The organism is Bacillus sp. DX3.1 (assembly GCF_030292155.1).
GTDB lineage: Bacteria > Bacillota > Bacilli > Bacillales > Bacillaceae_G > Bacillus_A.
In genome coordinates, this window is sequence record NZ_CP128153.1 from 1,403,341 (window position 1) to 1,634,026 (window position 230,686).

Below are 230,686 nucleotides of genomic sequence, written 5' to 3' on the forward strand. Positions count from 1 at the left end.
ATGAGGAGAGTGTTTCTTATAGATGTATAAGACCTCTTCTCTTCGGAAGAGGTCTTTTGTTGTTAGAGAGAAAAGGTTTAGAAATAGGGAGAGGATGTTATTTTGAAACAAACGAGAGGAAATGGGTGGGCATTATTACCGCTTGGAATATTTTTAGCGCTATTCATTGGTTCTGGAATTATTACTGGCGATTTTTATAAATTGCCAATACTTGTAGCAATTTTAATTGCTGTGGCGGCAGCGTTAGCTATGAATCGAAAAGAAAGTTTTACAACAAAAGTTGAACGTTTTGCCAAAGGGGCTGGCAATCCGGATATTATGATTATGGTATTAATTTTTGTACTTGCTGGAGCATTTTCTGAAACTGCAAAAGGAATGGGCGGCGTGGAATCGACGGTAAATCTAGCCCTTGCTGTTTTACCGCAAGGATTTATTGTTGCTGGAATCTTTATTATTGGCTCATTTATTTCACTAGCGATGGGAACGTCAATGGGAACAATTGCTGCATTAGCACCCATTGCAGTGGGGGTTAGTGAGCAAACAGACATTTCATTGGCACTTGTGATGGCCACAGTTGTTGGTGGAGCGATGTTCGGTGATAATCTATCTTTTATTTCAGATACGACGATTGCTGCTGTTCGTTCGCAAGGAACGGAGATGAAAGATAAATTTAAAACAAACTTTTTAATTGTATTACCAGCTGCGGTTATTACCGTTGTGCTGTTGGTTGTGTTAACAATTGGAAATGATACAGAAATAAAGGCTCATGCATTCGATTGGGTGAAAATTTTACCGTATGCAGGTGTACTTGTTACAGCGTTACTTGGCTGGAATGTACTTATTGTATTAACAGGCGGAACAGTTTTATCGGGTATTATTGGTCTTATTGATGGTAGCTACACACTGGCAAGCTTCTTTAAAAGTGTAACAACGGGAATTAATGGCATGATGGAGTTAGTGCTATTAGCAATTTTGATCGGTGGAATGGTTGAAATCATTCAATATAATGGTGGTATTCAATATTTAATGAATACATTAACACGTAATATTCGTTCGAAAAAAGGTGCAGAGTTTGGAATTGCTGGTTTAGTGAGTTTGACAAATATGTGTACAGCAAATAACACTATTTCTATTATTTTCACTGGTCCGCTTGCAAAAAATATTGCTGATCAGTACGAAATTGATCCAAGAAAATCAGCGAGTGTATTAGATCTTTTCTCATGTTGTGTACAGGGGCTAATTCCATATGGTGCTCAAATGTTAACTGCGGCAGGATTTGCAGCATTGTCACCGATTGAATTGTTACCATATGCGTTTTATCCAATCTTGGTTGGGATTTGCGGTATAGTTTCAATTTTGATTGGTTTCCCACGGTTTTCAAAGGTGGCGGAAAAAAAGCAATATCATAAAACAGCATAAAGAAAGAGGGTGTCTTGTATAAGGCATCCTCTTTCTTTATGAATCGCTCTTTGATTTACAATGTAGTGTATAAACTTACTCCCAACCTGCTTTATTTGAAAAGGATTCATAATCACATCCTGTTTCATATTTAAATTCTTTATTCATCCTTCGCATATATGCTTCTTCTGCTAGATATAGTAGAGGTTCAAACTCTTCGTCTTTTGGCATATAAACCGGTTCTGTTAGAGCCTTTTCGAATAAATCTTTTCCTCTTGCGATTGCAAGACATCGTGTATATAAGAACACATCGGCTGAAACATAATCATCTTTTGTTTTGCTAAAGGAGGCTGCGCCAATATGTTTGGCATGCTCTCTTGTATCTAAGAGATACAATTTATAGGATAAAGATTCATGAAATTGTTTTATATCTTTTACTTTCATAAGGGATAATGCCTCGATGGCAGGTTCTAATACATCATATTCATCTTTGGTTTGTAATTTCCAATCTAAGAGGGAAATGATTTTCCAAAATGTATAATCCTCCATCATTTCTTTGGGAGACTGTGGTAGCTCTTGCCATTCACGTAGCATGTTTTCTTCTTCTTCGCGTATTTCTTTTTCAAAGTTTGCTCTATCGTGTTTCCAGCGCCATTCATACCAAACTTCTATTCCGTTATGTTCGCCCCATTGGCCGCTATATGAAGAACATGTTAATTTCTTCTCTATATTTGAGAGAGGAATGTTCCCAAGATAAATAGCGTCTGATGGAACATCTCCATCTACCCAATACAATGCAAGTTCACTTTCATAGAAAAAGCGATTTTCTTTCAAAATATTGTATAAACGTTTATCTTCTAGGCTTGGGATGCCTACATCTAAATAGGGAGTTGTCGCAAGCAAGGTAGAATTACTTATTCTATTTATCACTCGAACAGCTCCGTACCAATTATTAGGTAAAATTACTGTATAGATATCACCAATTTCTACAGGACGAATTTGCTTCTTTTTCAATATATGCTGCCCCCTTTAATTATTTTATATATGTACTCTTTTATTATCTATGCCTAATTATAGGATGCAACAAGAATTTCATAAGGCTTAATAAAATCATTACATACCTATTCACTAAATTTTTAGCTCTCCAGTTTGTTTTATCCCGCCATTTGCGGACAGTACGCCCTCTTCCTCAAAATTTAGCAAAAGCAAAGAAGTTAGGTGAGGAGTCAACTGCTCGTAAAAGCCCGATTGGTGAGGGCTAATAATCAGTTGGGGATAAAGAAAACTCCACTGATTAAATTTTTACTTTATATGCCATTTTAATGTAGGGCTGACCCAGAATAGGTCTTAAGTCTGAGTCGAAAACGGTTCTTAAGCTCGTTATGAAAAAACGAAAAAATAGTTAAGATAAGAGTATCAAATCGAAGGGAGGCAAGCACAAGATGAAACAGTTTTTAGCGTTTATCGCAGCCGGTATTTTGGCTTTAATTGCTCTTGGTAGTCTTGCTGGTATTGTAGGATTCGCAATTGGAGCAGGGATTGTGTACTGGAGCTATAAATCATTTGTGCGAGCACAATCATTTTTTGGAAAGTTAGCTTGGGGTATTGTCGGTTTAGTCGGCCTGTCAATCGCCTTATCTCATTCCCCAGCATTAATCGGTATTGCAGCATTAGTAGTTCTATATTATGGATACCGTGAGTGGAAAAAAGGAAAAGATACAGTAGTAAATTCTACTTCAGAAGGTTCTAAACCATATAGCAACTTTGAAGACGAGTGGAACAAATTAATGAAAAATAACTAATATCAACTAATAATATAGTAGAAGAGAGGAAGATTATAATGAAACAATCTTTATTCGGACGTGTACGCGATGCAATACTTGCAGATTTTCACAATGTGTTAGATGAAAAAGAAAGAAAAAATCCAATTGCGATGTTAAATCAATACTTACGTGATAGTGAGCGTGAAGTAACGAAAATTGAAAAGCTAATTGAGCGTCATAAAACATTAAAATCTAATTTTGCTCGTGAGCTTGAGCAGGCGCGTTATTTTGTAAATAAAAGATCAAAGCAAGCTGTAATCGCACAAGAAGCAGGAGAAATGCAATTGCATGAACGTGCGTTAGAAGAAGTAGCATATTATGAAGGGCAAGTTGCTCGCCTAGAAGAAATGTATGCTGGTGTTGTAGAGCAAATTGATGAATTAGAGCGTCGCCTGTCTCAAATGAAAAATAAATTAAAAGAAATGAATGCGAAACGTATGGAGTTAATGGCTCGCGAAAATATGGCGCATGCGAACCGCCGTATGAATTCAGCACTTCATAAAATGGATGAAAATAACCCGTTTTTACGATTTGAAGAAATCGAAGATCATATTCATGATTTAGAGTTACGTATGAATGAAGATCATGAACGTGATACATTTGATATGAAAATTGCAAAACTTGAGCGTGAAATGAAGGAAAAAGATGAAGTAACTTTAACAAAAGAAACGATAAAATAATTGTAGTACATTATAAAACGAGCTTATGATATAGTGATAGAAGAAAAGGTGTTGGAAAGCAATACCTTTTTCTTCTATTTAAAGTGATGAAGAAGGGGGAGCTGCAATGAAGAAACAATTTTCAAAAACACAATTAGTGGGGATGCTCCTCATCATATTTGGATTTGGTCTTTTTCTTGATATGATTCTCGGACATTTTGAGCCGGGTGCCCTTATTTTTGCATTTATTATGATTATGTTTGGAAGACATTATCGAAAAAAGAACCGATATGTGAGAGGAAATGTATTTTTATTTGTCGGAGGACTTATTTTCTTATTCTTTCTGTTTTCATCAGCAGCCTTCGTTCTCGTTGTATTTGCTTGCTTAGCTTTCATTGGTCATCAGCTTATTCGAGGTCAGCAGAAGCCAAAAACTGTACAGGTGGAGATTAAAGAAAAGGGATATATAGATGAAGAAAAACAAATCTATCGAACAGAACCGTATCTTAAGAATATGATGGTTGGTAACGTACGAGTGATGGATCATATTTATGAGTTAGAAGATATTAATGTCCAGTACGGAGTCGGTGACGTTGAAATTGATTTGACGACGGCAATGGTTCCGGAAGGAGAAACCGTTATTGTCATTCGAGGTGTTATTGGTAATATCCGTTTGTATGTTCCGTATGATATTGAACTATCTTTAAATCATTCTGTTATTATTGGGAGAGTTCTGCTTCCTGGTCATGAAGAAACAGGCTTTAACCGAAATGTGACGTTTAAAACAGAACAGTATAAAGAAGCGCCTCGCCGTATTAAAATTATTTCTTCGCTTATCGTAGGCGATACGGAAGTGAGGAAAGTATAATGAAAAAGCAAAAGAATATTTCATGGATGTATATTCGCTACTCTATGTTATCTTCTGTTAGCATTGCACTCATTTGTACCATTATATATGTATGGAAAAGCGAGCAACATGTATATGATTTGTTATGGAAAGAATCCATTGCTTCTGTTCCAATTGGCTTGTTTATTATAAGTACGAGTCTTCTCATTGGAGGAATTGTTGGGTATGCAATCGGCTATTATATGCAGCAGCGTATTCAAGGTTTAACCACCTTTTTATTTGAAGTAGAACGAGGGAATTTCCCAAAGGATGTTTCTTTTACTGCAGAAGATGAATTTCATGAGGTAGAGCGAAAAGTGATTGTGCTTGCTAGGCGATTAGAGGAGCAAGCGGGATTATTTCAAAAGGTAACGAACGAACGAGCACATTGGAATGAAGAGATGAGGCAAGAAGCCATTTCTCAAGAGCGACATCGGTTAGCTAGAGAGCTTCATGATTCAGTCAGTCAACAGCTTTTTGCGATGTCTATGATGATGTCAGCTATTAATGAGCAGATGGCCCATATACCAGAAACGACGCAAAAACAGTTGCAACTTGTTGAAAATATGGTCGTAAATGCGCAATCGGAAATGAGGGCATTGTTGCTTCATCTACGTCCGGTACAATTAGAAGGCAAAAAATTAACAGAAGGTATCGAGGAATTATTAACAGAGCTTTCAAGAAAACAACATATGAAAATTGAATGGTTAATTGAGCCAATTCAATTGAAAAAAGGTGTAGAAGATCACTTATTCCGTATTGTACAAGAAGCGTTGTCCAATACATTACGACATGCGAAAGCGAAGAAAACAGAAGTGCGGCTGCGTCAAATTGATAAATATGCGATTTTAAAAATTATTGATGATGGCGTTGGGTTTGAAGTAGGTGTCAATAAGGCTGGATCATATGGTCTTCAGTCTATGCAAGAGCGCGTCCATGAAATTGGCGGAACTTTAAAAGTACTAAGTTTCCCAAATAAAGGAACGCAAATTGAGGTCAAAGTACCATTTATCCCGCATTAACGGGTATATAAATCCATTTTGATTTTTCGACATATAAGCTGCGGCTATGGATAACAAAAGGTGTTCTGCACTCGTTTTCTCTCTTTGTTTTCACTATGTCTGGGCAGGAAAAGGATCTGACCGCTTCTATGCATGGTCGGATGCTCTCTCTCACCTAAAAAGAAGGGTTTTATGTCGTTTTTTTAATTTGTATCCATATAGTAAGATCCAAAATTATTAAAGTTTCACTTTATGATAGAAAGAGAGGAGGACTAACATGATTAAAGTATTGCTTGTTGATGATCATGAGATGGTTCGTATGGGTGTATCCGCTTATTTATCAACGCAGCCGGATATTGAAGTTGTAGGAGAAGCGGAGAACGGGAGAAAAGGTTCAGAATTAGCATTAGCATTAAAACCAGATATTATTTTAATGGATCTTGTCATGGATGATATGGATGGTGTTGAGGCGACGCGTGCGATTATTCAAGAGTGGCCGGAAGCAAAAATTGTTGTTGTGACAAGCTTTTTAGATGATGAAAAACTATACCCCGTCATTGAAGCAGGTGCAACCAGTTATTTATTAAAAACATCAAGAGCAAGCGATATAGCTGATGCGGTGCGGGCAACATATCACGGAGAAACAGTGCTAGAGCCGAAAGTTACCGGAAAAATGATGTCACGTATGCGTCAAAAGAAAGAGCAGCCTCTACACGAAGATTTAACAGAACGAGAGTCTGAGATTTTATTATTAATTGCAGAAGGAAAGAGCAACCAAGAAATTGCAGATGAGTTATTTATTGCATTAAAAACAGTGAAGACACATGTAAGCAACATTTTAAATAAATTAAACGTAAGTGATCGTACACAGGCGGTTATTTATGCATTTCGTCATCAGTTGACGAAGTGAAACAAAACTTCCATCGAATGTATACTATGTACAGGTGGAAGTTTTTTTATTGACGCACCTTTTTGAAAGCGTTATCATTTAATTGGAGGCAGTACATACAAAGGGGGAAATTGTATGTTAGTTCAAACAATATTTGAAACGAGTAAAAAAGAAACGTTAGGAAATTATGTGAACGTGTTGCAAGCACTTAAGAAGCAATATGATGTAGAGACAGATTGTATTGCAATTATTGAAGCAACAGAAGAGCATTATTTATTTCTAATAAAACAAACCGATGGCTATGATGTCGTAAAGGTAGAAATGGTTGATACAAATCTAGAGTACTATACAAAAGCATATAAAGTAGGCAGTTTTACGAATAATTCCTACCAAATATAAAAAACTCCCGAACTCGGGAGTTTTTTATATTAAGAAGCCTTGCATTCAGAAGCTTCTTCCGTTAAGGGTATTGGTTTTGCACCTGTTACTTTTGCAATTGCAAAACCAATTACTGCTCCAGCTAGTGCTGGTAAAAGCCAGCCAATTCCTTCATTATAAAACGGGATAGATTCAAAGTAAGAAGTAACGAATGTTACTGGTAAATTTGCTTGTTTAAAGCCATCAAACACACTCACCATTGCCGCACCAATTAAAGCACCAACGTAAACAGAGCGATAACCACCAAAGTATTTATGAAGTAGTGATAATAGTACGAGTACTATAGCAATTGGATAGACAACAAGTAAAATTGGAACAGAGATTGCGATGATTTTTGTTAATCCTAAGTTTGCTACTAACAGTCCTAATGTACAAATTATACCGGCGAGACTTTTGTATGAAAATTTTGCAAATAATGTTGAGAAATATTGGCTACATGCTGCTACAAGCCCAACGCATGTTGTTAAACAAGCAAGTGTAACGATGAGTGCTAATAATGCAAGACCATATGGACCGAATAATTGTTGAACGATGGCAGTTAATAATTGACCACCATTTTTTGCATATCCAAGAGAAACACTTGTTACACCTAGCCAGCCGAGTGCTACATATACAAGTATTAACCCTGTAGCTGCAATAAGTCCTGCTTTTGTCGTTGCAAGTGCGATTGCTTTATGATCTTCTACACCTTTTGAACGGATTGCATTCACGACGATAATTCCGAATGCAAGGGCCGAAATTGTATCCATTGTTAAATAGCCTTCCATAAATCCTTTAAAAATAGGAGAAGCTTGATAGTCCTGCATTACTGGACCAGATTGTCCAAGCGGTGTAAACACGCTTTTTATAAATAATAATAAAATAGAAAGTAATAAAATAGGTGTTAACACATTCCCGATACGATCTACTAGCTTAGAAGGATTTAAGCTGAGCCAATATACAATAGCAAAGAAAACAACCGTATAAACAAATAATGCTAAGCTGCTGGCACGTATTGCTGTTGGTAAAAATGAACTAACACCCATTTCATATGCAACGTTAGCCACACGTGGAATCCCCATAGACGGGCCAATTGCAACATATACAACAATTGTAAATAAAATTCCGAATACTGGGTGGACATGACTTGCTAGTTGCTGCATCCCATTACCAGAAAGAGAGATTGCAATAACTGTTAATAACGGTAAGCCGACGCCTGTTAGTAAAAATCCAATCATTGCCGGCCAAAAGTGTTCACCGGCATTTTGTCCAAGCATAGGAGGGAAAATTAAATTACCTGCCCCAAAAAATAAAGAAAATAGCATAAGTCCTGTGAAAAAAACATGTTTTTTTGATACAGTGTTCATTGTTTTTCCTCCTTGTGTAAAAATTCATTTGTAAGAACACAAAAAACTCGCCCCTTAAAAAGGGACGAGCTATATTTACCCGCGATACCACCCTAGTTCATACACGTAGAAATACATCTATATGTATGCGGCTTTGCAACGTACAACATGATACGTGTTCCGTGTAACGGGGGACAACCGGTAAGAACTTACTACATTGTTCAGCCCTACTTCTCGGAGATGATTTTCGGTTACGCACTGAACGTTGGCTTTCAGCAAAGCGCCAACTCTCTGGGGAACAGCTTTATAACGTACTCGTTCTCGTCAATGAATTTTGTTTAAGTATTTTGACAATATTTTCACATGTTTTTTTATGAGAGTCAATAGGTTTTTTGAATATAATTTTGAGGAAGTGTATCTATTCGTGAAATGGAGCGAATGAAATTTGCGAATGCTTCTTGATCTGTTGGGCCTTCAGTGCGATTTCTCCCGGTTTTAAAAGTCATAAATTTATCTCCTCCATTTGCTAAAAAAGAATTGACTGTAACAGAATATATTCGATCTTCTTGGAGAGGCGTCCCATCTTCTAATGAAATGGATTGGATTATTTTGTTTTTCCAAGTATAGTGGATTCCAGAAATTTGTAGCATACGCGTTTCTTCTTTCCATTGTTCTTGCAGGACATTTCGAATCTCTTTTCCAGACAAGTCCATTTTAATTAACGTATTTCCAAATGGTTGAATCAGGAATGTATCCTCCCATGTAATTAGACCTTTTTTCAAGTTGTGACGAATGCTTCCTGGATTTACAAAAGCAATATCAGTTTTCATAATTTGACGCTGAGCGATAGCTAGAAGCGTACCTAATTTTGATTCTCCATCGTCATTTTGATCTCGTGTTAACGTATGTTCCGTTTCTCCTAGCGTTTCTTCCGTAGTAGAGCGAATTTTTGAAGCGTAAGACTCCATCCATGTTTGTATGTGAGAATCAGAGGAGATTGCATCTTGATAGATAGGAACGATGTTTGTTTCTTTTTTTGTAATCTCTTTCGTTTTTCGATTCAAGGTAACCGTAACATTTGAAAAAGCCTTTCCGTATGAATAAGCTTGAACAAGCAGTTTACCGTTAACATTCCCGTTTATATAAGAGTGAGAATGGCCACCGAAAATAATATCGACATCATCATCTAACTGACGTGCTAAATCAGCTAAGGGTCCGTTTGTTTTCATATTGTTTGTTGTACCGCCAAGATGTGCAAGAACAACAATTGCATGAATACCTTGCTTTTGTAGCTGTCGTACATATGTATGAATAGAAGAGGCCTCATCTAAAAAAAGAACGGATGACATATTGCTTTGCATTGTAAGAAAAGGAGTATCTTTTGTGACAACACCAATAAAAGCGATGGGAACACCATCTACCCATTTAATGGTATAGGGAGGGAAGAGGAGTTGTTTCGTTTTTGAATCGATTACATTTGCACATACGTAAGGAAAAGAGCTACTAGAAAACATCGTTGCTTGTGTGATTGAATCACCGCTGATTAATTGTTGTAGTGTGGCAGGGCCTTTATCAAATTCATGATTTCCAACTGTTCCAACATCAAACTTGAGATAGTTTAAAAATTCCATCGTTGGTTCATCATGAAAAAGTGCCGAAATTGGTGGGCTTCCACCGATCATATCTCCTGTATGAACAAGCAGTGTATTAGGTTGTTTTTCACGATATGATTGAATATAGGCAGCTACATAATCAGCGCGTCCCACCGCTTTTCCGTGCAACTTTGAAGTCGTATTTAACTGACCATGGAAATCATTAAGACCGATTATTTGTACTTGTACTTCGGTAGAGGGAAAAGGGGAAAAAAGAACGGAAACGACCATATAAACAAGCAAAATGATAAATGAGAAACGATATGGCATATTGTCACTCCTCTATTTCATAAATTTAGGTTAAAGAGATTTTTTATTTATGATGTTATGTTCATTGTATGGGGAGGACAACTTATTCTTTTGTAAAGAGTACGTAAAGAGTATGTGATGATGATTTGAATTTTTTGATAAATATGACAATTTGTACGAAAAAGCAGGAATTTCTGTTCACTATAGAGAATAAGACAACAATCCACTTGCTGGAATAACAAACCAAAAGAGGTGACGGAAATGCTTGCGATGGGTGTATTGTTTGGAATTATGGCTATTTGTGGTTTTATATGGTTATATTATTCTCGTTCGTTTAAACAAGCAGAAGTGTTACTCTTTCATAAAGGTAGTTTGTTGACAAGTAAATCTAGATTTCTAGTATGTTCAAAGTGTGGAAGTGCACAGGCTAGAAGTGGGGGATACCAAGAGTGTTGTAAAGTTAGATTATGAGACAAGGAAGCCTCACGATATAATGTGAGGCTTCCTTACTCTTTTATAGCTGTCCAAATGGTCCAGCGATCTTTCTCGGCAATAGGACCTGTTGTTGTAAGCTTAGAGCGAATGTGATGTAAAAGAGAAGAAAGTTCATTGTCGGATAATTCGTGTAGAATAGATCGGCCCGTCCGTGGGGATAAATCTTGTAATAGTGCTTCAATGGAATCGTGAATTTTTCGAACTTCCCACATCGTTTGAACTGGAAGTGGTTGCAGTCCGATTTGCTCTAATAACAGCTGTATCTGTTCCGTTTGTGGTCTTCGTTTTTCTTCTGTATGAATAAGCTGCGGATAGACGGAAAAGAAATACCCACGAATATGTTCTGGGCTCCCTGGAATCGTACAATCTTCAATTGTACGGTCTTGGAAAATAAGCAAACCCTCTTTCTTTAAGATGCGAGAGGCTTCTTGTAAAAATTGTGGGATGTTTTGTAAATGATGAATAACAGCACGAGAAATGACAACATCGAATGTCTCATTCTGAAAATTAATATGCTGGGCATCGCCGTGAATAAAAGAAATGTTTTGTAGTGCTGCACAATTTTCTTCTGCTGCTTGTAGCATTTCTTTCGAAAAATCAAACCCAACGACTTTCTGAGCCCCCATAAGTGCGAGCTCTTTTGTATAAATACCGCCACCACAGCCAATATCAATTATCTTTTTACCGTTCACATCAATTATTGCTTGAATCATTGTACGCCAAGATGAATCCGCCTTACGCGATGCATACGTATACTTATTGTTGGCATCATGAAAATTAATAGGCATGTGAAAAGCCTCCTTTCATATGTAGTATATCTCATTACAACATCGATTACGTTTTTGTTTTTTTTGAAAGAACAATAAGGTTTTCTTATTGGTAGATAGGAGGAAAAAAGAAATGAAAAAAAAGTGGCTTCTTTTCTTATTACTTTTTGTATTGGCATCGTGTAACCAAGTAGGAAAGGAAAAAGAACAGCCGAAAAAACAAGTAAAAGAGACGGTGAGTGTAATGGAGGGGAATTTACAAGTAAGTATATGGAAAAAGGGGAAAGTAGAAAAAGTATTAAAAAATGAGGAAGCGAAAACGGTGGTAGAGCTAATAAAGAAAGCTGAAAAACAAAATGTGACAGGAAGTTTTGGCGAACCAGAATATGAAATTCAAATTCAGCAAAATGGGAAGAAGGAAATGTATCGAGCATGGCTTCGCGGAGAATCTCGTCAAGGATGGTTGCAGGACGAAAATGGGATGTATATGTTGACGAAGTCAGATACAGAAAAAATACTTTCTTTCCTTCCACTAGTTTCTCCAGAGTCAAGTGATGATGAAGAAGCTACGCCTTTAACAGAAGTTACAAAGAAAGACCTTCAAATCACTCGTTTTCATATTAAAACACATGAAAATAAGCTGAGTTACACCGTATTTTATACCATTTCGGCTCCTTTATATAAAACATTAGAAAAAGAAGAGGCGTATTATTTTCAATTAATCTTTCCTTCGAAAGTACAAAAGATGATTGGAAAGGAAAAAAGTGAGCTTATACGTGGAGAATCAGTAAAAGAGGGATATAAACAATATGAAGTGAATATTGTTGTGCCTGTAAGTGATGCATCTGCTTCACAAATAAAAGCACTAGAAACCTATTATGATGAATATGATTTAAAAGTATTCAATCAGAAAAGGGAAGAGGTAGGGGCGTTTCGAAATATAATCCAGATTGTAAAAGATTACGGCGAAAAAATGAATTTGCAGCGATAGTCAAACTCTTTCCTCGGAAATGAAAAATAGAGTGAACCAAAAGGCTCACTCTATTATTTTGTTTTTGCAGACGGTTCACTCATCGATTTTCGTGTAATAAGATAGGAAATCATAAGAGCAGAAAGAACAATAAGACTGATAAACATATGATTTGGTAACCAATCTACTAGCAATATATAGCCAACTGTATAAAAAATCAGTGTGGAAGCTAGGAATGAAAGGGCACCGATTATAAAAGATTGTAATGTCATTGTTTGCACCTCCTTTCATTGTTATCTTTGGCTAAATTTGGATAAAATAAACGTCATTTCCAATAAACTAAAAAAATGTGGCATAATGGAAGAAAAGATAAGATGAGGAGATGACTATGAAAAAAGATAAAAAAGGATTATGGGGAATATTAGCGGCAGTTGGAATCTTTTTACTTTCAAAATTAAAATGGGTGTTTGCTATTTTTAAACTAGCGAAATTTTCGATGGTATTTAGTATGCTACTTTCACTAGGAGCGTACGCTGCAATATATGGATGGAAATTTGGCGTAGCGCTTATCTATTTACTTTTTGTACATGAAATGGGGCATTTATGGGCGGCGAAACGAAAAGGAATTCCAACGTCTCCTGCAATTTTTATTCCGTTTATGGGAGCCGTTATTGGAATGAAAGAGATGCCCAAAAATGCAAAGGATGAGGCTTTTATTGCCTATATGGGTCCTCTATTTGGACTATTTTCATTCCTGCCAGCCATTCCACTTTACATCATGACAAATGAACCATTTTGGGCTCTTGTGATTTTGCTTGGAAGCATGTTGAACTTTTTCAATTTGATTCCGGTTTCTCCGCTTGATGGAGGTCGAATTGTTGCAGTGGTTAGTACAAAACTTTGGGCAGTTGGTCTTGCGATATTACTGGGCTATTCAATTATATTTAAGAGCATTTTTGGTGGATTTATCTTTATAATAGGCTGTATGCAGTTGTATAGAGTTATCAAAAGAAATAAACCAATTGAAGAACTAGGATGGAAAGTGGAGGCAGCAAAAAGGTATCTTGCTAAATTTCATGAAGAGTTACAAGAAACAGGAGCTGTTCACCGAACGATTTATATAATCCATCATGAAATGAATATGCTAAAGCAGAAAGAACGAGAAAATACTTTGGGAAAAGGAGAGCGGCAGAAGGTAGAAGTATTAGAATACTTACTTCCGAAATTTGAACCGCTTGATTATGTACCGTACGAAGAAGAAAAAGAAGAACAGTTGATGCGCATAAAAGAAGCTTTGGAAGAATCAGAAAGAACAGTGTATGAGTGGGACAAAGAAAAGAAACAGCAAGAAGATTATTATAAAGCTGATGCAAAAGCAAGATGGACAGTATTTGCTTGCTACATTGGATTACTTGCAATACTTGGTTACGCTGCATATGAAGGCTATGCGATTTTACAGGATCAACTGCCACAGCGAAATGTGTAGAAAAACAGTGTCGAAATGATAAGAAGTATTTATACAGGAATTCTTTTTCTATAAGAGAATGTTACAAATATAACGGTATATAGAAATAAATGTAACATCTACCGTAGAAAAGGAGTTCGGTATATGAAAAAAGTGTGGAAGATCCTTGGAGTTCTTATTGTGATGGGTGTTACGAGTTATGGATTAACGAAAGTGTTTGTACACTATGCAAGTAAACCTGTTGGAGTATCTGCAATACCAAAAATAGAAGAGGTGGAAGAAAAGAAAGAAGTATTACATTTCATCCGCACGACACACGAAAGCTATAATAATTTCTTAAATTATGGTAAGGCTGAGAAATACACGGATGGTGATTGGAATCATCTCATACAATGGTTTCAAAAACAAGAACCGGTGTTAAAAGATGTACATACAAAAGTGAAAGATGAGAAGATAAAGCGGGATGTAAAACGAAGTTATGAGATTATGAAAAAGGGCATAGAGGTTCGGAATATCGAATATGTAGTGTACGCCCATCGTGTGTATCATGATCTGGATATTGTTGTAAATAAATATACAGGTGAAACGAATGTTTGGGGATATACAGAGTTTGGAAATGGGAAAGATGTAAAAGTGATTGAACAAGCTTTACACTCTCGGTAAGAAGCTGACCAATATTTTGGTTAGCTTTTTTGCTTATTGGGAAAGATATAACGGTCTATAAAAGTGAGTGTTCATATATTTTTCACAAAAGCACTGTGTTTATAGTGATTATAATCACACCCTTCAATTATTATTTCGTTTACAATAATAATAGTTAAGGAAATAAAGGAGTGAGATATAATGTTAAGTGCAAAAACAATTGAAATAGTAAAATCAACAGTACCATTATTACAAGAAAAAGGTGTAGATATTACGACTCGCTTTTATCAAATTATGTTCTCAGAACACCCTGAGTTATTGAATGTCTTTAATCATGCAAATCAGAAACAAGGAAAACAACAACATGCGCTGGCAAATACTGTTTATGCCGCAGCGATGTATATTGATAATTTAGAAGCTATCATTCCGGTTGTAAAACAAATCGCTCATAAACATAGAAGTTTAGGTATTAAAGCAGAGCAGTATCCAATTGTAGGAAAATGTTTATTACAAGCAATCAAAGAGGTTGTAGACGCACCAGAGGAAGTGTTAACGGCTTGGGGAGAAGCTTACGGTGTAATCGCTGATGCATTCATTAGTATAGAGGCAGAAATGTATGAAGAGGCAGCGGGAAAAGAGGGAGGCTGGAAAGACTTCCGTAACTTTATCGTTGCGAAAAAAGAGAAGGAAAGTGACGTTATTACGTCGTTTTATTTAAAACCAGAAGATGGTGGAGAAGTGTCTTCATTCTTACCTGGACAATATATAGGCTTAAAGATAAATATTCCAGGAGAAAAAAATATACATAATCGTCAATATAGCTTATCAGATGCTTCTGGCAAAGGATATTACCGCATTAGTGTGAAACGAGAAACAAGTAAAGAGGCACCAGATGGCATCGTGTCTAATTATTTACATGATCACGTACAAGAAGGTGATGTGTTATCACTAAGTGCACCAGCTGGAGATTTTGTTTTAAACACGGATTCAAATTTACCGGTTGTGTTAATTAGTGGCGGAGTTGGTATTACACCGATGATGAGTATGCTAAATACATTAATTGAGCAATCCTCCAATCGAGATGTATACTTTATTCATGCTGCATTAAATAGTAATGTGCATGCAATGAAAGAGCACGTAAGACAAGTGGTAGAAGAAAATAAACAGGTGAAAGCGTACACTTGCTACTCTGCACCAACAGAACAAGATTTACAAACAAAGAATTTTGATAAAGAAGGATTCGTTGATTTAGAGTGGTTACAATCTATTATTCCTGGGGCTGAAGCAGAATTTTATTTCTGTGGTCCAGTACCATTTATGAAGGGTATCAATGCAGCATTAGTAGAGTGGGGCGTTGCACCTGAGCACATTAACTTTGAATTCTTTGGACCGAAAGCAAGCTTGTAATAAAGTGAAACTTTCATCCCCACCTAACTTCTTTGCTTTTTATAGAATTTTAAGGTGGGGGGTATTACAGCCTGTTCATGCGGGATAATGAAAAAACGAGGTGTTAGTTCACCTCGTTTTTTGTTTGTTCTCGCAGTAATCGATTTACTGTTTCACGGCGTATGCCGATAAGTTGACCAATTTCTGTTTGTGTTAATATTTCATAGATTGGAATTTCTCCTAAATATAGCGCAAACCATTCCTGCAAGCGATGAAGACGCTCTTTTGGAGAAACGGTTGTTAATTGATCAATTCGCTGCTGCATCATCCGTAATTTTGTTTGCAGTTGCATGGCAATCTCTATGTATGATTCTGGATTTCCCTGTAATTGTTCATACAATGTGTCACTTATAATTGGCTCAACCTCTGTTTTAAGTAAAGCGATGGCTGTACCATGGTATTCTTTCGGTGAAATTAAAGAGTGGTGAGGGATTGTCTCGCCAGGAACGATTATATTAAATAAAAAGGGTGTTCCATCTTCTTGTAAACGAATGACTTTTAATAGACCGCTTTTGATATAATATAAAGGTCCTTCTTCTCCTTGCCGAAATAATACGTCTCCTTTATGTAAAATCATTGTTAGCACCTCGCTATTTAGTTCTGATGATCAGTATGGTAAAGGGAAAATTTTATCCCGCTATTCGCGGGCAGTAAGACCTCCACCTCAAGATTCAGAGAGAAACAAAGAAGATAGGTGGGGGATAACTGCTCGTAAAAGCCCGATTGGTAAGGGCTAATTCTCAGTGGGGGATGAAGAAGACCCCCACTGAGAAAAGTTTCACTTTATTATTATAGAAGAGTTAGTTGAAAAAGACTATAAGCTGACAAACAGCAATTTTGTTGACGAAGTATACACGATTACAGTAGTATACTATTTAGTGTGTAATAGTACTATATAAATACAAATTAAAAAACCGACATAAAACCCTTCTTTTTAGGTGGGAGAGAGTATCCGGCCATGCATAGGTCAGATCCTTTTCCTGCCCTATGCCAAGTGAAGACAAAGAGAGAAAACGAGTGCAGGTCACCTTTTGTTATCCATAGCCGCGGCTATATGTCGAAAAATCAAAATGGATTTATATAGCAATGAATACGCTGTAGGGGGTTTAATATATTGTTAGATGCGAAGATGACTGATATGAAAATTCCAGCTAATGCAGTAATACATGTGGAAGAGATGAAAGGTGGAGTTGTTCTATCAGTTGAAATAGAGGGTCAAATTATTTATACAATGGCTTATGATGAAGAAACTGATAGCTATGCTGAATTGTATGATAGAAATGATAAACGAGCACGTCAAGTACATGAAGATTTTATGGGGTGGTCACTCCTTCATTAAAAGATGTCAATATGACATCTTTTTTTATTGAATCGATAGATTATACAAATAGATGTAATAAATGGGTGAAGTTTGTAATAATTGCTTTTGCATTGTTAGCGCTTTGTAACGGCATCGTGTCTGTTTTTTCGTTATGATAAGTATAACAGTCGCAGCTATAGGAGTGATCAACTTGGACAAATTACATATTTCGAATTGTATGTTGTTGTGTGTGTGTGCGGTATTATGTTTTATTTTAGGAATGTTTTTATATTCTTGCGTATGAAAAAACGCATTCTAAAAAGAACACGTTACAGAAAAGTACTAATAATTAGTCTAGTTCCAAGAATAATTAATGTGATACGTAACAAATTAATGATGGCATTTCCACTCAATTTTGTATTAATGTAAGCTCCAATTTTTCCACCAACCCATGCACCTGGTATGAGGATCAATGCATATATCCAGCTGACATTTCCGAGAGAAATGTGAGTTAAAGAGCTCGCGATTGCTGATAAAAAGACGATAAACATGGAAGTCGCCACAGCAATTTGTGCTGGAAAAGCAAATAGAAGCATCATCGCTGGAACGAGAAGGACGCCACCACCAATTCCAAATAATCCAGATATGAAACCAACTACAAATGCGATAATAATAGCAAGAAACGGTGGGAACTGATAAAGAATGGTTTCACCTTCAGCATTTGTAAAAGAACGTTTAATGACAGTAGCATTTGATAGGGAAAGAGGTTTCAGTTTATCCCGTAACATAAGAAGGATTGATACGAAAATAAGAAAAATCCCGAAGTATAAAGAGAAAGTGTCAGGATTTAAAAATTTGTTTGCCCACGCTCCAATAATACCACCTGGACCGCTCCCAATAAATAAAATAAGTCCGCTTTTATAATCTACTCGCTTATGTTTCATATATGTAAGAGTAGAGGATAGACCGGTGAAAACAACGGTCACAATCGAAGTCCCAACTGCTAATTGTGGTGACAAACTATGCAGCCCAATCAGTAAAGGGACAATAATAATTCCTCCGCCAAGCCCTATTAGGCTTCCGACTGTTCCCGCAATTAATCCGATGAAAAGTAACATGATGTATTCCAAAATTGCACACTCCTCTGCATAACTAATACAACATTCATTATACACACTTTTTGAATAGAAACAGGGTTGTTCACAAAAAAGTCGTCTTCCTAGAAAGAAAAGGAAGACGACTTTTGATTAGAAGATTAACTGTAATAGGTAATAGAATAAAGCAGCTAATGAAGCTGTAATAGGAAGTGTAATAACCCATGTAATTAACATGCGCTTTGCAGTTCCCCATTTTACACCTTTGACGCGGTGTGAAGCACCTACTCCTAAAATAGAAGAAGAGATAACATGCGTTGTACTAACTGGTAAATGAATAAATGTTGCCCCGAAAATAACAAGTGATGATGATAGATCCGCAGCCACACCATTTACAGGACGAATTTTCATAATTTGTCCACCAACAGTTTTAATAATTTTCCATCCACCGACAGAAGTACCAAGACCCATTGCAAGAGCACATGAGAATTGGACCCATAAAGGAATATCTCCGGAAGTATGAAGACCATTTGTCATTAATGCCATTGTAATAATTCCCATTGCTTTTTGTGCATCGTTTGTTCCATGCGTGTAAGCTTGTAATGCGGCTGTGAAAATTTGGAATAAACGGAAATTTTTATTTGTTTTCGTTAGATTAAAGTTTTTAAAGACAACTTTAAAAATACTATATACGATAAAACCAATAACAAAAGCGACGATTGGTGAAATAATTAAAGCCTCAATAATTTTAATAAATCCTTTATAATTTAATGAACTTACACCAGCAGCAGCAATTGCAGCGCCTGCGATTGCACCAATGATTGCATGTGAAGAACTACTTGGAATACCGTAGTACCAAGTAATTAAGTTCCAAACAATGGCAGCAAGCAGAGCAGCTAAAATAACATATGATCCATTGTTTAAAGCGAATGGGTCAACTATGTCTTTTGTAATTGTTTTTGCTACTCCTGTAAATGTCATTGCACCTAAAAAGTTCATAATAGCTGCCATAACAATTGCATGTCTTGGCTTCAAAGCTTTCGTTGAAACTGCTGTTGCAATGGCGTTCGCTGTATCATGAAATCCATTAATAAAATCGAAAGCTAGAGCGCAAATGACAATTAAAATAGTTAAAAACAAGAGTGTATTCATGATCAAACTCCTTATGCATTCTTCATAATAATTGTTTCTAACACGTTTGCAACGCTTTGACAGCTATCAGCTATTTCTTCTAGCTCCTCGTAAATCTCTTTATACTGAATAATCTTAATTGGATCTTTTTCACGAGAGAACAAATGCTTAATTGCATGACGACGGATATCATCACACTGTGATTCATAATCCTTAATTTTGATTGCATTTGTACGAATGTCTACTAACTTTTTGTTCGACATAAGCTCAACAGAATTTGCGATTTCAATTGCACATTGATTGATCGCATCTACGAATTTAATCATGTATTCATCTGCTTCTGTAATAGAGTACATCTCAAATAGAGCAGCACAGTGATCTAACCCGTCTAAAACATCATCCATACTCATTGCAAGCTGTAGGATGTCTTCACGTTCAATAGGAGTAATAAACGCTTTGTTTAGCTCCATAATAATCTCGTGAATGTATGAGTCACCTTTTGACTCATATTCTTTCATGCGCATAGAAAACTCTTTTAAATCGCTAGCATTTTTAATCTTATACTCCACGAAAAATTGAGCGCCTTCTTTTAAATTTTCTGAAATATTCATTAGCATTTCAGAAAATTTATCTTTTTTAGATTTAAAGACCATTATTGTTACCCCCACAAAAAAATAATATATGTAAAATATATTTGGCTAGTCAATTCTAACAAAAAACTGTCGGTTTTTAAAACATTTTATCGAAAAGTTTACAAAAACTTAACATAATACACATTGATGTATTAATAATATTAATTATTGATAATAGATATCTTACTTGTAGAATGTCCTTTTCTTGTGAAAAATATAAATAAGAAAGAAATGCTTTACACTTGACGAATTATTACGTTATCATAAGGAATTTAAAAGGGGGAGTTTCTTCCTTTTCCTAATGAAATTGTAAACAAATAAAGGAAGTGGATACATGAAATTGAACAACACTCATTTACAAAAGATGCTTGAGTGGTTCAACAAGAAGAAGAAACTGCGCAATGTGTTATTCATTTTTGGTGGTTTGTTCATCACTCTGCTTATTGCTGTAAATATTATAATTTTTATTCAAGACATATCTGCATTAAAACAAGCTGTCCCACAGCCAACTCTCATTTATGACGCTAATAAAGAAGTAGCAGCAAAGTTATCTTCTTCGAAAACAGAAGGGATTAAACGAAAAGATATTCCTGATATTATGATTCAGGCAATTGTTGCAGTAGAGGACAAAGAATTTTATAGCCATCATGGTATTTACTATAGTGGGATTATGAGCGCGGTGTTGAAAAATATTACCGCTGGGGAAGTTGTTGCTGGTGGAAGTACGATTACCCAACAACTTGCAAAAAATGTATTCCTGACACAAGAGCGCACATTTTCACGTAAATTTAAAGAGTACTTTCTTACGAAAAAAATAGAACGTACGTATACGAAAGATGAAATTATTGAAATGTATGTGAATCAAATTTATTTTGGTGAAGGTGCTTGGGGGATTAAAAAAGCAGCAAAAGCATACTTTGACAAAGAAGTAAAAGATTTAACAATAGCAGAAGCTGCTACAATAGCAGGGTTAATTAAGGCGCCGTCAACGTACTCACCTTATAAAAACTTTAATAAATCGATTGGAAGAAGAAATATTGTTCTGTCACTTATGAAAGAGCAAGAGTATATTACAGAAAACCAATATAATCAGGCAAAGGGAACTGGTCTTACATTACGCCGAGGTGTTGATGATAAATATAAAGGGAAATATTCGCAATATGTGGATTATATTGTTCGAGAGGCAATGGAGAAATATGAATTAACACAAAATGAAATTTTAGCTGGTGGATATCGTATTTATACAGAGCTTGATCCGAAAAAGCAACAGGCGGTAGAAGATGTTGTTAATAATGACAGTTACTTTAAAGAAAGCAGTTCTGATCAACTTATGCAAACGGGTATTGTACTTATGGATCCAAAGACTGGTGGTGTTCCAGCATTAGTTGGTAGTAGGGGGGCGTATCAATTTTTACAATTTAATCATGCAACGCAATTAAAAAGGCAACCAGGGTCAACACTAAAGCCTCTTGCGGTGTACGTACCGGCGTTAGAACAAGGGTATGAAGTATATGATGTGCTAAAAGATGAACCGCTTAATATAAAAGATTATACACCCCAAAATAGCGATCATACTTTTCATGGGGATGTCACAATGTATGAAGCGGTTGCAGAGTCTTACAATGTCCCAGCGGTGTGGTTGTTAGAACAAATTGGATTAGAAAAAGGTTTGAAATCATTAGAACGATTTGGTATTCCGTTACAAGAGCAAGATCGCGCTTATCATATCGCATTAGGGGGAATGTATACAGGTACTTCCCCATTTGTAATGGCTCAAGCTTATGCAACATTTGCAAATGATGGAGTACAGATTGAAGGACATGCAATCCGGGAAATACAGAATGCTGAAGGAGAAATAGTTGGGAAATGGTACAAAAAAGAAACCCGAGTAACGAGCGAGAAAATTGCTCAAAAAATAACATACCTATTAAAAGGTGTTGTTGAAAAAGGAACGGGTGAAAAAGCAAAGGTGAAAAATATTGATACTGCTGGTAAAACAGGGACAACTCAACTTGTAGATGGTCCAAGCAGCGGGGCGAAAGATTCATGGTTTGTTGGCTATACGCCAGATTTAGTTGGGGCAATTTGGGTAGGGTATGATAAAACAGATAGCGAGCATTATGTGCCAGGTGGTAGCCAAATTACAACAACAATGTTTCGAGATATTATGAAAAAAGCTGACGCAAATCCTACTCAAAAAGCATTTCAATTATCACTTATATCAGAAGTCGATTATACAAAACAGTTAAAAACAGTTGAAGAAGAAAAAAGAAGAAAAGAAGAAGAACAACAAAGAAAAAAGCAGCAGAAAGAATGGATAGATAAAGTAAAAGAATGGATCCCGTTCTTTTAAAAATAAAAAGAGGCGAATCACTTTATATTCGTCTCTTTTCTCATATAAAGTGAAACTTTGATCGGTAGGGGTTTTCTTCATCCCTCCTATCATTAGCCTTCACCAATCGGGATTTTATGGGCAGTTTATCCCCATCTAACTTCTTTGCTTCTTGCCTAACTTTGAGGTAGCGGGATAAACAATTATAGTCGATTGCTAAGACGAACGATTACATGTGAAGAGGATGGTGAGTGATAAGTAATAGAAATCGTTCCTTTACTAATTGGCTCATAGGGAAGTTCTTCTTCATACTGTCCGTTATTTTTATTATGAATGGACAGTTCAACAGCATCAATTTTCTTTTTTGCGTATTGTTCTTTAAGTTTCTTTGCGATTTGATTGAGCTCATTATAGGAAGAAGTCTTAGTAATGACCATTCCTTTGACAACTACTTTTTCTTTTTGGGAGGGAGAAGAGAGAGGTATAGTATTTTGTTTTGCATATAATAGTTCATATGGCGGAGCATCAAGGGTTCCAGCTGCTTTAGATGTACTATATTCTCCGACTAAAAAGAGTGCAGAACATAAAATAACACATGACATAAGAGCTTGCCAAAAGCGTATTGATGACAATACTTTCATTTTCATCTTCATCTTCATCCCTCTTTCATACAAATGTCTTCATTACTTATCATACAAGATAAGCATTAAGCTAAAGTAAATTTGAGGTAAAGAAACGTAAAAAAGAGCGAACGGTCGCTCTTTTTTTACGTTTGGCTTTAATGGGAAGTTATGAATTTTAAAAGCCAGTTGTTTTTTGTTTTAATGGAATCGAGATGGTAAAGATTGTACCATTCTCAGCACTAGAAACTTTTAAAGTTCCATTATGATTTTGGATGATTTTTCTTGTAACCGATAAACCAAGTCCTGTTCCTGCATCTTTTGTAGAAAAGAATGGATCAAATATATATTCTTGAATGGCTGCTGGAATGCCTGTTCCATTGTCTTGAAAAGTAATTCGAGCAAAATTGTCCAAACGATGACTTGTAATTTTGATGGCTAAAGGTTTGTCACCCTTTGCATCCACAGCGTTTTGAAATAAGTTTAAAAAGACTTGTACAAGCTCATGGCGATCAATATTTACAAGCACGCTTTCTAACTCGGGAGACAAGTCATATTGGATTGAGATGTTATGTAAAAATACTTCGCTAGCTAATAACTGTTGAATGTAATCGCGTAAAAATGTATTAATAGGGAAGGGCTCTCTTTTAAATTCATGCTCTTTTGTAATAGATAAAAATTTAGTAATAATATTATTCGCACGATCTAATTCTGGGATGAGAAGGTTTTTAAAGAGCTCTTTATTGGAAGCTGAAATGCTGTCTTGTAAAAATTGTAAATATCCTCGTACTGTCGTAAGTGGATTTCGAACTTCATGGGCAATACCTGCCGCAATTCGACCAGCTAATGCTAATTTTTCAGCATCGCGCTCTGTATTTAAGTAATGAAATACACTGATAACCCGGAAAATCTCTCCATTATGATCACGTATAATACGATTGTTGCAAATACCGTAGTTTTGGTCTAATACTTCCTCGTTATGAACTTCTTTTCCAGAATACAATGTTTCTAATGCTTTAATTTTTTCTTCTGGTAGGTTTAATAAGTCTTGAATTGGTTTACCTACTATATCATTTCGCTCAATACCAAAATCGTCTGCAGCCGCTTGATTACATAACGTGATACAACCTTCTTTGTTGATAAAAGTAACATGATGGGAAAATGCATCAAAAATATGAATAAAATGTTTTTCCAGCTGTTCAAATAGAAAGAGGGAATCACAAGTGAGCAAAAAACTTGGATTTTTATCTTCTTTCGGTACATTACTTATGGCATGAGAAGAATCTCCTTGTTTTTGTAATCGTAAACCAAGCTGTGAATTTTCATATGTAAAATGATGTGGTAATTGATCAATCAGCTGCTCATAAAAACGAACTTTGTTTTCTAATTCCTGAATTTGATTTTCATGAGATAAAGTAGTATCCTCTTGAAGCATAAATAAATGACCCCTCAATTTAAAAATTATTCCATTTAGTATATCATATTTTTATACAAATGCTCTTGTATAAAATTGAAACTTTTACCAATGTAAGTTTGTTTCATAATGAAACGGGAATAAAAGTAAAGAAGCGAAGGGAGGAGGAATTTTGATTTCCATTGGATTAACAGGTTGGGGAGACCATCATTCTTTATATACAAATTCCTACGAAAACAGAAATAAATTACGAACATATAGTGAGTATTTTCCGATTGTTGAAGTGGATAGCTCTTTTTACGCAATGCAGCCGGCTCGAAATTATACAAAATGGGCCGGAGAAACGCCAAACGATTTTTCATTTGTTGTCAAAGCGTATCAAGGGATGACGGGGCATATGAAGGAAGGAATTCCATTTTCAGATGTCAATGAGATGTTTGAAACGTTTAAACAATCGATTCTTCCGCTCCAAGAAGCACAAAAACTGAGAGTAATTTTATTTCAATATCCACCATGGTTCGATTGTCAAAAGAAAAATGTAGATCTACTTCGTTATACAAAAGAGAAGATGGAAGGCTTACCGTGTGCATTAGAATTTCGAAATCAAACTTGGTTTTACCCAAATATACACGATAAGACGTTACAGTTTCTAGAACAGGAAAACTGGATTCATACCATTTGCGATGAGCCCCAAGCGGGAATAGGATCCGTTCCACTCATATTAGAAGCGACACATTCTGAAATGGCACTGATTCGTTTTCATGGCCGTAATGTTCATGGCTGGCTTGATAAAGGAGAAAATTGGCGAGCTGTCCGCTGTTTATACCGCTACAATACAAAAGAGTTAGAAGAATGGGTGGATAGGCTACAGACATTGCAGAAAAAAACAAAAAATATATATGTATTATTTAATAATAATTCGGGCGGAGATGCTGCGGATAATGCGAAGCAACTAATGAATATGCTAGGCATTACATATGGAGAACCGAAACCCGAGCAACTAAATTTATTCGAATGATGTAAAAACGAAAAACACTGTACAAACAGGGGGAATGTACAGTGTTTTTCATTATGAAAAAGAGGGGTAACAATATTACTGAGCGTTTGGTTTGTTCATCAATTGTTGGCTTCGTAATAAATGATAATGGTTATCATTATCATTGTCAACACTTTTTCTATTATTTTTTCAAAAAAAATTAAAGTTTACAAAAAATTAATTTAATAATATAATGAAAACGTTTATTTGATAATAATTATCAATGTTAATTAAGGGAGCGGGAATGAATGAAAAAAACATGGAAAGTTATGACGACAGTTGCTGTTGTTTCTTCACTTCTACTATCAGTAGGGTGTACGGGGAAAAAAGAAGAAACGTCAAAAGAAAAAAATACATATCGTGTACCAGTAACTAATTATTCTTTTGATACAGCAGCAAATATGTTTGCATATACAGAGTTTGAATTATCTGGGGAGCCATTAGCGGAAAGTCTTGGATTAGACTTAGATATTTTAGATGCACAAAAACGAAATAAACCAACGAAATTTGATTATATGGCCGGAATTGAATCTTATGAGTACTCAGAAGAAGCAATGTATGAAGTTGTAGAAAAATCAGGTCTTGGATTGCATTTACTTCATGCACCAATTGCCCAAAAAATGACAAAGGAAGCTAATAAAGACGTTCCGGCTTGGCTAGAGGACAGATTTTATACATTAGCAGACAGTGTAGGATATCCACGTAAAGAAATATTTGCTAATATGTACCCGACATTTATGGAGTATGCTGGCGGTGATCCACACTATACGCAAAAAGTAGATACATCAGTCTATGCAGAAAATGATGATAAAACATATGTACCAGCGTTCCAAATGGATTTCAAAACATTGCGCTGGGATCGTGCGAAAATGAATAAAACGTTAACACCAGCAGCATATGGTTCAGCGTTCTTAAAACAATCATTATGGGCAGGAGACTTCTTGGGTGGTTTCCATACAGTAGATAAAGATGAAGAATTAGAAGCGACATCAAGTACACAGGATCAAGATGCAAATATTCGTCTTGGAAAAAGTAGTGCAGATGGTATGCAAGGTGTAATTTTGACAGAAGAAATTTGGAATAAGCTTGCATATATTCGTGATGGATTATTTTATGATGCGAATGCAAAACAATTAACGAGTGGAATTGGAAGTAAATATAATCCGGAAAACGGTCTTGTTTACTTACCACATGAGATTAAAGTGAATGAAGAGGAAAAAAGTGGAATTGCAAAAGCTGGTGGGTTAGAAGTCAAGGATACGCGTAGTATGCTTCGTGATCAGTGGATGATGTTATGGCCAACGGCAGAATTTTTCGGAATGACTGATCAACGTCCGGATAATAAAAATGTGAATCCAGCTTTCCAAGCAGCATTTGACGGTGCACCGTTTGCAAAAGCGACAACTGAAAACACAGATCTTGATGTGGTAAATGATGTAAAGGCAGATGATCCATACTCTTTAAATCGTGATGTAATGCTACATGTATTTAAAAATATTGAAGCGATGCACTATAACAAAGAAACAGGAGCGTTTGTTACAGAGCATAGTGGAACAGAACAAGGTAAGCGGATTGATACGTTTGATGCAAGTTATATGGTAGAAGCACTTCGCATGTTCCAACGTGCAATTGATGGTATGCCAGTTGGATATGCAAGTGGGGCAGAGGCACAAGGGTTGCAAACAGAAGAAGGAAAACGCGCACTTAATATGATTAAGACACAAGCGGACTTCTTATTGAAAAATATGAAAACAAAGGATGGTTTCATCGCAAATGGCTATACGATTGGTAAAGGGGCAGATGAGGAACCGGTAACACTAGAAGCACAGCTTGGAGCAATTCGTGGGTTAACGGCAGCCTTTTTAGCAACGAAAGATGAAATGTATCGTGAAGAAGCACGTAAACTATATGATTTAGTTGATCGTAAAATGTGGAATAAAGAAGCATGTGCATATGAAACGAAAAAAGGTGAAATGAAATATACACCATATACAGCGGGTAGTGTATCAGCAGTTTTACGCGTTGCACTGCAAAATTTAAGTAACACGGATGCAGATAAAACGAAATATGATTCATTAGAACAAAAAGTAATTACTTCTCGTTATGTTGATTTTTATGATCAAGTTATCAATGGGCCATCACTAAAAGAAGGAATGCAAACAAGTGAGTTCTGGGATACAGGAGATGTTTATATAAAAGAGAAGCTGGGAAATACCGATAAGGATAATGTACCACAAGTTCAAGCTGGTCATGGGAAGAATGGGATTGCTCCAGTTCTTGTAGACGTGGAAGTGAAAAAAGGGAAATAGGATAAATCAACTTATGATAGTATTAAGACCGAACAAGTTTATAAGCTTGTTCGGTTTTTGTGAAATAAGAATGTAATAAAAAGATATATTCATTAACAAGTGTTGTAGCTCTCGTTGATGGGGTATTGAACCAATTGCGCTTTTAGTGGTAGTTTTCCTTGATGATTCTTTAGAATGTAAGGATGCGAGGCTTATTACCTAGAGCGAGGGAAAGAGAGAAGGGTTAGATGATGAAGCGATTGTTGACGGCGTTCGTGTTGCTCCTATGTATAAGTGTGCTTGCTAGTTGCGGAATGAAAATGAGTGGAAAAGAAGAGAAACGTAGCGATGCTGTTCACAGTAATAATATTATAGCGAGTAAAGATGGCAAATGGATTTATACAGCAAATATTGATGTTAATACAGTAACAGTTACGGATGCAAAAAGTAGAAAAGTAGTGTCAGAGATTCCCGTTGGAAAAGAGCCAAGACAATTAACAATAAGTCCGGATGAAACGAAATTATATGTTTCTTGTATGTATGATAATAAGGTAGATGTTGTATCGTTAGAAAAGAAAAAAGTGGTAGATCGAATTGCAACAGAGATGGAACCTTTTGGTATTGTCACAAATCCAAATGGGACAAAGTTATACGTATCCAATTTTCGTTCGGAGAATGTTTCAGTTATAGACATTGAAAAGAAAAAGACAATCGAAAAGATTAAAATTGGTGACCGTCCGCGAACGTTAGCGATGACGAAAGACGGAAAAAAATTATATGTGCCGCATTATTTAGAGGGGAAAATTAGTGTTGTAGATACAGAGAGTAATAAAGTAAAGAAAGTAATTACGCTTGCTCCTTCTCCAGACAAAGAAGACCGTAAAAAGAGTCAAGGAATTCCAAATACATTAGAGCAATTTGTCATTGCACCAGATGGTAAAACAGCATGGGTACCACATATGCTTACGAATATAGATACGCCGATTCAGTTTGAAGAAACAGTATTTCCGGCAGTTTCGATTATTGATTTAGAAAAAGATGAAGAAGTTACAAAACAACGTAAGCAACTTTTTGAAGCGATGAATGTGAAAGATACAAAAAATGAAACAATGATTGTATCTAATCCATACGATGTGGTTTTTAATGAAAAGGGGACGAAAGTATTTGTTGTTATGTCAGGCAGTGAAGATCTTGTCATGTTTGATTTAACTCGCGGTGGCAATGCGACGCAAATTGTAAGGCGCATTCCGGGAAGTAATCCGCGTGGTATTACTGTTCTTCCGAAAGAAAATACGTTAGCTGTTCATAATGCGATGAGTCATGATCTTGCTTTTTTAGAAACGGGTGGTGATGATTCATACGCAAAAGTGAAAGCTGATAAAAAGACGGTTAAATTAATTGAAAAAGATTCTTTATCAAAACTTGTACGTGAAGGGAAAGAGATTTTCTATAGTGCAAATAGTGATAAATATGCGACGTCAATAACTGGTAATAACTGGATGAGTTGTGTAACGTGTCATAGTGATGGAGAAATAAATGGCCTGTCATTATTGACACCAAAAGGAAAACGAAATGTTCCGAGTAACGTTTTAACTACAAAAACAGGTTTATTTATGTGGGATGGCTCACGTGATGATTTTACAGATTATATTCATACTGTACAAGGTGAAATGGGTGGTATGATGGAACTGAATCCGGGAAAAGATGTTCCAAAAGATGTTCAGCATATGTATGATGCTTTGCAAGCATTTTTAGATGATCCTAATTCATTTCCGGTTCCAAAGAGTCCAAATCGTCAAGCTGATGGTTCATTAACCCCTACGGCTAAAGACGGTGAGAAATTGTTTAAAGGAAAGGCAAATTGTTTAACATGCCACGGAGGAGATAATTTTACAAACAGTACAAAAGCAATGGATGAAAATGGAAAGTTGACGACGGATAATACAAATTTCCTTTATAACATTGGTACTGCAAATGAAACAGATACAGGATATGATGGTGATGCACGCGGTGGTTTCCAAAATAAGCGACAAAAAGGTTTTTTTGATCCACCAACACTTCGTGGTGTATGGACAACAGCTCCATACTTACATGATGGTAGTGCAAACACAATTGAAGAAGCAGTAGAGAAGCATCAATATGTAGAAAAGCCACAGCTATCCGAACAGGAAGTTCATGCGATTGCAGAATATGTAAAATCGATTCAATAGAAAAAGAACAGCGTTTAGCGCTGTTCTTTTTGCGTTACATATTGTTGTAAATCAAACGGAGTAATCTCTTGAATAAACTCTCTTGAAATAAGAGATTGAATGAGTGTACTTTCAGAAATAGAAGCACCTGTTTTCTTTTGATAAGCCAGTTTTAATAAGCCGAGTTTTTCTGCTGTTTCTTTCGGTAATTCAATTGTTAATGTGTTCATAATTTCTCCCCCTTATTACTAGAGTACCACTACAAAATGAGAGAAACAAGGATAGGGAATACGAAACATAAAAAAGGTTACCAGTTTTAAAGTTGGTAACCTTTTTATGTATAAGAAGATATTCAAAAAGTCCGGTAAAGATAGCCGCCCTATTTCTTCGTTACGTCGCCAGTCCGGTACGCATGTAGTTCAATCTACACTCCGTATTCTCCTGGCTTCCGCGCCTCGAACTACTAGGCTCTCTTTATCCTCCTTTTTGAACAAGTACTATAAGAACGATTTTCATTATTTTAAGCAATACCGATATATTTTAAAGTTTTTGATGGGGTACTATGATCAAAGAAGTGTTGTAAAAATGCTATATCGACACCAGATTTATAGGCACAATATCCCCAAGTTTTTCGAAGTGTATGTGAGCTAATCCCTTCTAAACCAACTTCTTTTGCTGCTTTGTTTAAAATATACCATGCATGCTGTCTCGTAATGGATTTCGTTCCTTTTTGAGATTTTAGCAACGGTTCATTTCGTTTCCAAGTTTTTCGTTCTTTCATGTAATCTTCGATTGCATGTTGTAATTCTTCGTTTACAGCGAACCATTTATGTTTCTTTACCTTTTCGTTGTAAAACAAAATGGAGTGGCGAACATTTTCATTTTCATCGATTACATCGCCAACTTTTAATTGTAAAATTTCGCTCACTTTTAAACCAGAATTAACAGCTAGTACGAATAATAAGCCATCACGTTTCGAAGATTGTAAAAGTATATTTTTGATTTTTTCTAATTGTTTTCCATTTTGAATAGGTTGTCCTGCTTGTTTCATTTCACGCACTCTCCTCATTTATATGTGTAAAGGAAAGGATTAACTTAGTTACTACTATAAAGGTAGGGTGTGAATTTCATGTGAACTCCTCGTGAAATTGAGACAAATTATTTGACTTCTTTTACTTTTTGTAAATCAAAGTAAAAGACAACACTATCATCGGTATTATATACACCGTATTCGGCATGATGTAGTTCTAATATATTTTTTACAATCGATAGTCCAAGTCCCGTACCACCAGTATGACGGCTACGTGAAGCATCTAGACGGTAGAAGCGATCCCATATTTTTTGTAAACTTTCATTGGGAATGGGATTTCCAGTGTTTTCAATTTCTACTTTAACTTTTTCGTCATTTTCTATTACACGAATACGGATTTCTCTACTATCTGGTGTATAGCGAATCGCATTGCTAAGTAAATTGATAACAACTTGCTCAATACGATTGCGGTTTGCTTCTACATAAATAGAAGGATTTGCATCGATTTCTACGTGTAAATGTTTTTCTTCCATACTAAATAGAAGTTTTGTATAGACTTGCTGAACAAGTTCACCAAGTGAAAAAGTATTCATTTCTAATTTGTATGTGCCAGATTCTAGTTTTGCTAACTCTAACATTTCAACGATGAGTCGGTTCATGTTTTCTGTTTCTTCTAAAATAACATCTGTATAGTAGTTGTTGTCTTTACTGACACCATCTTTAATGCCTTCTGCAAAGCTTCGAATGACACTTAATGGTGTTTTTAATTCATGAGATACGCCAGAAATAAATTCTTTTCGTGTTTTTTCTAATTGGCGTTCCCGCTCGATATCTTGTTGTAATTTTGTATTCGCTACGTTCAATCGATCAATTCGGTCCTTTAAGTTAACAGATAATGTATTAATACTACTAGATAAACCGCCAATCTCATCGTCCGCTGACACAGGTAATTTTTCAGTGAAATCAAAGTTAGCCATTTTTTTTGTAACTCGATTCATTTTAATAAGCGGCTTAACAATAATTTTTGAATAATAAAATGATAGTAAAATAATAATGAAGAAGACAATAATCAGTGCATAGACGTAATAATCTTTTAAAACAAGCATAGCCTCATCAACAGGTTGTAAGGAAGTCATTGCAAAAGCATATTCCTTAAGTTCACCGTTTTCTAAAACCGGTTTTACGAAAATTTGACTTTTAACTTCATTCTCTCCACCTATTGTATATGTTGTCAGTTCGTTTGAATTCGCTTTACCAAGTAATACGGATACTCCCCAATGTTGAATCCCTTGAAATAATGTATCTACATTGTTTGCAAGGCGGATGTCATTTTTGGAAGGAAGGTGAATTTTAGATACAATACCTTCAAAACGCTGAATACCGAGTCTTGTATCTTTTGTATATTTGTTATTCTTTGCATTTGTCCAATCGATATCAAATAATTTAAAGTCAGAAATGATGTTATCATTTTTCCATGAATTATAACGAGTTGTAATTTCAACAGGGATAATGATATCTTTTTTTACAATTCCGTCTATGAGAATAACATCATTATTTTTTAACTGTAAATTCATGAACTTTGTATATTCATCATTCGTTAAAATATTATTGAGCGGAATAGAGTATGTTTTATTCGATTTATTGACAATTTCAATATAGAAATTGTTTTCATCTTTTATAATTCCATTTGGATCTAATAAGACGAGTTCAGCATTTGTTTTTTCATGAAATTGTTGTTTAAGTTTTGTAATTTCCTCAAATGTTCCGCCGCTCTTTTCATAACTTGTTAAAAAGTTCTCAAAAGAAGTTTGGACAGTATGAATTTTTTTATTGATATAAAACTTTTCTAAAAACAACGATTGTCCAAGGAAAAAAAGGAGGAAGGTAACAGTAAATAAAGTTGATGTTAATAGAAATAGTTTAAAGACAATACTTCTTTTTTTCACTTCTTCACCTCATAAAAGAATACTTGCGTAAATAGCTTCTTTATTATAACAAACGATAAAAGAAAGTAGGAACTGAAAATCTGTCTCTTTCAGAAGCAGTTTTTTATAAAAAGTCATATAACATAATACAATAATAAATAATAAATTCACGTTATGTGTTTGTTATACATATATAAATCCATTTTGATTTTTCGACATATAAGCCGCGGCTATGGATAACAAAAGGTGACCTGCACTCGTTTTCTGTCTTTGTTTTCAATTGGTATGGGGCAGGAAAAGGATTTGACCGCTTCTATGCATGGCCGGATGCTCTCTCCCACCTAAAAAGAGAGGTTTTATGTCGGTTTTTTAATTTGTATTTATATATACAAAATGAGAAAAGAACTCGCCAGACGTATGACAAGTTCTTTTGTACATTATTGTTGAATAGCTGCATCTAAAGCGATTTCAATCATTTCGTTAAATGTTGTTTGACGTTCTTCTGCAGATGTTTCTTCTCCAGTAAAGATGTGATCACTTACTGTTAATACAGATAATGCATTTACACCGTATTTTGCTGCTAATGTATAAAGAGCAGTTGTTTCCATTTCAACAGCTAATACACCGTATTCGCCAAGTTTCTTTACCATATCCATGCTTTCACGATAGAATACATCCGCTGTTAAAACATTACCAACGCGAACTTGTAATCCTTTTTCTGTTCCAGCATCATATGCTTTCTTTAAAAGATCGAAGTTTGCAGCTGGTGCAAAATCAAACCCAGGGAATGTTAAGCGGTTCATGTTAGAGTCCGTACAAGCTGTCATCGCAATAATAACGTCACGAACTTTTACATCTTTTTGAATAGCACCGCATGTTCCAACGCGAATTAAATTTTTCACACCGTAGCTTTGAATGAGTTCGTTTACATAAATAGAAATAGAAGGAACACCCATACCAGTACCTTGAACAGAAACACGTTTTCCTTTATAAGTACCAGTGAATCCTAACATACCACGTACATTGTTATAGCAAGTTACATCTTCTAGAAATGTTTCTGCAATATATTTTGCGCGTAATGGATCACCAGGTAGTAAAATAGATTCAGCAATTTCACCTTGTTTTGCTTCAATATGAATGCTCATAAAAATCCTCCTTGTTATGTATATGTATAATCAACATCACTTGCATTATACAATAGGAATCATACCGATTAAAGTGTTTTTTCCTGCACTAATGGGCAGTAATACCCCACTGAGAAAAGCTGCACTTTATCATTTGTATATAAATCCAAATTTAAAAACCGACATAAGGCCCTTCTTTTTAGGCGGGAGAGAGCATCCGGCCATGCATAGAAGTGGTCAAATCCTTTTCCTGCCCCATACCAAGTGAAAACAAAGAGAGAAAACAAGTGCAGGTCACCTTTTGTTATCCATAGCCGCGGCTTATATGTCGAAAAATCAAAATGGTTTTATATAGTATATACGAGAAAGAACGTTTTCAATAGTTGAATCAATCCTTCTTAATCTCAATAATTCTTTTGCATAAGCAGGGGCTAATTCTGTTCGATCTGAAGAAAATAATAGATATTTTATTTTTTTATAGAATGAAATATCAGAATTGTGTTATAATTCACGAAAAAGTGTAGCAGGTGAGTGCATGAAAAATCTTGTCATAGGACTGATTGCTTTATTATTTATTGTACTTGGTGGATTCTACATGCAAAAGTATAAAGGAACAACGGAAACAGCAGGGGCCATACAAGAGGTGAAATGGGATGTAAAAAACAGAGAGGGAAATGAAAAAGTAGACATTGAATTTCAACTGTTTAATAAAAGTAATAATGAAATTCGTGGTGTTAACGATAACATTAGGGCTGTTATTGTGGACGAGCAGTTAAAGGGTGTTCAGCGAATCAATCCTTCATTTTCTGGCAATGGCTCTTATAAACTATCTACAAAAGTGACAAAAGAAAACATACAAACAATTTTTTTGTATGAGGATCATGGTAAAACAGCACAATCCTTTGCACGGAAGCATTTAGGGAAAGAAGAGAAAGAAGAGAAAGAAGAGAAAGATAAGAAAAAACAAAAGCAGTTACCTGTAGATCCGGTATTAACAAAAAAAATTGGTGATTATCAAATGTCGCTCTTATTTGGTGCCTTACATCCAAACGAAGCAGTTACCCTGACATTTCAATTTCAAATAAAAAAGGGAGAAAGTTTAAAACTTCGCTCGAATAGTGGAGAACATGCGGCTCTTTATATTGTTGATGAGAAAAAAGAACATTTTTTATATGCGCTTCCTATAAATGAAGAAGAACAACTTCAATATCGTATTACGTTTCCAGCAGAAGGAAGTTATAAACTATGGGGTGTTTTTTATATAAATGGGCAAAAGTATGAAAAAGAGTTTGTATTACAAGTTCAAAAACGAAAAAGCAGCTAACACACTAGCTGCTTTTTCGTTTTCCTATTAATTTTGTTACGGCAAGCATTGTGATTGGTAAAGAGTGGTTTTTTCGAAATGCTAAATATTTACCGCTCCAGGTTGGTTTATATTTTTCTTTAAAATGGCGCAAGCCACTAAAACTATACGTATAACGAACGTTGTTAAAAATAGCCGCTGCGACGCGCTCGGACCAAAATGATTGCGCGGATAAACCAACATTAGAAAGTGGAGCCATTCCAATGTTAAAGGAATGATATTCATTTTCTTTCGCCCATTGGAATAAGTGGATAAAGATCGCATCCATAATTCCTCCTGGTGCATCTGGATAATAGCGCATTAAATCAATCGACAGTTCACCGCTTTGATAGACGGGCATAAATGTTGTAAATGCGATGATCTTTCCGTCGGCATCAGAGAGTGTTGCAATAGGTGCACGGCTCATATAGTCACGATCAAAATAGCCTAGAGAAAAGCTCTTTTCTTTTTTTCGTCCAAGCCAAGCGTCTGATACTTCCTTCAATTCCTCATATAGCTCGTCAGAAAATGGTGGTTGATGAATTGAAAAGGTATAGCCTTCACGTTCAAAACGGTTAAAGGTAGCACGAAGTCCAGCACGTTTTTTCCCTGATATGGTAAACGTATTTAAATCAACAACTGCTTCTTCACCGAGTTTAAAGAAGTTATAACCAAAGTCATGATATAAGCTCATCCATTTACTTTCAATTTGGTAAAATACACAAATATAACCAAAGCGATCTGCTTCTGTTAAAAATTCTTGTAGTACTTTACGGAACGAAGAAGGATCGCCAATTGGATCACCGAGTACAACGAGTCGTTTTCCTGCAGGTGAAAATAGAAGGAGTGCTTTTTCATCACTGCTGAAAAAGAATTGTTTATCTCCTAAAAATCCTAAATGACTCAATACATTTCCGCCGTGTTCATCTAAAAAGTTTTGCAGTCGTTTGTCATTAACGGATTGTCCGGGAAATACACTACGATAACGATTCGCTATAATTGAACCAATGAGTAAAAAAGTTGGAACGAAGAAGGCAGCGGCAAGTGCACTTCGTTTTACTTGTGTAATGTTACGAACGACGAAATCAGGCTTGAGAGCTTCTTTTGCTCCTGCAAATAAGATTCCAAGATTTTTATACAGGTATAGTGTAATAAGTAAAAATATAAATACTTTTATTCCATCTGAAAATGAAACTTCCATTTTTTCACGTACAAATCGTTTACGAAGCATATATAGTACAGCGAGTACAATCAGTAAAATGAACGTTTCTTCCACATCGATTCCTTTTAGCGTGTTAAAAATGGCTGCTCCAATTAAAGAAATAATCGTCATATAGTAGGAGCGTTTTGTTCCGTAATAAATGCCTCGAGATAGGATAACAAGTAAAATCCCAAATGTTAACGATAAGCTAAAAGAAAGTTGAATAAGATGTTTTGGAGCTAAAATATGTAATGCATGAGCACGGTTAATGCTTGTTGGTAAAATTGTTGATAAGATGACCATTAATCCAGCAAAAGCTGTTAAAACAGCTGAAGCCCATGAACCTAATTTCCCTATAAAGTCACGTTGGAGTGTCCAAATGACACCAGTCGTTTCTAAGGCGGGTGCGATAAATGGTTTATCTTCAATTTTTTTCAAAGCAGCTCCAGTCATTTCAAAAGCTGCAAAAATTAAACCGAGACAAAACGGTAAAATGTAGTAGACAAGACGGTATAACAACATCGCAGGTAATAATACCCCTGTATCGACCCCGTATTGCCCTATCCCAGTTAAAAAGACGAGATCGAATGAACCAAGTCCACCTGGCACGAGGCTGACAATCCCAGCTAACGCCGCAATGACATAGACGCCTAAAAATTTACGGAAATCGATATCAATTCCAAATAAAAGTAAGATGACGTACATTACGATACCAGCAGAGAGCCATTCCACTAATGAAACGAGTGAATAGAGAATGGTTGGGTTTTTTTCTTCTATTTGTTGCTCTTCTACTTGCTGTTGTTTACGATTTTTAATTTTGGAAAAACCGATATATAACGGTACAAAAAGGGCGAAAAAGATGAGGACAGGCCATAGCCAAGGCTTTTCGTGCAAAATAAATCTCGTGTCTAATATTCCTATGAGACCGAGAAATGAGAGAAGAGCTAACCCGTTAATAAAAGCAGTTGTCATCCAAGCAATGCTTTTTATGAGTTTGCCACTTTCTTTCACATGTGGACGATATAGCATTGTACGTATACTTGCTCCTACAAGTCCACCGAAACCGATAAATCCATTTAAAGAATTGGCAATCCAAGAAACACGAAAAATCTTTTGTACCGGTATATCTGCTTTTAAGTAGCGAAGCATGACAAAGTCGTAAAAGAACATTGTCGAAACAGCAAATGCACCGAGCGTAATTGCTAAAAAGACTCCGCCGGTTGGAATGTTTTTAATTGTTTCAATCGCCTCTCGAAACGAAATACCAGACAACTCTTTTCGAGCTTGAAAGAACACAATTGTTAAGACAACAAATGGAAAAATAATTTTTCCGATTTGTAAGAAACGTTTCCATGAAAACGACATAAATACAACTCTCCTTGTGTAAGAAAACTGAGACAATAGTCTTATTATGACAAACTTCATGAAAAATAAAAAGATAAATTGCAGGATATAAAAGCTATTTTTTATATGAAATTGGAAATGTCACATTTCTTCGTACGGATCTTACTGGTTTTTGTTTTGTTTATTCTGAAAAATAAGTTAAAATAAAAGAAAGAAAGAGAGGGGAGAAAAATGGTTATTACAGGTTACGCAGGCTATGAGCTAGAAAAAGCACAACCTAATACATCAGAAGATTTTTTTAACCGATCTGAAGTGACATATATTCTTGAAGGACAAGAAAAAACATTTTCTGTTTTGTATGTCCGTTATTTTGAAGAAATTTTACAAGAAATTACGCCTTTTGAAGGAAATCCAGTTTTTCAAATCGAAGAACAAGACATATATTTACGTGATATTGTTGCTCTCGTGTGTTTCATAAAAAATGAAGAATTTCGTGGGCAAAAGCGTATGTATATTAATATAATAGAAGATTTTCAAAAATATTTTGATACTGAAACAGTAGGGAGAGTACAAGACATAATAGTGGAACTACATAAGAATAAAGAAGTGGAAATTGTTTAAAATGGCAAAGGAGAGAAAAGGATATGTCTAATTCGATGGTTGAAAATCAAACACAGCAGGTTTCTGTATTTTTACAAGAAGTCATTACATTAATGACTGATTATGTAAATTATCATACATTACCTTCCTTATTGGAAGAGTCACCAGAAGGCAATCGGGATTATTATGAAGGGCTGTTATCATCATTGCGACGGTTGCTTGTATTTTGTGAAGAAGGATTAGATGCATGCCTTGTATTACTGAGTAGTCAGCCATTTCGAAAAAAAGCTGCCGAGACAACATTATATAAGATTTATCATCAAGTTATTGCTGAATTTTTTTCACCAAAAAGTGATCAGTGGTATGAAAATAGTCGCTCTGCATATACGGGTAAAAATTCCATTGCTTTTCAACAGGTGCCACCTCGCTCAATTGAGAAAGTGATGCAAGAGCTGGAGGGTAAGTTTCAGATGACGCGTGAAGAACTTGAATATTATGAAACAGACTACCAAACAAAGATGTTGCACAAATATTAACGATAAAGCGAAGAATACACATCTATTGTTGATATATTGCATAGGTGTTAGAGAACAAAAAGAAGCTAGAGGGGTCTAGCTTCTTTTGCTTTTTTCTACGGTATATACGATGTGTACTTTGAATATATTTAAAGTGGATAGCATCGAGGAGGTGTCTTATGAACCAGCAAGGTGTATTGACAGATTACTTCCATGAAGTAGAAAGCTGGTGCGAAAGTGTTCTTCATGTATTGGATAGTCGGGCAACTGAAGTTTATGATGTCCATATGCTTGCATATAAAATTCAAATGCTACTAGAGCGTATGAAGGAAAATGAGTATGAAACAGATACTGAATTTATGTATGAGATAAGTGATGATGTGGAACATATTCAACATCACTTACAAGAAGTATTTATGTTAGAAAACGAACAAGATGACTTATATGAAAGAACATATATCGAGCGCTCTGTTCCAATTGGAGGGCACACGCTTCCACCATTACCTTATCCCTACAATGCATTGGAACCGTATATTTCTCGAGAAATTATGATGTTGCATCATGATAAACATCATCGTAGTTATGTAGAGGGGCTCAATAAAGCAGAGAAAATGATGGAGGAAGCAAGAAAGACAAACGAATTTGATTTATTAAAGCATTGGGAAAGAGAAGCAGCTTTTCATGGATCAGGACATTATTTGCACACGATATTTTGGAATAATATGAAAAAAGATGGGGGAGGGAGTCCACGGGGCGAATTATCTCGAGAAATTGAGAAGGACTTTGGTAGCTTTTTACGTTTTCAAAAGCATTTTACAGAAGCCGCATCAAAAGTGGAAGGTTCCGGTTGGGCCATTCTCGTATGGGTACCTCGCTCAGGACGATTAGAAATTTTACAAAGTACTCTTCATCAACTGTTCACACAGTGGGATACGATTCCGTTGCTTGTCCTGGACGTATGGGAACATGCTTATTATTTACAATATCAAAATCGTAAGGAAGAATACATTAAAAATTGGTGGAATATTGTCAATTGGCCCGATGTAGAAAAAAGGTTTGAAAGTGCGAAGCAACTAGAATGGATACCGTATTAGACGCATAATTAATTGTGCGTCTTTTTTCGATTGTAGAGGAAGTTCAGTTCAAAAAGTCCGGTAAAGATAGCAGTCGCATTTCTTTGTTACGTCGCTACTCCGGTACTCATGTAGTTCCATCTACACTCCGTATCCTCCTGGCTTCCGTTCCTCGAACTGCTCGGCTCTCTTTATCCTCCTTTTTGAACAGGCACTTGTAGGGAAAAGAATCTTTCGTTCATATTTTAAAGGTCCAAGCATACACTTGTACAAAAAGTGTCAAAAGGACGTGGGGGATATGAGACGAACTTGGATTGTGATTACACTTATTATAATATGTGCAAGTGTAATACCGACGAATACATATGCACAAATGAATGATGTGAGTGCTCGTAACGCTATACTAATGGAAGAGCATTCCGGGCGTGTTTTATATGGGAAGTTAGAACATAAATCAGAAAAAATCGCAAGTATTACAAAAATCATGACCGCTCTGTTAGCTGCTGAATCAGGGAAAATGAAAGAAGCAGTGCCTATTAGCAATGAAGCGGTTCGTGTAGAAGGATCAGCAATTTATTTAAAACCTGGACAAAAAGTACCGCTAGAAGATTTAGTATACGGTTTAATGCTTCGTTCTGGTAATGATGCAGCACAAGCTATTGCTGAAAATGTCGGGGGAAGTATAGAGGGATTTGTTTATTTAATGAATGAAAAAGCAAAGGAAATTGGAATGAAAGATACACATTTTTCAAATCCACACGGCTTAGATGGTGATGGAACACACTATTCGTCTGCATATGATATGGCACTATTAACGCGATACGCGATAGGAAATGAAATATTCCGGAAAATTTTTGGTACGAAAACATATCAGTCCAAAGCGTGGGATTATCCTTGGAAAAATAAACATAAACTTGTGACGTCCTATTATGAATATGCAACAGGAGGAAAGACCGGGTTCACAAAAAAGGCTGGACGTACGCTTGTCACAACGGCTTCGAAAGATGGATTAGATCTAATTGTAGTTACACTGAATGCGTCAAGTGATTGGGATGATCATATGTATTTATTCGACCAAGGGTTTAAACAATACAAACTAACGAAGGTTTTACAAAAAGGAGCACTTTCCGGTGTACAGGAAAAGAAATATGCCAATCATATTTATACAAAATATGATTTATCTGTACCGTTAACAAACGAGGAAAAGGATCAGGTTACGTTAAAGATAGAACTAGATAAAGGAGCAAAATTAGTGGAGGGAGAAAAAGTAGGACGGACGCTTGCTTATGTAGATGAAAAAGAAGTAGGAGAGCGTAATTTATTTTATAGCAAGAGAAAGTTGATTGCTACGACAGGCGTATATTGGAATGATGTGCAAGAAATCTTTTCTCATATGCTAGGTGTTGGAACGGATGGTTAACCTCGTATGGGTAGCAATGGCGTTAATTGGTATTGTGTATGCGATGGTCAATGGAACGATGGAGGAAGTAAATAAAGCTGTTTTTGAAGGTTCAAAAGATGCAGTAACAATTTGTATTGGACTTATTAGCGTTTTAGTTTTTTGGCTTGGTTTAATGAAAATTGCGGAGGAAGCTGGTTTGCTAAAGAAATTAGTCGCGTTTTTTATGCCGGTTGTTAAAAGGTTGTTTCCAGAAGTGCCAAAGGATCATCCTTCTATGGGATTTATTTTATCTAATATGATGGCAAACTTTTTCGGGCTTGGAAATGCGGCGACACCACTTGGTATTAAGGCGATGGAGCAGCTGAAAGAATTAAATGGGGGGAAGGATTCAGCGAGCCGTTCTATGGTAACGTTTTTGGCTCTAAATACATCGGCAATTACGCTAATTCCAACAACTGTTATTTCAATTCGTATGACATATGAATCGGCGAATCCGACTGAAATTGTTGGTGTCACGTTCATTGCACAAGTGTTATCGATGATTGGGGCAATTTGGATTGACCGCTATTTTTACCGAAGAAGGAGTAGAAAGGGGCGGAAAAAATGAGCATTGTCAATACGATTTCATTATGGGTTATTCCCTGTGTAATTGGCTTTATTCTATTATATGGCACAATAAAAAAAGTTCCCACGTATGAATCGTTTGTGGAAGGCGGGAAAGAAGGGATTCAAATTGCGATTTCTATTTTGCCATTCATGGTTGGAATGCTCGTTTCCATTTCCATTTTTCGAGCATCTGGAGCATTAGATGCTATGATTACTTTTATGAAGCCGATGTTAGATATGATTCATGTACCAGCAGAAATCGTGCCACTTGCACTTATCCGTCCCATTTCAGGATCGGCAGGCTTAAGTATTACAACAGATTTAATTGCGACGTATGGACCAGATTCATTTATTGGAAGATTGGCTTCTACGATGCAAGGAAGTACAGATACGACCTTTTATATTTTAACAGTGTATTTCGGAGCTGTTGGTATCCGGAAAATGGGAGATGCCTTAAAGGTAGGGTTGTTTGCTGATTTAATTGGAATTATTTGCTCTATTGTATTTGTTTCTTTACTGTTTCGGTGATCGCTATTCATTTTTTGAGCGAATTCGCTTATAATACGTATACAACCACTATTAAGGGGATGCTTAATAGTGGTTTTTTTGTGGAGTGTTTTTGACAAAATGATGAACTTTTATTGTGAACAAGCATGTGAAAGTAAATAATAATAAAGGAATGAAACTGCATTCTTCCTTTGTAAGTTTATAACCATCGCTATGTTGTTAATGATATATGTGGCAAACTGCCGTATGCTCCCGGTAGTTGCCAACTCCTTCTAATGAAGGTAAGATGAATTTGAGGTGAAAAAAGGAAATGGAACGACTACAAAAAGTAATTGCACAGGCAGGAATTGCATCAAGAAGGAAAGCAGAAGAGCTTATCCAGCAAGGGAAAGTAAAAGTCAACGGTAAAGTGGTAACAGAACTCGGAACGAAAGTAACTCCTCAAGATAAAGTTGAAGTGAACAACATTCCTCTTGAAAAAGAAGAACCTATTTACTTTTTACTATATAAACCAACTGGCGTAATTTCGAGTGTATCAGATGATAAAGGGAGAAATGTAGTGACAGATTTTTTCCCAGACATTTCACAACGTCTTTTCCCAGTTGGACGATTAGACTATGATACGTCTGGCGTTTTACTTATGACGAATGATGGAGATTTTGCAAACATATTAATGCATCCAAAATATAAGGTTGAGAAAACATATGTTGCAAAAGTAAAAGGTCCATTAACAGGTGAAAAAATTCGCATGTTAGAAAAAGGTGTTGTATTAGAAGATGGAAAAACAGCGCCAGCTCATGTGAAAATTACTACTTGGGATCGTCGTAAAGAGGTTGCAATTGTTCAATTGACAATCCATGAAGGACGTAATCGCCAAGTTCGCCGTATGTTTGAAGCAATTGGCTGTAAAGTGATGAAGCTAAAACGTGAACGCTATGCCTTTTTAGAAGTAGGCAACTTACGTCCTGGTGATGCAAGAGAGTTATCTCCTCATGAGGTAAAACAACTTCGAGCACTTGCTTCTACAAAACCGAGATAACGTAAAATTTCCATTATGTGGGGGTTATTCCCCACTGATGGTTAGTTCAAGCAAATGTTTTTCGGATGTTATGGTATATACATATATTAGTCCTTCCTTTAGGAAGCAAGTAAAGGCAAGATTGAAGGAAGTGACAAGCTAGCATGTACAGAAATTGTTTACATATAAATTGCATAGATTATTTTTATTCATCAAAGAGAGGGGAGAGAGTATGAAGAAGAATCGCTTGTTATTTCGCGTTCTCATTTTGCTTATTTTAAGTGGAGCAGTAGGATTCACACTCTATCAAGGGCTATTTGTCGATAAAGAAAAGATGCAAATTGGAAAACAGGCTCCTAACTTTGTTGTTTCAGATTTAGAAGATAAGAAGATTGAGCTAAAAGATCTGAAAGGAAAAGGCGTATTCTTGAATTTTTGGGGAACGTGGTGCAAACCGTGTGAAAAAGAAATGCCTTATATGAATGAGTTATACCCAAAATATAAAGAAAAAGGCGTTGAAATCATAGCGATAGATGCAGATGAAACAAAAATAGCTGTGAAAAATTTTGTGAATCAATATGGATTAAAGTTCCCGGTTGCGATTGATAAAGGACAAGAAATAATAGGTACATATGGCGTTGGCCCATTGCCTACAACGTTTTTAATAGATAAAGATGGAAAAGTCATCGAGCAAATTACAGGTACACAAACAAAAGAGCAAATGGAAGAGTATTTGAAGAAGATTACTCCTTAATGAAGAAAGCCTTTACAATTTTGACAATAATATGTGATTGGTAGATGAAGGTGCTTCGCTTCGTCTTAGCACCTCTTATAAAAATTCTGAGTATTGTGGTAACTTGTGTGTAGAAGATACAATAATGGAAAGAAACAAGAGGCGGTGAGAATGTTGGAACGTACAAAGTGTGAATGTGGGCATGTAAATCCAATTGGCACAATTTTTTGTGAAGCCTGTGGGAAACCTTTTGAAAAAAATGAAGATACAAAATTATTGGATATGCGATATGAAGGGAGTGCTCGGCGTTCTCTTACACATACAAAAACAATAGTCGATAAAATTTGGAGCTTTTTTTCTTCTGTAAAAGTGGGGGTATGGCTGATTATCATTACCCTTTTGGCATCGGCAGTTGGAACAATTTTTCCGCAAGAAATGTACATACCTCCGAGTATTACACCAAGTGAATATTATAAACAAGAATACGGTTTTCTTGGACAATTATATTACCAATTAGGATTCAATAAATTATATAGTTCTTGGTGGTATATGATCTTAATCGCATCGATTGGTGTGTCACTTGTGATATGCAGCTTAGATCGTGTGATACCCCTTTATAAGGCTCTGAAAAAGCAGGGGGTGAAAAGACACCCAAGCTTTTTAAAGAGACAAAGGCTGTATGGAACAGCAACTCCAAAAGAAGGTGACTTAGACCTTATACAGGCCAATTTAAAAAAGAAAAACTATAATGTGCGAGTGGAAGGGGAACATATTTTAGCAGAAAAAGGTCGATTCTCTCGCTGGGGTCCATATGTGAATCATATTGGTCTCATTCTTGTTCTATTTGGAGCAATGCTACGTTTTCTTCCGAGCATGTATGTGGACGAAGCACTTTGGCTACGCGACGGTGAAACGAAAGAAATTCCAGGAACAGATGGACAATACTATTTAAAAAATGAGAAATTTATAAAAGAAGTTTATGATAAAAAAAATAAAAAAGATGAAGTGTTTAATGATGCGATTGATCGTGTTGGCGACAAAATGATTGCAAAAAACTATCAAACAAATGCCGTATTATATAAAGCAGTGGGAGAGAACATAGCGGGACAAAAGCCAAAATTAGAGAAGGTAAAGGAAGCTGAGATTCGAGTAAATGAACCACTGAAGTTTGATAATTTTGCTGTGTACCAAGTTGATTTTAAAGAGGGCGAATTTAAGAACATGTCATTTACTTTGCAGAAGAAAGAAAACAGTCAAAAGTGGGGTCCAATTACAGTTGATTTAGCCAATCCAAAAGAAACATATGATTTAGGAAATGGCTATTCTCTTCATCTATTAAGCTATTTCCCAGATTTTTATTTTGATGAGAGTGGAAATCCAAACACAAAAACTAAACTTCCAAATAACCCAGCTTTTGTTTTTAAAATGTTTACACCAGAAACGCCAGAAGGAGAAGTCAGCTTTGTTGGGATACAGCAAAATATTGAACCGGAAGGCAACAATAAATATAAAATGACATTTGCAGGGGTAGAAATGCGCAATGCTACGGCTCTTACCGTACGAAAAGATTTGACGCTTTGGATTCTTGCAGTTGGAGGATTTATTTTCATGGTTGGTGTAATTCAAGGAATGTACTGGAATCATCGTCGCATCTGGATACAACGTGTTAAAGATGAATGGTGGATTGCTGGTCATACAAATAAAAACTGGTTTGGTTTACGGAAGGACATTGAAAAAGTACTGGAAGGAACAAAGATTCCACAACCATACGACAAAGTAAATGATAGAGAAAATGATAAAAAAATTAGTTAAGGTGGGGAGAGTATATGGTACAAATAAGCAGTAATTTCTTGTTTGCTGCTTTCGTTCTGTATTTGATTGCAACGCTTTTCTTCGGAGGAGCGATTAAAGAAAAAGGACGAAAGTGGGCAAACGCAGGGATAAGTATTACAATTTTAGGTTTCGTTGCCCAGTCAGTGTACTTTGTTACGAGATGGATAGCATCGGGACATGCGCCAGTGAGTAATTTTTTTGAATTCGGGACATTTTTTGGCATGATGCTTGTTGGTGCATTTATTATTATTTACTTTATGTATCATGCAAGTATAGTAGGCTTATTTGCTCTACCAGTTGCTCTCTTATTGATTGCATATGCGAGCATGTTTCCAAGAGATATTTCACCGCTTATTCCATCATTACAAAGTAATTGGCTACATATTCATGTAACAACAGCAGCTGCTGGGCAAGCTATTTTAGGAATTAGTTTTATTACAGGAGTTATATACTTGCTTAAAAATGTGGATCAGTCAAAAAGAAGCAAGCGGACATTTTGGCTTGAAACTGTATTGTTTACGCTCGTTTGTACTGTTGGTTTTATAGCTGTGACAACAGCCTTTTCTAGCGCAAAATATGAAGCAAAGTTTCAATGGGTTGATAAAAATGAGCAACAAGCAGAGATGAAATACAATCTTCCTGCGTTAGTTGGACCACATGAAGGGAAGTTAGTTACAGCCGGCAAATTTGAACCCGTTATAGAAACGCCTGCTATTATTAATGCGAAAAAATTAAACACAGTGATTTGGTCACTATGTATCGGAACTGGGCTTTACATCTTATTAAGATTAATTTTACGTAAACGAGTAGCTGCAGCGATTCAGCCAGTAGTTAAAAAAGTAAATAGTGATTTGCTTGATGAAATAGGATATCGCTCTGTTGCAATTGGATTTCCTGTCTTTACGTTAGGTGCATTGATTTTTGCAATGATTTGGGCACAAATTGCATGGACGCGTTTTTGGGGATGGGATCCAAAAGAGGTCTGGGCACTGATTACATGGCTCTTTTATGCCGCATTTTTACACCTACGTTTATCTAAGGGATGGCATGGTGAAAAGTCAGCATGGCTTGCAGTAATTGGATTTGCCATTATTATGTTTAATTTTATAGCGGTGAACTTAGTGATTGCAGGATTGCATTCTTATGCATAAGAATTATAAGGGTATATCCTTCTTTAGAACATGAAATTAGGGAGCGTATTGTTCATTCATGCAGGATAAAATAGGAAGGTGGCTGTCACTTTTCTATTTTATTTTTGTCAATTTCTTTTCTTTTTTGAGAAAAACATGGCAAAGTACAGGTCGATTTTGTAAAATGATGTCGAGGCCTAAATGTCCTGTTCAAGAAAAATACATATTTTTGGAAGAAAAATGAACAAACTTTATTATTCTTGTGAAGCATAATGTCCGAAATAGGGAATCGGTCATTACGGAGTTGCTTGTTATGAGATAAGAGTAAACGCAGTATTACATTGTAGAAGGGTAGGTGTGAACCGTTGGTGCATGTTTATGCACAGCGGGTAGCAATGGAGAATGAACCAAAGATTTTAATTGTGGATGATGAAGATCGTATTCGCCGTTTATTAAAGATGTATTTAGAGAGAGAGCAATATACGATTGATGAGGCTGATAATGGTGATACAGCTTTAGAAAAAGCATTGCAAAATGATTATGATTTAATTTTGCTAGATATTATGATGCCTGGAAAAGATGGTATTGAAGTATGTAAAGGCATTCGTGAAAAAAAAGCAACACCTATTATTATGCTGACAGCAAAAGGAGAAGAAGTAAACAGAGTACAAGGATTTGAAGTTGGTTCGGATGATTATATCGTAAAACCATTTAGTCCGCGTGAAGTTGTTCTTCGTGTAAAAGCGGTGCTACGCCGTTCTGTGACAACAACTTTCTTTACACAAGATACGACAACAAAAGATATTATTGTATTCCCACATTTAACAATTGACAATGATGCACATCGCGTGACAGCTGATGGGGATGAAGTCAATTTAACACCGAAGGAATATGAACTACTACTATTTTTAGCGAAGGCGCCTGACAAAGTGTTTGACCGCGAGCAATTGTTAAAAGAAGTATGGCAATATGAATTCTTCGGAGATTTGCGTACAGTAGATACGCATGTAAAACGTTTGCGTGAAAAATTAAGTAAAAAATCACCAAATGCAGCGAAGATGATTGTAACTGTATGGGGTGTTGGATACAAGTTTGAGGTTGTGAACGACTGATGCTTTGGAGAAGTGTAGTAGGAAAGCTATGGATGACCATATTGCTTCTTGTTTCATTTGTTCTTGGCTTTGTTGCCATTTTACTTTCACAGTTTTTTGAAAACTATTATGTAGAAATGAGTAAAACAAGGCTTACGAAAGTAGCAACAAGCGTTTCGGAATTAATTGAAGAAGGCGCTGACGAAAAGACAATTGAGAATATCGCATATAAGTTTACGGACCCGCTCTCTCGAATTATTGTTGTCAAAGACGATAATGAAGTTTCTGCTTCTCCGAAACAAGAAGGATTGGTCAATCTTACAATAGCTGATTTGAAGAATGATAAAGATTTAGCAGCTGTTTTTACAGATAAAAAAGAAAATATAGAGAAAATCAAAAAAGTGTCGGATGGGAAGACAAAGAAAAATTCCGAAAATGATATTATGATTGTGGGTAAACCATTACAATCGGAAAATCATAGTGCGGTGTTTGTATATCAATCATTGCAGGTTCCAATACAAGGTATGGAAAAAGCGACGGACTTTATTTTTCTATCAGCGGGAATTGCAATTATTTTAACAACATTCTTTGCCTTTTTCTTATCGACACGAATTACAGCACCGCTTCGTAAAATGCGTGAAGTAGCCTTTGAAGTAGCACGCGGGAAATTTGATACGAAAGCACCGATGGTTTCGCAAGACGAAATAGGAGAGCTTGCAACGGCGTTAAATCAAATGGGAAAACAATTGAAGTTCAATATTAATGCGCTGCAGCAAGAAAAAGAACAACTTTCTAGCATTTTAAGTAGTATGGCAGATGGTGTTGTGACGTTGAATCAAGAGGGCGAGGTTGTTGTCATCAATCCGCCGGCTGAGCACTTTTTACAAGTGTGGCAGGAAGAAAAAGAATTAGAGTTAAGTATGAATTTACCACCTGAGCTTGTTGAATTGTTTCATCTTGTCGTGAAAAGCGAGCAACAGCAAGTGATTGAAATCAATTTACAAAAGGGTAACTATGTTGTGTTGATGACACCGCTGTATAATCAAACGAAAATTCGTGGCGCTGTTGCAGTACTGCGTGATATGACGGAAGAACGTCGTCTTGAGAAGATGCGTAAAGACTTTATTGCGAATGTTTCACATGAATTACGTACACCGATGGTTATGCTACAAGGATATAGTGAAGCAATCTTAGATGATATTGTGCAAACGAAAGAAGAAGTAAATGAATTTGTACAAATTATTTATGATGAATCTGTTCGCTTAGGTCGTCTTGTAAATGAGCTATTAGACTTAGCGCGCATGGAGAGCGGTCATGTAGAGTTACATATATTCGAAGTGGACATTCATCCGTTTGTAGAGAAGATTGGTCGTAAGTTTCAAGGAATTGCAAAGGAAAAAGGTGTACAGCTAGCGGTCGATTTCCGTACATCAATTGAGCAACATTCGTTTGATCCAGATCGTATGGAACAAGTGTTGACAAACTTAATTGATAATGCAATCCGTCATACAAATGAGGGTGGCAATGTAGCGCTTGTAATCGATAAGAAAAATAATGGACTTGTTTTTGAAGTGCAAGATTCGGGGGCAGGTATTCCTGAAGAAGATATTCCATTCTTGTTTGATCGTTTTTATAAAGCTGATAAAGCAAGAACACGTGGGAAAACAGGTGGTACTGGTTTAGGACTTGCAATTGCTAAAAATATTGTCCAAGGTCACGATGGAAAAGTTTCCATATCAAGTGTGGTTGGAGAAGGCACGACATTTTCTGTATATTTACCAGATCAGCCACTGTAAGATTTTTGCAAAGTGGCATTGCCGTGAGGTGAAAGACGTTGAATATGAACGAAGTGCAATTGTTTTTCGTGATAAAGAAAAAAAGAAAGGGGAGTAATCCTCTTTCTTTTTTTGTATACTTTTTTCCGTAATATACCACAATAGAGAAAGTGCAACGGTTATTTAAAAAACGGAGGACATTCTAATGAAAGTTTTAAATATCGGGATACTTGTCTTCGGATTATTTTTTATTTCCCAAGTGAATGCTTATGCTGGAGAACAACAATGGACATGGCCTGTTGATGGGAGAATTAGCGACTATTTTGGAACGAGGAATGGAAAGCATTACGGGATTGATATAGCTGCTCCAATTGGTACGCCGGTTGCTGCCATTCAAGACGGTACCGTAACAAGGTCTTATATCTCAGGTAGCTATGGTCATGTTGTGTTTGTGAAACACGGAGAATACGAGGCTGTGTATGCTCATCTGAATAAGCGTCATGTTTTTCAAGGAGATCACATTGTAAGAGGAGAAGTGATTGGTGAAGTTGGAAATACAGGAGAATCATACGGTGCTCATTTACATTTAGAAATTCATAAGGGAGCTTGGACGATCGGGAAAAGAAATGCGATGAACCCATTGCTTGTTATGAAAGAAGATAGGTATGAAGTGGCATCAGTTTCTGTATATGTCGTACAAAAAGGAGACACACTAGTCGGTATTGCACGTAGATTTGACATGACAGTTCATGAATTAAAAGCGAAAAATGCACTGCGCCAAGATCAAATTTATCCAGATCAAAAATTATATATTAACTAGAAAAAAGAGCTAGTTTGACTAGCTCTTTTTTCTTCTTTACCAAAAAATAAAGACACATATAAATCCGGAAATAGCTAAATAGCTATAATAATAAAAGACCTTTGCCCTCGTTTTTTCATTCGTTCGAAATAGCACAATGGTTGGTTCGATTAAACCGATAGTCAAGAATAATAAACCGAGAAGCATACAACCGATAGAAAATGAATACAGGGCAATTTGTACTTGAAATGGAATAATCCACTTTAATAAAAAAGCAATAAGTGCTGTATAACAAATGCTGCCTATGTATTTATTTAAAATTGTGTTAGAACGAAATCCGGGAAGTTTCTTCAAAAAGGAGCGGGAAACAACTTCAGTTTGTAAAGAAGTGTGTTCCTCAATTATTTTTTGCGCTTCTTTCCCTTTATGAAATAGAGAAAGAATCCAATTTCGTTTTCCTTGAAAAACAAAATGTGATGATGTTAAATAATGATCGATTTTTACTTTTTTCCAACTTTTCCAGGTGTGGCGCTCACATAGCTTAAGTTTACTTTCCGTTGCTTTCTCATATTGATAAATACTGATGCCCTCTTTATCAAAAGTGGCATAGTATGTATCTCTTGAGAATGTGCCTAAATCGATTGGACAGTAGAAAAGTAATTCTTTTTTTAAGTAAAAGTATTCTTTTCTTAAGTTTTTTTTCATCGTTTCTTGAATAGATTGTCTTTTCTCTTTCTTCATGACATTTCCTCCATATTAAGAAAATGCTCTTATCTTAACAATTCAACATCTTATCACTTTTCTGTATGGATGACTAGGGAATTGTATAGGAAAAAAGGCGAATTGTAAAAAAATAGCTCGTTTTGTCAAATAATTGGAAAGTTTCTACTTTCATTGTATCCTGTCCGAAAAGAAAATAATAATCCCTATTAATGGAAGTTATTTGTTGTGAAATAGAGTGTTCAGGAACTCGGCCATAAGAAAATCATGAAAAAATGTCGTATGAGATAATATGTAAGAAGCATTTTTATTCACAACTGTTTCATGTTGTTGTATAATGATGGAGAAAATAGAATATCGGTCTATCTTCGGGGCAGGGTGAAAATCCCGACCGGCGGTGATGAACAGCTTTTTTCGTTCTAAGCCCGCGAGCCGTTAAGGCAGGATTTGGTGTGATTCCAAAGCCGACAGTACAGTCTGGATGGGAGAAGATGGAGGTTCAAGCGTTCAAAAAAGATAGATTTTTGGACGTCTGTTTGATGTGCCTGAAATTCTCCCTTTGTGTATCACACAAAGGGTTTTTTTGTGTCATGAATATATTTAGGCATAGCAGAACCTTTCCACTTTCCATGAGATGATCGATGGAAAAGGAGAGAGAACGATGAAACAAAAGAAAAGTGTAGTACAAATGGTGAGCGTAGCGATGCTGAGTAGCATTGCGTATTTACTTATGATGTTTGATTTTCCATTTCCAGGACTTCCACCATTTTTGGAAATTGATTTTAGTGATGTACCAGCTTTAATAGCGGCAATTATTTTTAGTCCAATTGCAGGTGTGATTGTAGAAGGGATTAAAAATGTTCTTCACTACGGTATTCAAGGGAGTTTAACGGGAGTTCCGGTTGGAGAAGTGGCAAACTTTATTGCGGGATGTATCTTTATTGCTCCTGCAGCCTTCTTGTTCCGTAAACATCGCACAGTAAAAAGTTTAACGACAGGGCTGATGTTAGGAACGATTAGTATGACATTGATTATGAGTGTGTTAAATTATTTCATCATTTTACCAGCTTACACTTGGTTTTTAAATTCCCCTGCTATGTCTAGCGGTGTGATGCGACAAACAATTGTAACAGCGATTTTACCATTTAATTTAATTAAAGGAATTGTAGTAACAGTTGTTTTTGTTGCACTATTTTCTCGATTGAAAGTATGGGTATTTACAAAAATGAAAAATGCATAAGATAAAGTGAAACTTTAATCAGTGGGGGTCTTCATCCCCACTGATTATTAGCCCTCACCAATAGGGCTTTTACGGGCAGTTTAGCCCCCTGATTTTTTTGCTTCCTGTAGAATTTTGAGGTAGGGGTATTACTGCTCATTAGTGCAGGATAAATAGGAACCATCAGGAATATGAATATTCCTGATGGTTTTTTTATGGAACGATCATTCCTTGGAGAATTGTTGTTCATTAGTACGGAAGAAAGTGAAGTTTCTTAATGAGAGAGAATGGTTATTTGTAAGAATAGAAACAAAAAATCCCCCTCATCGGAATGAAGGGGATTTTTTGAAGTTAACAAGAAAGACTATTCAAATTTTAATGCGTCGCCTTCGAATGATTCGTCTGCAACTTTAATTGAGTCAGTAGGACAACCTTCGAATGCATCCATCATGTCATCAATTAATACATCTGGAATTTCAACGATACCTTGGTTATCATCTAATGTTACGAATGCAATACCTTCATCATCGTAGTCATAAATATCTGGTGCAGCAGCGCCGCAAGCTCCACATGCAATACAAGTGTCTTTATCAACGATTGTATACTTTGCCATTTTTATTTTCCCTCCTGGTAATATGTATGTGAAAACATCATCATAAAAATTATAATCCTATTGTAAAACGGTTCTTCAAACTTTTCAATATAAAGTTATAATGATAATGCTTATCAATTGGTGGTGTCAACTTATTTCTTATTTATTTCACAAGATTTTCAAAATGTCTAAATGGTATACAGTTTGATACAATAGTAAATATAGATGAAAGTGAAAGGCGGAAATGGTGTTGCAGTTACAATATACTTTATTATATTGTTTAAAACAATTAAATGGTGAACGAACCGTTTCTTCCATTTATCACCTTTTAAAAGGGAAACGTTCTTCACAAACCTTACAAGATGGAAATATGTTTCAAATTTCTTTTCTTTTTGGAATGTATAAACCATTAAAACGTCATGATTATGATCAGGAAATTGAACATTTATTAAACGAAAAGTGGATTCAATGTGTACATGAAAATACGTATATCTTATCAGATGATGGAGAAAGAAAATTAAGTAGCTGGAAAGAAATACTTTCATTTCCACAGTACTTACATGGCTTGCACTATGGTGATCTTGGTACAACTTTTTGGAAGCGAATTTCATTAATTATTCAAACTGTGTCGAACTTACAAAAGCAAAATGTTAAATTTATTCCAATTCAGCAAGATACAGAAGTAACGATGTGGGTTAAACAGTTTCTCATCGGGACACCGTATGTACGAAGTGAATTGGCGGCCGATTTATGGAAAGAAATGCATATGCTTTTAAAAAATACTTCGCCGATAGAAGCAACGGTTATTACATATCGCTTAACAGGTTATAAACGAATTGGGTACACACTGGAACAACTTGCTGAGATTACAAAACAAGATGTATTTCGCGTGCATCTTTTATTTTGGGGAACTATTCATTTCTTTATACAGTTTGTTCGGTCAAATGAAAAGGACTTTCCTTTACTAACAGCAATTATTTCTTATCCGAATGAAAGAGCCGATTTATTTAGTTTATCAACGCAAAAAACATATCAGCTTTGGAATCAAGGGCGTTCTTTAGATGAAATTGCAACGATTAGAAGTTTAAAGGTTGCGACGATCGAAGATCATTTTGTAGAAATTGCTTTACGGGAGAGAAATTTTTCGATTGAAATGTTTATGGAAAAGAACAAGATAGAGCAAGTACAACATATTATTGAAACATTACAAACACGCAAATTGCGTGTATTAAAGCAAGCGGTAGGAGAAACTGTTTCTTATTTTGAAATTCGTCTTGTGTTAGCGCGGATGGGGGTTGTAAATGAGACTTGAGGATTATTTATATAAGTGGTTTGGTTATAACGTATTTCGTCAAGGGCAGAAAGATGTCATTGTTGATTTATTACAAGGGAAAAATGTTGTAGCGATGCTCCCAACTGGAGGAGGAAAGTCGCTTTGTTATCAGCTTCCAGGTCTCATGCAAGATGGAACAGTACTTATTGTTTCACCGTTATTATCCTTAATGGAAGATCAGGTTACACAGTTGAAATACATTGTGAAAAATCGTGTGATTGCTTTTAATAGTTTTCGTACATTAACAGAAAAAAGAAAAGCAATGAAAAGATTATCTTCCTTTAAATTTGTTTTTGTTTCGCCTGAAATGTTGCAATCGGAGTTATTGGTAAGGGAACTGAAAAAAATTCATATTTCACTATTTGTTGTAGATGAAGCGCACTGCATTTCACAATGGGGCTATGATTTTCGAACAGATTATAAAAAGTTAGATGGAGTGATTGCGAAAATCGGACATCCTCCAGTATTGGCATTAACTGCTACTGCAACAAAAGAAGTGTTGCAAGATATTGTGGAAAGCTTAAAACTTACAAATGTAAAGCAGCATCTCTATTCGATTGATCGACCTAATATTGCGATGCAAGTACAATTTGTACAAACAATAGAAGAAAAAAAGGAAGCACTCCTCACACATGTAACATACCTACAAGGGCCAGGAATTATTTATTGCTCAAGCAGGGCATGGACGGAGCGTTTGACGGAGTATTTAAGAAGTAAGGGAATAATAGACGTTGCATATTATCACGGCGGGATGGAACATGAGGAAAGGATGCTAATTCAGCAGCAATTTATGAATAATCAGCTGCAGCTTGTCATATGTACAAGTGCATTTGGTATGGGGGTCAACAAACCGAATACACGTTATATTGTTCATTTTCATTATCCTGCAAATGTTGCATCCTATTTACAAGAGATTGGCCGAGCAGGGCGGGACGGAGAAGCAAGTATTGCAATTTTACTATGCAGTCCATTGGATCATGATTTACCAGTTTCTATTATTGAAGATGAATTGCCAAATAAACAACAAATTCAATTTTTATTTTCTTTATTACATGAAAGAATGTTTCAGACGAAAGCATTACCAATAGAAGATGTAGAAGAAATTTGTTATAATGCAGCAAGGTTTAGCGAGCAACATTGGCGTTTTGTACGTTATCACTTAGAAAAGATGGAAATCATACAACAGAGGGAACTCATGATGGAATCCTTGTCAGATGAAGCGATGCACAAGTTAATGTTAGAAGTAGAAGGACGTCTGTATAATAAATACTCTCAATTAGAGAATATGAAATCATGGTTACAATTCACAGGATGTAGACGGGAAAAATTGTTACTTCAATTTGGATATACGAAAGAAAATGATATAAAAAATTGTTGTGACTATTGCGGTATTACAAAAGAAGAGTATAAAAAAAGGCAAGCAAGACAAGTGGTTTTCGACTATAATTGGGAAGCGGAGTTACAATTGCTGTTTGGGATAGGAGAACGGAGGACTGATGAACATTCAAAGGCGTAGTATTGAAGACATGAGTCCGAAAGAAATACGGCTTAATCTCTATGTGACACAATTGATAATTATAGGTGTTGGCCTTGTACTATCCTATATATTATTTCCAAATATGAACGAATTTTATGACTTGTGGAAATGGGAGCCTGTTTCCATTCTTATAATAGGTAGTGGAGTTGCGTGTAGTATTGTCTTACTTGACTATATTGCAATGCATGTGTTCCCCGAATCATGGTTTGATGATGGGGGAATTAATGATCGGATGTTTCAAGGGATTTCAGTACCCCGCCTACTGCTCATTACGTTGGTTATTGGGGCAGCGGAAGAATTTTTATTTCGAGGTGTACTGCAAACTCATTTTGGACTTATCATTGCGAGTTTTATTTTTGCTATTTTACATATCCGATATGTGTTGAAGCCATTTTTGTTTTGTTTTGTCTGTATAATTAGTTTTGTATTTGGATATGTGTTTCAAGGGACAGGTAATTTATTTATAACAATCTTTGCACACTTTCTTGTTGATTTTATAATGGGACTTCAGTTAAGAAAATAAATGGAAGGTGGTGGTGAACAACATGAGAAAACAAGCTGCTAAGTTTGAAGAAGAGATGGAAGAAATAGAGCAAACAGAAGAAGGTTTACCGCCGCGGAGTGAAGTTCATAGAAATAAAGAAAAGAAAAAATCTAAATTTAAGATTAACCATTTTTTTGTTCGGATTTTAACATTTTTATTTATTTTATTACCAATCTGCACACTGTGGTATACAGATAAATATATCGAGGTAAAAAGTAAAGCAGAAAAGGACGCCCCTAAAATAAGTGCATTTGAAGTGATCTTTTTTGATTCAAATAAACAAGCAGGAGGGGAACAGAAGCTGTCACAGTCTGGAACATTTCAAACTCATATTGTAAAAGAGGGTGAAACGTTCGAAAGTATTGGAAAGCAATATTTTCCGAATGAAGATGGAGCGGAAATCATTAAAAAATATAACAATCTACAAGATAAACAACTAGAGGTGGGGAAAGAGTTAAAAATCCCTGTTAAAGTAGAGAAAGAACAGAAGCAGTAAAAAAGATGGTGAACTAACAAAACACCAACGATAAATAACGTCCTTGAAAGGGGTTTACTTTATCCCGTTATTCGTGGGCAGTAAGACCCCCACCCCAAGATTCAGAGAGAACAAAGAAGATAGGTGGGGGATGAAGAAAACCTCCACTGAGAAAAGTTTCACTTTATTGCAAAGAATTTTATTCACGTCTTACAGTAATATGATATGGTGTGATTACATTCTGTTAAGAGGGAAGTTGGAAAGAACATATGGTATGGATTGGATTAGGTTGTACATTTATAGGTATTGTCGTTGTGTGTCTTTTTATGATGTACAGAGAAGCAATGCGTGATACATTGCTAGAACACACTTTATCATTTGTAAATTTTCCGATGAGCTTTGGAAAGGTACAAATCTTTTTTATTTCAGATGTTCATAGAAGAACCATCTCTCGTTCTTTAATCGAAAAGGTAAAAGGGAAAGCAGATCTCGTTATTATTGGTGGGGATTTAGCGGAGAAAGGTGTATCGTTGTCACGGATTGCTGATAATATTCAAAGCTTAAGTGAGATTGGTCCTATATATTTTGTGTGGGGTAACAACGATTATGAAATTGAATATCACGAGTTAGATGCATTGTTACTAGAGCAAGGTGTGAAAATTTTAGATAATACAAGGGTACTATTTGAATCAGAATGTGGCGAGAATCTTTGTTTATTAGGTGTGGATGATGTGGGATTAGGGCGGGACCGTTTAGATTTAGCATTGGCAGATTGTCAAGAAAATGGTTTTCGCATTCTAATTAGTCATAATCCAGATATCGTGAAAAAAATGACTGGACAAGAACAAATTTCACTCGTTCTAAGCGGACATACACATGGTGGACAAATTCGATTATTTCATTCTGAACAATATCTAAAAGGTGGGGTATATGCGCATCCGAATATGACTTTGTTTGTAAGTAACGGATATGGAACGACACTTATACCGCTGCGTTTTCGTGCTCCGGCTCAAACACATTTGATTACTTTACAAAGAGAATCTTAAGTGATACTCAGTTTAAAGGTGGGGGGAAATATGCCAACTTTAAAAGGGAAATATAATATAAAAGCAGTTTCAAATATGCTTGGAATTCACCCGAGTACACTGCGAGCTTGGGAGAGACGATATCACATGATCGCTCCAAAACGCAATGATGCAGGGCACCGTTTATATACAGAAGAGCACATTAAAATTTTAAAATGGCTCATGAACAGAGTAAATGAAGGATTTACGATTGGTCAAGCAGTTCGATTATTAGAGAGTAATCAATTGCAAAATCAACATTTACCAGAAATAGAATACAACAAGGAAGCACTTTTAGTAGACGAGATCCTCCATTCTTTGTTAAAATTTGATGAAATACAAGCTTATGAATTATTAAACGAAGCATTTGCTATTTATTCAATAGAAAGAGTCATAGCTCATATATTTGTCCGGATTATTGATAGATTAGGAAATATGCGGTGGAATGATGAAATTACAACTGCGCAAGAGCGATATGTAGATTCATTTTTATGTTCACGCATTGGAATGGTTTATCACAATTCATCTATGCATTCTGTATTGCCGAAAGCTTTGGCTATATGTGGTCCAGGAGAAACGAATGCATTAAACCTTTTTGTTTTTACAACATATTTACGCCAGAAGGGTTATCAAGCAATGTATCTTGGGACAAGTGTAGAAGAAGTGGATCTAAATATGGTTATGACACAAGTGGCACCAAAATATGTATTTTTATCGTGTTCACAGGAGCGGAATTTGAAAGCTACTGTTCAATTAATTACAAGGCTGCAAAGTAAATATCCAGAAATTCACATAGGCCTTATTGGATTTGCTTGCCAATTTGTTTCAGATGAAGAAAAATCTGAACTTCATACGGTATTCATTGGTGATGTAAAAGAAGACTGGGATGAATGGTTAAAAATGTCAGAATAGTTGTTCGAAAAGAACCATCTATTTTCTATTTCATATAATAAAAATCAGAGCAACGGTTACGTAAGGAGGTTACAAGATGAGGCTGGAACGTTTGAATTATAATAAAATTAAAATTTTCCTAACGTTTGATGATTTATCGGAACGTGGGCTGACGAAGGAAGATTTATGGAAAAATGCTCCGAAAGTACAGCAGTTGTTTCGAGACATGATGCAAGAGGCAAATAAAGAGCTTGGATTTGAAGCAGATGGTCCAATTGCAGTTGAAGTGTTTTCTTTACAAGCGCAAGGTATGGTTGTTATTGTAACAAAAGAAAAATCTGAAGCGGATATAGAAGATGATTTCCGGGATGAGTTTATTGAGATGCAGGTAACTCTTGATGAGAGTGAACATATATTGTATGAGTTTGCAACATTTGAAGATGTAATTACTTTGGCGAATCGTTTGTATAACCTTGGTGTAACTGGTGGGAAACTTTATGCATGGGATGGACGTTTCTACCTATGGTTGGAAGAAGAAACCCCGTTACTAAAGGCGGATATTATCGCCATTTTAGCGGAATTTGGTAACTCTTCTACAGTGACGATTTATCGAATTATGGAATATGGAAAAGAACTAATGGATTCTCAAGCAATCCAGCAAATATATCATTATTTTGTTTCAAAACAAAACCTCAGCTAATATGATATAGCTTGGGGTTTTGTTTTCGTTTTACGATATGTATAGATTTTATCAGCGAGGGCAACCTTTGAATTGCTGGAGAGTTGCACTTTATAAAGTGAAACTTTAATCAGTGGGGGTTTTCTTCATCCCCCACTGATTATTAGCCCTCACCAATCGGGCTTTTACGGGCAGTTTATCCCCCACCTATCTTCTTTGATTTTCTTAGAATCTTGAGGTGGGGTATTACTGCCCGTTAATGCGGGATAAAAAACATTTAAATATTTAAGTATTTTACTTTTCTAAAAGTAATAAAAGGATTATAATGATAGTGAAAACGCTTGCAATGAAAAATAATTTGTATATATTTGTTAGCGTTTTCTATTGCATTCCTATTTTAACGGTGTATACTAGGCAATGAAGGTTTACTAAACAAGTGAAATTACAGGGGGTTTACTTACTATGGTAGCCGAAAAGGGAGCTCAAACACAAACACAACAAAGGGAACAACACTTTGAATTGTTGAATTCAACACAAATTGTTATTAACGAAGCCTTAGAAAAATTGGGTTATCCAAACGAGGTATATGAATTACTTAAAGAACCGATTCGTATGATGACAGTGAAAATTCCAGTTCGTATGGATGATGGGACTGTTAAAATATTTACAGGATATCGTGCACAGCATAATGATTCTGTTGGTCCAACGAAAGGTGGAATTCGCTTCCATCCGAATGTAACAGAAAATGAAGTGAAAGCACTTTCAATTTGGATGAGTTTAAAATGTGGTATTGTTGATTTACCATATGGCGGAGGGAAAGGTGGTATCATTTGTGATCCTCGCGAAATGTCTTTCCGTGAATTAGAAAGATTAAGCCGTGGATATGTACGAGCAATTAGCCAAATTGTTGGTCCAACAAAGGATATTCCAGCTCCAGATGTATTTACAAACTCACAAATTATGGCATGGATGATGGATGAATATAGCCGCATCGATGAATTTAATTCACCTGGTTTTATTACAGGAAAACCGCTTGTGTTAGGCGGATCTCATGGGCGTGAAACTGCAACTGCTAAAGGTGTAACAATCTGCATTCGGGAAGCTGCGAAAAAACGTGGCATTGACATTAAAGGTGCACGTGTTGTTGTCCAAGGATTTGGTAATGCTGGTAGCTTCTTAGCGAAATTTATGCATGATGCTGGTGCAAAAGTAATTGCGATTTCTGATGCTTACGGTGCACTTCATGATCCAAACGGATTAGATATTGACTACTTATTAGATCGTCGCGATAGCTTTGGAACAGTAACAAAATTATTTAATAATACAATTTCAAACAAAGATCTTTTAGAATTAGACTGCGATATTTTAGTACCTGCTGCAATTGAAAATCAAATTACAGAAGACAACGCAGCCGACATTAAAGCAAAAATTGTTGTAGAAGCGGCAAACGGTCCGACTACATTAGAAGCAACAAAAATTTTAACAGATCGTGGTATTCTACTCGTTCCTGATGTATTAGCAAGTGCTGGTGGTGTTACTGTATCTTACTTCGAATGGGTACAAAATAACCAAGGTTACTACTGGTCAGAAGAAGAAGTAGAACAACGTTTAGAAAAAGTAATGGTACGATCATTTGATTCTATTTATGAAACATCACAAGTTCGTAAAGTGAACATGCGCTTAGCAGCATATATGATTGGTGTACGTAAAATGGCAGAAGCTAGCCGTTTCAGAGGCTGGGTATAATACATCGAAACAAACAGAGAAAACATGGTTTCCTTTCAAGGAAACCATGTTTTTTTGTTGAAATGCATTGTAAAGACTATAGAGAACGGAGGGGATGTTGTTGCAAACAGAAAATGATGCAATTAAGCGGGTTGAGGAATTGGAAAAGAGGGTTATACATTTAGAAGAAAAGTTAAGGAAAAGTAGTTCTCGTGAACAGGTGAGTGTGATTCGCACGTTTGGAGAAGGAATCATGTCTTTATTGTTTGGTTTATTTATTGTTGGTCCAGTTATAGCTGTCGTTTGGACGCTTGTGACACTACTTTTAAGTTGGATAGGATGAATATTTACTGTTAATGGGAAGTTATATATTAAAAATGGATGTTTTATTATAAAAATAAAAAAGAACACTTGTTCTACAAGAACGTTCGTGCTATACTCTCCTTAGATAAACAAAACGGAAACAAGATAAGGGGAGATTAATAATGAAGATGACTGCAGAACAAAGATTTATGATGCCAGCGGATGTAATGGAACGTGTAGAGGGTTTACGAAATAAACATGTGAAACGTGCATCATTCATACAATCAGTGCATGCATTTTTCGGTTTAGATACGAAAGAAGATCGTGCTTGGTTTTATGGATTTTATGGAACAGCGGCAAGTATTTTAATGTTCATGGTGTGGACTTCTAACATTTTTGGTTTTCTCTTTTCATAAGAAATGTGCTATATGAATATCGAGGGTGAATACATATATAAAGAAGAGAGGTAATTTTCTAGAGCGGAGTTGATAGACATGGTGATGTTCCCTATAGAGCGAAATTATATTGGGTACGGAAGCTCACGACCAGGAATCCGACTTTCGAAGGTGAGATTTATTGTAAGTCATGATACGGGGAATCCCGGTAGCAATGCGATAGGAAATAGAGATTATTTTAACGAAATACAACCGAAAGCATCGGCGCATACTTTTGTAGATGATACAACTATTTTAGAAATTATCCCAATCGATGAGGTAGCTTACCATGTAAGATATAGTGTACCGACAGATAATGATTTGTTTGGTTATGATGCGAACAAAGCAGCAATTGGTGTTGAAATGTGTTACGGAGGTAGTGTTAATTTTTGGGATTCTTACACGCGGTTTACATGGTACCATGCCTATTTATGTCATACATTCAATTTAAATCCTAAAACGGATATTGTGTCGCACAAAACTCTGGATCCTGCTCGAAAGATTGATCCAGAAAATGTATTAGGTCAACAAGGAATTAGATTTAGGCAATTTTTAGCAGATGTCTATCGAATGTACGTATCGTTTAGATGACAAATATATGAAAAATGAATACAATAAAGATAGGTGCCTACTGCTGAAAGTAGGTTTTTTCTTGTTTTACCCCGCATTAACGGGCAGTAAGACCCCCACCTCAAGATTCAGAGAGAAACAAAGAAGATAGGTGGGGGATAAACTGCCCGTAAAAGCCCGATTGGTGAAGGCTAATTCTCAGTGGGGGATGAAGAACCCCCCCACTGAGAAAAGTTTCACTTTATAATTAATAGAGATTGAAGCAGAAGACTAGGAGTGAACCGAGAATGCAAAAAGAAACAGCGATTATTATTGGGGGCGGCCCATGTGGATTGGCAGCAGCAATTACGATGCAACAAGCTGGAATCGATCCGTTGGTAATTGAAAAAGGAAATATTGTGAATGCAATTTATCATTATCCAACTCATCAAACATTCTTTTCCTCTAGTGAAAAATTAGAGATTGGTGAAGTTGCTTTTATTACAGAGAACCGTAAACCAGTTCGCAATCAAGCATTATCGTATTATCGTGAAGTAGTAAAACGTAAACGTGTGCGTGTGAATGCATTTGAACGTGTAGAACAGGTTCAAAAAGAAGCGAATTTATTTAGAGTAGATACAACAAAACGTGATGGAAGAAAAGAGACATATATTGCGAAGTACATTGTTGTGGCAACTGGCTACTATGATAATCCGAACTATATGAATGTTCCGGGAGAAAAATTGGAGAAAGTATCTCATTACTTTAAAGAGGCTCATCCATATTTTGATCGGGATGTTGTTGTAATAGGTGGGAAAAATTCTAGTGTAGATGCTGCATTGGAACTTGTGAAAGCAGGTGCACGTGTAACTGTATTATATCGTGGTGGAGAATACTCACAGAGTATTAAACCGTGGATTTTACCTGAATTTGAGGCATTAGTTCGTAACGGTACGATTCAAATGCATTTTCATGCCCATGTAAAGGAAATCACAGAACATACGCTTACGTATACAATTGATGAAGAAGCATACACGATTCAAAATGATTTTGTGTTTGCAATGACTGGTTATCATCCAGATCATAGTTTCTTAACGAAAATGGGAGTATCCATTGACCACGAAACTGGTCGCCCGATGTATACGGAGGAAACGATGGAAACAAATGTCGAGAATATTTTTATTGCAGGCGTTATTGCAGCAGGAAATAATGCCAATGAAATCTTTATTGAAAACGGGCGATTTCATGGAGACGCTATTATGCAAACAATCGTATTACGGGAACAAAAATAAGCTGTCGATATCGACAGCTTATTTTTTTATTAATTTTTAATCATGCATAAACATTTTTTGAATTTCTTTTTGAGAATGAGCACCTTCTAAAGCGACAAGTAGCTTAATACGAGCTTTTTGAGCATTTAATCCGTAAGTGAAAACAATCCCCATATCTTTTAATTGTTTTCCTCCGCCTTCATAGGAGTACACATCTTGGACAATTCCGTTAAAGCAGCGGGATACGAGAACAATGGGAATCCCTTTATTTATTAAGCGCTGCAGAGTAGGCAGTGTTCGCGGTGGTAAGTTCCCTTGTCCGAGGGCTTCAATAACGATGCCATCCACTGGTAGGTTTTCAATCGCTGCTAATAACGTATCATCCATACCAGCGTATGCCTTTAACACGACAACATTTTTAGAAATTTGTCCGATTGCGTATGTTTCATGGTGTACTAAAGCATGGTGAAAGACAACGCCACGTTTTGTCACCATACCAATTGGTCCGTATTGAGGACTTTGGAAGGTTGCTACATTACTTGTATGTGTTTTCGTTACATTTGTTGCACAGTGAATTTCGTCGTTTAAGACGACAAGAACACCTTTTCCTTTTGCTTCATTACTACTTGCAACTTTTACCGCAGATAAAAAGTTATATAAGCCGTCAGCGCCTAATTCATTGCTCGAACGCATTGCGCCTGTTACAACAATTGGAGTGTTGGCTTGGACAGTTAAATCTAGAAAATATGCGGTCTCTTCTAATGTATCAGTACCATGTGTAATGACTACACCATAAATATCTTCATGTTTCACTCTTTCATCGATGACGACTTGTAATTGTAACATCTCGCTTGGTGTTATATGAGGAGATGGAAGATGAAAAACATCTTCAACAATTAGGTCGACATCGTCTTCTAAATCAGGAATAAATTTTAAAAGAGGATTTTGCTTGCCTGGTTGCACAACCCCAGTTTCTTTATCTTCCTCCATTGCAATTGTTCCGCCAGTGTGTAAAACTAGGATTTTTTTCAATGCCTATACCCCTTTTCAGTCAAAAATACATTTAGAACATACCATGATTGTGCAGGATTCGACAATGAAAATGTATAAAAGTTTACGTAGGAAATGACAATAAAGTAAGATAGTTTGTAAAGTTTTTCATACTGACGATTATGGAGAGCTACCAAATTCTAAGAACTGATTTGAAATTCTCTCCTCAATTAGCTATTGAAGCGAGCAAGAAACAATAAAAAAGGAGAACTTTTTGTGAAAAATGTTGAGAAAATTTTAATTCGAATACTACTGATTCAGTCTATTTGTCTATGTATTGTTCAATTGCTTTTTATGCAAGAATCCACGGCAAAATATTTGTCGAAAATCGTTTATTATGAAGGTGTTATAAAAGAAAATGTAACGAATATTTTACAAGTGAATAAGTAGTTTTCATTTTCTTCTAAGAGGGATTATGCTACAATAATTGAGGATTTAATCGGCATGAAACAAACAGAAAGAAGCAGGGATTATACCTGCTTTTCGTTTTGGTTTATAAGAAGATGTTCAAAAAGTCCGGTAAAGATAGCTGTCGTATTTCTTTGTTACGTCGCCACTCCGGTACTCATGTAGTTCCACCTACACTCCGTATCCTCCTGGCTTCCGTGCCTCGAACTACTCAGCTCTCTTTATCCTCCTTTTTGAACAAGCACTATAAGTGAAAAAAATGAGGTGTTACAATGGAAAAACGAATTTCAATTGCGATAGATGGTCCAGCAGCAGCTGGGAAAAGTACAGTTGCAAAGGTTGTGGCGAAAAAACTTTCATATGTGTATATTGATACAGGTGCGATGTACCGTACATTGACACACGCTGCTCTTGCGAAAAATGTTGATATTGAAAATGAAGAAAAATTGATGGAAGTTTTAAAAGATGTACATATTGAGTTTCAACAAGGGGAAAATACACAACTTGTCTTTTTGAATGGGCGAGATGTATCTGAAGTGATTCGTACACCGGAAGTAACAAATCGCGTGTCTATTGTGGCAAAGCATCGCTTTGTTCGTGAAGAGATGGTGCGCCGTCAACAAGCTTTAGCAGAAAAGGGCGGCGTTGTGATGGATGGTCGTGATATCGGTACGCATGTACTACCTAATGCAGAAGTGAAGATTTTTATGTTGGCTTCTGTTGAAGAGAGGGCGGAACGAAGACATCTTGAAAATACGCAAAAAGGCTTTGCTTCTAGTTTAGAACAATTAAAAGAAGAGATTGCTAAGCGCGATAAATTGGATTCCGAGCGTGAAGTTTCTCCGTTAAAAAAAGCGGATGATGCACTGGAATTAGATACAACTTCTTTCTCAATTGAAGAGGTTGTACAAAAAATAATGGATATTGTTTCCAAAGTTTTTGCGAAATAAAGAAAGAGGTTATCCTCTTTCTTTATTTAATTTCTTCTAAAATATAGGTATATATGTGAATCGTGAGACGCTTTTCTTGACAAATCTGTCAATTTGTAAGAAATTAGTAAAAGAGGGGACGAACTGTCAGAATATATTCGCCATTATATTTGAAAACATACTTTATTCAAAAGGATTTTGCTGTATACTATTTATATAGGTTAACAAAGAAAGAGGACGTACGTATCATTCTATCAAGTAAATTACAAAAAACAGATTGTAATATGTATTTTCAGCGAGTATGTTCTAAATATTTCTCATAACATGCAAATGAAAACTTTTGTTTTCATTTCGTATATACATAAAAATGCTTTGTCAATTCTGTAGGGAGGTATTTCCATGGTAGAAAAAATGAATGAAGAAGTTGTGGATACAAAGGCTTTACAAGTGGGTGACGTTGTTACGGGATCCGTAACTAAGGTTGAAGAAAAACAAGTTCTTGTAAATGTTGGATACAAAACAGATGGTGTTATTCCGATTAGTGAATTAGCCAACGTTCATATTGAAAAAGCAAGTGATGTTGTAGAATTAGGCCAAACTCTTGAATTAAAAGTCATTAAATTAGAAGAAGAGGATCTTGTATTATCTAAACGTGCTGTTGATGCAGAAAAAGCATGGGTTGAATTGCAAGAAAAATCCACTTCAGGTGAAGTGTTTGATGTTACAGTAAAAGATATTGTGAACGGCGGTTTAGTCGTGGACCTTGGTGTCCGTGGATTTATTCCAGCTTCACTTGTAGAAATGCACTATGTAGAAGATTTTGCTGATTACAAAGGTAAAACATTAGCAGTGAAAATCGTTGAATTAGATCGCGAAAAAAATCGTGTGATTCTTTCCCATAAAGCAGTTGTAGAACAAGAGTTAGATTCAAAGAAAAAAGAAGCGATTTCTTCTTTAAAAGAAGGAGATGTTGTTGAAGGTACAGTTCAACGATTAACTGACTTTGGTGCTTTTGTGAATGTTGGTGGAGTAGATGGTTTAGTTCACATTTCACAAATTTCTCATGATCGCGTTGAACAGCCTTCTGATGTGTTAACACAAGGACAGACGGTAAAAGTAAAAGTTTTATCCGTCGATGCAGATACACAACGTATTTCTTTATCTATTAAAGCTGCTCAGCCAGGACCTTGGGAAAATGTTGCAGAGGAAATTAAATCAGGTGACGTGCGAGAAGGTAAGGTAAAACGAATTGTTACATTCGGTGCTTTCGTTGAAATTTTACCAGGTGTAGAAGGGCTTGTGCATGTATCACAAATTGCAAACCGTCATGTGAAGAACCCGAGTGAAGTACTAGAGATGGGTCAAGAAGTGAAAGTGAAAGTGCTTGAAGTACACGCAGAAGAAAAACGTATTTCTTTAAGTATAAAAGAAGCTCTTGAAGAAAATAATGTAACAGAAGATTATAGTCAATATGAGCCAACTTCTGATTCTGCAACTTTCCAATTGAGTGATATTATCGGTGAACAGCTGAAAAAATTAAAGAAATAAAGAGGGGTACAAGTGGTAAGGGTAAAACGTAAATTAGAACATATTGCATACGCTCTTTCCACTGGACAGTCTCGTATAAATGGTTTTCATGACATTGCTTTTGTCCATCAAAGCTTGCCAAATACAAGTTATGAAAGCATTACATTTGAAACGAAAATCGGCGAACTTTCACTAAGTTCGCCGATTTTTATCAACGCGATGACTGGCGGTGGAGGAGAGCACACACTACATATTAATGAGCAGTTAGCTCACGTGGCAAAGCACCATAAGATTGCAATGGCAGTCGGTTCTCAAATGGCAGCGTTAAAAGATGAAAAAGAAGCGTCCTCCTATCAGATTGTACGAAAAGTGAATCCAAATGGAATTATTTTTGCAAATTTAGGTAGTGAAGCAACCGTTGAACAGGCAAAACGTGCGATTGATATGATTGAAGCAAATGCTTTACAAATTCATTTGAATGTTATTCAAGAATTGACGATGCCAGAAGGTGATCGTGACTTTACAGGTGTGCTAAGGCGAATTGAACAAATCGTCATACATTCACCTGTTCCTGTTGTAGTAAAAGAAGTCGGTTTTGGTATGAGTAAAGAAACAATAGAACAGTTAGCTAGTGTTGGAGTTTCGACTGTAGATATTGGTGGGTATGGTGGTACAAATTTTGCGGCGATTGAAAATGAACGAAGACAGCGGATTCTTTCTTATTTTAATGAATGGGGTATTCCGGCGGCAGTCTCTGTAATAGAAGCATCCTCAACAGATAAAAACCTCTCCCTTATTGCGTCAGGCGGTATACAAACAGCGCTTGATGTAGCGAAAGCAATCGCGCTTGGCGCATCAGCAACGGCTTTTGCTGGTTATTTTTTACGAATATTGATGAATGATGGTCTGGAAAAATTAATCGAAGAAATAGAACTTTTACATACGGACTTACAATTTATTATGACTGCTCTTGGGGCAAGGACAATTACTGAGCTTCAACAAGTACCACTTGTTGTGAAAGGTGATACCTATCATTGGTTATCGCAGCGCGGGATTGATACAACGAGTTATAGTAAAAGATAATGTAAAACCATTAGAACAAAAGAGAAATCAACCATTCGGTTGGTTTTTTACTTTATCCCGCTATTTGCGGGCAGTAATACCCCCACTTCAAAGTTCTGTAAGAAGCAAAGAGGTTAGGTGGGGGATAGAGAAAACCCTCACTGATCAAAGCTTCACTTTATTCGTTCTATGTAATGAGAAGGAAAAAATGTCTATGTAGATGTTTTGTTTACCAATGAAATTGTTGAAATGGATATAAATGATTTGACAAAAGCAATGCTATTTAAATGAAAAGAAGAAAGACTGCCAGGTTTGAAATTCAACTGTTACTGCTTAGACAGCACTAAATAAAAAACAGCCAACGATATGTTGGCTGTTTTTCATTTAGTGCTGATTTTGTTTGCGTGCCTGCTCTGGTGTATCTAGCCCAGTTGCTCCTGGATATTGTAGTGATTGATCGCGATCAGATTCTACGCGGCGTGATTGTTTTAGTTTCTTTTCTTGACGATCTTTTCCCATTATTTTTTACACCTCCTTATTAGAAAGTGTTGCTGTTATTAAAAAAACTATGCAAGGAGAAGAAAAGGATTAGCTTTCATAAAAAGTTCCCATAATGGAAATGATAGGAGGTGTAAGTATGGATGGAAGTTATTTTTATTTTTTAGCGTGGCTGGGCTGGATTATTACAACATTCTTTTTGAAAAAAGAGGCATTTAGATGGAAAGTGAGCGCAGTTTTATTAGTATTTATCATTTGTTCACAAATAACCGTATCGATTGCCTCTTTCCCTATAGCAGCAAATGCTCTCTTACTAGGTACCATTTCATTTCTTGGTATCGCTTTTTATTCTATATGGAAAAAAATATACGCCTTACTTTCGGCACTTATCATCGCTATGTTATATGCGAGTTTTCATTTATTAGAGATGTACGATCCGATTTGGATTGTCATGGATCGGACATGGATGTTAAGTGGTATTCTTGTGTATGCATCTATTTTATTACATCGAGACCGGGTGTTACGTCTATGCTCTTTATATGCGGGGGCATTACAAGGGGAGATATTAGTCACATTTATTTTTCACACACTCCGTTTTCCATATCAACTTGGTAGTTTGACATTTTTTGATATCATCGCTGTTGCTACGTTATTTTTTACGATTTTGTTTTGCATCGTAAAAATGTCGGCATCTATGGGGCAATTGAAGAAAAAACATGTAAAGGAAAGGCAAGGATAACATATGACTGAATATACACCAGCCATTTTATGTGGCGTGATTGCGGGGACAGTAACGCGAATTTTGATGCTTCGTACAGATACAAGACAGTATCCGACGCGTTTACATGGAAAGATTATTCATGTTGCAATGGGGTTAGTTGCAGCGGCTTTAGGAGCAATTGCAATACCGTCTATCTTGAAAAAAGATTTTTCTGCTATTACCTTTCTCACATTAGCCGCAACGCAATTTCGGGATGTACGCAACATGGAACGTAATACGTTGCAACAGTTGGATGGTTATGAGCTTGTACCACGAGGAAATACATACATAGAAGGAATTGCACTTGTGTTTGAAAGCCGTAACTATTTAGCTATGTTAACAGCGTTAGTTACAACGTTTGCATATATAGGGTTTCATTCATGGATCGCTGGTGTTGTAGCCGGAATCATCGGATTCTTTATTGCAAAAGTATTAATGTCTGGCAAAAGACTGCATCATCTTGTAGACATTGAGCATGCTCCACTTCGTTTTGAAGGAGCGGGGCTTTATATTGATAATATTTATATTATGAACATTGGATTACCAGCAAGGCAAGAAGAAATTATGAGATATGGAATGGGATTTATTTTAAAACCAAAATCTGTTGATGCACAGGTAACGATAGCGAATCTCGGTCAACGCCAAGCGATTTTACATGATATTTCTGTTGCTTTAGGTGTGTACCGAGACTCAGGAACACCGGCACTTGTACCACTTGCTAAGCGCGATTTAGAAGATGGACGGGTCGGCGTCTTTGTATTGCCTCAAGATCAAGATATAGAGAAAGCGATTGGTGTTATTGGGAATGTACCGACGTTAGAAAGCGCGGTTCATATGTCATCAGAAGCTCCGAAAGGAAGGGGAGACGTACGATGATATTAGAGAGTTATATTCTTGCAGTTATTACAACAACCCCAGAAAAATTTGCTGGAGGAGCCCCGTTATTTGTATGTGAGTCAACGGAAGAAATGGAATTTGTCGCAAATAATTTAGAAGCGATTTTAGATGGTATTGCACACCGCTTACAAGAGAATCTATATATTATTGTGAAACATTAGGAACGTGTGTTATAATATGAGATGTTTTGATATGATAATAAATATTTCTGGAATGCAAATCCCTTCTTGCACAAAGAAGGGTTTTTTACATAATAAACAGAAGCAAGTTGAAAGGATGAAAATATATGCCGAAACCAGTAGTGGCGATAGTAGGACGTCCGAACGTAGGGAAATCTACTATTTTCAATAGAATTGTTGGAGAGAGAGTTTCAATTGTAGAAGATATCCCAGGTGTAACGAGAGATCGTATTTATAGTTCGGGAGAATGGTTAAATCATGAATTTAATATTATTGATACAGGCGGAATCGATATTGGAGACGAGCCATTTTTGACACAAATTCGTCAACAAGCTGAAGTTGCGATCGATGAAGCGGATGTTATCATTTTTATGACGAATGGTCGCGATGGTGTAACAGCAGCGGATGAAGAAGTTGCGAAAATTTTATACCGTTCGAACAAACCAGTAGTACTTGCGGTTAATAAGGTCGATAATCCAGAGATGCGCAGTGATATTTATGACTTTTATGCGTTAGGATTTGGCGAGCCATTTCCAATCTCGGGTACACATGGTTTAGGTTTAGGGGATTTATTAGACGAAGCAGCAAAGCACTTCCCGAAAGTTGAAGAGGAAGCATACGATGAAAAAACAATTAAATTCTCATTAATTGGACGTCCGAACGTAGGGAAATCATCAATGGTAAATGCACTCCTTGGTCAAGATCGTGTAATTGTTAGTAACATAGCTGGTACAACACGTGACGCGGTTGATACACCGTATAGTAAAGATGGTCAAGATTATGTCATCATTGATACAGCGGGGATGCGTAAAAAAGGTAAAGTATACGAGAGTACCGAAAAGTATAGTGTACTTCGTGCACTCCGAGCAATTGAACGATCTGACGTTGTTTTAGTTGTGTTAGATGGTGAAGAAGGTATTATTGAACAAGATAAAAAAATTGCTGGTTATGCACATGAATCAGGACGTGCTGTTATTATTGTTGTTAATAAGTGGGATGCAGTTGAAAAAGATGAAAAGACAATGAAAGCATTTGAAGAAAACATCCGTGCTCATTTCCAGTTTTTAGATTATGCGCCAATTGTATATTTATCTGCAAAAACAAGAAAACGTACGCATACATTACTTCCAGTTATTAATGAAGTAAATGAAAGTCATAGCATTCGTGTACAAACAAATGTATTAAACGATGTGATTATGGATGCGGTTGCGATGAATCCAACGCCAACACATAATGGTAGTCGTCTGAAAATTTTCTATGCAACACAAGTTGCAGTAAAACCACCAACATTTGTTGTATTCGTCAACGATCCAGAATTAATGCACTTTTCATATGAACGCTTCTTGAAAAACCGTTTGCGTGAAGCATTTGGTTTTGTAGGAACACCAATTAGAATCATTTCAAGAGCACGAGACTAATGGAGGGGATGTGATTTTATGAAAAAAATCACAGTAGTCGGAGCAGGTAGCTGGGGAACAGCGTTAGCGATGGTATTAGCTGACAATGGTCATGATGTACGTATTTGGGGAAATCGTTCAGAACTCATGGATGAAATCAATATGAAACATGAGAACAGTCGTTATCTTCCAGGGATTACATTGCCAAGCACAATCGTAGCCTACTCTTCTTTAGAAAAAGCACTAGTAGATGTAGACACAGTACTTTTAGTTGTACCAACAAAAGCGTACCGAGAAGTATTGCAAGATATGAAAGAAATTGTTTCAGAACCAATCACTTGGATTCATGCGAGTAAAGGGATTGAACCAGGTACTTCGAAGCGGATTTCAGAAATGATTGAAGAAGAAATTCCAGCGCACCTTATTCGTGATGTTATTGTCTTATCAGGGCCAAGTCATGCTGAAGAAGTAGGACTTCGTCAAGCGACAACTGTTACATCAGCTTCTAAGCGTATGGAAGCAGCTGAAGAGGTACAAGATTTGTTTATGAACAGTTACTTCCGTGTATATACGAATCCTGATATTATCGGTGTGGAACTTGGTGGAGCATTAAAAAATATTATTGCACTAGCTGCAGGGATTACAGATGGTCTTGGGTTAGGTGATAATGCGAAAGCGGCTCTTATGACGCGTGGTTTAACGGAAATTGCTCGTTTAGGAAGAAAGATGGGTGGGAATCCGTTAACCTTTGCTGGCCTAACCGGAATGGGTGATTTAATCGTAACTTGTACAAGTGTGCACAGCCGAAATTGGCGTGCTGGTAATATGCTTGGAAAAGGCTGTTCACTGGAAGAAGTATTAGATAGTATGGGCATGGTAGTCGAAGGTGTGCGAACAACGAAAGCCGCGTATGAAATGGCGCAGAAAATAGAAGTTGAAATGCCAATTACTACGGCTTTATATGATGTATTATTCAATGGGAATAATGTGAAAGATGCAGTGGGCTCATTGATGGGGCGTGTTCGCAAACACGAAGTAGAAGCTATACCAGATTTATTATAAGTAAAAGCTGTGTAAGTGCAAAAGCACTTACACAGCTTTTTTGTTTTCTATAGGATGTTCAAAAAGTCCGGTAAAGATAGCTGCCTTATTTCTTCGTTACGTTGCTAGTCCGGTACTCATGTAGTTCAATTCTACACTCCGTATCCTCCTGGCTTCTGCGCCTCGAACTGCTCGGCTATCTTTATCCTCCTTTTTGAATATGTACTTCTAGGTCTTTTCACCATTTGTTTCTTTTTGCATACGATGAAATGTAACTTGAAGAGAGGGTGAAGGAAATGGATAATAATATTTTCAATAACATTGAGAAAGAAGCGAAAGTAAATAAAGATGATATTTTTAAATTAGCGTCATCTGTACAGAATGCAAACTTGCGCGATGAAAAAGTACTCCGTCAATTAATTCATCAAGTTGCGATGATGGCTGGGCGAGAGGTGCCAAAAGAGCAAGAAGATCAAATTGTGAAAGCAATTATAAACAATAATATGCCAACAGATTTTAGTTCATTAAGCAAAATGTTTAAAAAATAAAGTATGATAAACCCCTGTTTAATGGATTGCATATGATAGTTATGAAGGAATGAATGTGGAGCTGTTTGTGGGCATATTTGGTCGACCGAAGTGAAGAAGTTACATTCGCTTCGGTTTTATTTTGTTATATCTCACTTTTACGGGACCGTAAAAGCGGAAGTCCAGCAAGTAGGTGGAGGATAATTGCTCCTAATTGGTGGGAGTTTTTCATCAGGGAAGAAGAAAAATCTAACTAATGAAAGTGTTGCTTTATAATAAAATAATTAATTCTATTTGTTTAAATGTTTTAATTTGTTAAAATAATAGAAAAACAATATTAAAGTAAAGGAGTGTATATATGTCTGTTGGACTGGTGAAAATGTGGTTTTCTTTAGGGGCAATGGGATTAATGTTTGTTGCAGTTCTGTCTATTTTATTAAGTCGGCATAAAATGAAGAATAAGATTTTGAAAGGGATTACAGCATTGCTTGCCTACACGCTTATGATTGTATCTGGAATTGTTATTTTTCTTGTTGTATTTAGTGGACCAGTTGAACAATAATGGCTACACGAATCGTAATCACATCTTATTTCCAGATAGATTTGTAGGAGGTAGGTGGGAATAAGAATATTGTATGAAGGAATTAGCAAGAAATTAAAGGATGGATTGTGTGTGAAAAAAACATGTATGATTTTAATATTTTGTTGTATAAGTATTTTATCTGGCTGTATGTACCCGAAAGAGAGCATAAAGCAAAATGCTGTCCCGTATGAAGATCAGCTGCAAGCTGTCCAAAAGGCGGTCAATACATATAAGGAACAAAATGGTGGTTTATTACCGATTCAAACGCGCGATATGGATACGCCTATTTATCAAAAATATCCGATTGACTTTCAAAAAATTGCTCCGCGCTATTTACAAGAGGCGCCTGGAAATGCGTATGAAAGTGGTGGTGTGTATCAATATGTATTAGTAGATGTTGAAACAAATCCAACTGTTAAGTTGATTGATGTACGTATGGCGGAACAAATTCGCGATGTCAAGTTGAGGCTACAAATGTATCGGGATGAACACCAATATCCCCCATTTAAAAAAGTAATTGCTGATGGGGTATATGAGCTGGACTTTAAGAAAATTGGGTATAAAGAAGTGCCGCAAGTAACGAGTCCGTATTCTGGAAAAAATTTACCGTTTGTAATTAATGAAAAAGGAGAGATTTTTGTCGATTATCGAATGGATTTATATGAAATGCTACAAAAGGATGGAGGTAAAGTGCGAGAAGGAGAAGATATTCGTAGTTTGCTTGTAAAAGATGCGCCATTTGTACCTGCATATTCTTTGCCATATACGGTAAAAGATGGAGAACCAATTTTTTTTAAGTGATAAGTCATGAACCTTTCTTCTAGCGAATAAGTTCTAGAAGAAAGGTTTTTTAATTGTAAAAACAACTTGAGATGCAAACAAAAAGTTCTTTTTAAATAGTCATATGAATTTAGGACAAAATCATATGATATATTGTCCGAACCTCAAGAATATCTATATGTTATATCGTATATTATGAAACATGTAATGAGACATCAATGAGGACGATTGTTTGAAAGTACAATTATATTATTCCCAAAAATTTTGAGGGAGGGAATCACTTGGAAAAGGTTGACATTTTTAAAGATATCGCTGAGCGCACAGGCGGTGATATTTACTTAGGGGTTGTAGGGGCTGTTCGAACAGGGAAGTCAACATTTATCAAAAAATTTATGGAGCTTGTTGTTATTCCAAATATCGAGAATGAATCAGATCGTCAGCGTGCACAAGATGAATTACCGCAAAGCGCTGCAGGACGTACAATTATGACAACAGAGCCGAAATTTGTTCCAAACCAAGCGGTTTCTATCCAAGTGGATGACGGTCTTGATGTAAATATTCGATTAGTAGATTGTGTTGGTTATACGGTTCCAGGAGCAAAAGGTTATGAAGATGAGAATGGTCCGCGTATGATTAATACTCCTTGGTATGAAGAACCGATTCCGTTTCATGAAGCAGCTGAAATTGGAACACGTAAAGTCATTCAAGAACACTCTACTATCGGGGTTGTTATTACCACTGACGGAACGATTGGAGAAATTCCAAGACGAGATTATATAGAAGCAGAAGAGCGCGTTGTAAATGAGCTCAAAGAAGTTGGAAAACCGTTCATTATGATTATTAATACCGTACAGCCGTATCACCCAGATACGGAACAGTTGCGACAAAACTTATCTGAAGAGCATGATATTCCTGTATTGGCAATGAGTGTAGAAAGTTTAAGAGAAGCAGATATATACAATATATTGCGGGAAGCGCTATTTGAGTTCCCGGTCTTAGAAGTAAACGTAAACCTCCCAAGCTGGGTAATGGTACTAAATGAAGGGCACTGGTTACGTCAAAGCTATCAAGAAGCTGTTCAAGAGACAGTGAAAGATATCAAGAGGCTTCGCGATGTAGACCGTGTTGTTTGGCAATTTAGCCAGTATGAGTTTATTGATCGTGCAAGTCTAGCAGGAATTGATATGGGTCAAGGTGTGGCGGAGATTGACTTATACGCACCAGATGAAATGTATGATCAAATTTTAAAAGAAGTTGTTGGCGTAGAAATTAGAGGGAAAGACCATTTGTTAAAACTTATGCTGGACTTTGCACATGCGAAAACAGAATATGATCAAGTTGCAGATGCGTTAAGAATGGTGAAACAAACTGGTTATGGTGTAGCTGCTCCTGCTTTAGCTGATATGAGCTTAGATGAGCCGGAAATTATCCGTCACGGATCACGATTTGGTGTGAAATTAAAGGCGGTTGCCCCCTCTATTCATATGATTAAAGTTGATGTTGAATCTACATTTGAACCAATTATCGGCACTGAAAAGCAAAGTGAAGAGCTTGTTCGGTACTTAATGCAAGATTTTGAAGATGATCCGCTTTCTATTTGGAATTCTGATATCTTTGGACGTTCGCTTAGTTCAATCGTTCGGGAAGGTATTCAAGCGAAGCTTTCTTTAATGCCAGAAAATGCACGGTATAAATTGAAAGAAACGTTAGAAAGAATTATTAACGAAGGATCTGGTGGATTAATTGCCATTATTTTATAGAAAAAGACCCCTGAAAGCAGGGGTCTTTTTTGCCTGTCGTAAAGGGTTTGATTGTTTTAATTCGCCTGTATAGAGGCTTTTTGATGTGAGTTTTACTAGGATTGATATAGAAAATAAATAGCAATTATCTAATACTATGTAGCATATTGTCAAGTTTCATCAGTTTTTCACATTTTCAGGGTAACAATTTCTTTAAAGATATTGAATTATGCCAGAGAATCGTATAATATAGGCGTTGATAATGATTTATCTACATCTTTGTAGTATAGAATTTGTAAAAATTGCCTACAAATGAAAGTAAGACTCATTTTATGATCATTATACAGTCTTATCTTTGGGAGGAGGTGAATGGCATGAACAAGACAGATTTAATCAATGCTGTTGCAGAAACAAGTTCCCTTTCTAAAAAGGACGCAACAAAAGCAGTTGACGCTGTTTTTGATTCCATCTTAGAAGCTTTAAAACAAGGTGATAAAGTACAACTTATCGGATTCGGTAACTTCGAAGTTCGTGAACGTGCGGCTCGTAAAGGACGTAACCCACAAACTGGTGAGGAAATTGAAATCGCTGCAAGTAAAGTACCTGCATTCAAACCTGGTAAAGCGTTAAAAGATGCGGTTAAATAATCCTTACATATTAACAGGAAAGAAGAGTTTCCTTTTTGGGAACTCTTCTTTTTGCATTTAAAATCATAAATATGCTAGAATGTGTTCGTATCACTTTTAGGTTTTTCGGGAGGGCTAGTGGATGGCAAAAGTTAACTTAGAACAAATCGAACATGCAGTGCGCCTTATTTTAGAAGCGATTGGAGACGATCCGAATCGTGAGGGAGTACTAGATACCCCAAAACGTGTTGCGAAAATGTACGCAGAAGTATTTTCAGGTATGCATGAAGATCCAAAGGAACACTTGCATAAAGTGTTTGGGGAAGACTATGAAGAGCTTGTATTAGTAAAAGATATTCCTTTCTATTCGATGTGTGAGCATCATCTTGTTCCTTTTTATGGGGTTGCTCACGTCGCATATATTCCGCGTGGTGGAAAAGTAACAGGCTTAAGTAAACTGGCACGTACAGTAGATACAATTGCACGTCGTCCACAACTACAAGAACGTATTACATCAACAGTAGCTGATTCTATTATGGAAGTGCTAGAACCACATGGTGTGATGGTTGTTGTTGAAGCGGAACATATGTGTATGACAATGCGTGGGGTGAAAAAACCTGGTGCGAAAACTGTAACAACAGCAGTGCGTGGTGTATTAGAAAATGATGCAGCAGCACGTGGTGAAATTTTGTCTTTCATTAAGACAAAGTAAAGAAAAGCGGGAAACTGCTTTTCTTTTTTATTTACTCTTTTTTTATAAGTATCAGATCTCCACTGCAAGGGTGTGTGGAAATTAGGTTATAGCTTTTAAGTGGTCGTATGTATACTCATACAGCGAAATTTTTCTTAGTGTGGGATTTTACTACCTGTCAATGCGGGATAAACTGATAGGTGAATGATTGTTGTCTTTTAAAGAAAGTTGTATGAATAGAAGGCTGATTTTGGGTTTGTTTTGTTTCACCAAGTTTAGGTTATAGAAAATAGAATGTATGTGTTATAATAGGTTTTATGAATTAGAAAACAAGGGTGATTTTTTGTGTGTGACATCTACGGAGGGTATGCGGATATTAAGGAGCAGTTGCTATCGAGGCTGCGCCATCCTTATTTTATAAACTATATTGAAGAACCATTTATTGATGAAGAGAAAGTAGTACTTTTATATGCAGCTTTAAAAAATGCAGACTTACATAAGGAACAGATTGAACACTATGTATTAACGATAATGCTTGTACAAATTGCTCTTGATACGCATGAAAAAGTATCAAACAAAGAAGAGGAAGAAACAAGGGAGTTTCATAAGCGCCGCCAGCTTACGGTACTAGCAGGTGACTACTATAGTGGGCTTTACTATTACTTGCTTTCGATGAATCGTGATATTGTATTGATTCGTGCACTAGCTGAAGGAATTAAAGAAATTAACGAACATAAAATTATGTTGTATCAGAAAGCGTACGAAACAGTTGATGAAGTAATCGAAAGTGTCGTGACGATCGAATCAGCACTTTTACAAAAAACATGTGATCATTTTCAGTTATCACACTGGAAACCATTTATATCAAGTGTACTCGGAAGCAATCGTCTTCAAAAAGAGTATCAATTGCATGCTGAAAAACAGAATGCACCTGTTTTTCAAGCAGTTCAAGCAATTCTATCAAATGATGATATGAAAGTAGAAAAGGCATACAAAAATCGGTTGGAAGAAATGAACAAACAAGAAGTTGCATTTCTGCAAAACCATCAAGAAATTTGTTCGTTAGTTTCTACTTTAAAAGATAAAGTGAAACTTTGATCAGTGGGGATTTGCGTCATTCCCCACTGATCATTAGCCCTGACCAATCGGGCTTTTACGGGCAGTTTATCCCCCACCTAACTTCTTGACTTTCTGCCGAATTTTGAGGTGGGGTATTACTGCTCGTTAATGCGGGATAAATTGAAAACATAAGCGATTTTATATTGGAAGAAGGGTAAGAGCATGCAACAATCAAAAGAAGAAAGAGTACATGACGTATTTGAGAAAATCTCTGGTAAATACGATGTAATGAATTCAGTTATTAGTTTTCAAAAGCATAAGGCATGGCGGAAAGAAACGATGCGGATCATGGATGTGCAGCCTGGAAGTATGGCATTAGATGTATGTTGCGGGACTGCTGATTGGACAATTGCACTTGCTGGCGCTGTAGGAACTACGGGAAAAGTATACGGTTTAGACTTTAGCAAAAATATGTTATCTGTTGGTAAAGAAAAAGTAGAGGCTCTAGGGTTGAAACATGTGGAACTTATGCATGGAAATGCAATGGAACTGCCGTTTGAAGATGATACGTTTGATTATGTAACAATCGGTTTTGGACTTCGCAATGTTCCTGATTATTTGCATGTATTAAAAGAAATGAACCGAGTTGTAAAACCAGGTGGGAAAGTTATTTGTTTAGAAACATCACAGCCAACGATGATTGGTTTTCGTCAGTTTTATGTTTTGTATTTTAAATACATTATGCCGTTATTCGGAAAAATGTTTGCGAAAAGCTATAAAGAATACTCTTGGCTGCAAGAGTCTGCAAGCACATTCCCTGGGATGAAAGAATTAGCAAAGATGTTTGAAGAAGCGGGATTAGATCATGTGCAAGTGAAACCATTTACGTTTGGTGTAGCAGCTATGCATTTAGGATTTAAGCCAAAATTAAAATAGAAAAAAGACGTTTTAGGTTAAGGTGAACAATATGAAGTTACAACTTATGTACTCTTTTTTACGATCGGATATTGATATAATTGAAAAAGAATTAAAAAAGATTGTTGCTTCTGAGCAGCAATTGGTGGAAGAGGCGGCACTGCAACTCATTGAAGCTGGTGGAAAGCGAATCCGTCCTGTATTTGTATTGCTTGCAGGGAAATTTGGGGAATATAAGCTGGATACGATAAAACATGTTGCAGTTGCTTTAGAGCTCATTCATATGGCTTCTCTTGTTCATGATGATGTAATTGATGCAGCGTTTTTACGAAGAAGTAGTGCAACGGTAAATGCGAAATGGGGCGATCGTATTGCAATGTATACAGGAGACTATTTATTTGCAAAGTCTTTGGAGTGCATTACAAATCTAGAAGTTCCGGAAGCTCATCAAGCATTATCATATACAATTTTAGAAGTGTGTAAAGGTGAAATCGAGCAAATTAAGGACAAGTATGATTATAATCAGAATTTAAGGACGTATTTACGACGAATTAAGCGAAAAACAGCATTATTAATTGCTGCTAGTTGTCAGTTGGGAGCAATCGCTGCTGGGGCTGATCGGGATACAGTGAACCGTTTATTTTGGTACGGTTATTTTGTAGGCATGTCGTATCAAATTATTGACGACATTTTAGATTTTGTCTCAACAGAAAAAAAACTTGGAAAACCTGCTGGCGGCGATTTGTTACAAGGAAATGTGACACTTCCGGCTCTGTATGCGATGGAAGATCCAAAGCTTCGTGCGAAAATTGTATCGGTCCATGAGAATACACCTGCAAATGAGATGAAAGAGATTATCGATGACATTAAAGGGAGCCCGGCAATTGATCAGGCATTTGCATTTAGTGAACGTTATTTACATAAAGCTTTAGAAGTGATAAAACCGTTGCCTCGTGGACAAGCGAAATACGCATTGCAAAATGTTGCAAAGTATATCGGAAAACGAAAATTTTAATTGTTTTTTCTTAAAAATAAAATAATCTCTCCATTTTAAAACTATTGCACAATTGTGATAAGGGTGTTACTATGTGTGTGGGGATATACAATTACATACATAATTCAGAAGTGGAGAGATTTTTATGGAAAAAACATTTCTAATGGTAAAACCAGACGGTGTACAACGTGCTTTCATTGGGGAAATTGTGGCTCGTTTTGAAAGAAAGGGCTTTCAATTAGTTGGTGCAAAGTTAATGCAAGTAACACCAGCAATCGCTGGCGAGCATTATGCTGAGCATAGAGAAAAACCTTTCTTTGGTGAATTAGTGGATTTCATTACATCTGGTCCTGTATTCGCTATGGTATGGCAAGGTGAAGGTGTAGTAGATACTGCTCGTAACATGATGGGGAAAACAAGACCACATGAAGCGGCACCTGGTACAATTCGCGGTGATTTCGGCTTAACAGTTGCGAAAAACATTATTCATGGTTCTGATTCTCTAGAAAGTGCTGAGCGTGAGATTGGTATTTTCTTTAAAGAAGAAGAGTTAGTAGATTACTCGAAATTAATCAACCAATGGGTTTACTAATTATTTTGAAATAATTTGTAAACGCTTTAATCACTGTGGTAACAGTGAAAAGCGCAAGGAGAGGGTTCATACTCTTCTTGCGCTTTTTTAGTTTCAAATAGTTACGAAGCCATGTTGGTTATGATATATTGATACATAAATAACTTTATGAAAAGGGGAGTAACCGAGATGCGATACATCACAGCTGGTGAATCTCATGGTCCGCAACTTACGACAATTCTAGAAGGTATCCCAGCAGGGTTATCTTTAGTAGCGGATGATATAAATGAAGAATTAGCAAGAAGACAGAAAGGTTATGGCCGCGGTCGGCGCATGCAAATTGAAAAAGATCAAGTGCAAATTGTAAGTGGTGTCAGACATGGCTATACGCTTGGAGGACCAATTGCACTCGTTGTAGAAAATCGTGATTTTACACATTGGACGAAAATCATGGGTGCGGGGCTGTTAACAGAACAAGAAACAAAAGAAATGAAACGACAAATTACAAGGCCAAGACCTGGTCATGCTGATTTAAATGGCGCGATTAAATACGGACATCGTGATATGAGAAATGTACTTGAGCGTTCGTCAGCACGTGAAACAACAGTTCGGGTTGCAGCAGGAGCTGTTGCAAAGCAGATTTTGGCAGAATTAGGTGTGAAAGTTGCTGGTCATGTGATTGAAATCGGCGGTGTACAAGCAGAAAAACTTACATATGAATCTATAGAGAAATTGCAAGAGATTACAGAAGCATCCCCTGTTCGTTGTTTAGATGAAGAAGCGGGTCAAAAGATGATGAAGGCAATTGATGATGCGAAAACAAGTGGGGATTCCATCGGAGGAATTGTCGAAGTTGTCGTGGAAGGCATGCCAATTGGAGTCGGGAGCTATGTACACTATGATCGCAAACTGGATGCAAAATTAGCAGCCGCAGTGATGAGTATTAATGCTTTTAAAGGTGTGGAAATTGGTATTGGATTTGAAGCTGCACATCAGCCAGGTAGCCTTGTGCACGATGAAATTCTTTGGGATAAAGAAAAGGGCTATACGAGACGGACAAATCATGCAGGTGGTTTTGAAGGCGGCATGACAACGGGAATGCCGGTCGTTGTCCGCGGCGTCATGAAACCTATTCCAACACTATATAAGCCGCTTCAAAGTGTTGATATTGATACAAAAGAATCTTTTGCCGCAAGCATTGAGCGTTCTGATAGTTGTGCTGTACCAGCTGCTAGCGTTGTAGCGGAAGCTGTTGTTGCTTGGGAATTAGCGAAAGCTTTAGTAGAACAGTTTGGCACGGATCGTATGGATTGTATTCGTGAAAATATTGAGAAACATAATGAATATGCGAGGGGATTTTAATGGAGAACATACATATTCAAACGCAGTCTAAAGAATATGGTGTATACGTTGGAAAAGATGCGTTGTCACAATTGACAACGCTTGTTCAAAATATGAAACCAGCTGTTTCTAATGTTATGGTGATTTCTGACGAAGCGGTTGCATCGTTTCATTTAGAAGAAGTTATGAATACGCTGCAAATAGAACAAAATGTTTTTTCATTTATTGTTCCGAGCGGAGAAAAAGAAAAATCATTTGAGAATTATTATGCGGCGCAAACATCAGCGCTTGAAAGTGGAATGGATCGTCATTCTTTAATTATTGCGCTCGGCGGTGGAATGATTGGAGATTTAGCAGGTTTCGTTGCCGCGACATTTATGCGTGGTATTCGTTTTGTACAAGTTCCAACAACGTTACTTGCGCATGATAGTGCTGTTGGAGGAAAAGTTGCAATCAATCATCCGCTAGGAAAAAATATGATTGGAGCGTTTCATCAGCCGGAAGCAGTTCTGTATCATACGCCATTTTTAAATTCCTTACCGGAAAAAGAGTGGCGCTCAGGATTTGCTGAAGCGATTAAGCACGCTCTTATCGGCGATGTTGAACTGTATCACTGGTTAAAACGTGAAGTGAAAACGTTAGAAGAGTTAAGAGATGAAAAATTGATATATACACTGAAGCGAGCAATTCCTGTGAAAGCGAAAATTGTAGCACAGGATGAAACAGAACAAGGCGTACGTGCTCATTTGAACTTTGGACATACGTTAGGACATGCTCTTGAAAAAGAAATAGGCTACGGCAATATAACGCATGGTGATGGAGTAGCAATTGGCATGTTATTCGCTATATTTTTAAGTGAACAACTCTACAAAGTAGACCTTGGTTATATAGAGCTGAAGTGTTGGTTTGCTCAGTATGGTTATCCAAATATGCCAAGTCACTTGAACATAGAGCGTCTTGTACAAGTGATGAAACAAGATAAAAAGGCGAACGCTGGAATTATTCGTATGGTACTTATGCAGGAATTAGGGGTGGTGAATGTCGTATCTATTTCAGATGAGACCGTTCACGCTGCATTAGAAGCATTTCAAAGAGAGGGGGAATTTATTTGATCCGCGCAATTCGTGGCGCGATTACCGTTAAACATAATGAAACTGGGGAGATATTGACTGCAACAGAGCGTTTAGTGAAAGAAATAGCAAATGAAAATGGAATCTGTCCCACTGATATTGTATCGGTGTTAATTTCTACGACAGCTGATATAAATGCGTGCTTTCCAGCTGCGGCATTAAGACGTGTGGAAGGTTGGGCTTATGTACCGGTTATGTGCGTAAAAGAAATAGAAGTACCGAATGCTTTGCAGAAATGTATTCGTGTAATGATGACGGTCATGACAAAGCAAATGCAGCATGAAGTGAAGCATGTATATTTGGAGAAGGCGACAGGGCTGCGGCCTGATTTATCCCGTATTAACGGGCAATAACCCCCCACCTCAAGATTCAGAGAGAAACGAAGGATAGGTGGGGAATAACTGCCCGTAAAAGCCCGATTGGTGAGGGCTAATTATCAGTGGGGGATGAAGAATTCCTACTGATAAAAGTTTTACTTTATCAAAATGACAGGGGGAAATAGAATGAGAGTAAAAGAGCAATTGCTAACTTTGAAAGCATATGTACCTGGACGAAACATTGAAGAAGTAAAGAGACAATATGGATTATCAAAAATTGTAAAATTAGCATCGAACGAAAATCCATTTGGATGTTCTAAGCGTGCGATAGAAGCGATAGGCTCATTAGCTTCACAATATGCTTTATATCCAGATGGAGCGGCTTTTGAGCTTCGTGAAAAGGTAGCAGCCCACCTTCATGTGAAACCACAGCAACTATTGTTTGGTAGTGGATTAGACGAAGTAATTCAAATGATTAGCCGTGCTTTGTTGCAAAAAGGTACAAATGTTGTGATGGCGAATCCAACATTTTCGCAATATTGTCACCATGCTGTGATTGAAGGCGCAGAAGTGCGCGAAGTACCATTAAAAGATGGGATTCATGATTTAGACGCAATGCTAAAGCAAATTGATGACAGAACACAAATCGTTTGGATTTGTAACCCGAACAATCCAACAGGAACATATGTAGAAAAGCAAAAGTTACTTTCATTCTTAGAGGCAGTGCCAAAGACAACGCTTGTTATTATGGACGAAGCGTACTATGAGTATGCAGGAGCAGAAGATTTCCCACAAACGTTACCGCTTCTTGAAAAATATAAAAATGTAATGGTATTACGCACATTTTCAAAAGCGTATGGATTAGCAGCTTTCCGAATTGGCTATGCAGTTGGAAATGAGAAGTTGATTCAACAGCTAGAAGTAGCAAGGCTACCGTTTAATACTTCGGCAATTGCTCAAGTTGTTGCAAGTGCAGCAGTAGAAGATCAAGCGTTTTTACAAGAATGTGTGAAATTAAATAAAGAAGGATTACAGCAGTATTATACATTCTGTAAGGAGTACGATGTATTTTATTATCCATCACAAACAAATTTCATCTTCTTGAAGCTTGGTCTTCCTGGTGATGAGGTATTTGAAAGATTGATGCAAAAAGGATATGTTGTTCGTTCTGGAGGAGCGTTCGGCTTACCGGACGGTATTCGCATTACTGTTGGTCTAAAAGAAGAAAATGATGAGATTATTGGGTTGCTTACGGAACTTGTGAAAGAGGAAGTAAAAAAAGAAGAAACATACTCTTAAGAAAAGAAACGGCTCCAGTTATAGGAGTCGTTTTCTTTCTCTATATTTGCACGATGAAGAAGGAAAGCGGTACAATAAAGATAGATGATATACGTGAGCAATGAAGCATATTGTAACAATTGATAGAGGTGAGAAAAGTGAAAGAATTAATAAAGTGTAAAAGTGGTTTAAATGGAACCATTGCTGTTCCTGGAGATAAGTCTATTTCACATCGTGCTGTTATGTTTGGAGCCATAGCAGAAGGAACAACGAAAATCTCGAACTTTTTACAAGGAGAAGATTGTTTAAGTACGATTTCTTGCTTTCAAAAATTAGGGATAACGATTGAACAAAATGGAAACGATGTCACTGTATATGGAAAAGGGCTAGATGGTTTACGGGAACCAAAAGACGTACTAGATGTGGGGAATTCGGGAACGACAATTCGTCTCATGCTCGGTATTTTAGCGAATGCACCTTTTCATTGTACTGTAATTGGAGATTCATCGATTGGAAAACGTCCAATGAAGCGTGTCACAGGTCCGCTTCGTGAAATGGGAGCTAAAATTGATGGGAGAGAAGATGGGCAATATACTCCCCTGTCTATTCGTGGGGGAAATGTAATAGGTATACACTATCATTCTCCTGTAGCAAGTGCACAAGTGAAATCAGCTATTTTACTTGCTAGTTTACAAGGAGAAGGCGTGACGTCCGTAACTGAGCCTTTGCAATCGCGTGATCACACTGAGCGGATGTTACGTGCGTTTGGATGTGCTGTGAATGTACAAGGACTAACGGTTTCTTTACAAGGTGGTCAATCACTTGTTGCAACGGACATTGAAGTGCCAGGAGATATTTCTTCGGCTGCCTTTTTCTTAGTAGCGGGTGCCATTGTACCAAGTAGTAAAATTGTATTGAAAAATGTTGGTTTAAACCCAACGCGAACAGGAATTCTAGATGTACTATCGGAAATGGGAGCTACCATCTCAATCAACAATATTCGTAATGAAGAGTTTGAACCATGCGGAGATATTGCAATTGAAACATCCAAACTGAAAGGAATTGAAATTAGTGGTTCTCTTATTCCGAGGTTAATTGATGAAATTCCTATTATTGCTTTACTCGCAACACAGGCAGAGGGAACAACGATTATTAAAAATGCGGAGGAATTAAAAGTAAAAGAAACAAACCGCATTGATACAGTTGTCGATGAGCTCCAAAAACTAGGTGCACAGATAGAGGCAACGGAAGATGGTATGATTATTTATGGAAATCAGGCATTACACGGAAGTGTTGTCGATAGTCATGGAGATCATCGCATCGGCATGATGCTGGCAATCGCTTCCTGTATAGCAGGTGAAGGAGTGAAAATTGAAAATAGTGATGCAGTTGCTGTGTCATATCCAAACTTCTTTGACCAGTTAGAAGCGCTGCAAAGTTAAAGGAATCTTTTCTGGTTGCTTACCAGATAACTGTTGTTTATGATTAATGAACAGAAGAATATATTTTAAGAATTAAAGGAGATATTTATGCAAAAGTTTGAACAAGCTGTTTCTTACATTGAAAACGGCGAAGTAGAAAAAGGATTACAACAATTAAAAGAACAAGTAAAACAAGGGACAGACGAGGAGAAATATGACATTTCTCGTTACTATCATACGCTTGGATTTATTGATGAAGCGTTAGCGATTATAGAAGATTTACGTTTGTTATATCCTGAAGAAAGTGAGTTTACGTTATTTTTAGCAGAACTATATATTGATTTAGATAAAGAAGATGAGGCGATTGAAGTGCTTCATGATATTGCTGAAGATGATGAACTCTATGTTCAATCTCTATTACTTGTAGCTGATTTATTTCAAATGCAAGGCTTTGATGATGTTGCGGAACAAAAGCTATTAAAAGCAAAAGAGCTGATGCCAGAAGAGCCTGTTATCACCTTTGGACTAGCCGAATTGTATAGCAGCAAAGGTGAGGATCAAAAAGCAATTGCCTATTATCAGTCATTGTTAGCGGAGCATAAAGTGATGGGTGGTGTTGTTATTGCACTCCGCCTTGCAGAAACTTTAAGTGCAATTGGGAAATGGGAAGAAGCAATTTCTTATTATGAAGAAGGATTAGAAGAGCAAAAAGACATTCATTCTCTATTTGGATATGCATTCACGCTATATCAAGGAGAAGAGTATCAAAGAGCGATTGGGGTATGGCAAGAGTTAAAAGAACTAGATCCAGAATACGCTTCTTTATATATGTATTTAGCAAAATGCTATGAAAAAGAAGGTATGCTGCAAGAAAGCTACGAAACGCTTCAAGAAGGTATCAAAATCGACGAGCTGTCTGTGCCACTTTATGTAGAACTTGCACATATCACTGCAAAACTAGGTAGATTAAGTGAAGCGGAAGAGTTACTGCAAAAAGCATTGAAACTTGATCCAAGTCATTTGGGTGCGATTTTGAAATATGCATATATTTTAAAAGAACAAGAGAAATATGAAGAACTAATCGATGTTGTGGAAACAGCAATTGATAATGGGGAACAAGATACACAATTGCTTTGGGATCTTGCGTTTGCGAAAAAACAATTAGAAATGTATTCAGATGCATTAAAGCACTATGAAAGTGCATATACTTCTTTTAAGAATCATCCAGATTTCTTGGAAGAGTACGGTTATTTCTTGTTAGAGGAAGGTTTGCGAAAAGAGGCGAAAGAAGTATTTACAAGCTTGATACAACTAGACCCGACACAAATTCACATCGAAGAATTGCTATATAATTTAGAGGATTTTTCATAAATTGGAAGGAAACTGAATGCTGCTTCTTGAATCTAAATAAGTAAGAAAAAGAAAGACAGAGGAGGGATTAAGCGCTATGAATACCCCTGTTTCTGTAAACGAGAAGAAGGATTTTGTAAAATGGTTTTTAAACAATTACCAACTGAAACAGCGTGAATGTGTATGGATTTTAAATTATTTAATGAGTCACGATCAATTAATGCATAAAGTCCATTTCGTAGAACATGCGAAATATTGTCCCCGAGGTTTGATGATGTCAGCAAATTGCGTAAAAGACACACCATTTCATTTCTTTAAACAAAATGTTATGACGACGGATGCAGAAAAGTCGTTTCATGATATTCGTTTAAATCGAGATGAAGATATTTATATTCAACTTAACTTTAAATCTTCGTTTCAAAATGCAAATTATGTTGCGGTACTAGAAGAAAATCCATATTTACCAAAGCATATTGAAGTAAATGAAAAAGATCGTTTACTTGCAGAGCGATTTTTAGAAGAAAGTGTATATTCATTTCGGAGGGACCGACTTTTAAAGTTAATTGATGAGGCGCTGGATAGTCAGGATAGGGAAGCGTTTTGTAAGTTGACAGAGGAATTAAAGGGCTTGTAATGAAGACTGTTGTTGGATTTGTTTAATTTTGACAATTTTTTGACTGTTTAAAAGAAAAACTACCTAATATAGGTAGTTTTTCTTTTTTTACCTGTTTCAGTATGGTTTAATAGATATAAAGTGAAAGTTCTGTCATTTAAGGTGGGGTAAAGTGGAAATTTCGTTAGTGGAGTATCCTACTGCCCGCAAATAGCGGGATAAAAGGCAAAGGGGGGATGTATTGTGAAATGGGCTGTAAAAGATGCAGAGCAATTTGAACAAGCAAGAGAGTATGTAGATACAGGTATTATACCCCTTCTTTCTATTTCAGTTGCAAAAGAAATGAAGTCTATTGTAGAACAAGGAGAATTCATTATAGCGTTAAGTCGGGAATTAGAACGGGAATATAAAGGAAGGGTGCTTCTACTACCTGCGTTTACTTATTTAACAGAACAACAAGAGCAGGAACAAGAACGCTTGCAAGACTGGACAAACCATCTTAAAGAGCAGGGGTTGAAACATATTGCTTATGTTACAAGTGACTTTGCATGGAAAGAAGCTGCGGATGCATTAACAGGAAATTTATTTTGGCTACCAGCTCTATCACTAGAACAATTCAGTGATCAAGCGAAAAGAGAAGTAATTCACGTCCATATAAAAAACATAATGGATTTATTAACAGAAAAGTGGGAAAATAAATAATAAGCAGATAGTTCTTATGATTATGAGTAGTATGATATTGACCTGTGCATTACGGTATTATATCATGATAGTGTCCTAGTTTTTATTTTTTATATTGTTTTGTCACGGGGGGACAATTTCTGATAGAGGGGGGAAATTTTCGTGAGCGAGAAGGAACATCGTGTGTCAAGAAGACAATTTTTAAACTACACACTTACAGGTGTAGGAGGATTTATGGCAGCTGGGATTTTAATGCCGATGACGCGCTTTGCACTTGATCCAGTTTTAAGGAAAGAAGCAGGGGGAGATATGGTTGCTGTTGCTCAAGTAAAGGAGATTACAACGGAACCAAAACGCTTCGACTTTAAGGTGAAGCAGGTTGATGGATGGTATAAATCCGAAGAGCCAAAATCAGCATGGGTGCATAAAGATGAAAGCGGAGACATTATAGCGTTTTCTCCGGTTTGTAAGCATTTAGGATGTACAGTGAACTGGAATTCAGACAAGTCACATCCTAATCAATTCTATTGCCCATGTCACGGGGGGCGTTACACAAAAGATGGTATGAATATAAAGGGAACACCGCCTCTTGCTCCACTTGATGTGTATGAATCCAAAGTGAAAGATGGAACGCTTTATTTAGGAAAAGCAAAGCCAAGAGGGGGTGCGAAATAGATGTTAAATAAAATTTATGATTGGGTGGACGAGCGGTTAGATATTACACCGTTGTGGCGTGATATTGCCGACCATGAAGTGCCCGAACATGTAAACCCAGCGCATCACTTTTCGGCATTTGTCTACTGCTTTGGAGGATTGACGTTCTTTGTTACTGTTATTCAAATTTTGTCAGGAATGTTCTTGACGATGTATTATGTACCAGACATTAAAAATGCCTGGGAATCAGTTTATTATTTACAAAATGAAGTTGCATATGGACAAATTGTTCGCGGTATGCACCATTGGGGTGCTAGTCTTGTAATTGTGATGATGTTTTTACATACACTTCGAGTTTTCTTCCAAGGTGCATATAAAAAGCCTCGTGAATTAAACTGGATTGTCGGTGTCCTTATTTTCTTCGTTATGTTAGGTCTTGGTTTTACAGGATATTTATTACCTTGGGATATGAAAGCGTTATTTGCTACAAAAGTAGGGATTCAAATTGCAGAGCAAACGCCGCTTATTGGTCCTTACATTAAAACGTTACTTGCCGGTCATTCCGAAATTGTCGGTGCTCAAACATTAACTCGCTTCTTTGCTATTCACGTATTCTTCTTGCCAGCAGCATTACTTGGGCTCATGGCATTCCACTTCATCATGATTCGCAAACAAGGTATTTCCGGTCCACTATAAGAGATTGTTAGGTTTAAAAGGGGAAAAGAATTGAATTGAATTGAAGGAGGGAGATTATGCATCGCGGCAAAGGGATGAAGTTTGTCGGAGATTCGCGAGTACCTGTCAATAGGAAACCGAATATTCCGAAAGATTATTCAGAATACCCAGGGAAAACAGAAGCATTTTGGCCAAACTTCTTGTTAAAAGAATGGATGGTTGGTGCGGTTTTTTTAATCGGTTATTTATGTTTAACTGTGGCGCATCCGTCACCACTAGAGAGAATGGCAGATCCTACAGATGCGGGATATATACCACTTCCAGACTGGTATTTCTTATTTCTGTATCAACTCTTGAAGTACTCATATGCATCTGGTTCATTTACTGTAATCGGTGCGTTTATTATGCCAGGGATTGCGTTTGGAGCATTATTATTAGCTCCGTTTCTAGATCGTGGTCCTGAAAGACGTCCGTTGAAACGTCCAGTGGCGACAGGATTTATGCTTTTGGCAATTGCTTCTATCATCTTTTTAACATGGGAATCCGTAGCTACACATGACTGGGAAGCTGCAAAAAAACAAGGTGCAATTGTTAAAACGACACCAGTCGATAAAAACGATGAAGGTTATAAATTGATGCAAAAAAATACATGTTTAACATGTCACGGTGATAATTTACAAGGCGGAGCAGCCGCTCCGGCATTGCAAAACTTAACGTTAAAGCCGGAAGAAGTCGCAAAAATTGCGAAAGATGGAAAAGGTGCAATGCCTAAAGGAGTATTTAAAGGAACGGATGAAGAGCTGAAGAAGCTTTCGGAATTCATTGCAAAGTATAATAAGAAATAAGAGAAGGGAAGGCTGACTGCAAATTTGTAGTCAGCTTTTCTCGTATATATAGAAAAGTTTGCTATAATATGCATGAATGTATGTGAAGAAAGTTGAGGGATAATAGCGTGACATTTTTATATTCGATATTGAGAGGGCGTATGTTTTTATGGCTCTTACTCATCATTAATACTTTTGGTACGATTTATGGATATATTTGGTATCAATATCAACTGATTGAAACACCGCCTATTTTTATACCTTTTGTGCCTGATAGTCCAACAGCTAGTTTATTTTTTGTATTTGTATTAATTGCTTTTCTTCAGAAAAAAAACTGGGGGTTAATGGAGGCCCTAGCTATTGTAACTTTATTTAAATATGGTGTATGGGCTGTGGTGATGAACGTACTACTCATCATTGTACAGGGAGATATCGGCTGGGCCGGCTATATGTTAATTGCTTCCCACGGTGCAATGGCAATTCAAGGGTTATTATATGCACCGTTTTACCGCATAAAGTGTTGGCATTTTGCTCTAGCAGCGGTTTGGACCGTGCATAATGACATCATTGATTATGTATTTAGACAAATGCCAAGATATGGCGTGCTAGATGCATATTATCAACCAATTGGCTATTTTACATTTTGGCTCAGCATTCTGGTATTAGGAATCACCTATTATTTATGCATGAGAAAAGGGCGTCTGCAGTTCTCCCTATAGTGGTTCAAATATCTCTGTTCTATTCTTGTCCACCCCAACATATTTTGTACTAGTAGTTATAGGGGGGACCGGAATGAAAAAAGTATTAATTGGAATGATAACATTTCTGTTTATATTGTTTCCTGTACGTATATATGCTGAAAACTGGAATGAGTTAACGGGGATATTAGATGATTCCTTGCAGTTTGTAAAACAAGAAGAGTATAGGAAAGCAACACAAGTGTTGAAGCATTTTTCAGAGCAATTTTTATTGCGAGAGAACGCGAAGAAAGAGAAACTATCACCAAAGCACTTCCGAACGATTTCTCTTGCGTATGACCGAGCGCAGCAGTCGCTAGCGGAACAAACTGTAAGTCAGCAGATCAAAATAGATGATGTATTGGCATTGCAACTTGCAGTAGATGCGGAAGTATCTAAGTATCAACCACTTTGGATTGAGCGAGAAGAGCATATAATGGGTGCTTTTGCAAAAGTAGAAAAATCAATTCAAACAGAGGATGATGAGCGGTTTCAAAAATCATTAAATACATTCTTGCATGAATTTGATGTAATTTATCCAAGTTTAATGATTGTCTTGCCAGAAAATCAATTACAGCGTGTGAATGCGCATTTATCTTATTTAGATGAATTTCGTAATGTCATGTTAAAAAACAAAAGTGGACAAACGCAAATTGGCATTATAAAAGGGGATTTACAAAAAATATTCCGAACGGCAAAGAAGGATGAAGTAGATTCTTCGCTTATCTGGTTTATGACGATTACCGGTGGGCTTATTCTGTTTACATTAACATACGTTGGTTGGAGAAAATATAAAGGTGAGAAAGCAAAACGCAAAAGCGCAATGCATTCTAAAAACCGATAACATTGTCAATTATGAAACGAATTGTAAGGTTTCTTAATTGACAATGTTAGGAGAAAAAAATAGAATTGATAGTATTACAATTACGACTTCAATGGAGGTTCATGATGGCTTTTTACTTAATTTACTTCGCGATCATTATGATCATACCGTTGTATGCACAGTCTAAAGTGCGAAGTGCTTATAGTAAGTATTCACAAGTGTATTCAACATCAGGTATGACAGGCGCGGAAGTGGCTCGCAAAATTTTAGATGAAAATGGTTTGTACAATGTCGCTGTAGAAGAAACGCCAGGACATTTATCAGATCACTATGATCCAACAGCAAAAACGGTTCGTTTGTCAACGGACAATTATTATGGTCATTCAGTTGCTGGAACAGCTGTAGCAGCTCATGAAGTAGGACATGCGATACAAGATGCGAAGGATTATAGTTTTATGCGCTTTCGTCACTCACTAGTTCCGGTTGCGAACTTCGGATCTAATATCTCTTGGGTGTTCATTATGATTGGTATGTTTGCAACAATGACAAAACTGCTGTTGCTAGGAATTATTTTAATGGCAGTAGGTGTACTTTTCCAACTTGTAACATTACCAGTTGAGTTCGATGCTTCAAAGCGTGCAATGAAGCAAATTGAAGCACTTGGTATTGTATCAACAGATGAATATGGGCAAGCTCGTAAAGTGTTAAACGCAGCTGCTTTAACGTACGTTGCAGCAGCAGCGGTAGCAGTATTCGAACTGCTTCGCTTATTATTAGTTTATACAGGTATGCAGCGCAGTGATGATTAAGACTATCGATTCCGATAGTCTTTTTTTATCCCGTAAAAGCCCGATTGGTTCAACTGATTTTCTTTTGAAAATGAATAAAGGGAATAATTTGTATATTGATTCATAGAAATAAAACGTCATTCTTGGCTAACATAGTGTAATGATTTTATAAGAGAAAGTTATAATAAAGGTAGTTAAAGTGATCATGAATGAAGGTGATGATTGTGCAATATCCAGATTTATTAGTAAGAAGTGTGAAAGAGCGTAGCGCGCCTTATCCATTAGAGGGGTTTGTGTATGGACAAGGGCTAGGACAACCAAAACTGATGCTTGTAGGGGAAGCACCGGGAGAAACAGAAATTCATAATGGTATTCCTTTTAGTGGAAGAGCGGGAATTCATTTAATGGAATTTTTGGAGCGAATTGGTGTGACAAGAGAAGAAGTATACATTACGAGTGCTGTGCGAGGTCGCCCTTATAAATGGAGAGAGAAACGAGAGCGAAATGGACAGGTTGTACAGCGGAAATATAATCGAACGCCGAACCAACAGGAAATACTTGCACATGCTCCTATATTGGATTATGAAATGGAACACATTCAGGCACCACTTATTGTGACACTAGGAAACATTGCTTTAAAGCGTCTTGCAGGACCAGATAAAAAGATTTCCGATATTCATGGGCAATTATTGAAGCAGCCAGTGCGCAGATTGAGAAATAATCAAAGTACAGAGTATATATGGACGGAGAAAGTATATAACATTTTTCCGACTTTTCATCCAGCTTCTATTTTTTATAATCGGAGTTTATTGGAATTAATTTATGAGGATTTAGAAGTATTGAAGAGATACATACAGTGAAAATTTTTCTATTATGTATATGGGCAGGTAACGAAATAAAAAGCTATCTGGTTCGATAGCTTTTTATTTATCCCGCATTAACGTGCAATAATATCCCCTACTGATCAAAGTTTCACTTTATGTTAAGCCTCTAGTTAATTATGTAATGGGTTTTTATTTTCATCTAATGTAAAACCTTCTCCAACCACATCATGTACATCACTTACCGCCACGAATGCATGTGGATCAACAGAAGTAATGATATTTTTCAGTTTTACAATTTCATTTTTCCCAACTACGCAATAGAGAACATTTCGTTCAATTTTTGTATAGGTACCGACCGCTTTTAAAAAAGTTGCCCCGCGTTCCATTTCTGATAAAATTTTGTCTGCAATCTCATCGTTTTTATCCGAAATGATGGTTGCTCCTTTTGCGGCATATGCTCCTTCTTGCATAAAATCGATAACCCTTGCTCCGATAAAGACAGCAACTAATGTATACATGCCTTCGCGATAGGATAAGTAAGTAAGGATAGAGATAGCAATGACAACTGCATCAAACATAAACATCGTTTTACCCATACTCCAGCCAATATATTTATGTGCTAACCGTGCGATAATATCGACGCCACCCGTTGTACCACCATATTTAAATATAATTCCAAGTCCAATTCCGATAAACGCGCCGGCGAATAATGCCGCTAACGTCATATCATTTTGTAAGTTTAAATGTAAATTTAGTGATTCATAACGCTGGAAAATCCAAAGAAATAAAGAGACGCTAAACGTTCCAATTAATGTGTATAAGAAGGTTGTTCGTCCGAGCAATTTCCAGCCAACGAAAAAGAGAGGGATGTTTAAAATTAAGTTTGTATAAGAAGGATCGAGTGAGAATAGAAAGTACAGTAATAATGTAATTCCTGTAAATCCACCTTCTGCTAGATGGTTTTCAATATTAATATTGACGATACCAAAAGAAAAAATAGCGGAACCGATCAGAATAAAAAAAATGTTTCGAATCTTTAAATTTGTTTTCATGTAGCATGCCCCCTATTATGTAGTTGTCACTCCGCTCCGCTGAAACGGCTAATAAGAAGAAAAAATGAAGAAAAAGCAAACCACTCGTAAGAGCCCGATTGGTGAGGGCTGACCTTTTGCAAAAAACGCTGCAAAAGAAAGGTTCACTTTATTATAGTCTATCCAAAAAAACGTGGCAAATGGAGCGGAAAGTGGAATAATATTTGTCAAATCGTGATGAATTGGCTAACATGAAAGAAGAAGGATTAGAGGTGAATAATATGGAACAAAAAACGATGAAAGATATGCAAAAGGAAGTAGATGCATATATTGGTCAATTTAAAGAAGGTTATTTTAGTCCGCTTGCCATGATGGCTCGTTTAACAGAAGAAATGGGTGAACTTGCAAGAGAAGTGAATCATTATTACGGTGAAAAACCGAAAAAAACGACTGAAAAAGAACGAACAATTGAAGAAGAACTTGGAGATGTATTATTTGTTATGATTTGTATGGCAAATAGTTTACATATTGATTTAGAAACAGCACATAACATCGTAATGAATAAATTTAATACACGTGATAAGGATCGCTGGACACGTATTGAAGAGGGAGAGAAAGAAGAATGAAAGACATTAGAGTAATTATTGCAGGGCCGAGAGGACGTATGGGACACGAAGCGGTACTTCTTATGGAAAGAACACCACATTTTCAATTAGTAGCAGCGATTGATTATAAACATGGTGGCGAAAAGATCGCTGACATTGCTGGAATGCCTGCATTGGATGCACCAATTTATGCGGACTTACATACTTGTTTAAACGAAGTAGAAGCGGATGTACTACTAGATTTAACAACACCAGAAGTAGGGAAAAAACATGTGACGCTTGCTGTGGAACATGGTCTGCGTTCCGTAATTGGAACGACAGGTTTTACTGAAGAAGAATTACAACACTTAACGGAGACTACAAGAGAAAAACAAGTCGGTACAATTATCGCTCCAAACTTCGCAATTGGTGCGGTATTGATGATGAAGTTTTCTCAAATGGCAGCAAAATATTTCCAAGATGTTGAAGTTATTGAATTACATCATGATCAGAAGTTAGATGCACCGTCTGGAACCGCTGTGAAAACGGTAGATTTAATTCGCCAAAACCGTGAGCAAAAACAGCAAGGTCATCCAAATGAAACGGAACAATTAAAAGGTGCACGTGGTGCAAATGTGGATGGCATTCACATTCATAGTGTGCGGTTACCAGGACTTATTGCGCATCAAGAAGTATTATTTGGTGGAGATGGACAGATGTTAACAGTTCGTCATGATTCTTTCAACCGTGCATCATTTATGTCAGGTGTAAAATTATCCATCGAAACAGTAATGGAGCTTGATCATCTTGTATACGGTTTAGAAAACATTATCGACTAAAGGGGAGACTACCGATGAAGATTGCCTTAATTGCACACGACAAAAAGAAAGATGATATGGTTTCGTTTGCATACGCATACAAACCAATTTTCGAAAAACATGAACTCTTTGCAACAGGGACAACAGGTCTTCGTATTATGGAAGCGACTGGCATGTCTGTAACAAGATATCAGTCCGGTCCTCTTGGCGGTGATCAAGAAATTGGTGCAATGATTGCGAAAAACGATTTAGATATGGTGATCTTCTTTCGGGATCCACTAACGGCACAACCACATGAGCCGGATGTGAATGCATTACTTCGTTTATGTGATGTGTACGCGATTCCCCTTGCAACGAATATGGCAAGTGCTGAGATGTTAATGCATGCATTAGAACGAGGAGATTTAGACTACCGAAAGCTAAGAAAATGAGGAGAACAATTATGAGTGGATTACATATATTAGCGTTTGGAGCCCATGCCGATGATGTTGAAATCGGTATGGCTGGCACCATTGCGAAATATACAAAACAAGGATATGAAGTTGGTATTTGTGATTTAACAGAAGCTGACTTATCTTCGAATGGAACGGTGGAATTACGGAAACAAGAAGCACTAGCAGCTGCCCATATTATGGGAGTGAAAGAGCGTATAAACTTAGCGATGCCGGACCGTGGTTTATATATGAAGAAAGAGTATATAAGAGAAATCGTGAAAATCATTCGAACATATAAGCCAACGCTCATCTTCGCACCTTATTACGAAGATCGTCATCCGGACCATGCAAATTGTGCAAAACTTGTGGAAGAGGCTGTTTTTTCAGCTGGTGTTCGTAAATATATGCCGGAAATTCAACCGCACCGTGTGCAATCTTTTTATTACTATATGATCAATGGTTTTCATAAACCAAATTTCTGTATTGATATTAGCGAGCATCTTACTGAAAAAGTATCGTCATTAGAAGCATATGAAAGCCAATTTACAACGGGGAGTGATGGCGTAAAGACACCTTTAACGGAAGGATATGTTGAAACGGTTATTGCCCGTGAAAAAATGTTCGGAAAAGAAGTTGGGGTTATGTATGCGGAAGGGTTTATGAGCAAAAAGCCAGTTTTGTTACATGCGGATTTAATAGGGGGATATAAATGAAATTGAAAATAGGCATTACATGTTACCCTTCAGTTGGCGGTTCTGGAGTTGTCGGAACAGAGTTAGGAAAACAATTAGCAGAACGCGGACATGAGATTCATTTTATTACATCTGGTCTGCCATTTCGGTTGAATAAAGTATACCCTAACATTTACTTTCATGAAGTAACGGTAAATCAATATTCTGTTTTTCAATATCCACCATATGATTTAGCATTAGCAAGCAAAATGGCAGAAGTTGCACAGAGAGAACAATTGGATGTTTTACATGTGCATTATGCGATTCCACACGCAATCTGTGCGTATTTAGCAAGGCAGATGATTGGAGAGAACATAAAGATTGTTACTACGTTACATGGGACAGATATTACGGTACTCGGATCGGACCCATCCTTAAATAATTTAATTCGTTTTGGAATTGAGCAATCTGATGTTGTAACAGCTGTATCTCGTTCATTAATTGAAGAAACAGCTGAGCTTGTGAAGCCGAAAAAGGATATCCAAACTGTATACAATTTCATTGATGAACGAGTGTATTTCAAACGTGACATGTCGCAACTTAAGAAAGAATATGGCATAAAAGAAGATGAAAAAGTGCTAATTCATATTTCGAATTTCCGAAAAGTCAAGCGTGCGCAAGATATCGTACAGTCATTTGCTCGAATTGTAAAACAAGTTAAGACAAAGCTATTGCTTGTTGGGGATGGTCCTGAGTTTTGTACTATTTTACAACTTGTGAAAAGTTTACATATTGAAGAACATGTTTTATTTTTAGGGAAACAGGATAATGTAGCTGAGCTTCTTGCGATGAGTGATTTAATGTTGCTTTTATCAGAAAAAGAAAGCTTTGGTCTCGTCTTGCTTGAAGCAATGGCATGTGGTGTGCCTTGCATCGGTACGCGCGTTGGTGGTATCCCGGAAGTGATTCAACATGGTGAAACCGGATACTTATGTGAAGTTGGCGATATTCATGGAATAGCGGAGCAAGCAACCAAGTTACTTAAAAATGAAGAACTCCATCGTAATATGGCACAGCGAGCAATGGAAGCTGTACATGAACAATTTCGTTCAGAAAAAATTGTTTCACAATATGAAACGATTTACTATGACATACTAAGGGATGACAAAAATGAAACAATTTAAACGAGCTGCATTGATTATTGAAACATTAAAGCAGCATGGTTTTGAAGCGTATTTTGTTGGAGGGAGCGTTCGTGATTCTATTATTGGACGACCAATTGGTGATATTGATATCGCAACATCCGCCCTTCCAGAAGAGGTAATGCGTCTGTTTCCACGGCACGTTCCTGTCGGTCTTGAACACGGTACTGTCATTGTTGTACAGGAAGGTGTCCCGTATGAAGTGACGACCTTTCGAACAGAGAGTGATTATGAAGATTTTCGACGTCCAAGCAGTGTTCAATTTGTTCGTTCGTTAGAAGAAGATTTAAAGCGCCGAGATTTTACAATGAATGCGATTGCGATGACCGAACATGGAGAAATAATTGATTTGTTTGGTGGACAAGAAGCAATTGCAAAGAAAGAAATTGCAACGGTAGGGAATGCTGCAGATCGTTTTCAAGAAGATGCCCTTCGTATGATGCGTGGTATTCGCTTCGTTAGTACACTTGGATTTTCTTTGGAGGAACAAACCAAGCAAGCGATTGAGACGTATGGACATTTGCTAGAACATATAGCAATCGAAAGAATTACAGTCGAATTTGAAAAACTATTGACTGGTACATATTGTACAAAAGGACTTCAGCATTTAATAGCAACAAAGCTATTTGAGCATTTACCATATTTGCAAATGTCAGAATCCACTATTTCGGAAGCGACGCAATATAATTGGGACTCTTTCGAAACGGAAATTGAAATATGGGCATTCTTTTTACATTGTATTGGTGAAGAGCATCCATCTGTTTTCTTACGCCAATGGAAATTTTCAAATAAAAAAATAAAAGATATTGTAGCTGTTATACTAGCAATTCATTCTCGAAAAACAAAAGCTTGGGATGCAGTTTCTCTATATAAAACGGGTAATGAGATTGCTTTAATGGCAGAAAGAGTGTATCAAGTGATGATAGAGAAGTATGATCTGTTTGCTGTACATGAGGTACAGTCTTTATTTGATGCACTGCCAATTCATAACCGTCAGGAAATGAACGTGAGTGGTAATGATTTATTAGTTTGGACAGAAAAAACACCAGGCCCATGGGTAGCAGAAGTGTTACAAAAGATTGAGGAAGAAGTATTGTATGGAAGATTAGAGAATGAGAAAGAGAACATAAGGGAGTGGCTACAGCAATGCAATCTACTATGAGAAAACAATTATTACAAATTTTTTCTGAAGCAGATGGCGAATTTGTATCCGGTCAAACAATTAGCGACAAGCTTGGCTGCTCAAGAACTGCAGTTTGGAAGCATATGGAGGATCTTAGAAGTGAGGGATATGAATTAGAAGCTGTTCGTCGCCTTGGATATCGAATTAATAGTAAACCGGATAAAGTAACAGCAAATGAAATTCAATTGGGCTTACAGACAGAATTTATCGGCAGAACCGTTTATTTTGAGGAATCAGTAGAGTCAACGCAGCATATTGCGGCACGGCTTGCATATGAAGGGGCAGCCGAAGGAACAATTGTTGTGGCTGAAGAACAATTGGCCGGTCGCGGTCGCTTAAGCCGAAAGTGGCATTCACCGAAAGGTACGGGAATTTGGATGAGCATTATTTTACGCCCAACAGTTCCGGTTCATCAAGCACCACAGCTTACTTTATTAGCAGCTGTTAGCGTTGCACAAGCAATTGAAAAATGTACAGGTGTGAATGTGGGCATTAAATGGCCAAATGATATTTTAATTCAAGGGAAAAAAGCTGTTGGCATATTAACAGAGATGCAAGCAGATCCAGATAAAATTAATGCTGTCATTATTGGAATTGGCATTAATGTAAATCAAAAACAGGAACATTTTGCTGATGAAATCCAACATATTGCGACTTCTTTAGCAATTGAAGTAGGAAAACCAATCGCTCGAGCAGAGCTTATGCAACATATCTTTTTACAAATGGAAAAGTTGTACCAAGAATATTTGAAAAATGGATTCTCTGTTATTAAACTTCTTTGGGAGAGTTATGCAGTGAGCATTGGAAAAGAAATTACGGCTCGTACGATGAAAGATGCAATTACCGGTGTTGCAAAAGGAATTACAGCGGATGGTGTACTCATGTTAGAAGATCATGAAGGGCATATTCATCATATTCATTCTGCAGATATAGAAATAAAGTAAAAGGAAGCTTCCAAGAAGGGAGCTTCTTTTTACTTTATCCCGCAGTAATACCTCCGTCTCAAAATTCGGCAGGAAGTCAAGAAGTTAGGTGGGGGATAAAGACCTTCCCACTGATAAAAGTCTCACTTCATGAACCATGCGTATATCGTTGTGTGTGCCGGAGCAAATGAAATTTCATATACCGAATTATGAAGGGAATTTATTTTTTCAAAAAAGTGTAGCAATTTCATTTCCGAGTTTGCTATAATTAGTTCGAATATGGGCAGTATCGCACAGAACTGCACCACTATTCATGCAATGAAGAAAAAATAATTTGGATTCTGCCTTGATCCAACAACGGACTGGGACAGAGGGATGAAATTTGCCGACTAACACAACCCTTCTGCCCTTTTATGGCCAGAGGGGTTTTTTATATGATTTCGGCCATCTCCTCTCTCCTGTATAAAGGAGGAGTAATTTTTGAAAACGAGAACAGATTTTTTGAAAATGAAAGAGAAAGGTGAGCCGATTACGATGCTTACTGCGTATGATTATCCATCTGCTAAGTTAGCGGAAGAAGCTGAAATCGATATGATTTTAGTAGGGGATTCACTCGGAATGGTTGTACTTGGGTATGATTCTACAATTCCGGTAACGGTAGATGATATGATCCACCATACGAAAGCAGTGCGCCGCGGAGCGAAGGAAACTTTTATTGTAACAGATATGCCGTTTATGTCTTATCACGTATCTCTGCAAGAAACGATGCATAATGCTCGTCGCATTGTGCAAGAGAGCGGAGCACATGCAGTGAAAGTAGAAGGTGCTGATGAGGTAGTATCTATTATTCGTTTCTTAACGAATGCAGGAATTCCAGTTGTGGCTCATCTTGGTTTAACACCACAATCTGTTGGTGTACTAGGTGGCTATAAAGTGCAAGGAAAAGATGCTAAAAGCGCGAACAGATTGTTAGAAGATGCAAAAAAATGCGAAGAGGCTGGAGCGATTGCTCTTGTATTAGAATGTGTGCCAATGCAACTAGCTGAGCTTGTATCACAGCAACTAACGATTCCGACAATCGGCATAGGTGCTGGAGCGAAAGTAGATGGTCAAGTGCTTGTTTATCATGATCTCATTTCGTATGGGGTAACGCGTGTTCCGAAATTTGTGAAGCAATATACGTCTGTCCAAGAAGAAATTGTACGTGGAATCTCACAATATGTGACTGAAGTGAAAACGGGACAATTTCCAGGGAAAGAACATTCGTTCACAATGAAAGAGGAAGAATGCTTAGCGTTATACGGAGGGAAACAGTGATGAGAATTATTACAACAGTGCAAGAGATGCAGCAAATTGCTGGAGAGATTCGTGCGAGAGGTAAACAAATTGGATTTGTTCCAACGATGGGTTATTTACATGAAGGGCATGGGGCCTTATTACGTCAAGCAAGACAAGAGAATGAAATTGTTATTTTAAGTGTATTTGTGAATCCATTGCAATTTGGACCGAATGAAGATTTAGATCGTTATCCGCGTGATATTGGGCGAGATGAGAAGATAGCGGTAGAAACAGGCGCTGACTACTTATTTTATCCGAGCGTAGAGGAAATGTATCCCGCAGAGCAAACAACAAAAATTGAAGTTGTGAAGCGGACAGATGTATTATGCGGAAAGCAGCGTCCAGTCCATTTTGCTGGTGTTGCGACAGTATTAATGAAGCTTTTTAATGTAACAATGCCAAACCGCGCTTATTTCGGTATGAAAGATGCCCAGCAAGTTGCCGTAATTGAAGGATTCGTGAGTGATTTTAATATTCCGACTACGATTGTACCTGTCGATATTGTCCGAGAAGAGGATGGATTAGCAAGAAGTTCTCGTAATGTGTATTTATCAGAAAGAGAACGTCAAGAAGCGCCTTATTTATACCATAGTTTATGTATGGCAAAAGAACGTATTGAAGCAGGGGAACGTAATCCAAGAATGATTACAAGTCTTGTGAAAGAATATATCGAAGTAAATACGCAAGGTATCGTCGATTATGTAGATGTATATGCGTATCCAAACTTGACGGGAATTGAGACAATCCAAGGACGCATCATTATTGCGATTGCAGTGAAGTTTGAAAATGCACGATTAATTGACAATATTACATTAACGGTTGAATAAGGGGGAGCATCGATGTTTCGCACAATGATGAGAGCGAAGTTACACCGCGCGACTGTAACGGAAGCAAATTTAAATTATGTAGGTAGTATTACAATTGATGAAGATTTAATGGATGCAGTAGAAATTGTAGAAAATGAAAAAGTACAAATTGTTAATAATAATAATGGAGCTCGTTTAGAGACATATGTTATTAAAGGAGAGCGTGGTAGTGGTGTTGTTTGTTTAAACGGTGCAGCGGCCAGACTGGTTCAACCAGGTGATAAAGTTATTATTATTTGCTACGGTCTTGTAGCAGCAGAAGAGGTATGCAAGCAAGTACCGAAAATTGCAGTGTTAGATGATAATAATCAGATTATTGAAATGTTGGGTGCTGAAAAAGCTGGTACGATTTTATAAGTAAAAAAAGCTATCTCTTCACGGGGATAGCTTTTTTTGTTTCTTTTCATTAAGATGATAAAAAACGTGGTATAGTAACAATATATGAATTTCTGTTGTTTGAAAGGTAAGAAATTGAGGTGTTACATATGAATAAGCGTTATGTCGTTGTTGATTTGGAAACGACAGGGAACTCCTGGAAAGATGGGAAGGACAAAATTACACAAATTGCAGCTGTTGTAGTGGAAGATGGAGAAATCTTGGAAATTTTTTCGTCTTTTGTCAACCCAAAGAGAGAGATTCCCCCATTTATTACAGAACTAACAGGGATCGATGAAGATCTCGTGAAACAAGCCCCGCTATTTCGCGATGTAGCGCCGATGATTGTTGAACTATTACAAGGTGCTTATTTTGTTGCACATAACGTTCACTTTGATTGGAATTTTCTAAAAGACGAATTAAAGCAGGCTGGATATCCAGAAGTAAACTGCCCTAAAATTGATACAGTTGAACTGGCACAAGTTATTTTGCCAACCGCTGATAGCTATAAATTACGTGATTTAGCAAAAAAATATGAATTGGAACATGATCAACCACATCGTGCAGATAGTGATGCTCTTGTTACAGCGGAATTATTTTTACAATTTCTAGACAAATTAAAGCAGTTCCCGCTTGTTACATTGCAATCCTTGTATGAACTAAGTGATGTGTTTCAAAGTAATATAGGCGATATTATTTCAGAGAATATTTTAAAGAAAATGATGCATGGCAAAGAAGATGTAAAGAAATACGATATACACCGAAATCTTGCACTTCGAAAACGAAATTACACATTAGCAATGGGAGACGATTGTTCATCTAAATTTGATGCCTTTCTACATAAAGCGATGGAGCAGCTTGCGCAAACGATGTCATCGTTTGAAAAAAGAGAAGGACAGCAGCAAATGATGACGGAAGTATATACGGCGTTAAGAGACTCTCGTTTTTCTTTAATTGAAGCGGGAACAGGTACAGGAAAGACGCTTGCCTATTTACTACCAAGCGTGTATTATGCGAAGAAAACAGAAAAACCTATCGTAATTAGTACACAAACTGTACAGCTTCAACAACAAATGCTTGAAAATGAAATTCCTTTATTACGAAACATATTGCCGTTTCCGTTTGAAGTGGCTCTCTTAAAAGGTAGAAAGCATTATCTTTGTTTACATAAATTTGAACATGCACTGCAAGAAGAAGAGAGGAATTATGATGTTGCGATCACGAAAGCAAAAATTTTAGTATGGCTGCTTCAAACAGAATCGGGTGATCGAGATGAGCTCAATATTCCAGAAGGTGGAAAGTTACTATGGGAGCGTATTTGTAGTGACGTATACAGTCCAGGTGGAATGCAGAGTAATTGGTTTAGCCGCTGTTTTTATCAACGTGCAAAAAATAAAGCATTATTTGCAGATATTGTGATTACAAATCATTCTTTATTATTTCAAGACTTTGTTAGTGAAGAGCCACTCTTGGCATCGTGCGAACATATTATTTTTGATGAGGCACATCATCTTGAAGAAACAGCAAGCAGAACACTTGGTGAACAGTTTTCATGCATGTATTTTCAACTTGTTTTATCACGTCTAGGTACGTTAGAAACAGATGATGTGTTGGCGAAAGTGTATGAGATGATGAAAAAATCACAATATGCATCACGTTCAACTTTTCGAATGCTGAGCCATAGGCTGAAAGAAATTAAATTTGATGCCGATGAATTATTTCAAATGATACGTACATTTATATTCCAACAAACAAAGCAAGAACAAGGAGCGAGCAATATGCCGCTCGTTTATCGATACGATGCGAAACAAGAAAGAGGAAAGCTATGGAGTAGCATTGTTGAGCTAACCAATCGCTTTGTATACGAATTAAGAAAATTACTTACTTTGTTAGAGAAACAAGCTGATGTACTGCAAAATCAAATGGAGTGGGAGATGCATATTGTTACAGGAGAGTTTATGCATCTGATTGAGTTGTTAAGGAAAATGGCTGATTCGCTTCAGTTGCTTATTTTAGAACAAACATCTTATGTAACATGGATGGAGACGGAAACGAAAGGTACGATTCATTCAACCGTATTATATGCGCAGCCCGTCCATATAGCAGAAAAGTTTGCCGATGAGTTTCTAACAGGGAAACAAAGTGTAATCTTCACGTCAGCGACGTTAACTGTAAATAATACATTCGACTATATAAAAGAAGAACTAGGACTACATGACTTCGCACCAGATACATTCACAGTGCCGTCGCCATTTCATTATGAGAAGCAAGTAAAATTAATGGTTTCAACTGACGTTCCTCTTATTAAGCAAGTAAGTGAGAAAGAGTATGTAAACGAAATGTCGCAGCATATTATGAAAATTGCGAAATCTACAAATGGGAGAATGCTTGTTTTATTTACATCGTATGAAATGTTAAAAGAAACATATGCAAATTTAAAACAAGAAGATGAATTAGAAGATTTTTTATTGCTTACACAAAGTGTTCATAATCGTAGTCGCAGCCGCTTAGTTAGGAAATTTCAAGAGTTTGAAAAGGCAATTCTTTTAGGAACAAGTAGTTTTTGGGAAGGGATTGATATTCCAGGTGATGCGTTAAGTTGTCTCGTTATTGTTCGATTGCCGTTTACACCTCCTAGTCAGCCGATGATGCAAGCGAAAAGTGAATGGATGAAAGAAAAAGGAGAAGATGTATTTACAAAGCTTGCACTTCCGCAAGCAATCCTTCGCTTTAAACAGGGATTTGGCCGATTGATTCGTACAACGACGGATACAGGAACAGTATTTGTGTTAGACCGTCGTTTAACCACAGCCTTTTATGGAAAACGATTTCTTCAGTCTATTCCTAATGTTCCTCTTTATGAGGGACCATTAGAAGAGCTTTTGCAGAAATTAGAATAGAGTAAAAATATACGCCTGAAGTACATGGTACTTCAGGCGTAAAATGTGGGTAGGAGGAATTTTATTTTTCTTACATCATGTATACAAATGTATTGCTTTTCAATTTGAAACCTTTTTTTGCTGTACATGTCCTGCTATAATAGATGGGTGATGAAGCAGGGGTTGTAAAGAATGTACTCTTATTGTAACCGTATTGCGTTCTTCTATAATTAGAAATTTTTGTGTAACGGAGGAGTTTTCATGGAGAAGAAAATCGAAGTGCTATCAACAACGCGTATTAAATATACGTCCGATTTGTATAAAATTGTTGATAGTTTAAATCGCACTTTAAAAGAGCAGGACCTCATGTTCGGGTTGGCATTAGACGAAAACGAAAAAGAAACAGCAGTATTTACGATATACAGAACGTAGTGATACAATGAAAAAGTGGATCTTTGCCATCATTATCGTTATCGTTGCAATTGGGTTATATGGGGTGCATATTTATAATACGACGATGGAGAAAAAAATTCCAAAAGAGTCGAAAACTATTGAGATGGCAAAGGAAAAAGCCAAGCTCACAAAAGTAGAAAAAGTCGACTACTATAACGGAAAATCTTCATATGCAGTCGTACAAGGTGTGGATGAAAAAGGAGAACAAACAATCGTTTGGGTACCTGAGAAAAAAGGAAATGTCCTAGTGCGGAAAAAAAGCGAAGGAATTTCCGAAAAGAAAGCAATACAAATTGTGGCTAGTGAACGCAAGCCAAAAGAATTTGTAAAGGTTAAATTAGGTGCTGAAAACGATGTTCCATTGTGGGAAATTACATATATTGATCAAGAAGGTCGTTATACGTATTATTATCTAGAATTTCAAGATGGGAAATATGCTGGTTATTACAGCATTGAAAAATAGATGCAGGGGGAAACCACAAATGAAATTAGCAAAGCGAGTAGCTGCTTTAACACCGTCTTCAACTTTAGAAATTACAGCAAAGGCCCAAGCATTAAAAGCAGAAGGCCATGACGTAATCGGACTAGGAGCCGGAGAACCGGACTTTAATACGCCGGAGCATATTATGAATGCCGCACATCAAGCGATGTTAGAAGGGCATACAAAATATACGCCAACAGGCGGATTAGTGACGCTAAAACAAGAAATTGCGAAAAAGTTTACTCGTGATCAAGGGTTAGCGTACGACTCTAGTGAAATTATTGTATGTAATGGAGCAAAACATGCTTTATATACATTGTTTCAAGTGTTACTTGACGAAGGAGACGAAGTTATCATTCCAACTCCTTATTGGGTAAGTTATCCTGAACAAGTGAAGCTTGCTGGTGGTGAGCCTGTATATGTAGAAGGCTTAGAAGACAATCAATACAAAATTACACCAGAGCAGCTACGCGGGGCAATTACGGAGAAAACGAAAGCTGTTATTATTAATTCGCCGAGCAATCCAACAGGAATGATCTACAGCAAAGAAGAATTACAACAGCTTGGAGAAGTATGTTTAGAACACGACATTTTAATCGTTTCTGATGAAATCTATGAGAAATTGGTTTATGGCGAAACCGAGTATACATCCATTGCTCAGCTTTCTAATGCATTAAAAGAACAGACAATTATTATTAACGGTGTATCTAAATCGCATTCTATGACAGGATGGCGCATTGGCTATGCAGCAGGTAATAAACAGCTTATTAAAGCGATGACGAACTTAGCAAGTCATAGTACATCAAACCCAACTTCAATTGCACAATACGGAGCAATTGCTGCATATGCCGGTTCACAAGAACCTGTCGAAATGATGCGTCAAGCGTTTGAAGAGCGATTAAATATCATCTATGATAAACTGATTCAAATCCCAGGTTTCACTTGTATTAAACCACAAGGGGCATTTTATCTGTTCCCGAACGTAAAAGAAGCTGTTACATTAGCTGGTTACGATACAGTTGATGAATGGGCAAAAGCGTTACTAGAAGAAGAAAAAGTGGCGCTTGTGCCAGGAACAGGATTTGGTGCGCCAAACAATGTTCGCTTATCTTATGCAACATCTCTTGAGCAATTAGAGAAAGCATTAGAGCGAATTAATGCGTTTATGAACGATAAAGTGCAAGCTTAAAAGTAATTGTGAACAAATGAAGATGACCTCCCTATCTATAGGGAGGTTTTTTGACGAATTGTGGCAAAAAGAAATGCTAACAGGTGTGTTATACTAGAAATCGAGGTGTTGAAACATGAAGAAGAAAATGATGCTACAATGGTTTGAGCAGGGAAGTATTGCTATTCCAAAGTTGCTTATGATGCATTATAAAAAACTTGGTTTAAATGAGATAGAGTTTATGGTAGTGCTCCATGTGCATACTTTTTTAGAAGCTGGGAATTCTTTTCCAACTCCAGCGGAAATTGCGGAGCGTATGACAATTACAGAAATGAAGAGTATGGAAATCATTCAAGTATTAATTCAAAAAGGATTTTTAGCACTAGAAGGCGGTCAGAAATCCGAAGCTGGTATATGTGAGAGTTATTCTTTACAGCCGCTTTGGGAAAAAATATTACATTTTTTAATGAATGAAAGCATTGAGGAAGAACAAAAAGAACAAAAGGAACTACAAGTAAATTTATATACAATTTTTGAACATGAATTTGGCAGACCGCTATCTCCGTTTGAGTGTGAGACGTTAGCAATGTGGCAAGATCAAGATCAACATCATCCCAATCTAATCCAAGCAGCTCTTCGTGAAGCGGTGATGAGTGGGAAACTTAACTTTCGGTATATTGATCGAATCTTGTTTGAATGGAAAAAGAATGGAATTAAGACTGTTGATCAAGCGCAAGATCAAGGACGGAAATTTAGAGCAAATCAACAGCGAACACAGCAAGTATCGAAACAAGAGACAAAATATACAGGGAAAGTCCCTTTTTATAATTGGTTAGAGCAGTAATATAGGAGGACAGGCATGTTAAATAAGACACAAATTCGTCATTGCTTAGATACAATGGCAGAGATGTATCCGGAAGCACATTGTGAATTAAATCATGAAAATCCATTTGAACTTGTCATTGCCGTAGCCTTATCTGCACAATGTACAGATGTACTTGTAAATAAGGTAACGAAGAGTTTATTTCAAAAATATAAGACGCCTGAAGATTATTTAAGCGTTTCGTTAGAAGAATTGCAGCAGGATATCCGTTCAATCGGATTGTACCGAAATAAAGCAAAAAATATTCAAAAGCTATGTCGGATGCTACTTGATGATTATGATGGAGAGGTACCACAAGATAGAGATGAATTAATAAATCTACCAGGTGTCGGCAGAAAAACGGCAAATGTAGTTGTTTCCGTAGCATTTGGCATCCCAGCTATCGCTGTTGATACACATGTGGAACGGGTGAGCAAGCGTCTTGCAATTTGTCGCTGGAAAGATTCTGTATCAGAAGTAGAGAAAACATTAATGAAGAAAGTACCAATGGAAGAGTGGGGTGTTACGCATCACCGTATGATTTTCTTTGGTCGTTATCATTGCAAAGCGCAGCGTCCGCAATGTGAAGAGTGTCGGTTATTAGAAGTATGTCGTGAAGGCAAGAAGCGGATGAAGGGGAAATGAAGGAATGAAACAAGTATTACAAATACCAGATGAATTTCAATGTATTCCTTTTTTTGAAAGTGATGTAAAGAAGATAGAATATGATACAGATCAATCTTTTGTAGAGTTGTTAGAAAGTACTTATTTTTTATTTGATATAGAGAAGCAATATAAGCCGTGGAGTGAAATAGAAACGAGTATTCCGGCGGTGTTAGATGTGTGGAAAGCGAAGAAAGAGGATATTTCTATACTTTTTCGAAATCGAAAGCGGAAAGAAGCAAAAGAACCGATGATTCAGTTTGCTGCACATTTAGTATCAATTCTGCACTGGTTGAATGGACAGCTAGTACCAGGAATGAAAGAGATTGAGAAAGAAATTGAAAAGTTAAAGATAAAGCCTGTTAATTTTAGGGAACGCTATTTATTTATTACAGCGCAACCAGATCATTATCATTCCTTTATTCAAATTACGCAGTTGTATGAAGAAATTGAAAAGCTCTATGTAAAAGCATTACTAATAAAAAAGAAGTCACCGTCTCGCTAGGAGAGGGTGACTTCTTTTTTATTGTTGTGGTACCGGATTTGGAGGCTGTACCTCACCCTCACCTGGTGGAGGCTTTACCTCACCTGGCGGAGGCTTTACCTCACCTGGTGGTGGGTTAGATCCACCACCAGGCTGTCCTGTAGCCGGTTTATCTGGTTGATCCGGTTTATTATCTGGTTGGTCCGGTTTATTATCTGGTTGGTCCGGTTTATCCGGTTTTTGCTGTTCTTGTTTGTCCTTTTCTTCTTCAGCTTTTTTCTTAGCTTCTTCTTCTTGTTGTTTGCGCTTTTCTTCTTCAGCTTTTTTCTTAGCTTCTTCATTTTGTTTGCGTTTTTCTTCTTCGGCTTTTTTCTTATCGTCTGTACTCTCGCCCGGAATGGTGATGGATGCACCTGCTGCATCACTTATTCCATTCCCTTTTTTCGCTACTACAGAGAAGCTGTAAGTTACGCCGGGTTTAACACCGCCAAGTGAGGCACTTGTACCGCTCACGGATAAACCACCGCTAGAGCCATCGCTTCCTTTATAGCTTGCAGAATACGAAACGCCTGAAGGTCCAGACCATTGTAATGTAATGGTATTAGATGCTTGATCGTAAGCAGGCTTTAAGCCAGTAGGTGGAGCTACTTCTGTTTTCTTTACAGCATCTTTTTTTACACCTTTAATATATAGTTCATCATTGTCACGATATACTGTATTTGGCATTTCAAAACGGGCGTTATCTGTTGCCAACTCGCTCATCATTGCTTTAAACATACGTGGAGCAATTTGAGTTGAGTTGGCCCCAACATAATTTTCAGGACTATCTTTTTCATATCCTGTCCAAACAGCCATCGTATATTGTGGTGTATAGCCAGCAAACCAACTGTCACGGTTCGCAGAAGCTGGAATATTATGTTTCTGTAATGTTGGTGCATCATAGTTTGTTGTACCTGTTTTACCAGCGATATCGAGAGAACCAATGTTTGCTGTTTTACCGGTACCAGATTGAACGACCGTGCGAAGCATATCAGTTATCATATATGCAGTGTAATCTTTCATAACGCGTTTTTCTTTTGGTGTAAAGCTATGTTCTTTTCCGTCAGGATAAACCACTTTTGTTACGAAGTGAGGTTTATTGTAAACACCGCCATTACCGAAAGAAGCATATGCACCAGCAACTGCTAACGGAGAGGATTCATTTGTACCAATTGCACTTGATTCTACCGCACCATCTTTACCGAATGTAAGGCCAAGTTCTTGTGCAAAACCTTGTGCTTTTGATAAACCAACTTCTTGTGCTGTTTTGATAGCAGGTACGTTTTTAGACCATTGCAGCGCGTAACGCATTGACATTGGTCCTTCATATCGACCGTTCGCATTTCTAATTGTTTGGCCAGTTGAATATTTATATTCTGAATCATCTACTTGATGATAAGTAGACCATTTTAAATATTCAATAGCTGGAGCATAGTCAAAGATTGGCTTCATTGTAGAACCAACAGCACGTTCTAAATCCACAGCCATGTTATGACCTTTAAATGTTGCTTTTTTTTCTCCGCGACCACTACCAATTGCACGAACTTCTCCAGAAGCTGTATCCATAAAGACAAATGCACCTTGGAATTCATCATTTGGATAGTTCACGAGTTCACCGGTATTCATGATCTTATCTGCATGGTCTTGGGCTTTCGTATCTAACGTTGTATAAATAGAAAGACCATCAGATCCAATATTGACATCTTCTATTTCAGCTTCAATTTCTTGTACAACAGCATCAAGGAATCCCTGATATGGCATTTCTGTTGCTTCTTTAGATGGTAGAAGTCCTTCTGTTACAGGAATGTTCATTGCTTCTTCCATTTCTTGCTTCGTAATGAAGTTGTGTCGATTCATTAACGTTAGTACAATGTTACGACGTTTTGTTGCGTCGTCGACGTTTTCGGGTTTTGTTGGGTCATATTTGTTTGGGCCTTGTGGTAGACCAGCAAGCATAGCAGCTTCATGTAATTTTAAATCTTTTAAATCTTTTCCATAATAGTTTTTTGCAGCTGTTGCAACCCCATAAGAACGGTTACCAAGGTTGATTTTGTTTAAGTACATTTCTAAAATTTCATGTTTTGAATATTGTTGCTCTAGCTTATAAGCTAAATACCATTCTTGTACTTTACGTTTTGATGTTTTTTCAAACGTTAGGAAATAGTTTTTGATTACTTGTTGAGTAATCGTACTACCACCTTGCTTAGAATCACTTGTAAAGTTTTCAAAAATTGCTTTTCCGGTCCGTTTAAAGTCAATGCCGTCATGGGTATAGAAACGAGCATCTTCCGTTGCAAGAAATGCACTTTCTACTACCTTTGGAATTTGATCGTAAGTGACATTCGTTCGCTTTTCGGCCCCATATTCATAAATAAATTTCCCATCTTTATCATAAAACTTTGTTGATAATGGGTTGACAAGTTTTGCTTTATCTAGCTTTGGAGCATCTTTCACCATCACAAAGAAAGCGGAAACTCCAGCAACAAGACCAACAATGCCAATTAATAAGCAAGCAATTAAAAATTTCTTAAAAAAGGAACCCTTTTTCTTTGGCTTCTCCGTTTTATGTGTTTCTTGCTTTTGATTTTGTGCATGTTTTCGTTCTGTACGAGAACGATAATTTTCTGACATTATACTTTCTCCTACCTTTCATTTTCTCCCCAAAAGTCGAAAAAAGAGCCTTATTGTTGACTTTATCACGAAAAATAAACCATGTCTAGTACGCGAATATAATCGATTCGAGGGTGATAACCGCATGATAATAAGGATCCGTGCTCTTCGATTTCTTGTTTTGTAATCGATTTGCGTCCACCGGCATCTTGGCGATTCCAAAATGAAATAACATGTTTTGCATCGAGTAAATAAAATTCATCATAAAGCGTAAATTTAATAATAACAAATGCAATTCCATTATGAGCTACTACTTGTTTCATATGTTCAATTTGATGAAGATGGAAGTTTTGCAACGGAAAACTTGTTTTATTTTTGGTTTCTTTCGCCTCAAAGTCAATGTACCGTCCTTTGTATACACCGTTGTAGTCCGTTGTAGATGGCTGTTTAAAATAAGCCTCTTTTACAACTGCGGCACTTCGAGCAGGGTAATCTACTTTTACAATTTGAAGAGGGGTGGGCTTTTTATGTATACATGCAATATTATGTGTTAAATAATATTGATTTGTTTCATTTAATTCCTCTTCAAGAGACATACCTCTATTACTATAAGTATGCTTTTTTAATTGTGTTTTTTGAGGTTGTAACGCTTGATTGTACCTTTTTCCGTTCGGATAACGAATGGTCATAGTTTGTCCACTCCAACTTGCCTAGAATCACTTACAAAGGTGATTATATCAAAAAAAACAAACAAGATGCGATTTTTTTCAAGAGAGGTGTGATGATTTCGAGATGTTTGTACAGGATGAGTATGAGAAAATAAAAAGAGAGCGCAGCGGAATTTCTTGTATGAAAGAAGAGAAATATTTGATAGGACGTATTAAGCAACAGACAGTTCTAGCAAATGTAGATAATATTTCACGCACACACGCTTATCAAGAATACTACTTGCGAAATAAAGAAATCGGGTGGTCATTTTTAGCGAGTATGGTATCGAGGAATGCTGGATGGAATATGACAGATTTAGAAGGGAAATATTATCCGAGAGTTCTATCTGAGGAAATCAGAAAGCAATTATTTCTTACGTATGAAAGTGCAAATTGGCTCATTTTTTCAGACGCATATCCGCAATTGTTACTCTATGAGTACAGCAAAGAAATGAAAAGACCATTGTTTCATTTATTACAGTTTTTTTATGTATCTATTTTTATGGAGAAAGAATGGAGAAATTTTTGGAAGAGCGGAGATCGAAAGCGACTAATCACAGCGCTTATTATTAATGAACAAAATAAAATTCAAAAGCCTGTCATTGAACATCCGTTTTTTCAAAAACATGTATTTCAAACCTTACTGTTTAAGTTCCAAGAATTGTTTCATTTTAGTGCTGTTATTTTTCCGACCACAGCTGGGGAGTTGTATGGTTTTTCCGTATATCAATTTGAAACATTGCAAAAACGTATAGAATTAGGAAAGAAATTAGGATGGCTACTATTTCATCCAACATATGAAAAGATGTTTCATGCTTTTGCTTTATTAACGGTTCATACAGGGTCAAGAATGGATTATGAGCAGTATTTTGCTGTTTCAAAAGAGAAAGATACACCGCAACTTCGAGAGGCTTTTACAATCATCTCTCATCATAATAAGGTAGAAAAAGATTGGTTTGATGAAAACATGGAGGTAGAGGCGTGGTTTTTATTTCAGGAGCCAGAAGAAGAAATAGATATTACAGCCTGGTTTTTACAAAAACAACAACAAGTACATATTTTTTCTTCATTAAATAGCTTTTTTTAAAAAAATATCGACTTCATGATATAATAAGAAAAAGTCCCGCTCCCTTATAAGGGAGCGGGACTGATTTATTACTGAATAGGTCATACTCTGTATGAATTTTAATAAGAAGTTACATACAAGAGCTCACCCTTATGTATCACACATGGGTAGTAATATCCCCACCTCAAAGTTTGGAAGAATCAAGGAAGTTATGTGGGGATAAACCGCCCATCAGAGCCCGCTGGATGTGAGTTTCACTTTATGTAGCAGGAAAGTTTGGCCCATCTAGCTTTGGATTTCCAGTTTCGGGTTTATTTTGTTGTTTGTTTTGTTTTTTCTTCTTTTCATTTTTAGTTTTAGCCATGATAAACACCTCCCATTCGTATTGTTACCATTACTAAAAATCTCATACGAAACGATTTCTTTGCCGAATCTCAACTAGTTTTGTCAAGTATGCAGGAGCGAAAAGAGGCCCGTCGAAATTACATGACAAAGGAAAAGCAAAGAAGGAGGCGTTTTGTAAATGGCGATGGTTCAGAAAGAAAGTGTAATGAAAAAAATGGATCAAATGTTAAGTGCTCTTGATTTGCTGGAAATGAATGTTTCTCTTAGGGTTAGTCATTCTTTAAAGGATAAACGCGAAGATTTACACAATAGAGTGGAAGTAACGGAAATGCATATCCAACATATGGAAGATAAATTGTCGCATCATGAAGAAAAAGGAAGTTGGCTCCAAACGTTTCAAAACGTCGTAGTGAGCGCTTAAGAGGGTGGAAATATAGTGGAATATAAAATGTTAATACAGTCTTCGGAAAAGTTAATACATTATAATGACGAAACAATTATAAAAAAGAAAGAAAATAAAGAGTTTGATTTTTATAAAGATATGAAGCCATTTGTAAATGTTGTGGATCAGGAGTTAGAAGAGTGGAAAGGATTAGCCTATCAATGGATAAAGCAAGAAAAACCAAAATATATCCATGTGCAGCAAATTGATCAAGTTTGTGAAAACTTACAAAATAATGCGTTGCAATGTTTTGTAAATAAGGGAAAAGGGAAGCGGTTTTATGAAACGCACCAAGCGATTCTTTATACGCTTCAAAATATTGTAGAACAATGTAAGTAACAAGAGGGGAGACCCTCTTGTTTTTTTATGCTTCTACAATAGTATGTGCTGGTTTAGTAGCACCGATTGTTTCTAATTCACGTGTTAACGTTCGATATTCTGAGATGCAGATTTTTCCTTCTAAATAATGATATCTAGCAAAATCAAGCAATTCATTCATATCTTCTGTGTCGTACCCCTTTTTTTGAGCAAAAGCTTGTTTTAAATCCCCTAACAACATGCTTATTCCTCCCCCATGAGAATCTACTTCTTCTTTACTATCGTAGCATGAAAAGGTTTACTTTCTTATTTTTTTAAAAATTTAAACTTCCGACAAAAACAGACATTTTTAAGGTTACACATTTTATTTTATAGGTACATATTCTATATGTAGAAACCTAGTTAGAGGGGGGAGAATGCATGTTTCAGCAATCTAATGTATATGAGCAATCAAATGTATACCAGCAACCGAGCTCATATCAACAACCCAACGTATATCAGTACAATGAAAATCCATCTTTTCGTTACAATATGTATCCATTTATGCCTTACTATGGAGAACAAATGAATTATTATCAACCATTTGAAGTATCCTTTATGAATCAGCAACAGCAACAGCAACAGCAACAGCAACAGCAACAGCCTTATATGAATCAACAGCAACAGCCTTATATGAATCAACAGCAGCAGCCTTATATGAATCAGCAACAGCCTTATATGAATCAGCAATCTATGTTTTACCCACCGAAACAGCCTGTTCAACCATATCCAACGTTGAACAAACAAAAGCAACAGCAACAGCCAAGTCAGTTTTCTAGTTTTGTATCCCAATTTAAGACGTCTGATGGTAACTATGATGTGAATAAAATGATGAATACAGCAGGACAGATGATGAATGCTATGAATCAGGTTACGGGAATTGTAAAACAAGTTGGAGGCTTTTTTGTGAAGTAAGGATGGCTGTATGTATGATAGAAGTGTGACATAGACATTAAGGTATGAAATTTCGTGAAAATAGTTATCTGTACTTCCTATTTATCCCGCTATTCGCGGGCAGTAGTCCCCCCACCTCAAAGCTCAGGAAAAAGCAAAGAAGTTAGGTGGGGGATAAACAGCCCGTAAAAGCTCGATTGGTCAGGGCTAATAATCAGCGGGGATGAAGAACTCCTCTCGGTTGATTAAAGTTTCACTTTATTTTACACTGACTATTTGAACGATTGACTATGGAGAGATGGCATGGGAAAACATCCGTTTTATTATTGTTTTTCATCATGATTGCATGTCCGCTTTTGGCTTTTACAAATTACAACCGAATTTTATAGACAAATTCCTACTGGAAATGGGTATATATAACAAACGGCTTTTACTTCTTTCTCATATTGTAAAGTGTAGTCACATTTTTGAAATGAGAGAGGAGAGAAAAAACTATGTATCATTGTCATCCTTGTTTTGGAGGGCATAAGCCTGTTTCACCTATTAGTATAACACCTCCTGTAATTCATCCAACAAAACAGTGTGTAACACACACTTGTTCAACAACGGTGGTACCACATATTCACCCAACTCATACAACACATGTTCATCACCAACAGCTTAAAAATCAACATCTTTTCCCGCAAACGACTTCTAATGTGAATGTTGTAGATTCTGGACAACTAGGACCTGTTGGAGGATTCGGAGGAGGACCTGTTGGAGGATTCGGAGGAGGACCTGTTGGAGGATTCGGAGGAGGACCTGTTGGAGGATTTGGAGGAGGACCTGTTGGAGGATTCGGAGGAGGTTGTGTCCCATGTGGTCACGGTCCGCAAATATCCCCATATGGACCTGGTCCACAAGTATCCCCATGTGGTCACGGTCCACAAATATCCCCATATGGACCAGGACCTAATGTATCTCCATTCGGACCAAACGTAGGACCAAATGTCGGTGGAATATTTAAAAAGTAAGTGTTATGTTAGAACTAGCAAATAGCTAGTTCTTTTCTTTTAGAAGACGTTCAAAAAGTCCGGTAAAGATAGCTGTCGCATTTCTTCGTTACGTCGCCAGTCCGGTACTCATGTAGTTCGATCTACACTCCGTATCCTCCTGGCTTACGTGCCTCGAACTACTCGGCTATCTTTATCCTCCTTTTTGAACAAGCACTTTTAGGGGAAAAATGGAGTGTTGATATGAAAGTTGTAGCTGTAACAGGATATAAACCATTTGAGCTTGGAATTTTTACGAAAGATCATCCAGGTGTTACCTGTATAAAAAAAGCGGTACATCGTAGATTACTTGCCTTTATGGAGGAAGGATTAGAATGGGTAATTATCAGTGGCCAATTAGGTGTGGAGTTATGGGCAGCTGAAGTTGTTTTTGAGATGCAATTAGAATATCCAGATCTAAAGCTTGCAGTGTTTACCCCGTTTTTAGAACAAGAAGAAACGTGGAAGGAAGGAAATCGTGAATATTACGAGTCCATTCTAGCGCAAGCAGATCATGTTGATAGCATTACGAAAAGAAAATATGAAAGTCCAGAGCAATTTCGATTAAAAAATCAATTTTTTATTGAAAAAAGCGATGCGCTGTTAGCTGTATACGATGAAGAGAAACCAGGAAGTCCAAAATATATTGTAGAAGTAGCAAAGAAAAAAGTAGAATTAGAAAATTATCACAGTTATTTTATTCTTTTTTCGGATTTACAAGATATAATAGAAGAGGAACAGTGGAATAATGAAGGGTAGTATAAAAAGTGGCTTATGTATATGTTATTGACAAAAGACGTTGTTTCTGAAAAAATTTAGTTAATGAAAGTTTTGGTAAAAATTTGAGGTGAAGAAAATGATTTCTGAAAAAATTAAGTTAACAGCGAAAGATATTTTGGAAAAAGAGTTTAAAACAGGTATGCGAGGTTATCAGCAAGAAGAAGTAGATAAGTTTCTTGATATGGTAATTAAGGATTACGAGGCATTCCATAAAGAACTAGAACAATTAAAGCAACAGAATGCTCGATTGAAACGTGAATTAGAAGAACAAAAAGTAGCGGTAACGCAAGTTCCGCAGCAACCAGCTCCAACACCAGTTCCACAGCCTGTATACAACAATACAAATACAGATATTTTAAAACGTCTATCAAATCTAGAAAAAGCTGTATTTGGAAGTAAGCTATACGAATAATAGAAGGAAAGAAGAAAGATTGTAGCATATACATATAAAAAACGTTGCAAAATCTTTTTGTTTCCACTATAATAATGTTTGTCATAACGTTTGGGTAATCGCTGCAACGCCAACGTTGTAGAGGAAAGTCCATGCTCGCACGACCTGAGATGGTTGTAGTGTTCGTGCCTAGCCAATTCATAAGCTAGGGTATTCTGGCTGTAAGGCTGGATTAACGGCAGGGAAAAAACCTAAGTCCTTTTGGATATGGTTTGACTACCTTTAAAGTGCCACAGTGACGAAGTCCCTGAAGAAATGATGGGAGTGGAACGAGGTAAACCCCACGAGCGAGAAACCCAAATAATGGTAGGGGAATCTTTTCCAAGGAAATGAACGATGGAAAAGGACAGAGAAATTGCTCTGTAGATAGATGATTGCCACCGGAGTACGAGGCGCGAGCCGTTTGCAGTACAAAGGAACAGAACATGGCTTACAGAACGTTATGAACCAATTATGGAATGACTCAGCTCTCCTTTGTAAGAGGAGGGCTTTTTATTTGTATGAAGTTATAGCATGTGAGTTAAAATGGTAAATAGGTTAAGAATTCATAATTTCAACTTATTCACAGAGGAAAAGAAGCTGTCAATAAGTATTTGATTATACATAAGAGGTGAATGAAAATGGGAAAAGTTACTTTAATTGCAACAGCAGCAATGGGTATTGAGGCTTTAGTTGCAAGAGAAGTTCGTGATCTTGGGTATGAATGCCAAGTAGAAAACGGAAAAGTAACGTTTGAAGCGGATGAAAAAGCAATTTGCCGTAGCAATTTATGGCTGCGTACAGCAGATCGTGTGAAAATTAAAGTTGGTGAATTTAAAGCAACAACATTTGATGAGTTGTTTGAAAAGACAAAAGCATTAAATTGGGGAGACTATATCCCGGAAAATGGAGAATTCCCTGTAATTGGTAAATCTTTGAAATCAACATTATTTAGCGTTTCAGATTGCCAACGTATTGTGAAAAAGGCTGTCGTTGAGAAGTTAAAGACAACATATAAACGTACAACTTGGTTTGAAGAAGATGGTCCTTTATTCCGTATTGAGATTGCAATGTTAAAAGATATTGCGACATTGACAATTGATGCAAGTGGCGTTGGACTTCATAAGCGTGGATATCGTCTTGAACAAGGTGAGGCACCGCTGAAAGAAACGTTAGCAGCATCTTTAATTATGCTTACAAATTGGAAGGCCGATCGTCCGTTTGTTGATCCATTTTGTGGTTCTGGAACAATTCCGATTGAAGCAGCGTTAATTGGTCAAAATATTGCTCCAGGTTTTAACCGCGAGTTTGCTTCAGATGCATGGGGATGGATTGGTAAAGATAATTGGCGTGAAGCTCGTCAAGAAGCAGAGGATTTAGCGAAGTATGATCAGCCACTACAAATTATTGGTTCAGATATAGACCACCGTATGATAAGAGTTGCACAAGATAATGCAGATGAGGTTGGTCTTGGTGACTTAATTTCATTTAAACAGATGCAAGTAAAGGATTTTACAACAAAAGAGGAATATGGCTATGTTGTAACGAATCCTCCATACGGGGAGCGTTTAAGTGAAAGACCGCTTGTTGAAAAGTTGTATAAGGAAATGGGACAAGTGTTCCGTCCGTTAGATACGTGGTCTCTATATTTATTAACGAGCCATGAAGAATTTGAAAAATGTTACGGAAAAGAAGCGTCAAAAAAACGTAAATTATTTAACGGGTTTATTCGAACTGATTACTATCAGTATTTCGGTAAACGCCCACCCCGTAATTCATAGTATAAAACCTCTTTCGCACGCATATACTGGCTATTATGTAATGTGCTAAAGGAGGAAATGATATGGATGGTTTCCAATTTTCAATGATTCAAAAGGCCATTCATCGTACGTATGATGAATTAGGGGAAGAACTTCAAGGGACAGCGATAGATGAAATACAAAGAGCACGCGAAGAATATTTATCAGCGCTGTCACATGAAACGTTAATCGAAAAGCGGTACTTAAAGTCATTAATAGAGTAAAAAGTTTTCCTTTGTATAAAGGAAAACTTTTTTCGCTCATTTTTATGTATTACAACAGGGGAAAGCAACTGCATTTTTGTAAATAGCGGTTGCTATATCTTTTTATAGAAAAACTTTTTGGTTGGAGGCAAAGGATGTTTACTGAGAAAAGGTTACCATTTGAAGTGGGGAAGCAAGATAATTTTTATGATAAGTTGAATGAGTGGATTGGAGATGTGTTTTACGATATCCTTCCAGAAAAAGGTTTTGAAGAACGTGATGAACAAATTTTTATGGCATTCCAGTTAGAACGGGCATTTCAAGAGAAGCAAGTAATGTTTGCAGAAGCAGGTGTTGGAACAGGGAAAACAATTGTATATCTTCTGTATGCGATTTGTTATGCACGTTATACAGGTAAGCCGGCAATTATTGCTTGCGCAGACGAAACGTTAATTGAGCAGCTTGTGAAAGAAGAAGGAGACATTGCGAAGTTATCTGAAGCATTAGGATTATCTGTTGATGTGCGTTTAGCAAAATCAATGGATAATTATTTATGTTTACGTAAACTTGAAGATGTAATGAGTGGACGAGCTCCAGAAGTGATTGAGGATTTATATTATGAATTGCCTCAATTTGTATTTGATCATGGAACAATGCAAAACTTTAGTCATTACGGTGATCGAAAAGAGTTTCCATTATTAAATAATGAAGAATGGTCAAAGGTATCTTGGGATTATTTCCAAGACTGTTTCACATGTGATTCTCGTCATCGCTGCGGACAAACACTATCTCGTGAACATTATCGTAAAGCAGCAGATTTAATAATTTGTTCACAAGATTTCTATATGGACCATATTTGGACATATGATGCACGTAAACGTGAAGGACAAATGCCGCTTTTACCAGAAAGTAGCTGCGTTGTCTTTGATGAAGGCCATCTTGTAGAATATGCGGCGCAAAAAGCACTTACGTACCGCTTAAAACAAACGATGATGGAGCAATTATTAACTAGATTATTACAAAATGATATTCGTGAAGAGTTTGCTCATTTAGTAGAAGAAACAATTTGGCAAACAGAGCGCTTCTTTGATGTATTAAAAGAAAGCAAAAAAGAAATTGCTGGATCTGATCGTTTAGAAATTGCAGTAACCGAAAAAGTGACGACAGAGGCAAAACGACTCTATGCGAAAATTTCTGAAGTCGGTGATGCGCTTGTGTTTGAAAGCGAAATGCATACAGTGAACACATACGATTTAAATATTGTTGATGAGCACTTAGATGTATTGGAGCATTCGCTTCGTCTCTTTATGCATGAGAAAAATGTAATTACATGGGGAGAAGAAGGAGACGGTGCTTTTACATTAGTTATCATGCCACGTGCGGTGGAAGAAGTATTACAAGAGAAAGTATTCTCGAAAAAAATTCCTTACATTTTCTCTTCTGCTACATTATCTGACAATGACTCATTTGCATTTTCAGCAAATAGTTTAGGGGTAAAAGATTACTTATCATTCTCAGTTGCTTCTCCATTTGATTATGAAGAGCAAATGAAAGTATATTTACCATCGTATAAGAAAGAAAATGAGTGGGAAAGAAAATGCCAGTATACACTTGAGCACATTCAAAAAACAAATGGACGTACGTTAGTGTTATTCCGTACAATGCAAGAGCTTGCGGCATTTAAAGAATATGTAAATAAGGAGCAAATGTCTGTTCCGTTCTTATATGAAGGAGACCAGGAGATTAGTCAGCTTGTTTCTCGCTTCCAAAATGAAGAAGAAACGGTACTATGTGCTGTTCATTTATGGGAAGGGCTAGATATTCCGGGATCTTCACTATCACATGTTATTATTTGGTCACTTCCATTCCCTCCAAATGATCCGGTGTTTGAAGCGAAACGCAAACATGTAAATGATCCGTTTTGGGATGTAGATGTACCGTATATGATTTTACGCCTTCGTCAAGGAATTGGTCGTCTGATTCGTACGAGCGAAGATAAAGGATACATTTCTTTATTCTTATCAGAAGATGAAAACGAAAAGGTAGTAGAGGCTGTAAAACAAGTACTTCCAGTGGAAGGAAAAGTATTACAATAAGCTTGGCATTTGCCAAGCTTTTTCTTTTAGAAAAGGATTTTATATCTTTATGTCGAAATAAGGTGAGGAAGAAAAAGGAGGCAATATAATATGACAATCGCTACATATGAAGTAGAAAAAGAATTTTTAGCACACGTGAAAAAGATAGATAATTATGGAGAAGCATTAAGCCTAATGTTTTGGGATTTACGAACAGGGGCACCAAAAAAAGGGGTAGATCAGCGCTCCGAAGTAATTGGGATGCTTTCATCAGAAGTGTTCGCGTTGTCAACTTCTGACGAAATGGAAAAGTATTTAACTGAATTAGAACTTCTAATTTCTGATAATAAAATTTCTGAAACTACAAAAAAAATTGTAGAAGAGTGCCGTAAAGAATATGATCGAAATAAAAAAATTCCACAGGCTGAGTATGAAGAGTATGTCAAATTACAAGCAAAATCGGAAAGTGTTTGGGGAGAAGCACGTGAAAAATCTGATTTTGAAATGTTCCGTCCATACTTAGAAAAAATTGTTGAATATAAGAAGAAATTTATTACATATTGGGGTTATGAAACATACAAGTATAATACACTTTTAGATATGTATGAGCCAGGTATGACAGTAGAAGTATTAGACCATGTGTTTGGACAACTACGTGAGCGGATTGTTCCGCTTGTAAAAGAAATTTCTGAATCCAATAAAGAATTAAAAACAAATGTTTTATTTGAGCATTTTTCAAAAGAACAACAAAAGAATTTTACCTTAGAGTTACTAAAACAATTAAATTATAATTTTGATGCAGGGCGTCTAGATGAAACGATACATCCTTTTGAAATTACATTAAATAGAGGGGATGTTCGTATTACGACTCGTTATGATGAGAATGACTTCCGTATGGCAGTTTTCGGAACAATTCATGAATGTGGGCATGCAGTCTATGAACAAAATATTTCAGAAGCATTAGAAGGAACGCCGCTTTGCGAAGGTACATCAATGGGGATTCACGAGTCGCAATCGCTATTTTTTGAAAACTTTATCGGACGTAATAAATCATTCTGGAAGAAAAATTATGATGTATTGAAACAATTTAGTGATGGGCAATTTGAAAATGTATCTGTAGATGAATTCTATGATGCTATTAATGAATCAAAGCCTTCCTTTATACGTATTGAGGCAGATGAACTTACATATCCGCTTCACGTTATGGTTCGTTATGAGCTCGAGAAAGAGTTATTTGATGGAACATTGGAAGTAAAAGACTTACCAGCAGCATGGAATGACAAGATGGAGAATTATTTAGGTATCCGCCCAGAAACGGATGCGGAGGGTGTACTACAAGATATACATTGGGCAGATGGATCTTTTGGATACTTCCCATCTTATGCACTCGGTTATATGTACGCAGCGCAATTTAAACAGAAGATGCTAGATGAGATTCCAAACTTTGATGCATTACTAGAAGAAGGAAATGTGACACCAATTCGTGAATGGTTGACAAAAAATATTCATCAATATGGAAAAACAAAAAAACCGTTAGAAATTTTAGAAGATGTAACAGGTGAAGGATTAAATGCGAATTATTTAGCGGATTATTTAGAAGCGAAATATAAAGAGATTTATGAGTTGTAAGAAAAAATTATCTGTATAACATTTCTAAACATACAAAATAAAAAGGACGCGAATTAATTTATTCGTCCTTTTTATTTTATAATTACGGTGTACCCACTATGATCCACGTCGTGATAAATATAATGCTGTAGAGTAGATGTATTCCAATACAAATAGCTAATGCGATAAAAGCGAATTTACTCAATTCTTTTTTTATGCCTAAAAAGGTAAGGATAGTAGCTAAACCAAAGAAAATATAATGTAATAGAGGTTTGTGCGAAAGGTTGTGTTAATCCAATAATGTCAGCAAACAACATAAATAGTGTAAAAGCGCTGAAGAAGATTGCGATTTGGTTTATGAGTTTACCATTAAGTGTACTTATCATTTTTTAATCACCTCTTCCTTTTAAAGAACTTTTTTGTTCGTTCTCTGTTTTAGGTTGTTGTAATTTGCGCTCTCCCGTATTACCCCTCCTTGGATAAGTAAAATCTTTCAATTTTATAATACAAAAAATTCAGATGACTTTTACGTGACGCATTGTGGTTTCAAAAATTGTTCATTGATACAATAAAAACCATGTCTATGATGAGAAATTGATATACTGGGACTTTTTATAGATTTTGTAATGTGAAGCGGTTTATATATTGAAGTTATCTAGGGATGATAAAAAATTTCGGAGATGAAAAGAATATCTTTTTAAAAAATTTAGATTATTCTTTAATGGAGTATATTGACATGAAAATATTGTGATGTTAATCTAAACATACCGACGTTCGGTATTGAAGGATGAAAGAGGGTTTTTAAATGCGAAGTAAAGATTCTAAACAAACAATTGAAAAAATCTTAACAGTGGCCACAAAACTGTTTAGTGAAAAAGGTTTTGATAAAACGAGCATACAAGATATTGTTGATTCTCTTGGGATGTCAAGAGGAGCTATTTTTCATCATTTTAAATCGAAAGAAGATATATTAGAAGCAGTCATGGAACGGCAGTTTAATTATACTTACGAGATGTTGGAGCAATTAGTTAACAGTATTGATTCAGTAAATAGTAGGGATAAGTTAATAAAAATTTTAGAAAGAATTGCATCAGATAAAAACATTCACTCTATTGATGATATTTTGAATTACCAAATAAAAAATCCGCAGTTTATTGTGCAAGGAATAAAAGCAAGTGTAAATAAAGAAGCGTTAATATTTACGGAAATCATGAAACAAGGGATAGCAGATGGTTCTATTACAACGGAATATCCCAATGAATGTGCAGAAGTTTTTATGCTTTTGATGGATGTTTGGACGAACCCAATCCTATTTAATCGTAAAAAATCAGAAACGATTAATCGGATAAGGTTTTTGCAATATATGATGAGACAGTTAGGGGTTGATATTGTAAGTGATCAATTAATAAAAGAACTTATGAATCATTATCCAAATATAGAACGGGGTGGTATTAATGAATAATGTTGCCGTAAAAACAAACAACTTGATAAAAACATTTGCTGGTTCAGAGGTTATTAAAGGAAGTACGATGACGGTAAAAGCAAACACTGTTTATGGATTTTTAGGTGCCAATGGTGCAGGTAAAACGACAGTATTTAAAATTTTATCAGGCTTATTGCGTCCTACATCTGGGAAGGTTGAAATTTTTGGAATGGACGTAACGGAAAAGCGCGATTTGATACTAAAAAATATAGGGACTTTAATTGAAGTCCCGGTATTTTATGAGCATTTATCAGCAGCTGAGAATTTGAGATTTCATATGGCTTATATGAATGCTGAAGGATTTGAAATTTCTAAAGTATTAAAAATGGTAGGTCTTATTCAAACAGGTGATCAACCAGTTTCTAAATTTTCATTAGGAATGCGACAAAGATTAGCGATAGCACGTGCATTCATTCATAAACCTAAACTATTAATTTTGGATGAACCAGTAAATGGACTAGACCCACTTGGGATTCAAGAAATGAGGGTGTTATTTAAAGATTTATCTGAAAAATATGGGATGACCATTCTTATTTCAAGTCATATCCTTAGTGAACTGGAACATATTGTAGATTCAATTGGAGTCATTGTAAATGGGGTAGTGATAGAGGAAGCACTTCTGGAAGAAATAAAGAAAAAATCTCCGAAGGGGTTAGAAGAATATTTCTTTAAAATTATGTCAGGAGGAAAAGAGTATGTTTAATTTAATCCAACTTGAAATTGGAAAAAATAAAATAAATACGTTTATTTTAGCAAGTATTATTTCGAGTATTGGTTTGCTTGCTTTCATCTACTTTATTGCATTTGTTGCACAACAAACAAACGAAGTTCAATTTCAGAATTATGCTAATATTTATAAATTTACCATCTTAATGGGGATGATTGTTTTTTCAACTATATCATCTGTAATGTATACTCGCTTTATTATTGAAGAATATAAAGGAAAACAAATGACAGTGTTATTTTCTTATCCTGTTAATCGGAAGAAAATTTTACTTGTAAAATTATTTATTGTAAGTGGTTTTACTACGGTGGCTATGATGATTTGCAGTGCCATACCTATCATTATTTTTAGTTTAACAGAAAAAATTTCTCCTATTGTTCCAGATACTCTTTCACAGGAGGATATTTTTTCTACATTGTTAATAATTGTAATTACTGCTTTTATAACAAGTATGGTAGCCCTTATTGCTATGAGAATAGGTTTTATTAAAAAATCAGTTCCTATTACAATTATTTCTTCTTTCGGCTTAATTGCACTTTTGGGGAATACTGTGGCATCTGGTTATGATAATCCTATGTTAGGTGTTATTATATTAGTAATAATTGTTGCTATTGGAATCTTAGTTTCTCTTGAATTGATGCAGAGAGTAAATCGGATGGAAATAGATTAATTTAGGAGGGAGATCAATGAGTAACTATCAGGAAACAGTTGAATTAAATGAAAGAAGTAAAATAGAGATTCAGATTAAAGGAGGAATTGTTTTTTGTCATGCAATAAAAGGGACAAAATTAGTTATTAATGGATCATTAGGACGACATTGTAAGGGGATAGAAATAAAACAACTATCGAATCGTCTAATTTTAAAACAAGAAGTTCGCATTACTCCAATTCTTATGATTGGATTTCCCAAATCAGTGTATTTAGATATAGGTATTCCAGAAGAAATGATGGAATACCTAACTATTAATCAAGATCTTGGTGAACTGACTCTTGAGGGCCTTCAAGGTGAAAAAATACAAGTTAAAACGAAGACTGCAAAGTTGGATGTAAATGATGTCTTATGTGATTCTTTAGATTTAAAGATTGGGAGTCGTCCTGCAAATATACGTTTATTAAGAAAAATCCAGCATACTAATGTTCAGTCTATTTCAGGGAAGATTAATTTGGAAATGGCTGAAATAGGAGGAGATTTGAGCTGTTCATGCGGTGCAGCAGGCGCCTATATTAAGATTCCACAGAAGGCCAATGTTCAAATAAATAAACATGGGATTAGAAAGTGTGTAGTAGATGCTGTATTATCTGAAGAACAACTTTATAAATTTAATTTAACAGCTAATTTAGGGAATATAAGAGTTGTAAATTAAATTTGAATTTCTAAAAATGTGTTATACATGCTAATCAGTTTAGAGGGACTTCCGATAGAGGGGAGGCTCCTTTTTTATATCCATACCAACATTTTTTGAAGATCTTGAAAAATATGTGTATCATTGAACTGGACATAAACGAGGAGAGATTGAATGATTACCATAAAAAATAAACGAGAAATAGATTCGATGCAAGAAGCTGGAAAAGTGTTAGCTTCTTGCCATAAAGAAATCACAAAAATGATTCAACCAGGTATCACAACTTTAGAAATTGATACATTTGTTGAAAAGTATTTAGAAAAGTATGGTGCAACGCCTGAACAAAAAGGATATAACGATTATCCATATGCAATATGTGCGTCTGTGAACGATGAAATGTGCCATGGATTTCCAACTAATCAACCGTTAAATGAAGGAGATATTGTTACGATTGACATGGTAGTAAACTTACATGGTGGACTTGCCGATTCAGCTTGGACATTTGCAGTAGGAAATATTTCTGAAGAAGCAAAACAATTATTATTAGTAACGGAAAATGCTTTATATAAAGGAATTGAACAGGCCGTGATTGGAAATCACATTGGAGATATTGGTCATGCGATTGAGAGTTATGTAACTGCTGAAAAATTCTCTGTTGCAAGAGATTTTACGGGTCATGGAATTGGTAAAATGATACATGAAGAACCGGCAGTGTTTCACTTTGGGAAGCCAGGTCAAGGACCAGAGTTAAAAGAAGGAATGGTTATTACAATTGAACCTATCGTAAATATAGGTATGCGATATTCAAAGGTAGATTTAAATGGATGGACTGCAAGAACGATGGATGGTAAGTTATCAGCACAGTATGAGCATACAATAGCTATAACGAAGGAAGGACCAGTTGTTTTAACTGCTCATTAGATGGGGCAGTTTAAAATGAAAGAGTTTTCAAAACTCGAACGAAAAGTGTATATTTTTAAAATTTGTACGTGTTTTTTGTGGAAATGCTTTTCAAAGTAAAAAAAGTGCGTTATAATCCATCTATAAATAAATAAATAAATTAACTACACTCATATAATCGCGGGGATATGGCCTGCAAGTTTCTACCAAAGTACCGTAAATACTTTGACTATGGGTGAGGACGAATATATTGCTGGTTTAGCATTCTTTTTTGCGAAACTCCAAAAGCACGTCTCTCACTTGTATTGGGTGAAGACTGCTTTTGGAGTTTTTTATTTGCATAAGAGGGGGAACAATCATGAAAGTGTTACAAGAGAAGATTATGAACGAAGGAAAGGTTTTATCGGATGATGTATTAAAGGTGGATGCATTTTTAAATCATCAAATTGATCCAGTACTTATGCAAGAAATCGGAAAAGAGTTTGCAAAGCGTTTTAAAGAAGAAAATATTACAAAAATCGTGACGATTGAATCTTCAGGAATTGCACCAGCTGTTATGGCTGCTTTAGAACTTGGCGTAAAAGTTATCTTTGCAAGAAAACGTAAATCGTTAACGTTACAAGATAATATGTATGTTGCCAAAGTATATTCTTATACAAAACAAGAAACGAATGAGATTTCATTATCTAGAAATCACATCCATGAAAATGACCGTGTATTGATTATCGATGACTTTTTAGCAAATGGTCAGGCTGCTCTAGGGTTAATGAGCTTAGTTGAGCAGGCTGGAGCAAGCATTGCAGGAATTGGAATTGTGATTGAAAAAGCATTTCAAGATGGAGGGAAAAAGCTGCGTGAGAGCGGTGTTCGTGTAGAATCACTTGCAGAAATTGCATCTCTTGATAACGGTACTGTTACATTTGTTCAGCATGAGACTGCGGAGGTGAAATAGCCATGAAGCAACACCCATTTAAAATCGCTTCCCTTGGTATTCAGCATATGCTGGCGATGTACGCAGGAGCAATTATCGTTCCACTTATCGTCGGCGGGGGACTTGGCTTAAATCAACGAGAATTAACATACTTAGTGTCCATCGATTTATTAATGTGTGGTGTCGCAACTATTTTACAAGCTTTATCGAATCGCTTTTTCGGAATTGGTCTTCCTGTTGTATTAGGATGTACGTTTACAGCGGTTGGACCGATGATTGCGATTGGTAAGCAGTACGGTGTTTCCTCGATATATGGAGCAATTATTGCAGCAGGATTATTCGTAGTTATTTTCGCAAAGTTATTTGGAAAACTCGTGAAACTTTTTCCACCTGTTGTAACAGGATCCGTTGTTACAGTCATTGGGGTTACATTAGTCCCGGCAGCAATTAATGATATGGCTGGTGGAGTAGGGAGTAAAGATTTCGGAAGTCTTGAAAACTTAGCGTTAGCGTTTGGTGTCTTACTATTTATCATTATTATGTATCGCTTCTTTGATGGCTTTATCCGTTCTATTTCGATATTACTTGGACTATTATTTGGTACAATCATCGCAGCATTTATGGGGAAAGTCAGCTTACAAGCCGTTGCGGAAGCAGATTGGTTTCACGGTATCCAGCCGTTTTACTTTGGCACACCAACGTTCGAATTAACACCAGTCATTACGATGATTCTTGTTGCATGTGTTGGCATTGTAGAAGCAACCGGCGTTTACTTTGCTTTATCTGATATTTGTAACAAAAAAATCGGTGAGAAAGAGTTAACAAAAGGTTATCGTGCAGAAGGATTGGCAATGGTTTTAGGTGGTATTTTCAACGCATTCCCGTACACAACTTACTCACAAAACGTTGGTCTTGTTCAACTAACAGGTGTACGTAACCGTGTAATCATCTATACGTGCGGTGGCATGTTAATCGTCCTTGGATTTATTCCGAAAATCGCCGCATTAACAACGATTATTCCAAAGTCAGTACTCGGCGGTGCAATGCTAGCGATGTTCGGTATGGTTATGGCATATGGGATTAAAATGTTAAGTAGTGTAAAGTTTGAGAAGCAAGAGAACTTATTAATTGTGGCGTGTTCTGTTGGAATTGGACTTGGCGTAACAGTCGTTCCAACATTATTCTCACAGCTGCCAGAAAGTATTCGTATTTTAACAGATAATGGGATTGTACTTGGAAGTGCATCGGCGGTGTTATTAAATATCGTGTTTAATATGATTCCACAAAGAAAAAAGAAAACAAAAGAAGAGCAAGTTCCGATGCAAAGTGCAGTATAAGAAAAGCAAGGTCTCGAATTTACGAGACCTTGCTTTTCTTTTTGAGTGGCATTTTCTGTCCATACGTGCCAAGGCGCCAAATGTATTCCAGTGGACCGTATTGATAACGAGAGAGCCACCAGCGGCTGATAAAGATTTGCAGTATATAAAAGCTAATGCAAAAAATCGTTCCTGTCCATAATGGAACTGGAGCAGAATCTTTCAATACTAAGCCGAAGACTAGTAAGGTAATCACAGTCTGAGAAATATAGTTTGTCAGTGCCGTGCGTCCTACAAATTGAAAGGGGCGTAATATTTTTTGCCATCTTTCCTTCTGTAGTAGACGCATGAGCGTAAAAATGTAAAAGATGAATAAAGTTTTACCGCTAAACATTGTAAATCCTGACATGTATATCGGCTCATACGGTTGTTTTGTTACAAAGTAGCGAATCATAAAGAACCACATTGGGATTGTTAAGACAAACATAATGATTTGCCATTTCTTAAGTTTTTGATCCAATTCACTAGCACGACGAAATATATCTTTTTTTCCAGCGTATAAGCCAAGTAAGAACAACCCGATTGATTCTGGAAGGAATGAAATGTTTAACCAGATTGATTCAGAATAAAAGGTGGTAAAGCGATCTTGTACCTGCAACCCCCAGTTTTCCAAAGGCATAATGGGTAGGGAAGATCTTAACTCTTCTATCGGTACAAACGCAAGCATTACACTACCTAGTAACATGAATAATTGGAAAATACCTAGTAAGACAAGTGCCCATATAAGAATGGTCCGGGGAGCTCTTTTGTAAAACAATAATAAGAAAAATCCTGTAATTGCATAAGTATGTAAAATATCTCCGTCCCAAAAGAGAACGTAATGAGTAAATCCGAATAAGAATAAAATGAGCAGACGGCGAATAAATAATGTTGTTGGACGATTCGTCTTCATTTCAGCTCGTTGCATAAAAATATAAAATCCTAATCCAAATAAAAACGAAAAAATAGTATAAAATTTTGTTTGAATAAACATGTCATAAAATAGGCGGATATAGCTGTCTATTCCTTCATAACTTCCTGTGATATCGCGAGAGTCAATGCCAGCTATAATAGGCCAGTTAACAAGAAAAATACCGAATATAGCAATACCTCGAATAATATCAATGGAATGAATCCTCTCATCTTGCGAAATACTTTGTGTCATTTGTTTCCTCCTTCAAACAATTTCCTTTTATTATATAAAATGTAAACAATAGGTGGAAGGATATTTTCCAATTTTTTTAACTGTTAAGATACTTGTTATGAGATATAATAAAGATGCACAACAAGTTTTAAACTCCTTTAAAACAGGCAGTAAAAAGGCTCCTTATACCCAAGGAGCTTTCTTTTTTGAAATTCATGTTGATAATGATTCTCTTTAATGATAAAATGTACTCAAAAGTGATAATCATTATCAAAAAAAGGCTGGTGTAATAAATATGGTGTATGCATTTGTTGCAGGAACGGTTGCTGTATATGCTGTCGTTACAAAATACGTGCTAAATGGAGTAGGAACAACAAAATGAACGACCTTACATAGAATCCCTTTCATCTGTAAAAAGAATGAAAGGGATTTTTTATTTTTAATGAGAATATCCTGAAAATTTAGTATGATAAGAGGGTATATACATCTTGGAATAAAGGGGAACAAGGGGATGACAAACATAGTACAGACAAACAGTATACAAAAACTTGTTTGTTTTTATGAGGAATGGCAGAAGCACGGTGATACAGAAAATAGCTTGAAGTTGTTTGAAGTGATTCAAAAATATAAGCAAGAGCAACTCATGATTGCATTTTGCGGTCATTTTTCTGCTGGGAAATCGACAATGATGAATCATTTATATAAAGCACAATTATTACCGACAAGTCCGATTCCAACAAGCGCGAATGTTGTAAAAATCGAAAAGGGGCAAAATCGTGTTGTTGTTGCAGTAAAATCGGGACAGCAGTATGAGCATGATGGTGCGTATTCAGCGGAAGAATTAAAGCAGCTTTGTAAAAATGGTGATGAAGTCATCGGTATTCATATTTATCGAACTGATGCACCAATTCCTGATGGTGTGATGCTCGTTGACACACCTGGAATTGATTCAACAGATGATGCGCATCAATTGGCAACAGAATCAACGCTTCATCTTGCTGACGTTATTTTTTATATGATGGACTATAATCATGTCCAGTCAGAAGTGAATTTACAATTCGTAAAGGAACTAAAGCAGCGTAATAAAACCGTATATCTCGTTGTAAATCAAATTGATAAGCATAAAGAAAATGAATTATCATTTGAAGCGTATCAACAGAGTGTCGCACAATCATTTTCCAACTGGAATATTGAAGTAGATGGGATTTTCTACACCTCTTTACGGATGATGAACCATCCCTACAATGAGATTGAACGATTAGAACAATTACTTTCTTCTATTATGAAAGAGCGTGAGCAATATGTGAAAGTTGGTATGGAACGAGAGACGGCTTATTTATTACAAGAACATCTTTCGTTTATTCTTTCAGAAAATGAAAAACAGTTAGCTCCATTTCAAAAAGAATTAGCATCGACAGTATCTCTTCCAAACGTAATTGCAATGAAAGAACAGCTGATTGAAAAGGAAAAGCACATTGCTGGAAAAGAATCAGAAGTGAAAAATGAATTTGTAAAAGGCTTGCAAGCGATATTGGATAATGGGTATTTAATGCCATTTGAGATGAGAGAATTAGCGAATCAATATTTAGAAACAAAGCTAACAAAATTTAAAGTTGGTTTGCTATTTGCAAAAGGAAAAACAGAACAAGAAAAACAAAGACGTTTAGATGTGTTTTATTCTGCATTACAAAAAACAGTCGAAACGCAGCTCGATTTTCATGTGAAAGAATATATCGTCTCTTTTTTAAAGAAGGAAGAGTTATTTACAGAAGAAATCGGAAAAGACATATATGCACTGTATATCTCTTTTGGACCGGCGTTACTAGAGGATGTTATTAAACAAGGGGCAGGATTTACTGGAGATTATTTGCTTCTTTATACAGAAGATGTTACGAATGAGCTGAAGAAGCGGTATTTCATGAAATCACAGCAAATTTTTGAAAAAAGCACAAGTATCTTACAAGAAAAGGTACGTATAGAAATTTCTCATATAAAAGAAGAGATAGAAGAGTATACAATCATACAGACAGCAAAAGAAACAAAATTACAATATGTACAAGCATATGATAACTATGAGAGAAACTTGCAAGATATTTGGTACGATCGTGTGCCTGTGCCGAATGAAATCGATGTAGAGAAAGTGTTACAAGGTAAGAAACAAGTCGTAAATGAGAAGTTTAAAGTGCAAGCACAGGAAACAAGCGAGGATATCGTACTTTATAACGAGAAAGAAGCAACATCTGCAGCAAAATTAAACATTCATCGCATTATGGAGCAAGTAAAGCAGGCAGAAGGTGTACTGCAGCAACTTCCTACTCTCAAGCATTTACATCAAGAAGTCGTTGAAAAGAGAAAGCGTGTGGAAACGAAGCAATTTACAGTGGCTTTATTTGGAGCGTTTAGTGCAGGGAAATCATCATTTGCAAACGCGTTGCTTGGTGAGAATGTATTGCCAGTATCACCGAATCCTACGACAGCAACAATTAATCAAATTTTGCCGGTAACGGAAGAAAAGCCACATGGTACAGTTATTGTTCAATTTAAATCAAAGCAAGCACTCTTTGAAGATATGAAGGCTGTTTATAAGCTGTTTCATCACGATGTAGCAACGTTAAACGAAGCCTTATCGCAAATTGATACAATATTAGCATATCCTTCACCAAGTGGGAAACAGAAAACGACATTTAGTTTTCTAAGAGCGGTACAGCGAGGCTATAGTGCGGTTTCTAATCATATAGGAGAACAAGTATGTGTGACATTAGAACAATTTTCTGATTATGTTGCCAATGAAGAGAAATCATGCTTTGTTGAATATATGGAATTGTACTATGATTGTGCCTTAACAAGACAAGGGGTTGCTCTTGTTGATACGCCAGGCGCAGATTCGATTAATGCACGTCATACAGATGTGGCATTCCAATATATTAAAAATGCGGATGCAATTTTATTTGTGACGTATTATAATCATGTCTTTTCAAGAGCGGACCGTGAATTTTTAATTCAGCTTGGCCGTGTAAAAGATACATTTGCACTTGATAAAATGTTTTTCTTAATTAATGCAGCAGACTTAGCACAGTCTGAAGATGAGTTGCAGATGGTAAAAGGATATATTGCAGATCAACTCTTACAGTATGGCATTCGAAACCCACGTTTATTTGCAATTTCAAGCTTATATGCACTTGAGGAAAGGCAAGGAAAGAACATTCAAAAAGAAAAATATGGTATTTTGCAGAATTCTGGAATTACGCAGTTTGAAGAATCATTTACGTCCTTTATGATGCGCGATTTAATGCTCGTTTCTGTTCACTCTTTATACGGTGCTTTGCAAAGTGCAAAGCAGCTTCTTATTAATATGATACAAGGGGCAAAACAAGGAAATGATGAAAAAGAAAAACAAACAAAAAAATATGAAGCAGAACGTGAAGACCTACTTCGCATCATTTCATCATTTAGTGTGTTAGCAGAAGAGCAAGCGCTTCAAAATGAAGCAACAGAACTTTTATTTTATGTAAAACAGCGTTTGTTTTTACGCTATAACGATGTGTTTACTGAATTTATTAATCCGGCATCGCTTCGAACAGAAGGAAATGTGAAAAATCAGCTACAAGCATGTGTCATGGAACTTGTGACGTTTTTACAACATGATTTATTGCAGGAAATGAGGGCAACATCGCTGCGCCTTGAAAAATGGATGAATGAAGCGATAGGGCGTGTACAGAATGAAATTGTGGCAAAATGTAAGGTGGAAAATGAAGCCATTTCTATAAATGGTACAGTGGAGTATGAGTATCAAGTCATTACACATAAAGATCCGTTTCCTGCAATAGAAATAAAACATTTCAAAAAGGCACTCTCTTATTTTAAAAATGAGAAAAGCTTTTTTGAAAAAGATGATAAAGTGTCGATGCAAGAAGCAGTAAAAGAAACACTTGAACCTTTCGTATCAGAATATGTAACAGATGAAGAAAGTTTATTTATTCATCATTATAAGCAAGAATGGGAAACGAAATGGGAGCTATTACAAGCAGCGATGCGACAAGATGTTGAACAATATTATGAAAGTGTATTGTTTGCATTAGCAGAAACAATTGATATATCTCTATATGAACAAAGCGAAGAGCAATTGCAGAAAGAGTTAACTGCAATCGAAAAAGAAATTCATATTTTATAAAAACTAGGAAAAAAAGATTCGTTCAATTTTTTTTTGTAATACAGTATCTAATGATTTTACAAAACCGGCGAATTCATCTGTGGAAATCATATGAGTAAGGACAAGGCGTCTACCATCTGGTGTTTCACCGCATAAGACGAACGAAGTAAACTCATATGTTTTCCCTTCTATAACTAATTTTGGATAGGAATATGTGCCATTTTTCTTTTTCTTTCCATCAATTGAGATGACGTTGCAATTTTTTTCATTGTTGTCCATGGTGAATTCCTCCTTTGTATTATTTATGGTAGACAAGGGTTGTTTAGAACAATGGAGAAGGGGGAAATTTTCATGGAAATAGTAATGGAACGCATTTCGCAAAGTATGGCGCCTATGTCGTTGTTATTGCTTGCTGATCCAAGTCATGAGCAAATTGTTTCTTATTTACAGCGTGGCATCATATATGTTGCCAAACATGATGAGCATGTTGTAGGTGTGTATGTTTTGCTTGAAACAAGGCCAAATACAATGGAGATAATAAATATCGCCGTTTTGGAAGAGGTGCAAGGACAAGGTGTTGGAAAACAACTGCTACAACATGCAATTACCGTTGCTAAAGAAAAAAACATGCATACGCTTGAAATTGGGACAGGTAATTCTAGTGTTTCACAGCTTGCTTTCTATCAAAAATATAATTTTCGAATTTTTTCTATTGATTTTGATTACTTTTCGAAGCATTATGAAGAAGAGATTATTGAAAATGGGATTGTATGCCGTGATATGATTCGGCTTACAATGGATATCATGCAGTAACTTCGATGTGAGGAAACAGCACTAAAGTATACAGTAGGGGGAAGAGAAGATGGAAGTACATAAAGCTATTACAGCACATTCTCGTAAACAAAATGAAATCGTTACAACATTTTTACAACTAGAAGCACAGCGTGAAGCAGCCATTGAGGCGGCAGTATCGCTTGCGTCAAATGGAAAACATTTCTCAGTGGATGCAATTAATATGGTAACACAGCAAATTAATGCACTTGCCAAACGAGGTGTTGCCCCGCAGCGTAAAGTTGTAACAGAAGATATGGTTATGGAGTATGTAGGTCGTTTACAAGAGAAAGAAGGTCGTTAAGGATGATAGTTACAGTCGAATGGTTGCGTGATCATATAGAAGATGAGCATGTTCGCATAATCGATTGTCGTTTTGACTTAGCAAATATAAATTGGGGAAGAGAGCAGTATGAGCTGGAGCATATTCCTCATGCATTATATTTTGACTTAGATCATGATTTATCAAGTCCAGTTACAAAGCATGGAGGACGTCATCCTCTTCCTGATGTTGAGACATTTATCCAAAAACTGTCTCAAGCTGGTATTGATGAAGATACGACAGTTGTTGCATATGATAGTCAAGCTGGGGCAATGGCTTCGCGTCTTTGGTGGTTATTAACGTATGTAGGACATAAAAAAGTGCATGTGTTAAATGGTGGTTTTCCGGCTTGGAAAGAACAAAACTTGCCTACAACAGCAAATTTGTCGGTTGTTGCACCAAAAACATTTGTACCATCTTTAGAGGAAGACATACTCATAACGATGGAAGAACTGAAAGAAAAGATCAACACAAATGCAAACATGACGTTAATTGATTCTAGAGAGCCCAAGCGTTATGCCGGTCTTGAAGAACCTGTTGATACGAAAGCCGGGCATATTCCAACAGCTGAAAATTATTTTTGGAAAGATGGGGTAACAGTAGAAGGTCAATTTAAAGGTGAGGTTGATCAACAAGAACGTTTCCGTCATCTTGATAAAGAGAAAGAAACGATTGTATATTGTGGCTCGGGTGTTACTGCATGTCCGAACGTACTAGCGTTACAAACAGCTGGCTTCAATAACATTAGACTATATGCTGGAAGCTGGAGTGATTGGATTTCTTATCCTGAAAATCTAATTGCGAAAGAAGAAAAGTAACCTCTTGCATGGTGAAAAAATTTGTATTAAAATAGGGATAGAAACAAGAAAACACTTCAAAACAATATGTTTTACACATTGTATTTGATGTGTTAAGATAACGACAAGTAAATAAAACATCCTGCGGTGTGCGTAACTTATTTATGTCTAAAACCGATGTTAGTTATACGGAAGCTCAACATTTAGAGGCCATCATCAAGCCTTCCCAGTGGAGGAAGATGTACGGCAACTGTGAGAGCATCCACCTGCGAGTAGCGGGTTTTTGGACATTTACGAGAGACGGCACTTGCGGGGGTTCTTATTTCATCTTACAATATATAAAATTCCTACGGTGTACGTAGCTTGTGTATGTCTTAAACCAATGAGTGTAATACGGAAGCTCAATATTTAAATGCGAACGGCATGCCATCTTTTTAAGAAGGAAGCTGAAAGCTTTTGTGAGAGCATCCACCTGCGAGAGCGGGTTTATGGACATCTATAGAGAACGGCATGTGTGGGGCTATATAAAAAACCTTACGTTTTATACGTAAGGTTTTTATTTGTCTTTCGTTAATCCTTCTGATACATAGTCAATGTTCTGTTACATTAAGGTAAACCATATCCAATGGTTTACTTTTTTCATTTATAGCTTAAGGAGAATATATTTTTAATAGTTTTATGGAAGTTTCCGTTATGTTACTTATTAAATAAAGAAAACACGTTCAACTAATTATTTACATTTTAAGGGAGTTAGAGTAATGTTTTTAATAAAGGAAGAAGAAATTCAATATTTTCTGCAAAGCGATTCTAATAAAAAAATAGAAAATCCATCCATGCTCGTGCTGAATTAACTAATGGTCTATCTACCTATCATTTCATGGTTTTATAACTTTTTATCCCGCATTAACGGGCAGTAATACCCCCACCTCAAAGTTCAACAAAAAGAAAAGAAGTTAGGTGGGGGATAAACTGTCCGTAAAAGCCCGATTCGTTCAACTAATGATCAGTGGGGGATGAAGAAAACCCCACTGATCAAAGTTTCACTTTATCTTAGCGGTGAAGCTTTGTATGAAAAATGTAAAAAAATAGCTGATTATCATGTTAAAAACATTACGGAAAGTATTAATAACCTTTACTTATTATTAACTGATGGTTAAAGAGGAGAGTGAAACATGGAGAAAAAAATCATACATTTCGAAGGGTTTATTGTCTTAATAGCGACTATTTATATTTACGCATTAAATGAGTTTAGCTGGTTAATATTCCTCTTGCTGCTTTTAGTACCTGATGTTTCAATGCTAGCATATCTTATTAATAACCATATTGGTGCACAGGTTTATAACTTGTTTCATACTTACATAGTATCGATATTCCTTATTTTGATAGGCGTCTTTCTAAAATTGGATGTCCTCCTTATGATTGGTTTGATTTGGACAGCTCATATTGGAATGGATCGACTGTTAGGATATGGCCTTAAATATAAAACAGGTTTTAAAGATACTCATATCCAAAAGTTATAAGATAGAATAAATACTTATATTACATATGAATTTTTTGTGAAACAAACTATATTAAATTTAAGAAGAAATGCGTATAGTAAAATGTATTGTAAAAGATTTGATTTTAGGTGAGATTTATCGCGAAATCATAGAAAAATATGGAACAGTAGTATACAAAACCTTAAACAATTAGTATTATATAAATCCATTTTGATTTTTCGACATATAGCCGCGGCTATGGATAACAACAGGTGACCTGCGCTCGTTTTCTCTCTTTGTTTTCACTTGGCATGAGGCAGAAAAAGGATCTGACCGCTTCTATGCATGGCTGGATGCTCTTTTCCACCTAAAAAAAAGGGTTTTATGTCGTTTTTTTAATTTGTATTTATATAGAATAGAACTATTCTTGCTAGAATCATTTTCTAGGAAATGATTCTTATGTTTAAGCACAAGGTGTTGACATCTATTTTAAATAGGAGTAACATTTTCTATGTAATAAAATATGTCTCTGTTAGGTGAGGCTCCTGTATAGAGAAATGCTACTGCCCAAAAATGTCGAGAGACGCCAATGGGTCAACAGGAATGATCGAATTAAGGTTTTTCTTAATGTAGCTGGTAAAGTACCTATGCTATACAGTGCTAAAACTCGGCGAGGGAGAGGTTCGTGTATTTCTAATTTTATTAGGAATCGCTTATTTGCGTATGTACAGACCTTTACTCGTTTACGAGTAAAGGTCTTTTTATTAATAAGATACAAGTATTTTCATAGTATAAAAAATGACTAAAAAAACGAATAAGGAGGTGAGGAGCATGTCAAATTCTGACTCGGTTCCGTTACCCATATACTTCAAAACAAAAATATATGATGTAGGCAGGAAACGACTTGTTCCTCCCTCTATATTTATCATAAGATAACGTTTTACGAACGGTTATTCGTTATGCCTTGTTTAAACATAATCGTTAGTTGAACGCGTCACTCTTTAACAGATTTTCAGTCGTTAAAGCAGGATAAATCGAGAAACAAAGCGTTTCTTCCTATGCTATAAAGGAGGAGACGATAGTATGTTATATGTAAATAAACTTGTGGGTAACATGTCTCAAAAACAAAGTAAAAAAGTGATGAAAGAACAATCTATGCTACAACAAAATAGAGAGTTGTTAATTGAAATTGCAACGAGAGATGTAAAGTCTGTATTTGCTTATTTTAAAACAACGAGAAATGGCCTTTCTAGTCAAGAAGCGAAAAAGCGTATGCACGTGTATGGAAAAAATCAATTATCTTCTGAACGAGCATTGATCGCTGATATTATGATGAAATTAGGCGAGATCATTCCTCTGTTTTCAAAACATCATGTTCATAGTGAAACAGAGCATGAGTCTATGACAGTTACTGTTTCAAGAGTAGAAGAGTGTGCTGTTCAAGGAGCGAACAGTGATTCTAAAATGATGGAGCTTCCAATTGAAGAGCTTGTTCCTGGCGATATGATTTTTCTTTTTGCAGGTGATATTGTTCCGGCAGACGTACGTATTATTTATGCAGAGGATTTCTTAGTAAATGAGTCTACGGTAACAGGGAAAGAAACAACTGTCGAGAAATTTGAAAGCTGTTATCATCTTGAGCGTAAACGATTTATCCCATTGAAACGTATGAAAGATTACAATCCACTTGAACTTGAAAATGTATGTTTTATGGGTTCACATATTGTAAATGGAAATGCAAGAGCTGTTGTCGTTTCAACTGGGAAAAACACATATTGTGGATTATTGAACACATGTTGTGAAAAATGACTGTCTAGAACTTGTGGTTGGAATAGATAAGGATGCTAAATATAGAAAAACAATGTATAATAGATAGAGTTGAAAAGATACGTAGAATGGTAATCTATTTATATATAACCTTACGTGATGACGTGAGGTTATTATTTTTTTATTAGGAGAGGAATTATGAAAAAAGTATTGTTAGTCGATGGTATGGCACTATTATTTCGTGCTTTTTACGCAACGAGTGTTTACGGACAATTTATGAAACGACAAGATGGTACCCCGACAAACGGGATTCATGGCTATATGAAACATTTGTTAACTGCTACGCAAGCAATTGAGCCGACACATATTGTAACGTGCTGGGATATGGGCAGTACAACGTTTCGAACAGAGTCTTTCTCGAACTATAAAGCAAATCGTGCGGCACCACCGGAAGAATTAATTCCACAATTTGATTTAGTACAAGAAATGACAGCTCATTTGTCCATTCCTGTAATTGGAATGAAAGGCTATGAAGCAGATGATTGTATCGGTACATTAGCGAAAGTATATAAAAGTGAAGCAGAGGTATATATTTTAACAGGTGATACAGATTTACTACAGCTCGTGGATACGAACGTTACGGTTATGCTACTTCGTAAAGGAATTGGAAACTATGAGTACTATACACCAGAGAAGATTATGGAAGAAAAAGGGGTAGAACCTTGGCAAATCGTCCACGCGAAAGCGTTTATGGGAGACACAAGTGATAACTATCCAGGTGTAAAAGGAATCGGTGAGAAAACAGCATATAAGATCATTCAAGAGCATGGTACAGTAGCAGCTGTTTTAGAAAATATTACGTCATTAACGAAAGCGCAGCGTACAAAAATTGAAAGTGATTTAGAGAACTTAAATATATCATTACAATTAGCGCAAATTCATTGTGAAGTTCCAGTTTCTTGTTTGTTAGAAGAAGGACTTCATACAATTGATGAAGTAAAAATGCGATTTGTCTGTCAGCAGATGAACTGGGGAAGACCAGAAGTATTTTTAAAAATGTTATAAAAAGAGCGGTTCCTAGACAGGAGCCGCTTTTTTTAGTATGAGGTAAATTTATTATAAATTCGAGAATAAATTTAAAAAAAACAATGTACTATATTACATTATACTTCAAAATATTCGTATTAATGGAAAAATACGTCGAAATTAAGTGGTAAATTTAGGATAAAAACTTAGAGAATGATGTTATAATCTATATAAAATATAATACGGGGCGATGATATGGAACAAAAAATTAATTTATCTTTTTTGGCAGCAATTCTCAAAAGAAACGTATTACAAATAACGGCAACAACATTATTTTTCTTATCAATAAGTCTTGCATATGTGTTCTTTATAACGAAACCTGTGTATGAAAGTTCAACTCAGCTCATAGTAAATCCATCAGCACAACCAAATGCTAATGTTGTATACAATGAAATTCAAGCTAATCTACAGCTTATTAACACATACACACTCGTATTAAAAAGCTCCGCAATATTAGATATAGTACGAACGAACCTTCAATTAAATGAATCTACTAGCACACTCCAAGAAAAAATCACAATTGTAAATGAAAAGAATACGCAAATCATGTCTATTACTGTACAAGACGTGAATCCAAAGATTGCAAAATCTATAGCTTCAGAAGTTGCAAATGTGTTCTTACAGCATTCGCAAGACAAAATGAATGTGAAAAATATAGAAATACTTTCTGAAGCCAAGGAACCAGAATTTCCTGTAAAACCAAACAAAAAAAATTATGTATTAGCATCTATTATATTTGGAATTGTAGTAGGTATGGGATTAGCGATAGTAAGAAATATATATAACGATAAAATTTGGTTTGATGAAGATGTGAAAAATATTTTACAAGTTCCGATGATTACAGTGATAGAGGAAAAAAATATTGATTTATCTAATACGAATCGAGTACAAAATTTATATTCTCGAAATTCTACGAAAATGAAAAAATTAGAAGGAGATAATCACCTGTAGTTACAAGAAACAATTTATGTGAAAGTACGATTGGTATTTACCGGATGATGAAACCGGAAAATTTTTAACTTTATAACAGGTAGGTGGTTCACATGTATAAACTTTTTCGGGAGAGAAATAAAGACAGAAGAGTGGAAGAAGGGGTTACAAGTTACCGAAAAGCAAAATTGAAACTAGAAATATTGAATATAAAAAAAGGAATGAAAACATTTGTTATTACTGCACCTGAAAAAGAAAATGGGGTTTATACATTTACATGTATGATAGCAAAAATATTTGCAGAAGAAGGGAAAAAGGTATTAGTAATTGATACAGATTATGAAGGTGCAAATATTCACCACCATTTGCAATTAGAAAAACGACCGAGTGATGATTCTATGCTTGATAATAGGATATCTCCTCTTATCTACAAGTCACACTTAAAAAATTTATACGTAGTACCGGCGAAAGTTTTTAATTCTGAATATTCAGAAAAAGAAAATTATATAGATTCATTAAAATTATTATTTGAAAACAGTCATAAAGGGTTTGATATTGTCTTGATCAATGCTATGAGATTCAATGAAAATGCAACGACACAATTGTTATCCAGCTTATGTGATGGTGTTATTTTTATGATTCAAAAAGAGTATACAAGAAAATCAAAGCTTTATGAAACGCGCAGTATCGCTGAAGAGCTTTCCGTTCGTGTAATTGGATTTGCAATGAACAATACTCGTTAGAAAAAAAGTATGTATATAATATTTTATGATTTAGGTAATATCTCCTCACCTATATCAATGGAGGTACTCGGCTATGCTGTGGGTAATTTTATTACCTTAGATGCTTGTCATCAATAGTATGGTGTGAGGATGGGTTAGATGCCTAAATGTAAGAAAATTCATGCTAGTTTTTTGTGGAGGTATAAGGTTATGAGAATATTTACTAATGTAAGGACCGCCAAAAAATGAACTCAAATCAAGAGATGCCTATGAAAAAAATGTTGTACATGCAACCGAGGAAACGGTATGTGATCGGTAAACGATGCATGGATATTATAGGGGCGTTATTTGGACTTATTTTATTAGCACCATTACTCGTTTTGGTAAGCATCTTCATTAAATTAAGTGATAGAAAAAGTAGTGTGATTTTTAAGCAAGAAAGGGTTGGGAAAGAAGAATGCGTATTTTATATATATAAATTCAGAACAATGGTATACGATGCGGAAGAACAACTACAAGCATTATTACCACATAATGAAGTAAGTGGAGCGATGTTTAAAATAAAAAATGATCCTCGTGTTACTAAATTTGGTCGGATATTACGTAAGACTAGTATTGATGAGCTACCTCAGCTATGGAATGTATTAAAAGGAGAAATGAGTTTAGTAGGACCAAGACCACCACTAGTAAGAGAAGTAAAAGAATATACAGAATACGAAAAACAAAGATTATTAGTTATACCAGGGTGTACAGGAATATGGCAAATAAATGGTAGAAATCAATTGTCATTTCAAGAAATGGTGGAATTAGATTTGATGTATATACAGAATCGAACAATCATGTATGATATAAAAATTATTATTAAAACCATTCGATATTTATTTAAAAATAATGGAGCATATTAATGTAGGGGATGAATGAAATGAAAACATGTGTAGTTGGATTAGGATATATTGGTCTTCCCATTGCTAGCTTATTAGCATCACAAGGCTATCAAGTCCACGGTGTTGATATTGATGAAGAAGTAGTTCGAACCATTCGAAATGGAGATACACATATTATTGAACGTGACTTAGATTGTATAGTGAAAGAAGCTGTACAAAATGGAACATTAACGGTTTCAACTAAACCTATACAAGCAGACGTATTTATTATTTCTGTTCCTACACCTATTACCAAATACTATGAACCGGACGTGAGCTACGTTAAAAATGCAGTTGATTCTATTATACCAGTTCTAAAAGAAGGAGATCTTGTTATTATCGAATCAACATGTCCAGTTGGAACAACAGAGATGGTTGCAGATGTAATTGAACAAAAAAGGCTTGATATAACAGTTCAGGGTAGTAATAAAGGAAACGAAAAGAGTAGGATTTATGTAGCTTATTGTCCTGAACGCGTACTTCCGGGACATATATTACAGGAACTAAAGATGAATGATCGAGTAGTTGGAGGTATGAATGAAGATTCTACTAGGAAAGCAAAAGATTTCTATAAAGGATTTGTAAAAGGAAATCTATTAGAAACAAATGCAAGAACAGCTGAGATGGTTAAATTGACAGAGAACTCTTTTAGGGATGTAAATATTGCATTTGCAAATGAACTGTCAATTATTTGTGATCAATTACAAATTGATGTTTGGGAATTAATTTCCCTAGCAAATCACCATCCAAGGGTCAATATTTTACAACCAGGGCCAGGGGTAGGAGGGCATTGTATTGCAGTAGATCCTTGGTTTATAGTCAATTCTGCACCAGAACAATCGAAACTGATTTATACGGCACGTATTGTGAATGATAATAAAATGTATCATGTGGTGCAAAAAATAAGAGAGCAAGCAGTAAAATTTAGTACGCCAACAATTGCTTGTTTTGGATTGTCATTTAAAGCAAATATAGATGATTTACGAGAAAGTCCAGCCATGAAAATTGTTGAACAATTAATAGAGTTTGAGGATAAAGAAGAATTATTGGTTGTTGAGCCGTATATATCAACACTACCATCTAACCTTCAAACAGGAGGAATTCGTTTAACGTCAATTGATGAAGCACTTGAAAAAGCAGAAATTATTGTGTTTTTAGTTGATCATGACAAGTTTAAATCTATTAATCAAAAGTTATTGATAAACAAGACAGTGATAGATACGAGAGGAATGATTAAATATAGTGCAAGAAAACAGCATCTTACACAAATGGAATACAATTCCTAAAAAGAAGTTTTTTCAAAAATCGTTTAGGAAATCTATAACGATGTGTAAAGATATGATTCGCAGAAGGTGGATATCTCGTTATCCTATTACAGCTTCTTATATCGATTTTTCTATGTTTCAGTCAGATTGGTGTTTTTTCTTTACGGAGGATGAGAAAGAGCAGTTTATGATGCAGTTAAGTAACGTACAATTACAAGAAATCCAAAAGGATGCTGACAGAATATGTAAACGTTTTTTTCGAATATTGGGTTCAGGAATATGCGATGTAGGAGAGAAACTTCCTTGGCATATTGATTTTAAAGTGGGATACGAATGGAAATCACAGTATTACAAAAAGATAAAGAAAATTGATTTATATAATGATGCTGATGTGAAAATACCGTGGGAACTTTCGCGTTGCTATCATTTTTTTACGCTGGGAAAAGCATATTGGATTACACAAAATCACCAATATGTAGAAGAATTTATAAATCAAGTTGAAGATTGGATCGAAAGTAATCCAGTAGAAATGTCGGTAAATTGGACTTGTTCAATGGAGGTTGCAATTCGAGCAATAAATTGGATGAGTGCATATATGTTCTTTGAAAAATCTCCGCTTATAACAAAAGAATTTAAAAAAGGTTTCTTTCAATCTCTTTATTTACATGGAGTATTTATTTATAAAAACCTTGAAAATAAAGGAGAGTATCGGGCAAATCATTATTTGACAAATATAGTAGGGCTCATTTGGTTAGGAATTTTTTTTCGAGGTTTAAAAATAACAAAATCTAGTTCTTACCAACCGAATGTATGGTTAGCTTTTTCACTCAAAGAATTAGAAAAAGAATGGGAGAACCAAGTGAATGTTGATGGGACAAATTTTGAATCTTCTACCGCCTATCATCGCTTAGTAACCGAAATGTTATTGTTAACAACAATCTTGTGTGAAAAAAATGGAATAGAACTATCAATGAAATATAGTATTGTATTAGAGAAGATGTGTGAATTTATAAAGGATATAACGAAAAAAAATGGGTTATCACCGATTATAGGGGATGCAGATGATGGACGATTACTCATTTTATCTCAATATGGAAATGAAGATAAACGAGATTTTCGCCATGTTTTAGCAATTGCAGGTGAGTTTTTTAATCGGGATGATTTTCGGGCTTATGCAACTAGCCATGAAGAAAATGCTTTGTGGATATGTGGTTCTTTTAAAGCTATAGAAAGAAAAAATGAATATACCTCTAAAGCATATCCCGATGGTGGGTATTACTTGTTGAAAAATAAGGAAATTTATTGTGTTGTTCGTTGTGGAGAACTTTCTGTTCGTGGAAGAGGTGTTCATAGCCACAACGATATGTTGAGTATTGAATTAAACGTGTCAGGAGAAGATTTTTTTATAGATTCAGGAACATACGTATATACTGCAGACTATAAAATGAGAAATTTGTTTAGAAGTACAAATATGCATAATACGATTCAGGTGAATGAAGAGGAGCAAAATGATATACATGAAACCTTGTTATTTTCATTACCAGAACAGACTTTTGCAAAATGCTCTTTGTTTACAAAACAGCATTTTATAGGAACACATAGAGGATTTAGTGATCTTATACATGAGCGAGATATAAAGCTACAAGAGAATAAAATATGGATAAAAGATTCTTTTTTTGATAAACAAACAACGAGTGGGAAAATTTGTGAATATACATCAAACTTTGTTTTAGATGATGATGTAACAATTGACATAATGAAAACGGGGTGTAGATTAAACAAAAAAGGTCTACAACTTTATGTGGAAGTTTTGCATGGAGAGTTGTTTGTAGAAGATTGTATGATTAGTAAGAGTTATGGTACAAAAGTTAAAAGTAAAAAATTAGTGATAAAGGGAAAAAATCAAAATACATCATGTAACATAGGGGTGCTAAAAAAAAGGAGCAGCGATAAGAATGAAGAGGTTCGTTTCTAATACATTGCGACATATGTATTATAAAATACCTGATTATATAAGATGCGGGAAATTATACCGAGATATGTATATGTTTTTGGAAGAATCACAGTGGTGGGATAAGAAAAAGCAAGAAGAGCACCAAATGCTAAAGCTTCAAGAATTGTTACAATATGCCTATGAAATGGTTCCGTACTACAAGCGGATTTTTAATGAACGAGATCTTGCTCCTAAAGATATTCAATGTATGAATGATTTGAAATTAATCCCTTACTTAACCAAAGAAATTATTCGAGAACATTTAGAAGAATTTATTTCTATTCAGTATAAAAAGAAAAAGATTCAATATGTAACAACAGGTGGATCAACGGGTGTACCGTTTGGTTTTTATCGACATGATAGAACAGAATTGACAAAAGAATGGGCGTTTGTTACCCACATTTGGGGAAGGGCTGATTATAACATACGTAAGGAAAATCGACGAGTGATTCTGATGGGACAAAGTGTTACAGCAGGAACAAAATGGTTTGAATATCGGAAACGTCAGTTGTTTTTATCTTCTTCACAATTGAATGCTCAAAATATAGAGGCATATTTCAAAAAGATTGAATCATTTCAGCCAGATTTCATTCAAGGATACACATCTTCTCTTTTTCTTTTAGCTCGGTATATGATAGAACATGGATTACAACTTCCTTCCTTCCATTTAAAAGCAATTTTATGTGTATCAGAAAATATTTTACCGGAACAAAGAGCCATCATTGAAGCTGCTTTTAATAAGAAAATACTATCATTTTATGGTCATACTGAGCATGCTGTAATCGCTGGAGAATGTGAGAATAGTACAATGTACCATTTTGAAAGCCAGTATGGAATTGTAGAGTTTGCAAATGGTAATCAATTAGTGAATCAAGAAGACGAAGTTGGAGAAATAATTGCAACTGGTTTTCATAATCCTGTTATGCCTTTTATTCGTTACCGAACAAAAGATTTAGCAGTATGTACAAATAAAGCATGTTCATGCGGAAGGAACCATGTACTAGCAAAAAGAATTTTAGGAAGGGAGCAAGAAGTTGTTATAACCAAGACGGGAAATAAAGTAATTTTGACAGGAGCTTATAAAGTGATCTTTTCATTGCAGGAACAAATTGAATTGGCTCAATTTTATCAAGATCGACCAGGTGTTGTTATATTGAAAATTGTGAAGAAAAATACGTATAGAATCGAGAGTGAGCATTTAATCTTAAGGGAGTTATATAAAAAATTTGGAGATAGCGTGGATATTCATATTGTATATGTGGATGATATTGAAAGAACACAGAGAGGAAAGCAATTGTTTCATATTCAAAAGTTAAAAGTGTAGGAAAGGAGAATGTATGCGTATTGTTATGGTTGCACCATACCCACCCCCAGTTGGTGGAGTATCTGTTCATGTAAAGAGAATGAAGCAATATTTGGAAGTAAATGGATATACGTGTGCGGTTTATAATGAAGCAAAACGGGATGATATTGCGGAGCAAGTGTATAAGATAGAACGATATATTAAATTTGTTTGGCAAATTCCGTTTTTAAAAGGGGATATTTTACATTTTCATTCACCGGATATACGAGTAAGAATGTTGTTAGGATTTTATAAAATATTTAGAAAAAAAATTATTTTAACAGTTCATGGAGAAAGTTTATACTTTCAACTGAAAAACGCAGGGAGAATAAAAAGATTTTTTTTAATCAATAGTTTACGTCGTATAGATAAGGTTATTTGTGTAAATGAAAGGAATACACAAGAGTTGTTGACATTAGGGTTTCAAAAACAAAATGTAATGACACTTCCTGCTTACGTACATCCGATTGAAACACAATATGATGAGAGAGGGATTTCTAATGAAGCATGGGATTTTATCAATAAAAGTTCCTTTTTAATTTGTGCAAATGGATGTGTACGTACTTCGAATGAAAAAGATATATATGGTTTTGATTTATTAATCCACCTCTTGAAACGAATTCATTCAAACGATATACAAGCAAGTCTCTTTATAGCTGTTTTAGATGTGGGTGGACAAAATGATAGTGAGAAAGCATATTATGAGAGTTTGAAAGATCAAGTCAGTGCATACCATTTGAATGACTATGTATATTTTTATGAGGTGAAAGACACCGAGTTTTATCCTGTTCTCAAAAATAGTCATCTATTTATTCGTCCTACATTAATGGATGGTTTTGGAGTATCAATTGCGGAAGCTATTTATTTTGGTGTTCCAGCAATTGCAAGTGATGTTTGCAAAAGACCTGAAGGAACCATTGTGTTTCCCTCTCAAAATATGAATGCTTTAGAAGCTAAAACACTAGATGTTATACAACATTATTCTACTTATAAAGAAAAACTATCGCAATATAAATCACTAGACTATGCAGAAAGGTTATGTGATGTATATAAGCAAATTGTTTCTTTAGAGGAGTAACAATATGAAACAAGTGAACGGCGTAATTGTGAAAATGAGATTAGATATATATATGCTTTGGAAGAAAATCATTGAAGTAGGTTTTTTTCATTTGTTATCTGCTAATGTGTTTATTCAGTTAGCAGGTTTTAGTGGACAGATTTTTTTAACAAGATGGTTAACTGTTGAAGAAATTGGAAGAATCAAAGTTCTACAGTCATTTACAGCAATATTTGTATTGTTAGCTACCGTGGGAATGAATACGGCAATTTTACAGAAATGTGCAGAACAACAAGGGGAAGAACGGAAGAGATGGTACTTTTTAGTAGGAATAAAGATTAGTTTATGTAGTGCTCTTTTCCTCACAAGTATTGTATTTATTTTAGCGGATGTGCAACTTATTTCAAAGGATCGTTTAATTAATGAAGCGATGAAAATGTATTGTTTATTAATCCCTTCTATGGTTATTAACGGAATATTAGTTGTGTACTGGCAGGCGCAAAAAAAGGTGAAACTTCTTTCAAAAGTTCAAATCTTTACTAAAATGCTTGTATTAACGATGAGTATAATAGCAGCACTTTTTTTTCATTTTCAAGGCTATATTATCAGTCTTGTACTATCAAACTGTATAACAGTTCTCTTTTGTTTATATCTAGTACGGGCGGATTTGAAAGATTTTTTTAAGGTGAAAATGGAATGGATTTATGTACGAGCACTTTTGAGAATGGGCTTATTTGCGTGCTTAACAAATTTATTAGGACAATTACTGTCGACAATTAATATTATTATGCTGAGTTATATGACGGATGCTAGAACTGAAATTGGATATTATAGTGTAGCACAGCTAATCATTGGCGCTATGATGATGATTCCTCAGTCATTTAACGGAATTATGATTCCGTATATTTCTGAAAAATCAAAAAACATAAATGAGATACAAAAAATTGTAAATACGTATCGAAAAAGAATGTTTCTATTAATGACGGTAATGATAGTTTTTGTTGGCTGCATTGTACCGTTTTGTATTCCCTTTGTATTTGGTGAAACATACCGTTCCTCTGTCCCTTATTTTTATTTATTATTAGCAGGTTTATATTTCTGGAGTTTATATTCTCCGAAAGGGATTACGATGATGAGTATAGGGAAGATAGAAGGGAATTTTTATACGGGAATTGTCGCTGTTATTATGAATGTAATTTTGAATTATATTTTTATCAAAGAGTATGGAGTATTAGGAGCTGCCTGTGCCAATGCGGTTACATACTTCTTTACTATTTTTGTAAATCATTTCTTTTATCAAAGGATGATTAAAAAGGTAACAAGGGGTTTAAAGTATGGATAAAACGGTGTATTCGTTACAAAATATGCAATCTCAAAGGTTCATTACAATTCATTACAGCGTTTACTTTTTTTTATCACTGTTTGTATTGAATGAGACGATTCGGTCTACGATTCAAAGTACATTTACATCATTTAATTTGTTATTTTTGATTATAAGTATTGCTTGTATTCTATTCTATTTTATTAAGCAACGTATATTGGTAGGTTTATTTTATCTAGCTTCTTTTGCGTCAATGATTGTAATGATTAACAGTATTTTCTTTCTTCATTATGATAGCCGCCAATTGATTTTAACAATTACATCTGTATTGATCCCATTATATTTAGTGAGCATTCAGCTAACAAAAGATGAAGCGCTGCATACCCTCGGGAAATTTTTGTTTTTTTTTAACATATTAATAATTGCTTTGTTTTGTTTTGGCTTAGTAGATTATGTGACGAACCGTTATCTACAGTTAGAAATGGCAAGTACCATATTTGTAGGGAAAGATTTAAGTAGTCTTATATATAATGAAAATTTATCAAATATTTATCGATTGTACTCTTTCATGGGACATCCATTAACGAATGCAAAGTATTTTTTGTGTTTCTTTATACTAAATTTCATTTATAGTTCGAAAAAAAAGACATTACTCCCCCCCTATCTTATCATTCTTATTACAGCGATTGGCTTACTATTAAGCGGAAGTAAAACAGCGCTGTTTTTATTTTTATTTTTGTTGTTATTCGTGTATCAAACAAAATATCGATTTCTCTATTATATAGGGATAGTAGTATTATTATTTTTTTTATCTCAATCCAGTTTATTTCAAGACAATCTATTACAGCGCTTTACGACGGGAATTGAAAATAATGATGTTTCTTCTGGACGTAATGATTTAATAGAACAACTTCTCAAAGAAGGGAAAGAATTGCCAAACGTATTATTTGGAAAAGGTGAGAATTATTCCCGAATTGTCGCACAAAGTTTTCATGATGATACGCAAAATTTTGAATACCCATTGTTAATGCTTTCATATGATTATGGATTAGTAGCAGTAGGGATAATTTATTTTTTATGTTTTTTATATCCAGCGTATCTTTTACTAAAAAAGAAGGAGTACCGTATATTATGTTATTTTCTAATCTGGTCTCTCATGATTAATTCATATAATGCAATGGCAAATTTGGGAAATGATACATTTGCTCAAGTTTGTTTTATTACCTTAATAATTCAAAGTTTGGTGAATGATGGGAGAGAAGAAATATGAAAAAATTGCTGGTTGTTGCGTATTATTTTCCACCTTATGGATCAGTAGGGGGAGTAAGAATGACAAAGCTTGTTAAATATTTTCATAGGTTAGGATGGGAATTAACGATTGTAACAGTGAGTGAAGAATATTATGAAAAAAATGAAATAGATTACAATAAATTAGCAGATATTCCTGAAGCTGTAGAGGTAATACGTACAAAAAGATGGGCTACATTTACGTCTTTTCAAGAAGAAGGGCTGTATTGGGCATTCCCGCTGTATAAGGAATTAAAGAAACAGGTAACGACTACAAAGTTTGATTATATTTTATACACAGGAGGCCCATATTTTCATTGGATTATTGCTCCAGTTTTAAAAAAGAAAATGAGAATTCCATATATTTTAGATTTTCGAGATCCATGGTTATTAACCCCGTATAATCAATCGGCAATAAGAAGAAGGGTTGCAGGCAAAATTGAACCAAACGTTATTAAAGAAGCAAGCTTTATTTTAAATGTTACTGAAGATGCAACGAATATGTATAAAAAGCAGTATTGCAATGAAAAAGACAATAAGTTTATTACAATTCCAAATGGCTATGATCCAGAAGACTTTACAAATGTTATTGAAAAAAGTAGTAATGTTGAAGGGATTAAGATTGTATATACAGGGAAATTTGGGACATTTCGAAATCCGTTTCCTCTATTCCATGCAATTCAAAAATATAATGAAGGCCATGAGGAGAAGATAAATTTTATTCATGTTGGTAAACAAGAAAAAGTAATTCAAGAGTTTATAGAGAACAAACCAACTATGAGAAAGTACATACATGAAACTGGTTTTCTACCATATAAAGAAGCGTTGCAATATGTTAAAGGAGCTGATTATACAGTTCTTATTTCGGGTGGGCATCCATATGAACCAACTACGAAGGTATATGACTATATGGCATTGCATAAACATATTTTATGTATAAATGATATTCGTTATGGTTATTTGCATAATTTATTATTTGATCAACCATTTTCTTCTGTAGTAAATAATGATGAAACGGAGATTTATGGAGCACTTATGGACTTAAATAAACGAAGAGAAGCTGATACGAAGTATATAGACACAGACCAATTCAATCGGAAGAATATTTATGAGAATTTGAATGACATATTAAAGGAGATTTGTCATGAAGATATTGCTCATATCTAATATGTATCCAAGTGCAGATTATCCTGCTTATGGAATATTTGTGAAAAAAACGGCGGATTTATTGGTAGAGGAAGGAATGGAATTAGAGCCCATTGTTATGTATAAACAAACAGCTTTGTTACAAAAAGCACTGGCTTATGTATGCCACTATATAAAAATCATGTGGAAATTATTGTTTTATTCCTACGATATTATATATGTACATTATGCATCACACAATGCCTTGCCAATTTTGCTTATAAAATTATTGAAAAGAAAAATTAAAGTTTATACGAATGTTCATGGAAGTGACGTCATTCCTGAGACGAGTATACAACGACTATTACAGCCATTTGTACATCTATTACTAAAACATTCCGCTTTTATTATTGTACCATCTGTATATTTTCAAAATATTATTAGAGAGAAATATAGGATAGCCACTCCAATTGGAGTTTTTCCATCTGGTGGCATTAACAGAGAAATATTTTATCCTGCAGAAGCGGAATTTTCTACCCTACACTTGTCGCCGCAATATCGTTATATTGGTTATGTCGGTAGAATCGATTATGAAAAGGGGTGGGATGATTTAGTTTATTCCTTTTCAGTTTTAAAAAGGGCTGATGCTCTTCCCTTTGTGAAATTAATCATGGTGGGAAATGGGAAAAATAAAAAAGAGTTACAGAAACAAATTCAATCATTGGCTATACAAGATGATGTTATTTTATTTGATTTTGTCTCTCATGAAACACTGTGTCTTTTATATAATATATTCGAAGTTTTTGTATTTCCAACGAGGAGAATCGGAGAGAGTTTAGGATTGGTGGGATTAGAAGCAATGAGTTGCGGGTTGCCGGTTATTGGTTCTGAAATTGGTGGTTTAACAAGTTATATTTTAGATAAAGAAAATGGATTGTTTTTTCAGCCTGGGGATCGAGAAGATCTAATAGAAAAGCTACATGACTTCCTTTCGTATTCAGAGGAAAAAAAAGAATATATGCGAAAAAAAGCAATTGAAACAGCAGCACCATATGAACAGCATAGAATAAAAGAGGTGTTTATTAAGTTCTTTTATAAAGGAGTATGTTATGAGGAAACGAGAAATGAAAATTTGTCTCACTAGTTCGTCGGGAGGCCATTTATCACAAATTTTTCAGCTCATACCAATCGTTAAGGAGTATTCATATTTTTTTATAACGGAAAAAAATATGACAACGGCGTCTTTACGACAACAACATAAAGTTTATTATTTACAACAACAAGAGAGGAAAAATCTCTTTTTTTTATTTGTTTTTTTACGAAATATATGGTTGTCACTGCTGTATGTATGGAAAGAAAAACCTAGTGTTGTCATTTCAACAGGTGCTGGTGCGACATTTCCCGTTTGTTTATTTGGAAAATTAATGGGCGCTCAAATTATATTTATTGAAAGCTTTGCAAAAGTACATTCACCAACGATTACGGGAAGAATGGTTTATCCCTTAGCTGATCGTTTTTATATTCAGTCACAAGAGCTAAAAAAATTTTACCCGAAAGCAGAATATAAGGGGGGCATATATTGATATTCATTACTGTTGGAACACAAAAGTTTGCATTTAATCGATTGATTCAAGAGTTAGATGAATTAGCTCTCAAAAGAAAAGTTTCGGAAGAGATGTTTGCACAAATTGGATATTCAACATATATACCTACGCATATCGGGGTGAAAAAGATGCTAACACCAAAAGAATTTTCGGTATATATGGAACGTGCTAGCATTGTGATTACGCATGGTGGTACGAGTTCAATTATTCAAGCGTTGAAACAGAAAAAGAAAGTCATTGTTGTACCAAGAAGAAAGAAATATAAAGAACATGTTGATGATCATCAAGTTGAAATTGCTCAAATGTTCTCTGAATCTGGTATGGTAGAAATTTTAAATGATGTTTCCAATTTGTTAGATCAATTGCAAGTAGTAAAACAAAAAGAATATAAACCTTATATCGAGCGAGAGTCTGGTTTAGTGCAGGATTTGGCACTTTACTTAGAGCGAATATAGAGAGAAAGGAAGATAGAGATGAAGATTGTCTTATTTGGTTGTGGATATGTTGGATTGACAACAGCTATATGTTTAGCAGAATTAGGACATCAAGTTACTTGTATAGATGTTGATAAACAAAAAATAAATATGTTAAAACAAGGAGAATCTCCTCTATATGAGCCAGGAATTGATATATATATAAAGCAACATACACTTGCTGGGAATCTGTTTTTTGCGAATGAAATAGGGACAAGCATTCAAGGGGCGGATTTTATTTTTATAGCAGTAGGAACTCCGCAACGAGATGATGGATCTGCTGATTTGACAAATGTTTTTGAAGTGAGTCAGCGGATTGCTGAGTGTGTTGTGAAAGATGTCATAGTAGTTGTGAAAAGCACGGTTCCAGTTGGGACAAATGATGCTATAAAAAAGGTAATCAGTGAAAAGAAAAGAAGTAACGCCGGTATCCAAATTGCTTCAAATCCAGAATTTTTACGAGAAGGAAGTGCTTTACATGATACATTTCAAGGAGAAAGAATTATAATCGGAGCAAGCGAAGAAGATGTATTTGAAAAAATGGAGACGTTATATAAACCCTTACATATTCCTATTGTAAAAACGGATATAAAAAGTGCGGAAATGATTAAATACGCATCAAATGCATTTTTAGCTACTAAGATTAGTTTTATTAATGAAATGGCGAATTTATGTGAAAAAGTAGGAGCGGATATTGAACAAGTAGCATATGGAATGGGGTTAGATAAACGTATTGGAAATGCATTTTTAAAAGCTGGAATTGGATATGGAGGGTCTTGTTTTCCAAAGGATACAAATGCATTGATGCAGATAGCAGGAAATGTACAATATCCATTTCAACTTTTAGCGTCAGTTATAGCTGTTAATCATGAGCAAAAAAGAAAATTCATTAATAAACTACAAACACTTTATGGTGATATAGTAGGAAAGCGAATTGCGGTTTTAGGGTTAGCTTTTAAGCCGAATACTGACGATATTCGAGAAGCACCAGCCATTTCTATTATTGAAGAACTATTCAAGTTTGGAGCACAAGTAATAGCGTATGATCCAGTTGCAATACAAAATGCTAAAAAAGTATTACCGAACGAGGTGAGTTTTGTTAGTGAAATAGATCAAGCGATTACAGATGCTGATTGTGTATGTATTTTGACGGAATGGGATGAAATTAAGAACTATCCATTAATTAATTTTCAAAAGTTAATGAAAGAAGCGACCATCTTTGATGGACGGAATTGTTTTACATTAGAGGAAATAGAAAAGTATGAGATACAGTATCATTCGATTGGGCGAAGACAAGTTATATATGATTTTGTGAAATAGTGAAAAGGGGAGAAGCCTCTTGTTTTGTATAGGCGTATTGCTTTATACAAACAAGAGGCTTACTTGGAACATATTAATTTTTTAGGATAACATTCCATATGGTCTGATCGTATTGATAACCTTCTATATTTGCCTCCATCGTGTTAGAGAGATGAGTTTTTCCGTTGGAATAACTCATATAGCCTTGTTGTAATTTATATAATAAATCTTTTGTACCAACTTGTATAAGAGCTTCGATAGACTGATTTTGTTGATTAACATCCCAATCCCCTAATAACTTCAAATTAGTTAATGTTGGAACGGTATTCATCCAGCTTTCATAGGAATAAAATGCATCGCTTCGTTTCCCTTGTGCATCAGTAGCATTAAATTCTTTGAGCATACCGGATTGTCCCACAACAGGAGAAGACCCTTTGATAAGGTATGCTCTCCCATTAGCTCCTGTGTTTGTTACGATTTCACTGTACGTAAATTGGGATACTGTATGAAAGAGAGAAATAGAGTTGGATAATGGAATTCCTTGATAAGAAAATGAATGTTTTATACCAGCTCCAGAACCACCATAGCGGTCATAACCACCGCTCTCCATTAAAGATTTTGATGTCTTTATCCACGTATTGTAAATATTTGTGAATCCTAATTGCTGAAACATATTCATATAGGTTGTATAGTCAAAGTTTTGCAGGAAACGATTTACATTATCTGCACCAAAATAGTAGGAAGCTGCAATCATGACATTTACATATCCATTTCGGTAATTGGGATTATAAGACTTTTTAAAATTTCCTAGTTGATTTAAACCGGTATAAAAATCATTGTTATCATCGTATGACCAGTGTCCAGCAATAGTAAAGGCTCTCATAAGCCAATCGATCTTTTGGATTTCTAGTGGGGAGAGTTCTTTCCAAATAGCAGGAATATGTTTTGTAAGTAAAAATGTTTGTGCAATAATATTGTGAGTGCGACCATCAAGTCCGCCGTTTGCATTCGGCTCTTTACCTGAACTAATCACACTTTTGATATGTTGGAGGACTCGTGTTTTTACAGTTATATTTTTAGGTGTTTTATATTCAGGATTATAGAAGCAACAAAGAGTTAAAAAGTAAAAAGCTTTTGCGCGTTTTACAATAATGCTGCTTGTATCTGTATAGTGAGGAGAAATCACTGCAAGTAATGATTCAGATAAAGCTTGATCAACTAAAGAGGTGGGGAAGGGGAAAAATGAGGAGAGATTATTCATTATATAAAAACCACTCTTTCTTTTATAAATCTATTAATCTATTAATATGTATATACGTTAAGTATGCAAAGAGTGTGGACAAGAGTGGAGTTTTGATTGATAAGGAGGAATTTATTTGCTGAGGAAAACGGTATGGTTTATAGGTGCCCTTTTTTTAGGTATGGTAGCTTTCTTATATGTATATGAACAGAAAAATAAAAATAGTGAACGCATCGTTAATGAAGAGAAGATATTACGTGTTGCAATGGAGGAACCACTGCTTGCATTTGAAGGAAGGCGAGATATTAAAGCTGTATATGTGAAACAAGCAAAAGCATTTTATTTTTTATCATTATTTTCGTATGAAAATCAGGGGAGGGTAGAGGTAAGAGAAAGGATTTTAGAACATGTACGTAGTCTTATAAGTGGTGGAAAGGAACCAAATGCAAATGGTGGACTTGATGGTAGGACACATAACATAGTTGCCCAAGCTCTTGTGTTGGTGAAGCATAATGAGATGATATGGGAAGAATTAAATAGAGAAGAGAGAGAGAAAGTAGATTGGATTATGCGCTCTTTAGCAATTGCTTCTCATTGGTCATATGATGACGATAATAATTTTTATACAGGCTTAGATCAGCAAGGAAATTTTAAAAAATCGTATAATCCGAATTACAAAAATGGTTATGGAAATACAATAGTGGCTGTTACGATGTATTTTGGTGTGAAGAAGACTAAAACTATTTTTTCGGAATTTTCTTACCGTTATTACATGGAACAGTTCAAGAAATATCAATATAAAAATATTATAAATACGTGGTCTCAATCTGGAAGTCATATAATGGAACAAGGTGGAAGAGATCGAAAAGGTGGCCACGGTGCAGGTGTGAAAAATAGTTTCATATTTGAGGGAACAGGGATTGACAATGTAATGGGGATTTTTAGAAAAGTGACGTTTGATACATATAACAAGAACGTAAAAAATAGTGGAGCTGATGGGAAAGCATACATAGTAAAAGGGCGTTCTCCTTCTGAAGGAGAGATGGGAATGATTGCTGAATTTGATTCCAATGATGCAAAAGGAAAACGGAGTGACGCATTTTATTCTTATGAAAGCTGGATGAATACAATTCCGACAATGCTGAATTTAAAACTATTCAATTATTGGGAGGATAAAGATGGAGAAATCGAAAAGCGAATTGATGTAGGAACAAAGGATTTACTTTATAAATTAGAGAAGGGGTATAAGGGATTCGCGAATGGAGAATCTTACGTGATAACAGAGTCGGATGTAAATAAAGAAGGATTTTTATACGATCAATTCATTTGGAAATATTGGATGTAAAAAAATAAGATACACTATTTTTAAAATATGTTATAAGAAAAGTGGCTCCTGAAAAGGAACCGCTTTTCTTATAGGGAAAATATGAAAATAGTTATTCTTTTTGTAATTGTTGAATTCGTTTTTCGCCCCAATCGTACATCATTTGTAAAATAGGTTGTAAACTCTCACCTAGTTCTGTTAAAGAATATTCTACTTTAGGTGGGATTTCTGGATAAATTTTTCGTGAAATAACACCGTCATCTTCCAGTTCACGTAATTGTTTTGTTAATACTTTATGCGTAATTTTCGGGAATAAATGTTGTATGGCACTAAAACGCATTGGGCCATTTATGCCTAAACGATACAAAATGACGATTTTCCATTTGCCACTTATAATGGATAAGGTTAATTCTTTTGCACAATTTAATTCTTTATTATGTATTTTATGCAGTATTTCCTTACGTAAATCTTGCTCCATACGATTCACCTTCCATTCAGTATCCTCGAGGATACTTTCTATCAAAAAAGTGCATACTTCTCGCGGCGTAACACTACATTTATAATAAAAGCAGTAAGGCAGAAGAAATCACTTATTTCTATATTACCACAATTGAATTAGGGCGATTTGATCCTGCATTAACGAGAAGTAACATCTATATTTCAAAATTTTACAAGAAGTAAAGAAGTTGGGGGATGAAGAAATATCCTACTGATCAAAGTTTCACTTTATAGAGGAGGGACAAGAAATGGAAAAAATGGGGACAATGACAAAGAGTTTTGTAAGTAATTATCTTGCAGAACAACCAATTACGCTAAAAAGTCGTTTCACATATAGTTTACCTCTTTATAGCGTTGGAATTATGATAATCGAATTGTTGGAAAATGATTACTTACAAATAAACAAAAATAACAACATACAATTTACGAATAAAGGAGAAGTAAATCATACTTATTTCAATAAGCTTATGTTAATTATAAAAAACAATGAAAATCGTACATTTATAGAATGGATTCTTTATTTTGCAGCAGAGAGAAAGAAAATAGATGATCTGTTTATGTCTGTATTGAAAGAGATGAAAGAAGAAGGAGTAATTCAGTATCAAGCAAAAAAGGTACTTTCTTGTATTCCTTACCAAAAAATAGTCTTGTACGTGAGCGGAACAAACTCGTTTGTTGATTATATACAAAAAGATCCGGTATTTAAAAAAGGAAATGAAATTGAGAAGATAATTGTGTTATGGAAATATTGTTATGCAGCTTATACAAATGATCAAGAAGTAGAGTCTTTGAAAAAAGAGCAGACATTCTGTAGTTTTGTACAAAAATTACAAGAAGGGGTTTCTGAAGGGGCTCACAGAAATGTTTTGTTTGTGTAAATGCACTTTCATTCATTTACCAGAATAGTTGAATAGTTTTGCTTTGAGAAGCATGTAGGACAAATGCAAAAAAGGAAACAAACAGGGATTACAGGTTTGTTTCCTTTTTTGCATTTACAATTAGATACTCATTTCCATTCAATCTCTTGTAAACGAGCAAGTAAATTGCTATGGATACGTAGTAAAGAGTGAATATCTTCTAGCAAAAGATTATGAAGGTCGCCTAAGAATCGATGTTCCAGCAGGAAAAGAAAGCTTTATGACTAATTTAGAAACATGTGGTTTCAAAAAGGTGAATGAGCCACCCATTATGATGAAGAATGATAATCAATTTTTGAAACGGAATGGGGAATTGTATGGAATTGCTGCGCAAATTTTTGGTTAAAACAAAAGATTCCTTTTTGAGAAAGGAATCTTTTTACGTTATAAATGAAATTGCGTCATTCACGATATTGGTCATGAATGGGTTGAAATAGATCTTCCTCGACATCTCTAACGATGGAAAAATGATCGACATTATAATGACCATGCAGTGTTTCGTTATGATGTTCGATGATTTGCTTTGCAGATAAAATTGTAGAATCGGTCGTTGAGTGCCCATCTTTTATTAAAGTGACATCAAATCCCTGTACTGTTGCTGTTCTAACCGCGCTATCAATACAATGTTCGGTTTTACAGCCTCCTACAACAAGATGACCAATTTCTTTTTCTATTAAAATAGCATGTAAAGAAGTGTTATAAAATGAATTGGTCGCCTCTTTATCGATAACTAGTGCTGTAGATGGTATTTTAATTTCTTCGTGTATTTGAAATCCTTTCCCTATACCGGAAGCAACATCAGTATCCCTTACAAAAATAATGAGAGCATCTGATTGAAGTGCTTTTTTGATTGCTACATTTATTGTAGTTAACAATTGATCTTTCTGAAACACTTCTGTTTCTTTCTCATTTCCGTCAATAAGTTCTTGTTGGGCGTCAATAATTAGCAAAGCTTGTTTCATTGATTTGCTCCTTTGTATTGAAATATATTTTTCTCTTTTTATCTATTTCTCTAAGTTGTGGAAGAATCCTTTTTACACGAGCCATATAGAAAAGGAAATGATTTATTGCCCCTAACATTGTGTGATATCTTACAATATAACTAAGGGGGAGATTGTAAGTGGAAATTAGTGCATTACCTAATCAAACAGGAGTAAGGATCCAATCACTTTGTATCTATTTACTATGAGTAAATTATATTATAATGATTAATGAAAAAAATAAATGATTGTCAAAGAAAATTCATTCTCATAAAGCCTGAAAACATGTATGATAGAAAGTGGGGAATTTTTTGGAATTAGGTGAGAACATCATGCAAACAGTACAAGATTATCTTGCATTCTTACATACAAAAGGATTTAAATTATCAGAAGAAGCACATGGATTTATTATGTTTGGTCAAGGTTATACAGGTGCATCTGATGGAATTGTAAACGCGGCGATTGAAGCGACAATCAAGCATCAATTACAGTTTGATGGTAGTTACTTTGTTGCTTTGTTAGAGCGATTGAACGAAGAGAAAATTACCGATAAAAAAAGCGCAAAGGCTTTTATGCAGAAGTTACATGCTTAACTTCAGGCAGCCTGCGCTTCTTTTTTTGCTTTTGAAGGAAGTTCAACAAAAATCATACCTATGAAAATACAAAGACAACCAATTATTGCTGAAATGGAAAGTTGTTCGTTTGCGACAAGAACGCCTGTTAATGCGGCAAATACGGGCTCCATTGCAAAAATAATCGCAACTCGTGTCGGAGATGTACGCTTTTGTGCAGATGTTTGAATGAAAAAAGCTAGAGCTGTTGCAAATAATGATGTTAAGAATAATGCGAATAGAAAAGAATGATTCATCCATAAAGCGATTGAAAATAATTTCTCCCAATCTTCAAACAAAAGGGCGCAAATGCTAGAAAAGATTCCAACCGCTAACACTTGTGAGGTGCTTAATAATAAGGGAGATACTTTTTTAGAAAAGAACCCATTTATGAGAATGTGTGCTGCAAAGGCAACAGCGCAGCCAAGAACGAGTAAATCTCCGATATTGAATTGAAATGAATCTCCGGCAGTTAATAAATATAATCCCATTGTTGCGGCGATAATGCCAAGTACAATAAACGGTGTGGCCCGTTGTTTTAAAAAGATAAACGATAAGATTGGTACCATAACGATACTTAATCCAGTTAAAAATCCGGCTTTAGAAGAAGTTGTATAGAGTAATCCAAATGTTTGCAGTAAATATCCAACAAATAAGAAAAATCCGACAATCATTCCGGCAACACCACTATATTGCACTTGTTTTCGTGGTGTTTTTTTCGCGAGAATGAGCTGAATGATTAACAAAATGACCCCAGCGAATAAAAAACGTATCCCATTAAACGTAAATGGCCCAACAAACGACATGGCATTTTGAACGACAACAAACGTAGCTCCCCAAATAAAGGAAACGAATAATAAGGAAAGAGGAGCAATCCACTCTTTTTTCACAATACGACCCCCATTAGTTTTGTAAAATGGCTTTTCGTGCTAATTCATCGGCAACTTTATTTTGAATACTTGGAATCCATTTTATAAAGAAAAGATCAAATTTTTCTATGTACTGCAGTGCTTCTTGTAAAAGCGGTGCGTACAGTTGGTTTTTTGCATATTTCTTTTCTACAGCACGTTCAACGAGCTGTGAATCTGTTCGGAAAGATACAATGCTATAATTATGTTCTGTGCAATATTTTAATGCAGCTAATAGCGCATGATATTCCGCTTCGTGATTAGACATTGTTCCAAGCGGAAGCGATAATTGTACGGGTGACTGTACACCTTTAATAAAAACCCCAGCGCCAGAAGGGCCAGGGTTTCCTTTCGATGCACCATCAATATATACTTCAATCAAACTGAAAACCTCCAATTTATCCGATTGTAATACTGTAACGGCACGTAAATGTTTCATTCGCTTGTAAGGATTGAACTCCTTTTTTTTCTTTGAAATTTTTTACTGGCTCTACTTCATCGGCAATTCCATACCAAGGTTCAATGCATAAGAAGGGAGCATCATTTCCTGGTGTCCATACACCAACGAATGGAAATCCTTCAAAGGCTACTTTTACAAACTTATCATGTTTATGAGAACGAATGGAAATTTCATTTTTATTCATATTTTCAAAAATAAGAGCATCATTTTTGAATAAATCATATGTAAGTGGTAATTCTGTTGTACTTTCAGCAATTAGCTGCTTTTCTTTTGAAAGAAATGGTCCTTCTAACAAGCTTGTTTCTAATCGTTCTGGGTTACTAAAAGATAAATGGTAGTCTGTAAATGATTCACCTTCTTGTAAAGGACAGTTAAAACCTGGATGTGCGCCAATTGAAAAGTGCATTTCAGTTGAAGAAGGATTGATTACTTCGTAAGTGACATGTACGTCTTGCTCGTTTATTTCGTAAGAAACAAGTAATTCAAATGTGAACGGATATTTTTGTAAAGTTTCTTCATTACTGGTTACAGCATATGTAATCTTTGTTTCACTCTGTTCTTTTACTGAAAATGTTAGGTCACGAGCAAAACCGTGTTGTGTTAATGAATATGGCTTACCATCTACATAGTATGTATTGTCTACTAATCTGCCCACAATCGGGAATAAGATGGGGGCACGGCGTCCCCAATGCTTTGGGTCTCCTTGCCACATATATTCTGTGTTATCTTCTTTTAAGCGAACGCTCTGTAATTCTGCACCTTTTTCAGAGATGGAAACTATCACTTTATCATTTTGAATCGTTGCTGTCATGAAAATAAACCTCCTAAATCTTTCATATTCTTCATTATACGTTGTCTAAAAGAAAAAGGGTAGATGATGGTGCGTTTGTCTAAAAGAAATCTACAGCAAAAATTGCGGCTTAATATATTGACGAATAGGTGCCAAATGCGTAAAATATAATTTTGTTGTTTACAGACGACTCACGTGGTTCGAAACCATCCCACGTAAAAAAAACTAAGGAGATTTTGTCATGAATATAAAAACAATTGTTGGCAATGGTATTTTAGCAGCGTTATATATCGCTGTCTCTATGCTTATTCAGCCGTTTGGCTTTACGAATGTACAGTTTCGTATTTCAGAGATGTTTAATCATCTTATTGTGTTTAATAAGAAGTCTATTTACGGGATTGTACTAGGCGTATTTTTAACAAATCTCTTTTTCTCACCTATGCTTGCTTATGATTTAGTATTTGGAGTGGGACAATCGATTATTGCACTTCTTGCTACAATTATTTCAATGCGTTTTATTAAAGGCGTTTGGGCACGTATGATTTTTAACACAGTAATCTTTACATTTACAATGTTTATGATTGCGATTGAACTTCATCTTGCATTTGATTTACCATTTTTATGGACGTGGTTAACATGTGCAGCAGGTGAATTTGTTGTAATGGCAATTGGTATGCCTGTTATGTATTGGGTTAATAAACGTGTTCAATTTGAAAAAGTTATGTAAGAGCTGTTTGCGATAGGAGCGTAATCTTAGTCAAGTAGACAGTACTTAAAATTTCATAGCTAAATAACCTGCATTCGATATTGTATCGAATGCAGGTTATTTTATTTCTTTTAGGGGGACCGTTCCATCACCATCAAGTTAAAGTTTTGCGGGAACTAAACTAAGGAAATAATCTCAATTCTTGCAGGTAACTGTTGAAAGATAAATAGGGGTTCGGTGAAATCTTAGCTTGATAGTAATCTGAAGGTATGTGTATATCAGGATTTATTCTATACAACTTAAGAAAAATTTAGTACTGTATCATAGTTGATCAAGCATATGAACTAGGCATTTAATTATTTCAGCAGAATGCTTAATTTGTTCTGTATCAAAGCGACTTGAGATTGATTCAGATCGGATTGTTTTTTTGATTACTTGTAATTATCCTGAAGTTTTTGTACCAGAGCCAGTTTTACAATGTTTTAGTAAGTTCAATGAATCTGCACACTTTTTGCATACTTATAATATAATATGTATGTGTAAATTATATTATAAATATGAGTTAGAAAAAATCTTTCCATTAATATATATCAATGGAAAGATTTTTATTTATTTGCTGAGGAGTTATATCGATATATGTCTCCCGCTGCATACCACTGTCCTTAGAATAACAATACCTATATTTGAAACTTCAATTATTTCTAAATGAGATATAGACCAACGTAACCAGAAAGCATTAAATCTAAAAATAGATAATTTGATTATAATTTTAAGGGTTTTTTAAGGTTATAAACGTAATATTAATTTGGTATGAAAATTTATTATTTTAGGTGGTATTAGAGAGTGAAAAGTAAAGTACAAGAAATTATTATTTTAAGAAGTATAGCGTGTTTAACTGTAGTTTTTATACATGCTATTACACGTAGTCCCTCCACGTTTGACTCTGTTAATAAAATGGATATAGTATTTTCATATTTGCAATTATTGTTAATGTATGGTACACCAATGTTCGTTTTTATATCAGAGTTTGTACTCGCTTACAATTATAAGGATCGAATACCAGATAAATTTATTTCAAAAAGAATAAAATTTATCTTGTTACCTTTTATATGTATGGGTATTTTTTATGCTGGATTTTCAGAGCATGCAAATGGAATTCAAGCAACAGCAATACAAAGTGTACGAAATATTTTTTTAGGAGATTATCATGGGTATTTTATCTTAATTATATTCCAGTTTTACTTTCTCCATATGATTTTTAATAAAGTTAAGAAAAAGATCTCCCCTAAACTTGTTCTTATTTCTGCACTATGTATTAACTTGGCGTATTTAAGTTTCTTTAATTTTGTTGAACCCTTTAATGTACCAACGGCAAATTATATTTGGTATAGATTCTCTTGGATTCCGTTTATGGGTTGGATTATTTATTTTGTTATTGGCTATTATGCAGGTTCTTATTATGAATATTTTAAATCACTATTAACTAGGAATTTGAAATGGATAATTCTTTCGTGGTGTTTGACAGGAGCCCTGTTTCTTCTTTTTCAATACTTTAATGTTTTAAATGATATTAGTTCTAAAAGAGTAGATGCACTATTGTATACGATATCAACGATTATGGTATTTTTCTATATTGCAACAAAGATAAAAAATATACCGCGCTTTTTATTATTAATCAATCGATATTCTTTTGGAATTTATTTGTTACATCCTTTTTTTCAGCAAACTATTGGAGATATGATTTTGATAAATATACCTTACCTAAATAATCTGTATGGCTCCTTGTTTCTTTATTTCATAATTGGAGTTATTGTGCCTATTCCTGTGGTTTACCTTCTAAACAAGATAAAAATAGGTGCGTACATTGTGGGGAAAGTATAAACGGTTTTGGTGTAAAAACTTCAAGATAATTGCAAGAAATCAGAAGGCTGCAAAGCGCTTTTTCGAGAAAGCTTTGCGGCCTTTTTATGTTTCGAAGTCTCGTGTCTTACTTCCATTGCTTCGCTAGGAAGTGTACTTACTAGCAGTAATAAAACATGAATAAAATATTCGTATACAATGCTGTGTCCCTTGGTAAAATAAAATATGAAGTCGGAAATAAAAGGGGAAACGGTATGAAATATAAAATGAACTGGTTGTATAAAACAAAACAGGGTCTACAGACTGAATTGACAACAGATTATGTTCGTTTAGAAGAAGCATTACAGCTTGCAACTGATTTTGAAAAGACAGGGAGAGTCAAAGAACTTTTATTTTATGATGAGATGGGGACGGCATGGACGCTCAAAGAAATGAAAAAATTGAGTAAACAAGTGGAGGAAGAACCGCAAGAAATAAGCGTGTATTTTGATGGAGGGTATGACCTCGAAACGAAAGAAGCAGGCGTTGGCGTATGTGTTTACTATAAAAAAGGTGGGAAAACGTATCGGGTTCGCCGTAATGCTTACATAGAAGGTATATATGATAATAATGAGGCGGAATATGCAGCACTATTATATGGAATGAACATATTAGAAGAATTAGGTGTCAAATATGAGCTGGTTACGCTTCATGGTGATTCTCAAGTCGTACTTCAGCAATTAGCCGGAGAATGGCCATGTTACGATGAACATTTGAATCACTATTTAGATCAGATTGAACAAAAAGCAAAGACAATGAAAGTGAAGCTTGTATGTGAAGCGGTGTCTAGAAAACAAAATAAAGAAGCACATCAATTGGCAACACAAGCATTGGAAGGAACCGTAATTGATGGTCATAAAGAATTAACGGAGTAGAGAGGTGCAGATGTGAATAGAAGGCAGCTCATTACAGAGGTAAATGATTTATTAGAAACATATTGCGAGGGATGTTTTGTACAGCAACATTTTCGTAAAGAACATAGTAAATATCATGCTCACTCCTTTTGTATTCGGCAATGTACAGTGGGAGAAAAGTTAAAAAAATATGGAGAGCGATTATCATAATATGTCCTCGCCAATTGAACACTTAAGGGCAGCTTAAGCCCACATAACTTCTTTGATTCTTCATTTTGGGTATTTAGTACGGGGGAAAAAAACATCCAGAGATGTCTCTGGATGTTTTTTACTGCTTTGCTTCTTGCAATTGATGTTCGCATTGTTTTAATTTCATTTCTTCATTCAATAAAAATGGTTCGTCTAAGTCTGTTGCGACAGTTTTCATTGTATCGAGTTGATAACGAGCTTCTTCGACTACAGTTGTCGCATGTTGTAATGAACCAGGATCCATTGAAATTGTCGCAGATCCTACCATTTTTTGTGCGTTTTCTACACGGAGTTTCACTTCTTCAAAATCATTTACAGGTGAACCCATTGTTTATTCCTCCTTTGTGATCTTTCTCATTTCACATAGTTTTTACTCTGCAAAAAGGAAATATACAAAGGAATAACAAAGAAGGTTACCTGGCAAGGTAACCTTCTTTTATAAGTTAGATTAAAGTTTTACTACGTTAGCAGCTTGAGGTCCACGGTTTCCTTCAGTGATGTCGAAAGATACTTCTTGACCTTCTTCTAAAGCTTTGTAGCCGTCGCCTTCGATAGCTGTGAAATGTACGAATACATCGTCAGCGCCTTCAACTTCGATAAATCCAAAACCTTTTTCATTGTTAAACCATTTTACTTTTCCTTGCATGTTACAATTCCTCCTAAAAAACGATTGCTTTTTCATTTAGCGAAACAGATTTGAAATATGTGCAAATCCATAAAACTGAAAATCTTATATTATCGAATATTCTGCTAAATGATAATTTAAATATACACGAAATGGTAGATTTTAGTCAAGTAAGCGGTTTAAATTTTTTGTATTTTTAAATAATATTTTACACAAGTTTTACAGAATGGCATAGGACAACTTCTGTTTTAAATATGATTAAATAAAGGCTGTACATAATGAGGTGAGAGAATGAATCATTCGTATTTATTGGATAATGAGGCAATGAAAAATAGAAGTGATATACCGTCTTGGGTATCACAAGAATTTGAAAATTTTTCTAATGTTGTATTAGAAAAGACGTTTCCTTGCTATTTCGGCTTAACAGCTTTAAAGAAAAATGAACTTCGTTACTCGTTTCTTTCTCATGATGATTGGAGTCATCTGCCAAATACAATGCTATCTTTTTTACAGTTAATGCAGGAGCGACCGATTGTGAGAAGAGGTTTTTTTCTCTTTGTTGAACCAGAGCGTGAAGAGCAATCATTGGAACATTACCGGACGTATTTTTGGAAAGTGCTACAATATTTACATGAACAAGATAGCCAGCCCTGGCCAAAGCAGATTCCAGAAAATCCAGATCATTATTTATGGGAATTTTCATTTGGCGGGGAGCCGATGTTTGCGTTTGGCAATGCTCCTGCCTATAAACAAAGAAAGACGAGGCATTTAGGAAATTCACTTGTTATAGGATTTCAGCCTCGCATCATTTTTGATGGACTAGAAGGAGATCGGCCTAAAGGTGCTTATTCAAGACAAATGGTAAGAGAGCGTGTTGAAAAGTGGGATCAGCTCCCAAAACATCCAAACATTAGCCACTACGGGGATCCAAATCACCGTGAGTGGAAGCAGTATTTTATTGGAGATGATATTGAACCAATAAGAGGGAAATGTCCATTTCACCATATAATAGAGAAATAAACGATATTACGTCAAGCCGTCATATAGGAACGGCTTTTTTGTATATTTTGGATAAAAAAGGACATTTTAAATATGTATATTTTCATAAAAGCTAGTCTATTTTCAGTTTCGCAATCATTACTTAATAGTAGCAAATGCAGAAAGGACAGGGCGATGTTTGGAGCAATTATACAACAAATTGTGTTAGGTATTTCATTAGCTGCACCAGTAGGGCCAATTAATATTGAAATGGTGAAACGAGGGATTGAACGAGGATTTTGGCATGCATGGGTCGTTGGGATAGGAGGAATGAGTGCAGATATTTTATTTATGCTCCTTATTTACTTCGGATTATCTTCTGTATTCATGTATACATATGTACAAGCATTCATGTACTGCGCTGGCTTTTTTTTATTGTTTTATCTTGGATTTCAAAGTGTGAAACAAGGGATTTTGCAATCAAACATGGAATATAAACAAGAAGAGATAGGCGGGCTTCGCCAATCCTATATGGCAGGGTTTTTAATTGCATTATCTAATCCATTAAATCTTGTCTTTTGGTTTGGTGTATACGGAAGTACGCTTAGCTCATTGTTAACGAAAGTAACGAAGCAGGAGGCATTTCTGTATAGTCTTTGTATCATTGCTGGGATTATTTTGTGGAATTTAAATATCGCTTTTTCTGTTCATTTTGGACGAACATTGCTTCGTCCAAAAGTACTCGGCTATATTACAGCAGGGGCTGGTCTAATCTTAGTTGGGTATTCAATCCATTTTGCGTATAAAGCTTTAGAGTTGTTCATATAAGATTGAAGGGGAGATTTTTATGTATCGAACCACGGTAAATGGAACAGAAATTATGATTACATTATCGCCAAAAATTCGTAAAGAAGTAACAGAAAGAAATCCGTTATATGAGGCTGTGCTACAAACAGCTGAGCGTTTGCTTCATACAAAACAACCGACATTTGCTGTAAATCATGAAACATTTGGGCTCATTATTGGAGAAGTCCAGAGTGGTGAAGTAATTGTCTTTGCGGTTGAGCATATTATTCCGAGACAAAATATATTTGGATCGGGTAATCATTTTACAACAATTGAGAGACGAGCAAATCTGTAATATGAATAGAATAAAGTGAAACTTTTCTCAGTGGGGTTTTCTTTATCCCCCCACTGAGAATTAGTTAAACCAATCGAGCTTTTACGGGCAGTTATCCTCCACTTATCTTCTTTGTTTCTCTCTCTGAATCTTGTGGTGGTGGTCTTACAGCCCACGAATAGCGGGATAAATATAAAAAATCGGTCGTAACAATATGTTACGGCTGTTTTTTCTAAGGAGAGGGGTATAGAAAATGAAGAGGGTTCTAAAAGAGTTCTTCTTTCAACATGATATTGTCATTACGTTTGGAATTTTAATCGCTTTCATCATTATTTTGAAAACACAACTGTTTACAGGAATAGCGGTGATTGCGTGTATTGCTGGCATTATTTTTTATACGATTAATGAGTATGTAACACATCGGTTTTTATTTCATCTTAAACCGCCAAAAAATCCGTTTCTACTAAAGATGTTAAGAAGACTACACTATGATCATCATGTGTATCCCGATGATTTGAAACTGTTATTTTTACCTGTCTGGTACAGTTTGCCGGGCTTTACGATTTATTTGCTACTTTTATATGGAGCGACGAAACATATAACAATTACATTTGCATTTGGAATTGGGATGATTATAATGCTGCTTGTATATGAATGGAAACATTATATTGCACACAGGCCGATGCGTCCTTTTACCCGTTTTGGAAGGTGGCTAAAAAAGCAGCACATATTGCATCACTATAAAAATGAAAACTATTGGTTTGGTGTGTCAAATCCGGTGTATGATTTTTTATTCGGTACGTATAAAAATGGAAAAGAGGTCGAACTGAGTGAGACAGCACGCAATTTGGAGAGAGAAAAAGGAAAGGATGCAGTGCAATGAGCACTACTTTCTATTGTGAAAAAATATATTAAAAAATTGTAAAAAAATGATGAAAATTGTCTATCGGAAAATCTTTGCATTAGGGCAGAGATTGTCTAAAATGAAAATAAGTTTCTGAATATTTGTAAAATTTAGTAATTTAAAATTGATTTAGGGAGAAAATTGTCATGATATGAGAGAGAGGGGAGATTATGAATGAAACAAGAAAATTCGGCACGTCAGTTACAAGGTGAGATAAATTATACAGAAGTAGTTCAATCAGTAGAATTTCAGTCACTGTTAGAAAAGAAGCGGAAGTTTATTATCCCGATGAGTATTTTCTTTTTGAGCTTTTTTATTGCATTGCCAATCTTGACTTCTTATTCAAAGGTGTTAAATACATCAGCATTTGGTGATGTGACATGGGCTTGGATTTTTGCTTTTGCACAATTCGTGATGACGTGGGTGTTATGTATGATTTATAGCAAAAAGGCGGAATCATTTGATGAATCTTCGAAGAAAATTCTTCAAGATATGCAAAAAGGGAGGGGATAAGTTTGAACACAACAGCATTTGCACTATTTTTAATTATTGTTCTTGGTACGCTCGTCATTACATATTTTGCATCGAAAAAGACGAAAAATGCGAGTGAGTTTTACACAGCTGGTGGAGGATTAACTGGCTGGCAAAATGGTTTGGCCATTGCTGGGGATTATATGTCAGCAGCTTCTTTTCTTGGAATTGCTGGGGCGATAGCATTAACGGGATTCGATGGTTTCTTTTATAGCGTTGGCTTTCTTGTTGCATATTTAGTTGTATTGTATCTCGTTGCTGAACCGCTTCGAAACTTAGGGAAATATACATTAGCAGATATGATTGCAGCTCGTTTTGATGCGAAAAAGGTGCGAGGGATTGCGGCTTTAAATACAATGACAATTTCAATTTTTTATATGATTGCACAACTTGTAGGAGCAGGAGCACTTATTAAACTATTATTAGGAATTGAATATACAACATCGGTTTTAATCGTTGGAACATTAATGACAGTATATGTTATTTTTGGAGGCATGACGGCGACAAGCTGGGTACAAATTGTAAAAGCTGTATTGCTTATGGCAGGTACATTTGTCATTTCAGTTATTGTATTTGCAAAATTTAATTTTAGTGTAACAGAAATGTTTGCACAGATGAAAACAGCAACACCGCTACAAGAAACATTTTTAAATCCAGGTGTAAAGTATAAAGATGGACTAGATACAATTTCTTTAAACTTAGGTCTTGTTCTTGGTACAGCTGGGTTACCTCATATTCTCGTTCGTTTCTTTACAGTTCGCGATGCAAAAACAGCACGTCAATCGGTTGTATATGCAACGTGGTTAATCGGTGCGTTTTATATTATGACGATTTTCTTAGGCTTTGGTGCCGCAGCGTTTGTAGGAAATGAAGCAATTATTCAGGCAAATCCAGCTGGTAATATGGCAGCGCCGTTATTAGCAAAAGCACTGGGCGGAGATTTCTTATTTGCTTTCGTGTCTGCAATTGCATTTGCAACGATTTTAGCTGTTGTAGCAGGACTTGTGTTAACAGCAGCGTCAGCTTTTGCACATGATTTTTACAATGAAATCATTCGTAAAGGTAAGTCAACAGAAAAAGAACAAGTGTCAATGGCACGCTATGCATCCATTGGTGTAGCCATATTATCGATTATTTTAGCATTATTTGCACAAACATTAAATGTTGCTTTCCTTGTATCGTTGGCATTTGCGGTTGCTGCTAGCGCGAACTTGCCAGTTATTTTGTTTACGATTTATTGGAAACGCTTTAATACGACAGGTGCGATTTGCGGTATGGTTGTTGGTTTAGTTTCAGCTATCGTTCTTGTGGCGTTAAGTCCGAATGTTTGGAGTCCTGAAGTAGGGAAAGCGATTTTTGTTGGAGAACCATTATTCCCTTATACAACACCAGGAATCATTTCCATTCCGCTTGGTTTTTTAGCAGCGTATTTTGGGACAATCTTCTCCAGTAAGAAAGAGGATGCAGCGAAGTTTGATGAAATTTTAGTGAAGTCCAATACAGGACACGGAGTAAGTGACGTGTCGGCGCATTAAAAAGAAAAAGAGTTTTCCGGATGTTCGGAAAACTCTTTTGTTTGAGAAACTTTGAAAAATATTACTCGACAATCAGTAGGATTTGTCGACTTTACGTGGAATGACAATAGCAGGGAAAGTTTTAACTCATCATGGCACCAAAGTAGCTTGGGAAAATATAAGTTGTTATGGAAGGTGGAATGTATGGTGAAGACGAGGCAGTCAGATGAATTATTAGCAAAAGATGAAAAATATGTATGGCATGGGATGCGTCCGTATAGCCCAAACAGTACAATGATTGGAGCGAAAGCGGAAGGGTGTTGGGTAGAAGATACAGAAGGAAGACGTTATCTGGATGGCATGAGTGGCCTTTGGTGTGTGAATAGTGGATATGGAAGAAAAGAACTCGCTGATGCAGCGTATGAGCAAATGCAAAAGTTAGCATATTTTCCAATGTCACAATCACATGAACCAGCGATTCAACTTGCTGAAAAGTTAAATGAATGGCTTGGAGGAGACTATGTCGTTTTCTTCTCTAACAGCGGATCAGAAGCAAATGAAACGGCGTTTAAAATTGCTCGCCAATATTATACATATAAAGGTGAGCCACACCGTTATAAATTTATGTCACGATACCGTGGTTATCATGGGAATACGATGGGAGCGATGGCGGCGACAGGACAAGCACAGCGGAAATATCAATATGAACCATTTGCCGCTGGATTTTTACATGTAACACCGCCAGATTGTTACCGGATGCCTGGTATTGAGTCACAACATATTTATGACGTAGAGTGCGTAAAAGAAATCGACCGCGTTATGAAATGGGAACTAAGTGAAACAATTGCTGGGTTTATTATGGAGCCAATCATTACAGGTGGAGGTATTTTAATGCCGCCGCAAGACTATATGAAAGCTGTTCATGAAACGTGTCAAAAGCATGGTGCGTTGCTCATTAGTGATGAAGTCATTTGTGGTTTCGGACGTACAGGGAAACCATTTGGATTTATGCATTATGATGTAAAGCCTGATATCATCACGATGGCGAAGGGCATTACAAGTGCATACTTACCGTTATCAGCAACAGCGGTGAAAAAAGAAATTTATGAAGCGTTCCAAGGGGCAGGGGAATATGAATTTTTCCGCCACATTAACACGTTTGGTGGTAATCCTGCAGCTTGTGCGCTAGCACTGAAAAACTTAGAGATTATGGAGAACGAAAACTTAATTGAGCGTTCTGCACAAATGGGTTCGTTTTTATTAGAACAACTAAAAGAAGAAATTGGTGACCATCCATCCGTTGGAGATATTCGGGGAAAAGGGTTACTCGTTGGTATCGAACTTGTAAATGATAAGGTGACGAAAGATCCAATTGCTGGTGATAAAATTGCGAGTGTGATAAATGCATGTAAAGAAAAAGGGCTCATTATTGGTCGTAACGGGATGACAACAGCGGGTTATAATAACATTTTAACATTGTCACCACCACTTGTTATTTCTATTGAGGAAATTGCGTTCATTGTAGGAACAGTGAAAACAGCGATGGACCGTATTCGATAAAGTGAAACTTCCATCAGTGGAAGCTTCATCCCCCACTGATGGTTAGCCCTCACAAATCATGGCTTTACTGCTCGTTAATGCGGGATAAAAAATGAAAAAGCGAGCCAGAATTAAAGCGGCTCGCTTTTTTGTAATCATTCGTTAATGAACACCTTGTTCCAACTTCCTGGCTGTTTACGAATAGAGATGATTTGTCCAATATGATAAGCGTTGTGAATCGTGAAGTTCAGCAGAACGGATGTCCAAGTGTCTTCCGTATCTGCTGAACTTGGAAGATCAAGTTTTACTTCATCGCAAGTTTGTAAAGCAATTCGCCATTTCTCCATAATAGAATCGATTTGTTCTATTGTAGCGTGCCAATCTATATAAATCCATTTTGATTTTTCGACATATAAGCCGCGGCTATGGATACCAAAAGGTGACCTGCACTCGTTTGCTCTCTTTGTTTTCACTTGGCATGGGGCAGGGAAAGGATCTGACCGCTTCTATGCATGGCCGGATCCTCTCTCCCACCTAAAAAGAAGGGGTTTATCCCGCATTAACGGGCAGTAATACCCCCACCTCAAATTTCTGCAGAAAGCAAAGAAGTTAGGTGGAGGATAAACTGCCCGTAAAAGCCCGATTGGTTCAACTAATAATCAGTGGGGGATGAAGAAAACCCCCACTGATTAAAGTTTCACTTTATGTCGGTTTTTTAATTTGTATTTATATAAGTCTCCTGCGTTTTTAAACTTGTATTCTGTACATTTGTAATTTACTATTCTCTTAATTTTAATTGCTCATCTCTTATTGAAAAAGCTTTTTTTAACATTGGTGGTGTGATCATTGTCGTTAAAATAACGACAATTACGATTGCTGTAAAGTAATCTTGTGCTAGTAATCCAGAAACAAGTCCCTGTCCTGCGATAATAAGAGCAACCTCACCCCGAGAAACCATTCCAGCTCCAATGATTGTAGAAGACTGGAAATCAAATCCTGTCATACGTGCACCAACACCACATCCAACTAGCTTTGTTAGTACAGCAATCACTGTTAAAATAGCGATAAACCAAATTTTATCACCAATACCAGCAAACGTAATATTCATTCCAATACTAACAAAGAATACGGGAACAAACATCGCATAAGCAATTGGTTCTACTTTCTTTTCTACTTCATGTTTATAATCTGTTTGAGAGATAGCAATCCCAGCCGCAAACGCTCCGATAATCCCCGCAATGCCTAATAATTCGCCAAAGTACGCAAAAGCGAAGCAAATAATAAGAGCTGCACTAATAATGGATTCTGATACGCGTAATGGAGATAACCAGCGCATAATCATCGGAACGCCCTTCCATCCGATTAGGATAATCGCCGCGAAGAAGACAACCTTTTTCAAGATAATCATTGTCAAGTTTACATCGCCTGTACCTAAGAAGCTCATCGCAAAGGCTAGTAAAATGACAACTAAAATATCATCAAATACAGCTGCTCCTAGCATCGTTGTACTTTCACGGGTCTTCATTTTTCCTAAATCCCGAAGCGTTTGCACAGAGATACTAACACTCGTTGCACAAAGAAGCAATCCTAAAAAGACAGCATTTCCTTGTTCCATGCCCATAACAAGCCCTGCAACATAACCACCAGCAAACGGAAGAACGATTCCACCAACCGCAACCGCTAAAGAAGAATTACGATTTTCATTTAGTTCTTTTAAGTCCGTTTCTAAACCAGCCATAAACATAAGGAGAATAACCCCTACTTCGCTTAACTGCTTAATTAACTCTGAATCATCAATCCACCCTAATACAGCTGGACCGATAATGATACCAACAATCAATTTTCCAAGTACAGACGGTTGTCCTAGCCTGACACTGATGTCACCTGCAAGTTTCGTACTTAACAAAATTAACGCTATTTGGAAGAAAAATTCCATCTCATCACTCCTTTTTAATGTGTTCATTTGAATGAATAGTTAATGGCTATTAGAATCTGTGTAGTTTTTTCTTATTTTTCTTTTCGTTACATGATTCATCGGATGTCGAATAAATTTTTCTGCATGTAAAAAAGCTATGTAAAGAGAAGAAAAAACAAAGAGTTCTTATTACGAGTTCTTGAGAACTTGTAATAAGAACTTGTTTTTAATGGTATAGTAAATTTTGAAAAAAATCAATGAAAAAATATTTAATTTTATATGATGTAGTCATTTTTTTACTAAAAATATCTGTGATAGTTGTTTCACATCACTAACCATTGTAAAGAAGCATACGCTTTTCAAAGTGATATAATCAGCATGTTAGTGCCAAAAATACAAATCATGTTCGTTTTGAAGATGTTATAAAAATTTTAACTTGATATGGATTTTTGGTTTTTATATACAGGAAAGTGAAACTTTATCCCGCATTAACGGGCAGTAATACCCCCACCTCAAATTTCTGCAGAAAACAAAGAAGTTAGGTGGGGGATAAACTGCCCGTAAAAGCCCGATTGGTTCAACTAATAATCAGTGGGGGATGAAGAAAACCCCCACTGATTAAAGTTTCACTTTATGATATTCGGTACGTATTTGTATAATAAAAATAAAGTGGGAGATAAAAAGAAAAAGTTTTAGTTTGTCTTATTAAATGAATGAACTCGAAATGAACGGAGAAATAAATATGTTATTAAACCAGCGATTTACAATCGGAGAAATGGCAAAAATGCATAACATTTCGGAATCCACATTGCGTTATTATGATGAAAAAGGCATTTTTCATCCAGCTATTGTCGATCCGCAAACGAATTATCGTTATTATACAATTGATCAATTTTCACTTCTGGATACAATTAAATTTTTACGACAGTTAAATATTTCGCTAAAAGAGATTAAGCAATATATTGATGAAAGAACACCGTCTTACGCATTGAACTTACTGGAAAAGCAGCAAGAAATGATGGTGAAAAAGCAAAGAGAACTCGAATATACATTGGCAAAAATAAAGCACAAAATTGAATTGATGAAAGAAGCTGTAAAAGCAGATGCGGATACCATCTTTTTTAAAGCACTACCAAAGCGAAAAATCACGGCACTTCCTATTGCGCCAAATATAACGGATGATATGTTTGATTATTACATTCATTCATTGCAAAAAAATATGAAACAACTAGATGATAGTTTATTTTCAGGTGATCTGGGCGTTACAGTTGCTAAAGATGCATTGCTTCAAAATAAGTTTCAAGCATATAACAGTGTATTTATTCTTCTTGAGTACATGCCATTTCAAATCGATACTCCCAATGTGATTGAAGAGGGCATGTATGCGTGTGTGTATCATCATGGACCGTATGAAGAAACGGATAGAACGTATAAGAGATTGTTACGAGCTGTTGAAGAAAATGATTATGAAGTGTGTGGAGATGCAATCGAATTAGCGTTAATTGATTGGTCTGTAACGGATAACCCAGAGGAGCAAGTGACGGAAATACAAATTCCTGTGAGGAAAAGAAAATAGATATATATATACAAATTAAAAAACCGACATAAAACCCTTCTTTTTAGGTGGGAGAGAGGATCCGGTCATGCATAGAAGCGGTCAGATCCTTTTCCTGCCCCATGCGAAGTGAAAACAAAGAGAGCAAACGAGTGCAGGTCACCTTTTGTTATCCACAGCTGCGGCTTATATGTCGAAAAATTAAAATGGATTTATATAAATATTCTCTCATCACAAATTTAAAATTAGATTGTGTTAACTACTATATTTGCAGCTTCAAATCTTTCGAGCACGCAATAACTTATTTATATAAATATAAATTAAAAAACTGGGATAAAATCCTTCTTTTTAGTTGGGGGAGAGGATCCGGCCATGCATAGAAGCGGTCAGATCCTTTTCCTGCCCCATGCGAAGTGAAAACAAAGAAAGAAAACGAGTGCAGGTCACCTTTTGTTATCCATAGCCGCGGCTATATGTCGAAAAATCAAAATGGATTTATATAGTACGGATTTGTTAACTGAAAACATATTTTTTACTTCTTTCTTGACCTTCAAGTAACTTGAAGGTTTAAAATGTGAGCAGAGAGTTGTAAAGGAGCAAATTGTAATGGAAGCAACTGAGAAATTAAGAGAAAAACCAATTAAAAGTTTATTTATTTCCTATTTAATCCCGGCAGTACTTGGAATGGTATTGATGTCGGTTAATATTATGATTGATGCGGTGATGATTAGCCGCGGTGTTGGAGCAAATGGTTTAGCAGGAGTGAACGTTGCTGTTCCAGCCTTTTCAATCTTTTTCTCCATCTCATTATGGATTGGAATGGGTGGAGCCACATTATACTCCATAGCGCTAGGAGAAAATAAAATAGAGCGAGCACGATCTATTTTTACACAATCGATGACGGTGGCGGTTGTGATTGTTGGTATTTTAATGGTCATTTGTTTATGGAGAATAGAAGATTTAGCCTATTTATTTGGGGCAAATGCTGTCATTTTACCATATGCATTAGATTATCTACATGTATTATTAGCATTCGGCATGATATACGTATTAGAAAATATTTTGAGTACGTTTATACGGAATGATGGGAATCCAAATTTAGCAATGGCAGGTCTCATTGTAACAGCAGTACTGAATATCGTATTTGATTATATTTTCATCTTCATTTTTGACTGGGGTGTAACAGGAGCGGCATCTGCTACAATTTTGTCTGCGGCAATTGGTTTTCTTGTATTACTCAGTCATTTCTTTAGAAAAAACAGTATTTTAAAATGGACAAAATTACATTTAGAATGGCCAACCGTAAAGCAAATTATGGTCATTGGTTTTCCAAGTTTTACGACAGAAATAACGGTAGCCATTGTAACAATTGGATTTAACATAGCCTTTATTCAATATGCTGGAGAACAAGGTGTTGCATCTTATGCGATGGTAAACAGTATTCACTCGATGACATTGCTGTTATTCTTTGGCGTTGGCGCAGCACTTCAGCCGATTGCAAGTTTTCATTACGGTGCCAACTTGTCTGAAAGGTTGAGAGAAGGGTTACAGCTTGCAGTAAAAACGGCAATTGGGCTTGGATGTGTAGCAATTATAATCGGTTTATTCTTTGGGAAACATGTTATCGATTTATTTGACGTTCAATCAGCAGATTTACTTAACTTGACTGTGACTGGAATTAGCTTATTTTTCCTTCAGTATGTATTTTTAGGCTATAATATTGTATATGGAGAGTACTTCCAGTCGGTAAGACAAACGAGAAGATCGGTCTTTATTATTTTGAGCCGTGGATTATTGTTTATTATACCGCTTCTTTGGATCATGCCAAAGGTGTTTGGCGTAAATGGAATATGGCTTGTAATGCCCGTCGCTGAACTATTGACAGCGTGTATCGTTTTCGCGATGAATCGTTTTTCTCATCCAGTTCCGATGCAAAGGGTAGAAGAAAAACATGCATAAAAAATGTTTGTTAGTATGAAATCCCCTTAACGTATGTTAAGGGGATTTTTTTAGGCTAACAGTGAAAGAACCGTCCGTTTCTTGGACAGAAGCAAATGCAATATCTTTTATGTCTTCGAATCCTCTTGCTTGTAATTCCTGTCTCAGCCAATCCTCATTTTTATGAATGAGCTTTAAGTTGTCATATTGAATGTGTTCATCAACAATCACTGCAATTGGTAATCCTGTATATTCGACATCCATATTCATATCCTTTGGAGTAAGAGGGACAAGTTCTCTTTTGGGAAAAATGCTGATTGCACCATTTGCTTCTAAAATGGCATATTCAATCTCATCCACACTAGGGTATCCAGCTACCCTAAGATTAGAAAGTAACTCTGCTATAGGGTATCTACTTTGCTTTAAGTTCTCAAATAAAATATTTCCATGTTTAATAAGAATTGTTGGATTGCCAAGGATAAAACGATTGAGTTTATTTAATAAACTAAGTTTTGTAATGAAAAGGTGGAGACATGTAATAACGATCATACCAAAAATGCCTTGCAATGCACCATCTATAGGTATAGCGCTAAAAGCTAAGTATGATAAAAAAATAATGGCTCCGAAATCATGCGGGGTAAGCTGTGCCAGTGCTGATTTTCCTAATAGCTTGATCGATACAATGAATAATAAAAAGAAGAACGTTACATTACATAAAAAAACAATCAATGTTTACACCTCTTATATGAAATTCACGCTGTAGATTGTGTATACGTTATTCAATATTCCCGTCCTTGTGAGAAATATTACGTTTTGAGGATAAAATAGGATGAACTGTAAAATTTGACTATACAAATGTCGTAGGTGATATTATGATGAAGAAAAATGAAGGGGATAGGAGATTATAGAGCAATGTTGAAAAGAAAAAAGCTTATAAAGTATATCTTTATTTTGTTTATGATTGTAGTAAGTTACATGGGTGCCTTGCAATATACAATTTACAAGCATGGTCATATGGAAGCACCAAATGATGCGGAATATATGATTTTACTTGGTGCACGTGTGAAAGGAAATGAGCCGTCTCTTTCACTGCAATATCGGATTGATAAAGCCGCAGAGTATTTAAAAAAACACCAACAAACGACTGTGATTGTATCTGGTGGGAAAGGAAAAGGAGAGAATATTTCCGAAGCATCGGCAATGAAACGGGAATTAATGGAACAAGAAATTGAAGAGGAACGAATTATAATGGAAGATCGTTCTACAAGTACAGATGAAAATATAAAATTCTCAAAATCTCTTATTCCATCAAATAAGCAAAAAGGTATTATTGTTACGAATGATTTTCATATGTATCGTGCAAAAAAGATTGCCGAAAAACAAGGTTTACAGTTAGATGGTCTTTCTGCAAAAACACCAAAAATGATTGCCATTAAATCTAATGTTCGTGAATATTTGGCGATTACAAAGTATTGGCTGATGAATCAAATATAATGAGGAATCTTACAAATTTGTAATGATTCTGAAAGGTAAAGCGATAGTTTCTAAAGTTTTGAAATGGCATAATAAAGGTAACAAAAACAACGAAACTTTAGAGGTGAACGCTATGAAAGGCAATAATATTTTATCTTCATTATGTTACTTTAGTATTTTCTTTGCACCGTTTTTACTACCAATTATCGTCTACTTTATTGCAGAAGATGACGTGAAATATCATGCGAAAAAAGCATTATGGACACACATTATTCCCTACGCAATATTATTTGGCGGATTTGCTTTAAGTGGTGCATTTGGTATTAGTATGGGAGAGTCAACAAGTGTTGGTTTCGGTATTATCGCAACTTATGTGATATTTGCGATTGTAGGAATTTATTATTTCGTTTGGAATATTATCAAAGGTGTAACGGTGTTAAAAACAGCATAGTAGTAAAGAAAGGATCAATCCAAAAAGATTGGTCCTTTCTTTATGTTATTTTGCTATGAGCATATACTTTGTATGTAGGCAAAGTATATGTTACTTATTGAGTATTCAGACTATAAAGGAGTGGATATATAATGAATGAAATGATACATACGATGGAACAGCACGTATCAGTCCGCAAATATAAAAATGAGCCAATTCCAAAGAATATAGCTGAAAGGATGGTCCAAGCTGCTCAGCATGCAGCATCCTCTCATTTTGTTCAAGCGTACTCTGTTGTATATGTCACAGATGCGGCACTCAAAGAACAATTAGCAGAGTTATCTGGAAATCGTCATGTGAAAGATTGTGCAGCGTTTTTTGTTTGTTGTGCAGACTTGAAGCGGTTAGAAATAGCATGTGAAAAACATGGCACGGAAATCAAACATGATACAACAGAAAACTTTATTGTCGCTACTGTAGATGCTTCGCTTTTCGCACAAAACTTAGCGCTTGCAGCCGAATCTTTCGGATACGGTATTTGTTATATTGGCGGAATTCGTAACAACCCAGAGGGGGTAAGTGAACTTCTTCATTTACCAGATAAAGTGTACCCAGTGTTTGGAATGACAGTTGGAGTACCAGATGAAGATCATGCAGTGAAACCTCGTTTACCAGTGGGAGCTATCTTACATGAAAATGCGTATGATGAGAACAAATATAACGAATTATTAGAGGAATATGACCATACGACAAATGAGTATTACAAGGGAAGACTGGCAAACCAAAAGGATGTTACATGGACCGGATCGATGAGTGCTTTCATGTCGAAAGAGAAGAGATTGCATATGAAGGAATTTTTGAATGAAAAAGGGTTTAACAAAAAATAAGGTTTAAAAAAGCAAATCTGTATGATGCAGGTTTGTTTTTTTGTTTGTTAGTTTCATTAGCAAATAAGTCAGACCTTTGAAAGACTTTTGTAACATTTATGAAAGAGAAATGAAAGATTTGTTAGATAAGATGAGGCTTATCTACTCTTATTATAGGGTTACAACAACTTTCCAACTACAGATAGCACAACAACTAGGCTCAAATCAAGATAAAATGTGGGCAATTTCTGCTCCCAAAAGTATTGCTGGCTATGAATTAGTACCTTTACCATAAAGCATCTGTTACATTCAGCTTTATATAACTGCACTTATTAGTATTTAATGTGTCTTCCGGTAAGGTAAGAGAAAGCTCTATGAAGGAAAGTTAAATTATCCATCAAATGGAGGAATATTTATGAAAAGAAAAATTTTTGCTATAGCTTCTGTAATTGCTTTAACAGCCCCTATTCAAAGTGTGGCGTTTGCACATGAAAATGATCAGCAATATGATCCACCTATTGCTCAAAGATGGTCAGCAGAATCTATACATAATGAAGGAGTAAGTTCTCATTTATGGATTGTAAACAGAGCCATTGATATTATGTCCCAAAATACGACTGTTGTGAAGCAAAATGAGACAGCTCTATTAAATGAATGGCGTACTGATCTAGAGAAAGGTATTTACTCTGCAGATTATCAAAACCCATACTATGATAATTCCACATTCGCTTCCCATTTCTACGATCCTGATACAGGAGGTACGTATCTTCCATTTGCAAAACAAGCAAAGCAAACAGGAGCAAAATATTTTAAATTAGCTGGTGAAGCCTATCAAAATAAAGATATGCAAAAAGCATTCTTTTATTTAGGATTATCACTTCATTATTTAGGGGATGTCAATCAGCCTATGCATGCAGCAAACTTTACTAACATTTCGCATCCATTTGGCTTCCACTCAAAATATGAAAACTTCGTCGATACAGTGAAAGACAATTATAGAGTAACAGATGGAAATGGTTATTGGAATTGGCAAAGTGTAAATCCAGAAGATTGGGTTCATGCTTCGGCTGCTGCTGCAAAAGTTGATTTTCCATCAATTGTTAATAGTAAGACGAAAGGTTGGTTTATAAAAGCGGCAGTATCACAAGACTCAGCTGATAAATGGCGCGCTGAGGTAACACCGGTAACGGGAAAACGTTTAATGGAAGCACAGCGTATTACAGCTGGATATATCCATTTATGGTTTGATACGTACGTGAATCAACAATAATAAATAAATTTACACATGGCACAAATTATTTATGCCAAAAAATTAATATGAAAAGAGAGAGGCTTTTACTAGAAAAGCCCTCTCTTTCTGCTTCTATTAAGTTAATCCAGTTTATCTGTATATTGTAATCATGTTTGATATACGAATTATCTGTGCAAAAAGGATGTCCTTATTGAGATATGGCAACAATTCAAGGGATAACCCACCATATTTAAAAATTTCCCATTTTTGGAAGAGAAAAGTTTCTTATTAATATAGTTTTATTCGAAATTGACAAATGTTGCTTGTTTAGTGGCCCCAATTATTAGATAACATTTAACGTTTAGCTAACTTAAAACGAAGGTGGGGTAACTGAAAATAATACAATTGCAATTTCATTAAAATTATTTTCCCATTTATGTTTCAAATTTGCCGGTATTTTTACACTATCACCAGCTTCTAATAAATATTGTTCTTCATCTAAATACAACAGAATTTTTCCTTCTAAAATGACTGCAACTTCCTCACCTTTATGTTCTAGAGGATTTTCTGACGAAGAGGTATTTGGGGGAACATTCATAATCGCTGTTGCCAAATTACCAGTAAAATCAGGTGACAATAGCTCATAAGATAAATTATCAACGATCATTTTCTTACGTTTATTGGATCTTACGATTAAATCATCTGTATTTGTTTCTTCAATAAAAAAACTAAATGTTGGAACATCGAGGGTTTTAGCTAAGACCTTTAGGGTTTGTATGGAAGGATTTGCTAAACCTCGTTCAATTTGGCTTAACATTGAAGGTGTAATCGCAGCTAATTTTGCTAACTCCCTACTATTCAATCCTTTAGCTTTTCTGTATTTTTTAACTTTCTTACCAATGTCTATATTTTCCATAACCATACTCCTTAATAGTATATTTAATTTTATTTAAATAAATTAAATTAAATTAAACGCAACGGTGATTTTATGTTAAACTATATTAAAATAAATTTAATTATAATTTAACATTTAAATCACTACAAGAAAATAAGGAGGATCAGATAGATGAAGGAGATTGAAAGCAAAAATCTTCAAATTTGGAAAGACCATTACACTAATATTATTTCATATCAGTAGAACGAAACCATGCATTTATATGTAGTATTCTATTATCACAGCTCTTATATTTAGTTTTGGAAGTATCATAACCCTTGTACATTTGCTGCAAGATTTCGATAGGATAAACACAAATTGATTATAGGTTCAAAAGAGTGCCAATTAGAAGGAATTTATTACAAAGGGTTTACTCTAAACTGGAAACACATTCGTTATATTTGGATAAATAGTTATAAACATCCGTTGTGTAAGGATAAATAATAGAAAGATTTCTTTCGTTATTGATAATAGAATGGAGGAGATTGTATGTATGAAAAAAAGAATTGTAATTATAGAAGATGAAGATAATATCCGAGAAATATGCAGGCGGTACTTAGAAAGAGAAGGATATGAGGTATACACAGCTGAAAACGGTGAAGAAGGTTGGAACTTATTTCAGCAATATCAACCAGATATCATTATTTTAGATTTGATGATACCGAAAAAAGATGGTTGGGAACTATGTGGGGAAATTCGACAGCACTCTAATGTTCCTATTATTATTTTAACTGCTAGGGGAGAAGAAAGAGATCGAATTTTGGGATTAACAATGGGTGCGGATGATTATGTAACAAAGCCGTTTTCCCCTCGTGAATTAGTATTAAGGGTGCAAATTATATTACGAAGAGGGAATCAAGCAACAATACAAATGCAAGAACCAGTATCAGAAATGGTAAAATTCCTAGATTTAGAGATTTATCCAAAGAAAAGACGTGTATTTGTTTGTGGACATGAAATCGAGTTAACAGTTAAAGAATTTGAGGTACTTTATATAATGGCAAAACATCCAAGACAAGTATTTTCACGATCTCAACTTCTTGAGCAAATTTGGGATTTTGAGTATGAAGGGTGCACAAATGCAGTAACAGTATTAGTGAGTCGTCTACGTGAAAAATTGGAGAAGCATACAACAAAGAACCGTTGGATTCATACAGTGTGGGGCATAGGTTATCGCTTTGAGCCGGATGGAGTAGATGAAATATGAAATTACGTAATCAATTGTTATTGATGAATTTATTGAGCACGAGTATCATATTAGTTTCTATCTGGTATAGTGAAAGGCAGATGTTACTTAGACCGGAACAAACACGGTTATTAATAGGAATTGTAATCGTAGCGCTGATTTTCTCAACCATTATTTATTGGTTAATGACACGTCCTATTATGAAATCTATTCAAAATTTAATTGCATTAACCAAACAATTTAGTGATAGACATTTTGAAACGATGTATATAATAGGGAAAGAACCAGAAGAATTTAAAGAATTGGCGACAGCTTTTCAACAAATGGCTAAAAAATTAGAAGAAGGCTTTACTAAGTTAGAAGAAGGAGAAAAAGCACGTACTGAGCTGATTGCAAATATATCCCATGACTTACGAACCCCCATGGCTAGCATACAATTGATGATAGAAGCGTTACAGGATGATTTAATTGAAGATCCTGATATGAAAATGCAATATCTAACGACAATTCTAAACGAAATACAAAGATTAAGTGGATTAATTAATAACTTGTTTGAACTTTCTAAGTTAGAACTTGGACAAGAAACTTTTCATCCAAGTTTAACACATGTAGACAGCATTCTGTTAGAAGTACTAGATTCACATGCTATCTTATTAAAGGACAAAAATATCCAGTTGCAATTGTGCGTCTCAGATACGCTACCACGAATTTGGATTATGCCATGTAAAATAGTACGGGTTATCAGTAATTTATTACATAATGCAATTCGGCACTCTCCTATATGTGGGACAATCGAGTTGATCGTAGAGGAAAATAAACAGAAACAGCAAGTCCAATTCACTTTGCGTGATGAAGGGGAAGGGATTGCTCTAGATGATCAATTGCGCATATTTGAACGTTTTTTTAGAACAGATCCATCAAGAAGTTCACAATCTGGAGGGTCTGGACTCGGACTAGCCATTGTAAAATCACTAGTTGAAATGCACAAAGGAGAAATTGGTGTTCGAGATCGTTCTGATGGGAAACAGGGATGTGAATTTTGGTTTACTCTTCCCGTTTCATCAGAAAAGAAATAAGACGGTCGAAAGACTTTTGTAATAGTTATGTTATAGAAATGATAGACCTTCTTGTTAACATACATACAAGCACTATGTTACAGCAGCATTATATCAAGTTACTGCTGAGTATAGCTTAAAACCTGGATCGGTCGCTGCGGGAGCTGTAAATAAAACAATAAATTCACCTTTTGCACAGTTTTGGCAAGGTGGCGGTTATTGGGATACAGCTACAAAAGTTAAACCATCATCTACTTCAACAGGTGCAATTAAAACAGATGATTTAAAATTAGTTCGTTCAGATGTACTAGAAAAGTAAGGAGGTACGGAAAAGGCACTTTATTTTCTGAATCACCCTTATATAATGACATAGAATATATATTCTACGTCATTATTAGTACAATTAATAAAATTTTAGATTCCTATATTCTTAATGAACTGTTAATTCTTAAATAAATTCACCAATTTAAACTACCATATAAAACTTACTTTCATTTTTTTACTTATGAAATCTTACAAAAGTGTCATTTTTATGTAAGGTAATTAGATAGTTCATTTACTATTTCAATGTGATAATAAAAGTATAAGAAAAAATAAATTTTTAGATATTATAGGAGAGTGCTAGTAATGATTGTAACAACAACTTCTGCTATTCAAGGAAAAGAAATTATTGAGTATATTGACATTGTAAACGGTGAAGCAATTATGGGCGCAAATATCGTACGCGATCTATTTGCTTCTGTTCGTGACGTTGTTGGTGGCCGTTCTGGTGCATATGAAAGTAAATTGAAAGAAGCACGTGATATTGCAATGGAAGAAATGAAAGTTCTTGCGAAGCAAAAAGGTGCAAATGCAATTGTTGGTATTGATGTAGACTACGAAGTCGTTCGTGATGGAATGTTAATGGTGGCCGTAAGCGGTACAGCGGTACGTGTGTAAATAGATAGAATATGGATTTTTCTATAGTTGTTATGTATTTTCTATAAATATAGATACATTATGTTTTTGAACACATCACAAAACATAAAAAAGGAAGAGAATTATAATAAAATGTACCCTATAGAATAGACACTTAAAAAAAGTCTATTCTATAGGGTATTTCTTGTATAATAAGAGAAAAATCGGGATTGGGGAACTTATAAAATGAGTAAAAAGATGTTTACAGAGAAAGAAATTTAGATTCTATCAAGTAATCCGTATGTGAAATCTGTCAGTACGAAAGAGATTACTTATACAGATGAATTTAAACGTATTTTTATTACAGAAAATGAAAAAGGAAAATTCCCTAGAGAAATCTTTGAAGAATGTGGACTTGACATAGATATAATTGGAATGCAGCGTGTGACATCATCAGAAAATAGGTGGCGCACTACTTATAGAAATGAAGGAGTACTTGGTCTACGTGACACGAGAATAGAAAACTCTGGAAGACCTCGTGAAAGAGAACTTACATTAGAAGAAAAATATGCACGTTTAGAAGCGGAACGTAACCTGTTAAAAGCAGAGAACGAACTCTTAAAAAAGATCAAATTTGCGGAAGGGAGGATGAAAAACCAATAACTTTACTATCTAGTCAAAAATACATCTTGATTCGTTCTGTTATTGTAAAATATAGCCTAAAAAACATGGTGAGCTACTTGTGTAAAGTCGCTGGTGTTTCTCGTTCTAGATACTATAACTACTTTTCTTTGAAATCACAAGAACAGCGCAAACAAAAGGAGAAAAAAGACGAGAAAGTGAAGAAAATCATATTGAAAGCCTTTCACTTTAAAGGACGTAAAAAAGGGGCTCGTCAAATTAAAATGACATTGGAGGGGCAATTTCGTGTTATGTACAATCTGAAGCGTATATAAAACCTTGTGAGTCTTTCAACGAGTTAAAAACTGAAGTTAAGAAATATATGACGTACTACAATCATTATAGATATCAGTGGAATTTAAAGAAGAGGACTCCTGTTCAATACAGAAACCATCTCCTTGATGTTGCATAACTTTTTTTAAAATGTCCTTTACAAAGGGTACACTTCAGTACAGGTTTGTTTTTTTTTTTTTTTTGTTTAAAAAAATAAAAATATTTCCAATTTTTCGTTGACGTTTCTAACTAATGTTGTTAATATACTGAATAATTTTGCAAAATTATAAAATTGATTCGATAGATAGCGAATCAAAGAGAGGGGAATATATGTTACATATTACATCTTGGTTTGAACGACATGTCAAAGTTGTTTATTCACCATTTCGCGAAATGCTATTAAGTTTACACGTTTTATCTAATCCAGCACACCATGTGAAACGGCTAGAATGGGCAGAGAATTTATCATTTCAACCGAGAAGACCCCCTCCTCTAAACGAAGTAAAGGTGGGGGATGAATCGGTTTTTTCTTTTTTTAAAGAAAACCATCTTTTTTGTAGAACATACGTTCCATCTTGTTGTATAATTATCTTATCAAACAAAATGAGGTGAGAACAGGTGAAGAAAGCGTATTTTTCGAAACGGATCTATAAAAGGGACGTACCGTATGAAATGGTAGATACATTGACAAAGACAATGGAAACATTTAATCGGGCGAAACGCTTTGCATTTCAAACGATTGTTCGGGAAAAACGTTGGAGCCGTAAGATGCATACAGATAGTCTTCATCTTGTTCTTAAGCGGAAATATCAATTGAATGATTACTATGCAAACAGTGCGGTGCAAGAAGAAAAGGCGTTGTTTACAGGTTTAATAGAGTTGCAGAAGATATATGAGAAACAAACACAAGAGAAGCTCAAGAAAATCAAAAAGAAGTTGAAGCAAGAACGTACAAAACTGACAAAGCTTCGTAAAATCAAACAAAGTTGTGTGAAAGGAAAGATTACGTTTCCCAAAAACTCCCGCTTTTCGAAGAACAATAATATTATCTCCTTGTCTCGTAAAGAGGACACATTCATTTGGCTGAATGAATATCTGTTTGAGCACCAGTACTTAGATGTTCAAATCAAAAGGATTCAAGCAAAAATCGGTCGTTTGACTCATCGACAATACCGTTTAAAGCAGAAGCTTGAATCGTACCAAACGCATATTCCTAGCGCGGTGTTTGGGAGTAAAAAACTGTTTCGGTCTCAATTTACAATCGATGAGTTTATACATAACCATGACAAATGGAAAATATTATTTTCCCGTGCTCGAAATAAACAATTCATTCTATCTGGCCGTAAAGATGCCAAACACGGAAATTTTGTGTTTCAGTATGTTGCCCAGAATCAGGAATTATGGATGACGACAAGTACAGGAAAACTAGTTATGTTTCCAGCTATCACATTCCCGTATGGACAAGAAATCATTGAGGAAGTGATCACAAACCAATTACAGTGTAAGAATAAGAAAAAACATGGCAAACCGATTGCGTGGTCTGTTGAAGACTATGGTGAGTATTATATTGTGAAATGCTTAGTCGATGTACCGGAAAACCCGCACACGAATTACAGTAAAGCGGATGGGGTGATTGGTGTAGATTGTAATCTAAATCATTTTGCTTGGGCGCATGTAACGAAGGATGGGAATTACAAAGGAAGTGGTTCCCTCCGTTTTTCCATGATAGGTAAATCTACCGGACAAATCACAAAGATAATTGAAGCGGAAGTCATTCGATTAGTTGACCTCGCGCATCAGTATAACAAGCCGATTGTAATAGAGAAGTTAGATACCACGCAATCCAAGACAGGTGATCGATACGGAAATAAGCGGGCGAATCGAATGAAGAGTATGTTCGCTTATAAGAAGATGACAAACGCGATTCTCAATCGTGCGGATAAAATGGGCGTGGCTGTCTTTCGAGTCAATCCAGCTTACACTTCTATCTCAGGGAAGATGAAATATATGCGGAAACTCGGCATCTCTATTCATCAATCCGCGGCTTTTACGATTGGACGTCGTGGATTAGGGTATAAGGAAAAAGTACCTCAGGTGCTTCAGTCTTATATTCCAAAGAAAGAAGTGCACCACTGGACCCATTGGCATCAATTAAATAATCGATTTGATATTCGTACGCATCATTTCTATCAGTTATATCATGTGAATCAGCCGAAAGAGGCATTACAAATCGAGCGATTAGACTTATTTGAAAGTGAAAAGAAAAAACTAGCAAAACTGTTTGCATAATGAAAAAAGAACGCCTTGTCCCAGTCTCTTACACTTGTCACCAGAGCAGATAACATGTCTAGGAACTGGATGCATGACAGGGTGTTCTTCGCCTCGATATAGGAAGAAAGTAGCTATACCTTTTCTGTTCTCCTCGGAAGACAGAAAGAGGTCGTCTTGCCTAAGGACACTACCGAATTTCTATATCGTTGTATCCTCTTTGTTGAACGAGAGGAAGTGTTTTTGTTTCGACAGAAACAGTAGAATCCCCCACCTCAAGCTCGTGTAGAGGTGGGGGTAGTTCAATGAGTAAGATGGATACACAAGAAAAGGAGCTATTGCTTGAAATCAATGACAAAAGTGATGATTGGCTCGTCCGTAAGGCGGAAAAACATGCAAAACGAACAGGGAATATGGTTTTATTTTAATTTCTGGGGGGAAGAGAAAATGGGAGTATTTCAAGGTGCAGCAGCATTATGTAAAAATGGTGATGGGGAATTATTAATGGTACTGCAAGGTCGTCCAGATGTAAAAGAGGCAGAGTTGAAATGGTCTGTTCCATCGGGCGGGAAGTTCGAAGAGGAAACATTCGAACAGTGCTGTATACGTGAAGTAAAAGAGGAGACAGGATACGATGTGCGGATTGTTCGAAACGTGTATGAAAAGAAGGGTGACAGTAACGGATATAATATCCATATTGTGTATTACGAAGTTGAAGTAATTGGTGGACAAAAAGAAATATGTGATCCAGATGGCTTGATTCATAAAATTGATTGGAAAAGAATCGAAGAGATAGAAGGAATCGGCCTTTCATTTCCAGAAGATAAAAAATTATTGCAGCAGTTTTATAATCGTTCTGTAAGCGAACGATTATAAAACTTAATCGGAATGGAAGGATGGAAGAAAATCTAGCCTCCATCGCTGTTGCTGAAAGTGTTGGATTTGCAAATGCATTCGATTATGTTGTATTTGAGTTTTCTTTTCTTTCTAATAGGCTATGTTAAACTTCATTGTTGATTAAAGGATATTTTTGTTTGTCGCAAACTATAACCATCGACACCTGCAACGGAGGCGACGGGTATGGCAATGACTTTGAAAGAGATACTGAAAGGAATTAAAGCATTAAACGAGAAAGACAAGCATCGTGTGTACGCCCATCTCCAAACAACGGTTCGCAGTTCGTTTCAAATGCCTAATCCTATAATTAGAGAAATTAAAGAACGTAAACATGAAAAGGGGTTTATCTGTCCGCATTGTCAGAGCAGCAGAGTCGTCCGATTCGGCAAGTATAAAGTTATGGTCGCCGGTGAGGAAGTCGTTCGACAACGATATAAATGTAAGACGTGTAAGAAGACATTCAACGACTTATCACATACTCCATTGCATCGTACTCGCAAGTTCAACAAATGGTTGGATTTCGTTCAATACATGCTGGAGGGATTCTCCCTGCGCAAATTAGCGGAGCTCATAGGAGATGTCTCTTGGGTCACGTTGTTTTACTGGCGCCACAAACTGCTTGCGGCACTTCGCCAGATTCCTATACAAAACTTTACTGGCATTATGGAGATGGATGAAACCTATATTCTGTATTCGGAAAAGGAAAGAAGAAATATCACTGGGAGAGAGCCGCGCAAGCGCGGTGGTTCTTGTAAATATCGCGGCATCAGTTTACTACTGTATGGTAAGGTTTAGCTATTTTTTGAACTCTTCCTAATTTAATTATAGCATTTAAAAAATGGTTAATATAGACTTTTTATTCTCATTTACTACTGCTAAAATCAATAGAACATTAATGGTTAGGAGAGATGTAGAATGAGTTCTTTGGTTCTCGGTTTTCAGGAGATAGAAAAAACACAGCTTTTGCTCGTTGGCGGAAAAGGGTTAAATTTAGGGAAATTATCAAAAATTCAAGGAATACAAGTACCAGAAGGATTTTGTATTACAACAGTAGGATATCAAAAAGCCATCGAACAAAACGAAACGTTTCAAGCATTGTTGGATCAAATAACAATGCTAAAAGTAGAGGATCGTGATCAAATTGGTGAAATCAGCAGGAAGATTCGAAAAATTATTATGGAAGTAGAAATTCCTTCCGATGTTGTGAAAGCAGTTACTCACTATCTCTCCCAGTTTGGTGATGAACATGCTTATGCAGTGCGTTCCAGTGCGACTGCTGAAGATTTACCACATTCCTCTTTTGCTGGTCAACAAGACACCTATTTAAATATCATCGGAAAAGAAGCCATCTTGCAGCATATCAGCAAATGTTGGGCTTCCCTATTTACGGATCGCGCGGTAATCTACCGTATGCAAAATGGATTTGACCACAGTCAAGTTTATTTATCCGTTATCGTTCAAAGGATGGTTTTCCCACAGGCTTCAGGGATTTTATTTACCGCTGATCCGATTACTTCTAACCGAAAGCTGCTATCAATCGATGCCAGTTATGGGCTTGGAGAAGCACTGGTCTCTGGCTTGGTATCTGCCGATTGTTATAAAGTACAGGAAGAGGAAATCGTCGATAAGATGATAGCAACCAAAAAATTGGCTATCTATGGATTAAAAGACGGCGGAACAGAGACAAAGCAGATCGATCCTGATCAGCAAAAGACTCAAACACTTACTGAACAACAAATTTTACAACTAGCACGCACAGGAAGACAGATCGAAACTTATTTTGGTTGCCCACAAGATATCGAATGGTGTTTGGTTGATGATACATTTTATATTGTCCAGAGTCGGCCAATCACTACTTTATACCCGATCCCTGAAGTGAATGATCAAGAAAATCACGTTTATGTATCTGTCGGTCATCAACAAATGATGACCGATCCCATGAAACCACTGGGATTGTCTTTTTTCCTGTTAACGACTAATGCACCCATGCGTAAAGCTGGTGGAAGGTTGTTTGTTGATGTCACACATATGCTGGCTTCACCTGACAGCAGAAAAATGTTATTAGATGCCATGGGACAACACGATCCGCTCATGAAAGATGCACTTATGACCATAATAGAGCGAGGAGATTTCATAAAATCTTTACCAAATGATAAGCAAGAACAGAGTTCCGGTAAAAGCAATAAAAGTTTGTCGTCTACGGATTCTAGGGCACAAATCGAAAACGACCCGACAATCGTTTCTGATTTGATTAAGAGTAGTCAAACATCGATAGAAGAGTTAAAACAAAACATCCAAACGAAATTAGGATCGGATTTATTTGATTTTATTCTGGAAGATATCCAGATATTAAAGAAGATTTTATTTGACCCACAAAGTTCAGCTGTGTTTATGGCTGCTATAGATGCTTCATCATGGATCAATGAAAATATGAACGAGTGGTTAGGTGAAAAAAACGCAGCCGACACCCTTTCTCAATCTGTACCAAACAATATTACTTCGGAAATGGGTCTAGCATTATTGGATGTCGCAGATGTGATTCGTCCTTATCCAGAAGTAATTGATTATTTACAACATGTAAAAGATAATAACTTTTTGGATGAACTGGTTACGTTTGAAGGTGGAGAAAAAACTCGAGACGCTATCTATACTTATCTCGATAAATACGGAATGCGATGTAGTGGAGAAATCGATATTACGAAAACTCGTTGGATTGAAAAACCAAATACGATTATCCCAATGATTCTAAATAACATCAAAGACTTTGAGCCTAATGCTGGTAAGCGGAAATTTGAACAAGGGCTACAGGAAGCTTTGAAAAAAGAACAAGAGTTATTAGATCGATTGAAGCATTTACCGGACGGTAAACAAAAAGTAAAAGAGACAAAACGAATGATCAGCCTAATCCGGAATTTCATTGGTTATCGTGAATACCCAAAATACGGTATGATTAATCGCTACTTCGTTTATAAGCAGGCTTTACTGAAAGAAGCCGAACAACTCGTACAAGACAGCGTTATTCGTGAAACAGAAGATATATACTACCTGACTTTTGAAGAGCTTCACGAAGTCGTCCGTACAAATAAACTGGATTATGGGATCATCAGTAAACGAAAAGATGAGTACAAATTATATGAAAAACTAACGCCTCCACGTGTTATCACGTCTGATGGTGAAATCATTGCGGGTAAGTACAAACGAGAAAATCTCCCAGCCGAAGCGATTGTAGGTCTTCCTGTTTCTTCCGGAGTGATAGAGGGCCGAGCACGTGTCATCTTAAACATGGAAGATGCTGATTTAGAAGATGGAGATATATTGATCACCTCCTTTACTGACCCTGGCTGGACACCATTGTTTGTGTCTATAAAAGGTCTAGTCACCGAAGTTGGCGGACTGATGACTCATGGAGCAGTTATCGCACGTGAGTATGGCTTACCGGCAGTTGTCGGGGTGGAGAATGCTACGAAGTTAATCAAGGATGGACAAAGGATCAGGGTGGATGGAACAGAAGGGTATATAGAAATACTATAATTCGTTACATTTAAATCATAAAAGAAGAGCATTCGAATTAGGAGAATCATTGACATCATGGTGCTTTGCGGTCTATGGTAAGAACCCTGTCACTAGGACATATAAGGGGACAGTAACTGAAGATCGATATTAGCGTCTGTTAAGATTATCTTGAAATCGATTCTTTTGTTAAAGGGCGCTTTTCTGGAGTAACGAAAAAAGTCCAATTTCTCAATTTTAATACTGAGAAATTGGGCTTTTTAATATTATAATTTCCTTAACGTTGTAAATCCTGTCTCATTAAAAAAATGTTTTAGACTATAGAAAAAAGTATTAGACTGTTAAAAAATAGTTGTAGACTGAAAAGGTGTTTTCTGTACATGAAAGAACTTTTTGCTAACATAAAACCAAGGTATCGCAAAAACTTTAAAAGTCCCTTCAGAGTACTGAAGGGACTTTTCATTCACATAATCAGCGTTATTGGTAATGACTTCTCGCTAGGAAATCACACAGGGAAAAAATACAAGTGGCTCATGAAACTGTATTATTTTTCTTGATATTCTAACTTGAAAAAGAAATCACGTTCTTTTATTACAATTACGATAGATAAAATAAGCAAAAGAACGGTTTGTATGACTTTGCTCATGGGGTGTGTTGCAAACACTTCGTTGAAAAAACCAGCCGTAATATGAAAAACGATGGGAATGATAATATTCCGTCCCGTTTTATAGTACAACCAGTTCATCAAAATCACAAAAGGAATAAGACTCAACGAAAAGTTGATAGAATATATGACCCCTGTTTCAACCAGATTACTTTGATAATAATCCTTAATAAAGGATAGAGGAAAGTGCCAAAAAGCCCAGAATACAGCAAAAATAATAGATACAGTAAACAGATTAAACCGTTTTCGTAAACAGTCCGTGCCATACGAGTGCCAAGCCAACTCTTCTAGTAACGGAGCAACAAAAAGCAAAAACCATGCTGGAAACAGACCTGCCGAAAACGAAAATTTTCCTGCTAAGGAAAATTGAGAAGGGCTATATCCGAAAAGCAAAGAAATTGCTTGTGCGAGAAGAATGCTCGCAATCATAAGAAAACATGTCACAATAATATAAAATGGTTTTATCGCATTAAAATGAAAGAGCCTTTTTAACAAATCGTTTCGTAAGTCAGAGTCTAAAAACATCAAAATAAAGGCAACTATCATGGGACTTGCTAATCCAATAACTCCTAATATACTTTCTACGATAACATATACATGACTACTTGACTCAATATGACTTATGTATGCAGCAATAAACCACAATACCCACGGAATTACAATTGATAAACCATAGAACAAAATTGGATGTCGATATTTCTCAATTGTCATTTTCATCTCCCTCTTTTTCCTAATTACACCATTTAAGAAGTGCGATGGAGTGAAGATTTTTCGCTGTATGTCGTATTCATGTGAGGTTTACATAACGTATCATTATACGCAGTAAACACAGAGACTAATTCTATATTCATCAAGGATTAGACCTTTGTCTCTTTTAAAATTACGTATGTTTTCTCAGAATTATTCTTATTTCCCGTATAAAAATTGCATAGCTACTATTTAGTCTAATACTTTATTTTAATAAAAACTTTTTTAAGAAATAAAATTTAGCAATCAGTCTACATCTTTATTTTATTAAGTTAGAAAAGCAAGAATTGAGAAATCTAATTAGATTAACGATATTTAGTCTAAAACTTTTTTTAAAATGAACAAATCCGCATTTTCCTGACGCTACCCCATTAAGGGTCATAGTACATAAAACTAATAGCTTCCGAACATACTAATAAAATGTTTTGGAGGTGAGTTTTATGGATAAAAAAGACTTTCAAAAAGTTTATAATGAATACTTACAACAAGGGGAAGACCAAGCTCAATTGGAAGTAGTTGAGGAAGTCGATTCAGGAGTAGAACAAATTGTTGCAGTTCGTAAAAATGATGAGGATGATATTATTGCTTTTAAAACAAGTAGTGGAAGAGAATTAGATTATATTACTGCTCTTGATGAAGCAAAATCAGGGAAGTTAGCTCATGTGGACGTATTTTATAAGTATGGCAGGGATATTATACGTAGTGAACCTGATGGTATTAAAGAAAATAACTTAGATAACTTACCTTCTTTTTAAACGGGTAAACCTAAAGAAGAGAATGTTAATTTGGATATTCTCTTCTTTACTTTACTAATTTACTGTGATCTTCGTAAACTTGCTGTAAGAAAACCATCAGTTATTCAATTATAGGGCGCAATTGTGGAGAAACACATGTTGAAAATGATCAAACTTTTTATAAAACTGAAACCCAAATTTGCTGAATATGTGGAAAAATAAGTAAAAGGGGTGGTGCATATTATACATGACTAATATGTGTCACTCCTTATTTTTTATGACTTTTTACGATTTAGTTCATGATAAATTTTAAAAAAGAAACACCAAATAATCATTTGGGCAGGCTTTTTAATTTGGTTTCTAATTGCCCTTATATATTTAACAATTTAGTTCGTTTAATTATAAATTTAAAAAGGAATTTATATGAACGATCTTAAAATTGTGATTTATTACAGAAAAGGTCATCGTTGTTAAATAAGGTACAAATATATAGTCCAATCAGTACGTACCTATTATGTAATTCATTTAAAGGATATAAAGAATAAAAAGGCTCTAATATTGAATAAGAATATAAAGGGCAGAACTTATTTGAAGACTTTTGAAACTTTGTACTTTTAGGTAGTTTTTAAAACTAATAGGCTTCATTTCTTAAATGAGAAGGGAGAATGTTTTTTGAGCTTAAAACATGAGAAACATATGAGGTCAGAAATAGCTGATAAAACTTATTTGACTAAAGGATGGGGCTATGTTGCAGCTCTTGCACTGTTGCCGTATGCGATTTTAAAATCGCTTTGGGCATGGGGATCAACGGTAGGACTTACAACAAAACAAGCTGTACAAAATGTAGCAGGGTTTGGTGATACCTTAAAGGAAGGACCTGCTTTTCTATATACGTTATATACCATCGGAATAGACTTCACAGCTATCTTGGCGATGCTGGCATCTTTATTTGCTTTAGCTCTCGTGACTTCCTGGGGGGAGAAACTACCAAAATGGTTATTAATCATATTAGGATGGTCAGTTGGGGTGTTGACAGTTCTAATTAGCTTCTTGACAGCTCTTCAATTTTTAGGAGTGCTTCCAAAAGGATACACCGAAGGGTTAGCCATTTGGGTGTATGTGGTAACGTACGGAGGATTGTTCTTGTGGGGAGTAACTGTATTTATAGCGACTCTGTCGTTCCAGCATCGGATTAAAAATAAACAGTCCACCAAAAGAAGGTATTTAAGGAAATGATTTACTTATAATGCTTATCTTGAATATCCTTTCAGTGTTGGTGTTCCGGGACAATTTTCAACAATCGGGCGCGATTGTTGAAGAATCCTTAGATTTAATCGACTTTATTGTCATTTTACATCATGAACTACTTGTTGAACTTTGAGCATTATAACTTCAGCACTTGGTTTTATAATACCTTTGGGAATGTATTATTATTTCTACCTTTGGGAATTTTGGTTTCACTGGTCTTTATTGATGTAAAATATCTTAGTCAAGTGATATATCTATCTCTTTTTATTAGTGTTTCCGTTGAAACTACTCAATATATTACTACATTAGGTGTTTTTGACGTAGATGATATTATCTTAAATACATTAGGTAGTATTTTAGGTTTTATGATATTAGTTTTTATTAAAAATAAGAGGTTAAAGTTTTTCAACTAACGGGTGCGTTAGTGAAACAGAACATAGAGAAAGACTGACATAATAGGTCAGTCTTATTTTTTGCGTGTCTAACGTTATATACATATATACATCGTATTGTGGTTGAAAACATAAGTTTTTTTAAAATTTAGTATTGATAAGTTTAACATAGCCTTCTAATAAATAAAAAGAATCACAAAAAAGAAAGAGTTATTTCGCTCTTTCTTTTTTGTGGAAACAGTCTCCTAACACACCGAACGTTTGACCGTAGAATCGTTTTTTAAAATTACGATTATGTTTAAAAAGGTAGGTATACGTTATAGATTTTGATGTCATGAGGCTATTAGTATAGGGAGTGTGAAAGTTTCTTCCATTCACTTAAATACATTTTATCAGTCCTTTTTAATTCAATAGGAAGTCTAGCAATGAGTTCTAAACTATTGCCATCAGGATCATCAAAATATACTGCTGCATGTGCTTGTTCTGGAAAAACAATTGGTTCAATCGGTTCCATTCCAAAATCCTTTCTGGCAGTAATCCCTTTATGACTCAACCATTCTATAGCCTTTTCTAAATCATTCAACTCTACTTGAAAAGCTACATGCCGCAGGGAAGGATGATATTTTGTTTTATATTCTTTTCCTTGCCAAAGTCCTAACCAACTTTGTTCTTCTACAATCCAAAAGAAAGCAGTCGTTTTACATTTTTTATATAGTTTTAAACCTAATGATTCATAAAATGGAATTGATATTTCTAGATTACTAACAGGAAGATGTGCCTCATATAGTCCCTTGATCATAAAAAATCGCCTCCTTTGTTTCTTCTTATTTTAATCTATATATTTCCAGATTAAATCAACAAAAAGATTGGAATACACCTCATACAAAAGTATGAAATAAAAAAACAGCTCATTTATCATGAGCTGTTACTGTTTGCATGCCTCGACATCAATTCCGGCAGCAATTAATTTTTTCTCTCCGTCTTGTTCAATTAATTTCTGTAATTTTGATAAGAAAGAGTCAAAGTCTGTATGCTTAGCAACTTGGAATGTCATTTTATGTTCAATCGGAAGCCATGTATCAATGTCTGCTTCGTTATGCTGAATTTTTACTTCCAGTTTATCAAGAGCATTTGCGACTTTTGCCTCATATGTTTCTTTTGCTTCAAATTCCATCCATAAATCGTATAATTCGTCCCCAAGAGGGCCGTCTAATGTACGTTTAATATTTCGAATGGCTTGTTGTTCGTTTTCTTGTTTTTTTAGTTGTAATTCTTCACTATTCATTGTGTCAAAAGCAGGAATATCACCAGCTTCTGCTTCAACAAGGTCATGAATGATGACCATTTTAAGTAATTTTTCCATTTGTACTGTTTTATCTAAATAAGGCTGAACGAGAACAGCCATGAGTGACATACGCCATGTATGTTCTGCGACACTTTCTTGACGACCGTTTGAAAGCCAGCTGTGTCTCATTTCATATTTCAGCTTTTCTGCTAGTGCAATAACTTGTAAAATATTGTGCTCCATATGGATCCCCCTTATATTGCTATACAATAATCTTAATATAAAAATGAAATGTGTCAATTTTGTTGTTGTACCATTTTGATTTGACGGATAATTTAGAAATATTGTAAAATATTTTTATAATATTTTTTTATTTTTACAAAAGACAAAGAATTAATATAAAAATTGCAAAGTGCTGAGAGGGAGTGGGAATACAATGTACCAACATGCAGCAATTACTGTACTAAGTCTTTTGAAAAATATGTCAGATGAAATGAAAAATGATAGTAAAGTAGAAGAGGAATGTAAAAAAATAGAGAAACAATTCCATATAACGTATGAAGAGTTAATGGGTTTATATAATAAAATGGTCGTATTTCAAAGAGATATTGAGAAAATAGGTGGTTTGTTAGCGTATGAACAATCTCCTATTATGTGGTTAAAATCTGAATTAGAATTGTTATATGTGACATATCAATTTTGCCAGCGTTATGATTTGAATATTGCGGATATTTCAAAGTATGTAAATAAAGAAAGCCTTCAGTTGTTTCCAAAAACAGAAAGTCAACTGCAGAATACGTACTATAAATTAAAAAAACAAGAGTTGCCATTTGAAAATATTAAAAAGGGAAAACCAGGTCGTAAGAGAAAACATGGATCTGGAAAAAATACTGAAGAAAAGTTAAAGCGTGAAAATAGCGTTGGGTTTCATAATGAACATACAGAAAATAATCTTGTTACAGTGTTATCAGGGATTGTTGATAATTTTGAAACAATTGGTGTACAAAGTGAAAAACAAGAACTGTATCAATTTATGGAAGGGATTTACAAACTTTCTAGTTTGGCAGCAGGGCATATGAGAGAAGAACATGGTATACATGATGTGCAGAGGGAATTACATGCTCTACGTGCAGAAAATGAGCAACTACGATGTGAAAAGGAAGAACTTATTTCGAGTATGAAAGAAATGACAAATCAAATGAATCATTTCATCGAGAGCTCTGATATTGAACAAATTCGAACATTACCGTATTTTGTGAATATGTGTAAACAATATTTACATAAGAGCGGAGTACACAATGAAAAACAAACTATGTCAATGAAACAGTAAGACTCTAGTACCTGATAAAACAAGAGCGTAAATGCCACTGCATAAAAATTTTGCAAAAGAAAAAGCACAAGCCTAGTAATATCAAAGGTTTGTGCTTTTTCTATGTTACTGATAACGCCAATTATGTTACGTAATGGTCATTTATTCCACCTATGTTTATCTTTTTTCCTACTGCAAGTTTAGTAACTTCATTCATCTTTTGCCTGAAGAAGAGGCGCATTGGATATGTCCAACGTATATCGCAAAGGTGAAAAATGGGACAGCGGAAAATCTGGAACAACATGCGATTGATGGGATTGGGTGGTTTTCGTTAGAGAGTCTTCCGGCGCCGTTAACGTTAACATTACAAAATGCATTGCGAGAATATCAAAAGTAAAAATACAGGAATGTATCCCGTAAAAGCCCTCAGTAGAACGGAAGAAAATTTCCGCTGAGGGCTATTTTTATTTTTGATTTCAAAATAATAGTAGGACAAGCTAAGTTTTTAGGAATGAAAATAAATTTATATAAAATTCAGAATTTTATTGACTGTCCGAATGTTTCTTTTTATATTAGTAGGTATAACAATAACTACTAAAGGGGTGGGGACATGACAGAGGTATTATTTCTACAGGATGCATATGAAAGAACTTGTCAAACAGAGATAACGAAAATTGATGGAGAGCGAGTATTTGTCAAGGAAACAATCTTTTATCCGACAGGTGGAGGCCAAGAATGTGATACAGGTGTTTTTATACAGGGGGAGCATACTTTCGAAGTTGAAAAAGTAAAAAAAGAACAAGGGGAGATTGTTCACTATGTGAAAGATGCAACGGATTTACAGCTTGGCTCAGTTCAAGCAGAAATCGATTGGGAGCGTCGTCATAATTTGATGCGTCATCACTCCTTACTGCATTTGATTGGTGCAGTTGTATATGAAAAATACGGGGCGCTATGTACAGGGAATCAAATTTATTCTGATAAAGCACGTATTGATTTTAATGAATTACAAGAGTTAACAAGTGAGCAAGTGCAAGAAATTGTGACAGAAGTAAATGAGTTGATTCAGCAAAATAAAGAAATCTCTACAAGATTCATAAGCCGCGAAGAAGCAGAAAATTCTACAGGAATGATTAAAACAGCGATAAACCTTCTACCACTATCTATTCAAGAAATTCGCATTGTAACGATTCAAGATATTGATGAGCAAGCATGCGGGGGAACACATGTAAAGTATACAAACGAAATTGGTTCCCTTGTGATCGATAAAGTGAAAAGTAAAGGAAAACAAAATCGACGCTTTGAAGTACGTGCTGTCCAGTAAATACAAACAAAGATAGAGTGAGGGATTGCAGTGGATGAAGTCATGAAGGAACTACAAAAATTAGGGTTTTCACAATATGAATGTAAAGCTTATATCGGTTTATTAAAGCATTATCCAGCGACAGGATATGAAATTAGTAAGCAAACAGGAGTACCGCGCTCGATGATTTATGAAGTACTCGGTAAATTGATGGATAAAGGTGCGGTGCATTTAGTACCGTCAGAACCGGTTAAGTATGTTCCTGTATCAGCAAGTGAATTAATGAACCGAATGAGAAAGGATTTTGAAAAATCGTTTGATTTTCTTGATCAAAAGTTAAATTGTTTGGAGCAGGAACGCCAAGTAGATGTCATCTCTCATATTCGCAGCGATGAACGTATTTTGAAAGAAATAAGCAATATCATTGAGCGGGCGGAAGAAGAATTATGGATTTCTGTATGGGAACAGCAGGTGTTTCAGTTAGAAGCGTTAATCCAGCAGAAAGAACAGGAAGGCGTACATATTTTTTCTGTTTTATTTGGAGCACCGCATACTAAAATCGGAACGACGTTTCATCATAACTATATGACACCGGATGTTGTGAAAGAGCGGATGGGCGGTCATTTAACAATTGTTGCACGGGATGGAAAAGAAGTGCTCATTGCTAACTTTTTAGATCATAGCACATCATGGGCTGTGACAACGTATGACCCGGTATTAGTGCTCGTGGCAACGGAATATGTTCGTCACGATATTATGGTTGAAGAAATTACGCAAGAGTTTGGACCTAATAAGCTTGATGCACTATGGCGAAATAATTCTGATTTGGTTCACGTTGTAACGGGAAAACGACTGATTCAAAAAATGAAGGGGGAAGAATGATGGCTAGGGCAGAAGTGCAAATGCCAATGCACGAAGATGAAACGTTTCGGCAAGGTGTGAAGGATTGTTTGCCGACAGTGCTGGGCTATTTAAGTATCGGGATTGCGGCAGGCGTCATTGAAAAAACAGCCGGGTTTTCTTTAGCAGAAATTACGCTTATGTCTATCCTGATTTATGCTGGATCCTCACAATTCATACTAGCTGGTATGTTTGCGGCAGGCGCACCTGCTTCAGCAATTATATTTACTGTATTCTTTGTCAATTTACGTCACCTGTTAATGAGTGCAGCGTTAGCACCTTATTTAAAGAAAGTCCCTTTTATGAAGAATATGATAATCGGTTCCCAAATTACAGATGAAACATTTGGTATCGCAGCGCAACATGCCTCGGGAAAGCAATATTTAAGTGAAAAGTGGATGCTCGGTTTAAATGTAACGGGGTACTTAAACTGGATCTTGGCAAATATTGTTGGGGGTATTTTTGGAGAGTGGATTCCAGATCCACATACGTATGGAATGGATTATGCATTACCCGCTATGTTTATTGGGTTATTCGTTCTACAGTTAATGAGCAACCATCCAAAATTAGCGATTCATGTAAGTGTAGCAGTTGCAGCAATTGTGATTGCGTATAGCGTACATTTTTTCGTACCAGCAAGCGTAGCGGTTATTATTGCAACACTTGCAGCAGCAACAATTGGGGTGGTGATTGAGAAATGGAAGTAAGGTTGGATGTACTATTACTTTTATTAGGAGCAGGTTTGGTAACATTAATTCCGAGAATATTACCACTTCTTGTATTTAGTAAAATACAAATTCCAGACTGGGGCTTAAAGTGGCTGAATTATATACCGATTGCGATACTAGCAGCACTCCTTGCTCAAGTGTTATTTATGCATGAAACGATGCAATGGGACTATATATTAGCTGCTATTCCAACGTTCCTTGTTGTCATTTATACACGTAGCTTATTAGGAGCGGTATTAACGGGCGTGATTGTGATTATTTTGTTACGTTTTTTCATGTAACAAGGATTCTCGCATATTGTATCGAAATATGTAATATCACGATTTAAAGGGGAGGGTGCTATGCTCATTGTCACAATAGGTGTTATTCTGTTCACACTGTTTTTCTGTTTTATAATTGGACTTATGACTTATACAATGTTTGTTAAAAAAGCAACCCCGCAAATTTATTACACACCAGTTGATTCCATCACAGCGCAACCACATGTAAACAAAGATAAGGAAAAGAAAGGCTTTTAAGCCTTTCTTTTATCTGTTTATTCCTGTTTGGATGGAGCGCACCAATTTAAAAAACGAGATACTTTAAAAAATACTGATTGGCCCAGCTCCTATAAGACGAATTTACATGTTGGAAATCCCGTGCAATAATAGCCCAAACAGTAAACTAATAAAAGTAGTGTAAATGACATGTCATAACTCCTTTCGATAGATTTTTTTCACAGATTCCAAAAACATCAAACTACAAATGAAACAAATGTGGTTAGGAGGGAGGTAACTGCTCATAAGAGAGCGATAAATTCAACTAACCATAAGTGGACAATGAAGCATCCACTTATGGCAAGCTCACTCTATCAATCACAATTTTTCCAAGAAACGAATCTATCATTTCGAATGCTTGTTTTGTAGATTTTTCGTTATACTTTGTAGTGTAAGGGTCAAGAAATCCATGCTCTCCGGGAAGCTGCTGTATATGTAGAAATGGATTGTTTTGTTTTTGCAAAGCTGTGATAAGAGAAGGAACTGAAAAACTTGCTTCTTTTTCTGGGAAAATTAATAGCGTAGGACATGTAGGTACAATATGCGTATAATCCCGTATTCGCGATCCATAGCAACCAATGACAAAATCAACGTTTTGATTTTTACTACATAGCCATGCGATGGTTGCACCAACACTAAAACCAATGAGTCCGATGTATGTGTAGTCTTTATGTAGTTGTAAAATTATATTTTCAATTTGTTCTTTTCCATGTTGGAATCCGGCGATGTGCATAAAATGGGAGTAAGCTTTTTGTTCTTTTTCATAATGAAAAGGAGTGTTACCTTGTAAAAGATTTGGGCAGAAGACATCTATATGCTGCGAAGAAAATTTTGTTACAACGTCCTGCATATGTTCATTTACTCCGTATATTTCGTGCACAACAATAAGAGCTACTTTATGATTCATAGATTATAAACTTTTTCTTTGAAAATCATATTCTTTTTCAACAACACAAATCTTCATGTGAAATTGTTCATACCATTGTTCACGACCTCGTTGTCTCGCTATAGTATGGGCAGCATTTTCTCGCCAATGTTTAATTGCCTCAAGTGATTCCCAGTATGAAATGGTAATTCCCAACCCAGACGTATCTCGTACACTTTCAACGCTTATAAATCCTGGCTGTTGCTTTGCAAGATCCTCCATTTTTTCAGCAACATCGTCGTAATCTGTAGTGTCTTGTGAAAGTTGGGAAGTGAATATAACTGCATAATAAGGGGGGGGCTTTTTATTTGATTTGTCCATTTTTTTCCTCCATATACAATAATAAGATGTATTGTATCATAAAAGCGTGGATTTAAAATGAATTTTTTACCATCTATAAAGGATAACCTATTTAACAGTACTCTAAAAGAAGTCCCACTTCGAAGGAAAATGAAGTGGGACTTCTTATATTTCTTCTAGGCTGTTAATTGGAACAGTTAATTCACGGTTTGGGTTTGCTGCATCATATATACGTGCGGTTTCATTGCTTTCATCAACATGTTGAATCATGACTGGCATTCCTTGAAAACTGACATTTGCTTGTTCTGATGACTCGGAAATTTCTTTTGCACGTTGAATATTCATTTTTTACACTCCTCCCATCATTACTATCTTTGCTCTGAGAGAGGAATAATATACCGAATTAACATGAATTTAAAGTTTTTGTATTATTTGTAATGTTTCTTCGATAAAAGTAGTAAACATTGAGTCAGGAAATTCTTGTATAGCATCAAAAGCTTGCGTTGCTTCATTCAGTGCTTGTTCTTTATTTTGCAGTTGCATATAGCAAAGTGCACGATAACTTCCGGCCGTTATAACCCAAGCTTGATCTAGGGGATGGAACGCATAGCGAGGCATCTCCACTTGTTGTAGTGTTTCCAATGCTTCTTCATATTTTCCGAGACCGTATAATGCTTTTCCTTTTTCTAAGTAATAAAAACCATCTTGTTTAAAATCTATTTCGTGTTCACACTGTTCCAAATATAACTCTACATGTTGTAATGCGATATCATATTGTTTTGTTGCATTATGGTAGGAAGCTTTTAATATGTGTAGAATAGACGCAGAGAAAGTATTTTCTGTAAATATCGCGAATTGTTCTGCTTTTTTAATATAATGCATATATTTCTCTTGATTCTGAGCCAATGTTGCCTGATAAGAAAGAATACGATAACATTCATCTGTTTTGTAATACACTTGATTTTCTTTAGAGAACCTAAGAGATTGAAGTAGGATTTTTTCAGCCCTTTCATAGTCTCCAAACGCTAGTATTACAATAGCTTCATCTAAAAAGAGTTGAATTTGCATGATAAGATCTATTTCTAATTGTTTTTCTGCATATTCTTTACGAATCGAATCAATTAATTGTAGACATTCTGTATATTTTTTATTGACAAATAACACGCGAAAGAAAAACAGTTTTGTTTCTGTACTTTCACGATATAAAGTATATTTTTGAAAGATAATTACTGCTTTTTCAATATATTCTTGTATATCATAGTCTTCTGCGAAAATAGCAATTTGGGCATATTGTTTATATAAACGCGCTGCACTTAAAGTAGATGGTAGATCATTTTGGATTATAGGTAATAGTTTGTTATACACCTCTTCAAAACGACCATCATTAATATATTGTTCCATTTCTTGGACAAGTTCAGTTAAGTCTTCATCATTTTCCTCCAATAAGAAACTCGCGTCACAATCAAGTTTATCCGCAAGATAATGTAATGTTTTCATAGAAGGCGTTGCTTTGCCATTTTCAATTTGACTCAGCATGCTTTTCGTTAGCTCTGTGCCAGCTAGTTCAGTTTGGGTTAGTCGCTTTTCTTTTCGTAATGTACGAATTTTTTCTCCAAGAGTAGCCATATAATTGCTCCTTAATGTTAAAAAGTTAAATATTATTAAACTTTTTGTTGTCAAAATCTAAAAGTTAATTATATAATAAGTTTAACACAATTTAACTTTCTAGGGGAGAGTGACATAATGGGAGATATAAGTATAAATCAAAATGATCCAAGAATCAAAATTGCGACGAGAAATATCATTTTGATGATGATTGGAAAATTGACTTCTTTATTAGGTGCAGGAGTTTATGCGTTTGCGATGGGGTTATATGTATTAAAAACGACAGGGTCAGCTGCTGGATTTGCGATTACGCTCATTTGTGGTTCAGTTCCAAGAATGATTTGTGGACCAATTGCAGGTGCGGTAGCGGATCGAGTAAACCGAAGATGGCTTGTTATTGGTGCAGACTTATTAAGTAGCATTATAATGTTAACGATGTTTTTACTTTCTACTACATGGGGACTTTCACTTCCATTCATCTATGTATCTGCAGCGTTGTTAGCAATATGTGCAAGTTTCTATACGGTTGCTTTTACAGCTTCTATTCCAACTTTAGTTGACGGTGAGCGTATTCAACAAGCAAGTTCTTTAAATCAAACAGCAACATCACTTTCGACTATTTTAGGTCCAATTATTGGTGGGATGGTATTTGGTTTCTTATCTATGAACTTCTTTTTTCTATTAAATGGAATTACGTTTTTCTTAGCGGTAATCATACAATTGTTTATCGTATTTAATTTGTATAAAGTACAGTCAGAGCAGGGGAAAGCTCATTTTTTAACGAGTATAAAAGAAGGTTTCTCATATGTGAAAAAGCAGCGCAATATTTATTCGATGATAAAATTGGCAATTTGGCTTAATTTTTTTGGATGTGCCATTCAAGTTGCTCTTCCTTATATTGTCGTTCAAAACTTACAATTGTCTTCTAAGCAACTTGGAGTTGTAGAAGGAATGTTAGCAGTTGGGATGTTAATTGGTGCCATTGTTTTATCGGTTCGTAAAGAAATTAATAATATGTTTCGTGTGATTCGCATTGGTTTGTTTATATTAGCATGCTTGTATTTATGTACCGTATTTCCATTATTAGTTGCACTTCCGAAAACGGTAAGTTTTATTTACTATATATTTTTTATGCTCCTTTGTGGAATAATGCAGGCTGCAATTAACATACCTCTTCAAGTATATATTCAAAAAACAACTGATCCTGGGTATTTAGGCCGTGTTTTTGGACTTCTTGAAGCAATCGTTCCAGTAATTGCACCTATTGGACTCATTTTGTATGGAGTTTTATTAGATGCCATTCCAACTAGTGTAGTAATGACCATTTCAGGAGTAGGCTTACTTTTAGTAGTACTATTAGGAACGAAGCAATGGGGCGTGAAAAAACAAGTGGATGTATCAGCTTAAATAAAATGAAATTTCCATCAGTATAGCGTTTTACTGCCCATGAATAGCGGGAGAAATAGTGTGTTTCTGTGAGAAAACTTCATTTCTTTCATATTTAAAAATATGAAGAAGGTGAAGTTTTCTTTTTTTGAAAGTGTTTTTTAGTTATGATACATTTAGTAGGATAGCATTCTTTAGTTGAATAACTTCACAGGATTTACAATTTTAATCCAGCAATTTAAGTTGAGAGATAGAACGGGAAGAAAAGAGAAGAGGAGAAATACACCATGAGAAAAAGAATTTTTATTATGCTAGGATTATTTCTTATCATGGCTGGCTGCAGCTCCAGTAATTATGATATGCAAGTAGAAACAGGCATGAAATCACTAAAGGATGGGAATTATAGTGATGCAACAATGTGGTTTGAAAAAGCGGAAAAAGAAAAATCTACTAATGAAGCAAAAACATATATGAACATAGCAAAGTGGATGGACAATGGTGCGACAGCATTAAAGGCTGGTAAGTATCAAGAAGCGATGGAAAATGCGAATCAAGTGATACAGACGAAAAAGGATGCGACACTTGAAAAAGCTGTAAAGGCAAATGCAGAGGAAATGCTGCAACAGGCAAAAGATATAGAACAAAAAGAAAAAACAAAAGCTGAAAAACAAAAGAAAATAGACGAAGAGGGTATTGATAAAGCAATAAAAGCAGTCGATAGTGTTGATGAAGTAAGAGAGAAACAGAAAAAGGTTGGAGAAGCTTTAGATAAAGCTGAAGAAGCAAAAGAAAAAATCGAAGCGAAGAAGAATTAAAAAAATCACCCAAGTAAAATAAAGTGCTTGGGTGATTTTTTGTATTCATTCTATCAAAATAGTAGAATTCTTTTCTTAGCTATATAAATCCATTTTGATTTTTTGGACATATAGCCGCGGCTATGGATAACAAAAGGTGACCTGCACTCGTTTTCTCTCTTTGTTTTCACTATGTCTGGGGCAGGAAAAGGATCTGACCGCTTCTATGCATGGCCGGATGCTCTCTCCCACCTAAAAAGAAGAGGTTTATGTCGGTTTTTTAATTTGTATTTATATATATCTTTGTACATAAATCCTTAATTAAATATAATTAGAAAAATCAATTTTGTTACAAAAAGTTGAATTTCCGACATTTTACGAGAAAAAGGATTATAATACAATCATAACCTATTACAAGGAAGTGTAACTATGAGTACTGTTGTTATCGTATATGGTATCATTCTTTCTACAATCTTTGCTACGTTTGTTTTTGGAATCACACGTTATATGCATAAATGGAAAGAAGGGATTGCAAAGTTAAATCATATTGAAGAAGAACTTAGCGATTTAATGTTACACCATGGTAAGTAAAAGGAAGTATTTTTCAGTTGAATAATGTGAAGTATATCACAAAACATGCTAGTAATGAGAGCATGTTTTTTTTATTGTCTATAAACATAATAGGAAGTCTATTGTTGATATGCACATCTGCTTTGCTTTTTCCATAACCTACAATGTTAAGTACGGAATTATATATACATTAAGAGAGTGGAAAAGAGGGATCAGATGGGTAACTCAGGATATGTTCCAGACAATAAAAATCTAATAGTATAATTTTATTATGTAAACAAAAAAGTGAGATGCCGATAGATGACATCTCACTTTTTTGTTTTGGGAGAAACGCGAATGAATGATTGAATATTCAATTAAACGAAAGGTATTTTTATGTTATGGTTTTATAAAGTGAAACTTTTCTCAGTGGGGGGTTTCTTCATCCCCACTGAGAATTAGCCCTTACCAATCGAGCTTTTACGAGCAGTTACCCCCCACCTATCTTCTTTGTTTCTCTCTGAATCTTGAGGTGGGGGTCTTACTGCCCGCGAATAGCGGGATAAAAGGAGAGTGAGAAGAATAGTGAAAACGACTTACATTTATTTCGTACGTCACGCACATTCTATATATACACCAGAAGAAAGAGAGCGCCCGTTATCTGAGAAGGGATTGCAAATGGCTCGAAATGTCACCGCTGTATTAAAACAAGAACAGATCGATTTTGTTATTTCTAGTCCATATAAACGGGCGATGCAAACAGTTGAAGGAGTAGCAGAGCATTTTGAATTATCTATCCAAATAGAAGAAGATTTTCGAGAAAGGTTGTTAAGTAAAATTCCAGTAGTAGATTTTGAACAAGCTATTACGAGAGTATGGGAGAATCCTGCTTTTTCTTTTGCTGGTGGAGAATCGAATAATACTGCGCAAAAGCGTGGGGTTGCATGTTTGAGAAAAATATTAGAGAAGTATGAAGGAAAAAATATTGTGATTGGAACGCACGGAAATCTTATGGTGCTTATTATGAATTATCTTGATTCAAAATATGATATTACTTTTTGGAAAGGATTACAAATGCCTGATATATATAAATTAACTTTTTATGGAGAGAATTTAACTTCTGTAATAAGAATAGAGAATGAGTGTACGATAGAATCGAGTGTTTTACATATTGAATAATTTGTAATATTTTATCAAAATAGCAGGAAAGTAGATAACAATTAGCGAAGTATGAGCTGAAGCATAAAAAATTGTATTATAAAGGAGGCTGTTTATATGTTCGAGAAAGAGAAAAGGTTGTCATCTCTTCCGGGAGAAGTTGTTGAAGTGAACAATGTATATGAAATCGTACCACCAGATGGAACAATTATTGGTATGGCAACGCCAGAAGAAATGGAAGTTGCAGCTGAGCTAGAATTACAGCACTATGCCTATTCTCGTTTGCTGGAAGCAAATATTCAGTTAGACGGTGCCTCCTACAAAGATATACTTCAGGAATTTGAGCAGTATGAAAGAAAATCGATGGTATTTTGGCGAGCATTACATGAACGATTAGCTGTACCGTGGGCATGGGTACTTCGCGTTGATGTTGCGAATGGTCCAATTTATGTGAATAACGGAAATACGTATTACGATGTGGATGATATAGAGGAAGACTACGAATAGAGAAAAAGGAAAGCAGTGAAGACTGCTTTCCTTTTTTATAGATAAGGAGAAGGACTTTGTAATTGGAAGAAAGCTCATTTGCTATTGGCATCCAATCGTAAAACGAACATCCCATTCCAGTTTGAATGACAATCGTTTGAGGCCCTTCACCTTTCATACACACTTCAACCTTCTTTCCGAAAAACTCTACAAATATATTCACTATAATCTCCCCTTAAGCTTGGAACATTTTTTGACAAGCTAATAAAATACACCAAACCCCTATGCCAAATAATACAGAAGTACTAAGAGAAAAGGCATTGCGTAACCCAAAATATACAATTAATAACAGCAGTGCGGATGCCGGGAATCCATATAGAACCCCTAGAGCGAATTGACTTAAGTCTTGTTTGCTTCCACCTTCAACAGAAATCCAAAATAAACTAAGCAAACTTATGAGCGGAAGAGCGGCAATAAAACCGCCAATTGTACTGTAATGTTTGGCAAGTTCTGTTACGCCACCAATAATTAAAGCGGAGGCGAGCACCTTAACGAGAAAAGACATGTTTTGCCTCCTTTGCTAATAACGAAAAGGCAGTTTCAATTAAGTGTTTTTCTTCTTTTGATAGACGAGATTGTAGTATGGTCAATTTCTCCTCATCTAATAAGGTATGTTTTGCTAAAGTGTTCCTGCCTGCTACTGTTAACGTAACATTGACGACACGTTCGTCTTGTTTATTTCGTTCTTTTAGAATGAATCCTTTTTGAATAAGACGTTTTATATGCTCGGATGCAGTATTGTGGGATAGGTTTAATTCTGATGCAACGTTTCCAATTGTAGCAGCTTTTTTTCGTGAAATGATTTGCAAAATCCGAACTGCTTGGTGAGAAAGACTGTCTTCGTATTCATACCGTAAGTGATAATAAATTGTTTTCCAATTATGATTGATGCTTTCCATATGTGTTGTTCTCCTTCTGGTTTTTTTATATCTTATAATACGATATATTCGTTATGTAAGAATTAGTTTCCTTCTTTATTGCGTAAAAATTCGTGAAAAAGTTTATTTTTCTTGAAAGATGCGGTACTCTTAGCGTAAGGGCATGCAATGAGTAAGAGAGAGGATGATATGAATGAATACATTTAAATGGATTGGTCATGAAAAGACATATCTAGACGAAATACATGTTGAAAAATGTGGTCCTCTTTCAATCGGGTTATATGGTGGAAATCAAGACGTTGGTGCAGACACAGAGAAAAGAGAAGATGCGGTACTCGCTTGGTGTGATCCACAGTTAGACTTTGAATTTGTTATGATTTTTGATGCTCATCATAAAGCAAAAAATATCCATTTTATCATAGAAGAAATTTGTGAAAGAAAAGAGAAGTTACAAGAACTATTTGCGTATCCGGTCAATCTTGCATTTCATCATACACATATGTATTTATTAGCATTGTTTACAGATGAGGCATTTATTGAGAAATGTGAACAGGGAAAAAGTGAAACAGCTTGTCTCATTTGCTTACGGAAAGGTGAATTTTTATATTGGCTATCAGTCGGAGAATGCTTTGCCTATTTGTTTCAACCTGAACAATTGCAGAATGGAAAAGGTAGATTAAATCAACGTAAATTTTATGAATGCATTGGAAGAGAAAATGCTTTTTCAGCAAATACATCATGCTTTACTTCAGGTGTTCGTGAACTACTAAATGGCATGAATCATATCGTAATGGTTACTGATGGTGTAGTAGAGTGTGGACGGCGAACATTTGATGATGATCAATTTTTATATGAAGCATTACATGAGGAAAATCAACTTCAAATAGAGCGTGTACTGAAGCATGTACAGGAATGGCAAGGAAGGGATTGTGCAACAATTATTGGCTGGTCGATTGATACAGAAAACAGGGAATGTGCACATTAAAATGATGTAAACAACGAGCTTGGGACATATATGTTCCAAGCTCGCTTTATTTCAAAGAATATGAATATGATACGATTTCATCTATCATCTATATAAATCCATTTTGATTTTTCGACATATAAGCCGCGGCTATGGATAACAACAGGTGACCTGCACTCGTTTTCTCTCTTTGTTTTCACTTGGCATGGGGCAGGAAAAGGATCTGACCGCTTCTATGCATGACCGGATGCTCTCTCACACCTAAAAAGAAGGGTTTTATGTCGTTTTTTTTAATTTGTATTTATATAGTAAGACATTTTATAGTACTCTTCGTAAAATTTCTTTTTCAAAGTGGTCGATGTTTTTTATATGAAAAGGTACGCTCCATAAATATTTGATTGGTTGATATCAATTAAAATGTTTTATCTAGCTATTCGGGTGTAGTAATAACTCAACCTTAAAATTTTGCAAGAAGGAAATTAGGTAAGGGATAAATTGTACGTAAAAGCCCGATTCGTGAGAACTAATGATCAGTGGAAGAAAGAAATCTCTCACTAATTAAAGTTTCACTTTATTGTAAATGTGAGAGAAAATCTTTTTCTATACGTTATATAAGGTGTAAAAGCTTTTACAAAAATTAAGGGGAATGGATATATGAAGTCAAATGATAAAAATTTTATTAAACGATTAAAGCGGCAGGAAGAAGACGCATTGGAGTTTATTGTGGATAAATACTTGCCATTAATGAAAGGAATTACTCATAAAGTTCTCATGCCACTTCAAAACGATGGTGTCATAGAAGAATGTATTAATGATATTTTTCTTTTAATCTGGAACAATGCAAATAAGTTTCATGGCGATTCAGCTGATTTTAAAAAATGGATTGCAGCGATTGCTAAGTTTAAAGCGATTGATTACTACAGAAAAGCAAATAAAGAAGTCGAGATTACTTCAGATGAATTGGATTTAAATACAGGAAAATCGGCAGAAGATGAATTGATTGTAATGGAAGATAGAGATGAACTTATAAAACTAATTAATCAATTAGAGCCTGTGGATCAAAAGATTTTTATCATGAAGTTTCTTCTAGGTTTAAAAACTGAGGAGATAGGAGAAAAACTTGGTTTAACTCGGGCTGCGATAGATAATCGAGTTTATCGTGGGAAAAAGAAACTACAAAAAAGTGCTACGAATCTTAGTTTAGGAGGTAGTGTAGTATGAAAGACATTTATGAACTATTAAATGAGATTGAAATAGATGAAAAAGAATTTGAGGAAATGGAAGCTTCTGAATTTGAAAAGGCAAAAGTGAAACGTAATTTGAAGCAAGCTATACATAAAAAGAAAAAAACAAAGAGCTGGAAAAAGAGGATTGCTACTGCATCCATTCTAGTGGGGGTATCAGCTGCAACACTGGGGCTGGGGTTTCCTACTTATGCCGGGAGTCTTCCTATAATAGGTGATATTTTTCGATTTTTAGATAATGATAGAACAGGTCTTTATGAGAATTATAAAGAATTTTCTACGGAATTAAACATGACAAAGGAAAGTAATGGAATTAAAGTAACAATCAATGATGCCATTTTTGACGGAAGAACCGTATCAGTAACATATTCTATAGAAAGTGAGCAAGATCTAGGGGATAAACCATTTATATTTGGTAACTTAGATATGGAATCCGAGGGAATGGGCGGAAGCTCTCAAATTTCTAAAGTCGCGGATAAAAAATATGTAGGTATGGTAACAGCGACCCACCATAACAGTAACAGAAAAGACTCTATAAAAGTAAGATGGAATATAGGGAGCATAGAAGTACCAGAGAAAAAGAAAGAAGTGAAAGGGAATTGGAATTTTGCTCTTACTCTAAAAGCAATGGATAGCGAAGAGAAAATGATTCATGGAAGTTCGGAAAAAGAAGGGGTAAAAGTAAGTATGGAGAAAATGGAAGTGACACCTATGTCATTTATCATTTTTTACAATCAAGAGGATTCTAAGGAACTACTAAGTAAATGGGATGAAGCGGATGTTGAGTTAGAAATTAAAGATGATTTAGGCAATCAATATGCAGGTGAAGGGAATGGAGGAACAAGTACAGATGCAGAGCCATATAAAAGTAGCTGGAGTGCAACATTCCAAAAACTTAATGAAAATGCAACGAAACTTATTGTCACTCCTCATGTTAACTTGCGAATTTATACTCCTGAAAACCATGGTGGAGTAGAAATGAGTGGAGGAAAAGAGAAGAAAATTGAAGTGCCTAAAAAAGAAGGGAAAGATAAAGATATTGTGTTAGATGATATTGTTATTGATTTGAAGAAATAAAAGAAGAAAGGACTGTCTTAATAAATTGGCAGTCCTTTTGTTTTTGTTAAGAAGTAGTAATTAATAAAGCATGAGGATGCTGCGTTTTATATTCCTCCTTCCATGGAATGTTGAACCGTTCCCATGTTTGTCCTGCATCTGTTGATTGAAATACACCGTTATTATTCAAAGCATAAAACGTATGAGGTTCTGTAAGATTGGTTGCTAGCATGGAAATTACAGTTCTGATTGGAGATGGTAATCCGTGATGAACCGCTTGAAAAGGTTCATTCTTTGTTTTTTTATAAATATAAGATTCATACGGTACATGGTGATGAGCTAGGTCAGCGCTTGGTGCAGTAGTCATGTTTTTTATTGAAAAAAAAGGAACTGTCGGTACATATAACGAAAAGAGTACGAGGTGAAAGAGGGGAGAGGTTAAAGGTGTATATTCCAAAGTATTTCAGAGTAGAAGATAAACATGAAGTGATAGAGTTTATAAAAAAACATTCATTTGCTACGATGGTTTCTTATCAAGAGGGGAAGCCGATTGCCACTCATTTACCATTTGTAGTGGAAGAAAGAGGCGATGATTTATATTTATGTGGGCATCTTGCACGTCCCAATCCGCAGTGGAAAAATATAGAGGAAAATGCACAATTATTGGTGATGTTTCAAGGACCACATGCGTATATTTCATCTTCTTGGTATGATCATGAAAATGTTCCGACTTGGAACTATATGACTGTTCACATATATGGAACTGGAAGTAGGGTTAGTGAAGACGCGATGAGGCAATCGCTCACTCTCATGCTAGAAAAGTATGAAACAGGTAGAGAGAATTCCGTACTTATGGACACATTATCTCCTTCCTTTATAGAACAACAGATGAAGGGGATTGTTGGGATCGAAATTAAAGTGAATGAAATAGAAGCACAATATAAGTTAAGTCAAAATAGAAACAAGATTGATTACGATAATATCATAAAAAAATTGCATGAAGAGAATGAAGTGTTGTCTAGTGAAGTTGCAACTAAGATGCAAAAGAAACGTATGAAAGAATAAGACTTGGATATGCGGGTTTTTAAAACGCATATCGAACCTATGGAGCATGATGAAATGGAAGCCTTTTACACATAATAGAAAAGAAACAATTCTGTTGAAGGAGCATTCATACAGGACATTCACATAATCAGGTTCATTTACAAAATAAAAAAGCATTGATGCTTGCCTTCATATTAACAATGAGTTTTATGATTGCGGAAGTCATTGGCAGAGTTGTAACAAATAGTTTAGCACTGTTATCGGATGCAGGGCATATGTTAAGTGATGTAGTGTCACTTGCCCTTAGTTTACTTGCTTTTAAACTCGAAGAAAAAAGATACTAAAAAGTGTCATGACATCTTTTGCGGAACATATATATATATAATGTGGCCACAAACGGTTTGTAAGGTAAATATTTCATGAAATTACTTTAATTCTAAATTATCATCTTTTATAATCAAAGTGGTAATTGATAAAGATTATCATTTTCAATGATTGTGGAAAGGAGTTTTTAAAAAGATGAGTAATCAACTCCGTTTTGCTGTTGAAAATCGTAAGAGGCATTTAATTGATCAGTTAATTGGGGCAGGTGTGTTTAAGATTCTCGATCGACAATTATACGAGCTTTCCTTAGACGAACTAGAACAAGAGTATAAAGACATTGAGAAATATGCAGAGGTTCATGCATAGTCATATAGAGCGCTGAACATAAATCCCCTTAAGTGTATCGAACTTAAGGGGATTTTCATGTGAACGATAAAAAATAAACTACGTATTAGAAATGATTTTTTGAATCTCTTCCATTGGTCGCAACCAGTTTTGAGACATTATTTTTTCCATTTGTACGGAGTCACGATTTATTAATGCTTGAATGATTGCGTTATGTTCCTCAATAGATTGGATGGCAGGAACGAAATTTTGGAAGAAAAGATATTCAAGACGCAATACATGAAGTTGTATGTTTGCTAAGAAGGGCTCAATGTATGTATTATTGGCGATTGATACGATTATATTATGAAATTGTAAGTCTAAGTTCATTGCACGTTTTGAGTCCTTCTCATCAATGGCATGTTTAAATTCGTTGTTTATGAGCGTAAGTTGTTGTATATCGTTTTCTTTTATATGATGAATGGCTTGTTTTCCTACAATGGTGTGAAGACCAGCAATTGTTTCGTAAATGACCGATATATCTTCTAATTTTATAGGTGAAATTTTTGTTTTTTGTCCTCGAACCATCTCGACAAGACCCGAGAGTTCTAACACTTGAAGTGCCTCTCTTACCGGTGTCCGACTTACTCCTAAAGCCTCCGCAAGCTCACTGTCATTAATTTTTTCATCAGGTTTTAAGACACCTTCAATAATCCAATCTTGTAATTGGTTAAGAACGAGAGATTTAGCAGAAAACCTTTCTTGTTTCGTAAAATTTTGAGGAATAGGCATGACAAAACACTTCCTTTCATTTGTTATTTCTAAATCTATATAAAAATAAATCCTTGTTGAGCCATTTATATAAATCCATTTTGATTTTTCGACATATAGCCGCGGTTATGGATAACAAAAGGTGACCTGCACTCGTTTTCTCTCTTTGTTTTCACTATGTCTGGGCAGGAAAAGGATCTGACCGCTTCTATGCATGGTCGGATGCTCTCTCCCACCTAAAAAGAAGGGGTTTATGTCGGCTTTTTAATTTGGATTTATATAAGAAGTTTGGTGAGAGAGAACAAAAACATTACTGTATGTTTTGTTCTTTCGTATCAACTAACCTTAGTTTTCGTTCTGTTTCATCAGGTTTTTGGCTGAGTAAAAGAACCATTACGATTACACATAGCGCTCCAAATAATTGGATGAATTGAAATGGAACATGCAAGATAAGTACGGAAGAAATGATAGCTGCAAGTGGTTCTGTACAACCGAATAGAGTAGTCTCTTTCGGAGTAAGATACCGTATGCTATCTAAATATAGATAGAAAGCAATAAGTGTTCCAAAAATCACGACAAATGCAATTAATAATAGAGTGTTTAGCTCTAGATGTTTTACGTCTGCAAATAATATGAACTGGTTTGTAGAAAGAAAGTTTAAGAGTGTGACTCCGGCTCCTCCTATAATCATTCCCCATCCGACAATAATAGACGAAGACCACTTTTCTAATAATTCTTTTGAATAGAGTGTATAGAATGCTAAAGATAAACCAGATAGAATTCCCCAAATAACAGCAGGTGTAGAAACCGCTAGATTATGAATGGATCCATTTGTTAGCAAGAAAAAGGTTCCGACTAAAGAGAGTGCGATTGAAATGGAATCAATTTTAGTAGGACGAATATTCCATTTGAAAATAAGAAAAATTGTAATAAATATAGGGGCTAAATATTGTAATAATGTTGCAACCGCGGCATTTCCTGCATCAATGGAAGCAAAATAGGTGTATTGTACACCAAGCATTCCTAATAATCCAAACAGAATCATTTTATTGGCGTCAGATTTTTGTTTCCAAATACCGAACACCTCTGATTTTTTACTTCCAAATGATGAGAATAAGAGCAAAATACTGCCTGATATTAATAATCGAACTGTAACTAACCATTCAGTTGAAACATTTTCTTGTTGAAACAGTTGTTGTGCTGCAGTTCCGGATAGTCCCCATAAACTGGCACCCGTAATAACCATTATAATACCTTTCAATCTTCCTTTATCCATTATGGACTCATTCTCCTTTCAATGAGAAAGTTAAATTCATTTGAGATATTGAATACAATATGTAATATATCACGTAAAGTATCAAAGGGAAACTAAAAATTCTGATTTTTGTAACGAGAAGCATATTGTTATGCAGTGATGAATGAATGTATGTATGTATGTATGTATCTTTATCTTGCTCTTTGTCGGTACATCATTTTGTTCCTTATGTTTCTATTTCTAAAGATGTAATCTATTGTATGAAAATTTTTATTTACTTTTTTAAAATAACGGAGTATCATAAACGACAGTTTCAAATTTCTAAATCGCTGAAACCTTATGGTACGGGGGAACCGTTTTTGTGGATTGATACATAATCCAAGGGGTGAATCCTTGCAAGGTAGGGCTACTCAAAGGCCCGAATCCGACAGCTAACCTCGTAAGCGTTATATGAGAAGGAAGGTGGAGCTTGTGCGACAAAAAAATTGATGTCTACAAGTCTATTTGTTATGACTTGTAGACATTTTTTAATTTTCGGGAAAATAAGTTTTTAACCGGAGTGTTTATTTCACTAACAGAGAAATAAACGTATAAAATTATTGGAGAGTGAACATCAGTGGTTTCATCCATAAAGAGATTTTTAATTGGTCGACCGTTAAAGTCAACCGAATTAGGAGAGCAAAAACTTAACAAAACGAAAGCGTTAGCTATTCTTTCTTCTGACGCTTTATCATCAGTTGCATATGGTCCAGAGCAAATATTGATTGCTCTAGCTACAGTTGGCGCGTTAGCATTTTGGTATTCAATTCCTATCGCAATTGGCGTATTAATTCTGTTAACGGCTCTAATTTTGTCTTATAGACAAATTATCTATGCTTATCCTCACGGCGGAGGAGCGTATGTGGTATCAAAGGAAAATCTAGGTATAAATCCTGGGTTAATAGCTGGAGGCTCTTTGTTAGTAGACTACATTTTAACTGTGGCAGTAAGTGTATCTGCGGGTACAGATGCCATTACATCTGCTTTTCCTAACTTACATTCTCATACTGTGGTCATTGCCATCATATTTGTGGTATTTATTACAATCTTGAACTTAAGAGGTGTAACGGAGTCAGCTTCTGTTTTAGCCTATCCGGTTTATTTATTTGTTTTAGCGTTATTCATATTAATCGGTGTAGGTATATACAACATTGTAACGGGTGAGGTTTCGCCTAATTTACATACACCAATTGGTACACCCGTAGCAGGAATCAGTTTGTTTTTACTCTTAAGAGCATTTGCATCAGGCAGTTCTGCTTTGACAGGAGTTGAAGCAATTTCCAATGCAATTCCAAACTTTAAAGATCCCGCCCCTAATAATGCTGCTAAAACGTTACTTGCGATGGGTTTCTTACTTGCATTGTTATTTTCAGGAATCGTATATTTAGCCTATTATTATGGTATTACTCCTAGTAAAGAGGTAACAGTTGTCTCGCAAATTGCTGAAGAAACATTTGGACGGAACTTCATGTATTTCTTTATTCAAGGAACGACAGCATTGATATTAATCCTTGCTGCTAACACTGGATATTCTGCTTTCCCTTTACTGGCAGTCAATCTTGCAAAAGATAAGTTTATACCAAGAATGTTTACAGTTAGGGGAGACCGATTGGGATACTCCAATGGAATTATCATACTTGGAATTGCTTCAATTATCTTAATTATTGCTTTTCAAGGGCAAACAGAGCATCTTATTCCACTTTATGCAGTAGGAGTGTTTATTCCATTTACGTTGTCCCAGTCTGGGATGGTGGTTAAATGGATTCGCGAAAAGCCTAAAGGATGGATTTTAAAATTAACTATTAATTTAACTGGTGCCATTATTAGTTTTATAGTCATGAGTATGTTCTTTTTAACCAAATTTGCACAGGTTTGGCCAGTCTTGATTTTTTTACCTATCATCATTTTTGTCTTTCATAGAATTAGAAAGCATTATGAAGCAGTAGGTGACCAATTAAGTCTTACAACATGTGAGCCTATTGTGCCAATTGAAGGGAATGTAATCATTGTACCTGTGGCTGGTATGACTCATGTAGTAGAGAGCTCATTAAATTACGCTAAATCTCTTTCACCAGATCAGATCATTGCTGTTTACGTTTCTTTTGAAAGGGAAGATGAAAAAAGGTTTGAAGCAAAATGGAATAAATGGCAGCCCGAGGTTAGACTGGTGACACTGCACTCTCATTACAGAAGTATTATTCAGCCACTGACCAAATTTATTGATACAGTTCAATACAAAGCAACTGAAGCAAATTATCGGGTTACTGTGGTAATACCGCAATTTATTCCTAAGAAAGGCTGGCACAATATTCTTCATAACCAGTCTAGCTTACTAATTCGCGCATTCTTGCTTTATCGGAGAAATGTAGTTATCACGACTGTACCTTATCATTTAAAAAAATAAAGATTCCAAAACAAGAAAAGGTAGCTTTACTCATGTAGAGCTACCTTTTCTTGTGCTAACAGGTGCATTATTATACATTAACTACCGCTAAGTGAAGTTATGGTAACTAAAACAGCACCTAACCTTATTTTAATTAGATAAGGTTAGGTGCTGTTTTTATTACGAACGTTTTGTTTAATAAACTCCAACATTCCTTTTGAGAGGAAAATAATACTTACTACCCAAGTGATTCCTGATAAGGCCAATTGAAGGGAATTCTCTTCTGATGCCATATCGTAGTTAGAAGAGTTAGGTCCGATTAGCAGATTTATCCCGCATTAACGGGCAGTAATACCCCCACCTCAAAGTTCGGCAGGAAGCAAAGAAGTTAGGTGGGGGATAAACTGCCCGTAAAAGCCCGATTGGTTCAACTAATAATCAGTGGGGGATGAAGAAAACCCCCACTGATCAAAGTTTCACTTTATCAGAAGGAATAAACTTAAAGCAAGGGTTAAGAAGTGTGCAATAAACCAGATGATATTTTTTCTTTGTACTTAATGAACCAATAAATTAGAAGTATTAAAGAAATTATAACTACAAGACAGGAACCTGTAACTAAATATCCTCTGGTTATAATTTTAGAGTGGGAATAGCGTATAGAAAAATGTTTGGAAAGTGTCATAGATAAAGAGGACAAGCATATTTTTAACTATGAACAAAACGGAGGCGAGGAAGTTGATTTTTACTAGAGTTTCAAAAGAGTTAATTGGAATGTTTCTTATTGCCCTATTTCTTTTTTTACTGTTTTTTGTTGACTTTACAAATCTATCAGCTCTGCAAAAAGGTATTCCGAAAGAGTGGCTTAATGTAAATACGATTTTTTTAAGTATCTTTTTTGAAGCTGTGCCATTTATATTACTTGGGGTATTAATCTCTTCTATCATTCAAGTATTTGTAACGGAGGAAATGATTCAAAAGGTCTTGCCACGGTCAGCAATAATCGCCATCATTCCAGCGGCATTTGTGGGTGTAATTTTCCCTATGTGTGAGTGCGTCATTATTCCTGTAGTGAGAAGACTCATTCAAAAAGGCTTACCTCTTCATGTTGGGATGGTCATTTTAGTAAGTGCTCCGATCTTAAATCCGATTGTTTTCTTATCAACGTATTATGCGTTTCGAACAAATACGACCATTTTATATGCTCGTTTCGGGATTGCATTGCTCGTTGCCTTATTAATTGGACTTATTGTGTATTACGTATACCGCGGGAAAAATGTATTAAAGGATGACAAAGTAATCTCTCATGACGAGAAGAACAAAAGTTGGAGGGATGTTACAAGTCATGGGGTTAATGAATTTTTTGATACAGGAAAGTATTTATTGATTGGCGCTTTTTTAGCAAGCTTATTTCAAACATTTTTAGATCGGAATGTGCTTGCAGAAGTTGCAAGCAGCGGTGTTTTTTCACCATTGGTCATGATGGTTTTTGGCTATGTCTTATCGCTTTGTTCAGAAGCAGATGCTTTTATTGCCGCATCGTTTGGTCATATATTTTCAGCAAAAGCACTTGTCGCCTTCCTTGTATTTGGGCCGATGTTAGATTTGAAAAATACATTGATGTTATTTGCTTATTTTCAAAAGAGATTTGTGTTGTTCTTTATCGGAATTGTGACAACAGCTGTGTATATAATTGTTCAACTTACGATGGGGTAGGGGGAAGAAATGGTGAAAATAAAAAATAAGAAAGAGTTTCATACGTATATTCGAGGCATTATTTTACTTGGTTTTGCGATGCTCCTGTTTAAGCTTCTCGTGACAGGAAATATGGAGCACTTTATTGCACCAAAAATGATAAAATTTATGTATTTTGCGTTTATCAGTTCACTTGTTCTTGGATGCTTACAAGTATGGGGTAGCGGAGAAGAAGAGCAAAAGGCTTGTCATTGCTGTCAAGATCATACATTACCAAAATCAAAAATAGGAGCTTGTATGTTATATGCAATTTTTTTGATTCCCATTGTGAGTGCATTTTTATTTTCAAATGTGACGATTGATGGGAATCTAGCAGCAAAACGTGGTATGAACCAAAGTGCGCAAGCAAAGCAACAGCCAGCAAGCTCCGACTGGAGAGCGTTATTAGTGGATCAAGAAGAAGAACCAATTGCGAATCTTCCTACTTCACAACAGTCACTGGAGGAATTAGAGAAAAACATAACAAAGCAAAAGTCGATTCAAGTGGATGATAAAAATTACATTCCAACGATGAATCTAATCGGTCAAGATGTACTTGGATTTAAAGGGAAACAAATTACATTTACCGGTTTTATTTTTAACGATAAAGAAGTGAAAGGTGATGAAAAAGTAGTGGCTCGTTATGGGATTACGTGCTGCGTGGCAGATGCTTCTGTATGGGGGATGATCGTTTCAGGCGAAGAAATAAAAACGTTGCCGGAAGAAACATGGGTGAAAGTAACCGGTATATTAGATGAAACGATATATAAAGGGACATTATTTCCACTTGTGAAAGTTAGCAAACTAGAAAAAATTGAAAAGCCGAAAGAGCCGTATGTGTATGATGTGTTGCCTCAGCAATGAGCGGTGGTATGAGATGAGGGTTAACTTTTTAAGGGGTTTTGTATAAGCTGATAGAGAAATAAAAGCATAAACTCAGGAAATAGAGAGAGTTTGTGCTTTTATTTTTAGAGAAGTATAAATAAAAATACAACTTTTTTTAAGAGTTTTCATTGCGAAATGCTCGCTCTACTTTTACAATAGAAAAGGTTGTATATTTATTATACTAAAAAAACAAATCGAAATAATATGAAAATTATAGTCTGTCTTGGCATATTGTATAAAATATACATGTAAGACG

235 protein-coding genes, 3 other RNA genes, 5 pseudogenes, 6 riboswitches and 1 other annotated feature (1 of these 250 cut by a window edge) are annotated in these 230,686 nt (G+C 35.7%); of the genes and pseudogenes, 193 read left to right on the forward strand and 50 right to left on the reverse strand.

Translation table 11 applies throughout. The annotated features are described in order from the left end of the window. A riboswitch (SAM riboswitch) is annotated at positions 1–7 on the forward strand (it extends 98 nt beyond the left edge of the window). A 95-nt stretch (positions 8–102) separates the two neighbouring features. Continuing rightward, positions 103–1,419, forward strand: coding sequence for a Na+/H+ antiporter NhaC family protein (locus QRE67_RS07010; RefSeq protein WP_286124181.1), 1,317 nt, complete (start codon positions 103–105; stop codon positions 1,417–1,419). A 75-nt stretch (positions 1,420–1,494) separates the two neighbouring features. Here QRE67_RS07010 and QRE67_RS07015 read toward each other — a convergent pair whose 3' ends face one another. Further along, positions 1,495–2,412: a DUF4240 domain-containing protein gene (locus QRE67_RS07015; RefSeq protein WP_286124182.1), complete on the reverse strand. Its 918-nt coding sequence runs from the start codon at positions 2,410–2,412 to the stop codon at positions 1,495–1,497. Positions 2,413–2,840: 428 nt separating this feature from the next. Here QRE67_RS07015 and QRE67_RS07020 point away from each other — a divergent pair, with 428 nt between their 5' ends. The 6 genes from QRE67_RS07020 (at position 2,841) to QRE67_RS07045 (ending at position 7,055) form a co-directional block, all read left to right on the forward strand. Continuing rightward, a complete protein-coding gene (locus QRE67_RS07020; RefSeq protein ID WP_286124183.1) occupies positions 2,841–3,200 on the forward strand; it encodes a lmo0954 family membrane protein in 360 nt (119 codons plus the stop codon). 38 nt (positions 3,201–3,238) lie between these two features. Next, complete coding sequence (locus QRE67_RS07025; protein WP_286124184.1) at positions 3,239–3,901, forward strand: PspA/IM30 family protein; 663 nt, start codon at positions 3,239–3,241, stop codon at positions 3,899–3,901. Between the two features lie 106 nt (positions 3,902–4,007). Next, positions 4,008–4,748 carry a cell wall-active antibiotics response protein LiaF gene (gene liaF / locus QRE67_RS07030; RefSeq protein ID WP_286124185.1) on the forward strand — a complete coding sequence of 247 codons (741 nt, stop codon included), beginning with the start codon at positions 4,008–4,010 and terminating at the stop codon, positions 4,746–4,748. Then, entirely contained in the window at positions 4,748–5,788 is a 1,041-nt protein-coding gene (locus QRE67_RS07035; RefSeq protein WP_286124186.1) for a sensor histidine kinase, read from the forward strand. Before liaF ends, QRE67_RS07035 begins: the two co-directional genes overlap by 1 nt. 256 nt (positions 5,789–6,044) lie before the next feature. Beyond that, entirely contained in the window at positions 6,045–6,677 is a 633-nt protein-coding gene (locus QRE67_RS07040) for a response regulator (RefSeq protein ID WP_286124187.1), read from the forward strand. 114 nt (positions 6,678–6,791) lie between these two features. Beyond that, entirely contained in the window at positions 6,792–7,055 is a 264-nt protein-coding gene (locus QRE67_RS07045; RefSeq protein ID WP_286124188.1) for a DUF3992 domain-containing protein, read from the forward strand. 29 nt (positions 7,056–7,084) lie between these two features. Here the strand turns inward: QRE67_RS07045 and brnQ3 are convergent, their stop codons facing one another. After that, the gene (gene brnQ3, locus QRE67_RS07050; protein ID WP_286124189.1) at positions 7,085–8,440 is read right to left on the reverse strand and encodes a branched-chain amino acid transport system II carrier protein BrnQ3; all 1,356 of its coding nucleotides are present in this window, start codon (positions 8,438–8,440) and stop codon (positions 7,085–7,087) included. A 57-nt stretch (positions 8,441–8,497) separates the two neighbouring features. Beyond that, positions 8,498–8,756 (reverse strand) — a binding site (T-box leader). A gap of 43 nt (positions 8,757–8,799) precedes the next feature. Next, positions 8,800–10,341: a bifunctional metallophosphatase/5'-nucleotidase gene (locus QRE67_RS07055; RefSeq protein WP_286124190.1), complete on the reverse strand. Its 1,542-nt coding sequence runs from the start codon at positions 10,339–10,341 to the stop codon at positions 8,800–8,802. Positions 10,342–10,581: 240 nt separating this feature from the next. On the opposite strand from QRE67_RS07055, the gene QRE67_RS07060 reads away from it, so the two are divergent. After that, positions 10,582–10,791, forward strand: a complete 210-nt coding sequence (locus QRE67_RS07060) for a hypothetical protein (protein ID WP_286124191.1) — start codon at positions 10,582–10,584, stop codon at positions 10,789–10,791. 35 nt (positions 10,792–10,826) lie between these two features. Here the strand turns inward: QRE67_RS07060 and QRE67_RS07065 are convergent, their stop codons facing one another. Further along, positions 10,827–11,603, reverse strand: coding sequence for a class I SAM-dependent methyltransferase (locus tag QRE67_RS07065; RefSeq protein WP_286124192.1), 777 nt, complete (start codon positions 11,601–11,603; stop codon positions 10,827–10,829). Between the two features lie 112 nt (positions 11,604–11,715). Here QRE67_RS07065 and QRE67_RS07070 point away from each other — a divergent pair, with 112 nt between their 5' ends. After that, positions 11,716–12,573: a YhfM domain-containing protein gene (locus QRE67_RS07070; RefSeq protein ID WP_286124193.1), complete on the forward strand. Its 858-nt coding sequence runs from the start codon at positions 11,716–11,718 to the stop codon at positions 12,571–12,573. A gap of 53 nt (positions 12,574–12,626) precedes the next feature. Here the strand turns inward: QRE67_RS07070 and QRE67_RS07075 are convergent, their stop codons facing one another. Then, positions 12,627–12,824, reverse strand: a complete 198-nt coding sequence (locus tag QRE67_RS07075) for a hypothetical protein (protein ID WP_286124194.1) — start codon at positions 12,822–12,824, stop codon at positions 12,627–12,629. Between the two features lie 116 nt (positions 12,825–12,940). Between QRE67_RS07075 and QRE67_RS07080 the strand changes: the two genes are divergently transcribed. From QRE67_RS07080 to hmpA, 3 genes are all read left to right on the forward strand, one after another. After that, complete coding sequence (locus QRE67_RS07080; RefSeq protein WP_286124195.1) at positions 12,941–14,038, forward strand: site-2 protease family protein; 1,098 nt, start codon at positions 12,941–12,943, stop codon at positions 14,036–14,038. Between the two features lie 123 nt (positions 14,039–14,161). Further along, on the forward strand, positions 14,162–14,680 hold the full coding sequence (locus QRE67_RS07085) for a hypothetical protein (protein WP_286124196.1): 519 nt from the start codon (positions 14,162–14,164) through the stop codon (positions 14,678–14,680). 180 nt (positions 14,681–14,860) lie between these two features. Continuing rightward, entirely contained in the window at positions 14,861–16,066 is a 1,206-nt protein-coding gene (gene hmpA / locus QRE67_RS07090; RefSeq protein WP_286124197.1) for an NO-inducible flavohemoprotein, read from the forward strand. A gap of 103 nt (positions 16,067–16,169) precedes the next feature. Here hmpA and QRE67_RS07095 read toward each other — a convergent pair whose 3' ends face one another. Beyond that, the gene (locus QRE67_RS07095) at positions 16,170–16,682 is read right to left on the reverse strand and encodes a Crp/Fnr family transcriptional regulator (protein WP_286124198.1); all 513 of its coding nucleotides are present in this window, start codon (positions 16,680–16,682) and stop codon (positions 16,170–16,172) included. 537 nt (positions 16,683–17,219) lie between these two features. Here QRE67_RS07095 and QRE67_RS07100 point away from each other — a divergent pair. Beyond that, complete coding sequence (locus QRE67_RS07100; protein ID WP_286124199.1) at positions 17,220–17,444, forward strand: hypothetical protein; 225 nt, start codon at positions 17,220–17,222, stop codon at positions 17,442–17,444. 290 nt (positions 17,445–17,734) lie between these two features. On the opposite strand, the gene QRE67_RS07105 is transcribed toward QRE67_RS07100, so the two are convergent. From QRE67_RS07105 to QRE67_RS07115, 3 genes are all read right to left on the reverse strand, one after another. Further along, positions 17,735–18,535 (reverse strand): sulfite exporter TauE/SafE family protein, encoded by an 801-nt coding sequence (locus QRE67_RS07105; RefSeq protein ID WP_286124200.1) that lies wholly within the window; start codon positions 18,533–18,535, stop codon positions 17,735–17,737. A gap of 117 nt (positions 18,536–18,652) precedes the next feature. Next, positions 18,653–19,651: an inorganic phosphate transporter gene (locus tag QRE67_RS07110; RefSeq protein ID WP_286124201.1), complete on the reverse strand. Its 999-nt coding sequence runs from the start codon at positions 19,649–19,651 to the stop codon at positions 18,653–18,655. Between the two features lie 11 nt (positions 19,652–19,662). Beyond that, entirely contained in the window at positions 19,663–20,283 is a 621-nt protein-coding gene (locus QRE67_RS07115) for a DUF47 domain-containing protein (RefSeq protein ID WP_286124203.1), read from the reverse strand. A 313-nt stretch (positions 20,284–20,596) separates the two neighbouring features. Here QRE67_RS07115 and QRE67_RS07120 point away from each other — a divergent pair, with 313 nt between their 5' ends. Beyond that, the gene (locus QRE67_RS07120) at positions 20,597–22,615 is read left to right on the forward strand and encodes a transglycosylase domain-containing protein (protein ID WP_286124204.1); all 2,019 of its coding nucleotides are present in this window, start codon (positions 20,597–20,599) and stop codon (positions 22,613–22,615) included. Positions 22,616–22,797: 182 nt separating this feature from the next. Here the strand turns inward: QRE67_RS07120 and QRE67_RS07125 are convergent, their stop codons facing one another. Together QRE67_RS07125 and QRE67_RS07130 are read right to left on the reverse strand one after the other, a co-directional pair. Next, positions 22,798–23,235, reverse strand: coding sequence for a hypothetical protein (locus tag QRE67_RS07125; RefSeq protein ID WP_286125205.1), 438 nt, complete (start codon positions 23,233–23,235; stop codon positions 22,798–22,800). Between the two features lie 157 nt (positions 23,236–23,392). Continuing rightward, positions 23,393–24,649 carry an ATP-binding protein gene (locus QRE67_RS07130; protein ID WP_286124205.1) on the reverse strand — a complete coding sequence of 419 codons (1,257 nt, stop codon included), beginning with the start codon at positions 24,647–24,649 and terminating at the stop codon, positions 23,393–23,395. 151 nt (positions 24,650–24,800) lie between these two features. Here QRE67_RS07130 and QRE67_RS07135 point away from each other — a divergent pair, with 151 nt between their 5' ends. From QRE67_RS07135 to QRE67_RS07145, 3 genes are all read left to right on the forward strand, one after another. Continuing rightward, a complete protein-coding gene (locus QRE67_RS07135) occupies positions 24,801–25,646 on the forward strand; it encodes a DUF72 domain-containing protein (protein ID WP_286124206.1) in 846 nt (281 codons plus the stop codon). A 266-nt stretch (positions 25,647–25,912) separates the two neighbouring features. Continuing rightward, positions 25,913–27,973, forward strand: a complete 2,061-nt coding sequence (locus tag QRE67_RS07140; protein ID WP_286124207.1) for a hypothetical protein — start codon at positions 25,913–25,915, stop codon at positions 27,971–27,973. Between the two features lie 230 nt (positions 27,974–28,203). Further along, the gene (locus tag QRE67_RS07145; RefSeq protein ID WP_483298667.1) at positions 28,204–30,162 is read left to right on the forward strand and encodes a beta-propeller fold lactonase family protein; all 1,959 of its coding nucleotides are present in this window, start codon (positions 28,204–28,206) and stop codon (positions 30,160–30,162) included. A gap of 14 nt (positions 30,163–30,176) precedes the next feature. On the opposite strand, the gene QRE67_RS07150 is transcribed toward QRE67_RS07145, so the two are convergent. The 4 genes from QRE67_RS07150 to deoD form a co-directional block, all read right to left on the reverse strand. Continuing rightward, complete coding sequence (locus QRE67_RS07150) at positions 30,177–30,371, reverse strand: DUF3924 family protein (RefSeq protein WP_286124208.1); 195 nt, start codon at positions 30,369–30,371, stop codon at positions 30,177–30,179. A gap of 290 nt (positions 30,372–30,661) precedes the next feature. Further along, positions 30,662–31,192 (reverse strand): tyrosine-type recombinase/integrase, encoded by a 531-nt coding sequence (locus QRE67_RS07155; RefSeq protein WP_286124209.1) that lies wholly within the window; start codon positions 31,190–31,192, stop codon positions 30,662–30,664. A 107-nt stretch (positions 31,193–31,299) separates the two neighbouring features. Beyond that, positions 31,300–33,117, reverse strand: a complete 1,818-nt coding sequence (locus tag QRE67_RS07160) for a sensor histidine kinase (RefSeq protein ID WP_286124210.1) — start codon at positions 33,115–33,117, stop codon at positions 31,300–31,302. Between the two features lie 416 nt (positions 33,118–33,533). After that, positions 33,534–34,241, reverse strand: coding sequence for a purine-nucleoside phosphorylase (gene deoD, locus QRE67_RS07165; protein WP_286124211.1), 708 nt, complete (start codon positions 34,239–34,241; stop codon positions 33,534–33,536). 514 nt (positions 34,242–34,755) lie between these two features. On the opposite strand from deoD, the gene QRE67_RS07170 reads away from it, so the two are divergent. Continuing rightward, positions 34,756–35,544, forward strand: coding sequence for a DUF8832 domain-containing protein (locus tag QRE67_RS07170; RefSeq protein ID WP_286124212.1), 789 nt, complete (start codon positions 34,756–34,758; stop codon positions 35,542–35,544). Positions 35,545–35,548: 4 nt separating this feature from the next. On the opposite strand, the gene mprF is transcribed toward QRE67_RS07170, so the two are convergent. Further along, positions 35,549–38,128 (reverse strand): bifunctional lysylphosphatidylglycerol flippase/synthetase MprF, encoded by a 2,580-nt coding sequence (gene mprF, locus QRE67_RS07175; protein WP_286124213.1) that lies wholly within the window; start codon positions 38,126–38,128, stop codon positions 35,549–35,551. Positions 38,129–38,338: 210 nt separating this feature from the next. Between mprF and QRE67_RS07180 the strand changes: the two genes are divergently transcribed. The 13 genes from QRE67_RS07180 to QRE67_RS07240 all read left to right on the forward strand — a co-directional run bounded on the left by QRE67_RS07180 (position 38,339) and on the right by QRE67_RS07240 (position 51,210). Further along, the gene (locus QRE67_RS07180) at positions 38,339–38,728 is read left to right on the forward strand and encodes a hypothetical protein (protein ID WP_286124214.1); all 390 of its coding nucleotides are present in this window, start codon (positions 38,339–38,341) and stop codon (positions 38,726–38,728) included. A 23-nt stretch (positions 38,729–38,751) separates the two neighbouring features. Then, the gene (locus tag QRE67_RS07185; protein ID WP_286124215.1) at positions 38,752–39,243 is read left to right on the forward strand and encodes a DUF3907 family protein; all 492 of its coding nucleotides are present in this window, start codon (positions 38,752–38,754) and stop codon (positions 39,241–39,243) included. A 158-nt stretch (positions 39,244–39,401) separates the two neighbouring features. Then, the gene (locus QRE67_RS07190; RefSeq protein WP_286124216.1) at positions 39,402–40,316 is read left to right on the forward strand and encodes a superoxide dismutase; all 915 of its coding nucleotides are present in this window, start codon (positions 39,402–39,404) and stop codon (positions 40,314–40,316) included. A 277-nt stretch (positions 40,317–40,593) separates the two neighbouring features. Continuing rightward, positions 40,594–41,715, forward strand: a complete 1,122-nt coding sequence (locus QRE67_RS07195) for a D-alanyl-D-alanine carboxypeptidase family protein (RefSeq protein WP_286124217.1) — start codon at positions 40,594–40,596, stop codon at positions 41,713–41,715. Further along, complete coding sequence (gene spmA / locus QRE67_RS07200; RefSeq protein WP_286124218.1) at positions 41,708–42,304, forward strand: spore maturation protein SpmA; 597 nt, start codon at positions 41,708–41,710, stop codon at positions 42,302–42,304. Before QRE67_RS07195 ends, spmA begins: the two co-directional genes overlap by 8 nt. Then, a complete protein-coding gene (gene spmB, locus QRE67_RS07205) occupies positions 42,301–42,831 on the forward strand; it encodes a spore maturation protein SpmB (protein WP_286124219.1) in 531 nt (176 codons plus the stop codon). Before spmA ends, spmB begins: the two co-directional genes overlap by 4 nt. 289 nt (positions 42,832–43,120) lie before the next feature. Further along, positions 43,121–43,849, forward strand: a complete 729-nt coding sequence (gene rluB, locus QRE67_RS07210) for a 23S rRNA pseudouridine(2605) synthase RluB (RefSeq protein WP_286124220.1) — start codon at positions 43,121–43,123, stop codon at positions 43,847–43,849. 211 nt (positions 43,850–44,060) lie between these two features. Next, on the forward strand, positions 44,061–44,582 hold the full coding sequence (gene resA, locus QRE67_RS07215; RefSeq protein ID WP_286124221.1) for a thiol-disulfide oxidoreductase ResA: 522 nt from the start codon (positions 44,061–44,063) through the stop codon (positions 44,580–44,582). A gap of 150 nt (positions 44,583–44,732) precedes the next feature. Then, positions 44,733–46,373, forward strand: coding sequence for a cytochrome c biogenesis ResB family protein (locus QRE67_RS07220; protein ID WP_286124222.1), 1,641 nt, complete (start codon positions 44,733–44,735; stop codon positions 46,371–46,373). A 14-nt stretch (positions 46,374–46,387) separates the two neighbouring features. Further along, on the forward strand, positions 46,388–47,545 hold the full coding sequence (ccsB, locus tag QRE67_RS07225; RefSeq protein WP_286124223.1) for a c-type cytochrome biogenesis protein CcsB: 1,158 nt from the start codon (positions 46,388–46,390) through the stop codon (positions 47,543–47,545). A 374-nt stretch (positions 47,546–47,919) separates the two neighbouring features. Further along, a complete protein-coding gene (gene resD, locus QRE67_RS07230) occupies positions 47,920–48,636 on the forward strand; it encodes a DNA-binding response regulator ResD (protein WP_286125207.1) in 717 nt (238 codons plus the stop codon). Next, entirely contained in the window at positions 48,636–50,411 is a 1,776-nt protein-coding gene (locus QRE67_RS07235; RefSeq protein ID WP_286124224.1) for an ATP-binding protein, read from the forward strand. The genes resD and QRE67_RS07235 overlap by 1 nt, the downstream gene beginning before the upstream one ends. A gap of 184 nt (positions 50,412–50,595) precedes the next feature. After that, a complete protein-coding gene (locus tag QRE67_RS07240; RefSeq protein ID WP_286124225.1) occupies positions 50,596–51,210 on the forward strand; it encodes a peptidoglycan DD-metalloendopeptidase family protein in 615 nt (204 codons plus the stop codon). Between the two features lie 36 nt (positions 51,211–51,246). On the opposite strand, the gene QRE67_RS07245 is transcribed toward QRE67_RS07240, so the two are convergent. After that, positions 51,247–51,930 (reverse strand): hypothetical protein, encoded by a 684-nt coding sequence (locus QRE67_RS07245; RefSeq protein ID WP_286124226.1) that lies wholly within the window; start codon positions 51,928–51,930, stop codon positions 51,247–51,249. A 339-nt stretch (positions 51,931–52,269) separates the two neighbouring features. Continuing rightward, positions 52,270–52,406, forward strand: a riboswitch (FMN riboswitch). Between the two features lie 164 nt (positions 52,407–52,570). Here QRE67_RS07245 and QRE67_RS07250 point away from each other — a divergent pair. Continuing rightward, the gene (locus tag QRE67_RS07250; protein ID WP_286124227.1) at positions 52,571–53,149 is read left to right on the forward strand and encodes an ECF transporter S component; all 579 of its coding nucleotides are present in this window, start codon (positions 52,571–52,573) and stop codon (positions 53,147–53,149) included. Positions 53,150–53,492: 343 nt separating this feature from the next. Here QRE67_RS07250 and QRE67_RS07255 read toward each other — a convergent pair whose 3' ends face one another. Continuing rightward, positions 53,493–53,741, reverse strand: coding sequence for a ferredoxin (locus QRE67_RS07255; RefSeq protein WP_286124228.1), 249 nt, complete (start codon positions 53,739–53,741; stop codon positions 53,493–53,495). A gap of 229 nt (positions 53,742–53,970) precedes the next feature. On the opposite strand from QRE67_RS07255, the gene QRE67_RS07260 reads away from it, so the two are divergent. The 12 genes from QRE67_RS07260 (at position 53,971) to QRE67_RS07315 (ending at position 64,546) form a co-directional block, all read left to right on the forward strand. Next, on the forward strand, positions 53,971–55,032 hold the full coding sequence (locus tag QRE67_RS07260) for a YpbB family protein (protein WP_286124229.1): 1,062 nt from the start codon (positions 53,971–53,973) through the stop codon (positions 55,030–55,032). Next, the gene (locus QRE67_RS07265) at positions 55,022–56,569 is read left to right on the forward strand and encodes a RecQ family ATP-dependent DNA helicase (RefSeq protein WP_286124230.1); all 1,548 of its coding nucleotides are present in this window, start codon (positions 55,022–55,024) and stop codon (positions 56,567–56,569) included. Before QRE67_RS07260 ends, QRE67_RS07265 begins: the two co-directional genes overlap by 11 nt. Beyond that, positions 56,550–57,113: a CPBP family intramembrane glutamic endopeptidase gene (locus QRE67_RS07270; protein ID WP_286124231.1), complete on the forward strand. Its 564-nt coding sequence runs from the start codon at positions 56,550–56,552 to the stop codon at positions 57,111–57,113. Before QRE67_RS07265 ends, QRE67_RS07270 begins: the two co-directional genes overlap by 20 nt. Before the next feature lie 22 nt (positions 57,114–57,135). Next, the gene (locus tag QRE67_RS07275; protein WP_286124232.1) at positions 57,136–57,630 is read left to right on the forward strand and encodes a LysM peptidoglycan-binding domain-containing protein; all 495 of its coding nucleotides are present in this window, start codon (positions 57,136–57,138) and stop codon (positions 57,628–57,630) included. Positions 57,631–57,878: 248 nt separating this feature from the next. Continuing rightward, positions 57,879–58,655, forward strand: a complete 777-nt coding sequence (locus QRE67_RS07280; protein ID WP_286124233.1) for a metallophosphoesterase — start codon at positions 57,879–57,881, stop codon at positions 58,653–58,655. 30 nt (positions 58,656–58,685) lie between these two features. Beyond that, positions 58,686–59,585, forward strand: a complete 900-nt coding sequence (locus QRE67_RS07285) for a MerR family transcriptional regulator (protein ID WP_286124234.1) — start codon at positions 58,686–58,688, stop codon at positions 59,583–59,585. 76 nt (positions 59,586–59,661) lie between these two features. Beyond that, a complete protein-coding gene (locus tag QRE67_RS07290; protein ID WP_286124235.1) occupies positions 59,662–60,264 on the forward strand; it encodes a genetic competence negative regulator in 603 nt (200 codons plus the stop codon). Between the two features lie 441 nt (positions 60,265–60,705). Beyond that, positions 60,706–61,989 (forward strand): NAD-specific glutamate dehydrogenase, encoded by a 1,284-nt coding sequence (gene gudB / locus QRE67_RS07295; protein WP_286124236.1) that lies wholly within the window; start codon positions 60,706–60,708, stop codon positions 61,987–61,989. A gap of 94 nt (positions 61,990–62,083) precedes the next feature. Further along, entirely contained in the window at positions 62,084–62,311 is a 228-nt protein-coding gene (locus QRE67_RS07300; protein ID WP_286124238.1) for a hypothetical protein, read from the forward strand. Positions 62,312–62,450: 139 nt separating this feature from the next. Beyond that, entirely contained in the window at positions 62,451–62,687 is a 237-nt protein-coding gene (locus QRE67_RS07305; protein WP_286125208.1) for a DUF3961 domain-containing protein, read from the forward strand. A 78-nt stretch (positions 62,688–62,765) separates the two neighbouring features. Beyond that, positions 62,766–63,296, forward strand: coding sequence for a peptidoglycan recognition protein family protein (locus QRE67_RS07310; RefSeq protein ID WP_286124239.1), 531 nt, complete (start codon positions 62,766–62,768; stop codon positions 63,294–63,296). Between the two features lie 266 nt (positions 63,297–63,562). Further along, on the forward strand, positions 63,563–64,546 hold the full coding sequence (locus tag QRE67_RS07315) for a YpdA family putative bacillithiol disulfide reductase (protein WP_286124240.1): 984 nt from the start codon (positions 63,563–63,565) through the stop codon (positions 64,544–64,546). A gap of 36 nt (positions 64,547–64,582) precedes the next feature. Here the strand turns inward: QRE67_RS07315 and QRE67_RS07320 are convergent, their stop codons facing one another. Then, positions 64,583–65,557, reverse strand: a complete 975-nt coding sequence (locus QRE67_RS07320; protein ID WP_286124241.1) for an asparaginase — start codon at positions 65,555–65,557, stop codon at positions 64,583–64,585. A 234-nt stretch (positions 65,558–65,791) separates the two neighbouring features. On the opposite strand from QRE67_RS07320, the gene QRE67_RS07325 reads away from it, so the two are divergent. The 4 genes from QRE67_RS07325 to fni all read left to right on the forward strand — a co-directional run bounded on the left by QRE67_RS07325 (position 65,792) and on the right by fni (position 69,522). Next, on the forward strand, positions 65,792–65,965 hold the full coding sequence (locus QRE67_RS07325) for a YpfB family protein (protein ID WP_286124242.1): 174 nt from the start codon (positions 65,792–65,794) through the stop codon (positions 65,963–65,965). 290 nt (positions 65,966–66,255) lie between these two features. Further along, positions 66,256–66,933 carry a (d)CMP kinase gene (gene cmk / locus QRE67_RS07330; protein WP_286124243.1) on the forward strand — a complete coding sequence of 226 codons (678 nt, stop codon included), beginning with the start codon at positions 66,256–66,258 and terminating at the stop codon, positions 66,931–66,933. Positions 66,934–67,311: 378 nt separating this feature from the next. Beyond that, a complete protein-coding gene (rpsA, locus tag QRE67_RS07335; protein WP_286124244.1) occupies positions 67,312–68,460 on the forward strand; it encodes a 30S ribosomal protein S1 in 1,149 nt (382 codons plus the stop codon). Between the two features lie 12 nt (positions 68,461–68,472). Beyond that, positions 68,473–69,522, forward strand: coding sequence for a type 2 isopentenyl-diphosphate Delta-isomerase (gene fni / locus QRE67_RS07340; protein WP_286124245.1), 1,050 nt, complete (start codon positions 68,473–68,475; stop codon positions 69,520–69,522). A 363-nt stretch (positions 69,523–69,885) separates the two neighbouring features. Here fni and QRE67_RS07345 read toward each other — a convergent pair whose 3' ends face one another. Further along, positions 69,886–70,020 (reverse strand): YpzI family protein, encoded by a 135-nt coding sequence (locus tag QRE67_RS07345; RefSeq protein ID WP_003206535.1) that lies wholly within the window; start codon positions 70,018–70,020, stop codon positions 69,886–69,888. A 118-nt stretch (positions 70,021–70,138) separates the two neighbouring features. Between QRE67_RS07345 and QRE67_RS07350 the strand changes: the two are divergent. From QRE67_RS07350 to QRE67_RS07495, 30 genes and pseudogenes are all read left to right on the forward strand, one after another. After that, a pseudogene (locus tag QRE67_RS07350) lies at positions 70,139–70,749 on the forward strand (YphA family membrane protein). Next, a complete protein-coding gene (locus tag QRE67_RS07355) occupies positions 70,742–71,635 on the forward strand; it encodes a YIEGIA family protein (protein WP_286124246.1) in 894 nt (297 codons plus the stop codon). The pseudogene QRE67_RS07350 and the gene QRE67_RS07355 overlap by 8 nt, the downstream one beginning before the upstream one ends. Further along, on the forward strand, positions 71,632–71,817 hold the full coding sequence (locus QRE67_RS07360) for a capping complex subunit for YIEGIA (protein ID WP_286124247.1): 186 nt from the start codon (positions 71,632–71,634) through the stop codon (positions 71,815–71,817). Before QRE67_RS07355 ends, QRE67_RS07360 begins: the two co-directional genes overlap by 4 nt. Positions 71,818–71,942: 125 nt before the next feature. Beyond that, on the forward strand, positions 71,943–73,253 hold the full coding sequence (der, locus tag QRE67_RS07365; protein ID WP_286124248.1) for a ribosome biogenesis GTPase Der: 1,311 nt from the start codon (positions 71,943–71,945) through the stop codon (positions 73,251–73,253). Between the two features lie 18 nt (positions 73,254–73,271). Further along, positions 73,272–74,294 carry an NAD(P)H-dependent glycerol-3-phosphate dehydrogenase gene (locus tag QRE67_RS07370; protein ID WP_286124249.1) on the forward strand — a complete coding sequence of 341 codons (1,023 nt, stop codon included), beginning with the start codon at positions 73,272–73,274 and terminating at the stop codon, positions 74,292–74,294. A gap of 275 nt (positions 74,295–74,569) precedes the next feature. Continuing rightward, positions 74,570–74,821, forward strand: a complete 252-nt coding sequence (locus QRE67_RS07375) for a stage VI sporulation protein F (protein ID WP_286124250.1) — start codon at positions 74,570–74,572, stop codon at positions 74,819–74,821. A 337-nt stretch (positions 74,822–75,158) separates the two neighbouring features. After that, complete coding sequence (locus tag QRE67_RS07380; RefSeq protein WP_286124251.1) at positions 75,159–75,362, forward strand: DUF2768 domain-containing protein; 204 nt, start codon at positions 75,159–75,161, stop codon at positions 75,360–75,362. 111 nt (positions 75,363–75,473) lie between these two features. Beyond that, positions 75,474–76,184 carry a YphF family lipoprotein gene (locus QRE67_RS07385; protein WP_286124252.1) on the forward strand — a complete coding sequence of 237 codons (711 nt, stop codon included), beginning with the start codon at positions 75,474–75,476 and terminating at the stop codon, positions 76,182–76,184. A gap of 260 nt (positions 76,185–76,444) precedes the next feature. Then, positions 76,445–77,923, forward strand: coding sequence for a stage IV sporulation protein A (gene spoIVA, locus QRE67_RS07390; protein ID WP_286124253.1), 1,479 nt, complete (start codon positions 76,445–76,447; stop codon positions 77,921–77,923). A 353-nt stretch (positions 77,924–78,276) separates the two neighbouring features. Then, the gene (gene hbs, locus QRE67_RS07395; RefSeq protein ID WP_286124254.1) at positions 78,277–78,549 is read left to right on the forward strand and encodes a non-specific DNA-binding protein Hbs; all 273 of its coding nucleotides are present in this window, start codon (positions 78,277–78,279) and stop codon (positions 78,547–78,549) included. Between the two features lie 121 nt (positions 78,550–78,670). Further along, positions 78,671–79,240: a GTP cyclohydrolase I FolE gene (folE, locus tag QRE67_RS07400; protein ID WP_286124255.1), complete on the forward strand. Its 570-nt coding sequence runs from the start codon at positions 78,671–78,673 to the stop codon at positions 79,238–79,240. A 324-nt stretch (positions 79,241–79,564) separates the two neighbouring features. Next, positions 79,565–80,317, forward strand: coding sequence for a heptaprenyl diphosphate synthase component 1 (locus QRE67_RS07405; RefSeq protein ID WP_286124256.1), 753 nt, complete (start codon positions 79,565–79,567; stop codon positions 80,315–80,317). 183 nt (positions 80,318–80,500) lie between these two features. Further along, on the forward strand, positions 80,501–81,214 hold the full coding sequence (locus QRE67_RS07410) for a demethylmenaquinone methyltransferase (RefSeq protein WP_286124257.1): 714 nt from the start codon (positions 80,501–80,503) through the stop codon (positions 81,212–81,214). A 31-nt stretch (positions 81,215–81,245) separates the two neighbouring features. Next, entirely contained in the window at positions 81,246–82,208 is a 963-nt protein-coding gene (gene hepT, locus QRE67_RS07415) for a heptaprenyl diphosphate synthase component II (RefSeq protein WP_286124258.1), read from the forward strand. Between the two features lie 124 nt (positions 82,209–82,332). Then, entirely contained in the window at positions 82,333–82,779 is a 447-nt protein-coding gene (gene ndk / locus QRE67_RS07420) for a nucleoside-diphosphate kinase (RefSeq protein ID WP_286124259.1), read from the forward strand. 168 nt (positions 82,780–82,947) lie between these two features. Further along, positions 82,948–84,120, forward strand: a complete 1,173-nt coding sequence (gene aroC / locus QRE67_RS07425; RefSeq protein WP_286124260.1) for a chorismate synthase — start codon at positions 82,948–82,950, stop codon at positions 84,118–84,120. Then, positions 84,120–85,211, forward strand: a complete 1,092-nt coding sequence (gene aroB / locus QRE67_RS07430; RefSeq protein WP_286124261.1) for a 3-dehydroquinate synthase — start codon at positions 84,120–84,122, stop codon at positions 85,209–85,211. The genes aroC and aroB overlap by 1 nt, the downstream gene beginning before the upstream one ends. Continuing rightward, positions 85,208–85,582, forward strand: coding sequence for a chorismate mutase (gene aroH / locus QRE67_RS07435; protein WP_286124262.1), 375 nt, complete (start codon positions 85,208–85,210; stop codon positions 85,580–85,582). Before aroB ends, aroH begins: the two co-directional genes overlap by 4 nt. Before the next feature lie 150 nt (positions 85,583–85,732). Next, a complete protein-coding gene (hisC, locus tag QRE67_RS07440) occupies positions 85,733–86,845 on the forward strand; it encodes a histidinol-phosphate transaminase (RefSeq protein WP_286124263.1) in 1,113 nt (370 codons plus the stop codon). A 137-nt stretch (positions 86,846–86,982) separates the two neighbouring features. Beyond that, positions 86,983–88,266: a 3-phosphoshikimate 1-carboxyvinyltransferase gene (gene aroA, locus QRE67_RS07445; RefSeq protein ID WP_286124264.1), complete on the forward strand. Its 1,284-nt coding sequence runs from the start codon at positions 86,983–86,985 to the stop codon at positions 88,264–88,266. An 87-nt stretch (positions 88,267–88,353) separates the two neighbouring features. Beyond that, positions 88,354–89,616 (forward strand): tetratricopeptide repeat protein, encoded by a 1,263-nt coding sequence (locus tag QRE67_RS07450; protein WP_286124265.1) that lies wholly within the window; start codon positions 88,354–88,356, stop codon positions 89,614–89,616. Between the two features lie 76 nt (positions 89,617–89,692). Then, positions 89,693–90,229, forward strand: coding sequence for a ReoY family proteolytic degradation factor (locus QRE67_RS07455; RefSeq protein WP_286124266.1), 537 nt, complete (start codon positions 89,693–89,695; stop codon positions 90,227–90,229). A 222-nt stretch (positions 90,230–90,451) separates the two neighbouring features. Further along, complete coding sequence (locus QRE67_RS07460; protein ID WP_286124267.1) at positions 90,452–90,910, forward strand: YpiF family protein; 459 nt, start codon at positions 90,452–90,454, stop codon at positions 90,908–90,910. Between the two features lie 141 nt (positions 90,911–91,051). After that, on the forward strand, positions 91,052–91,564 hold the full coding sequence (qcrA, locus tag QRE67_RS07465; RefSeq protein ID WP_286124268.1) for a menaquinol-cytochrome c reductase iron-sulfur subunit: 513 nt from the start codon (positions 91,052–91,054) through the stop codon (positions 91,562–91,564). Further along, positions 91,565–92,239 (forward strand): menaquinol-cytochrome c reductase cytochrome b subunit, encoded by a 675-nt coding sequence (gene qcrB / locus QRE67_RS07470; protein ID WP_286124269.1) that lies wholly within the window; start codon positions 91,565–91,567, stop codon positions 92,237–92,239. It abuts the gene before it with no gap. Between the two features lie 56 nt (positions 92,240–92,295). Further along, positions 92,296–93,063 (forward strand): menaquinol-cytochrome c reductase cytochrome b/c subunit, encoded by a 768-nt coding sequence (gene qcrC / locus QRE67_RS07475; RefSeq protein ID WP_286124270.1) that lies wholly within the window; start codon positions 92,296–92,298, stop codon positions 93,061–93,063. 107 nt (positions 93,064–93,170) lie between these two features. Beyond that, positions 93,171–93,761 (forward strand): lipoprotein heptaprenylglyceryl N-acetyltransferase LhaT, encoded by a 591-nt coding sequence (gene lhaT / locus QRE67_RS07480; RefSeq protein ID WP_286124271.1) that lies wholly within the window; start codon positions 93,171–93,173, stop codon positions 93,759–93,761. Positions 93,762–93,834: 73 nt separating this feature from the next. Next, complete coding sequence (ypjB, locus tag QRE67_RS07485) at positions 93,835–94,623, forward strand: sporulation protein YpjB (protein ID WP_286124272.1); 789 nt, start codon at positions 93,835–93,837, stop codon at positions 94,621–94,623. A gap of 104 nt (positions 94,624–94,727) precedes the next feature. After that, entirely contained in the window at positions 94,728–95,411 is a 684-nt protein-coding gene (locus QRE67_RS07490) for a zinc metallopeptidase (RefSeq protein ID WP_286125209.1), read from the forward strand. A 197-nt stretch (positions 95,412–95,608) separates the two neighbouring features. Continuing rightward, positions 95,609–96,250: a uracil-DNA glycosylase gene (locus QRE67_RS07495; protein WP_483298699.1), complete on the forward strand. Its 642-nt coding sequence runs from the start codon at positions 95,609–95,611 to the stop codon at positions 96,248–96,250. 134 nt (positions 96,251–96,384) lie between these two features. Here the strand turns inward: QRE67_RS07495 and QRE67_RS07500 are convergent, their stop codons facing one another. Next, on the reverse strand, positions 96,385–97,266 hold the full coding sequence (locus QRE67_RS07500; protein ID WP_286124273.1) for a YitT family protein: 882 nt from the start codon (positions 97,264–97,266) through the stop codon (positions 96,385–96,387). Between the two features lie 260 nt (positions 97,267–97,526). Between QRE67_RS07500 and QRE67_RS07505 the strand changes: the two genes are divergently transcribed. The 17 genes from QRE67_RS07505 to QRE67_RS07585 all read left to right on the forward strand — a co-directional run bounded on the left by QRE67_RS07505 (position 97,527) and on the right by QRE67_RS07585 (position 112,650). After that, positions 97,527–97,871, forward strand: coding sequence for a nucleotide pyrophosphohydrolase (locus tag QRE67_RS07505; protein ID WP_286125211.1), 345 nt, complete (start codon positions 97,527–97,529; stop codon positions 97,869–97,871). Continuing rightward, on the forward strand, positions 97,868–98,668 hold the full coding sequence (dapB, locus tag QRE67_RS07510) for a 4-hydroxy-tetrahydrodipicolinate reductase (RefSeq protein WP_286124274.1): 801 nt from the start codon (positions 97,868–97,870) through the stop codon (positions 98,666–98,668). Before QRE67_RS07505 ends, dapB begins: the two co-directional genes overlap by 4 nt. Before the next feature lie 14 nt (positions 98,669–98,682). After that, positions 98,683–99,078 (forward strand): methylglyoxal synthase, encoded by a 396-nt coding sequence (gene mgsA, locus QRE67_RS07515; protein ID WP_286124275.1) that lies wholly within the window; start codon positions 98,683–98,685, stop codon positions 99,076–99,078. Positions 99,079–99,089: 11 nt separating this feature from the next. Beyond that, positions 99,090–99,794, forward strand: coding sequence for a bacillithiol biosynthesis deacetylase BshB1 (bshB1, locus tag QRE67_RS07520; RefSeq protein WP_286124276.1), 705 nt, complete (start codon positions 99,090–99,092; stop codon positions 99,792–99,794). Continuing rightward, positions 99,791–100,936, forward strand: coding sequence for an N-acetyl-alpha-D-glucosaminyl L-malate synthase BshA (gene bshA, locus QRE67_RS07525; RefSeq protein ID WP_286124277.1), 1,146 nt, complete (start codon positions 99,791–99,793; stop codon positions 100,934–100,936). The genes bshB1 and bshA overlap by 4 nt, the downstream gene beginning before the upstream one ends. Then, positions 100,923–102,116 (forward strand): CCA tRNA nucleotidyltransferase, encoded by a 1,194-nt coding sequence (locus tag QRE67_RS07530; RefSeq protein ID WP_286124278.1) that lies wholly within the window; start codon positions 100,923–100,925, stop codon positions 102,114–102,116. The genes bshA and QRE67_RS07530 overlap by 14 nt, the downstream gene beginning before the upstream one ends. Further along, positions 102,101–103,081: a biotin--[acetyl-CoA-carboxylase] ligase gene (locus QRE67_RS07535; protein ID WP_286124279.1), complete on the forward strand. Its 981-nt coding sequence runs from the start codon at positions 102,101–102,103 to the stop codon at positions 103,079–103,081. The genes QRE67_RS07530 and QRE67_RS07535 overlap by 16 nt, the downstream gene beginning before the upstream one ends. Before the next feature lie 459 nt (positions 103,082–103,540). Then, positions 103,541–104,377 (forward strand): 3-methyl-2-oxobutanoate hydroxymethyltransferase, encoded by an 837-nt coding sequence (panB, locus tag QRE67_RS07540; protein ID WP_286124280.1) that lies wholly within the window; start codon positions 103,541–103,543, stop codon positions 104,375–104,377. Then, positions 104,377–105,225, forward strand: coding sequence for a pantoate--beta-alanine ligase (gene panC / locus QRE67_RS07545; protein WP_286124281.1), 849 nt, complete (start codon positions 104,377–104,379; stop codon positions 105,223–105,225). Before panB ends, panC begins: the two co-directional genes overlap by 1 nt. Positions 105,226–105,237: 12 nt before the next feature. After that, a complete protein-coding gene (gene panD, locus QRE67_RS07550) occupies positions 105,238–105,621 on the forward strand; it encodes an aspartate 1-decarboxylase (protein ID WP_286124282.1) in 384 nt (127 codons plus the stop codon). Positions 105,622–105,749: 128 nt separating this feature from the next. Continuing rightward, on the forward strand, positions 105,750–108,539 hold the full coding sequence (dinG, locus tag QRE67_RS07555; protein ID WP_286124283.1) for an ATP-dependent DNA helicase DinG: 2,790 nt from the start codon (positions 105,750–105,752) through the stop codon (positions 108,537–108,539). Positions 108,540–108,779: 240 nt separating this feature from the next. Beyond that, positions 108,780–108,950 (forward strand): YpmA family protein, encoded by a 171-nt coding sequence (locus tag QRE67_RS07560; RefSeq protein WP_286124284.1) that lies wholly within the window; start codon positions 108,780–108,782, stop codon positions 108,948–108,950. A gap of 7 nt (positions 108,951–108,957) precedes the next feature. Next, positions 108,958–109,434 (forward strand): cell wall elongation regulator TseB-like domain-containing protein, encoded by a 477-nt coding sequence (locus QRE67_RS07565; protein WP_286124285.1) that lies wholly within the window; start codon positions 108,958–108,960, stop codon positions 109,432–109,434. 19 nt (positions 109,435–109,453) lie between these two features. Then, the gene (locus tag QRE67_RS07570; protein ID WP_286124286.1) at positions 109,454–110,641 is read left to right on the forward strand and encodes a pyridoxal phosphate-dependent aminotransferase; all 1,188 of its coding nucleotides are present in this window, start codon (positions 109,454–109,456) and stop codon (positions 110,639–110,641) included. Between the two features lie 115 nt (positions 110,642–110,756). Continuing rightward, positions 110,757–111,464: a DNA replication protein DnaD gene (gene dnaD, locus QRE67_RS07575; protein ID WP_286124287.1), complete on the forward strand. Its 708-nt coding sequence runs from the start codon at positions 110,757–110,759 to the stop codon at positions 111,462–111,464. A 15-nt stretch (positions 111,465–111,479) separates the two neighbouring features. After that, positions 111,480–112,127 carry an endonuclease III gene (gene nth, locus QRE67_RS07580; protein WP_286124288.1) on the forward strand — a complete coding sequence of 216 codons (648 nt, stop codon included), beginning with the start codon at positions 111,480–111,482 and terminating at the stop codon, positions 112,125–112,127. 4 nt (positions 112,128–112,131) lie between these two features. Continuing rightward, complete coding sequence (locus tag QRE67_RS07585; RefSeq protein WP_286124289.1) at positions 112,132–112,650, forward strand: YpoC family protein; 519 nt, start codon at positions 112,132–112,134, stop codon at positions 112,648–112,650. 18 nt (positions 112,651–112,668) lie between these two features. Here the strand turns inward: QRE67_RS07585 and QRE67_RS07590 are convergent, their stop codons facing one another. Both QRE67_RS07590 and recU read right to left on the reverse strand, forming a co-directional pair. Beyond that, positions 112,669–115,299 (reverse strand): penicillin-binding protein 1A, encoded by a 2,631-nt coding sequence (locus QRE67_RS07590; protein WP_286124290.1) that lies wholly within the window; start codon positions 115,297–115,299, stop codon positions 112,669–112,671. Between the two features lie 65 nt (positions 115,300–115,364). After that, positions 115,365–115,967, reverse strand: a complete 603-nt coding sequence (gene recU / locus QRE67_RS07595; RefSeq protein ID WP_286124291.1) for a Holliday junction resolvase RecU — start codon at positions 115,965–115,967, stop codon at positions 115,365–115,367. Positions 115,968–116,070: 103 nt separating this feature from the next. Between recU and QRE67_RS07600 the strand changes: the two genes are divergently transcribed. The 3 genes from QRE67_RS07600 to QRE67_RS07610 all read left to right on the forward strand — a co-directional run bounded on the left by QRE67_RS07600 (position 116,071) and on the right by QRE67_RS07610 (position 118,177). Then, the gene (locus QRE67_RS07600) at positions 116,071–117,072 is read left to right on the forward strand and encodes a DUF2515 domain-containing protein (protein WP_286124292.1); all 1,002 of its coding nucleotides are present in this window, start codon (positions 116,071–116,073) and stop codon (positions 117,070–117,072) included. 502 nt (positions 117,073–117,574) lie between these two features. Then, positions 117,575–117,817 carry a hypothetical protein gene (locus tag QRE67_RS07605; RefSeq protein ID WP_286124293.1) on the forward strand — a complete coding sequence of 81 codons (243 nt, stop codon included), beginning with the start codon at positions 117,575–117,577 and terminating at the stop codon, positions 117,815–117,817. Between the two features lie 15 nt (positions 117,818–117,832). Continuing rightward, the gene (locus tag QRE67_RS07610) at positions 117,833–118,177 is read left to right on the forward strand and encodes a YppE family protein (protein ID WP_286124294.1); all 345 of its coding nucleotides are present in this window, start codon (positions 117,833–117,835) and stop codon (positions 118,175–118,177) included. Positions 118,178–118,202: 25 nt separating this feature from the next. Here the strand turns inward: QRE67_RS07610 and QRE67_RS07615 are convergent, their stop codons facing one another. Then, positions 118,203–118,397, reverse strand: a complete 195-nt coding sequence (locus QRE67_RS07615) for a YppF family protein (protein ID WP_286124295.1) — start codon at positions 118,395–118,397, stop codon at positions 118,203–118,205. Positions 118,398–118,576: 179 nt separating this feature from the next. Between QRE67_RS07615 and QRE67_RS07620 the strand changes: the two genes are divergently transcribed. From QRE67_RS07620 to pbuX, 16 genes are all read left to right on the forward strand, one after another. Beyond that, a complete protein-coding gene (locus tag QRE67_RS07620) occupies positions 118,577–119,110 on the forward strand; it encodes a YppG family protein (RefSeq protein WP_286124296.1) in 534 nt (177 codons plus the stop codon). Positions 119,111–119,583: 473 nt separating this feature from the next. After that, positions 119,584–120,102: a CotD family spore coat protein gene (locus QRE67_RS07625; protein WP_286124297.1), complete on the forward strand. Its 519-nt coding sequence runs from the start codon at positions 119,584–119,586 to the stop codon at positions 120,100–120,102. A gap of 222 nt (positions 120,103–120,324) precedes the next feature. Next, entirely contained in the window at positions 120,325–120,879 is a 555-nt protein-coding gene (locus tag QRE67_RS07630) for an SLOG family protein (protein WP_286124298.1), read from the forward strand. Between the two features lie 97 nt (positions 120,880–120,976). After that, complete coding sequence (gene gpsB / locus QRE67_RS07635) at positions 120,977–121,312, forward strand: cell division regulator GpsB (protein ID WP_286124299.1); 336 nt, start codon at positions 120,977–120,979, stop codon at positions 121,310–121,312. A gap of 86 nt (positions 121,313–121,398) precedes the next feature. Continuing rightward, positions 121,399–121,789, forward strand: an RNA gene (rnpB, locus tag QRE67_RS07640) — RNase P RNA component class B. A gap of 182 nt (positions 121,790–121,971) precedes the next feature. Next, complete coding sequence (locus QRE67_RS07645; protein ID WP_286124300.1) at positions 121,972–123,111, forward strand: THUMP domain-containing class I SAM-dependent RNA methyltransferase; 1,140 nt, start codon at positions 121,972–121,974, stop codon at positions 123,109–123,111. Between the two features lie 62 nt (positions 123,112–123,173). Then, positions 123,174–123,353, forward strand: coding sequence for a DUF3921 family protein (locus tag QRE67_RS07650; protein WP_286124301.1), 180 nt, complete (start codon positions 123,174–123,176; stop codon positions 123,351–123,353). Positions 123,354–123,487: 134 nt separating this feature from the next. Then, positions 123,488–125,428, forward strand: coding sequence for an ATP-dependent DNA helicase (locus tag QRE67_RS07655; protein WP_286124302.1), 1,941 nt, complete (start codon positions 123,488–123,490; stop codon positions 125,426–125,428). Between the two features lie 90 nt (positions 125,429–125,518). After that, a complete protein-coding gene (locus QRE67_RS07660) occupies positions 125,519–127,036 on the forward strand; it encodes a carboxypeptidase M32 (RefSeq protein WP_286124303.1) in 1,518 nt (505 codons plus the stop codon). A 784-nt stretch (positions 127,037–127,820) separates the two neighbouring features. Further along, the gene (locus QRE67_RS07665; protein WP_286124304.1) at positions 127,821–128,477 is read left to right on the forward strand and encodes a TetR/AcrR family transcriptional regulator; all 657 of its coding nucleotides are present in this window, start codon (positions 127,821–127,823) and stop codon (positions 128,475–128,477) included. Continuing rightward, positions 128,470–129,201 carry an ABC transporter ATP-binding protein gene (locus QRE67_RS07670; RefSeq protein WP_286124305.1) on the forward strand — a complete coding sequence of 244 codons (732 nt, stop codon included), beginning with the start codon at positions 128,470–128,472 and terminating at the stop codon, positions 129,199–129,201. The genes QRE67_RS07665 and QRE67_RS07670 overlap by 8 nt, the downstream gene beginning before the upstream one ends. Then, the gene (locus tag QRE67_RS07675) at positions 129,194–129,892 is read left to right on the forward strand and encodes an ABC transporter permease (RefSeq protein WP_286124307.1); all 699 of its coding nucleotides are present in this window, start codon (positions 129,194–129,196) and stop codon (positions 129,890–129,892) included. The genes QRE67_RS07670 and QRE67_RS07675 overlap by 8 nt, the downstream gene beginning before the upstream one ends. A gap of 16 nt (positions 129,893–129,908) precedes the next feature. Then, complete coding sequence (locus QRE67_RS07680) at positions 129,909–130,586, forward strand: DUF4097 family beta strand repeat-containing protein (RefSeq protein WP_286124308.1); 678 nt, start codon at positions 129,909–129,911, stop codon at positions 130,584–130,586. 153 nt (positions 130,587–130,739) lie between these two features. Continuing rightward, positions 130,740–131,486: a type I methionyl aminopeptidase gene (locus QRE67_RS07685; protein ID WP_286124309.1), complete on the forward strand. Its 747-nt coding sequence runs from the start codon at positions 130,740–130,742 to the stop codon at positions 131,484–131,486. A 129-nt stretch (positions 131,487–131,615) separates the two neighbouring features. Continuing rightward, positions 131,616–131,717, forward strand: a riboswitch (purine riboswitch). A gap of 106 nt (positions 131,718–131,823) precedes the next feature. Then, complete coding sequence (locus tag QRE67_RS07690) at positions 131,824–132,417, forward strand: xanthine phosphoribosyltransferase (protein WP_286124310.1); 594 nt, start codon at positions 131,824–131,826, stop codon at positions 132,415–132,417. 2 nt (positions 132,418–132,419) lie between these two features. Beyond that, positions 132,420–133,733 carry a xanthine permease PbuX gene (gene pbuX / locus QRE67_RS07695; RefSeq protein ID WP_286124311.1) on the forward strand — a complete coding sequence of 438 codons (1,314 nt, stop codon included), beginning with the start codon at positions 132,420–132,422 and terminating at the stop codon, positions 133,731–133,733. 19 nt (positions 133,734–133,752) lie between these two features. On the opposite strand, the gene QRE67_RS07700 is transcribed toward pbuX, so the two are convergent. Further along, positions 133,753–134,916 carry a DUF418 domain-containing protein gene (locus tag QRE67_RS07700; protein WP_286124312.1) on the reverse strand — a complete coding sequence of 388 codons (1,164 nt, stop codon included), beginning with the start codon at positions 134,914–134,916 and terminating at the stop codon, positions 133,753–133,755. Between the two features lie 490 nt (positions 134,917–135,406). Between QRE67_RS07700 and QRE67_RS07705 the strand changes: the two genes are divergently transcribed. After that, on the forward strand, positions 135,407–139,066 hold the full coding sequence (locus QRE67_RS07705) for a dynamin family protein (protein WP_286124313.1): 3,660 nt from the start codon (positions 135,407–135,409) through the stop codon (positions 139,064–139,066). Positions 139,067–139,069: 3 nt separating this feature from the next. Here QRE67_RS07705 and QRE67_RS07710 read toward each other — a convergent pair whose 3' ends face one another. Further along, positions 139,070–139,324: a DUF3931 domain-containing protein gene (locus QRE67_RS07710; protein ID WP_286124314.1), complete on the reverse strand. Its 255-nt coding sequence runs from the start codon at positions 139,322–139,324 to the stop codon at positions 139,070–139,072. 72 nt (positions 139,325–139,396) lie between these two features. Here QRE67_RS07710 and QRE67_RS07715 point away from each other — a divergent pair, with 72 nt between their 5' ends. From QRE67_RS07715 to QRE67_RS07820, 22 genes are all read left to right on the forward strand, one after another. Further along, positions 139,397–139,858, forward strand: a complete 462-nt coding sequence (locus QRE67_RS07715) for a GNAT family N-acetyltransferase (protein WP_286124315.1) — start codon at positions 139,397–139,399, stop codon at positions 139,856–139,858. A 49-nt stretch (positions 139,859–139,907) separates the two neighbouring features. Continuing rightward, positions 139,908–140,180, forward strand: a complete 273-nt coding sequence (locus QRE67_RS07720; RefSeq protein ID WP_286124316.1) for a YpbS family protein — start codon at positions 139,908–139,910, stop codon at positions 140,178–140,180. Positions 140,181–140,182: 2 nt separating this feature from the next. Next, on the forward strand, positions 140,183–141,016 hold the full coding sequence (locus tag QRE67_RS07725) for a sulfurtransferase (RefSeq protein WP_286124317.1): 834 nt from the start codon (positions 140,183–140,185) through the stop codon (positions 141,014–141,016). A gap of 115 nt (positions 141,017–141,131) precedes the next feature. Continuing rightward, positions 141,132–141,315: non-coding RNA, 6S RNA (gene ssrS, locus QRE67_RS07730), on the forward strand. Positions 141,316–141,336: 21 nt separating this feature from the next. Then, positions 141,337–141,520: non-coding RNA, 6S RNA (ssrS, locus tag QRE67_RS07735), on the forward strand. Between the two features lie 647 nt (positions 141,521–142,167). Continuing rightward, positions 142,168–142,515, forward strand: coding sequence for a DUF4260 domain-containing protein (locus QRE67_RS07740; RefSeq protein WP_286124318.1), 348 nt, complete (start codon positions 142,168–142,170; stop codon positions 142,513–142,515). A gap of 479 nt (positions 142,516–142,994) precedes the next feature. Continuing rightward, positions 142,995–143,158: riboswitch (M-box (ykoK) riboswitch) on the forward strand. 398 nt (positions 143,159–143,556) lie between these two features. After that, positions 143,557–144,282, forward strand: a complete 726-nt coding sequence (locus tag QRE67_RS07745; protein ID WP_286124319.1) for a P-type ATPase actuator domain-containing protein — start codon at positions 143,557–143,559, stop codon at positions 144,280–144,282. Between the two features lie 156 nt (positions 144,283–144,438). Beyond that, positions 144,439–145,305, forward strand: coding sequence for a 5'-3' exonuclease (locus tag QRE67_RS07750; RefSeq protein WP_286124320.1), 867 nt, complete (start codon positions 144,439–144,441; stop codon positions 145,303–145,305). Between the two features lie 216 nt (positions 145,306–145,521). Continuing rightward, entirely contained in the window at positions 145,522–146,277 is a 756-nt protein-coding gene (locus QRE67_RS07755; protein ID WP_286124321.1) for a YveK family protein, read from the forward strand. Between the two features lie 92 nt (positions 146,278–146,369). Next, positions 146,370–146,999, forward strand: coding sequence for an AAA family ATPase (locus QRE67_RS07760; RefSeq protein WP_286124322.1), 630 nt, complete (start codon positions 146,370–146,372; stop codon positions 146,997–146,999). 248 nt (positions 147,000–147,247) lie between these two features. After that, a complete protein-coding gene (locus QRE67_RS07765) occupies positions 147,248–147,883 on the forward strand; it encodes a sugar transferase (RefSeq protein ID WP_286124323.1) in 636 nt (211 codons plus the stop codon). Positions 147,884–147,891: 8 nt separating this feature from the next. Continuing rightward, on the forward strand, positions 147,892–149,187 hold the full coding sequence (wecC, locus tag QRE67_RS07770) for a UDP-N-acetyl-D-mannosamine dehydrogenase (protein WP_286124324.1): 1,296 nt from the start codon (positions 147,892–147,894) through the stop codon (positions 149,185–149,187). A 169-nt stretch (positions 149,188–149,356) separates the two neighbouring features. Next, on the forward strand, positions 149,357–151,141 hold the full coding sequence (locus QRE67_RS07775) for an alginate lyase family protein (RefSeq protein WP_286125212.1): 1,785 nt from the start codon (positions 149,357–149,359) through the stop codon (positions 151,139–151,141). Beyond that, positions 151,122–152,483 (forward strand): phenylacetate--CoA ligase family protein, encoded by a 1,362-nt coding sequence (locus tag QRE67_RS07780; protein ID WP_286124325.1) that lies wholly within the window; start codon positions 151,122–151,124, stop codon positions 152,481–152,483. The genes QRE67_RS07775 and QRE67_RS07780 overlap by 20 nt, the downstream gene beginning before the upstream one ends. Positions 152,484–152,496: 13 nt before the next feature. Further along, positions 152,497–153,579 (forward strand): glycosyltransferase family 4 protein, encoded by a 1,083-nt coding sequence (locus QRE67_RS07785; RefSeq protein ID WP_286124326.1) that lies wholly within the window; start codon positions 152,497–152,499, stop codon positions 153,577–153,579. Positions 153,580–153,583: 4 nt separating this feature from the next. After that, positions 153,584–154,900, forward strand: a complete 1,317-nt coding sequence (locus tag QRE67_RS07790; protein ID WP_286124327.1) for a flippase — start codon at positions 153,584–153,586, stop codon at positions 154,898–154,900. Next, positions 154,893–156,149, forward strand: coding sequence for an O-antigen ligase family protein (locus QRE67_RS07795; protein WP_286124328.1), 1,257 nt, complete (start codon positions 154,893–154,895; stop codon positions 156,147–156,149). The genes QRE67_RS07790 and QRE67_RS07795 overlap by 8 nt, the downstream gene beginning before the upstream one ends. Then, the gene (locus QRE67_RS07800) at positions 156,146–157,333 is read left to right on the forward strand and encodes a glycosyltransferase (protein ID WP_286124329.1); all 1,188 of its coding nucleotides are present in this window, start codon (positions 156,146–156,148) and stop codon (positions 157,331–157,333) included. Before QRE67_RS07795 ends, QRE67_RS07800 begins: the two co-directional genes overlap by 4 nt. Beyond that, positions 157,311–158,435 (forward strand): glycosyltransferase, encoded by a 1,125-nt coding sequence (locus QRE67_RS07805; RefSeq protein WP_286124330.1) that lies wholly within the window; start codon positions 157,311–157,313, stop codon positions 158,433–158,435. Before QRE67_RS07800 ends, QRE67_RS07805 begins: the two co-directional genes overlap by 23 nt. Further along, entirely contained in the window at positions 158,401–158,874 is a 474-nt protein-coding gene (pssD, locus tag QRE67_RS07810; protein ID WP_286124331.1) for a PssD/Cps14F family polysaccharide biosynthesis glycosyltransferase, read from the forward strand. Before QRE67_RS07805 ends, pssD begins: the two co-directional genes overlap by 35 nt. Then, a complete protein-coding gene (gene pssE / locus QRE67_RS07815; protein ID WP_286124332.1) occupies positions 158,871–159,350 on the forward strand; it encodes a PssE/Cps14G family polysaccharide biosynthesis glycosyltransferase in 480 nt (159 codons plus the stop codon). The genes pssD and pssE overlap by 4 nt, the downstream gene beginning before the upstream one ends. A gap of 18 nt (positions 159,351–159,368) precedes the next feature. Further along, positions 159,369–160,688 carry a UDP-glucose dehydrogenase family protein gene (locus QRE67_RS07820; RefSeq protein ID WP_286124333.1) on the forward strand — a complete coding sequence of 440 codons (1,320 nt, stop codon included), beginning with the start codon at positions 159,369–159,371 and terminating at the stop codon, positions 160,686–160,688. A 73-nt stretch (positions 160,689–160,761) separates the two neighbouring features. Here QRE67_RS07820 and QRE67_RS07825 read toward each other — a convergent pair whose 3' ends face one another. Continuing rightward, positions 160,762–161,928, reverse strand: a complete 1,167-nt coding sequence (locus QRE67_RS07825) for a hypothetical protein (RefSeq protein WP_286124334.1) — start codon at positions 161,926–161,928, stop codon at positions 160,762–160,764. Between the two features lie 115 nt (positions 161,929–162,043). Here QRE67_RS07825 and QRE67_RS07830 point away from each other — a divergent pair, with 115 nt between their 5' ends. Continuing rightward, a complete protein-coding gene (locus tag QRE67_RS07830; RefSeq protein WP_286124335.1) occupies positions 162,044–163,252 on the forward strand; it encodes a hypothetical protein in 1,209 nt (402 codons plus the stop codon). A gap of 91 nt (positions 163,253–163,343) precedes the next feature. Here the strand turns inward: QRE67_RS07830 and QRE67_RS07835 are convergent, their stop codons facing one another. Then, complete coding sequence (locus tag QRE67_RS07835; protein ID WP_286124336.1) at positions 163,344–163,709, reverse strand: winged helix-turn-helix transcriptional regulator; 366 nt, start codon at positions 163,707–163,709, stop codon at positions 163,344–163,346. 268 nt (positions 163,710–163,977) lie between these two features. Between QRE67_RS07835 and QRE67_RS07840 the strand changes: the two genes are divergently transcribed. Both QRE67_RS07840 and QRE67_RS07845 read left to right on the forward strand, forming a co-directional pair. Next, on the forward strand, positions 163,978–164,607 hold the full coding sequence (locus tag QRE67_RS07840; RefSeq protein WP_286124337.1) for a hypothetical protein: 630 nt from the start codon (positions 163,978–163,980) through the stop codon (positions 164,605–164,607). 208 nt (positions 164,608–164,815) lie between these two features. Continuing rightward, positions 164,816–164,992: pseudogene (locus QRE67_RS07845) on the forward strand (GNAT family N-acetyltransferase); the annotation flags it as partial. A gap of 55 nt (positions 164,993–165,047) precedes the next feature. Here the strand turns inward: QRE67_RS07845 and QRE67_RS07850 are convergent. After that, the gene (locus QRE67_RS07850) at positions 165,048–165,608 is read right to left on the reverse strand and encodes an isochorismatase family protein (RefSeq protein ID WP_286124338.1); all 561 of its coding nucleotides are present in this window, start codon (positions 165,606–165,608) and stop codon (positions 165,048–165,050) included. Between the two features lie 350 nt (positions 165,609–165,958). Here QRE67_RS07850 and QRE67_RS07855 point away from each other — a divergent pair, with 350 nt between their 5' ends. Then, positions 165,959–166,219, forward strand: a complete 261-nt coding sequence (locus tag QRE67_RS07855) for a DUF6123 family protein (RefSeq protein ID WP_286124339.1) — start codon at positions 165,959–165,961, stop codon at positions 166,217–166,219. Positions 166,220–166,221: 2 nt separating this feature from the next. On the opposite strand, the gene QRE67_RS07860 is transcribed toward QRE67_RS07855, so the two are convergent. The 3 genes from QRE67_RS07860 to QRE67_RS07870 are packed head-to-tail and all read right to left on the reverse strand — an operon-like array spanning position 166,222 to position 168,416. Next, a complete protein-coding gene (locus QRE67_RS07860) occupies positions 166,222–167,127 on the reverse strand; it encodes a DMT family transporter (RefSeq protein WP_286124340.1) in 906 nt (301 codons plus the stop codon). Positions 167,128–167,140: 13 nt separating this feature from the next. Continuing rightward, positions 167,141–167,527, reverse strand: coding sequence for a reverse transcriptase-like protein (locus tag QRE67_RS07865; protein ID WP_286124341.1), 387 nt, complete (start codon positions 167,525–167,527; stop codon positions 167,141–167,143). Positions 167,528–167,543: 16 nt separating this feature from the next. Continuing rightward, positions 167,544–168,416, reverse strand: coding sequence for an aldose 1-epimerase family protein (locus QRE67_RS07870; RefSeq protein ID WP_286124342.1), 873 nt, complete (start codon positions 168,414–168,416; stop codon positions 167,544–167,546). A gap of 168 nt (positions 168,417–168,584) precedes the next feature. Next, positions 168,585–168,630, forward strand: a riboswitch (PreQ1 riboswitch). 6 nt (positions 168,631–168,636) lie between these two features. Between QRE67_RS07870 and QRE67_RS07875 the strand changes: the two genes are divergently transcribed. From QRE67_RS07875 to QRE67_RS07890, 4 genes are all read left to right on the forward strand, one after another. Then, positions 168,637–169,122: a QueT transporter family protein gene (locus QRE67_RS07875; RefSeq protein ID WP_286124343.1), complete on the forward strand. Its 486-nt coding sequence runs from the start codon at positions 168,637–168,639 to the stop codon at positions 169,120–169,122. An 822-nt stretch (positions 169,123–169,944) separates the two neighbouring features. Further along, a complete protein-coding gene (locus QRE67_RS07880; RefSeq protein ID WP_286124344.1) occupies positions 169,945–170,982 on the forward strand; it encodes an acyltransferase family protein in 1,038 nt (345 codons plus the stop codon). 233 nt (positions 170,983–171,215) lie between these two features. Next, a complete protein-coding gene (locus tag QRE67_RS07885) occupies positions 171,216–171,875 on the forward strand; it encodes a ribonuclease H family protein (RefSeq protein WP_286124345.1) in 660 nt (219 codons plus the stop codon). Positions 171,876–171,887: 12 nt separating this feature from the next. Continuing rightward, positions 171,888–172,064, forward strand: a complete 177-nt coding sequence (locus QRE67_RS07890) for a zinc-finger domain-containing protein (protein WP_286124346.1) — start codon at positions 171,888–171,890, stop codon at positions 172,062–172,064. Positions 172,065–172,182: 118 nt separating this feature from the next. Here QRE67_RS07890 and QRE67_RS07895 read toward each other — a convergent pair whose 3' ends face one another. Further along, positions 172,183–172,431: a DUF2564 family protein gene (locus tag QRE67_RS07895; RefSeq protein ID WP_286124347.1), complete on the reverse strand. Its 249-nt coding sequence runs from the start codon at positions 172,429–172,431 to the stop codon at positions 172,183–172,185. Positions 172,432–172,551: 120 nt separating this feature from the next. Then, positions 172,552–172,749: a cold-shock protein CspD gene (gene cspD / locus QRE67_RS07900; protein ID WP_286124348.1), complete on the reverse strand. Its 198-nt coding sequence runs from the start codon at positions 172,747–172,749 to the stop codon at positions 172,552–172,554. Between the two features lie 270 nt (positions 172,750–173,019). Between cspD and QRE67_RS07905 the strand changes: the two genes are divergently transcribed. From QRE67_RS07905 to QRE67_RS07935, 7 genes are all read left to right on the forward strand, one after another. Continuing rightward, complete coding sequence (locus QRE67_RS07905) at positions 173,020–173,748, forward strand: YqcI/YcgG family protein (protein ID WP_286124349.1); 729 nt, start codon at positions 173,020–173,022, stop codon at positions 173,746–173,748. A gap of 153 nt (positions 173,749–173,901) precedes the next feature. After that, on the forward strand, positions 173,902–174,534 hold the full coding sequence (locus QRE67_RS07910) for a LysE family transporter (protein WP_286124350.1): 633 nt from the start codon (positions 173,902–173,904) through the stop codon (positions 174,532–174,534). A gap of 19 nt (positions 174,535–174,553) precedes the next feature. After that, on the forward strand, positions 174,554–174,847 hold the full coding sequence (locus QRE67_RS07915) for a cytoplasmic protein (protein ID WP_286124351.1): 294 nt from the start codon (positions 174,554–174,556) through the stop codon (positions 174,845–174,847). Positions 174,848–175,079: 232 nt separating this feature from the next. Further along, positions 175,080–175,709 (forward strand): sterol desaturase family protein, encoded by a 630-nt coding sequence (locus tag QRE67_RS07920; protein WP_286124352.1) that lies wholly within the window; start codon positions 175,080–175,082, stop codon positions 175,707–175,709. A 195-nt stretch (positions 175,710–175,904) separates the two neighbouring features. Beyond that, positions 175,905–176,243, forward strand: a complete 339-nt coding sequence (locus QRE67_RS07925; RefSeq protein WP_286124353.1) for a DUF485 domain-containing protein — start codon at positions 175,905–175,907, stop codon at positions 176,241–176,243. Between the two features lie 2 nt (positions 176,244–176,245). Further along, positions 176,246–177,796, forward strand: coding sequence for a solute symporter family protein (locus QRE67_RS07930; protein WP_286124354.1), 1,551 nt, complete (start codon positions 176,246–176,248; stop codon positions 177,794–177,796). Between the two features lie 183 nt (positions 177,797–177,979). Beyond that, a complete protein-coding gene (locus tag QRE67_RS07935) occupies positions 177,980–179,335 on the forward strand; it encodes an aspartate aminotransferase family protein (RefSeq protein WP_286124355.1) in 1,356 nt (451 codons plus the stop codon). 134 nt (positions 179,336–179,469) lie between these two features. On the opposite strand, the gene QRE67_RS07940 is transcribed toward QRE67_RS07935, so the two are convergent. Together QRE67_RS07940 and QRE67_RS07945 are read right to left on the reverse strand one after the other, a co-directional pair. Continuing rightward, complete coding sequence (locus QRE67_RS07940) at positions 179,470–179,787, reverse strand: hypothetical protein (protein WP_286124356.1); 318 nt, start codon at positions 179,785–179,787, stop codon at positions 179,470–179,472. Positions 179,788–180,092: 305 nt separating this feature from the next. Next, positions 180,093–181,250 carry a cation:proton antiporter gene (locus tag QRE67_RS07945; protein WP_286124357.1) on the reverse strand — a complete coding sequence of 386 codons (1,158 nt, stop codon included), beginning with the start codon at positions 181,248–181,250 and terminating at the stop codon, positions 180,093–180,095. A 721-nt stretch (positions 181,251–181,971) separates the two neighbouring features. On the opposite strand from QRE67_RS07945, the gene QRE67_RS07950 reads away from it, so the two are divergent. Further along, on the forward strand, positions 181,972–182,805 hold the full coding sequence (locus QRE67_RS07950) for a MerR family transcriptional regulator (RefSeq protein ID WP_286124358.1): 834 nt from the start codon (positions 181,972–181,974) through the stop codon (positions 182,803–182,805). 585 nt (positions 182,806–183,390) lie between these two features. Then, complete coding sequence (locus tag QRE67_RS07955) at positions 183,391–184,743, forward strand: MATE family efflux transporter (RefSeq protein ID WP_286124359.1); 1,353 nt, start codon at positions 183,391–183,393, stop codon at positions 184,741–184,743. A 36-nt stretch (positions 184,744–184,779) separates the two neighbouring features. On the opposite strand, the gene QRE67_RS07960 is transcribed toward QRE67_RS07955, so the two are convergent. Continuing rightward, complete coding sequence (locus tag QRE67_RS07960; protein WP_286124360.1) at positions 184,780–185,451, reverse strand: DUF421 domain-containing protein; 672 nt, start codon at positions 185,449–185,451, stop codon at positions 184,780–184,782. 186 nt (positions 185,452–185,637) lie between these two features. Here QRE67_RS07960 and QRE67_RS07965 point away from each other — a divergent pair, with 186 nt between their 5' ends. The 4 genes from QRE67_RS07965 (at position 185,638) to QRE67_RS07980 (ending at position 188,761) form a co-directional block, all read left to right on the forward strand. Beyond that, on the forward strand, positions 185,638–186,216 hold the full coding sequence (locus QRE67_RS07965; RefSeq protein WP_286125213.1) for a YdcF family protein: 579 nt from the start codon (positions 185,638–185,640) through the stop codon (positions 186,214–186,216). 112 nt (positions 186,217–186,328) lie between these two features. Further along, positions 186,329–186,646: a magnetosome magnetite crystal formation protein family gene (locus QRE67_RS07970; protein WP_286124361.1), complete on the forward strand. Its 318-nt coding sequence runs from the start codon at positions 186,329–186,331 to the stop codon at positions 186,644–186,646. 131 nt (positions 186,647–186,777) lie between these two features. Next, positions 186,778–187,512 (forward strand): oxygen-insensitive NADPH nitroreductase, encoded by a 735-nt coding sequence (gene nfsA, locus QRE67_RS07975; protein ID WP_286124362.1) that lies wholly within the window; start codon positions 186,778–186,780, stop codon positions 187,510–187,512. A gap of 394 nt (positions 187,513–187,906) precedes the next feature. After that, positions 187,907–188,761, forward strand: coding sequence for a phospholipase C (locus QRE67_RS07980; RefSeq protein WP_286124363.1), 855 nt, complete (start codon positions 187,907–187,909; stop codon positions 188,759–188,761). A gap of 331 nt (positions 188,762–189,092) precedes the next feature. Here QRE67_RS07980 and QRE67_RS07985 read toward each other — a convergent pair whose 3' ends face one another. Further along, positions 189,093–189,638: a helix-turn-helix domain-containing protein gene (locus QRE67_RS07985; RefSeq protein ID WP_286124364.1), complete on the reverse strand. Its 546-nt coding sequence runs from the start codon at positions 189,636–189,638 to the stop codon at positions 189,093–189,095. A gap of 511 nt (positions 189,639–190,149) precedes the next feature. On the opposite strand from QRE67_RS07985, the gene QRE67_RS07990 reads away from it, so the two are divergent. The 11 genes and pseudogenes from QRE67_RS07990 (at position 190,150) to ppsA (ending at position 200,444) form a co-directional block, all read left to right on the forward strand. Continuing rightward, positions 190,150–190,863 carry a response regulator transcription factor gene (locus QRE67_RS07990; protein WP_286124365.1) on the forward strand — a complete coding sequence of 238 codons (714 nt, stop codon included), beginning with the start codon at positions 190,150–190,152 and terminating at the stop codon, positions 190,861–190,863. Further along, positions 190,860–191,918 (forward strand): sensor histidine kinase, encoded by a 1,059-nt coding sequence (locus tag QRE67_RS07995; RefSeq protein ID WP_286124366.1) that lies wholly within the window; start codon positions 190,860–190,862, stop codon positions 191,916–191,918. Before QRE67_RS07990 ends, QRE67_RS07995 begins: the two co-directional genes overlap by 4 nt. 606 nt (positions 191,919–192,524) lie before the next feature. Beyond that, complete coding sequence (locus QRE67_RS08000) at positions 192,525–192,836, forward strand: heavy metal-binding domain-containing protein (RefSeq protein WP_199668021.1); 312 nt, start codon at positions 192,525–192,527, stop codon at positions 192,834–192,836. Between the two features lie 240 nt (positions 192,837–193,076). Next, positions 193,077–193,747: pseudogene (locus QRE67_RS08005) on the forward strand (HTH domain-containing protein); the annotation flags it as partial. Between the two features lie 50 nt (positions 193,748–193,797). Next, a complete protein-coding gene (locus QRE67_RS28845; RefSeq protein WP_483298668.1) occupies positions 193,798–193,887 on the forward strand; it encodes a hypothetical protein in 90 nt (29 codons plus the stop codon). A gap of 191 nt (positions 193,888–194,078) precedes the next feature. Further along, positions 194,079–194,360, forward strand: coding sequence for a DUF5937 family protein (locus tag QRE67_RS08010; protein ID WP_286124367.1), 282 nt, complete (start codon positions 194,079–194,081; stop codon positions 194,358–194,360). A gap of 6 nt (positions 194,361–194,366) precedes the next feature. Continuing rightward, entirely contained in the window at positions 194,367–196,037 is a 1,671-nt protein-coding gene (locus QRE67_RS08015; RefSeq protein WP_286124368.1) for an IS200/IS605 family accessory protein TnpB-related protein, read from the forward strand. Positions 196,038–196,321: 284 nt separating this feature from the next. Further along, positions 196,322–196,444 (forward strand): hypothetical protein, encoded by a 123-nt coding sequence (locus tag QRE67_RS08020; RefSeq protein WP_286124369.1) that lies wholly within the window; start codon positions 196,322–196,324, stop codon positions 196,442–196,444. 19 nt (positions 196,445–196,463) lie between these two features. Beyond that, positions 196,464–196,892: an NUDIX hydrolase gene (locus tag QRE67_RS08025; protein WP_286124370.1), complete on the forward strand. Its 429-nt coding sequence runs from the start codon at positions 196,464–196,466 to the stop codon at positions 196,890–196,892. 204 nt (positions 196,893–197,096) lie between these two features. Beyond that, on the forward strand, positions 197,097–197,708 hold the full coding sequence (locus tag QRE67_RS08030) for a transposase (RefSeq protein WP_502874003.1): 612 nt from the start codon (positions 197,097–197,099) through the stop codon (positions 197,706–197,708). A 120-nt stretch (positions 197,709–197,828) separates the two neighbouring features. Then, entirely contained in the window at positions 197,829–200,444 is a 2,616-nt protein-coding gene (gene ppsA / locus QRE67_RS08035) for a phosphoenolpyruvate synthase (protein ID WP_286124371.1), read from the forward strand. Between the two features lie 523 nt (positions 200,445–200,967). Here the strand turns inward: ppsA and QRE67_RS08040 are convergent. Beyond that, a complete protein-coding gene (locus QRE67_RS08040; protein ID WP_286124372.1) occupies positions 200,968–201,798 on the reverse strand; it encodes a CPBP family intramembrane glutamic endopeptidase in 831 nt (276 codons plus the stop codon). 476 nt (positions 201,799–202,274) lie between these two features. On the opposite strand from QRE67_RS08040, the gene QRE67_RS08045 reads away from it, so the two are divergent. The 3 genes from QRE67_RS08045 (at position 202,275) to QRE67_RS28600 (ending at position 204,229) form a co-directional block, all read left to right on the forward strand. Then, positions 202,275–202,589 carry a DUF3892 domain-containing protein gene (locus tag QRE67_RS08045; protein ID WP_286124373.1) on the forward strand — a complete coding sequence of 105 codons (315 nt, stop codon included), beginning with the start codon at positions 202,275–202,277 and terminating at the stop codon, positions 202,587–202,589. 651 nt (positions 202,590–203,240) lie between these two features. Then, positions 203,241–203,804, forward strand: a complete 564-nt coding sequence (locus QRE67_RS08050; RefSeq protein ID WP_286124374.1) for a hypothetical protein — start codon at positions 203,241–203,243, stop codon at positions 203,802–203,804. A gap of 122 nt (positions 203,805–203,926) precedes the next feature. Next, a complete protein-coding gene (locus tag QRE67_RS28600; RefSeq protein WP_353507056.1) occupies positions 203,927–204,229 on the forward strand; it encodes a VanZ family protein in 303 nt (100 codons plus the stop codon). A gap of 322 nt (positions 204,230–204,551) precedes the next feature. On the opposite strand, the gene QRE67_RS08055 is transcribed toward QRE67_RS28600, so the two are convergent. After that, positions 204,552–205,007, reverse strand: coding sequence for a VOC family protein (locus QRE67_RS08055; RefSeq protein WP_286124375.1), 456 nt, complete (start codon positions 205,005–205,007; stop codon positions 204,552–204,554). A 126-nt stretch (positions 205,008–205,133) separates the two neighbouring features. Continuing rightward, positions 205,134–205,736 (reverse strand): HD domain-containing protein, encoded by a 603-nt coding sequence (locus QRE67_RS08060; RefSeq protein WP_286124376.1) that lies wholly within the window; start codon positions 205,734–205,736, stop codon positions 205,134–205,136. A 193-nt stretch (positions 205,737–205,929) separates the two neighbouring features. Between QRE67_RS08060 and QRE67_RS08065 the strand changes: the two genes are divergently transcribed. From QRE67_RS08065 to QRE67_RS08095, 7 genes are all read left to right on the forward strand, one after another. Then, the gene (locus QRE67_RS08065) at positions 205,930–206,823 is read left to right on the forward strand and encodes a DNA-binding domain-containing protein (RefSeq protein ID WP_286124377.1); all 894 of its coding nucleotides are present in this window, start codon (positions 205,930–205,932) and stop codon (positions 206,821–206,823) included. Positions 206,824–207,022: 199 nt separating this feature from the next. Then, the gene (locus QRE67_RS08070) at positions 207,023–207,199 is read left to right on the forward strand and encodes an NUDIX hydrolase (RefSeq protein ID WP_286124378.1); all 177 of its coding nucleotides are present in this window, start codon (positions 207,023–207,025) and stop codon (positions 207,197–207,199) included. A gap of 213 nt (positions 207,200–207,412) precedes the next feature. Then, positions 207,413–208,126 carry an alanyl-tRNA editing protein gene (locus QRE67_RS08075; RefSeq protein ID WP_286124379.1) on the forward strand — a complete coding sequence of 238 codons (714 nt, stop codon included), beginning with the start codon at positions 207,413–207,415 and terminating at the stop codon, positions 208,124–208,126. 30 nt (positions 208,127–208,156) lie between these two features. Further along, entirely contained in the window at positions 208,157–208,987 is an 831-nt protein-coding gene (locus QRE67_RS08080) for a TrmB family transcriptional regulator (RefSeq protein WP_286124380.1), read from the forward strand. After that, positions 208,987–209,712, forward strand: a complete 726-nt coding sequence (locus QRE67_RS08085) for an AzlC family ABC transporter permease (protein WP_286125214.1) — start codon at positions 208,987–208,989, stop codon at positions 209,710–209,712. The genes QRE67_RS08080 and QRE67_RS08085 overlap by 1 nt, the downstream gene beginning before the upstream one ends. Continuing rightward, positions 209,703–210,014 (forward strand): AzlD domain-containing protein, encoded by a 312-nt coding sequence (locus tag QRE67_RS08090; protein ID WP_286124381.1) that lies wholly within the window; start codon positions 209,703–209,705, stop codon positions 210,012–210,014. Before QRE67_RS08085 ends, QRE67_RS08090 begins: the two co-directional genes overlap by 10 nt. Before the next feature lie 60 nt (positions 210,015–210,074). Further along, complete coding sequence (locus QRE67_RS08095) at positions 210,075–210,251, forward strand: DUF3951 domain-containing protein (RefSeq protein WP_286124382.1); 177 nt, start codon at positions 210,075–210,077, stop codon at positions 210,249–210,251. A gap of 313 nt (positions 210,252–210,564) precedes the next feature. Here QRE67_RS08095 and QRE67_RS08100 read toward each other — a convergent pair whose 3' ends face one another. The 4 genes from QRE67_RS08100 to QRE67_RS08115 all read right to left on the reverse strand — a co-directional run bounded on the left by QRE67_RS08100 (position 210,565) and on the right by QRE67_RS08115 (position 213,120). Beyond that, on the reverse strand, positions 210,565–211,176 hold the full coding sequence (locus QRE67_RS08100) for a dienelactone hydrolase family protein (protein ID WP_286124383.1): 612 nt from the start codon (positions 211,174–211,176) through the stop codon (positions 210,565–210,567). A 3-nt stretch (positions 211,177–211,179) separates the two neighbouring features. Then, positions 211,180–211,515, reverse strand: coding sequence for an antibiotic biosynthesis monooxygenase family protein (locus QRE67_RS08105; RefSeq protein WP_286124384.1), 336 nt, complete (start codon positions 211,513–211,515; stop codon positions 211,180–211,182). Positions 211,516–211,659: 144 nt separating this feature from the next. Next, on the reverse strand, positions 211,660–211,839 hold the full coding sequence (locus QRE67_RS08110) for an H-type small acid-soluble spore protein (protein WP_286124385.1): 180 nt from the start codon (positions 211,837–211,839) through the stop codon (positions 211,660–211,662). A gap of 69 nt (positions 211,840–211,908) precedes the next feature. Further along, the gene (locus QRE67_RS08115; protein WP_286124386.1) at positions 211,909–213,120 is read right to left on the reverse strand and encodes a helix-turn-helix domain-containing protein; all 1,212 of its coding nucleotides are present in this window, start codon (positions 213,118–213,120) and stop codon (positions 211,909–211,911) included. A gap of 117 nt (positions 213,121–213,237) precedes the next feature. On the opposite strand from QRE67_RS08115, the gene QRE67_RS08120 reads away from it, so the two are divergent. The 5 genes from QRE67_RS08120 (at position 213,238) to QRE67_RS08140 (ending at position 217,493) form a co-directional block, all read left to right on the forward strand. Then, positions 213,238–214,506: an MFS transporter gene (locus tag QRE67_RS08120; RefSeq protein ID WP_286124387.1), complete on the forward strand. Its 1,269-nt coding sequence runs from the start codon at positions 213,238–213,240 to the stop codon at positions 214,504–214,506. Between the two features lie 266 nt (positions 214,507–214,772). Then, the gene (locus QRE67_RS08125) at positions 214,773–215,300 is read left to right on the forward strand and encodes a hypothetical protein (protein WP_286124388.1); all 528 of its coding nucleotides are present in this window, start codon (positions 214,773–214,775) and stop codon (positions 215,298–215,300) included. A gap of 408 nt (positions 215,301–215,708) precedes the next feature. Further along, positions 215,709–215,870, forward strand: a complete 162-nt coding sequence (locus QRE67_RS08130) for a peptidase (RefSeq protein ID WP_286124389.1) — start codon at positions 215,709–215,711, stop codon at positions 215,868–215,870. 543 nt (positions 215,871–216,413) lie between these two features. Beyond that, positions 216,414–217,007, forward strand: coding sequence for a histidine phosphatase family protein (locus QRE67_RS08135; RefSeq protein WP_286124390.1), 594 nt, complete (start codon positions 216,414–216,416; stop codon positions 217,005–217,007). 75 nt (positions 217,008–217,082) lie between these two features. Continuing rightward, the gene (locus QRE67_RS08140) at positions 217,083–217,493 is read left to right on the forward strand and encodes a hypothetical protein (protein ID WP_286125215.1); all 411 of its coding nucleotides are present in this window, start codon (positions 217,083–217,085) and stop codon (positions 217,491–217,493) included. 214 nt (positions 217,494–217,707) lie between these two features. On the opposite strand, the gene QRE67_RS08145 is transcribed toward QRE67_RS08140, so the two are convergent. Both QRE67_RS08145 and QRE67_RS08150 read right to left on the reverse strand, forming a co-directional pair. Next, a complete protein-coding gene (locus QRE67_RS08145) occupies positions 217,708–218,037 on the reverse strand; it encodes a DUF3147 family protein (protein WP_286124391.1) in 330 nt (109 codons plus the stop codon). Continuing rightward, positions 218,021–218,431, reverse strand: coding sequence for a MarR family winged helix-turn-helix transcriptional regulator (locus QRE67_RS08150; RefSeq protein ID WP_286124392.1), 411 nt, complete (start codon positions 218,429–218,431; stop codon positions 218,021–218,023). The genes QRE67_RS08145 and QRE67_RS08150 overlap by 17 nt, the downstream gene beginning before the upstream one ends. A gap of 172 nt (positions 218,432–218,603) precedes the next feature. Between QRE67_RS08150 and QRE67_RS08155 the strand changes: the two genes are divergently transcribed. The 3 genes from QRE67_RS08155 (at position 218,604) to QRE67_RS08165 (ending at position 221,695) form a co-directional block, all read left to right on the forward strand. After that, a complete protein-coding gene (locus QRE67_RS08155; RefSeq protein ID WP_286124393.1) occupies positions 218,604–219,395 on the forward strand; it encodes a PP2C family serine/threonine-protein phosphatase in 792 nt (263 codons plus the stop codon). A gap of 633 nt (positions 219,396–220,028) precedes the next feature. Then, positions 220,029–220,595: a sigma-70 family RNA polymerase sigma factor gene (locus tag QRE67_RS08160; protein WP_286124394.1), complete on the forward strand. Its 567-nt coding sequence runs from the start codon at positions 220,029–220,031 to the stop codon at positions 220,593–220,595. Further along, positions 220,592–221,695, forward strand: coding sequence for a DUF4179 domain-containing protein (locus tag QRE67_RS08165; RefSeq protein WP_286124395.1), 1,104 nt, complete (start codon positions 220,592–220,594; stop codon positions 221,693–221,695). The genes QRE67_RS08160 and QRE67_RS08165 overlap by 4 nt, the downstream gene beginning before the upstream one ends. Positions 221,696–221,741: 46 nt before the next feature. Here QRE67_RS08165 and QRE67_RS08170 read toward each other — a convergent pair. Next, positions 221,742–222,035 (reverse strand): annotated as a pseudogene (locus QRE67_RS08170) (glycosyl hydrolase); the annotation flags it as partial. Positions 222,036–222,118: 83 nt separating this feature from the next. On the opposite strand from QRE67_RS08170, the gene QRE67_RS08175 reads away from it, so the two are divergent. From QRE67_RS08175 to QRE67_RS08185, 3 genes and pseudogenes are all read left to right on the forward strand, one after another. Next, positions 222,119–222,739, forward strand: coding sequence for an FMN-binding negative transcriptional regulator (locus tag QRE67_RS08175; RefSeq protein WP_286124396.1), 621 nt, complete (start codon positions 222,119–222,121; stop codon positions 222,737–222,739). Between the two features lie 158 nt (positions 222,740–222,897). Then, positions 222,898–223,053 (forward strand): annotated as a pseudogene (locus tag QRE67_RS08180) (cation efflux transmembrane domain-containing protein); the annotation flags it as partial. A gap of 184 nt (positions 223,054–223,237) precedes the next feature. Continuing rightward, positions 223,238–223,408 carry a Fur-regulated basic protein FbpA gene (locus QRE67_RS08185; RefSeq protein ID WP_286124397.1) on the forward strand — a complete coding sequence of 57 codons (171 nt, stop codon included), beginning with the start codon at positions 223,238–223,240 and terminating at the stop codon, positions 223,406–223,408. A gap of 78 nt (positions 223,409–223,486) precedes the next feature. Here QRE67_RS08185 and QRE67_RS08190 read toward each other — a convergent pair whose 3' ends face one another. Both QRE67_RS08190 and QRE67_RS08195 read right to left on the reverse strand, forming a co-directional pair. Next, positions 223,487–224,158 carry a GntR family transcriptional regulator gene (locus QRE67_RS08190; RefSeq protein WP_286124398.1) on the reverse strand — a complete coding sequence of 224 codons (672 nt, stop codon included), beginning with the start codon at positions 224,156–224,158 and terminating at the stop codon, positions 223,487–223,489. Between the two features lie 289 nt (positions 224,159–224,447). Then, positions 224,448–225,413 carry a DMT family transporter gene (locus QRE67_RS08195; RefSeq protein ID WP_286124399.1) on the reverse strand — a complete coding sequence of 322 codons (966 nt, stop codon included), beginning with the start codon at positions 225,411–225,413 and terminating at the stop codon, positions 224,448–224,450. A 296-nt stretch (positions 225,414–225,709) separates the two neighbouring features. Beyond that, positions 225,710–225,854, forward strand: a riboswitch (cyclic di-AMP (ydaO/yuaA leader). Positions 225,855–226,008: 154 nt separating this feature from the next. Here QRE67_RS08195 and kimA point away from each other — a divergent pair. The 3 genes from kimA (at position 226,009) to QRE67_RS08210 (ending at position 230,409) form a co-directional block, all read left to right on the forward strand. After that, complete coding sequence (gene kimA, locus QRE67_RS08200) at positions 226,009–227,835, forward strand: potassium transporter KimA (RefSeq protein WP_286124400.1); 1,827 nt, start codon at positions 226,009–226,011, stop codon at positions 227,833–227,835. A gap of 714 nt (positions 227,836–228,549) precedes the next feature. Next, complete coding sequence (locus QRE67_RS08205; RefSeq protein ID WP_286124401.1) at positions 228,550–229,527, forward strand: permease; 978 nt, start codon at positions 228,550–228,552, stop codon at positions 229,525–229,527. A gap of 12 nt (positions 229,528–229,539) precedes the next feature. After that, positions 229,540–230,409: a TIGR03943 family putative permease subunit gene (locus tag QRE67_RS08210; RefSeq protein WP_286125216.1), complete on the forward strand. Its 870-nt coding sequence runs from the start codon at positions 229,540–229,542 to the stop codon at positions 230,407–230,409. Positions 230,410–230,686: the final 277 nt, after the last annotated feature.

Bases quoted from the DNA above. Each gene is read 5' to 3' on its own strand.
- QRE67_RS07910 (WP_286124350.1), top strand. From the start codon at position 173,902: ATGTTTGGAGCAATTATACAACAAATTGTGTTAGGTATTTCATTAGCT.
- QRE67_RS07145 (WP_483298667.1), top strand. From the start codon at position 28,204: ATGAAGCGATTGTTGACGGCGTTCGTGTTGCTCCTATGTATAAGTGTG.
- QRE67_RS07870 (WP_286124342.1), bottom strand. From the start codon at position 168,416: ATGACAGCAACGATTCAAAATGATAAAGTGATAGTTTCCATCTCTGAA.
- QRE67_RS07140 (WP_286124207.1), top strand. From the start codon at position 25,913: ATGAAAAAAACATGGAAAGTTATGACGACAGTTGCTGTTGTTTCTTCA.
- ppsA (WP_286124371.1), top strand. From the start codon at position 197,829: ATGAGTTCTTTGGTTCTCGGTTTTCAGGAGATAGAAAAAACACAGCTT.
- spmB (WP_286124219.1), top strand. From the start codon at position 42,301: ATGAGCATTGTCAATACGATTTCATTATGGGTTATTCCCTGTGTAATT.
- QRE67_RS08120 (WP_286124387.1), top strand. From the start codon at position 213,238: ATGGGAGATATAAGTATAAATCAAAATGATCCAAGAATCAAAATTGCG.
- rpsA (WP_286124244.1), top strand. From the start codon at position 67,312: ATGGTAGAAAAAATGAATGAAGAAGTTGTGGATACAAAGGCTTTACAA.
- QRE67_RS07115 (WP_286124203.1), bottom strand. From the start codon at position 20,283: ATGGTCTTTAAATCTAAAAAAGATAAATTTTCTGAAATGCTAATGAAT.
- QRE67_RS07785 (WP_286124326.1), top strand. From the start codon at position 152,497: ATGCGTATTGTTATGGTTGCACCATACCCACCCCCAGTTGGTGGAGTA.
- QRE67_RS08000 (WP_199668021.1), top strand. From the start codon at position 192,525: ATGATTGTAACAACAACTTCTGCTATTCAAGGAAAAGAAATTATTGAG.
- resA (WP_286124221.1), top strand. From the start codon at position 44,061: ATGAAGAAGAATCGCTTGTTATTTCGCGTTCTCATTTTGCTTATTTTA.
- brnQ3 (WP_286124189.1), bottom strand. From the start codon at position 8,440: ATGAACACTGTATCAAAAAAACATGTTTTTTTCACAGGACTTATGCTA.
- QRE67_RS07170 (WP_286124212.1), top strand. From the start codon at position 34,756: ATGAAAAATCTTGTCATAGGACTGATTGCTTTATTATTTATTGTACTT.
- dinG (WP_286124283.1), top strand. From the start codon at position 105,750: ATGAATAAGCGTTATGTCGTTGTTGATTTGGAAACGACAGGGAACTCC.
- ypjB (WP_286124272.1), top strand. From the start codon at position 93,835: ATGAAAAAAGTATTAATTGGAATGATAACATTTCTGTTTATATTGTTT.
- QRE67_RS07245 (WP_286124226.1), bottom strand. From the start codon at position 51,930: ATGAAGAAAGAGAAAAGACAATCTATTCAAGAAACGATGAAAAAAAAC.
- QRE67_RS07955 (WP_286124359.1), top strand. From the start codon at position 183,391: ATGGAAGCAACTGAGAAATTAAGAGAAAAACCAATTAAAAGTTTATTT.
- QRE67_RS07380 (WP_286124251.1), top strand. From the start codon at position 75,159: ATGTCTGTTGGACTGGTGAAAATGTGGTTTTCTTTAGGGGCAATGGGA.
- QRE67_RS07650 (WP_286124301.1), top strand. From the start codon at position 123,174: ATGGATGGTTTCCAATTTTCAATGATTCAAAAGGCCATTCATCGTACG.
- bshB1 (WP_286124276.1), top strand. From the start codon at position 99,090: ATGAGTGGATTACATATATTAGCGTTTGGAGCCCATGCCGATGATGTT.
- QRE67_RS08020 (WP_286124369.1), top strand. From the start codon at position 196,322: ATGAGTAAGATGGATACACAAGAAAAGGAGCTATTGCTTGAAATCAAT.
- QRE67_RS08100 (WP_286124383.1), bottom strand. From the start codon at position 211,176: ATGAATCATAAAGTAGCTCTTATTGTTGTGCACGAAATATACGGAGTA.
- QRE67_RS07700 (WP_286124312.1), bottom strand. From the start codon at position 134,916: ATGACACAAAGTATTTCGCAAGATGAGAGGATTCATTCCATTGATATT.
- aroB (WP_286124261.1), top strand. From the start codon at position 84,120: ATGGAGAACATACATATTCAAACGCAGTCTAAAGAATATGGTGTATAC.
- QRE67_RS07805 (WP_286124330.1), top strand. From the start codon at position 157,311: ATGAAGATATTGCTCATATCTAATATGTATCCAAGTGCAGATTATCCT.
- QRE67_RS07355 (WP_286124246.1), top strand. From the start codon at position 70,742: ATGACTGAATATACACCAGCCATTTTATGTGGCGTGATTGCGGGGACA.
- QRE67_RS07055 (WP_286124190.1), bottom strand. From the start codon at position 10,341: ATGCCATATCGTTTCTCATTTATCATTTTGCTTGTTTATATGGTCGTT.
- QRE67_RS07265 (WP_286124230.1), top strand. From the start codon at position 55,022: ATGAGACTTGAGGATTATTTATATAAGTGGTTTGGTTATAACGTATTT.
- QRE67_RS07450 (WP_286124265.1), top strand. From the start codon at position 88,354: ATGCAAAAGTTTGAACAAGCTGTTTCTTACATTGAAAACGGCGAAGTA.
- QRE67_RS07500 (WP_286124273.1), bottom strand. From the start codon at position 97,266: ATGAAAACAAATTTAAAGATTCGAAACATTTTTTTTATTCTGATCGGT.
- QRE67_RS07825 (WP_286124334.1), bottom strand. From the start codon at position 161,928: ATGAATAATCTCTCCTCATTTTTCCCCTTCCCCACCTCTTTAGTTGAT.
- QRE67_RS08195 (WP_286124399.1), bottom strand. From the start codon at position 225,413: ATGGATAAAGGAAGATTGAAAGGTATTATAATGGTTATTACGGGTGCC.
- mprF (WP_286124213.1), bottom strand. From the start codon at position 38,128: ATGTCGTTTTCATGGAAACGTTTCTTACAAATCGGAAAAATTATTTTT.
- qcrC (WP_286124270.1), top strand. From the start codon at position 92,296: ATGCATCGCGGCAAAGGGATGAAGTTTGTCGGAGATTCGCGAGTACCT.
- gudB (WP_286124236.1), top strand. From the start codon at position 60,706: ATGGTAGCCGAAAAGGGAGCTCAAACACAAACACAACAAAGGGAACAA.
- QRE67_RS07995 (WP_286124366.1), top strand. From the start codon at position 190,860: ATGAAATTACGTAATCAATTGTTATTGATGAATTTATTGAGCACGAGT.
- QRE67_RS07655 (WP_286124302.1), top strand. From the start codon at position 123,488: ATGTTTACTGAGAAAAGGTTACCATTTGAAGTGGGGAAGCAAGATAAT.
- QRE67_RS08055 (WP_286124375.1), bottom strand. From the start codon at position 205,007: ATGATCAAGGGACTATATGAGGCACATCTTCCTGTTAGTAATCTAGAA.
- QRE67_RS07315 (WP_286124240.1), top strand. From the start codon at position 63,563: ATGCAAAAAGAAACAGCGATTATTATTGGGGGCGGCCCATGTGGATTG.
- QRE67_RS07680 (WP_286124308.1), top strand. From the start codon at position 129,909: ATGAGTAACTATCAGGAAACAGTTGAATTAAATGAAAGAAGTAAAATA.
- QRE67_RS07370 (WP_286124249.1), top strand. From the start codon at position 73,272: ATGAAAAAAATCACAGTAGTCGGAGCAGGTAGCTGGGGAACAGCGTTA.
- QRE67_RS07095 (WP_286124198.1), bottom strand. From the start codon at position 16,682: ATGATTTTACATAAAGGAGACGTATTATTTCGGCAAGGAGAAGAAGGA.
- QRE67_RS07905 (WP_286124349.1), top strand. From the start codon at position 173,020: ATGAATCATTCGTATTTATTGGATAATGAGGCAATGAAAAATAGAAGT.
- QRE67_RS07565 (WP_286124285.1), top strand. From the start codon at position 108,958: ATGAAAAAGTGGATCTTTGCCATCATTATCGTTATCGTTGCAATTGGG.
- QRE67_RS07495 (WP_483298699.1), top strand. From the start codon at position 95,609: ATGATTGTGCAATATCCAGATTTATTAGTAAGAAGTGTGAAAGAGCGT.
- QRE67_RS07195 (WP_286124217.1), top strand. From the start codon at position 40,594: ATGAGACGAACTTGGATTGTGATTACACTTATTATAATATGTGCAAGT.
- QRE67_RS07790 (WP_286124327.1), top strand. From the start codon at position 153,584: ATGAAACAAGTGAACGGCGTAATTGTGAAAATGAGATTAGATATATAT.
- QRE67_RS08025 (WP_286124370.1), top strand. From the start codon at position 196,464: ATGGGAGTATTTCAAGGTGCAGCAGCATTATGTAAAAATGGTGATGGG.
- QRE67_RS08125 (WP_286124388.1), top strand. From the start codon at position 214,773: ATGAGAAAAAGAATTTTTATTATGCTAGGATTATTTCTTATCATGGCT.
- QRE67_RS07925 (WP_286124353.1), top strand. From the start codon at position 175,905: ATGAAACAAGAAAATTCGGCACGTCAGTTACAAGGTGAGATAAATTAT.
- QRE67_RS08045 (WP_286124373.1), top strand. From the start codon at position 202,275: ATGGATAAAAAAGACTTTCAAAAAGTTTATAATGAATACTTACAACAA.
- QRE67_RS07455 (WP_286124266.1), top strand. From the start codon at position 89,693: ATGAATACCCCTGTTTCTGTAAACGAGAAGAAGGATTTTGTAAAATGG.
- QRE67_RS08060 (WP_286124376.1), bottom strand. From the start codon at position 205,736: ATGGAGCACAATATTTTACAAGTTATTGCACTAGCAGAAAAGCTGAAA.
- QRE67_RS07280 (WP_286124233.1), top strand. From the start codon at position 57,879: ATGGTATGGATTGGATTAGGTTGTACATTTATAGGTATTGTCGTTGTG.
- QRE67_RS08010 (WP_286124367.1), top strand. From the start codon at position 194,079: ATGTTACATATTACATCTTGGTTTGAACGACATGTCAAAGTTGTTTAT.
- hepT (WP_286124258.1), top strand. From the start codon at position 81,246: ATGAAGTTACAACTTATGTACTCTTTTTTACGATCGGATATTGATATA.
- QRE67_RS07750 (WP_286124320.1), top strand. From the start codon at position 144,439: ATGAAAAAAGTATTGTTAGTCGATGGTATGGCACTATTATTTCGTGCT.
- QRE67_RS07290 (WP_286124235.1), top strand. From the start codon at position 59,662: ATGAGGCTGGAACGTTTGAATTATAATAAAATTAAAATTTTCCTAACG.
- QRE67_RS07560 (WP_286124284.1), top strand. From the start codon at position 108,780: ATGGAGAAGAAAATCGAAGTGCTATCAACAACGCGTATTAAATATACG.
- QRE67_RS07310 (WP_286124239.1), top strand. From the start codon at position 62,766: ATGGTGATGTTCCCTATAGAGCGAAATTATATTGGGTACGGAAGCTCA.
- QRE67_RS07250 (WP_286124227.1), top strand. From the start codon at position 52,571: ATGAAACAAAAGAAAAGTGTAGTACAAATGGTGAGCGTAGCGATGCTG.
- QRE67_RS07180 (WP_286124214.1), top strand. From the start codon at position 38,339: ATGGTTATTACAGGTTACGCAGGCTATGAGCTAGAAAAAGCACAACCT.
- gpsB (WP_286124299.1), top strand. From the start codon at position 120,977: ATGATTTCTGAAAAAATTAAGTTAACAGCGAAAGATATTTTGGAAAAA.
- QRE67_RS07110 (WP_286124201.1), bottom strand. From the start codon at position 19,651: ATGAATACACTCTTGTTTTTAACTATTTTAATTGTCATTTGCGCTCTA.
- QRE67_RS07065 (WP_286124192.1), bottom strand. From the start codon at position 11,603: ATGCCTATTAATTTTCATGATGCCAACAATAAGTATACGTATGCATCG.
- folE (WP_286124255.1), top strand. From the start codon at position 78,671: ATGGCAAAAGTTAACTTAGAACAAATCGAACATGCAGTGCGCCTTATT.
- QRE67_RS08110 (WP_286124385.1), bottom strand. From the start codon at position 211,839: ATGAATATTCAACGTGCAAAAGAAATTTCCGAGTCATCAGAACAAGCA.
- wecC (WP_286124324.1), top strand. From the start codon at position 147,892: ATGAATGAAATGAAAACATGTGTAGTTGGATTAGGATATATTGGTCTT.
- QRE67_RS08145 (WP_286124391.1), bottom strand. From the start codon at position 218,037: ATGTCTTTTCTCGTTAAGGTGCTCGCCTCCGCTTTAATTATTGGTGGC.
- QRE67_RS07670 (WP_286124305.1), top strand. From the start codon at position 128,470: ATGAATAATGTTGCCGTAAAAACAAACAACTTGATAAAAACATTTGCT.
- QRE67_RS07410 (WP_286124257.1), top strand. From the start codon at position 80,501: ATGCAACAATCAAAAGAAGAAAGAGTACATGACGTATTTGAGAAAATC.
- der (WP_286124248.1), top strand. From the start codon at position 71,943: ATGCCGAAACCAGTAGTGGCGATAGTAGGACGTCCGAACGTAGGGAAA.
- QRE67_RS07375 (WP_286124250.1), top strand. From the start codon at position 74,570: ATGGATAATAATATTTTCAATAACATTGAGAAAGAAGCGAAAGTAAAT.
- QRE67_RS07745 (WP_286124319.1), top strand. From the start codon at position 143,557: ATGTTATATGTAAATAAACTTGTGGGTAACATGTCTCAAAAACAAAGT.
- recU (WP_286124291.1), bottom strand. From the start codon at position 115,967: ATGACCATTCGTTATCCGAACGGAAAAAGGTACAATCAAGCGTTACAA.
- QRE67_RS07970 (WP_286124361.1), top strand. From the start codon at position 186,329: ATGAAAGGCAATAATATTTTATCTTCATTATGTTACTTTAGTATTTTC.
- QRE67_RS07945 (WP_286124357.1), bottom strand. From the start codon at position 181,250: ATGGAATTTTTCTTCCAAATAGCGTTAATTTTGTTAAGTACGAAACTT.
- QRE67_RS08085 (WP_286125214.1), top strand. From the start codon at position 208,987: ATGGCTAGGGCAGAAGTGCAAATGCCAATGCACGAAGATGAAACGTTT.
- QRE67_RS08155 (WP_286124393.1), top strand. From the start codon at position 218,604: ATGAATACATTTAAATGGATTGGTCATGAAAAGACATATCTAGACGAA.
- QRE67_RS07740 (WP_286124318.1), top strand. From the start codon at position 142,168: ATGGAGAAAAAAATCATACATTTCGAAGGGTTTATTGTCTTAATAGCG.
- QRE67_RS07725 (WP_286124317.1), top strand. From the start codon at position 140,183: ATGATAGTTACAGTCGAATGGTTGCGTGATCATATAGAAGATGAGCAT.
- QRE67_RS07075 (WP_286124194.1), bottom strand. From the start codon at position 12,824: ATGACATTACAATCTTTTATAATCGGTGCCCTTTCATTCCTAGCTTCC.
- QRE67_RS07590 (WP_286124290.1), bottom strand. From the start codon at position 115,299: ATGTCAGAAAATTATCGTTCTCGTACAGAACGAAAACATGCACAAAAT.
- QRE67_RS07665 (WP_286124304.1), top strand. From the start codon at position 127,821: ATGCGAAGTAAAGATTCTAAACAAACAATTGAAAAAATCTTAACAGTG.
- QRE67_RS07660 (WP_286124303.1), top strand. From the start codon at position 125,519: ATGACAATCGCTACATATGAAGTAGAAAAAGAATTTTTAGCACACGTG.
- QRE67_RS07530 (WP_286124278.1), top strand. From the start codon at position 100,923: ATGAAACAATTTAAACGAGCTGCATTGATTATTGAAACATTAAAGCAG.
- QRE67_RS07935 (WP_286124355.1), top strand. From the start codon at position 177,980: ATGGTGAAGACGAGGCAGTCAGATGAATTATTAGCAAAAGATGAAAAA.
- QRE67_RS07600 (WP_286124292.1), top strand. From the start codon at position 116,071: ATGTTTGTACAGGATGAGTATGAGAAAATAAAAAGAGAGCGCAGCGGA.
- QRE67_RS07820 (WP_286124333.1), top strand. From the start codon at position 159,369: ATGAAGATTGTCTTATTTGGTTGTGGATATGTTGGATTGACAACAGCT.
- QRE67_RS07620 (WP_286124296.1), top strand. From the start codon at position 118,577: ATGTTTCAGCAATCTAATGTATATGAGCAATCAAATGTATACCAGCAA.
- cspD (WP_286124348.1), bottom strand. From the start codon at position 172,749: ATGCAAGGAAAAGTAAAATGGTTTAACAATGAAAAAGGTTTTGGATTT.
- hbs (WP_286124254.1), top strand. From the start codon at position 78,277: ATGAACAAGACAGATTTAATCAATGCTGTTGCAGAAACAAGTTCCCTT.
- ndk (WP_286124259.1), top strand. From the start codon at position 82,333: ATGGAAAAAACATTTCTAATGGTAAAACCAGACGGTGTACAACGTGCT.
- QRE67_RS08190 (WP_286124398.1), bottom strand. From the start codon at position 224,158: ATGCCTATTCCTCAAAATTTTACGAAACAAGAAAGGTTTTCTGCTAAA.
- QRE67_RS07060 (WP_286124191.1), top strand. From the start codon at position 10,582: ATGCTTGCGATGGGTGTATTGTTTGGAATTATGGCTATTTGTGGTTTT.
- QRE67_RS07040 (WP_286124187.1), top strand. From the start codon at position 6,045: ATGATTAAAGTATTGCTTGTTGATGATCATGAGATGGTTCGTATGGGT.
- QRE67_RS07275 (WP_286124232.1), top strand. From the start codon at position 57,136: ATGAGAAAACAAGCTGCTAAGTTTGAAGAAGAGATGGAAGAAATAGAG.
- panC (WP_286124281.1), top strand. From the start codon at position 104,377: ATGAGAATTATTACAACAGTGCAAGAGATGCAGCAAATTGCTGGAGAG.
- pssD (WP_286124331.1), top strand. From the start codon at position 158,401: ATGAGGAAACGAGAAATGAAAATTTGTCTCACTAGTTCGTCGGGAGGC.
- aroC (WP_286124260.1), top strand. From the start codon at position 82,948: ATGCGATACATCACAGCTGGTGAATCTCATGGTCCGCAACTTACGACA.
- QRE67_RS07840 (WP_286124337.1), top strand. From the start codon at position 163,978: ATGGAAAAAATGGGGACAATGACAAAGAGTTTTGTAAGTAATTATCTT.
- QRE67_RS07255 (WP_286124228.1), bottom strand. From the start codon at position 53,741: ATGGCAAAGTATACAATCGTTGATAAAGACACTTGTATTGCATGTGGA.
- QRE67_RS07720 (WP_286124316.1), top strand. From the start codon at position 139,908: ATGGAAGTACATAAAGCTATTACAGCACATTCTCGTAAACAAAATGAA.
- QRE67_RS07875 (WP_286124343.1), top strand. From the start codon at position 168,637: ATGAATATAAAAACAATTGTTGGCAATGGTATTTTAGCAGCGTTATAT.
- QRE67_RS08040 (WP_286124372.1), bottom strand. From the start codon at position 201,798: ATGACAATTGAGAAATATCGACATCCAATTTTGTTCTATGGTTTATCA.
- QRE67_RS07080 (WP_286124195.1), top strand. From the start codon at position 12,941: ATGAAAAAAGATAAAAAAGGATTATGGGGAATATTAGCGGCAGTTGGA.
- QRE67_RS07150 (WP_286124208.1), bottom strand. From the start codon at position 30,371: ATGAACACATTAACAATTGAATTACCGAAAGAAACAGCAGAAAAACTC.
- QRE67_RS07950 (WP_286124358.1), top strand. From the start codon at position 181,972: ATGTTATTAAACCAGCGATTTACAATCGGAGAAATGGCAAAAATGCAT.
- QRE67_RS07120 (WP_286124204.1), top strand. From the start codon at position 20,597: ATGAAATTGAACAACACTCATTTACAAAAGATGCTTGAGTGGTTCAAC.
- QRE67_RS07270 (WP_286124231.1), top strand. From the start codon at position 56,550: ATGAACATTCAAAGGCGTAGTATTGAAGACATGAGTCCGAAAGAAATA.
- QRE67_RS07990 (WP_286124365.1), top strand. From the start codon at position 190,150: ATGAAAAAAAGAATTGTAATTATAGAAGATGAAGATAATATCCGAGAA.
- QRE67_RS08075 (WP_286124379.1), top strand. From the start codon at position 207,413: ATGACAGAGGTATTATTTCTACAGGATGCATATGAAAGAACTTGTCAA.
- QRE67_RS28845 (WP_483298668.1), top strand. From the start codon at position 193,798: ATGACGTACTACAATCATTATAGATATCAGTGGAATTTAAAGAAGAGG.
- pbuX (WP_286124311.1), top strand. From the start codon at position 132,420: ATGAAGCAACACCCATTTAAAATCGCTTCCCTTGGTATTCAGCATATG.
- QRE67_RS07235 (WP_286124224.1), top strand. From the start codon at position 48,636: ATGCTTTGGAGAAGTGTAGTAGGAAAGCTATGGATGACCATATTGCTT.
- QRE67_RS07800 (WP_286124329.1), top strand. From the start codon at position 156,146: ATGAAAAAATTGCTGGTTGTTGCGTATTATTTTCCACCTTATGGATCA.
- QRE67_RS07125 (WP_286125205.1), bottom strand. From the start codon at position 23,235: ATGAAAGTATTGTCATCAATACGCTTTTGGCAAGCTCTTATGTCATGT.
- QRE67_RS08165 (WP_286124395.1), top strand. From the start codon at position 220,592: ATGAAAGACATTTATGAACTATTAAATGAGATTGAAATAGATGAAAAA.
- QRE67_RS07710 (WP_286124314.1), bottom strand. From the start codon at position 139,324: ATGGACAACAATGAAAAAAATTGCAACGTCATCTCAATTGATGGAAAG.
- QRE67_RS07795 (WP_286124328.1), top strand. From the start codon at position 154,893: ATGGATAAAACGGTGTATTCGTTACAAAATATGCAATCTCAAAGGTTC.
- QRE67_RS07615 (WP_286124295.1), bottom strand. From the start codon at position 118,397: ATGTTGTTAGGGGATTTAAAACAAGCTTTTGCTCAAAAAAAGGGGTAC.
- QRE67_RS07705 (WP_286124313.1), top strand. From the start codon at position 135,407: ATGACAAACATAGTACAGACAAACAGTATACAAAAACTTGTTTGTTTT.
- QRE67_RS07570 (WP_286124286.1), top strand. From the start codon at position 109,454: ATGAAATTAGCAAAGCGAGTAGCTGCTTTAACACCGTCTTCAACTTTA.
- resD (WP_286125207.1), top strand. From the start codon at position 47,920: ATGGAGAATGAACCAAAGATTTTAATTGTGGATGATGAAGATCGTATT.
- QRE67_RS07895 (WP_286124347.1), bottom strand. From the start codon at position 172,431: ATGGGTTCACCTGTAAATGATTTTGAAGAAGTGAAACTCCGTGTAGAA.
- QRE67_RS08090 (WP_286124381.1), top strand. From the start codon at position 209,703: ATGGAAGTAAGGTTGGATGTACTATTACTTTTATTAGGAGCAGGTTTG.
- QRE67_RS07980 (WP_286124363.1), top strand. From the start codon at position 187,907: ATGAAAAGAAAAATTTTTGCTATAGCTTCTGTAATTGCTTTAACAGCC.
- QRE67_RS07045 (WP_286124188.1), top strand. From the start codon at position 6,792: ATGTTAGTTCAAACAATATTTGAAACGAGTAAAAAAGAAACGTTAGGA.
- liaF (WP_286124185.1), top strand. From the start codon at position 4,008: ATGAAGAAACAATTTTCAAAAACACAATTAGTGGGGATGCTCCTCATC.
- panD (WP_286124282.1), top strand. From the start codon at position 105,238: ATGTTTCGCACAATGATGAGAGCGAAGTTACACCGCGCGACTGTAACG.
- hmpA (WP_286124197.1), top strand. From the start codon at position 14,861: ATGTTAAGTGCAAAAACAATTGAAATAGTAAAATCAACAGTACCATTA.
- QRE67_RS28600 (WP_353507056.1), top strand. From the start codon at position 203,927: ATGAACTACTTGTTGAACTTTGAGCATTATAACTTCAGCACTTGGTTT.
- mgsA (WP_286124275.1), top strand. From the start codon at position 98,683: ATGAAGATTGCCTTAATTGCACACGACAAAAAGAAAGATGATATGGTT.
- QRE67_RS07605 (WP_286124293.1), top strand. From the start codon at position 117,575: ATGGCGATGGTTCAGAAAGAAAGTGTAATGAAAAAAATGGATCAAATG.
- dapB (WP_286124274.1), top strand. From the start codon at position 97,868: ATGAAAGACATTAGAGTAATTATTGCAGGGCCGAGAGGACGTATGGGA.
- QRE67_RS07760 (WP_286124322.1), top strand. From the start codon at position 146,370: ATGTATAAACTTTTTCGGGAGAGAAATAAAGACAGAAGAGTGGAAGAA.
- QRE67_RS07675 (WP_286124307.1), top strand. From the start codon at position 129,194: ATGTTTAATTTAATCCAACTTGAAATTGGAAAAAATAAAATAAATACG.
- QRE67_RS07625 (WP_286124297.1), top strand. From the start codon at position 119,584: ATGTATCATTGTCATCCTTGTTTTGGAGGGCATAAGCCTGTTTCACCT.
- spmA (WP_286124218.1), top strand. From the start codon at position 41,708: ATGGTTAACCTCGTATGGGTAGCAATGGCGTTAATTGGTATTGTGTAT.
- QRE67_RS07835 (WP_286124336.1), bottom strand. From the start codon at position 163,709: ATGGAGCAAGATTTACGTAAGGAAATACTGCATAAAATACATAATAAA.
- QRE67_RS07765 (WP_286124323.1), top strand. From the start codon at position 147,248: ATGAAAAAAATGTTGTACATGCAACCGAGGAAACGGTATGTGATCGGT.
- QRE67_RS07885 (WP_286124345.1), top strand. From the start codon at position 171,216: ATGAAATATAAAATGAACTGGTTGTATAAAACAAAACAGGGTCTACAG.
- QRE67_RS08105 (WP_286124384.1), bottom strand. From the start codon at position 211,515: ATGGACAAATCAAATAAAAAGCCCCCCCCTTATTATGCAGTTATATTC.
- QRE67_RS07850 (WP_286124338.1), bottom strand. From the start codon at position 165,608: ATGAAACAAGCTTTGCTAATTATTGACGCCCAACAAGAACTTATTGAC.
- QRE67_RS07185 (WP_286124215.1), top strand. From the start codon at position 38,752: ATGTCTAATTCGATGGTTGAAAATCAAACACAGCAGGTTTCTGTATTT.
- QRE67_RS07920 (WP_286124352.1), top strand. From the start codon at position 175,080: ATGAAGAGGGTTCTAAAAGAGTTCTTCTTTCAACATGATATTGTCATT.
- QRE67_RS07780 (WP_286124325.1), top strand. From the start codon at position 151,122: ATGAAGAGGTTCGTTTCTAATACATTGCGACATATGTATTATAAAATA.
- QRE67_RS07645 (WP_286124300.1), top strand. From the start codon at position 121,972: ATGGGAAAAGTTACTTTAATTGCAACAGCAGCAATGGGTATTGAGGCT.
- QRE67_RS07155 (WP_286124209.1), bottom strand. From the start codon at position 31,192: ATGAAACAAGCAGGACAACCTATTCAAAATGGAAAACAATTAGAAAAA.
- QRE67_RS07345 (WP_003206535.1), bottom strand. From the start codon at position 70,020: ATGGGAAAAGATCGTCAAGAAAAGAAACTAAAACAATCACGCCGCGTA.
- QRE67_RS08095 (WP_286124382.1), top strand. From the start codon at position 210,075: ATGCTCATTGTCACAATAGGTGTTATTCTGTTCACACTGTTTTTCTGT.
- hisC (WP_286124263.1), top strand. From the start codon at position 85,733: ATGAGAGTAAAAGAGCAATTGCTAACTTTGAAAGCATATGTACCTGGA.
- QRE67_RS07690 (WP_286124310.1), top strand. From the start codon at position 131,824: ATGAAAGTGTTACAAGAGAAGATTATGAACGAAGGAAAGGTTTTATCG.
- QRE67_RS07535 (WP_286124279.1), top strand. From the start codon at position 102,101: ATGCAATCTACTATGAGAAAACAATTATTACAAATTTTTTCTGAAGCA.
- QRE67_RS07020 (WP_286124183.1), top strand. From the start codon at position 2,841: ATGAAACAGTTTTTAGCGTTTATCGCAGCCGGTATTTTGGCTTTAATT.
- QRE67_RS07755 (WP_286124321.1), top strand. From the start codon at position 145,522: ATGGAACAAAAAATTAATTTATCTTTTTTGGCAGCAATTCTCAAAAGA.
- QRE67_RS08150 (WP_286124392.1), bottom strand. From the start codon at position 218,431: ATGGAAAGCATCAATCATAATTGGAAAACAATTTATTATCACTTACGG.
- nfsA (WP_286124362.1), top strand. From the start codon at position 186,778: ATGAATGAAATGATACATACGATGGAACAGCACGTATCAGTCCGCAAA.
- QRE67_RS07585 (WP_286124289.1), top strand. From the start codon at position 112,132: ATGAAACAAGTATTACAAATACCAGATGAATTTCAATGTATTCCTTTT.
- QRE67_RS07360 (WP_286124247.1), top strand. From the start codon at position 71,632: ATGATATTAGAGAGTTATATTCTTGCAGTTATTACAACAACCCCAGAA.
- QRE67_RS08185 (WP_286124397.1), top strand. From the start codon at position 223,238: ATGAGTAATCAACTCCGTTTTGCTGTTGAAAATCGTAAGAGGCATTTA.
- QRE67_RS07240 (WP_286124225.1), top strand. From the start codon at position 50,596: ATGAAAGTTTTAAATATCGGGATACTTGTCTTCGGATTATTTTTTATT.
- rluB (WP_286124220.1), top strand. From the start codon at position 43,121: ATGGAACGACTACAAAAAGTAATTGCACAGGCAGGAATTGCATCAAGA.
- qcrB (WP_286124269.1), top strand. From the start codon at position 91,565: ATGTTAAATAAAATTTATGATTGGGTGGACGAGCGGTTAGATATTACA.
- deoD (WP_286124211.1), bottom strand. From the start codon at position 34,241: ATGAGCATTCATATTGAAGCAAAACAAGGTGAAATTGCTGAATCTATT.
- QRE67_RS07685 (WP_286124309.1), top strand. From the start codon at position 130,740: ATGATTACCATAAAAAATAAACGAGAAATAGATTCGATGCAAGAAGCT.
- ccsB (WP_286124223.1), top strand. From the start codon at position 46,388: ATGGTACAAATAAGCAGTAATTTCTTGTTTGCTGCTTTCGTTCTGTAT.
- QRE67_RS07985 (WP_286124364.1), bottom strand. From the start codon at position 189,638: ATGGAAAATATAGACATTGGTAAGAAAGTTAAAAAATACAGAAAAGCT.
- nth (WP_286124288.1), top strand. From the start codon at position 111,480: ATGTTAAATAAGACACAAATTCGTCATTGCTTAGATACAATGGCAGAG.
- QRE67_RS07915 (WP_286124351.1), top strand. From the start codon at position 174,554: ATGTATCGAACCACGGTAAATGGAACAGAAATTATGATTACATTATCG.
- QRE67_RS08065 (WP_286124377.1), top strand. From the start codon at position 205,930: ATGTACCAACATGCAGCAATTACTGTACTAAGTCTTTTGAAAAATATG.
- QRE67_RS07285 (WP_286124234.1), top strand. From the start codon at position 58,686: ATGCCAACTTTAAAAGGGAAATATAATATAAAAGCAGTTTCAAATATG.
- QRE67_RS08030 (WP_502874003.1), top strand. From the start codon at position 197,097: ATGGCAATGACTTTGAAAGAGATACTGAAAGGAATTAAAGCATTAAAC.
- QRE67_RS08130 (WP_286124389.1), top strand. From the start codon at position 215,709: ATGAGTACTGTTGTTATCGTATATGGTATCATTCTTTCTACAATCTTT.
- cmk (WP_286124243.1), top strand. From the start codon at position 66,256: ATGGAAAAACGAATTTCAATTGCGATAGATGGTCCAGCAGCAGCTGGG.
- QRE67_RS07035 (WP_286124186.1), top strand. From the start codon at position 4,748: ATGAAAAAGCAAAAGAATATTTCATGGATGTATATTCGCTACTCTATG.
- QRE67_RS07775 (WP_286125212.1), top strand. From the start codon at position 149,357: ATGCAGTTAAGTAACGTACAATTACAAGAAATCCAAAAGGATGCTGAC.
- QRE67_RS07490 (WP_286125209.1), top strand. From the start codon at position 94,728: ATGGCTTTTTACTTAATTTACTTCGCGATCATTATGATCATACCGTTG.
- QRE67_RS07300 (WP_286124238.1), top strand. From the start codon at position 62,084: ATGTTGTTGCAAACAGAAAATGATGCAATTAAGCGGGTTGAGGAATTG.
- QRE67_RS07130 (WP_286124205.1), bottom strand. From the start codon at position 24,649: ATGCTTCAAGAGGATACTACTTTATCTCATGAAAATCAAATTCAGGAA.
- QRE67_RS07630 (WP_286124298.1), top strand. From the start codon at position 120,325: ATGAAAGTTGTAGCTGTAACAGGATATAAACCATTTGAGCTTGGAATT.
- QRE67_RS07190 (WP_286124216.1), top strand. From the start codon at position 39,402: ATGAACCAGCAAGGTGTATTGACAGATTACTTCCATGAAGTAGAAAGC.
- QRE67_RS07505 (WP_286125211.1), top strand. From the start codon at position 97,527: ATGGAACAAAAAACGATGAAAGATATGCAAAAGGAAGTAGATGCATAT.
- bshA (WP_286124277.1), top strand. From the start codon at position 99,791: ATGAAATTGAAAATAGGCATTACATGTTACCCTTCAGTTGGCGGTTCT.
- QRE67_RS07070 (WP_286124193.1), top strand. From the start codon at position 11,716: ATGAAAAAAAAGTGGCTTCTTTTCTTATTACTTTTTGTATTGGCATCG.
- dnaD (WP_286124287.1), top strand. From the start codon at position 110,757: ATGAAGAAGAAAATGATGCTACAATGGTTTGAGCAGGGAAGTATTGCT.
- QRE67_RS08115 (WP_286124386.1), bottom strand. From the start codon at position 213,120: ATGGCTACTCTTGGAGAAAAAATTCGTACATTACGAAAAGAAAAGCGA.
- QRE67_RS07085 (WP_286124196.1), top strand. From the start codon at position 14,162: ATGAAAAAAGTGTGGAAGATCCTTGGAGTTCTTATTGTGATGGGTGTT.
- QRE67_RS08160 (WP_286124394.1), top strand. From the start codon at position 220,029: ATGAAGTCAAATGATAAAAATTTTATTAAACGATTAAAGCGGCAGGAA.
- QRE67_RS07220 (WP_286124222.1), top strand. From the start codon at position 44,733: ATGTTGGAACGTACAAAGTGTGAATGTGGGCATGTAAATCCAATTGGC.
- QRE67_RS07855 (WP_286124339.1), top strand. From the start codon at position 165,959: ATGCAAACAGTACAAGATTATCTTGCATTCTTACATACAAAAGGATTT.
- QRE67_RS07715 (WP_286124315.1), top strand. From the start codon at position 139,397: ATGGAAATAGTAATGGAACGCATTTCGCAAAGTATGGCGCCTATGTCG.
- QRE67_RS07025 (WP_286124184.1), top strand. From the start codon at position 3,239: ATGAAACAATCTTTATTCGGACGTGTACGCGATGCAATACTTGCAGAT.